The following is a 230,686-nucleotide window of genomic DNA, read 5'->3' on the forward strand; positions in this document are numbered from 1 at the left end:
TTCGCCCAGATCATCGCCGCGACCGCGCACACCAGCAGCACGATCCCCGACGCGGGCTCGATGTGCAAGAACGCGGCGGCAGGGCGCCCGACGAAACGCGCGAGGGGTCTGCGGGAGTACAGGAACGCGGGGCGCGAACGCCACAGGGGCGAGGTCCAGGGCTCTTTCGTGGACTGCACGGCACGGGCTCCGATCTAGGGCAGGGTCACATTCCCGCCGACCAGACTTCCCGGCACACCAGGCCACACCCTACCGCAGCCCCATCACAAGCCCGCCGCCGTTGCGTAACGGGCAGACCTGGCTCGCGTTACCTCCCGGCTGGGCTGCGCCGGCACGGACGCAAAGCTGGAAACCCCTCTTGCGCCTATGCGGATAGCCTTGGCGCACCCCCTCTCTGGAAGTGCCGACCATGCTGCCCCCGTTTGGTTCACGTCGCTCTCGTCGACAGTTGACGGCTACCGTCGTCGGCGCGAACCTCTGCTTGGTCGCGGTGATCGCGATGCAGCTCGCCGGATACCTCTGGTTTCGCGGCGTGTTCTCGGAATTCGTCGCGTGCGCGCTGCTCTTGGCAGCGGTGACGCTGGTGCTCGTATGGCTGCGGATCCGGCGGCGGCTGGGTCGGGCAGGAACCATCCGAAGACTTCCCGAGGGCGAGCGTCAATCTGCCGAGGCCGCCGCGCTGCGGCTGCTGCGTCGACGGGCGATCGCGGTCCGCAGCATGCAGTTCCTCGGAGTGTGCGCAGTCTTCGCCCTGGTTGCGGGCACACTCGGCGATGACCCCGATTGGCGCGACCTCAAGGACGGCGGCCCCGGCGTCAGCCCGGTCGCGATCACCTCCATCGGTGAGGTGGAGGAGATCGGCAGTCGTCGCGGTCCGAGGTACGACTTCGAGTTCACCGGCACCATCCCCACCAGCACGAGCTTCCATGTGGTCCGCGACCAGATCAGCACCGATGCCGATCCGCGCGGAGGTGATGGCTGGGAGGGCCTGGTGTGGGCGGTCTACGACCCGGACGATGTCAGCGGTGGCGTCGTGTTCGTCGCCTCCTACTCCGAGGCGCGCCAGGTCCTGCGATTTCCATTGACCCCCGTGTTCGGGTTCGGCGGGTACGCGCTCGTCCTGTTCGCGGCCGCCGCGTTCTCGAAACCGCCATCGAAGCGGATCGCCGAGATCGCGGTGCCGGGCCGACTCGCGTACTACCGGGGGGACGTGCACCGACTCAACCGAGCCGACGGGAGCGTGCTCGTCGCGCTCGGTCTTATTGCCGCGATCATCTATTCCTGCTGCCTGCGGCTGATTCCGACTACCGGGTTCACCGACGAGCTGTTCGACACAGCGTCGGCAGGGGTGGCCGTCTACGGCATCGCGATGCAGATCGTTGCGCTGATCATCGCGAACCTCTTGGCGGGTCTGGCCGTCGGTGACGCCAGAATGCCGAATCGCTGAGACCGTCCGTGGTGCGCGCGAACGGTGTTGCGCCACGTTGTCAAAGCTCCTTGTAGGCAGGGAGGTCCGGTGGCTGCCAGTCCCAGATGCGGGCCAGCGCTTTCGTGGTCATCGTGGCGAGGGTCGCCGGTCGCATCATGCGGGTGGTCCACACCAGCATTCGCTGCCGGGCGGCGCTGCCGGAGATGTAGCCTGCGCCTTTCTGGTGGGCGGACTTGGCGATCCATTGGGTGCGGGGCCGCCGGACCGTGTCGTATCGGGCGAGCGCCGCTGTCGCATCTGAAACGTCGTGGAGGCTGGCGGCGAGGACGACGGCGTCTTCGAGCGCTTGCCCGGCGCCTTGGCCGAGGTCGGGGCTCATGGGGTGGGCGGCGTCGCCCAAGAGCGCGATGCGCCCGTTGACGTAGGTCGGCAGCGGGGTGCGCACGAGGTCGGTGATGTCGTGGTGCAGGACGCGCTCAGTCGGTGTGGCGTCGAGGAGGGCGGGGATGGGGTCGTGCCAGTCGCCCACGCGGCGAAGGACCTCGGAGCGTTCGTCGTCGGCCCGTTCCCCGGGTGTGCCCGCCCGGGTGCCGAGTCCCCAGTAGACGCGGCCGCCTGGCAGCGGCATGGTCAGGAAGTAGCGGTCTTTGGCGAGGGTCATGCCGCCTTGGGCCGGTCCGAGGTCGAGGTCGGCGATGCCCCGCCAGACCGTGTAGTGCCAGAAGGCCGGTTCAGGGGTCTGGGGCCACAGCAGGCGCCGGGCCGTGGAGCGGACGCCGTCGGCGGCGACGACCAGGTCCGCCTCGAACGTCTCATCGCCCACATGGACGAAGGCGCGGCCTGGTGTCTGGTCGATTGCGGTCACTGCCGCACCCGTGCGAATCGACTCGGTCGGGACCGCGTCGAGGAGCACGTTGTGAAGATCGGCGCGGTGGAAGCCGATCAGCGGCGGCACGGTGCCGGGCTCGGCCCGGTTGAGGTAGCGGCCGGAAGCTTCGCGGAGGTTGGCGGTACCGAAGAACGGCGTGCCTGCCGCGCGGGCCCGGTCGCCGACGCCGAGCGCGTCGAGTGCCCGGATCGCGTTGGGGCCCTGCGACATGCCTGCGCCGATCTCTCCCGCGACGCGGTTGCGTTCGAGCACGGTGACGGTCCAGCCGGTGCGGCGGAGCGCGATGGCGGCGGCGAGTCCGCCGATGCCGGCTCCGATCACGATGGCGCTGCCTGGCTTCATGACGTCTCCTTGTCGATGGGAGGGGCTTGGTCGAAGACGCGGGCCATCCAGTCGAAGACCGCGTGCGCTTCACGAATCCGGTCGGCCCGTGGGCTGTCGGTTCCGACGAGCGTCAGCCCTTCGGCGGCGACTTCGCGGAAGGCGGTGAGCGAGGCGACCTGGCGTCGCACGACCGCTTCCCAGGCGCCATCCTGGAGGCGGTAGTAGGCGGTTCGCTCGCCTGGCCGCGTCCGCTTGGTCACGAAGCCCATGGCCATCAGCACCCGGAAGTTGGTCGTCAGCGAGGCGCGGCTGGCGCCGATCGCGTCGCTGATCTGGCCCGCCGACTGTTCGGGCGGGTCGCAGATCATCAGCCAGCCCAGAACGCGTCCGGCGATCGGTGGCACGCCGTCGGCGGCAAGGAACTGCGCGACACGCTCGACCCATTCGAGCGCCGCGCGCTGCCCTGTCTCAGACCCCGTGCGTGATTCATGGGATTCACTACTTGCCATGTATTTCAGCATAACCTGAAATCAGCGTCGGTCAAGAAGCGGAGGGCGCCTAATGCCGCCGCGCACGACCGGACTCGGACGACCCCATGCACCCCTTGAAGACCGAGCACTCGTCGTGTTCGCCGCTACGCTGTGGACATGCCCACCCCCGCCCCCTGGCTGATCATCACGCTCACCGCGATCGCATGCGCGCTCGCCGTGAGCGCAGCCAAACTCGCGGTCACGCGCCTGCTCCTGCGCCACCGCTCCGAGAACGCGTCCCGCCTCATCGGCAAGGCCCTGCGCCCCGCCCAGCTCATGGCCGTCACCGGCGGCCTGCAGATCCTCCTGTCCGCCAAGCATGGACAGCCCGGCTGGGGCGGTGACTGGAATGCCGTTCTCAGCCAGTCGCTCCTGTTCGGCACGGCCGCTTCAGGGGCGTGGCTGCTTTCCAACCTCCTCAGTGTCGCCAAAGACCCCATCCACCGCCGCTGGGACGGGCTCGAGCAGGACGACGTCGACGGACGGCGCCGCCGCACACAGGTGGTGATCCTCTACCGGCTCGCCTCGGTCATCGTCTGGACGGTCGCGATCGGTCTCGTCCTGTTCAACATCCCGGCGCTGCGCGAGGTCGGCATCTCGATGCTCGGGGCCGCCGGCGTCGCGGGCATCATCGCGGGCCTGGCCGCGCAGACCATGCTGCAGAACCTGTTCGCCGGCGTGATGCTCGCCTTCGGCGACGCACTGCGCCTCGACGACGTGGTCGTGATCGAGGGCGAACTGGGCACGATCGAGGAGATCACCCTGACCTACCTGGTGGTGCGCATCTGGGACGACCGGCGGATGGTCTTGCCCACCTCGTACTTCACGCAGCACCCGTACGTCAACTGGACCAGGGACACCCCCGAAGTCCTCGGCTCGGTCGTCTTCGACGCCGCACTCGCGCTGCCGGTCGACGAGGTACGCGAGGAACTGGGACGGTTCCTCGACGGCAACTCCCTATGGGACGGCCGCAAAGCGAGCGTCGCAGTCCTGGACGCCACCGGCGGCGTCATGCGCGTCCGGCTCCTGATTTCTGCCGCCAACCCCGGCGACCAGTGGGACCTGCGCTGCGAGCTGCGCGAGCACATGGCCGCTTGGCTGGCGAAGCATCACCCCGACTGCATCCCCGACCCGAGCTGAAAGGGTCGCCCTCACGCTTGCTGAAGCTTGGGGGATCCGAGCCCGGGGCCTCGGCATCTCCGCTTGTTCGCCTGCGAAGCTGTCGAAACTTGGAGCCCGCCTTCCTGAGCGGGTCTCGGGTGATACCCGATCATGGTTCAAATCCATATCCTCCGCCAGTGGCCCGTTGACCTGCGTGAATGCAAACTCACCGGGCTTTTTGCCTGCCCCTGCCCCGGGAGCTCGGCCCCACGGTTCGACATGAGGCCGGGATCCGGAAGTCGGCGGTGCGAGGTCCTGGCGGCGGCCGCGCCGGCGGTCTCGCCGCGGGATCCGTCGGCCTGGCCCTGTGGGGGAGGGGCGGCGGGATTTGTTGGCCGTCTGTCCGGATCGCCGCCCTGGTCAGCGGCTGTGGTGCGCGCGGTCACATTATCTTTGCGACGATTTGCGCCTGGCCGAAAGGACGAGGCGAGGCCCGTACCTGCGTATGCCAGCAGCGAGGGGCAAAACAGGTGAAACGTTGCTGAAGTAGATGCGGGGCGCTCTACTGGAACTTCCTGGCGAACGACGCAAGCGCGATGAGCTCGTCTCGTAGCGCTCGCTGGTTCGGAGCGGCGGGGAGGCGACCGACGTTTTCCCTCGTAGATCCGCTTCTACGTTTGGCCAATGCAGAACCGGCACACGAATGCAGGCGCACCTGGCCCCGTCCAGAGCGCCGCCCTCTCCATCCGTAAGTGGACCCGTTCGCAGGCCAGCGGCTTGCTGCAGCGGTCCTCCATCTGGGCAGTCCGACTGGGAGCGGTCATCGCGACCGTTTTCGGGCTCCTCAAGGACAAAGCGACTCCTGTCGCGGCGTCGCTCGCTGGACGGCTCCGCGAGACCGCGGCACCGGCCGTCGAGCGGGCCGGACGGCTGATCGCCTGGGCGTCCCTGCGCCTCCAGCCCTGGACGGCCCTGTTGAAGGACCTCGCCGTCGTCGCCGCCGAGTCGGCGCGACCGGTGGTCGCCCCGGCTGTCGACCTGGGCAGGCGGCTGGTCGCCAAGGTCGTCGACCGCTTCGGCATGCGGATGACCGTCATGGGCGCGGCCACCGCGATCTTCATCGGTTCCACCGGCAGCGCCGCGATGGCCATCACCAACCTGGACACCGAATCCGCCGTGCAGGCGCAGAACGGCGTCGCGGCTGCCGAGGTCGCGCTCTCCGAGGAGTCCGCGTCGGCGGCCGCCGAATCGATCGCGGAGGACCAGCGTGCGGCAGCGGCGGCCGAGGCGGCCGAGGCGGCGAAGGAAGCGGCCGAGCCCAAGCCTGTCGGCGGGCTCAGCAAGCTCCAGATGTCCAACGCCGTGGCCATCATCGAGGCCGGCAAGGACGAGGGACTCGACCAGAAGGCCTGGGCGATCGCGTTGGCGACCGCCATGCAGGAGTCCAAGTTCCGGAACTACGCGAATGTCAACGTCGCGGAGTCCTACGACTACGAGTACCAGGCCGAAGGCTCTGACCACGACTCGGTGGGCCTCTTCCAGCAGCGCCCCTCGTCGGGCTGGGGCAGCGTGAAGGAGCTCATGGACCCGAAGACCTCGGCCTCCAAGTTCTACAACTCGCTCAAGAGGGTCGACGGCTGGGAGAACATGCCCGTCACGAAGGCCGCGCAGACCGTCCAGGTCTCGGCGTTCCCGGACGCCTACGCCCAGTGGGAAGACCTGGCCTGGGACATCATCGACGCCTACAACGCCCGCTGACGTCTGCTGCGAGCGATCAGACGCAAGTGGTGATCGGCCCCGCCGGGTTCGGCGGGGCCGATCGCCGTCTGCGCGCAGGCGCGTCAGGGAGGGCGCTCCCGATTCGAGCGGAACACACGTTTCGCCTGATTTCTCGAGCGTTCACGAGGCCATCGGGGGCCGATTGCCGCCCGCGCCGGGTTTCAACTGCGATCAACGGTGTATCCGCAGGTGGGGGAGGTAGCGTAACCCCTGGGGGTCGAGGCTCGTGGACAGGACGCGTGGAGTGCGGGATCGGTCGGCAGTGACCGACCTGGACTACGCCGCGCTCTTCGAGGCGACGCCGAGCCCGTGCGCGGTGCTCGGCCCCGACCTGGTGATCGTCGAGGTCAACCGGGCCTACCTCAAGGCCGCCGGCCGCGCCCGCGAGGACCTGCTCGGGCAGAACATCTTCGACGCCTTCCCGGAGAACCGCGCCGATGCCCAGGCTGGCGGGATGGAGCAGCTGAGGGCGTCGCTGGCCCGGGTCCTGCAGTCGCGCGAACCGGACACGATGGCGCTCCAGCAGTACGACATCCCCTTGGGCCGGCCCGGCGTGTTCGAGGAGCGCTGGTGGCTGCCGGTCAACACGCCGGTCCTCGGACCCGACCGCGAGGTCAAGTGGATCGTCATCCGGGTGGAGGACGTCACCCCGTTCATCAAGTCGACCGCCTCCGGCGACGGGCCGTCGGTCGAGCGCGCGGCGGAGGAGGCCGAGCTGTACGCGCGCGCGCTCGAGCTCAACCACCTCAACCAGGAACTGCGGCTGGCGCACATGCGCGAGCACGAAATGACGGTCACCCTGCAGCGGACCATGCTCATGACGCCGGACTTCGAGCACCACGACGACGTCGCGGTGCGCTACCTGCCCGCGGACGACTCGCTGGCCGTCTCGGGCGACTGGTACGACCTGATCGACCTGAAAGGCGGACGCTTCGCGGTGACGATCGGCGACGTCGTCGGGCACGGACTCGAGGCCGCCGCCGTCATGGGCATGCTGCGAAGCGTGCTCAACGCCGCCGTCCGCACCTTGGAGCGGCCCGCCCACGCCCTGGAGGTCCTGGGCCTGTTCGCCCGCTCGATCGAAGGCGCCATGAACACCACCTCCATCAACGCGCTCGTGGACCCCGACAGCCGGTTGATCACCTACAGCAACGAGGGGCACCCGCCGCCCGTGCTGCGGCACGCCAACGGCGAGTGCGAACTCCTGAACCAGGTCCTCGACCCGCCGCTCGGCGCCCGCCCCCAGCACGTCCCGTGCTCGCAGGCCGGGCACCCCTACCTCCCCGGCGACACGCTCGTGCTCTACACCGACGGGCTGATCGAGCGCCGCGGCGAGGACATCGACGTCGGGCTCGACCGCCTCATCGCGACGCTGCGACGCCACCGCACCCGCGACCCGGAACTCCTCGCCGACGCGCTGATGTCCGAACTCGGCGTCGGCAGCGGCCTCGCCCGCGACGACATCGCCCTCATCGTCGTCGGGCTGTGACCGCCGCTCGGCGCCGGCGCTTCCGGATCACCGGCGTTCGATGAGATCGCGGGCGAGGTGGTGCTGGGGCGGTGCCGAGGGCCGGGTCAGGGCCCCGCAGGGACACGGGTCTGCTGCGAGAGAAAAACCCGGACGCGGACCCATCCGCGCCCGGCCCGGCTCCGAATCAAGGACGTGGCAGGGCGGCCCGGCACCGGTCGCGTATGCGGCGCCGGGCGCCCGCCACTCCCGCCCGATTGAAACGGAGTCCGAAAATGTCCACGCAGCAGACCCAGACCCGCGGCCGCGCACCGGTGCAGATCGTCACCTCGGTCGTGGCCCTCGTGTTCGCCTTGGTCGGCCTGGCCGGCTTCATCCCCGGCCTCACCACCGGCCTCGACTCGATGTCGTTCGCCGGCCACCACTCCGAAGCTCTCCTGCTGGGCGTGTTCGAGGTGTCGGTGCTCCACAACATCGTCCACCTCCTGTTCGGCGTCGTCGGCTTCCTGATGGCCCGCAGCGCCTCCGCCGCCGTCACCTACCTGGTCACCGGCGGCGCGATCTACTTTGTGCTGTGGCTCTACGGCACCCTCATCGACCTCGACTCCGCGGCGAACTTCGTGCCGGTCAACGACGCCGACAACTGGCTCCACCTGGGCCTGGCCGTCGGCATGATCGCGATCGGCGCCCTCTTCGCCCGCGCCGCCAAGGCCGCTCGCTGAGCCGACCGCAGCGGACGCGTCAGCGCCCGGGCGCGTCCGCCGCGAGCTCGGGGTAGATCACGCTCGGGTCGGCGCTGAGCACGGCCTTGAAATCCCGGGAGACCCCGTCCGCCAGGACTTCCAGTGCGCCCGATTCGATCCCGTCGAGGCCGGCGCGGACCACGTCCGCAGGGTCGGCCTTCACCGCCGGGATGTCCTTGAGCATGTCGGTGTCGACGCCGCCGACGTGCAGCCCGGTCACCTGCGTCCCCTGCGCGGCCAGCTCGAGCCGCACCCCGTTCGTGAGGCTCCACGACGCCGCCTTCGCCGCCGAGTACGCGTGCCCGAGACCCGCCGAGCGCCACGACAGCACCGACAGGATGTTGAGGATCGCGCCCCCGCCGTTCGCACCGAGCACGGGCGCGAAGGCCCGCACCATGTGCAGCGTTCCGAAGAAGTTCGTCTCCATCTCGCTGCGGATCGCCTCCTCGGGGCCGGAGACGAGGTTCGCGAACGTCGCGATCCCCGCGTTGTTGATCACCACCGTCGCGTCCGAAGCGACCGCCGCGGCCGCCGCGACCGACGCGGGATCGGTGATGTCGAGCGGCACGACCTCCACACCGGGAAGGTCGACGGCCTCCACCCGGCGGGCGCCGGCATAGACCTTGGCCGCGCCGCGTTCTAGGAGTTGCCGCGCGAAATGGCGGCCCATGCCGCGGTTGGCGCCGGTGACGATTGCGATCGATCCTTTGATGTCCATGCGGTCGACGCTAAAACCTCACGCCGGCGTCAGAGGCAAGGAACCGTGGCCGAGGCCACAACGACGGGAAGGATGCGGATGCGCATCGGGGAACTGGCCGAAGCGACCGGCGCGACCGTGCGCGCCCTCAGGTACTACGAGGAGCAGGGCCTCCTGCACCCCGAACGCACCCCCAGCGGCCAGCGCGTCTACACCGACGACGCGGTCGCGCAAGTGCACTGGATCCGCGCGCTCCTCGCGACGGGCCTGCCCAGCAAGGCGATCGCCAAACTCCGCCGCTGCCGCGGCGCCGACGAGGTCACGCCCGAGCAGCGCGCGGTCGTCCACGCCGAGCACGCCCGCATCGAAGCCGAGTACCAGGCCGCGGCACTGGCCCGGGACCGGTTCGCGGCCGTGCTCGCGTTCATCGGGGAGCCGCCCGCCCGCTGAACCGCCGCGTTGCGCACGGTGTGCGCTAGGGTGTGGCGCATGAGTGAGGCGATTCCGTCGGTGTGGGTGCGCGAGGCGAAGGCGCCGGGTCTGAGCCGGGACCGGATCGTCGCCGCGGCATTGGAGCTGCTGGACGCGGAAGGCTTGGGCGCGTTGAGCATGCGCTCCCTGGGCAAGCGGCTCGAGGCGGGCGCGACCTCGATGTACCGGCATGTGGCGAACAAGGACGAGCTCATCGAGCTGGTCGTCGACGAGGTGTACGGCGAGGTCGCGGTGCCCGGCGCCGGCGAGCCGTGGCGCGAGGGGGTCGCGGCCGCGGCCGGGAGCCTGCGGGCGATGGCGCTGCGGCACCCGTGGGTCGCCGGGGTCCTCGGGCAGGTCGGGCTCGCGTACCTGGGCCCGAACCTGGCGGCGGTCGCGGAGCGGATGCAGGCGCTGTTCCTGGCGGCGGGGCTGCGTGATCTGGAGGCGCAGCAGGCGATGGCCGCCGTGACGTCCTATGTGGTCGGCACGGTGACGAGCGAGACGGCGTGGCTCGCCCTGGTCGCCCGCAGTGGGCGGACCGAGCAGGAGCTCGTCGCCGACCTCCAAGCCTCGCAAGCGCATCTGAACGAGACGCCCGCCGCGCGGGAGTACGTCGACCCGGCCGCGTTCCGCGAGGACGGGTTCGCGTTCGGCCTCGCGCTGATCCTCGACGGGCTCGAAGCCCGTTTGCGCGGAGCGCGATAAGGGAAGGCACCAGAGCGGGCGGTCGCATCGGCGCCGCCCGTTTTCGCTGCACCGCAACCAGAAGGGAGGGGGCCTTGCGGAAGCCGACGCCTCATGAGTACAGTGTTCGCATGAGGCGCACAGTGTGCGCACGAACTGAGGAGCGAACATGACCACCACCACCGACGCACCGCACACGACGCGAAAGCCACTGCCCGCCCGGATCCTGCGCGCCACACTCCGCGCAGGCACCTGGACCGTCGCCGTCCTCGTACTGCTCATGGCGATCGCCTTCTTCGGCGCGCCCCTGCCCCTCGGACCCCTCGAAGACACCACCAGCGTCATCGCCATGCTCGTCCCCTGGTCGACCGGACTCCTCCTCGCCTGCACCGCACTCCTCGCCGCAGCCGCAGTCCTCGCCCGACGCCGCCGCGCCCTCACCGCCGCCGCCGCGCTCGCCGCCCTCGCCGCCCTCGGCATGACCGCCACCCCCTGGGCCGCCACCGCCGCCCAAACCGACGTCAGCTGGAGCGCCTACTTCACCGCCCCGCCCGCAGCCGAACCCGACGCGACCGCCACCTACGCCACCATCGACGGCCACGACCTCGACCTCGACGTCTATCTCCCCGAGCACACCGCCGGCCCCGCCCCCGCCGTCGTCTACGTCCACGGCGGCGGCTGGTCCAGCGGCGACCGCGACGACAGCGCCCCCTGGCAGCAATGGCTCAGCGACCAGGGCTACGCCGTCTTCTCCATTGACTACCGCCTCGCCCCCGCACCCCGCTGGGAGGACGCCGTCGGCGACGTCAAATGCGCCCTCGGCTGGGTCCGCGACCACGCCGCGACCTACGGCGCCGACGCCGCGAACGTCTCGATCGCCGGCGACTCCGCCGGCGGCCACCTCTCGATGATGGCCGCCTACACCGTCGGCGACCCCGCGCTCGCCCCCTCCTGCACGGTCGACGAAGCACCCGTCGCCGCCGTCATGAGCTGGTTCGCCCCCACCGACCTCGCCTCCCTCGAAGCCGACTCCGACATGCCCGACAGCGCCCGCGGCTACCTCACCGCCTTCCTCGGCGCCGGGCTCACCGAGGAACCCGGCCGGTACGAGGCCGCCTCGCCGCTCACCTACGCCGGCCCCGGCCTGCCCCCGACCATGATCGTCCAGGGCGGCGCCGACCGGCTCGTGCCGCTGGAGCAGGGCGCGGCGCTGGCCGACGCCCTCGAGCGGGCGGGCGTGCCCGTCGCCGCGGTCGACCTGCCCTGGGCGCACCACGGCTTCACCGGCCAGTGGGGCTCGTGGGCCTCGCAGGCGCTGCGGCCGGCGGTCGTCGACTTCCTCGCCGAATATGCGCGCTGACACCGCGGCGCCCGCACGGCACAATGGGTCGATGCGCACTATCGGGCTGATCGGCGGGATGTCCTGGGAGTCCTCCGCCGAGTACTACCGGCTCATCAACGAGGACGTCAGGACCCGCCTCGGCGGGCAGCACAACGCCCGCAGCCTGATGGCGACGGTCGACTTCGGCGAGATCGAGGCGATGCAGCGGGCGGGGGACTGGGACGGCGCGGGGAAGGTCCTCGCCGAGGCGGCGAAGGTGCTCGAACGCGGCGGCGCCGACTTCATCGGCTTGTGCACCAACACGATGCACCGGGTGGCGGACCGGATCGAGGCGGCGGTCGCGGTGCCGTTCGTCCACTTGGTCGACGCGACCGCGGACCGGATCCGGGCGGCCGGGATCGACCGGGTGGGCCTGCTCGCCACGAGGTTCACGATGGAGATGGGCTTCTACGCCGAGCGCATGGCGCGCCACGGGATCGAGGTCGCCGTCCCGCCGGCCGAGGACCGCGCGGTCGTCCACGAGATCATCTACGGCGAGCTGACGCTGGGCGTCGTGACCGACGCGTCCCGAGACGCCTACCGCCGCATCATGGCCGACCTGGCCGCGGCCGGCTGCGCGGGCATGATCTACGGCTGCACGGAGATCACGCTGCTGGTCGATGAGACCGACACGACCGTGCCGGTCTTCGACTCGACCCGCATCCACGCCGAGCGCCTCGTCGACCTCGCCCTGGCTTGAGCGCGCTTCGCTGAACGGCCGCACCGACCGGTGACCCGCCCGGCCGGAGCGGCGCTGGGCTCCGGAATGTCGAGACTGGAGCGCGCTAATGCGAAAAGTTTCTGCAATCGGTTGCATCAGAGGTATTGACCCTGGGAAAGCCCTTTCCTTAAACTCATTGAAGTATTTCGATCTCTACTCAGTGAGGGAGAGCTCCCAGATGAGACGAACAGTCGCACGTAGACTCGCCGCGGTGCTGGCCACCGCTGCCGTGGTCGCCGCGGGGGTCGCACTGTCGATCACGCACGCCTCGGCGGCAACCGGCGGCGTCACCGGTTACGCGACCCAGAACGGCGGCACGACCGGCGGCGCCGGCGGCGCCACCGTCAAGGCCACCACCGGCACGCAGATCAACCAGGCCCTGTGCAACCGCGCCAGCACGAGCACGCCGATCATCATCCAGGTCGAGGGCACCATCAACCACGGCAACACCGCCGACGTCTCGGGCTCCAGCTGCGACGTCGGCAGCACGCTGATCGACCTCAAGGGCGTCAGCAACGTGACGATCGTGGGCGTGGGCGCCGGTGCCGTCTTCGACCAGATCGGCATCCACATCCGCGAGTCCAGCAACATCATCATCCAGAACGTCACGATCAAGAACGTCAAGAAGTCCGGCTCGCCCACCTCCAACGGCGGCGACGCGATCGGCATGGAGTCGGGCGTGCGCAACGTCTGGGTCGACCACACCACCCTCGAAGCCTCCGGCGGGGAGGCCGAGGGCTACGACGGCCTCTTCGACATGAAGAACGACACCAAGTACGTGACGCTCTCGTACAGCATCCTGCGCAACTCCGAGCGCGGCGGCCTGGTGGGCTCCAGCGAGACCGACCTGACGAACAGCTTCATCACCTACCACCACAACCTGTACCAGAACCTGAACTCGCGGGTGCCGCTGCTGCGCGGTGGCACCGCGCACGTCTACAACAACCACTACTCAGGGATAGTCGAGTCGGGCATCAACTCCCGCGCCGGCGGCAAGGCCAAAGTGGACAACAACTACTTCGAGGACTCCAAGGACGTCCTCGGCACCTTCTACACCGACGAGCGCGGCACCTGGCAGACCAGCGGGAACATCCTCGACAACGTGACCTGGTCGGCCACCGGCAGCGAGAACTACCCGGCCGGGCCGAGCATGCCCTCGACCACCACGATCAGCGTCCCGTACAGCTACCAGCTCGACAACGCCTCGTGCGTCCCGAGCGTCGTGGCGAAGACGGCGGGCGCGAACAAGGGCAACCAGGTCTCGGACGGCAGCTGCAACGCGCAGACGCCCTCGCAAAGCCCCTCGCAGACGCCGTCGCAGCCCCCCACCGCCCCGACCACCGGCCCGACTGACCCCGGCACGTCCAACCCCCCGGGAGGGACCAACCTCAGTCTCGGCGCCGGAGCGGACGGCTCCAGCAAGGCCGACGGCACCAGCTACGGCAACGTCATCGACGGCTCGATGAGCACCTACTGGTCGCCGAGCGGCACCACCGGGCGCGTCTCCGTGAAATGGAGCAGCGCCAAGACGATCGACACGGTCAACATCCGCGAAGCCGCCGGCTCGGAAGGCACCATCGACAACTGGCAGGTCGTGGACAACGTGACCGGCGCGGTGCTCGCCTCCGGGACCGGCGCCGGGGTGATCTCCTTCACCGCCGTCGCCACGACGAAGATCAACTTCGTGATCACGAGCGCGAGCGGCACGCCTCGAGTCGCCGAATTCGAGGTCTACGCCTAGCCGCGTCGCCCCGCGCGGCCTCCCAGCCGCGCGGGGTGGCCCGACCCACCCTCCTAGCATTGGCCCCGTGACCTGCGGATTTGATACAGTCGCCGGAGTGCTCACGGGGCCTTCCGTGCGCGCGGATTCGGGGGAACGGTGAACCAGGACGAGCTCGACGCGCTGCCGCTCGCAGGACGCGCCCGCTACGCCGTGCTCGGCGTCCTCCAAGAGGCCCAACGCACCCGCATCGACTGGGTCGACGCCGCCTCCGACCTCGAAGCCGCCTCCGCCGACCCCGACTGGCCCGCCGCCCTCGCCGGCGTCTTCGACGAACTCGGCGGCGACGCGGCCCTGCGCGCCTGGGAATGGGGCTGGATGCCCCGCGAAGCCATGAGCGCCTTGCGCAAATCCCTCAGCGCCGAAGCGATGCGAGCCGGCGCGATCATGATGCGCGGCCAACTCACCCGCTACCACGACCACCAGCTGAGCGACCGCTGGCTCGCCCACCGCGACGAACTGGCGGACACGGTCCCCCACGCGGGCATGGCGAAAGCGAGCCACGGCCTCGGCCGCTGGGACCGCATCGTCCTCTGGGGAGCGACCCTCGAAGCCCTCCAGCTCCTCAACACCCTCCCCAAGATCCCCAAGGTCGAACCCCTCCCAGGCGACCTCCGCATCACCCACGGCATCGGCATCGCCGAATCCTCCCGCGTCTACGAGAAGATCCGCGCCCTCCTCGCCAAAGCCGAGTCCACCGACTCCGACGCCGAAGCCGAAGCCTTCACCGCCAAAGCACAGCAACTCATCGCCCGCCACAGCATCAACGAAGCGCTCCTTTCCGAAGCCGGCCAAGGCAAACGCGAACCCGAAGCCCTCCGCGTCATCATCGAGCGCCCCTACGAGCAGCCCAAATCCGAACTCCTCGCCCAGATCGCCGACGCCAACCACTGCCGCTCCGTCTACTGGCCCGACGGCGGCTTCACCACCCTCATCGGCGACCGCGCCGACCTCCGCTCGGTCGAACTGCTCTACAACTCCCTGCTCGTCCAGGCCACGGCCGCCATGACCCGCGTCGGTTCGATCGCCGCGAAGCGCGGCAAGTCGCAGACCCGCTCTTTCCGCCAGTCCTTCCTGGCGTCCTTCGCGATGCGCATCGGCGAACGCCTCCGCGAATCCGCCGCCGACACCGAACGCGAATACACCGCCGCCACCGGCACCGACCTCGTCCCGGTCATGCGCCAACGCGACGAACGCGTCGACGCCCGCACCACCGAACTCTTCCCCCGCCTCAAACTCGGCCGCGGCACCCGCATCACCAACTACGAAGGCCACATCGCCGGCCTCGAAGCCGCCGACAAAGCCCGCCTCACCGCCCCCGAACCCATCACCCGCCGCTGAAGACCACAGGTCAGACCAGCCGCTCGGCGACTTCGAGATATGCACGGCCCCAAGCCGCCCCGAACTCGAGCACGTACAGCCCGGTCGCCACGCGCTCAAGGAAACCCCACTCCCAGATCGCGTCGCCGTCGAGACCGCTGTACTCGGCGAGCAGACCGCACCGGCGCCGGACCAGCGACCGCGTCGAGCCCCCGAGGAACTCCCCGGCCCCATCCCGCAGCACGACGCCCAGGTCGTAGGCCGGCTCCGCGACGAACGCCTCAGGATCGACGAAGACGAAACCCGACGCCGCGCCCGCGCGCGGCGAGCGCACCCGCATCGCGTTGCCCGCGTGCGGGTCGCCGTGGACGGCCACGCACCGGTCCTCGCGGTAAGCGGCCGCGCGGCGCTCGGCATAGCGCAGTGCCGTATCGACCACCTCCCTGGAACAGGGCCGATCCAGCCCCCTCCAAGCACGGTCGATCAGACCAGCCAGATCCCGCGCCTTGGAGGCCCCGGTCTGCGCCGGAACGGTGCCGGGCAACTCCACCTCCCAAGCCTGCCGCAGCGTCGCGCAGACAGTCGCGACGACTCGCTCTGCCGCCCAACCGAGCTGACCCATCGACGGACCCAAAGCCTCCATCAGCATCGCGTTCCGACCCGGATCGGCGGCGAGCAGCCGCGCATAGCCGCGACCGGCCGCCTGTTCGAGCCGCTGGATCTCAGGAGCCGCCCAGAAATGGGGCAACGCCAGTTTCAGCACGGCATCCTGACCATCGGCCGTACGCGCATGCGCGACATAGGAAGCGGTGCCGCCGGTGATCGGCTCGCCGACCGCGATCGACCACTGCCGCTCCATGCCGGCGATGAGGTCGTCCAGCCCTTCCAGCCAGGACAGTCCGGGCTCCCCCAACGACTCGGCTTTGGCGCGAACGAGCGGCGGCACCGCCGCAGAAGTGTGCTCCATCGGATCGATACTCGACCCCGGCCGCGCCGCCGGTCAAGCAGGTTGTCAAGCGCTGGCGACGAAAAGGCCCCCGGCACTCGGTGCCGGAGGCCGTTTCGACTAGAGCCGGCGCATCGGCCGCTGCCTTCGGTTCGCGTGCAGGAGGTCGCAGTGGTCGAGGCGCCAGCCATGCCGGGTCGCGCGGAAGGTGAAGGTCATCGCCTGGTGCGCAGTCCCGTTCTCCACCATCGCGACGATCTCGGCCGTATCCAGCGTCGGGCAGTCGGCCCGCACCACCCGCACCTGCTTGAACCGCGTCGGCACCCGCCGCCGCACCCTCGTGAACGCCAGCCACCCGGCGTCAGTGGCGAGCAGGCGGGCCTCGGCGGCCGACTTGCGGCCGGTGAGCACGTTCAGGAAGAAGGTCGAGTAGGAGACGGCCTGACGCGGCGAAAGTCGAATGGTCCCAACGGGGAAGTTCTTGGGGCACATGGTGTTTCCTCCATAATTCGATCGGTGGGATCGGATTCAGGAGAGAATCTATGCATCACTTTAGGTGAAGTCAACAACACGATTCGTGATTGCGGGCCGCTGCGCGCCGCCGATTTGTAGACCTCGCACGATTTCACCTGGCGAAGCGCCGCCACGTAAACGACAAGCACGCGGCGGTTAGAAAGACGCTATTGACGATCCCTACAAAAAACAGGAATATCGCGCCGGCCCGCCCGGGCCTGTCGCCCCGCACCGAAAAGGCCGGACCGGCGAACGCCGGACCGGCCCCTTCAATGAGAGGTGCAATCAGCCCTTGATCGCGCCAGTGAGGACACCGGACGTGAAGTACCGCTGCAGGAACGGATAGACGATCAGGATCGGGAGCGTAGCCAAGACGATGACCGCCATCTGGAGGGTCACCCCCGGAGGCGGCGGCTGGTCGGGCGAGACCACCGCACCCGGAATGGCCACACCGGCCAGAACGTACTGCTGAAGCACGACCTGAATCGGCCACTTCTCGGCATCGTTGATGTACAGCAACGCATTGAAGTAGGTGTTCCAGTAGCCGACCGCGTAGAACAGGCCCATCACCGCGAGCACCGGCTTCGACAGGGGCAGCACGATCTGGAGGAAGATCCGCCACTCGCCCGCGCCGTCGATACGGGCCGCTTCGATGAGTTCCTCGGGGAGGCCTTGGAAGAAGTTCCTGATGACGATCATGTTGAACGCCGAGATGAGGCCCGGGATGATCAGCGACCAGGTCGAGTCAAGGAGACCGAGGTACTTGATGAGCATGAAGTTCGGGATGATCCCCGCGCCGAAGAACATGGTCGCAAGGACCATGATCAGGACCGCCTTGGCGCCCGGGACCTGGCGAGTGCGGGCCAGACCCCAAGCGAGCATCGAAGTCGCCGCGAGGGAGAGCAGCGTGCCCACGATCGTAATATAGAACGAGTTCAAAAGGCCCTGAGTGACCGTGCCGCCGTTGAAGATCGCGCGGTACGCGTCCAGCGAGAACTCGGTCGGGAACACCACCCCGGCGCGCGCCTGCGCCGGGGCGGCGAAGCTCATCGCGATGACATAGACCAGCGGGTAGATCATCGTGATCACGATCAGCACGATCACGATCGCCTTGACCGCCCGGACCCAGATCGAAGGCGGACTCATCCACGGCGGGAGGCCCGTGCGGCTCTTCGCGAGTGTCGTCATCAGAAGATCCCCTCTCCGCCCATGCGCTTCGCGAGACGGTTCGCCGACAGCACCAGGATCGTGCCGATGACCCCCTTGAGCAGGCCCGCCGCCGTCGCGACACCCCACTGGCCACCAAGCACACCGCGGAAGTAGACGAACGTGTCCAGCACCTGCGCGGCCTCGGCGCCGACCATCGGCTGCTGGAGCAGCAGCTGCTCGAAGCCGACCGTGAGGATCGACCCGATGTTGAGAATGAGCAGCAACGTCGCGACCGGGACCAACGCTGGCAGCGTGATGTGCCACGTGCGCTGCCACGGCGTCGCACCGTCGATCGCCGCCGCCTCATAACGATCGGAAGGAATGCCCGCGATCGCGGCGAAGAAGATGATCGTGCCCCAACCGACGTCCTTCCACATCCCCTGCGCGACAACAAGAAGCTTGAAAGTGTCGGCGTTCGTCATCGCGTCGAACCCCGGCATTCCCATCCCGTCGAGGACACCCGCGACAAGACCACCGCCACCCAGCACCTGCTGCCACACCGAAATCACGATCACCCACGACAGGAAGTGCGGCAGGTAGACGATCGTCTGCACGAACCGCTTCACCCTGTCGGAAAGCAGCGAGTTGAGCAGCAGCGCGAGCGCGATCGGGGCCGGGAACGCGAAGACCAGCTGCAACACCGCGATGATGAGCGTGTTGCGCAGAGCCTGCAGGATTTCCGGATCGGTCCAGATCGCGTCGAAGTTCGCGAAGCCCACCCACGGCGAGCCCTCGATCCCGCGGAACGGCGAGTAGTCCTGGAACGCGATCACGTTGCCCGCCATGGGCACGTACGCGAACACCAGGAAGAACAGTGCCCCCGGGACGATGAACGTGTAGGACCAGCGCTCGCGCCAGATCCTTTGGCGCAGCGTGGTCTTGCGCTCGGGCGCGGAAGGCCCCGAGGCCCGCTCAGCGCGGGTCTCGGGGCGTGCGGCGGTTTTCACGCTCACTTGCCGGCGTCCTTGAGGGCCTGGGTGTACTCGTCCTTGACCTGCGTGCCGCCCTGCGACATGTAGTTGGAGACGAACGACTCCAGGTCGTCGATGCTCTCGCGGCCGGTGATGACGCCGTTCTCGAAGTCGGTGAGGAGCTGCTTGAGCTGCGCGCCCTTCGTGATGAACGTCTGCGAGGCGCCCTCGAGGCCTTCGAGCGGGCGCACGATCGAGTTGTGCGCCATGGCCTCCACGACCGCGACGAAGGAGTCCGCCCACGGCGCCGCGTTCGGGTGGATGCGGTACGAGTTGTCCCCGGAGGTGACACCGACGTACTGGACGCCCATCTCAGGCAGGTTGTCGGCGTTGGGGATCGGGATGCCGTGCTCGTCGAAGTCGAAGTTGCGGCCCTCGATGCCGGAGTTGACGAAGAGGTGCTCCTCGGAGCCGTACGGGGCCGAGAAGTAGTCGAGGACGTTGAGGATCTGGGTCAGCCGCTCCTCGTCCTCGGCCGCGGCGGCCGAGACGCAGGTCGAGCGGCCGTAGGGGATGTTGCGGACGACGAGCTGCGACGAGCCGTCGAAGCCGGGCATGTCGAAGAAGTCGAACTTCGCACCCGGCAGGTCCGCCTCCCACTGCGACATGCCGGCCGCGCCGATCGCGGCGCCGACGGCGTCATAGCGCAGGGCCGCACCGGAGACGATGTCGGTGGGGGTGGGGGACATGGAGACCGGGTCGAAGACGCCCTCGGCCCACGCGCGGGCGAGCCATTCGAGCATGAGCCTGTAGTTCTCGGTCTCGATCATGTGGACCAGGTCGCCGTTGTCGTTGTGCTGCCATTCGGGGCCGGTCTTGAACAGGCGCTGGAACATCAGGGCCTTGTCGGGCGCGTACTGGTTGAGGCCGTACACCTTCTGGCCGCCGGGGCCGGAGCCCAGGGCCGAGACCTCCTTCAGCATGGTGAAGAGCTGCTCGGCGTCCTTGGGGGCGCGGCCGATCGAGGTCTGGTCGACGAGGTCGGCGCGCATGACCGGGAGGTTGGTGAGCGCCCAGACGGTCGAGGGGATCTGGTAGATCCGCCCGTCCTTGAGGCTGGCGCCCCAGATCTCCTCCTTGCGCGCCGCCAGGTTGGGCCACTTGAGGATGTTGTCGCCCGAGAGGGTCTCGGAGAGGTCGGCGAACGCGCCGTCCCGGATGCCCTGCAGGTTCACCGCCGACTGGTCGTTCACGAAGACCAGGTCGGGCACCTCGCCGGAGGCGAGCATGGTCGCGAACTTCTGGTCGAAGACCGGCTGCGGGACGAACTGCGGCTCGAAGCTGACGCCCAGGCGCTCGTTGAGCTCCTGCCAGTAAGGGTTCTCCTCGAGCGGCTTGGACGGGTCGCCCCAGGTGAGCTGGAAGCTGGTGACCGTCCCGCCGGAGGCCGGCTCGCGGTTGACCGACTTGAAGTACGTCTGCACCTGCTCGGTGTAGACGCTCTCCATGCCTTCGGTCTCGGTCGCGTAGAACGGCTGGACGTCCAGCTCGGGCGCGGGCTGGTACGTGGGCATGTCGTAGTCGCCGCCGGCGGAGCCGCCGGCGTTCTCCGAGCAACCGGCGGCGGTGGCGCCGACCGCGGCAGCGGCTCCGGCGGCGCCGACCGCGCCGAGGAACTTGCGGCGAGTGAAATCGACCATGAGGGGCCTCCTTAAATCAACGTTGATGCAGGGGTGAGGGATGTGGCTGGTGTGAAGGTCATGGCGGCGTCCGGTGGCGGTGGCCTGTCGGGTACCGCTCCAGGTCGTCGGGGAGATAACGGTATCATCGGCTATGGAAATGAGTCAATGCCTGACGTCTCGGAATCTCGGTTCTCGGCGTTTTCTGTTCGGTTGCCGCGCAACGTATTCGCAGTACGATGCGATTTCGATACCTAATCCAGCGGGCGTTCGCGGGGCCGTGATCGATCGCGATGTGAGCAGATAGCGGTTTCTATTCCTTGCTCAAGCCTGCCTCCACAGCGTCTCGTGGTCCACGCGGTGCAGCAGCGGCTCGCCCGCGACGTACCGCTCCGCGTCCTCGACCATGAACCGGCCCATGCGGGAGAGCTCGTTGCCGTGGGAACCGGCCACATGCGGGGTGAGGAAGACGTTCGGGAGGTCGTAGAGCGGCGAGTGCGCCGGGAGCGGTTCGGGGTGGGTCACGTCGATGACCGCCGAGAGCCGCCCGCTGAGCACTTCGACGGTGAGCGCGTCGGTGTCGACGAGCTTCCCGCGGGCCGTGTTCACCACGACGGTGCCGTCCCGCATGAGGGCGAGGCGCTCGGCGTTGATGAGGTGCTCGGTCTCGGCGAGGTCGGGGGCGTGGACGGTGACCACGTCGGCGCGGGCCACGAGCTCGTCGAGCGGCACGAGGGTCGCGCCGAGCGCGGCCGCCTCGGCCTCCTCCACGTACGGGTCGGCGAGGAGGACCGTGAAGTCGAAGGGGCGCAGCAGCTCCGCCACGCGCCGCCCGATCTTCGAGGCGCCCACGATCCCGATGGTGCGGCCGAAGTTGCCGACACGAGGGTGGATGTAGCCGAGCGTGAAGGTCCGGTCCTTGCGGAAGTCCTCGCGCAGCCCGAAGACGCCCTTGCCCGCCATGAGGATCGAGGCGAGCGTGTACTCGGCCACCGGCAGCGCGTTCGCGCCGGCCGCGCTCGAGACGGTCAGTCCGCGCGTCCAGCCGCTCTTGCCGATGATCCACTTGACCGTCCCCGCGGCGTGCAGCACCGCCTTGAGGTTCGGCGCCCCGGCCAGCACTTCGTCGCTCAAATGCGGTGCGCCCCAACTGGAGACGACGACCTCGGCCTCAGCCAGGGCCGCCTTCGCGGCGGGCTCGGTGAAGTCCCGGGCGATGAGGTCGGGGTCGAAGTCGAGCGCGGCCGCCAGGCGCCGCATGAGCGGTTCGGGGAAGAGCTGGTGGAGGAACACGGGGTCCATGGCCAGGAGGGCTCGCGGTCGGTCTGCCACTCGGGGTCCTTCGGGGTCGCCGGATAGATATCGGTTTCTAAGTTAGATCTCGATTCACGGTTTGTCGAGACCTCCGCATCGACCAATCCCGATCGACCATGACGCCGAGCGCCGAAGATCATCATGATCATCCTGGTAGACAAGGTGATAGAACGAAATGTCGATCTCGCGGCCGGCGGTGGCGAGGCCGCAGCGGGCCCAAAATCTAACGGATAACGTTATCTATCTGAGCCTTGATTCTCGTCTTCGCAACCGCTATCGTCCGCATAGACGGACACCGATATGCAGCCCCCGCCCCGCGGCCGGCCGCGCCGACGTCCGGACCCCCGCATCGGCGGCGGACCCGGAAGGCCCCCTTCGAAAGGACTCCTGCAATGACGCAAGTCGGGCATCGAACGCGGCCGCGCCTCACGGCGCTCACCGCCGCGCTCGCCGCAGGGATCGCGATGGTCGCGGTCCCGCCTGCGGCGCAGGCCGAGACAAGCTACGACGACCTGCTCACGGCGCACGTCGTCGAGATCAACGAGACCGTGAGCGACGCCGGGTTCGTGCACCCCGGCGTGGGCCTCTCGGCCGACGACCTCCGCAACGCCCAGGCGATGGTCCGCTCGAACCAGGAGCCCTGGGCCTCCTACTTCGACGCGATGACCCAGGTGACACCCTGGGCCGCACCGGGTTACACCGTCGACAACATGGTGCGCGGCAAACCTGACGTCCCCGTCACGGACACGTTCACCCAGGGTGGCATGCGCAGCCGCCTCACCCGCGACTCCTTCGGCGTGCTCACGCAGGCGCTCATGTGGACGATGACCGGCGACGAGGTGTACCGCAAAGGCGCCATCATGGGTCTGCGCACCTGGTCGAACATGAAGGCCGACGGGTACGCGTACTTCCCGGACGCGCATATCCACACCGGCAAGCCGCTCTCGCAGTTCCTCATGGCCGCCGAGATCATCCGCGCCACCGAACCGGTCGCCGACGACACCCCCGGCGCGCACGACGGCTACAACGTCGAGTGGAGCGCCGAAGACGACGCCAAGCTGCTCGGCAACCTCGCAGAGCCGATCGTGAACGTCTTCAACTTCTCCAACGAGAAGTGGATGAACCAGCACAACTTCGGGCTGTACGGCCGCATCGCGACCGCCATCTACGCCGACGACGCCGAGGGCTACGCCAAGGGCGTCGAATGGTTCACCGTGAACTCCACCTTTGACAATTACACGAGCGGCAGCATGGCCGCCCAGTTCCCCGCCATCGCGGCCGACGACCCCCTCAACCCGTACGGCTACGACTTCGTGCAGCTGCGGGAGATGGGCCGCGACCAGGCCCACGCCGAATGCAACATCGACAACTTCGCCGCGCTCGCGCGCTTCCTCGACGTGCAGGGCACCAAGGTCGACCCCGTCGCCGGGACGGTCTCCACGGCCGACGACGCGGTGACCGCGTACGGCTTCCTCGGCAACCGACTGCTCAAGGGCGCCGACGCCTTCGCCGGCTTCATGATGGGCGCCTGGACGCCCTATGTAGACGAACGCGACACGGGCGGGGCCATCTCCCAGGCCTACCGCGGCCGCATCTTCAACGCCCTCTCCGAGCTGTACTACCAGTACACGTACGTCGAAGGCGTCGACGTCGAGGCCGAAGCCCCCTGGCTGGCCGAGCTCCACGCCCGCATGGACGGCCCGCTCTACCAGTACGGCACCGGCACCGCGAACTTCTGGGCACCGGGCGACAAGAGCATCGAATACTGGGTGGCCTTCCCGCAGGAGATCACCGGCACCGAACCGCGCCCGGCCGCCGACACGGCCCTCACCTTCGGCAACTACGGGCTCGCGCTCGACGACGGCACCGCGATCACCACCGAGGACGGCCACGCCTTCGCGCGCGCCACCGCCGACGCCGACGGCACCACCAGCGTCATCAGCCGCGTCATGTTCCCCGGCAACAGCCGCATGGGCGTGCTCGTGCGCACCGACGGGCCCGCGACCCTCGAGGTCCTCGACAAGGAGGAGCCGAACACCGCCAACCCGGACGAGACCGCCGCGAAGCTCATGGCGAGCATCGAACTGCCTGACACGCACGGCGAATGGCGGTACGTCACCTACCCGGCGGGCGGCCTCAACACCCACTTCTTCCGCGTGAAGGGCGACGGCACGACCGTCGACCTCGACAAGCTCATCTTCAACGCGCAGACCGCGCTCACCCCGCCCGTCTTCGAGCAGACCCGCGACCGCTACTACCTCTGGGCCGGCAACGAGGCGAGCTTCGACCTCTCGGCCGCCGACACGGGCGGATCGGTCGCGTACACCGCCGCCGGCCTGCCGCGCGGCGCCAGCCTCGACGCCGCGACCGGCACGCTCACCTGGAAGCCGGACGACCGCCAGCGCGGCGTCCACCAGGTGCAGGTCGTCGCCGACGACGGCGAGTCGATCACGGCCCGCACGTTCGAGCTGTCCGTCGCCCGCAACCGCCCCAAGATGATCGAGGCGGCGGTGGCCGACGGCGTCGACGCCGAGGCCGTCTACACCACCGTCACCCGCGAGCCCTACGAAGCCGCGCTCGCGGCGGCGAGGGACGCCTCCGAGTCGGGCACCGACGCGGCGTTCCGCACCGCCTTCGAATCCCTGCTGGGTGCCATCGAGAAACTTTCCCTCCTCAGTGGACGGCTGCCGGACGGCACGCTCGACTACACCGGTATGGTCGTCCCGCAAGGCATCTCGACCGGCGGGCTCTACGCCCTCGCCGACGGCGACAACACCAGCAGCTTCGGTGATGTGCGCCTGGGCTCGGTCACGCTCGACTTCGGCACCCGCTACCGGGTCGCGGTCGACGAGTTCGACTTCCGGGCCCGGTTCTCGTTCCCCATGCGCTCCGAGGGCACCAACGTGTACGGCTCGAACGACGGGCTGGCGTGGACGCTCCTGACCGAGCGGGACACCGCGAACACCAACGACTGGGAGTCGATCCCGGTCGTCGCCGACCAGCGCGGCAAGGAGTGGCGCTACCTCAAGCTCCAGGTCGACAACCCGGGCGTCCCGATCGACCCGGCCTACCCGGGCCTGTGGTCCATCGGCGAGTTCCGCATCGGCGGCGACCGCGTCGAGGTCCCGGGCACGATCGACACGCTGACCGTCATCTCACCGGACGCTCTGGCGGGCAGGGTGACCGCGGGCGACACCGCCCAAGTCGCCTTCACCAGCCCGGAGCCGATCAGCGACGTGACCGCCGCGATCGGCGGCCAGAACGTCCCGGTGACCAGCGCTGACGGCCGGTCGTGGACCGGTTCGATCGAACTCGGCTCACTCACCGGCAGCGGCCGCCTCGACCTCACCGTCGACCACACCACGGCCGACGGCGACCAAGCCGCCACCGTGCACGGCTCGACCGACGGCACCGCCCTCTACGGCTCGGACGAAAGCAATCTCGTCGACCTCGCCGACGCCCAGGTGATCAAAGAGGACGGATCGCCCGACGCAACGAAAGCCGCGCAATCCACTTTGATGCTCGACGGCAACGCCGCCACCTTCAGCGACGTGGCCGCCGTCGACGGCGAGTTCCACCTCATCTGGGACTTCGGCGAAGGCGCCGAGGTCACGGTGGACCGCGCCGACTTCCTGGCCCGCCAGGACAACAACGGCCTCGTGCGCATGGACGGCCAGGTCCTCCAGGGCTCCAACGACCTCCAGCACTGGACGACCCTGACCGACCCGACGTTCAAGACGCTCTCGTGGCAGCACCTCCCGTCGCAGAGCGACGAAGGCTTCCGCTACGTGCGCATCGCGAACAACGTCCTCATCGACGTCGCGGAACTGCGCCTCTTCGGCGCGGTCTCGTACGACCTCGACCCGATCCTCGCGCGGGCCGGCGCGGTCGACCTGGCCGCCCACTCGCGCGGCTCGGCGATCCTGTTCACCCGTGAAGTGGAGGCCGTGCGAGCGGCCGCAGCCGAGGCCGGCGCCGACGAATCCGCGCTCGCGCAGCGCCTCCTCGACGCCTGGTCCCTGCTCGAGGATGCCGCGACCACCGCCGCGGCACCCCTCGACCAAGCCTGGGTCACCGCCAGCTCGGCGTCCTGGGACGGCACCAGGAACGCGGCCGCCAACGGCTGGGCCATGTTCGACGGCAACACCGCCACGTTCACCGACACGACCACGAAGAACGGCTGGGTCTCGGTGATCCCGGGCGACGGCACCGCCTTCACGGTCGAGGCCGTGAAGTACCACCCGCGCAGCGGAGCGGTCTCCCGCGCCAACAACGTGTCCCTCCAGGGCTCGAACGACGGCGGCGCCACCTGGACCACCTTCGCCTCCACCGGCATCGCGGTCGCGGGCTGGAACACGGTCACCCTGACCGCACCGGTCCGGTACGAGGCCCTGCGCGTCAGCGGCGCCGACGGGTACACCAACTTCGCCGAGGTGCAATTCCTCGTCTCGGCGATCGACAAGACCGGCCTCGACCTCTACCTCACCGAAGCCGGGGCCCTGTCCGAATCCGACTGGACCGCCGACTCCTGGACCGCCTTCGCCACCGCCCGCGACGCCGCCCAAACGGTCGCGGACGACAAGGGCGCCACTCAGGAAGAAGTCGACGAGGCAACCGACGCCCTCGCGGCGGCCACCGCCGGCCTCACCAAGCCCTAACTGCTCGACACCAATGAGGACCCTCGGCCGCAACTGCGGCCGAGGGTCCTCGCCGTCAGCCCGCCTCGTGTAGCTCCTCACCGAGGGGCGTGGAGGTGCTCGTGCAGTTCCTCACCGAGGGGCGTGGTGGGCGATAGCATCGTGCGGTGGACTCGTTGTGTGGGCGGGGCGGCCGGGCTGGTTTGTCCGGCCGCCCCCGCCTGCTCCCGCGGGAGCGAGGGGCGGTGGCGCCTGGCGGGGACCGCGCGCGGGTGGCTTCCCCCGCGCGGTCTCGGTATGGCGACGTTCGCGAATCCCCTTGTGTCGCCGCCATCCCGCCGGTGCCAGATAGCTTTTTTGTCTCAAGGCTGACATGTCGTGTAGTTGCTCGGCAACAGAAAGTTTCTGGCTGTGGATAACGTCCGGCGGCTGTGCCGCAGCGCTCATCGCGGCCATGTGGACCTCGGCGGTCGCGCGGCTGGTGACGGCGGTTGTTCGGCGCATACCTCTACGATGTCACCGGTAGTCGCAGAGCGGCAACGACAAGTTGCTTGCCTGTGGATAACTTCGAGGGCGGGGCGGTGAGTCGTTCGTGAATCCGGGTGCCGTGGGCTGCAGCGCAGTGCTGGGTGTCGCGACCTTTGCGGTGCTCTTGAAGCTCCACCTCGATGCCCGGTCGGCGCGCACGGAGCGTGCAAAGAGCCTCAGCGAGGCGGCTGTGGAGTCCTCGCGCGGGACCGCCGCGGTGGCGTACGCCTTGATGGCGGCCGGTGCAGCCGTGGCGGCCGCCGGTGTCGCGCTCGTGCTCCGCGACGCCTGGGAAACCGCAGGCGCGGCCACCGTCGCCGCCGTCCTCGGCGGACCCGCGGTCTTCCTCGTGGGCGACTCGGCCCTGAACCGCGCCGTCGGCGGCGGGATCGCCGCCTCGCGGATCGCGGCCCTGGTTTCCTTGGCCGTGCTGGCGCTCATCGGGTTCGCGCTGCCCGCGCTGGTGCTCGCGGCCCTCGCCTTCGCGGTGATGCTGGTGCTCCTGCTCGCCGCGTCGGGCTGGTTCCGGCTGCCTTCCGCTAGCGTGGACGACGATACGAGTTGAACCGCATCGCCGGCTCCGGCGAGACGGTGAAGCCCAGCTCCTCATAGAGTCCCTGGCCCTGATCCGACGCGAGCAGTTCCAGGACCTGCACGTTCTGGTCTTCGAACCAGGCCAGGAGCGCCTGCGTGCACACCCGGCTGAACCCGCGCTTGCGCCACTGCGGATCGGTGACGACGTTGAAGATCCACCCGTAGCGGCCCGTCGGGTTGAACGGGCCCGGCAGCCGCTCGCTGATCGTCCCGACCGCGCACGCGGCCAGGCCCTCGCCCTCCGGCGCGTCGATCACGGTGATGCCGATCGTGGGCTTGTCCTCGCTCATGCGCCGCCGCAGGACCTCCATGGTGGCGGGCTTCCAGCTCTCGTCGGACATGTCGATCCAGTGCGAGTGCATGACCTCGCGGAGGCGGACGATCTCGGGGATGTCGTCGATTTCGGCGTGGCGTGCGTTGGTCATGCCGGGAGCATACGGGCGCGAAGGCCCCGCCGCCCAGCCCGTTTCGCGGGTTCCCTCGGCGCGCAGAACGTGCCATGATGTGGTCTATGTCCCACCGCCCCAAGGACCTCAGTCCCGAACAGCTCCGCTTCCGGCCGCAGGGGCCGGTGCGCTGGCTGTCGCCGCGCACGCTCCTGGACACGAGCATGCGGTTCGGGCTCGCGCGCGTCTTCGGCGGCTATGTGGACAAGCGCGAGATCATCGGCGGCCGCCCGCAGGGCGTGTACCACCACGCCGACCGGGACGAGCTGTGGATCGACTACGTCGCCGACATAGGCGACGGCTTCAACGCCACCTACTCGATCGCATACCTCCTGGCCCAGGACAGCATCGAGGTCGGCGGGGAGGTGCTGCCGCGCGGGTCGGTGCTCGTCATGGGCGGCGACGAGGTGTACCCGGCGGGGGACTGGCTCGAGTACGAGCAGCGCATGAAGGGCCCGTACGAGGCGGCGAACCCGGCGCATCCGGTGTCGCTGTACGCGATCCCGGGCAACCACGACTGGTTCGACGGGCTCACCGCGTTCGCCCGGCAGTTCACCGAGGGCCGCTCGGTGGGCGGGTACAAGACCGCGCAGAAGCGGTCCTACTTCGCGCTCGAGCTGCCGCACCGGTGGTGGCTGTTCGCGGTCGACGCCCAGTTCGACACCCACCTGGACCAGACGCAGATCGAGTACTTCCGGCACGCGGCCGAGCGGATGCGCGAGGGCGACCAGGTGATCCTGTGCGTGCCGCAGCCGTCGTGGCTGTGGACCGAGGACGACCCGCGCTCGTTCGACCGGATCGACCACTTCATCCGGGACGTGGTCGCCGCGCGGGGCGCGCGCGTGCCGCTGGTCGTCACCGGCGACCGGCACCACTACGCCCACTACCAGGAAGTGGACGGCTCCCGCCATCTCGTCACGGCCGGCGGCGGCGGCGCGTACCTGTCGCCGACGCACACGCTGCCGGAGGAGCTGACGGCGCCGCGCAAGTCGGTGCCCGAACCCGATGCGCGCGAACGGGACTACCGGCTCACGAAGGAGTACCCGTCGAAGGCGAAGTCGATGGGGTACGCGTTCGGGATCTTCGCGCGCCTGCCGTGGCTCAACCGCGGCTTCGTGGCGCTCATGGCCGTGGTCGGCATCATCGCCACGGTGTCTATTCTGGAGGGCACGGGCACGTTCGTGGCGGTCACCGCGGTGCTCCTGGCCGCCGGGGTCGGGTTCGCGCACCCCGGCCCGGGCTCGCGCACCTCACGGCATTACATGCTCGGCGGCCTGCACGGCCTCGCGCAGGTCGCGCTGTGGTGGAGCGGGGCGCAGGCGATCACCATGCTCGACGACGTGAACCTGTGGACGTACCTGGCGTACCTGCCGGTCGCCGGGCTCGTCGGCACCTGGCTCGTGGGGCTCTACCTCGTCGTGGCGAACCGCGCGGGCGTCAACGCGAACGAGCTCTTCGCGGGTCTCAACGTGATCGACCAGAAGTGCTTCCTGCGCATCAGGGTCGCCGCCGACGGCGTCACCGTCTACCCGATCGGCCTCGACCGGGTCGGCCGCCGCTGGGTCGCCGACCCCGAAGGGGGACCGAGGGCCTCGTTCGTGAAACCGGTCGACCCGCTCAAACCGCGCCTCATCGAACCCGGCTTCGCGGCCCTCCACCCCGGGCCGCGCCGCGAGGAGCTGCCGCCGCAGAACCCCATGCGCCGCCTGGTCGCCCAAGCCAACGAGTGGCTCCGCGGCGACTAGCCCCGGCCGTCCTGCCCGGTCGAGCCCCTGCCGAACTCGGGTTCCGGCGGCGTCTCCAGGGTCGCGTCCGGGCCGTGCCCGCCGCGGCCCATGAGCCGGTGCAGCGCCGGGCTGCACACGGCCAGGACCACCGAGGTGAGGATCGCGAGCCCGGCGAGGACGTAGAAGAACGCGGCCTCGCCCACCCGCGGCACCAGGAACGCGAACGCCTGCCCGCCCAGCGGCGTGCCCACGGCCGGCCCGAGGAACCACACGCCCATCATCTGCCCCTTGAGGTTCGGCGGCGCCAGCTGCGTCGTCACGCTCAAGCCCACGGGCGAGACGCACAGCTCGCCGAACGTCAGCAGCAGGTACACCCAGGCCATCCAGCCGAGCGCGACGAGCGCGCCGTCGTCCGCGCGGGTCTGCAGCCAGCCGAGGAACACGTACGAGAAGCCCACGAGGAACACGCCGATCGCGAACTTGTACGCCGTCCCGAACCGGGTGCCGAGCTTGAGCCAGAGCACGCCGAAGACCGGCGAGAACACCAGGATGAAGATCGAGTTGAAGTTCTGCACCCCGCCCGCGGGCAGGTGGAAGCCCCACGAGTCGAGGTCCACCGAGTTCGACGCGAACGCGGTGAGCACCGAGCCCATCTGGAGGTACAGCATCCAGAACACGACCGAGGCGATGAACAGCCCCACATAGGCGCGCAGCCCCGCCTTCTCGGCGGGCGTGATGCCCTTGGCCTCGCCGAAGATGTACACGAAGTACCAGACGGCGGCCGCGATCGACAGGCCCGTCACCACAGTGGGGACGGTGGCGAGCGTGAGCGTCCCCGTCCACGCCCAGACCGCGATCGCCACCGCCGCGATCGCGAGCGCGACGACGAGGATCTTCCGGGTCTGCCGCTGCTCCGCCTCGCTCAGCGGACGCGCCGGGCCGATACCGGCGTGCGTCAGCCGCGGCCAGCCGCGCACGTACCAGAGCAGGCCGAACGCCATGCCGACCGCGGCCGCGCCGAAGCCGAGGTGCCAGCGGTCGTCTCCGGCCAAATACGGGGTGATGAGGATGCCGAGGAACGCGCCGAGGTTGATGCCCATGTAGAACACCGAGAAGCCCGCGTCGCGGCGGGCGTCGGTGTCGCCGTCGTAGAGCTTGCCGACCATCACCGAGATGTTCGGCTTCAACAGCCCCGAGCCGGCGACGACGAGGAACAGCCCGAAGAACACCATCGCCGGGTTCTCGGCCGGGATCGCCATCGAGAGGTGGCCGGCCATGATGATGATGCCGCCGATGAGGACGGCGCGCCGCGGCCCCAGGACCCGGTCCGCCAGCCACCCGCCGGGCAGCGCCGTCAGGTACACCAGGCCCGAGTACAGCGAGGCGATCGGGACCGCGACCGTGTCCGGGAGCCCGAGGCCGTTCTGCGCCGTGTCGGCGACGAGGAAGGTGAGCAGGATGCCCTGCAGGCCATAGAAGCTGAACCGCTCCCACATCTCGGTCCCGAAGAGGACGGCCAGGCCGCGGGGATGGCCGAAGAACTGGCGATCGCGGCCGACGGGAAGCGTTTCGCGGTGGGACATCGGCGCTCCCAAGGTGCTCGTCTCGGCGCGACGTGCGCCGATACCTGCGTACCGTAGTGGCTCCGGCGGGACCGGGCGGCCGAATGCGCGAACGTGTCATCCCCGAACGGATGCGTTGCGGCCGTTTGTCTGATATGCACCGATCACTGGTCTACGATCCGCCCTATGAGCGACGATCCATACTGGAACTCCGGCCAGGACGAGCCCTCCGGCCGCTTCTCCGGCGGCGACCCCCTCGTCACCGACACCTTCGAACGCTGGTGGCACGCCTCCATGGACGTCGTCCAGCGCTCCTGGCGCACCGTCGGCCTCATCCTCCTCATCGGCGTCGTCCTCCCGCGCTGGGTCGTCGGCGCCTACAACAACACCGTGCGCACCCCCGACCTCGACATGACCCGCACCGAATGGGGCACCGTCGTCAGCGAGTACAGCCCCGGCGTCGCCGTCGGCGTCATCGGCGCGCTCCTCTCCCTCGCCGCCCTCTACGTCGCCGGCTCCGCCGCGCTCGCCGCCGTGCGCACCGCCGCCGCCGAGGCCGCGGGCGGCTTCCTCGCCCTCGGCGAGGCCTTCTCCTTCGGCTTCAGGCGCGGCGGCACGTTCTTCCTGTGGCTCCTGCTCGCCTGGCTCACCGTCGCCGTCGGCCTCGTCCTCTGCGTCCTGCCCGGCCTGTGGGCGATCTTCGCGCTCAGCCTCATGGCCCCCGCCGCCGTCTTCGAAGCCCGCCGCAGCCCCTACGCCCGCTCCATCCAGCTCACGCACTCGGCGTTCTGGCCCGCCCTGGGCCGCATCATCATCGTCGTGCTCGTCGCCGTCGCCGCGAACCTCGTCATCGCGCTCATCGGCGCGCTCCTGGCCGGGCTCTGGCACGGCGTCTTCGCGCCGTGGCTCGCCACCGTCCTCACCGTCCTCACCGAGGCGGTCATGGCCCTGCTGCTGCTCGTGCCGATGATCTGGATCGTCGCCGCGTCCCTGTGCTCCTACGCCTGGCTGCGCGGCCGCACCGAATCGGTCTCCGCCACCTCGCTCTCGGCCGAGGCCGCGGGCGTCGCCATCGACCCGGCCGAACCCGGCGAACCCGGCCATCCCATGCCGAACGAGTAGACCGCACGACCGAGGCCCGGGCTCGCGCCCGGGCCCTCTTGGTCTTCACCACTTGTTTCGCGCCCCGGATTGGCACTCTCAAGGCGAGAGTGCTATACCTGGATCTGGCACTCGCGGCTGGCGAGTGCTAAACGCGATGAGGTGGTCGAGCCTCCAGAGGTTCACCGTCGCGGGAATGCCGCCTCACCGTCGACCACGAACGTTATCCGAAAGGAAGCCATCGACCATGGCGAAGATGATCGCATTCGACGAGGAGGCTCGCCGCGGGCTCGAGCGAGGCATGAACACCCTCGCCGAAGCCGTCAAGGTGACCCTCGGCCCGAAGGGCCGCAACGTGGTGCTCGACAAGAAGTGGGGCGCCCCGACGATCACCAACGACGGTGTCTCCGTCGCCAAGGAGATCGAGCTCGAAGACCCGTACGAGCGCATCGGCGCCGAACTGGTCAAGGAAGTCGCCAAGAAGACCGACGACGTCGCGGGTGACGGCACCACCACCGCCACCGTGCTCGCCCAGGCCCTCGTCAAGGAAGGCCTCCGCGCGGTCGCCGCCGGCGCCAACCCGATCGCCATCAAGAAGGGCATCGAGAAGGCCGTCGCCGCCGTCGTCGAGCACCTCCAGTCCACCTCCACCGAGGTCGAGACCGAGGAGCAGATCGCCTCCACCGCTTCGATCTCCGCCGGCGACGTCACCGTCGGCGCCATCATCGCCGAGGCGATGGAGAAGGTCGGCAAGGAAGGCGTCATCACCGTCGAGGAGTCGAACACCTTCGGCCTCGACCTCGAGCTCACCGAGGGCATGCGCTTCGACAAGGGCTACCTGTCCGGTTACTTCGTGACCGACCAGGACCGCATGGAGGCCGTGCTCGAGGACCCGTACATCCTCGTCGCCAACCAGAAGATCTCCGCGGTCAAGGACCTGCTCCCGACCCTGGAGAAGGTCACCCAGACCGGCAAGCCGCTCCTGATCATCGCCGAGGACGTGGACGGCGAAGCCCTCCCGACCCTCGTCGTGAACAAGATCCGCGGCATCTTCAAGTCGGCCGCCGTCAAGGCCCCCGGCTTCGGCGACCGCCGCAAGGCCATGCTCGGCGACATCGCCATCCTCACCGGCGGCCAGGTCATCTCCGAGGAGATCGGCCTCAAGCTCGAGAACACCGACCTGTCCCTGCTGGGCCAGGCCCGCAAGGTCGTCATCACCAAGGACGACACCATCATCGTCGACGGCGGCGGCGAGGAAGAGGCGATCCAGGGCCGGATCAACCAGATCCGCGCCGAGATCGACAACTCCGACTCCGACTACGACCGCGAGAAGCTGCAGGAGCGCCTGGCGCGCCTCGCCGGCGGCGTCGCCGTCATCAAGGTCGGCGCGGCCACCGAGGTCGAGCTCAAGGAGCGCAAGCACCGCGTCGAAGACGCCGTGCGCAACGCCAAGGCCGCGGTCGAAGAGGGCATCCTCGCCGGCGGCGGCACCGCGCTGGCCCAGGCCGGCGCGATCGCGTTCGACAAGATCGAGGCCGAGGGCGACGAGGCGACCGGTGTCGAGATCGTGCGCCGCTCGCTCGGCGCGCCGCTGCGCGCCATCGCCGAGAACGCCGGCCTCGAAGGCGGCGTCGTGGTGGAGAAGGTCCGCGACCTGCCCACCGGCCACGGCCTGAACGCCGCGACCGGCGAGTACGTGGACATGCTCGCCGCGGGCATCCCCGACCCGACCAAGGTCACCCGCTCGGCGCTGCAGAACGCCGCGTCGATCGCCGCGCTGTTCCTGACCACCGAGGCCGTCGTCGCCGACGCCCCGGAGAAGGAGTCCGCCGGCGGCGCGCCCGACATGGGCGGCATGGGCGGCATGATGTAAGCAGCCCTTTTCAGGGTCGCTTGCTCAGGCCGACTGAGTACTGCGAGGGAGGACCGCTCACTGTATCGTGAGTGGTTCTCCCTTTCTCTGTACTGGCTGCAGTGCAGACGGCGTAGCCCGCTGCGCGAGCGCGGCGTACCGCCCCCTCCAGGGGCGGTATGCCGCGTCTGGACGCGCGTCCCTGCACTCTTTCGGGTGACACATCTCCTTACGACGGTAAGCACCGGGGTTTCCTGTCGGACCCCGCGACACGCTTGAGCAGGGGACGCCCCCCTGGGAGGGCGGTGGACCGCCCGGAGCCGGGACGCCGCTCGAACCGGCTGCGCCCCAGCGGATTCCAGCCCTTCACAGACCGTCCGGGCCGGGCTACCCTGAGGCCGTGCCCCCCGCACCCCGCAGCGAGAACCGCCTCGCGGCCGCCGTCTTCCTCGCGGTCGCCCTCCTCGGCCTGGGCGCCGCCGCGTTCCTCGCCGGCATCACCGCCGAGAGCCGCGCCCCCGACCCCCCGACCGGCGACACGACCACCGCCTTCGCGCCCCCCGCCCACCGCGACACCGGCCCCGCCGTCCTCGTCTGCCCCGCCGACCCCGAGACCTTCGCCGCCGCCAACGAAGGCGTCAACTACAACGACCGCATCAAGAACGAGCAGCACTACGAAGCCTGCCTCGCCGGCGGCCACCACGACCTCGCCGCCGCCATCGCCGCCGCCGCACCCGACGCCCGCATCCTCGTCCTCCCCGGCACCTACGACGTCGACGAGACCATCACCGTCGACGGCCGCACCGGACTCCAGATCGAAGGCCTCGGCGACACCCCCGACGACGTCCACTTCACCGCAGGATTCAACGCCGACACCGTCTTCGAAGCCCGCGCCGCCGACGGCCTCCACCTCAGCGGCATCGCCTTCGGCCAAGCCCGCGACACCGCCCTCCTCCTCACCGGCACCACCGGCGCCACCCTCGACCGCGTCGCCGCCGCCCAGACCGGCGCCTACGGCCTCCGCATCACCGACGCCGCCTCCATCGCCCTCACCGGCTGCCGCGCCGAAGCCGCCGACATCGCAGGCATCGCCCTCGACGGCGTCGACGGCGCCGTCACCGGCTGCGAAGCCACCGGCAACCTCGTCGGCCTCCTCGCCACCGGCGGCGACGCCCTCGACCTCACCGAGAACCGCCTCCACGCCAACACCACCGGCCTCGCCGTCACCGGCCACGACATCGACGTCACCGCCAACCTCGTGCACGGCAACAACACCGACCACTACGACCGCCTCGGCACCCCCGCCTGCGGCCCCCTCGCCGACCGCGACTGGACCGCCGGCATCTGCCCCGGCCGCACCTACCCCTCCGGCATCGGCATCCTCATCACCGACGGCGTCGACATCGACGTCACCGAGAACCGCCTCTGGAACCAGCAGTACGCCGCCATCGCCACCTGGGGCAGCCCCGGCCTCGAAGGCGACGGCGGCGACCGCAACCGCTTCACCGCCAACACCTTCGGCGTCCGCGACGACGGCCAGCGCCAGCGCAACCGCCTCGACCTGTGGTGGGACGGCGTCGGCGCCGGGAACTGCTTCGCCGAGCCCGACGCGTTCCGCACCGCCCCCACCGCCCTGCCCGCCTGCGGCGTCGTCTCCGAGCCCTCCCGCCTCCTCGCCGACCCGCTGCGCGCGGCGAAGCTGTGGCAGTGCGGCATCGGCGACACCGCCGCGGGCGTCCCGGCCGGCTGCGACTGGCTCGGGGCGCGGTTCACCGACCGGCTCGAGTTCCAGGCCGCGGTGGCGTTCGCGGCCGGGCTGCTGTTCCTCACCGGCGCGGGCTGGCTGGCCGCGGCCCGCACCGACGACCCGCCGCGGGCGGGCCGGATGACGTTCTCCGCCTTGGCGACCGGCGCGGGCGGGCTGCTGCTCGTGCTCGCCGTCTGGTCGGGCCGGGCCGACTACGAGGCGCTGGCGGTCGGCCTGTGGGGGTTCGGGTGGATCCTGGCGGGGCGGTCGTGGCGGCAGTGCGGGATGCCGGTGTTCGGGCTGTTCACGGGTTTCATCGGGGCGACGGCGGTGCTCGACGCGATCGACCGGGCGGTGTGGACGGTGCCGTTCGCTCCGGTCTCCCCGGCGTGGTGCTGGCTCGTTCTGCTTCCCTTGTGGACGCTGGTGGCGCTGGGGCTGGCGTTCGGTCCGCGCCGCCGCGAGCCCGAGCGGCCCCCGGTGGAGCGCACGCCGGTGACGGCGCCGTCGCACGACCGCTTCGACTGGTGACGCTCGGTCGCGTAACCTTGCTCCATGACTTGGACCTGGAAGCTCGAAGACGCCGACGGCAATGCGATCGACACCCCCGACAGCGACCTGGGCAGCCAGGGCGACGCGGAGTCGTGGCTGGGCGAGCGGTGGCGCGACTTCGCCGACCAGGGCGCGACGGCCGCGATCCTGCTCGAGGACGGCCGCCAGGTCTACCGCATGGAGCTCTCTCCGGCCGAGGAATAGCGGCGCCGCGGCGGGTGCCCCGCCGCTCGCGCGTCGCCGCGTGCGGCCGGCCCGTAATAGGCTGGGCGGCGTGACCGACGCTGGCTCCCTCACTCTGACCGCGACCCGCGCGAAGGCCGGGCTCGACGCCCGGCGCGGGATCGTGCGCCTCCACCCCGAGGCCCTGACCGCGCTCGGCCTGCGTCCGGGGGACGCGGTCGAGGTGACGGGGCGGCGCGCGACGGCCGCGATCGCGCTGGCCGCGGACCGGTACGCGTCCCGGCGGGCGCTGTACGCCGACGATCTGACGCTGGGGAACATCGGTGCGCGCGACGGCGACCCGGTGCGGCTCGCGCCGGTCGACCTCGTGGCGGCGGACCGTGTGGTGCTGTCGGGTCCGGCGTCGGCGGTGGCCGTGGTGGACCCCGACACGCTGCGGCTGGCGCTGCTGTCGAAGGTCGTGGGCGAGGGCGACGACGTGTCGCTGCTGCCGATCGAGTTGGGGGACGCGCAGCGCGAGATCGTCGCGGCGACCCGCCGCACCCTCAACAACACGCTCGGGATCGGCTGGACCACGATGGTGCTCAACGTGGTCGAGGCCAGTCCGGCCCATGGCGCGATGGTCACTTCGGACACGCGCGTGGAGTGGGCGTCGGGGGTGCCGGCCGCCGTCGAGCTGCCGCTCGAGTCCGGCCGGGTCGCGAACCGGGGCCGCGCCCCGATGCCCGCGTCGTACGCGGCCGGGGAGGTCGCCGAGGTCCGTCCGCGCGCCGAGGCCGCGGGCCCGGTGCGGGCGCGGCCCGAGGCGCAGCCGGGTGTCGCGCCGATCCCGTACGAGGAGCTGGCCGGGGCGAAGATCCCCGCCGAGGAGCTGCGGGAGCTGCTCGACCTCGGTTTCAACCACCGCGAGGTGCTCAAGGTGGTGGGCACGGACATGGCGCTGGGCGTCCTGGTCTCGGGTCCGTCGGGCACGGGCAAGGCCACCGTGGTCCGCTCGGTCGCGGCCGCGGTCGGCGCGCGCGTCAGCGAGGTCTCCGGGCATGACCTGGCCGCGCTCGAGGCGAACGCGGCGGCCGACCGGCTCCGCGCGGCCGTCGCCGCCCTGGACGTCCCGGGCGTGCTGCTGGTGCGCGGCGTCGAGGCGATCGCGCCGGCGGGGAAGCGGACGTCGTTGGGCACCATGTTCGCCCGGCTCGTGGACGAGGTCCTGGAAGCGCCGGGCGAGCACGCCGTGGTGTGCACGACCGCGCGCGTGGAGGACGTCGACACGGCGCTGCGCTCGCGGCTCGAGCACGAGGTCGTGGTGCCGATGCCGGACGCCGACGCCCGCCGGGACCTCCTCGTCTACTTCACGCGCGGCATGAAGGTCGCCGAGGACGTGAAGCTGGAGTCGGTGGCGCACCGCGCGCCCGGTTACGTCGCCTCCGACCTGGCGGTGATGGTCCGCGAGGCGGGCGTGCGGGCCGCCATGCGCGCCAAGGACGGCGGCGCGACCGCCCTGCAGGTGACGGACTTCGACGGCGCGCTCGAATCGGTGCGGCCCACGAGCATGTCGGGCGACGCGGTCGAGCTCGGCGGGCTCACCCTCGCCGACGTGGGCGGCATGGAGGACCTGAAGCAGACCCTCACCGAGACGGTGCTGTGGCCGCTGACCTACCCGGACGCGTTCACGCGCCTGGGCATCGAGGCCCCGCGCGGCATCCTCCTCTATGGGCCGCCCGGGTGCGGGAAGACGTACATCGTGCGGGCGGTCGCGGGCGAGGGCCACGCGAACGTCCTGAGCGTCAAGGGATCCGAGCTGCTGAACAAGTGGGTGGGCGAGTCGGAGAAGAACGTGCGCGAGCTGTTCCGCCGCGCCCGCCAGGCCAGCCCCACCCTCATGTTCTTCGACGAGCTCGACGCCCTCGCGCCGGTGCGCGGGGCCGGGACCGACGGCGGCACCGCCGACCGCGTGGTCGCCGCCCTCCTCACCGAGCTCGACGGCGCCGAGTCCCTGCGCGACGTCGTCGTCGTGGGCGCCACGAACCGCCCCGACATGATCGACCCGGCGCTGCTGCGCCCCGGCCGCCTCGAACGGCTCGTGTACGTGCCGCCGCCCGACTCCCAGGGCCGCGCGGACATCCTGCGCGCCAACGCGAAGAACGTCCCGTTCGCCGACGACGTGAACCTCGACGAGGTCGCCGACGAACTGTGGCTCTACTCGGCCGCCGACTGCGCCGCGCTCGTGCGCGAGGCCGCGCTCACCGCGATGCGCGAATCCCTCGACGCCAGCATCGTCACCGCTGCCCATGTGGCGCAGGCGATGGAGCGCGTCCGCCCCAGCCTCGACCCCGAGCAGCTCGAATACCTCGAGAACTACGCGGGCAACCGCGAGGGCTGACCGGTCGGCGCTCCGTCGGCGCGGAGGGCCGCGCGGCCCCGAGGTTCGCCGCGTTTCGCCTCGTCACCGCGCAGCGGGGCGGTGAGGTCGATACCACGTGTTACCATCAGGCGCATGAAACGTGCGCACAATATTCTCCTCGAGGACTCCACATGGGCGAAGGCGGCCGCCAGCGGCAACGCCTCCGCCTTCATCGCCGACGCCATCGAAGCCGAGTACCGCCGCCGGGTCGACGAGGACACCGATGTCGTGATGCGGCACTTCACCGAATCCGGGGCCGGCGCGCAGTGGGCGCAATTCGCCGCCGGGCAGACCGGTCTCGCGCCGGAGGCCTTCGGTTCATGAGTGTCCGCCCCGGGCAGGTCTACGCGTTCCCTCGGCCGATGGGCAACCCCGACCAGCTGCTCGTCGTGCTCTCCGACGAACGGTCGAACCTGCGCACCGGGTACGCCGTCGCCTGTCCATTCGCCGAAACCGGCGCTGTCGGAGGAAGCGAGGCGGGATCGCTCTTCCATTCGCTCAGCCCGTCCCCCGGCTTCATCGCCTGGCCGGTGGCGATATCGGTGCTGACCTCATCGTGCGTCGATCTCCGAGGAGAGGTCGAAGCCGGGACGCTTGCGGCCGCGCGAGCCGCGACGGCAGCCCGCTTCACGGACTGACGCCGTCGGCGGCGCGGCAGGGGCCGGTCGACCGGGTCTCGGCCGACGAGGAGGACGTGGAGCGCGCCGAGTTCACCGACCTGCGCGACCGCATGGAGGGGCTGCAGCGGCGGCTGGAGGAGATCCGGGCGATCCCGCTCGAGCGCCCCGGCGGTCCCGCCGCGCCCGTGCCCGAGTCCCGCGCCGCGCCCGGCGCGCGGCGGTGACGGCGCACCGCTTCGTCCGCTGTTCCCCCATTGTTGGTGCGGCCGTTACCGACACGCACTAGCCTGCGCGGTGGCGCGCCAGCGCGGCCCGCCGCACCCCGCCCGGGAGGGAAGCCCATGCGACTGACGCGACTGCTGCCCGCGAGGCTGCGCCGCCGCCTCCGCGCCGCCGTGCCCCGCGACGCCCACGGGCCGCTCCCGGCCTCCGCGGAGTTCCTGCACGTCATCGCCACCCGGCACGGCATCGGCGTGTTCGACGAGCAGTGGTTCGCCTACCGGCAGCTCCTGCTCGAGCAGCTCACACTCGCCTCGCTCGACGCCCAGTCCCACCGCGACTTCGTGTGGTACATCGCGATCGACCGCGACATGCCGCCCGAGGCGCGGCGGCGGCTCGACGCGCTCGCCGCCGCGCGGCCGTGGATCCACTTGGCCGAGACCGAGCTCAAACGCGACTTCGTCCCCGACCTCGTCGCCTGGACCCGCGAGGAGGCCCGCGCCCGCGGCAAGGGCTGGGCGCTGACCACGCGCCTGGACGACGACGACGCGGTCCACCGCGACCTCGTCGGCCGCCTCCACGAAGCCGCCGCCGCGTACCTCGCCGAAGGCCGCGCCGCGCCCGCGATCCTCTCGCCCACGTTGGGCTGCAACTGGGTCCCGGCGGAGGCAGCGGGGCACCGCACCTACCACCACAGCCCCTCGATCGGCCTCAGCCTCCTCGAGCCCGCCGCGCGGGCGCTCAGCGTCTACCGCCGCAACCACTCCACCCTCGCCCAGAAGCTCGTGCCCACCGGCGTGAGCGTCAGGCACATCGACGGCGAGACCATGTGGTGGCTCTACGCCCACACGGGCCTGTCCGACCAGCAGCGCGAAGGCTCCGAGCGGATGTCCAAAGTGGCTGACCATCCGAACGCGGTCGCACTGGACGCCGACGCGCTCGCCGAATTCGGGATCACCGCCGAGGGCCTGCGGCTGCTGCGGCGCACGCCCGAGCCGCAGCCGCACGAGACGCTGCACCTGCTCAACCGGCGCGGCCTCGACGTCGAGCAGGAGATCCACGACCTGCGCGAGGCCATGTCGCGCGGCGGCGACGGCGACGCGGCGCTGCGCGAGAAGATCACGCGCCTGCACGCCGAGCGCCGCCGCATGCACGAGCGGCTGATCCGCTGAGTCGCGGCCGTCCTAGGAGAGCTTCTTCTGGTAGACGTTCTCGTGGCAGACGAGCCGGTAGCCGACCGATTCGTTGATGGCGATCATGTGCTCGTTCGACACGGCGTTCCCGGTCCACACGTAGCGCATCTTCGGCCGCCACCGGCGGACCGCGCGCTGGTTCGCGATCTTCAGGAGCGTGCCGAGCCGGTGGCCGCGGAATCGCGGGTCGACGATCGTGTCGCCTTGGTGGCAGTGCTCCTCGGCACCGGCTTCGATGACGATCTCGGTGAACCCGGCGACCTCGCCGGTCTCCTTGCGCACGGCCGCCGCATGGAGGTGCAGTTCGCCGCGCAACCGGCGCATGTCGGCCCAGCCGCGGATGCGCTCGCGGTCGATGGCCGCCTCCTGGAGGTCCCACTCGCCCAACGGCATGTCGGTGTACATGCGTCCGTGGAGGTACGCGATGCCGTCGATGATCCGCTCGGGCGGCAGGCCCGTGAACGGCACGATGTCGAAGTCCGCGGCCTTCGCCGAAGCCTGGTCCCAGAGCCGGTCGAGTGCTGATTCGTCCACGGTGTCGAGGTCGACCGCGCGGATCGCGCAGCCCAGGGACATGGTGTAGCCCTTGCCGACCGCCCACGCGGGGCCGACCGCGCTGATGCCGGGCGCGCCGCCGCCGGGCATCGGCAGCCACGTCGAGATCGCGCTCCGGCCCTCTTCGACGGCGCGCTCCTCCAAGTGGCGCAGCAGGGCCGAGCCGACGCCGCGGCGTCGCTCGTCCGGGTGCACGCCCAGTTCGAAGTACACCGCGTGCGCGTTGTCCAGCAGCGGCAGCGCGAGGTCGAGATGGCCGAGGACCCGTCCGTCGCAGACGGCGATCCAGCGTTCCCCCCGGGAGTCGCCCCGGCTCACCAGGATCGAGGCGATCACGTGCGCGGGATTGAGGGGCCTGGTGCCGACGTGGTCGTGCGCGTCGATCGCCTCCATCACCGCGAGGCGGGCCCGGACTTGCGCGGTGTCGCCCGGATCGAGCGGCACGATGTCGAAATGCGTCATGGCCCGAGTCTGGCGGAGGCCCCTGCCACAGGCAAGCGCATTGCGCGCGCATTCGCGCGGAAAGGTTTGGGGGAGCGGCGATCCGGGTAAGCATGCACCGGGGGACGGGCCGCAGGCGCAGGCGAGACCTGTCGCGCGCACTAGGGGGATTGGTCGGGAGACCGCAGTTCCTGACACCGGCTGGCGCTGCTCGACACGTTCTAGCCCCAGGACTCGCAGTCAACCGGGTGAGTGGCGACAGGACGTCTGCGGCCTCCCGCAAGAAGAATTCTTGCTTATTCAGTGAATAGGGTCAAGACCCGACGAGCGATCAATTTCTGTCGGGTACCCGACACATCACTTCACAACGGTCACACTGAGTGATAATTTCAGGAGTTCGGAAAGCGTTTTACAAGTCCACTTTCCGCAATCACCCACTCCACTCAGGACTCCAGAAGTCCCGCTTCCTTCGCCGCCTTCAACGAAGGCTTCACCGTGTGCGTCGGCCCCACCAGGGACGACACCGCATCGAGGGTTTTCAGTCCTTCACCGGTGTTGTAAATGACGGTCTCGGCCTCCGGGTCCAACTGTCCGGACTCCAGAAGCTTACGGAGCGTAGCGACGACCACGCCGCCGGCCGTTTCAGCGAACACGCCCGTCGTCGAGGCGAGCAGCCGCACGCCCTCGCGGATCTCGTCGTCGGTCACCTTCGCCATCCCGCCGCCCGTCGAGCGGCACGCCTCGATCGCGTAAGGCCCCGCCGCCGGGTCGCCGATGTTGAGGCTCTTCGCGATGCCCGTCGGCTTCACCGGGGTGATCACATCGGTGCCCTCGGCGAACGCGTCCGCGATCGGGCTGCACCCGGCCGACTGCGCGCCGAACACCCGCACCTTGCCCGGCTCGGTCAGGCCGATCTCCGCCGACTCCTCGAACGCCTTGTGGATCTTCGTCAGCAGCTCGCCGGACGCCATCGGCACCACGACCTGCTCCGGCAGCCGCCAGCCCAGCTGCTCGGCCACCTCGTACCCGAGCGTCTTCGAGCCCTCGGCGTAGTACGGGCGGATGTTGACGTTCACGAACGCCGTCGACTCGAAGTCGTCCGTCTCCGTCAGCTCCGAGCACAGCCGGTTCACGTCGTCGTACGAGCCCTGCACCGCCACCAGCGTGCCGCCGTAGATCGCCGACTGCACGATCTTCCCCGGCTCCAGGTCGTGCGGGATGAACACGATCGACGGGACGCCCGCGCGCGCCGCGTGCGCGGCCACCGAGTTCGCCAGGTTCCCCGTCGAAGCGCACGCGAACCGGTCGAAGCCGAGCTTGATCGCGGCCGAGACCGCGGTCGACACCACGCGGTCCTTGAACGAGTGGGTGGGGTTCGCCGAGTCGTCCTTCACCCAGAGCTTGCGCATCCCCAGGGCCTTCGCCAGGTGCGTCGCGTCGATGAGCGGGGTCAGGCCCGGGTTCAGGCTCACCCGGTCCTCGGGGTGGACGCCGACCGGCAGCAGCGGCGCGTACCGCCAGATGTTCTGCGGACCGGCCTCGATCTGCTCGCGCGTGACCTTCGCCAGCTCCGCGAGGTCGTAGTCGACCTCGAGCGGGCCGAAGCACTGCCAACAGGCGTGCTGGGCGACCAGGTCGTAGGTGGCGTTGCAGTTGCGGCAGACCAGGCCCTTGGCCGGGCTGTCTGCGAAAAGCGCATTGGACATACGAGAAGGCTCCTCCCTCATCTTCCCCGCGCAGCGGGCCGGAATTGGCACCTGCCGCCCGCCCAGGCGGGCGGACCGGTGGTTGCCGCAGCGTCGCAGGGCCGGACCCCTCAGCTGCTCTGGATGAAGTACGAGGCGAATGCTACGGGTGTGCAAGCCCCACCCGCAACCGGTGTTCCAAGTTTCGAGATGGCCCCGCCCTCCCGCCGATCCGCCCGCCGCGCCGCGCCGCCCCAGGTCAAGGCAGACCGAAGCCCCGCACCCCGCCCGCGCGGTGTCCGTGATCTGTCAGGAGCTCAACGCGCCCGGCGCGTCGCGAGCCACACCGCCCGCGCGTCCGCCGTGCCCGCCACGTCGTGCACCCGCACGCCCCACGCGCCCGCCTCGAACGCCAGCAGCGAGGTCGCCAGCGTCGCCGCCTCCCGCTGCCCCACCGGGCGCGGCTTCCCGCTCTCGTCCTCCAGGAGCTTCCCCAGGTACGACTTCCGCGAGGACCCGAACAGCACCGGATACCCCAGCGCCACGAACTCGTCCAGGTGCGCCGAGAGCCGCCAGTTGTGCTCCGCCGACTTCGCGAACCCCAGCCCCGGGTCCAGGATCAGCCGCGAGCGGTCCACACCGGAGTCCAAGGCCGCCTCGACCCGGTCCTCCAGCTCGGCCTTCACATCGGCGACCACGTTCTCGTAGTGCTGCAGCCGCTGCATGTCCGCCGAATGCCCCCGCCAGTGCATGAGCACCCACCGCACGCCCGTATCCGCCACGACCCGCGCCATGTCCGGGTCGGCCAGGCCGCCCGACACGTCGTTCACCACGCTCGCCCCGGCCGCGACCGCCGCCGCGGCCACCGCCGCCCGCGTCGTGTCGATCGAGACGGCAAGGCCCCGTTCGGACAGCGCCGCCACCACGTCCACCACGCGCGCGATCTCCGTCGCCGCGTCCACCCGGTCCGCGCCCGGCCGCGTCGACTCGCCGCCCACGTCGATGATGTCGGCACCCTCGGCCGCCATCTGCTCGCCGTGCGCCACCGCGTCGCCGAAGTCGAGATACCGCCCGCCGTCGGAGAACGAGTCGGGCGTGACATTGAGGACGCCCATGATCTCGGGCCGGGCCGGCTCCTGCGGTGCGCTCAACTCTGGCGGTGTGGTCACGGCATCGACGTTACCCGGGCCCGGTGCGCGAACGCCTCGCATTAAGCGAGGTCCGTGAGGTCCAGCACGTGCCAGACCAGCAGCTCGCCCGTCCCCGTCGACCACCACAGCGACCGCGCGTCCGCACCCGTCTCGCCCGCGCTCGACGCCACCAGGTACGCGGCGTCCTCCTGGAGGTCGAACAGCGTCACCGTCGTCCCGTCCCCGGTGGCCGCCTTGGACTCCGCGAGCGGCTCGAACCGGTCGACGAGCCCCACGTCCGGCGACACGGCCGACGTGAACCCCTCCGCCACGGTCACCCGCTCGCTCCCGTCTGGACGGACGAGGTCCACCCGCGCCCCGTCCTCGGCGTTCACGATCAGACGGCACCACGTCGCCGAGCACAGCGTCAGCTCGTCCGACCCGGAGAACACCCTGAGCCCTGCGCCCGTGTCGGTGCGCACGAGCCGCGCCCCGCCGAGCGAGTCCGACCCGGCGCTGGCGAGCCACGGCCACGCCGCGGCCTGCCACGCGCCGCGGTGGCCCACGACCTCGACCTCGCCCCCCTCGACGCCGACGGACCGGTGCTCGGTGACGAGCGCTTCGCCGCGCGCGGTGGCGAGCCAGTGCAGGCCCTCGGCGGCGAACTGGAGGTCGAAGGCGGACCCGGCGGTGATCACGTCGCCGGTGTCGGCGGTGAGCAGCGCGGCCTCGCCGGGCCGGCCGTCCGCGTCCCGTTCGGCGGTCCACAGTTCGGAGACGACCCTGCCCTGGGCGTCGGGCACGGACTGGAGCCAGGCGATGCGCTCCTCGGTGGCGGCCACGGCGACCACGCCGGGGACGCCGCCGGGCGCGGCCACGACTTCGACCGCCGCTTCGCCGTCGGCGGGCTGCTCCACATAGAGCAGGTCCCCGGCGTCGTCGGTGCCCAGGAGCGCGCTCGAGTCCCGGTCGGTCTCGAGGACGGCGAGGGGCGTCCAGGCCCGGCCGTCGATGAGGCCGGGCAGGTCGACGGGGGCGGCGTCCCAGGTCTCCCACACGGTCGGCGCGGCCGCGGGGACCTCGGCGGCCTCGGGCCGGTCGGGGGAGGGCCAGGCGAGCCAGGCGAGGGCGAGCACGGCCGCGCCCGCGAGGGTGAGCCGCTGCGCCGCGTCGTCCATGCGCCCTGTCATCCGCCCATTCTGCTACCGGCCCGGGTGGGGGCCGCGGCTAGTCCCGCTCGCGGGACTTGTACAGGTACAGCAGGCCCGCGCCGGCGCCGACGGCGGCCGCGGTCGGCAGCGCGAGCTTCGCCGCGCGGCGCCCGCGCCGGTAGTCGAGGACGGGCCAGCCGTAGTGGCGGGCCTGGCGGGCGAGGCGCGTGTCCGGGTTGACGGCGATGGCGCGGCCGACCTTGCGCAGCATCGGCAGGTCGTTCGCCGAGTCGGAGTAGGCGGTGCACTGCTCGAGGTTGAGGCCGCGTTCGAGGGCGAGCTGTTCGAGCCCAGAGGCCTTCGCGGGGCCGTGCATGAGGTCGCCGACGAGGCGGCCGGTGTAGCAGCCGTCCTCGATCTCGGCGATGGTGCCGAGCGCCCCGGTGAGGCCCAGGCGCGAGGCGAGGACGCCCGCGAGCTCGACCGGACTGGCCGTCACGAGCCAGACCTCCTGGTCGGCTTCGAGGTGGCGTTCGGCGAGGCGGCGCACGGGCGCGAGGATGCGCGGGGAGATGTCGCGGTCGACGACCTCTTCGCAGAGCTTGCGCATCTCGTCGACGGGGAAGCCGGCGACGAGTTCGAGCGCGGAGGACTTCACCGAGGAGATGTGGCCGTGGTTCTCGGCGCCGAACTTGAAGCGGGCCTGCTTCCACGCGAAGCTGAGGATGTCGCGGCCGGAGAGCACGCCGTGCTTGGCGAGCGCGCGGGCGAGCCAGTACGTGGACGCGCCGTGCATGAGGGTGTTGTCGACGTCGAAGAAGGCGGCGGTGGGGAGGTGGGCGAGCTCGTCGCCGCCCGGTGCGGCGGGTTCGACGACGACGGCATGGGTCGGCGAGGAACCGCCGGCCCGAACGGTTCGTGGACGGGGTGTGGCGGAGGCGCTGGAGGAAGCCTCGATCTCAGACACTCTAAAAGCCTACAAGCCTCAGGCAGACGCCCTGTAACGCCAGGACGCGAGCCCGGTGAATTTCCAGTGTGGCCCTGGTTATATGGGCGCCTTGCGGTGTGATGGGAACCGCTGCACCGCGGTGAGCGGTTTGGCCCGGACCGGTCCCCGCGCGAAGCGGGCCGGTCCCGGCGGCGGCCGCCGCCCGCGCCCCTCTCGGGCGGCGCCGGCGCCGCGGCCCCTCGTGCTGTCGTACCCCCGCGCCGCCCGGGGCGGGTGGGGTCGGGGACGGTGTTCGGCCTGCAGCAGCTCATGCGGCGGGCCGGGAAGCCTCGGCTCCCCGGCCCGTTACTCCACACCTTGCACATCTGCGGCTCAGCGTTCGCCGAGGCCGCATCTGCTCGGCCGACATCGGCCGTGTGAGGCGTACCCCGAAGGGCGCCTTGTCATTCGCCGAAGAGGTCCGAGATGATCCCCGTCAGCTCGCCGAGGACGTCCTCGTCCTCGGTCGGGTCGGTCGGCTCGCCGGTGGTCGCCGGGTCGGTCGCGCCGCCCGTGGCCGGGTCCGTCGCCGGCTCCTCGGCGCCGTCGGCGGTCTCGCCGCCCGTCGCGGGCTCGGAGGCGCCGTCGGCTTCACCCGTGGCCTCGCCGCCGCCGGTCTCGGCCGCACCGGTCTCGGCGCCTTCGCTGCCGCCCGGTTCGACCGGGGCGGTCGCGTCGACGGCGTCCTTGGCGCAGCTGCCGGGGAGCGGACCGAGCTCGTCGGTCTCGCCGCCCGCCTCGGTGCAGTCGAGCGCGCCGCGCAGCTCCACCGAGCGGACCGCGGCGGCCTCGAGCACCGCGACGAGTTCCTCGCCCGCGGTCAGGGCCTCGCCGTCGAGCTCGGCCACCAGGTCCTCCAGCACCCAGCGGTGCTCGTTCGTGAACAGGTCCACGTAGTCGAGCGGGGCCGGGTCCCCGTGCTCCACGGCGATCTCGCCCAGCAGCGACGTGCCGCTGCGCAGTTCCCCGGCGGCGTCGCCGAGCGCGCTCGCGACCGCGGCGTCGTCGCCGACGACCTCGGCGGCCTCCTGGATGCGCGTGCGCGCGAACTCCAGGTACAGCTGCGCCCGCCCGAGGTCGTTGCCCGCCAACGCGAGCTGCGCCTTCTCGGTGGAGCGCTTGACGCCGTACAGCGTCTCGCCCGGCAGCGCGTCGCCCGAGGCCGCGGAGACCCCGGAGACGGCGACGGTGCCGGTGAGCAGGGCCGCGACGATCGCGAGGCGGCGCCCGCCGCGCGGGCGGCGCGGGAACATGTCGTCGAGCACGGGGGCGCGAGTGGTCTCGGGCACGGCGGCGCTGGCGCGGGCCCGCGCGGTGACGCCGATGCCCTCTTCCGCGGCGACGGCCATGAGCCGCCGCCTGGTCGCGTCCTGCCAGTGCTGCGACGGCCGGCTGGCGGCCATGAGCTGGCCGCCGAGGCCGCCGAGCCGTTCGGTGACGCCGACGAGTTCGGCGAACGCTTCTGATGACGCGTCCGGTGTGTCAGCGTTGCGGCGCTGGTGAGGGAGGGCGGGGTCCTCGGAGTCAAGCAGCCGTGCGAATTCCTCCGCGCGGCGGCGCTCCATAGGGTTCAAAGTCACCGGGCACACCCCCTCTCACTGCATGGATCCTGCTCCTGTACTGAGAACAACGCACGAGTAGCCCCTGAGGTTACGGTTCGCCGAGAACCTTGCGACGCGGACCACTTTGTCCGCCTCGCGGCTCGGTTGCACGGCGACAGAGGGCCGGTGTACGGCCCTGACCTGGCAGTGTCGGTCCGGCCCGGCGGTGCCGGGCGGATCGCTGATGACGGGTTCGCGGGTCGATCCCCGCGGAGACGGGTTCTTGTCGTGTTTCCGACAGCAGCCTGAGCCGTCGGTGGAAGGGAAGGAGGTGGAGAAGGGATCGGAAACGCCTACTTCAGCCTCGGAAGCCGTCCGGCAGCAGCCGCGCGAGGGTGCGCACGGCCCGGTACTGGAGGGCCTTGACCGCGCCTTCGTTCTTGCCCATGGTGCGGGCGGTCTCGGCGACGGTGAACCCCTGGAGGAACCGCAGGACGATGCATTCCTGCTGGTCGGGGTTGAGCTTCTTGACCGCGGTGAGGAGGGTGGCGTTGGTGAGCTTCTCCAGCGCGGCGGTCTCGGGCGAGGTGGACGGGTCGGTCTCGGGGGAGTCGGACCCCAGGACGTCGGGTTTGACGATCTCGAGCCGGTAGCGGCCCGACTTGAAGTGGTCGACGACCAGGTTCCGCGCGATCGTCACCAGCCACGCCCCGAAGGCCCGGCCCTGCCAGCTGAAGCTGGAGATGCGCCGCAGCGCGCGCAGGAACGTCTCGGAGGCGAGGTCCTCGGCCAGCTGGGCGTTGTTCACGCGGAAGTAGATGTAGCGGTAGACGGTCTCGCTGTAGCGGTCGTAGATCTCGCCGAACGCGCTCGGGTCGCCGTCCTGCGCCCGCGCCACCAGGTCGGCGACCTCGTCGCCGTCCACCTGGTCGGTGCTCGGGTCGTGCTGGCCGGGCCCGGCGGCCTCGGTGGCGCCGCCCGCGCCGGCGCCGCCGCCGGAGCGCACGTGGTGCTGCTCGGCGGTGCCGGTGTCGAGGCTGAGGACCGTCCAGACGGCCTGCCGGAGCCGCTCGAAGGTCGGGGCGGGCAGCCGCGTCAGCGTCTCGACGAGGGCGCTGCCGTTGAGGTAAGGGGCGAAATCTGCGTTGAGCATCGCGGTGTTGCGGTTCGCGTAGGGCGTCACCATCGCTGGTGCAATACCGGGCACTAGTGGCCTCCTCGTGTGAGGGGTCGGGCCGAGTCATGCGATCGGGTCCCGCAGGGACTGACCCGCCTGAGTCTAGAAATCAGGAGGGCCGCCGACGCGTATTTGCGTTCGGCGTGTCGCGTTCGGTGACGGCTTGGCGACGGGCGATGTCGGCGTTCGCCCGGCGCACCGACGTACCCTTCTTCGCGGGGGCGGAATCCCACCATTACCTCCCCAAATGTTTGGAGGTCCGCGTGCGCGGACCGGTTCTGGCTCAATAGTGATCGAGGAATGACGGAGGGTGTCGCACAACTTGTGCGATCTTGCGTTCCGGGGATGGAGCAGGGTGAACAGACTGACGCTGTTGACTACAAGGGATTGCCACCTGTGCGGTGCGGCGCGCGCCGACCTCGACCGCGTGGCCCGCGAGACGGGCGCCGCGTGGGCCGAGATCGACGTCGTCGACGACGCTGCGTTGGCGCGCGAATACGGGGACCGCCTGCCGGTGGTGCTGCTCGACGGCCGCGAGCACTCCTACTGGGACGTGGACGTCCCGCGCCTCAAGCGCGATCTCGAGGCTTCCTCGAATTCGTGATCCCGGGGACGACGCGCCGAAAAACTGTGATTTGCGGGCATCCGCGGCTTTTTAGGGCAAAATCGATCCGGACGGCGGCTCGCCGGGAGACACCGGGTCTCGGTACAGCTGGGCTTCGCCCAGTGATACGGGGGTGTACCGCACCGGTCCCGCGAGCCGCCGAGTCGCACCCGGCCCCGCCGCCGGACCCCCGCCGCCCGCCCCGATCAGGAGCCCGGTCCGAGTTAGCACCGCCTCTGCGAGCTCCCGCACCACTCACCTCCTAAGCTGGGTTGCGCGCCGGTGAACGGCGCGCGAAGGAACTAGCGGACCTGGAGTTCCACCATTGACGACCACCGGCGAAGGCGCAGGTGCAGCAGGCGCGGCCGAGCCTGAACCGAGCGCCGCCCCCGCGGCCACGGCCGCCGACCTCCCGGCGGCCACGGTCAGGCGCCTGCCCGAGTACCTGCGGGCGCTGAGCTCCCTGGGCGAGTCCGGCGTCGAGACCGTCTCCTCCGAGACCCTCGCGGCCGCCACCGGCGTCAACTCGGCGATGCTCCGCAAGGACCTCTCCCAGCTCGGGGCCTCCGGGATGCGCGGCATCGGCTACAACGTGGCCGCCCTCGCCGCCTACATCGCGGGTGTGCTCGGACTCACGAAAGACTCCCGCGTGGCGATCATCGGCCTGGGCCACCTGGGCCAGGCGCTGGCCCGGTACCCCGGATTCTCCGAACGGGGGTTCGACATCGTTGGCCTCTTCGACGCCGACCCGGGCATCATTGGGAAGGACTTGGACGGGATCCGGGTGCGCGACGTCGCGCTCCTCGCCGGCGCGGTACGTGACGAGGGCATCAACATAGGGGTCATCGCCACACCGGGCGCGGCCGCCCAACACGTGGCCGACCTCCTCGTAGATGCTGGTGTCACAAGCATTCTCAACTTCGCGCCGTGCGTCCTCGCCGTGCCGCAGGGCGTGGTGGTCCGCAAGGTCGACCTGGCCGTCGAGCTGCAGATCCTCTCGTTCCACGAGCACCGCAAGACCATCGGCCAGGCGAACGCAGCGATGTGACGGAAACGGCCGAGAGACGGGAACGGTGAAGTGAACCTCCTGGTAGTGGGCATCTCGCACCGCAGTGCCGCGGTGGAGACCCTGGAACGGCTCGCGGTGGGCCCCGACGCCGCCGCCGACCTCTCGCGCGCGCTCCTGCGCGGCGGCGAGGTCCGCGAGGCCGTGGTGCTCTCGACCTGCAACCGCGTCGAGGTGTACGCCACCGCCGCCACGTTCCACGGGGGCCTGTCCGCGATCGTCGACGAGCTCCACCGCGTGTGGGGCCTCGGCGAGGCGGACGCCGACCTGGACTTCGCCTCCTGCGGGTACGTGCGCCACGGCGCCGACGCCGCCGCCCACGCCTTCCGCGTCGCCGCCGGGCTCGACTCGATGGTCGCCGGCGAGCCGCAGATCCTCGGCCAGCTGCGCGACGCCTACGACACCGCCCGCGAGGCCGACCAGGTCGGCCGCCACCTGCACGAGCTGTTCCAGCAGGCCCTGCGCGTCGGGAAGCGGATCCACGCCGAGACCGACGTGGACGCCGCCGCGCCCTCGGTCGTCACCGCCGCCCTCGAGCTCGCCGAGCGCTCGCTCGTCCAGTCCGGGTTCGTCGGCCTCGCCCAGGCCCGCGCCGCCGTCGTCGGCGCCGGCGCCATGGGCAGCCTCGCCACCGCCACCCTCGCCCGCTCGGGCGTCAAGTCCCTCAAGGTCGCCAACCGCGACCGCGAGAAGGCCGAGCGCCTCGCCGCCGTCTGGGACGCCGAGGCCGCCGACTACGACGACCTGACCTCCCTCGCCGCACAGGTGGACCTGCTGGTGTGCGCGACCGCCTCGCCCGAGCCGGTCCTGCGCGCCGAGCACCTCGCCGGGCGCACCGCGCCGCTCGTCGTGTGCGACCTGGCCCTGCCCAAGGACGTCGCCGAAGCGGTCTCCCGCCTCGAGCACGTGCACGTCGTCGACATCGCCGAGATCCAGCGCGCGAACGCCGCCGGCGCCGCCGCCGACACGCTCGCCGAGGTCGAGGCCCTGCTCGCCGAGGAGATCGCGGCCTACAACGAGGCGCTGCGCGCCGACGCCGTCACCCCCACGGTCGCCGCCCTGCGCGCCGCGGCCGCCGACATCGTCGACGCCGAGCTCGCCCGCGTCGCCCGCCGCGGCGACTTCACCGACGACCAGCGCGCCGAAGTGGCCCGCACCGTCCACCGCGTGGTCCAGCGGCTCCTGCACGAGCCCACCGTGCGCGTGCGCGAGCTCGCCGGGCAGCCCGGCGCGCCCGACTACGCCCGCGCCCTGCGCGACCTGTTCGCGCTCGACGCGGCCGCCGTCGCCGAACCGCAGACCGGCGACCTCGCCGACGCCCTCAAGATCAACCCCGTCGCGACCGACGCGCTCGGCGCCGACGGCACCCTCGGCACCGCCCCATAGCCGCCCGGAGCGTCTTCGCCGCGCCGGCCTTAGGAAGGGAAAGACCTGTGATCCGAGTCGGGACCAGGGGATCGAAGCTCGCGCTCGCCCAGAGCGGCATGATCGCGGACGAGATAGCGCGCCTCTCGGGGGAGCAGGTCGAACTCGTCGAGATCAAGACCACAGGGGACGGCACGACGGTGCCGGTCGCCCAGCTCGGCGTCGGCGTCTTCGTCAACCAGCTGCGCGAGGCGCTCGAGCGCGAGGACATCGACATCGCCGTCCACTCCTACAAGGACCTGCCCACGGCCCAGCCCGAGCACCTCGTCATCGCGGTGCCCCCGCGCGAGGACCCGCGCGACGTGCTCGTCGCCTCCGGCGGTCGCACCCTCGCCGACCTGGGCCCCGGCGCGAAGATCGGCACCGGCTCGCCCCGGCGCATCGCGCAGCTCAACGCCATGGGCCGCGGCTTCGAGTGCGTGCCGATCCGCGGCAACATCGACACCCGCATCGCCCGCATCCACGACGACCTCGATGGGGTGATCCTCGCGGCCGCGGGCATCAAGCGCATCGGGCGGCAGGCGGAGATCACGGAATACCTGGACCCGCTAGTGATGCTTCCCGCCCCAGCACAAGGGGCATTGGCGGTCGAATGCCGCAAAGCCGACATGACATCTGCGCGGATCTCAAGTAAGCTCAACGACCGGTACGCACAGGCCGCCGTCGCCGCCGAGCGCGCCCTTCTCCAACGACTCGAAGCCGGATGCAGCGCACCCGTCGCCGCACTCGCCGATGTCGCCGAAGGCGCCTCGCCAGACGAGGTCGACCTGTATCTGCGGGGGGCCGTCGGTGCCGAGGACGGCTCCGTCATCGAGCGGCTCTCGACCACCGCCGCTCTCCCCGACACTGGCGATGCGGGCGCCGCCGACCTGGCCGCCCGGGCCGCCGCCGTGGGGCGAGCGCTGGCCGAGGACCTCCTCGAGGCCGGTGCCGAGCAACTATTGAAGTAGACCCAGCTCTAGACGACTGTTGATGGAGAGAACATGACCAGTGCCCGTAAGCCGGTGGGCCGCGTGCGTTTCGTCGGGACCGGCCCAGGCGACCCGGGACTGCTGACCAAGCGCGCCCTCGACGCGATCCGCGAGGCCGACCGGGTCTACTACGACCGGTCCCTCCCGCAGTCGCTCATCGAGACCGCCAAGGAGCTCAACGGGGACGACTCCCGGATCAAGCTCATCGAGTCCTCCCCGAGCGACCAGGGCAAGCTCATGGCCGCCGCCGCGCGCGAAGGCGAGAACATCGCCCGCCTCATCGTCGGCGACGCCTACCCGAACCGGCTCGCCAAGGCCGAGATCAAGGCCGCCAGCGCCGAGCAGGCCCGCTTCGAGGTCATCCCGGGCATGAGCCACGCGCAGGCCGTCGCCGTGTACGCGGGCATGCCGCCCGGGGAGATCCGCACGGTCATCGACATCGACGACATCGCCTCCATCGAGCCGCTCATGATCGCCGACGCGATCAAGCGCGGCAGCCTCACCGTCACCGCCGACGTCTCCGACCTGTCGTCCCTGCGCGACATCCTGCTCGCGGGCGGCGTCTCCGGCGAGACCGCCGTGGCCGTCACCGGCGACGCGACCGGCGAGACCGAGTACACCACCACGTCCTCGGTGGACACCTTCGTGGAGGCCGCGCTCGGCTACGCCGGGCAGGTCGTGCTCACCATCGGCCCCGGCGTCGACGACCGCCACGAGCTCGCCTGGTGGGAGGGCCGCCCGCTCTACGGCTGGAAGGTCCTCATCCCCCGCACCAAGGAGCAGGCCGGCATCATGTCCGAGCGCCTGCGCGCCTACGGCGCCATCCCGTGCGAGGTCCCGACCATCGCCGTCGAACCGCCCCGCACCCCCGCCCAGATGGAGCGGGCCATCAAGGGCCTCGTCGACGGCCGCTACGCCTGGATCGTCTTCACCAGCCAGAACTCCGTGAAGGCCATCTGGGAGAAGTTCAAGGAGCACGGCCTCGACGCCCGCGCCTTCGGCGGCCTGCGCATCGCCTGCATCGGCGAGGCCACCGCGGACGCGGTGCGCGAGTTCGGCATCGAGCCCGAGCTCATCCCCACCGGCCAGCAGTCCTCCGAAGGCCTCCTCGAGGTCTTCCCGCCGCACGACCCGATCCTCGACATGGTCGGCCGGGTCCTGCTCCCGCGCGCGGACATCGCCACCGAGACCCTCGTGTCGGGCCTGACCGAGCGCGGCTGGGAGGTCGACGACGTCACCGCCTACCGCACCGTGCGCGCCTCGCCGCCCGCCGCGGACATCCGCGACGCCATCAAGTCCGGCGGCTTCGACGCGGTCCTGTTCACCTCGTCCTCCACCGTGCGCAACCTCGTCGGCATCGCCGGCAAGCCGCACCAGCGCACCGTCGTCGCCTGCATCGGCCCGGCCACCGCGGACACCGCGACCGAGTTCGGCCTGCGCGTCGACGCCAAGCCCGACAACGCCTCCGTCCCGGACCTCATCGAGGCCCTCGCGGAGTACGCCATGGAGCTCAAGCAGCGCCTGGCCGAAGGCCCGATCAAGACCCGCCGGGGCCAGAAGATCCAGGGCCCGACCGCCCTGCGGTTCCGTTGAGAAAGACGACGATTTAAGGAAGTGGTCGCAGTGCCGAACAGCCCTGAGTTCCCGGTCATCCGCCCTCGGAGGCTGCGACGCACTGCGGCCCTTCGCCGTCTCACGGCCGAGACGCGCGTCCACCCCTCCGACCTCGTGCTGCCCGTCTTCGTCAAAGAAGGCCTCCACGAACCCGTCGAGATCGCCACCATGCCCGGCGTGTACCAGCACTCGGTGGACTCCGTGCGCAAGCTCGCGGTCGACGCCGCGCGGGCCGGCCTCGGCGGGATCATGCCGTTCGCGGTCCCGCTGGTGCGCGACGCGATCGGCTCGGCCGCGACCGACCCGAACGGCATCCTCAACGTCACCACGCGGGCGATCAAGGAGGAGATCGGCGACGACCTCGTCGTCATCCCCGACCTCTGCCTCGACGAGCTCACCGACCACGGCCACTGCGGCGTCCTGGGCCCCGACGGCACCGTGGACAACGACGCCACCCTCGTCCGCTACGGCGAGATGGGCCTGGCGCTGGCCGAATCGGGCGCGGACCTGCTCGGCGCCTCCGGGATGATGGACGGCCAGATCGGCTACGTCCGCGCCGCCCTCGACCAGGCCGGGCACACCGACACGGGCCTGCTCGCCTACGCGGTGAAGTACGCCAGCGCGTTCTACGGCCCGTTCCGCGAGGCGGTCGAGTCGCAGCTCCAGGGCGACCGCCGCACCTACCAGCAGGACCCCGCGAACGCGGCCGAGGCGATCCACGAGCTCGAACTCGATCTCGAGCAGGGCGCGGACATCGTCATGGTCAAGCCCGCGCTGCCCTACCTCGACATCCTCCGGACCGTCGCCGACCGCAGCCCGGTTCCCGTGGCCGCCTACCACATCAGCGGCGAATACGCCCAGATCGTGGCGGCGGCCGAACGCGGCTGGATCGACCGCGATGCCGCGATCCTCGAGTCCCTGACGAGCATCAAGCGGGCCGGAGCGGGCATCATCGCCACCTACGCGGCCCTGGACGCGGCGGCCCTCCTCCGCTAGCGCCCGGCGCCGCTTCGGGCGCGCCTCGGCTCGTGCGCGCCGGCGCGCGTTCAGAAGTCGGCGTTGACGGTGACCGGTTCGGGGTGGAGCCGGACGCCGAAGTCCGCTTCCACCTTGTCGGCGACCTCGGTCGCCAGCGCGAGGAGCTCGGTCGCGGTCGCGCCGCCGCGGTTGGTGAGCGCCAGGGTGTGCTTCGTGGAGAGGCTGACATTGCCTCGCCGGTAGCCCTTCTCGAAGCCGGCGGCGCCGATGAGCCACGCGGCCGAGACCTTCACCCTGCCGTCGGCCGTCTTCCAGTGCGGTGGTTCGCCTCCGGCCTTGTCGGCCAGCTCGTGGTAGTCGTGCGCGCCGACGATCGGGTTGGTGAAGAACGAACCGGCGCTCCAGGTGTCGTGGTCGTGCTCGTCGAGGACCATGCCCTTGCCGCGCCGCAGCTCCAGCACCGCCTCGCGGACGAGGCCGAGCGGCGCCCGGTCGCCCACTTCGACTTCCAGGCGCTTCGCCAGCTCCGCGTACGCGATCGGCTGGGACGTCTCGGCCCGCTCGAGCCGGAAGTCGACGCTCAGCACCAGGTACCGGTCGGAATGCTTGAAGACGCTGTGGCGGTAGGCGAATCCGCACTCGGCCGGCGTCCAGTCGCGGACCTCGTCGGCCTCGCGGTCCCAGACCCGCACGGCCGCGATCGTGTTCGCGACCTCCTGGCCGTACGCCCCCACGTTCTGGATCGGGGTCGCGCCCGCCGAACCGGGGATGCCGCTCAGGCACTCCACGCCCGAGAATCCGTGGGCGACGGTCCACGCCGCGAACTCGTCCCACACGTGCCCGGCCCGGACCCGGACGACCCCGTCGCCGGCCTCCTCCACGCCGCCGCCGCGCAGCACCACCACGGTGCCGTCGAAGCCCGCGTCGCCGATGACGACGTTCGAGCCGCCGCCGAGCACCAGCGTCGGCCCCGGCGCGCCGCGCAGCACCGCGACGGCCTCCTCGGCGGAGCGGGCCTCGATGAGTTCGCGGGCCGGACCCCCTATTCTCAGCGTCGTGTACTCGCTGAGTGATTTGCCCGGAATCGGGTGGTCGGCGGCCTGCTCGCGCGGTGTCGGACTGGCGTGTGTCACACCGGAAAGCCTAAGCTTTACGCAGGCTACGAGGAACGGCGGTCACCATGGCTAAGCTGCGCATCACCGACTACCTCACCGAGTTGAAGACCGAGGCCGCGGGCCTGCGCTCGGCGTGCGGACCCGACGTCCTCGACCGCATCGCGCCCTCCCGCCCCGACACCACCGTCGCCGGCATCCTCCTCGGACTCGCCCGCGAATACCGCTGGGCCGTCGAAGCCCTCTTCACCCCGCCCCACCGCGACGACGACCTCCCCCAGCCACCGCCCGTGACCGCCGCCGGCACCGCCGTCCTCGACGTCTTCGACCAGGCCCTCGCCGCCGTCCTCGACGCCGTCGAATCGCGCGGACCCGACTCGCCCGCCTGGTCCTGGGCGCCCGTCGAATGGCGCGCCGAGTTCTGGCACCGCCGCGTCGCCGTCGCCACCGGCCTCGCCCGCTGGGACGTGCAGATGGCCGCGGGCGCGACCGCGCCCGTCCCCGCCGCCCTCGCCTCCGAGGCGATCAGCGAGGTGTTCGAGGCGTTCCTGCCCGTCGGCGCCCGCCGCGGCACCCACCCCGAGGCCACCGGCCTCGTGCAGCTGTTCGCCCAGGACGCCGACGCGACCTGGTTCGTGCGCCTGCGCGGCGGCCGCGTCGCCCTCCTCGACCAGCCCGACTCCCGCACCGAACTGCAGGCCCGCGCCGCGGGCTCGGCCTCGGACATCGCGCTGGCGCTGTGGGGCCGGCTGCCGTTCGGGATCTGCGATGTGGCCGGGGACGAGCGGCTGCTGCAGGCCCTGCGGGTGGAATAACGTTTCGGTAAACCTTCGCGGGAAACCGGACAAACGTTCGGCGGCGACTTGGCAAAGGCATTCCCGCGCGGCTAGGCTCACCACACGGCCGCACGGTGCTGCGCATCACGCGTTCGTGTCGCAGCGCAGGGTCGCGCCGCCCCGGCGAAGTCCCCGCTCTGTGATGGCACAACCGCCTTTTACCACGGATCGTCTGGCACGTACCTGCCAGTGAAAGGGACAGAACATCATGGCAACAGTGACGTACGCGGGTGCTACGCGCATCTACCCGGGCACCGACAAGCCCGCCGTCGACAAGCTCGACATCGAGATCCAGGACGGCGAATTCCTCGTCCTCGTCGGCCCCTCCGGCTGTGGCAAGTCCACCTCCCTCCGGATGCTCGCCGGCCTCGAAGAGGTCGACGAAGGCTCGATCTTCATCAACGACACCGACGTGTCGAACCTCCCCCCGAAGTCCCGCGACATCGCGATGGTCTTCCAGAACTACGCGCTCTACCCGCACATGTCCGTCTTCGACAACATGGCGTTCGCCCTCAAGCTGCGCCGCATGCCGAAGGCCGAGATCAAGCAGCGCGTGGAAGAGGCCGCGAAGCTCCTCGACCTCACCGACTACCTCGGCCGCAAGCCGAAGGCCCTCTCCGGCGGCCAGCGCCAGCGCGTCGCCATGGGCCGCGCGATCGTGCGCGAGCCCCAGGTGTTCCTCATGGACGAGCCGCTGTCGAACCTCGACGCCAAGCTCCGCGTCCAGACCCGTTCGCAGATCGCCTCGCTCCAGAAGCGCCTCGGCATCACCACCGTCTACGTCACCCACGACCAGGTCGAGGCGTTGACGATGGGCCACCGCATCGCGGTCATGAAGGACGGCCTGCTGCAGCAGTGCGACACCCCGCGCACCCTGTACGACAAGCCGGGCAACACCTTCGTCGCGGGCTTCATCGGCTCTCCGTCGATGAACCTCAAGACCGTGTCCCTGACCGAGGCCGGCGGCCTCTTCGGCGACGTGACCCTCCCGCTCTCGCGCGAGGTCCGCGACGCCGCGACCCAGGACGGCGGCGACAAGCAGGTCACCATCGGCATCCGCCCCGAGCACTGCAAGCTCGGCTCGGAGTCCTCCGGCGGCATCCCGATCGAGGTCGACCTCGTCGAGGAGCTGGGCTCGGAGGCCTACGTGTACGGCCACGCCGCGTACAACGGCTCCTCGGAGCGGTTCGTCGTGCGCACCGAGTCGGCCAACGTCCCGCGTCTCGCCGAGACCGTGTACGTCGTGCCGGAGCCGGGCCACGAGCACGTCTTCCACGCCACCACCGGTGAGCGCCTGAACTAGCGCGAGCGGCCCGCCCGGGCCGGTTCGCCAGCGATTCCCGAAGGGGCCGCACGGAGCCGATCCACGGCTCGCATGCTTCGCCGAGAAGCGTGTGCGGCCCCTTTCCGCATGCAAGCGCCTCGTGTCGATGCCGCAACACAACGGCAACAGCGCGGGCGCTACGGTAGTGAGTATGGCCACCCTCACTCCCCGTAGGCCACGGGTCGAAGGCGCCGACGAGTTCACCGTCGGCACCGGTTTCCACCGGGCCCTCGACGACGGCCGCCTCGAGTGCACCGTCTGCCCGCGGGCCTGCCGCCTGCGCGACGGCCAGCGCGGCCTGTGCTTCGTGCGCGCCCGTCGCGGCGACGAGATCGTCCTCACCTCGTACGGGCGCTCCTCGGGGTTCTGCATCGACCCGATCGAGAAGAAGCCCCTCAACCACTTCCTGCCCGGCACGCCCGTGCTCTCCTTCGGCACCGCCGGCTGCAACCTGGCCTGCCGCTTCTGCCAGAACTGGGACATCTCCAAGTCCCGCGAGATCGACACGCTCGCATCGGAGGCCGAGCCCGAGACGCTGGCCACGACCGCGAAGCGCATGGGCTGCAGGTCGATCGCGTTCACCTACAATGACCCTACGGTGTTCCTCGAATACGCGGCCGACTGCGCGGACGCGGCCCGCGACGCCGGCCTCAAGGCCGTGGCGGTCTCGGCGGGGTACATCAGACCCGAAGCGCGCCGAGAGCTCTACGCGCACATGGACGCCGCGAACATCGACCTCAAGGCGTTCACCGAGGAGTTCTACCGCAAGATCGCGTTCGCTTCACTGAGGACTGTCCTCGATACACTCGAATACCTGGTGCACGGGACCGACGTGTGGACCGAGATCACCACGCTGCTGATCCCCGGCCACAACGACTCGGACGAGGAGGTCGCGGCCGAATGCGACTGGATCGCGGAACACCTCGGCCCCGATGTGCCGCTGCACTTCACCGCGTTCCATCCGGACTTCAAGATGCGCGACGTGCCGCCGACTCCGGTCGCGACACTCCGCCGGGCCCGGCGGATCGCGCGCGACGCGGGGCTCCGGCACGTCTACACCGGCAACGTGCACGACCCCGAAGGCCAGACCACGACCTGCTCGAGCTGTGGCGAAGCCCTCATAGTGCGTGATTGGTACCGAATTGACCGGTACGCGGTGTCGGATAGCGGACAGTGCACCGGTTGCGGCGCGTCCGTTCCCGGAGTTTTCGAGGGACCGGCGGGAGACTGGGGTCCCAAGCGGCAACCGATCCGCCTGGCTCCGCCGTCCAACAGACGAGCACCGGCACCAGACCACACACCGGCTCACCGACCAGAGCCGCACCGACCATAGGAACCACCACCGGAAGACCTGCGATGCCTTCGATCAAGTCAGACACCGTACGGCCCGCCGCCGTCGCCGGACGCTTCTACCCGGCCGACCCCGGGCAGCTCCGCGCCGACATCGAGCGACTGCTCAACGCCGTCGGCCCGGTCAGCGAACCGCTTGCCGCCGCCTACATCGCGCCGCACGCCGGATACCGCTACTCGGGTCCCGTCGCCGCCCAGGTCTACGCCCGACTCGCCGCCCACCGCGGCCGCGTCAAGCGGGTCGTCCTCGTCGGGCCCTCGCACCACTACCCGCTCCGTGGGCACGCCGCCGCGCCGTACGCGCGCTGGGAGACCCCGCTCGGGGAGGTGAACGTGGCGGCCACGCACATGGTCGGCTCCTCGCGCCTCCCGCACGAGCAGGAGCACTCGCTCGAAGTGCAGCTGCCGTTCCTGCAGGTGGCGCTCGGCCCGGACATCGAGGTCACGCCCGTCGCGTTCGGCATGGGCCTGACCCCGGACGGCGCCCGGCTCATCGCCGCGCTCCGCGAGGAGGCCGGGGAGGACGCGGTGGTCGTCTGCTCCACGGACCTCTCCCACTACCACGACCAGGCGACCGCCGAACGCATCGACGCCGTCACCGCCGAGGCCATCCGCAGCCTGCGCCCGCGCGAGATCGCCCCGCAGCACGCCTGCGGCGTCTTCGCCCTGCGCGCCACGCTCGCCTGGGCCGACGCCACCGGCCGCCGCCCCCGCCAACTCGCCCTGGCCACCTCGGCCGACACCGTCGGCAGACCCGACCGCGTCGTCGGCTACCCGGCCTTCGCGATCGAAAGGGCGATCCTGGCCGACTAGCGGGCGACGCGACCCGGACGCGATGCACGCACGGGACCGTGAGCGCGAAAGCGACTCGGTGCCGACCGAACCCGCGGCCGCATTGCCCCGGTCGGCGGGAGGCGGACGCGGGCGGGCGGAGGCACGCCCCGCGGTCGCCGCCGCACCCGCCCGCGAGGGCGGTGTGACACGGTGCGATGAGGGGAAACTCGCATGCTGTGCCGCGGGGGCGACCTCTACGCTTGGAGGCGTGACCGAGCACGAGCAGAACACCGACAGCGGCGACGACCTTCCCGAGCAGATGCAGATCCGGCGCGAGAAGCGCGCCGCCCTCCTCGCCGAAGGCAAGGAGCCCTACGCGCTCGGCTACCCGCGCACCCACACCCTCGCCGAGCTGCGCGAGCAGTTCGCCGGCCTCTCGGAGGACGGCGAGGCCTCCGGTGTCACCGTGGGCACCACCGGACGGGTGATCTTCGTCCGCACGGGCGGGAAGCTCTGCTTCGCCCGCCTGCGCGACGGCGACGGCACCGAGTTCCAGGTCATGATCTCCCTCGCCCAGGTCGGCGAGCAGGCCCTCGCGGACTGGAAGCGCCTGGTCGACATCGGCGACCACATCGGCGTCACCGGCGAGGTCATCACCTCCAAGCGCGGCGAGCTGTCGGTCATGGCGGACTCGTTCGCGATCACCGGCAAGGCCCTGCGCCCGCTCCCCGTGGCGCACAAGCCGCTCGCCGAGGAGACCCGGGTCCGCCAGCGGTACGTGGACCTCATCGTGCGCCCGGAGGCGCGCGCGAACGCCCGCAACCGCGCGAAGGTCGTGCGCTCGCTGCGCGAGCAGCTCGACCACCGCGACTTCGTCGAGGTCGAGACCCCGATGATGCAGGTGCAGCCGGGCGGGGCGACCGCGCGGCCGTTCGTGACGCACATGAACGCGTACGACATGGACCTGTACATGCGCATCGCCCCCGAGCTCTATCTGAAAAGGTGCGTCGTCGGCGGCATCGACCGCGTATTCGAGATCAACCGGAACTTCCGCAACGAGGGCGCCGACTCGTCGCATTCGCCGGAGTTCGCGATGCTGGAGGCCTATCAGGCCTACGGCGACTACCGCACGATCGCGGGGTTGACGAAGTCGCTCATTCAAGGCGCGGCGCGTTCGGTGTTCGGCACTGAGACCGTGGAACTCGCGGACGGCACCCAGTACGATCTCGGCGGCGAGTGGGCCGAGATCACGCTCTTCGGGTCCCTTTCCGAAGCACTCGGAGAAACCGTGACGGTGGACACGCCGCTGGAGACGCTGCGCGCTTACGCGGAGAAAGTCGAACTCGGCGTCGACCCCAAGTGGGGCGCCGGGAAACTCGCGGAGGAATTGTTCGAGCTGCTGGTCTCCGACCACATCACGGCGCCGACCTTCGTGTTCGACTACCCGGAGGAGACCTCCCCGCTCACGCGCGGTCACCGCACCACTCCCGGTCTCACCGAGAAATGGGACCTGTACGTGCGCGGCTTCGAACTCGCCACCGGCTATTCGGAGCTGATCGACCCGGTGATCCAGCGGGAGCGGCTGGAGGCGCAGGCCAGACTGGCCGCGAAGGGCGACGACGAGGCCATGGGCGTCGACGAGGACTTCCTGCGCGCGATGGAGTACGGACTCCCGCCGCTGTGCGGGATGGGCATGGGAATCGACCGGTTGCTTATGGCGCTCACCGGACTCGGTATCCGAGAGACCATCCTCTTCCCGCTGGTGAAACCCGAATAGCAAAGCCAAAGGAACCGCGCCGACTGCGCCCATTCTCGGCTCGCAAGCTCGCCGAGGGCCCGCCCTCTTTTTTTCAAGGGCCCCTCCGGCGCGGTCCCTTTTCGCCCGGAACCCGGGAGTCCAGGGGTCCATTCGAGTGGACAGGTGAGCTGGACGGTAGCCGCGTATTCACAAATAGATGCGCCCACCCTCTTTCCCTTCGCTAATGGACTCGTATATGCTCTGGCACTAGCAAGACGGTTGTACCGGCAGCGGTGAGTCGCTACAGTTCGAGAGGAATTTGCCATGGCGAAGAAGACACAGGTCATCCTGATCGACGATATCGACGGCAGCAAGGCTGAGGAGACCGTCAAATTCGCTATCGACGGGCAGGCCTACGAGATCGACCTCTCGGCGGGACACGCCAAGGAACTGCGCGACGCACTGGAGAAGTTCCAGGAGGCCGGCACCCGACTCGGCCGTTACAGCCTGGGCGCCCCCCGCGGTCCGGTCCGCGGCGCCGTGGCCCCCCGCCGCCAGACGGTCGACCGCGAGCAGAACAAGGCCATCCGCGAGTGGGCCGAGCGCAGCGGCAAGCGCGTCTCGCCCCGCGGCCGCATCCCGCAGGCGATCGTCGAGGAATACAACGCCGCGCACAACTAGTCCGGCCGCCGCGAACCGACTTCATGCCCGCTCCCCTGAGGGGGCGGGCATTTCGCGTACAGCGAACAAGGGCGGAGGGCGTTCAGCGAACAAGGGGCGGGACGTTGAGCGAACAACGGCGCAGGGCGTTGCGCGAACAAGGGCACACAACGCGACAGGGCGCACCGCGGACAAGGACACCGGGCGTTCCTGGAAGCAGCGCGCAGTTCCTTGGACGACCAGGCCCCACTGCGTTCCAAAACGCGGGACTTGTCGTACCCGTGCGGCACCATTGGATTGCCGCGGCGGGGGCGCGGGTATTGCGCTCACAGCGAACCTGTTATCACCGGGAATGGTCGAAGAGGCACGCTTGTTGTCACCCACGTGGCACCCGTCGTCCGCGGACCCGGGAGATAAGGTGTACCCACAGGGTTTTGCAAGCCACGACCAGTAACGACGACAAGTAGCGGCGGACGCGAGGAGCAGAAGCGCATGTTTGAACGGTTTACGGACCGTGCCCGACGCGTGGTCGTCTTGGCTCAAGAAGAAGCCAGGATGCTCAACCACAACTACATCGGCACGGAACACATCCTGCTCGGCCTCATCCACGAGGGCGAGGGCGTGGCGGCGAAGGCCCTGGAGAGCCTGGGCATCTCCCTCGAAGGCGTCCGCCAGCAGGTCGAGGAGATCATCGGCCAGGGCCAGCAGGCCCCGTCCGGGCACATCCCCTTCACCCCGCGGGCGAAGAAGGTGCTCGAGCTGAGCCTGCGCGAGGCGCTGCAGCTCGGCCACAACTACATCGGCACCGAGCACATCCTGCTGGGCCTGATCCGCGAGGGCGAGGGCGTCGCCGCCCAGGTCCTCATCAAGCTCGGCGCGGACCTCAACCGCGTCCGCCAGCAGGTGCTGCAGCTGCTCTCGGGCTACCAGGGCAAGGAGCCCGCGGGCGCGACCTCGGGCGGCACCTCCCAGGAGGCGCAGCAGTCCGGTTCGCTCGTGCTCGACCAGTTCGGCCGCAACCTGACGCAGTCCGCGCGCGACGGCAAGCTCGACCCCGTGATCGGGCGCCAGCGCGAGATCGAACGCGTCATGCAGGTCCTGTCCCGCCGCACCAAGAACAACCCGGTGCTCATCGGCGAGCCCGGCGTCGGCAAGACCGCCGCCGTCGAGGGCCTGGCGCAGGCGATCAACAAGGGCGAGGTCCCCGAGACGCTGAAGGACAAGCAGCTCTACACGCTCGACCTCGGCGCCCTGGTGGCCGGCTCCCGGTACCGCGGCGACTTCGAGGAGCGCCTGAAGAAGGTGCTCAAGGAGATCAAGACCCGCGGCGACATCATCCTGTTCATCGACGAGATCCACACGCTCGTCGGCGCGGGCGCCGCCGAGGGCGCGATCGACGCGGCCTCGATCCTCAAGCCCATGCTGGCCCGCGGTGAGCTGCAGACCATCGGCGCGACCACCCTCGACGAGTACCGCAAGTACCTCGAGAAGGACGCCGCGCTGGAGCGCCGCTTCCAGCCGATCCAGGTGGCCGAGCCGTCCCTGGCGCACACCATCGAGATCCTCAAGGGCCTGCGGGACCGCTACGAGGCGCACCACCGCGTGTCCATCACGGACGGCGCCCTGGTGCAGGCCGCGACGCTCGCCGACCGGTACATCTCGGACCGGTTCCTGCCGGACAAGGCGATCGACCTCATCGACGAGGCGGGCGCGCGCATGCGCATCCGCCGGATGACCGCACCGCCGGACCTCCGCGAGATCGACGAGGAGATCGCCGAGACGCGCCGCCAGAAGGAGTCGGCGATCGACGCCCAGGACTTCGAGGCCGCCGCGCGCCTGCGCGACACCGAGAAGCGCCTCCACGAGAAGCGCGCCAAGCGCGAGCAGGAGTGGAAGGCCGGCGACCTGGACCAGGTCACCGAGGTCGACGAGGAGATGATCTCCGAGGTCCTCGCGAACTGGACCGGCATCCCGGTCTACAAGCTGACCGAGGAGGAGACCTCCCGCCTGCTGCGCATGGAGGAGGAGCTCCACAAGCGCATCATCGGCCAGGAGGACGCGGTCAAGGCCGTCTCCAAGGCGATCCGCCGCACCCGCGCCGGGCTCAAGGACCCGAAGCGGCCGTCCGGCTCGTTCATCTTCGCCGGCCCGTCCGGTGTGGGTAAGACCGAGCTGGCGAAGGCGCTCGCGGAGTTCCTGTTCGGCTCCGAGGACTCGCTGATCCAGCTGGACATGTCCGAGTTCCACGACCGCTACACGGTCTCGCGCCTCGTCGGTGCGCCTCCAGGCTACGTCGGCTACGACGAGGGCGGGCAGCTCACCGAGAAGGTCCGCAGGAAGCCGTTCAGCGTGGTCCTGTTCGACGAGATCGAGAAGGCCCACCCGGACGTGTTCAACACGCTCCTGCAGATCCTCGAGGACGGCCGCCTGACCGACGGCCAGGGCCGGATCGTGGACTTCAAGAACACGGTGCTGATCCTGACGACGAACCTCGGCACGAAGGACGTCGGCAAGGCCGTGTCGCTGGGCTTCCAGGCGGACGCGTCCGAGGGCGGCGACTACGACCGGATGAAGGAGAAGGTCTCGGAGGAGCTGAAGAACCACTTCCGCCCCGAGTTCCTGAACCGCATCGACGACACGATCGTGTTCCCGAAGCACACGCAGGAGGCGATCGTCGCGATCGTCGACCTCATGGTCAAGCGCATCGAGGACCAGCTCGCGAACCGCGACATGGCCTTGGAGCTCACGGACAACGCGAAGCTGTACCTGGGCCACAAGGGCTACGACCCGGTCATGGGCGCGCGGCCGCTGCGCCGCACGATCCAGCGCGAGATCGAGGACACGCTCTCGGAGAAGATCCTCTTCAACGAGTTCACTCCCGGTCAGATCGTGATCGTGGACGTCGACGGGGACCCGAAGGACGTCGAGAAGACGCACCTGACGTTCCGCGGCGCCGACAAGCCCGCGGGCGTGCCGGACACGCCCCCGGCCGAGCTCGCCGGCGAGCGGGCCCCGAAGAGCCCCGGAGCGGGCACGGGCACCATGCCGCCGAAGAGCCCGGGCGCCGGGCCGCGCGGCGGCCAGGTGGGCCAGGGCGGCGCCGCGTAACCGCGGAGCCTGACGCAAGCGCACAGGGGCGGGACCGCACGGTCCCGCCCCTTCTCCGTACCCGCCGGAAGGCGCCGCCCCCTGTCCGTTAGCGGGCACGAAAAAAGCCGGAGCAACATGCTCCGGCTTCCTTCAACTCCTAGTAACAGAGACCCTGCTTCTTGGACGCTGTCGTCGCGCTTGCTCACCGCTTTACCGCGAAGAGAGATCGTGAGCGCCAAGCCAACCTGGCCCGCGATCAGCAGGTCGACCGAGAGCGAGAGGCCATAGCTGACGTCATTGCCGCCATGCACCCTTGGCGCTCTGCCCTTGAAACCCAGTTCATCGCATCATGAGGGACGGCCTGACGCCGAAGCACGAATCCTGGGACCGTGCGGTGGAGCATGCCCACCGCCTCGCCGCAGCCCTCTGGGCCGCGCGAGGCATTGTGCGAAATCCCGCAGCCCGCCCGCCTCTCGACGACCTCAAGCGACTCAATGGCGAGCTGGGTTCGCTCCTTCATGAATACGGCGAAGCCCAGATCGATGGCTCTGCGTTCGAGAATCGCTTGAACGCGGCACGCACCGATATCGAGACGATCTGCGAAGCCCTCGAAGATGCGAGCCTTCGTTGGGACGGAAGCGCGCTCACCTCGGAAGTATCAGGATTAGCTGAACCGAGCCTAGTCGGAGCTAGCTTCGTCCTGTGCCGCAACGAATGTGCCTCGTCCAGGCACCGTGAAAAGAGTGCCGTCCTCGATGAGAACGCGGACCGCTTTCCGGGTGGCCTCCCGGGCAAGACCATACGCCTGCACCAGTTGAGCCTCGGACATGATGCGGCGGCCTGGTTCCCAGTCGCCCCGCTCGATGCGGTCCCGGCGCGAAGTCGTGTCGACGGGCCGCGACAGCTGCTTCAACCCACGGCAACCGGGGGCACCGAAGGCCGAATGGGGAGAAGCCGGAGGCGGCGAATGAACGCTGCACAGGAGAGGGCACTGCCGCTGGACGCGAGCGCAAGGATCTGTGCGATCTGTACGCCGAAGTCGGGTCGTCGCGTATTCGGGGTCATGTCGGATTTCCGATCGTCGCGGCCTGTTGGTTCTCCGGCGGCGCGGCCTTTGGGCCCCTACGCTCAGGCGAGCCCCCGCTCGGGGGCATCGGAGGAAGGGAAGAACGGCATGGCATCGATCGCTCGCCGCACACTGCAAGGCCTGGCGGTGCTCGCCCTCGCGGGCGGCATAGCGCTGACCACGTCCGCGCCCGCCCAGGCCGGGACCTATGAATGCTTGCAGTACCTCATCGACAGGAAGTACATCGCCGGGCCCAGTGTCTACCTCGCCTGCGAGGAGGCACAGGAGTGGGACGGGCCACCGCGGTGCATCGACCGGCTGGTCGCTATCCGCGTGCACCCCTCCCATGCCGAAGGGGCCTGCTACGCGTTAGCACCGCCGCCGCCCGCCCTCGCGCCTGGCGGGATCTTCAACGCGAACGAATACGGAGCTTCCTCGCGCGGGGTGCGCGACCCCTGGCCAAAATGGCCAATATGGCCACAACTCAAGGATAGGCCCGCTGAGCTGTGGCTATGTGCGTCAGGCCGACATGGCCAAAACTCGGCCAAAATCCTGGGGGACATGGCCAAAACTCCCGGCGCGGATCAGCGCCGGGAGTTATGGCCATGTCAGGGGGAGGCCGTGGTGCCGAACACCGACTACCACAGCCGGCTGGACCTGCTCGCCGCCGCCGAGGTCCCGCGCAAGCGGCTCCACGACGCCCGCCACACCGCCGCCACGGTCCTGCTCGTGCTCGGTGTCCCCGAACGCACGGTCATGGACATCATGGGGTGGTCCTCTGCCATGGTCAAGCGCTACCAGCACGTCTCCGACGCGCTGCGGCGCGGCGTCGCCGACCAGATCGGCGGCCTCGTCTGGGGTGGCGGGGAGACCGAGAAGGGGTCCGAAAACTAGGCAATTGAGACCCTGGTTGAGACCCACGCGAAAACGCCGGGGCGATCACTTGAGTGACGCTCCGGCGTTTTTCCTGCTTGCTAGTGGCGGAGGATAGGGGATTCGAACCCCTGAGAGCTTTCACTCAACACGCTTTCCAAGCGTGCGCACTAGGCCACTATGCGAATCCTCCGCGGAGTACCTTACCCGACGCCCCGAACCGCCTCCAACCGGGATGCGAGAGGTGACCTGCGTTGCATCAGGCCGCCAGGGGTGCTCCCGGTTCCCGAATCGCGCCCCGCGTGCGGTAGGCTGTTGGGCGTCTCCCATGCGGCGTCATCTCGTGAACCTCCCCAGGGCCGGAAGGCAGCAAGGATAAGCGGGCTCTGGCGGGTGCGTGGGGGACCCAGCCGCCTTAGCTCAGTCGGCAGAGCGTGTTACTCGTAATAACAAGGTCGACGGTTCGATTCCGTCAGGCGGCTCAAAGCCGAAAGGCCCCGGTTCCCACCGGGGCCTTCGTCGTTCCCGTGGCTCAATCCGGGGCGGCCGGGAGGGTCACCGTGACCGTGAGGCCGCCGTCAGGGCGGGCCGCGGCGGCGGCGTGGCCGGCGTGGGCCGTGGCGATCGCCCGGACGATGGAGAGGCCGAGCCCGGCGCCCTTCGAGGCGGTGGCGAGGCGCTCGGTGCCGAGACGGCGGAACGGCTCGAACAACCCCTCGACCTCGAAGGCCGGCACCACGGGCCCCGAGTTCGCGACCTCCAGGACGGCGGCGCCGCCGTCGCGGCGGGTCGTGACCCGCACCCAGCCGCCCTCGACCCTGTTGTAGCGCACCGCGTTCTCCACGAGGTTCTGCGCCAAGCGCTCGAGCAGGACCGGCTCGCCCCGGGTCGGGGCCTCCTCGCAGTCCGCCGTCACCGCGACCCCGCCGGCGGACGTCTGCGCGACCACATGCTCCGCGACATCCGCGAGATCCACATAGGATCTCTCGGCGAGTTCGCGGTCGGAGCGCATGAGCAGCAGCAGCCCCTCGATGAGCCGCTCATGCCGCGCGTTCACCTCCAGCAGCGTCTCGCCCAGCAGCCGCACGTCCGCCGAAGCGTCCTGGCGGTGCACCGCCACCTCCAGCAGCGCCCGCGTCACCGTCAACGGCGTCCGCAGCTCATGCGAGGCGTTCGAGACGAACGCCCGCTGGCCGTCGAAGGAATGGTCGAGCCGCTCGAGCATCCGGTTGAACGTCTCGGCCAGGTCCCGCAACTCGTCGCGCGGCCCGCTCACCTTGATCCGCTGGTGCAGGCCCTTGTCCGCCGCCGGGGACTCGGCGATCTGCGCGGCCGTGTCCGTGATCCGCTGCAGCGGCCGCAGCATCCGCCCCGCGACCACCCACCCCAGCCCGAACGTGCCCAGCCCCACCACCGCGAGCGCCTGGATCCCCTGGTTCCGCAGCGTGTCGAGCGCCTCCTGCCACAGCTTGCCCGTCGCGAAGATCCGCAGATTCTGGCTCTGCACCAGCGGATCCTCATCGGGCAGCGGCACCTCCTCCCCGTTCTGCGTGAAACCCTGGAAGATCTGGTCCCCGTCCGGGATCGCCTGCTGCACCATGCTGTACGTCAACACCAGCAGCAGCGCGCCGCCCGCGATGAACAACCCCCCGTACACCAGCGTCAACCGGGCCCGCAGTGTGAGCCTGATCCGCCCCGCCTGCCGCGCTCTCACCTGATCCGGTACCCCACTCCCGGCTCGGTCAGGACCACGGGCGGCTCGCCGAGCTTCCGCCGCAGCTTCAGGATCGTCATCCGCACCGCCTGCGTGAACGGATCCGTGTGCTCGTCCCACGCCTTCTCCAGCAGCAGCTCCGCCGAGACCGGCGCGCCCTCCGCCCGCAGCAGCTCCGCGAGCACCGCGAACTCCTTGCGGGACAACGGCACATACCGCCCGTCCCGGAACACCTGGTGCAGATGCGCGTCCAAGCTGATCCCGGCCCTCTCGAGCACCGGCGGCGCCGCCGCCCGCGCCCGCCGGCCCAGGGCCGCGACCCGCGCCGCCAGCTCCCGGAACGCGAACGGCTTCGGCAGGTAGTCGTCCGCGCCCAGCGCGAGACCCGTCACCCGGTCGTCGACCTCCGCCGCGGCCGTCAGCATGAGCACCCGCGTCTCCCCGCGCCCGGCGCTGATCGCCCGGCACACCTGGTCCCCATGCACGCCCGGCAGGTCCCGGTCCAAGACGACCACGTCGTAGTCGTTCACCTCGAACCGCTCCAGCGCCGCCGCCCCGTCGAACGCGACGTCCACCGCATGCGCCTCCCCCCGCAGCCACTCGGCCACGGCGTCGGCGAGCAGCGGCTCGTCCTCCACCACCAGGATCCTCATACCCCCATCATGGCCCGCCCGGTATTGCCGCGGCGTTGCCGTTTCGCCTTACGGCCGCGCAATGCCGCCGCGACTGTACTGGAGCCGCCGCCGGGACCTCCCCGGCCGCGACGAAAGGACGCAACCGCCATGCGGCGACACACGATCGCACTCCTCATAGGCCTGCTGGCCCTCTCAGCGGCCGCCTGCACCAGCGAAGACGGCGGCGGCGGCGTCGCCAGCGTCGACGGCGCGACCGGGACCGCGTCCGACGATGGCGGCGGCGACGGCGGGGGCGGCGGCCCCGAAGACATGGAGCAGCAGGCGCTGGCCTACTCCGAGTGCATGCGGGACAACGGGGTCGAGGAGTTCCCGGACCCGGATCTCGACGGCGAGGGGCGGATGGGGCTGTCGCTGCCGGAGGGCCTCGACCCTGAGAGCGAGGAGTTCCAGGCGGCCGAGGACGCCTGCGAGGACCTCCGGCCCGGCCCGGGCGAGAACGCGACGATCGACCCCGCGATCTACGAGGCCCTGCTCGAGTACGCGGCGTGCATGCGCGAGAACGGCGTCGAGGCGTTCCCGGACCCGGAGCCGAACGGCGGCATCATCATGAACGGCGACATGGGCTTCGATCCGCAGAGCGAGGAGTTCCAGCAGGCCGACGAGGCGTGCGCGGAGCTGCGGCCCGAGCGCGGCGGCGAAGCCGGGACCGACGGCGGTGACGAGTGATGGCCCGCCAGCGCCGCAGGGGCGGCGCCGGGCGGGTGCTCGCGGTGACGGCCGTGGCCGTGGCGGCGGCCGGGGCCGCCGCGGCGGCCCTCGGGTTCGATCCGCGGGCGTTCTTCGAGGAGGCCGAGGCGGGCGCGTCGCAGGAGACGCCGGCGACCGCGGAGGTCGTGCGGCAGACCTTGACCGAGACGGTCACGGTCGCGGGGGACCTGGGGTACGGGGACGTGGTCGGCCTCGACTGCCTGCGTTCGGGGACGTTCACGGCCCTGCCGTCGGCGGGTGACGTGATCGGCCGCGGCGGGGAGCTGTACGCGGTCGACGACGAGCCGGTGACGCTCCTGTACGGGTCGCTGCCGGCGTACCGGACGCTCGCGGCGGGCGCCGAGGGCGCGGATGTGGAGCAGTTCGAGGAGAACCTCGCGGCGCTCGGCTATGACGGGTTCACGGTGGACGACGAGTACACGGACGCCACGGCCGAGGCGGTCGAGGCGTGGCAGGAGGACCTGGGCGTGGCCGAGACGGGCGCGGTCGCGCTCGGCCAGGTCGTCTACGCGCCCGGGGAGGTCCGGGTGGACGCGGTCGGCGTGGAGCCGGGCGACCCGGCGCAGCCGGCCTCGCCGGTCCTGGACTACACGGGCCTGGGGAAGGTCGTCACGGTCGAGGTCGACTTGGAGGACCAGGAGCTGGTGGCGGTCGGCGCGGCAGTCGCGATCACGCTCCCGGACGGGACGGAGGCGACCGGCACGATCGCCGGCGCGGAGACGCTCGTGTCCGAGGCGGACGCGCAGAGCGGCACGGAGTCGACCACGTATCTGGAGGTGGCGGTCGAGGCGGACGATCCGGCCGTGTTCGACGGGCTCGACCAGGCCGCGGTCGACGTGGGTTTCGCGGGCGACACCGCCGAGGACGTGCTCACGGTCCCGGTGGAGGCCCTGCTGGGCCTCTCCGGCGGCGGGTACGGGCTGGAGATCGCGACCGGGTCCGCGACCGAGGTGGTCGCGGTGGAGACGGGTCTGTTCGCCGACGGGACCGTGGAAGTGAGCGGCGAGGGCCTCGAGGCGGGCATGGCCGTGGTGGTGCCCTCATGAGCGTCCTGGCCGAAGCCGCGGCGGCCGGTCCGGGGACGGGGCCGCGGCCGGTGGTCGAGCTCGACGGCGTCTCCAAGACCTACCCGGGCGGGGTGCGGGCGCTGCGCGGGGTCACGTTGCGGATCGACGCGGGGGAGATGTGCGCGATCGTCGGCCCGTCCGGGTCGGGCAAGTCGACGATGCTGCACCTCATCGGGACGCTCGACCGGCCCAGTGAGGGCACGGTCCGCATCGACGGGTTCGATGTGGCGCGGCTGCGCGACAAGCAGCTGTCCGCGCTGCGCGCCACCAGGATCGGGTTCGTGTTCCAGCAGTTCCATCTCGCGGTGGGGCAGCGGGTCCTCGACAACGTCGCGGACGGGCTGCTGTATTCGGGGCGGCGCGGGCCCGAGCGGCGGGCGCGCGCCGCGGCGGCCTTGGACCAGGTGGGGCTCGCGCACCGCTTGGACCATTTGCCGAACGAGCTGTCGGGCGGCGAGCGGCAGCGTGTGGCGGTGGCCCGCGCGATCGTGGGCGAGCCGGCGGTGCTCCTCGCCGACGAGCCGACGGGGAACCTCGACTCGGTGTCGGGCTCCGGCGTCATGCGGCTCCTACACGAACTGCACGGGGCCGGGACCACGGTCGTGGTCATCACCCACGACCAGGACATCGCGAAGTCCCTGCCGCGGCAGGTCGCCATGCGCGACGGGGAGGTGGTCTGAATGGACGCGCCGCCCAACGAGCCCGGTGGCGGACCGCCGAGCCGGCCATCCACATCAGACTCAGTGTCTGAGTCGGCGCCGCGCAGCGGTTCGCCGCGGATGCGGTCGCTCCGCCCCGCCCCGGCCGAACCCGCCGCGAAGACGCTCAGGGCCGCGAGGATGCGCCCAGGCGACGTGCTCCGGGTCGGGGCGACCGGGTTGCGCACCCGGCCGTTGCGGGCGTGGCTGTCGGCGCTGGGCATCGCGATCGGGATCGCGGCGATGATCGCGGTCGTCGGCATCTCGTCGTCGAGCCGCGCCGAGCTCGACCGGCAGCTCGAGTCGCTGGGCACGAACCTGCTCACGGTCTCGCCGGGGACGTCGATGATGAGCGGCGAGGTCGGGGTCCTCCCGTACGAGGCGGTCGCGATGATCGCCCGCATCGGCCCGGTCGAGCAGGTCGCGGCGGTCGGCCAGGTGCCGGACGTGAACGTCTACCGCACCGACCGGATACCGGAGTCGCAGTCCGGCGGCATGACCGTGTGCGCCGCCGAGCTCGGCATGCTCGACACGGTGGGCGCCGCCCTCGCCGACGGGGTGTGGCTGAACGAGGCCACGTCCCGGTATCCCGCGGTGGTGCTCGGCGCGAGCGCCGCCGAGCAGCTGGGGGTGACCGGCGCGGGCGTCGAGGTGTACCTCGGCGGGCAGTGGTTCTCGGTGGTGGGGGTCCTGGAGCCGGTGGTGCTCGCCCCGGAGCTCGATTTGACCGTGCTGGTCGGGTGGGCGGCCGCGGAGGCGTACCTCGGGTTCGACGGGCACGCGACCACGGTCTACACCCGCGCGCAGGACGCCTATGTGCTCGATGTGGCGGGCGTGCTGGCGGCGACGGCGGACCCGTCGGCGCCGGACGAGATGTCGGTGTCGCGGCCCTCGGACGCCCTGGAAGCGCAGCAGGCGGTGGACAGCGCGTTCACCGGGATGCTGTTGGGCCTGGGCGCGGTGGCGCTGCTCGTGGGCGGTGTCGGGGTCGCGAACACGATGGTGATCTCGGTCCTGGAGCGGCGCAGCGAGATCGGGCTGCGGCGGTCGCTGGGGGCGACGAAGGGCCAGGTCCGCACCCAGTTCCTGGCGGAGTCGCTGCTGCTGAGCGCGCTGGGCGGCCTGGGCGGGGTGCTCATCGGGACCGTGGTCACGGTCGGCTACGCGTCGTCGCAGGGCTGGCCGGCGGTGGTCCCGTACTGGGCGAGTGCCGGGGGCGTGGCGGCGACGCTGTTCATCGGGGCGGGCGCGGGCCTGTACCCGGCGGTGCGGGCGTCCCGGCTGTCGCCGACGGAGGCCCTTGCCGCGCAGTGAACACGACGGCGGCCGCCCCTTCGCCGGGGCGGCCGCCGTCCTGCGCGTCAGAGGTACTGGCGGAGGACCGGGGTCAGCAGGCCGGCGATCTTGGCGTGCCCGGCGTCGTGCGGGTGGACGTTGTCGCTGGTGTCGGTGGCCGGGTCGACCCAGCCGCGGGTGTCGACGTAGTGGACCTTCGCGTCCCCGGCGCGGTTGCGGTCGGCGACGGCGTTCTGGATCTCGGTGAGCAGCCGCTCGCGGAAGACGCCCATCGCGAGGATCTCCGCGTTCGGGTACGACTGGCGGACCCGCTGCAGCAGCAGGAGGTAGTCGGCCTGGAACTGCGCGGCGGACACCTTGTTGTTGGTGCCCAGGTTGATCACGACGATGTCGGTCTCGTAGGTGTTGAACTCCCACAGGTCGTTCGCGTCCTGGTTGGTGGTGCGCAGGAACCAGTCGACCATGCCGCGGCAGTCGGTCGTGGAGACGCACGCGCCGCCCTCGGCGACCTGCATGTGGGAGGCGCCGACCGCTTCGGCCGAGTTCCACGCGTACGTCGAGAAGGGACGGTTCGCGTTCGGCTGGCCGACGGTGATGGAGTCGCCGATGAACTCGATGTGCGCGCCGGGCCGGACGGTCGAGCTGGTCGCGCCGCCGGAGGCGAGGATGAACCCGCCGAAGGACGGGTCGCCGGTGTAGGAGCCGGCGCGCTCGCGGAAGCCGATGCGGATGGTGTGGGTGCCGGAGAGGCCGCTTCTGACGGTGACGTTGCCCGAGACCGCGCGCATCCACGTCTCGGCGCCGCCGTCGATCGAGTACCACATGTCGATGGTGTTGCGGAGCTTCACGCCGATGGTGGCGCCGCTGAAGGCGGTCTCGACGTAGCCGCCGGCCCAGCCCATCTGGTACCAGGCGGCGTCGTCGCGGTCCCAGCGGCCGTAGAACTGGACGTTCGGGTCGGTGAGGGAGCCGTTCCCCGCGGCGCCGGTGGAGCCGACGGGCACGAGCTTCCAGTGCTGGGACTCGAGGTTGTTGCGGTCGTACTGGGAGACGCGGCTGCCGGTGGTGGTGGCCCATTCCCAGTTGTCGAGGGCCTTGCCGGAGTTGCGGTTGACGAGTTCGACGCTGCCGTCGGACTGGGTGTTGACCTGCCACTGCTGGTTGGTGCCGTTGTTGTCGGACCACTGGACGACGTCGGCGCCGTTCGCGGTGGACTTGGCGTAGACGTCGAGTACCTGATTCGAGTGCCGGGCTTGGATCCGGTAGTAGCCGCCGCCCGAGTCGACGAAGCGGAACTGCTGGTTGGCGGCGCTGGAGGCGGTGGCGAGCACGGACTTGGCGCCCGCGGTCGTCGAGCCGCCCTCGATGCTGACGGCGAGGCCGGAGTGGTCGTTGACGATCCGGTACCAGACGTTGGTCTCGACGGCGGCGGCCGGCGCGGCGGTGAGGGCGGTGAGGCCCGCGGCGGCGCAGACGGCGACGACGGCCGCGGCGAGCCAGCGGACCAGCGGGCGGCGGGGTGGAGCGGGAGCGCGCAAGGGGGAACTCCTTAAATTGAAACGTTTAAATACGTTGCTATTGTTGTAGGATACCGCTTGCACGTGAGCGGGGCCACCCCTCGATACGCCCGAAATCAACGAGTTCGCGACACCACCCGACAACCCCGCCGGGCACCGTCCGACAACCCCGGACCCCGCCCGACCCGCCCGCCGCCCACCCCGCTGTGCCCCCCGCACCAACTCCACCGGTCGCGCCGCCGAATGTCAGACCCACGCCGTACCCTGACAAGGACGGAACGCCCGGCCAGCAGGAGGAAGACGTGGCGCTCGCGCTGTACCGCAAATACCGGCCGCAGACCTTCGCCGAGGTCGTCGGCCAAGAACACGTCACCGAACCCCTCATCAACGCCATCCGCGCCGGCCGCCTCAACCACGCCTACCTCTTCTCAGGCCCCCGCGGCTGCGGCAAGACCTCCTCCGCCCGCATCCTCGCCCGCTCCCTCAACTGCGCCCAGGGCCCCACCCCCGAACCCTGCGGCGAATGCCGCTCCTGCAAAGCCCTCGCCGCCGACGGCCACGGCTCCGTCGACGTCATCGAAATCGACGCCGCCAGCCACGGCGGCGTCGACGACGCCCGCGAACTGCGCGAACGCGCCGTCTTCGCCCCCGTCGACTCCCGCTTCAAGATCTACATCATCGACGAAGCCCACATGGTCACCGCCGCAGGCTTCAACGCCCTCCTCAAACTCGTCGAAGAACCCCCCGAATACGTCCTCTTCATCTTCGCCACCACCGAACCCGACAAAGTCCTCCCCACCATCCGCTCCCGCACCCACCACTACCCCTTCCGCCTCATCGCCCCGCCCGCCATGCGCGACCTCTGCCGCCGCCTCTGCGACGAAGAAGGCGCCACCGTCGCCGACGACGTCCTCCCCCTCGTCGTCCGCGCCGGCGGCGGCTCCGCCCGCGACACCCTCTCCGTCCTCGACCAGCTCATCGCCGGCGCCGGACCCGAAGGCGTCACCTACGAACGCGCCGCCGCCCTCCTCGGCGTCACCGACGCCGGCCTCCTCGACGAAATGTGCGAAGCCTTCGCCGCCGCCGACGGCCGCGCCGTCATGGAAGTCGTCGAACGCGTCGTCGAAGGCGGCCACGACCCCCGCCGCTTCGCCGGCGACCTCCTCGAACGCCTCCGCGACCTCATCGTCCTCCACCAAGTCCCCGACGCCGGATCGAACGGCCTCGTCGACGCCCCCACCGACCAGCTCGCCAAGATGACCAGCCAGGCCACCCGCATGGGCACCTCCACCCTCACGCGCATGGCCGAAGTCATCGCCGCCGGCCTCGCCGGCATGCGCGGCGCCACCGCCCCCCGCCTCCTCCTCGAACTCGCCTGCGTCCGCGCCATCCTCCCCGGCTCCGACGAATCCATGGCCGGACTCACCCAGCGCCTCGAAACCCTCGAACAACGCGCCGCCGGAGCCGCCTTCGCCGCCCCGGCCCGCGACCTCCCCGTATCCGGCGCCGGCCCTGTCGGCCCCGGCGCCGCCCGCGCCGCGCTGGCGAAGGCCGCCGAGCCCGCCCCGGTCGAGGAAGCCGCCGCTCCGGCGGCCGTCCCGCCGTGGGAGGACGAAGCCGAACCGGCCAGGCCCGCTGCTGCCGCGCCCGAACCGGTGGCGGCGGCCCCGGCTCCGGTCCCCGCGGACGACTGGGCCGACGCCGAACCGGTCCCCGCCGCGGAGCCCGTGTACTCGCCGCCCGCTGACGCCGGGGGCGTGACCGCCGCTTCGATCCGGCGCCAGTGGGACCGGATCATGATGGCGGTCAAGGACAAGAAGCGCACCACGGCGGCGCTGCTGCAGGACGCGACGATCGCCGACGCCACCGACAACGAGGTGGTGCTCGCGTTCAAGCACGCCTTCCATGCCGAGAACCTGCAGAAGGAGCCCGCGTACGGCATCGTCGTGGGCGTCTTCAACGAGGTGCTGGGCGGCAGCTGGAAGATCCGGTGCGAGGTGGGGGAGGCCGGGAGCCTCCCAAAAGCGGCCACGGGACCGGCGCCTAGCCCGGCGCCGAGCCGCCCCGCGCCCGCCGCGGCCCCGAGCGCGCGCCAGCAGGCCGCCCCGGCCCGCCAGGCCTCCGCGCCCGCGGCGGAGTCCTTCGAGGAGCCGCCGGCCGACGACTTCGACGAGCCGAGCGCGGACGACCCGGTGGCCCCGGGCGGCTTCGGCACGAGCGAGGAGCAGGCCGTCAAACTCCTGACGACCGCCTTCAGTGCCAAGCAGATCGCTTAGGCGCCCCTCGCAAAGTTATCCACAGGCAAGCAACTCATCGTTGCCGCTCTGCAACCGGTCGTGACATCGTTGAGACATGCGTCGGACAACCGCCATCACCAGCAGCTCGACCACGAAGGTCCACAAGGCTGCGGTGCGTGCCGCATCACTTCCTCCGGGAGTTATCCACAGGCGGGAACTTTCTGTTGCCGAGCAATTTCGAAGCGTGTCAGCCTTGAGACAAAAACGCCATCGGGCATCAGCGGGATGGCGGCGACAGAAGGGGATTCGCGAACGTCGCCATACCGAGGTCGCGCGCGGGAAGCCACCCGCGCGCGGCTCCCGCCAGATGCCCCACCGCCCCTCGCTCCCGCGGGAGCACGATCGGGCGGCCCGGACACACCGGTCCGGCCGCCCGCCACAACACGGTTGTCGCCCGAGGCGGATAGGCTGGCGTGACACCAGGGAGACCGGAGCCGACGGCGAGGAGTGACATGGACATGTTCGCAGGAGGAGACCTGCAGAAGATGCTGCAGCAGGCGCAGCAGATGCAGGCCGACATGATGCAGGCCCAGGCCGAGCTGGCCGAGTCCGAAGTCACCGCCTCCGCCGGCGGCGGCCTCGTGAGCGCCACGGTCACCGGCGACGGCGAGCTCAAGGGGGTCAAGATCGACCCGAAGGCCGTCGATCCCGAGGACGTCGAGACCCTCGAAGACCTCATCCTCGCCGCAGTCCAGGCCGCCAACGCCGACGCCAAGCGCCTCGCCGCCGAGAAGATGGGCCCGCTCGGCGACGCCCTCGGCGGCATGACCGGCGGCCTCGGCATCCCCGGCATGTGAGCCTGAACCGACCACCGACCAGCCGCAGGAAAAGAGAGATCCTTGTACGACGGGGCTTTGGGCGACCTCATTGAAGAGCTGGGCCAGCTTCCGGGCATCGGGCCCAAGAGCGCTCAGCGGCTCGCCTTTCACCTGCTGGCCTCCGAGAGCGCCGACGTCGAGCGGCTGACCTCGGCGCTCGAGCGGGTCAAGGCTCAGGTGCGGTTCTGCGAGACCTGCGGGAACGTGACCGAGTCGGAGCAGTGCGGGATCTGCCGGGACCCGCGGCGGTCCGAGACGCTCATCTGCGTGGTCGAGGAGCCGAAGGACGTGCTCGCGATCGAGCGCACCGGGGAGTTCCGCGGGCGCTACCACGTGCTCGGGGGCGCGATCAACCCGCTGGAGGGCATCGGCCCGGACGATCTGCGGATCCGGCAGCTCATGGTGCGTCTCCAGAAGGGAGAGACCAAGGAGCTGATCCTCGCCACGGACCCGAACACCGAGGGCGAGGCGACGGCGACCTATCTGGCGATGCTCGTGAAGCCCATGGGGTTCAAGGTGACCCGGCTCGCGAGCGGGCTGCCGGTGGGCGGGGACCTGGAGTACGCGGACGAGGTGACGCTGGGCCGGGCGTTCTCGGGTCGGCGCGACGTCGACTAGCGAAAGTCGGCCGCGGGAGCGAACTCGTTGGGGCGCTGCGGACTGTAGTCGGGGAGTGGTCCTGCGTAGTGGCCGCTTCATGCGTGGCGATTTTGGATTCCCTTGGGCTGCAACGGGTTTCACTTCGTAGCGATCCTGGCGATTTGGGTAACAATATTCGCCGAAACGGTCACGATCACATAACGCTTAACAGTGGTGTAACTCACCTGGATCTAGGCTGTCTCTACCTCCGAATACCCAACGACCGACGGGTGAGACAACCTATGCGCACGTCACCAACCCCAATCAGGCGCGCCCTCGCCGCGGCGGCAGGCGCCGCCATGGCAGTGGGCCTCTTCACCGCCTGCGGCTCCGAAGGCGACGGCGGCGGGGACGCCGACACCGCCGAGGACTTCGACTTCTCGTGCCCCGAGCGCACCGACGGCGAACCCGCCATCGACACCGCCCGGAACGAATCGCAGCCGTTCGTCTTCGGGACCCCGGGCGACCCCACCAGCCTGGACCCCATCCTCGCCTCAGACGGCGAGACCTTCCGAGTCAACCGCCAGGTCTTCGACACGCTCCTCGACGCCGACTGCACCGACACCGTCCCCGGTCTCGCCGAGTCCTACGAGCAGAACGAAGAGGGCACGGAGTGGACGTTCCACCTTCGTGAGGGCGTGACCTTCCACGACGGCCAGCCCCTCGACGGCGCCGCCGTGTGCAAGAACTTCGACCGCTGGGCGAACTTCAAGGGCGGCTACCAGTCCCCGAACTTCACCTACTACTACTCCGCGGTCTTCGGCGGCTTCGCCGAGAACGACCCGGCCATGGGCATCGAGACCGAGTCGATCTACAAGGGCTGCGCCGCAGACGGCCTCGACGCCACCATCAGCCTGAGCAAGTACACCTCGAGCTTCCCCGGCGCGTTCACCCTCGAGTCGCTCTCGATCATCAGCCCGGCCTCCATCGACGCCGTCGCCGACGCCGCGATCCCGACCGCCGACTCCCCGCTCCCCGAGTACACCCAGACCGTCGGCACCCTCGCCGGCACCGGGCCCTACAAGCTCGAGAGCTGGGACCACAGCTCGCAAGAGGTCGTCCTCACCCGCAACGACGAGTACTTCGGCGAGCCCGCCAAGGTCAAGACGGTCATCTTCAAGACCATCTCCGATGAGACCGCCCGCCGCCAGGCCCTCGAAGCCGGCGACATCCACGGCTACGACCTCGCCGCCCCGGCCGACGCCCAGGCGCTCACCCAGGACGGCTACCAGGTCCCCGTCCGAGGCGTGTTCAACCTGCTCTACCTCGCGTACACGCAGAGCCACGCCCCCCTCGAGGACCACGCCGTCCGCGAAGCCCTCTCCTACGCCGTCGACCGCCAGCGCATCGTCAACTCGGTGCTCCCCGCGGGCGGCCTGGTCGCGACCCAGTTCCAGCCCCCGAGCCTCGAGGGCTACTCGGAGGACGTCGCCACCTACGACTACGACCCCGAGAAGGCCAAGCAGATGCTCGCCGACGCGGGCGCGCAAGACCTGACCATCACGTTCTGCTACCCGACGGACGTCACCCGGCCGTACATGCCGGCGCCGAAGGACATCTTCGACATGATCTCCTCGGACCTGCAGGCCGCCGGCGTCACGGTCGAGGCCCGGCCGATCACCTGGGTCGACTACATCCCGACCACGCGTTCGGGCGAATGCCCGCTCTACCTGCTGGGCTGGACCGGCGACTTCGCCGACCCGTACAACTTCCTGGGCACCTGGTTCGCGACCGAGTCCACCGAGTGGGGCTTCGACAACCAGGAGGTGTTCGACGCGATCGCCGCCGCGAACACCGAGCCTGACGAGGCGAAGCGCGTGGAGCTGTGGAAGACCGCGAACGAGGCCGTGATGGCCGAGCTGCCGGGCCTGCCGATCTCGTCGTCGCCGCCGTCGATCGCGTTCGCGCCGGACGTGTACCCGCCGGACGTCTCCCCGCTGACGCGGGAGGACTTCTCGCAGGTCTCGTTCACGACCGGCTCCTGACCGGATCGATCACAGCAACATATGCTGCGCTACACCGTTAAGCGCCTCCTGCAGTTGTCCGTGGCGCTCTTGGGACTCTCGCTGCTGCTGTTCGCGTGGTTCAAAGCCCTGCCGGGCGGACCCGAGAACCGGCTGCTCCCCGAGAACGCCACGGACCAGCAGCGGGAGGCGCTGCGGGCCGCCCTGGGCCTGGACGAGCCGGTCTGGACCCAGTACGGCGAGTTCCTGTCACGGATCGTCCGCCTCGATTTCGGCTCGTCGCTGTCGAGCGGCCGTCCGATCGCGACGGAGCTCGCCGACCGCCTGCCCGCCACCGTCGAACTCTCCCTGGCCGCCATGCTGATCGCGGTCGGCCTAGGGATTCCCCTCGGGTACCTGGCGGCGAAGCGCCGCGGGACCTGGGTGGACTTCGGCACGGTCTCCGGTTCGCTGCTGGGGACGTGCATTCCGATCTTCTTCCTGGCCGCCATGCTGAAAGTGGTGTTCGCGCAGGAGCTGGGGTGGCTGCCGACGACGTTCCGTCTGACGGCGGGCGCCGATTTCACCGAAGTGACCGGCCTGCGCGTGTTCGACGGCCTGATCACAGGCGAGTTCGACATCGCCTGGGACGCGGTGCAGCACTTGATCCTGCCCGCGATCGCCTTGTCGTCGATTCCGCTGGCCGTCATCGTGCGCATCACGCGGGCGAGCGTGCTCGACGTGGTGGGCGAGGACTACGTGCGGACGGCGGACGCGAAGGGCCTCAAGCCCGCGACGATCCGGGGCCGGCACGTGATGCGGAACGCGATGCTGCCGATCGCGACGATCATCGGCCTGCTGCTGGGCAGCCTGTTCGCGGGGGCGGTGCTCACCGAGAGCGTGTTCGCGTTCGGCGGGATCGGTTCGTTCGTCTACCAGGCGACGACTGAGCGGGACTACCCGGCGCTCATGGGCTTCATCCTGGTGATCGCCGTGTTCTACGTGGTCATCAACCTGCTCGTGGACTTGTCGTACGGGCTGATCGACCCGAGAGTGCGGGTGCGGAAATGACGATCGCGAAGATCGAGAAGCTCGACCGGCTGGTCGCGGCGACGGTGTCGGCGCGGGACGCGCGGACCGGTTCGCTGTGGCGGCAGTCGATCCGGCGGATGCGCCGGTCCCCGATGGCGATCACGGGCGCGGTCATCGTGGGCCTGTTCGTGGTCGTGGCGGTGGTGGGCCCGTGGGTCGCGCCGTACGATCCGACGGCGCAGACGTGGGGCCGCGAGGTGTTCTTGAACCAGAACATCTTCCCGGGGCCGCGCCCGGAGAACTGGTTCGGTCTGGACCATCTGGGCCGGGACATGTTCTCGCGCATGATCGTGGGGGCGCGGCAGACGCTGCTGGTGGGCGTCGTTGCGACGCTCATCGGGTTCGTCGCGGGCGCGTTCATCGGCGGCCTGGCGGCCGCGGCGGGCACGTTCGGTGGCCGGTGGGGTGAGCGCTTCGAGGCGGTCATCATGCGGGCCGTGGACGTGGCGCTGGCGATTCCGATGCTGCTGCTGGCGTTGAGTGTGGCGGCGCTGCTGGGTCCGTCGCTGCGGACGGTGATGATCGCGGTGGGGGTGGCGCAGATTCCGATCTTCGCGCGGCTGCTGCGCGGTTCGATGCTGGCGCAGGCGCATTCGGATTACGTGCTGGCGGCGATCGCGATCGGTGTGCCGAAGGGGCGGATCGTGGTCTCGCACATTCTGCCGAACTCGCTGGGGCCGGTGATCGTGCAGGCGACGCTGGTGCTGGCGACGGCGATCATCGAGGCGGCGGCGTTGTCGTACCTGGGTCTGGGCAATCCGGATCCGGGCAGTGCCGAGTGGGGGACGATGCTGGCTGATGCGCAGCGGTTCCTTTCGGGCGCACCGCAGTTGGCGATCTACCCGGCGGTGGGCATCATCGTGACGGCGCTCGGGTTCACGCTGCTGGGCGAGGCCATGCGCGAGTCGCTGGACCCGAGGCTGAGGAGGCAGGAATAGTGTCGCTGCTCGAAGTCGAGGACCTGCGGGTCGCGTTCGGCGCTTCGGTGGCCGTTGACGGGGTGTCGTTCTCGGTCGATGAAGGCAAGGTCGTGGGGCTCGTGGGCGAGTCCGGTTGCGGCAAGTCGGTGACGAGCCTGGCGGTGATGGGGTTGCTGCCGAAGGGTCGCGGCCGCAGGGTGCGGCAGCCGGTGCAGGCCGCCGCGGCGGAGCCGGTCGGCGGCGGTCTGCAGACGGCCGCTGTTGCGCCGCAGGCGGTTCCGGCCTCGGGCGGTCGTGGCCGCCGGGGTGGCGCCGATGTGCAGGGGCGGGCCGTGTTCGACGGCGTCGACCTCTTGTCGTTGGCGCCGGCGGCGATGCGCCGCCGCCGCGGCAAGGATCTGGCGATGGTGTTCCAGGACCCGCTGTCGAGTCTGAACCCGGTCGTGCCGATCGGGCGTCAGATCACGGAGGTCCTTGAGCGGCACCGGGGTCTGAAGGGCGACAAGGCGTCGAAGGAGGCCGCGCTCCTGCTTGACAGGGTCGGCATCCCGGATCCCCACCGCCGCCTGAGGGAGTATCCGCACCAGCTTTCGGGCGGGATGCGGCAGCGCGTGCTCATCGCGATCGCGGTGGCGTGCGCGCCGCGGCTGCTGATCGCGGACGAGCCGACGACGGCGCTGGACGTGACGATCCAGGCGCAGATCCTCGAGCTGCTGCGGGACCTCGTCGAGTCCGAGGGGACGGCGCTGCTGATGATCACGCACGACATGGGTGTGGTCGCGGGGATGTGCGATGAGGTGAACGTGCTGTATTCGGGCCGTGTGGTCGAGTCGGCGCCGGTGCGCGAGCTCTTCCGCAAGCCCACGCATCCTTACACGATCGGTCTGCTGGGTTCGATTCCCCGGCTCGACCTGCCGATCCATGAGCCGTTGACGCCGATCCGCGGTTCGATCGCGGATGTGATCCGCTGGCGTGACGGGTGCGCGTTCGCGCCCCGCTGCGACCGGGTCGCGTCGCCCTGTGTGGACGGTGAGCCCGCTTTGGTGGGGGCCGTGCACGCCCACCGCTGTGTGATGGCCGAGGAGGTCGCATGAGCACCGAGCAGACGGAGCCGCACGTCCCGGCGCAGCGCACGGAGGAGCCCGATCTGTCGAGCACCGTGAGCGAGGCCGCGGGTCCGCCGCTGCTGGAGGTGGAGGACCTGAAGGTCCACTTCCCGATTCGGCGCGGCATCGTCGTGGAGCGCACGGTGGGTCATGTGCGGGCGGTCGACGGGGTCGGTCTTTCGATCGACGCGGGCGGCACGTACGGCCTGGTGGGCGAGTCCGGTTGCGGCAAGACCACGTTCGGGCGGGCGGTACTGCGTCTGGAGGAGCCGACGGCGGGCCGGGTCCGGCTCGGCGGCGACGAGGTGACCGCGCTCAAGGGCGAGCGGCTGCGCCGCTACCGCTCGAAGATGCAGATGGTGTTCCAGGACCCGCTGGGTTCGCTGAACCCTCGGCACAATGTGGACATGCTCTTGTCGGAGCCGTTGAAGGTCCACGGGGTCGGGTCGAAGGCCGAGCGGCGCAAGCTCGCGGTCGAGACGCTGGATGCGGTGGGCCTGCCGAAGTCGGTCCTGGAGCGGTTCCCGCACGAGTTCTCGGGCGGCCAGCGCCAGCGCCTCGGTATCGCCCGGGCGTTGATGCTGCGTCCGGACTTGATCGTGTGCGACGAGCCGGTGAGCGCGTTGGACGTGTCGATCCAAGCGCAGGTGATGAACCTGCTGGACGAGCTGCAAGGCGAGTTCGGGCTGACGTATCTGGTGATCGCGCACGACTTGGCGGTGGTCCGGCATCTCTCGGACCGGGTCGGGGTCATGTATCTCGGGAAGCTCGTCGAGGAGGCGGACTCCGCATCGATCTACGAGCATCCGCGGCACCCGTACACGAAGGCGCTGCTTTCGGCGGTGCCGCAACCGGATCCGGAGATCGAGGCGGGCCGTGAGCGGATCATCTTGAAGGGCGACCTGCCGTCGCCCGCGAATCCGCCGTCGGGCTGCCGGTTCCGGACCCGCTGCCCGTGGGCGGAGGACATCTGCGCGGAGGTCGAGCCGGAGTGGCGGGAGGCGGCGAGCGGCCACAAGGTCGCGTGCCACTTCGACCTGTGACCGTTGTCCACAGGCACTGATCTGGCAATGAAAGCCCTGCTCACGAAGTTATCCACAGGTTGAAAAAGATGTCTTGAGTGTCTTGACTTCTTGTGGGAGGCTGGCTTCAGTTTTGGTGTAGGTGAGGCGGGTGGTAGGGGACCGCGCGGACCGCCGAAAGACTCGAGCGCGGGGTTGGCTCCCGCGCTCGGGCACCTGCATCGAAACCCCGCGGGAGTGGGGGCGTCCGGCCCGGCCAAGGCCGGCCGCCTCCACTGCAATGCTCGGGCGTTCAGTTCCCGAGGCGATCGGATTTGATGTCGCCGTTCTGCATGATCAGCTTGAGGTTCGCTTCGGGGTCGGTGAGGACTTCGAGGTCGGTGAGCGGGTCGCCGTCCACGACAAGGAGGTCGGCGAGCGCGCCGGGGATGATCTGGCCGAGGCGGCCTTCCTCGTTGAGGAGTTTCGCGGCGGTGGTCGTGGCGGAGCGGAGGACGTCTGCGGCGGGGATGACGGCGCTGCGGATGGTGAATTCCCGCAGTTGGTGTCGGCGCATGCCGCCGAGGAGGTCGGAGCCGTAGCAGATGTTGACGCCGGCCCGGTGGGCGAGTTCGAGGGCGTGGAGTCCGGCGTCGAGGACGATGGGGTTCTTCGCGATGCTGGCGGCGGGGAGGCCGTGTTCGGTGCCTTCGGCGGCCATGCGCTGGTAGGTGACCAAGGTGGGCACGAGGAACGCGTCGTGCTCGAGGAACAGGTCCACGCTGGATTCGTCGAGGAGGTTGCCGTGTTCGATCGAGCGCACGCCCGCGGTGAGGCCGCGGTTGATGGCGCGGGCGGTGTAGGCGTGGCCGGCGACGTACCGGTTGGCGGCCTCGGCTTCGTCGACGATCGCGCGGATCTCGTCGATCGAGAACTGCGTCGAGTCGATGCGGTCGGTGGGGGACGCGACGCCTCCGGAGAGCATGATCTTGATGTGGAAGGCGCCGGTGCGCAGTTGTTCTCTTGCGGCTCTGCGGACTTCGTCGACGCCGTCGCACACGAGGCCGAGGTCGGGGCAGCACTGGTGGTCGTCGCGGACTGAGCGGCCGCGCGGGCGCATGTCGACGTGGCCGCCGGTCTGGGAGAGGGCCTTGCCGCCGAAGTAGAGGCGCGGGCCGTCGATGAGTCCTTCGCTGACGGCCTGGTGGAGGCCGAAGTCGGCGCCGCCGGGGTCGCGGACGGTGGTGAACCCGCGGTGGAGCATGTCGCGCATCTCGTTGGCGGCCTTGACGGCGACGTACGCGGGCGATTCGTCGCCGAGCCCGGAAAGGTCGGCGCTGTGGGCGTTGACGTGCACGTGGCAGTCGATGAGGCCGGGCATGAGGGTCTTGCCGGCGAGGTCGATCCGGCGCGCCCCGGCGGGGGCTTCGAGGTCGCCGCCGACCGCTTCGATCGTGTTGCCGCGCACCAGCACCCGCTGGTCGCGGACCAGTGTGCCGGCGGCGGTGTCGAGCACGTTCGCCCGTTCGAACAGGGTCTCGGTCATCGGTCCTCCTCTCGCCGCGACCGGACTGGCCGCGCGGCTAGTGCACGACCCAATATGCCCGATGGCGTGGGCGTCGTGGCGACCGCCGGGGGCACTGGTGCGTCAGGGGAGGAGGATGGCGTATTCGCGGAGGTGGCGTTCGAACCCGGGGGCGATGTCGATCTCGAGGATCACCTCGTCGAGGCTTTGAAACGGCCCCAGGCGTTCCACGCGCTCGCGCACCCGCTCGGCGAGTGCCGCGTTGAAGCCGGGCAGCTCCTCGAGGACGGCCGCGGGGGCGTGGTTGAGGTCGACGAGTCCGCCGTCGTCGTTGCTGCGCGGGAGGTCGGGCCGGCCGATGCGCAGCCGCTTGGCGAGCATCGGGTCGCCCTCGGCGATGCGCCGTGCGGCGATGCGGAGGTGGAGCGCGTGGGCGAGCGCGGGGACGCCGTCGGCGGGCAGCGGCCGCTGCGGGGCGGGGACGTGCACCGGGGCGGGCGGGGCGGTCCAGAGTCTTCGGCGGATGGCGAAGAGGTGGCCGCTCGCGCCGAATGTCGCGGCGAGCGCCGAGAACATGGTGAGGTAGTCGGCCCACGGCGGCATGTCGCTGCCGTAGTCGACCACGGGCCCGCAGTACCCGAACACCGCTGCGGTGTAGGCGATCAGGGGGATGATCGTCGCGGGGGAGGGCCGGTGCGCGGTGCCGATGCCGAACGCGATCGGGGCGCCCGCGCCTGGGATGAGAATCGGCAGGAGCGCCCACCAGACGGTGGCGGGGCCGGGGCGGCCGGCGGGCGGTTCGGCCGGGAGCGGGTCCCGGGACTCGGGGTCTTCGGCACGGCGAGGGGGCATCGGCCGATGATATCCGCGCAGCGCACGGACCCGGCCGATTCAGGTGGTGGCCGCGGTGGCGTCGTTGCGGCGCAGCGGTTCCGGCTGCTGCGACGGCTCAGCCCGCGGCGATCGGCCCGGCTGAGCACGCGCAGCGGGTAGGACGGGACGGCTACCGCCGGTATCCCGCCGAACCGCGACCGGGGGCGGTAGGGCGGCGACGGCCCTGGTGCAGTAGCGAACGCGACGGCGCTGGCCGGGAGGCTGGCGAAGTGGCTGGACGGCGTGAGTTGACGAGCGCCGTTGAAGGCGACGGTGGCCGGGGTGCTGGTGAAGAGGCTGAGGAGCCTGGATTGACGAGCGCCGTCGAAGGCGACGGTGGCCGGGGTGCTGGTGTAGCGGCTGACGAGCGTGGGTTGACGAGCGCCGTCGCGGCGCTGGCCAGGATGCCGGTGAGGTGGCTGGACGGCGTGGGTCGTGCGGCGGCAGACGAAAGGGCCGGGCGGTCGTGCCGTCCGGCCCTTGTCGCTCAGTGCTGCTTAGAGGTTCTCGATGACCTCGCGCATGAGGCGCGCGGTCTCGCTGGGGGTCTTGCCGACCTTGACGCCGGCGGCCTCCAGGGCCTCCTTCTTCGACTCGGCGGTGCCGGCCGAACCGGAGATGATGGCGCCCGCGTGGCCCATCGTCTTGCCCTCGGGCGCGGTGAACCCGGCGATGTAGCCGACGACCGGCTTCGTCACGTGGTTCTTGATGTACTCGGCCGCGCGCTCCTCGGCGTCGCCGCCGATCTCGCCGATCATGACGATCGCCTTGGTCTCGGGGTCCTCTTCGAACGCCTTCAGGCAGTCGATGTGGGTGGTCCCGATGACCGGGTCGCCGCCGATGCCGACGGAGGTCGAGAAGCCGAGGTCCCGCAGCTCGTACATGAGCTGGTAGGTCAGCGTGCCCGACTTGGAGACGAGGCCGATCGGGCCGGTCCCGGTGATGTCGGCCGGGGTGATGCCCGCGTTCGACTTGCCGGGGGAGGCGATGCCGGGGCAGTTCGGGCCCACGATGCGGGTCTTGTTGCCCTTGGACTCGGCGTAGTTCCAGAAGGTCACGGAGTCGTGCACCGGGATGCCCTCGGTGATGACGATCGCGAGCTCGATCTCGGCGTCGATCGCCTCGATCACGGCGGCCTTGCAGAACGCCGGGGGAACGAACACGACGGAGGTGTTCGCGCCGGTCTCGGCGATGGCCTCGGCGACGGAGGCGAACACCGGCAGGCTCACGCCGTCGACGTCGACCTTGGTGCCGGCCTTGCGCGGGTTGACGCCGCCCACGATCTCGGTGCCGGCCTTGAGCATGCGGCGGGTGTGCTTCATGCCCTCGGAGCCGGTCATGCCCTGGACGATGACCTTGCTGTTCTCGTTGAGGAAGATCGCCATTGGACTAGGCCCCCTTGTTCGCGAGCTCGGCGGCCTTGTCGGCCGCGGCGTCCATGGTCTCGACCACGGTGATGAGCGGGTGGTTCGCCTCGGCCAGGATCTGGCGGCCGGCCTCGGCGTTGTTGCCGTCGATGCGGGCGACGAGCGGCTTGGTGACGTCCTCGCCGCGGTCGGCGAGGGTCTGGAGGGCGCCGAGGATGCCGCGGGCGACCTCGTCGCAGGCGGTGATGCCGCCGAAGATGTTCACGAACACGGACTTGACCTGCGGGTCCGACAGGACGACCTCGAGGCCGTTCGCCATGACTGCGGCCGAAGCGCCGCCGCCGATGTCGAGGAAGTTCGCGGGCTTGACGCCGCCGTGGTTCTCACCCGCGTACGACACGACGTCGAGGGTGGACATGACCAGGCCGGCGCCGTTGCCGATGATGCCGACGGAGCCGTCGAGCTTCACGTAGTTGAGGCCGGAGTCCTTGGCGCGCTGCTCGAGCGGGTCGACGGACGACTTGTCCTCGAACTCGGCGTTCTCGGGGTGGCGGAAGTCCGCGTTCTCGTCGAGGGTGACCTTCGCGTCGAGCGCGAGGACCTTGCCCTCGGGCGTGCGCACGAGCGGGTTGACCTCGACGAGCGTCGCGTCCTCGGACACGAACGCGCCCCACAGCTTCACGAACACGTCGACGAGCTGGTCGCGCAGGTCCTCGGGGAACCCGGCCTTGCTGACGATGTCGTTCGCGATCTCCGGGGTGACGCCGACGCCGGCGTCGATCGGGAGCTTCACGACCTTCTCGGGCGCGGTGTGCGCGACCTCTTCGATCTCCATGCCGCCCGCGGTCGATGCGATGCACAGGAAGGTGCGGTTCGCCCGGTCGAGGAGGTAGGAGAAGTAGTACTCCTCGTCGATGTCGGCGGTCACGGTGAGCATGACCTTCTCGACGGTGTGGCCCTTGATGTCCATGCCGAGGATGTTGGTGGCGTGGGTCTTGACCTCGTCGACGTTGTCGGCGAGTTTGACGCCGCCCGCCTTGCCTCGGCCGCCGACCTTCACCTGTGCTTTGACGACCACCCGGTCACCGAGGCGCTCAGCGAGCTCCACGGCCTCCTGCGTGGTGGTGGCGACGCCGCCGTCCAGTACCGGCACGTTGTGCCGGGCGAACAGTGCGCGGCCCTGGTATTCGTACAGATCCACTGTAGAGTCCGCTCCACTAGCTAGTCTTCTTTGACCGGGTCGGCCCGACCTTCCCGCCGGTGGGCGGGAGAGGGTGCAGGTGCCCGTTCTCGCAGGGTAACCCTTAGCGGGTGGGCGAAGCGTGCGGCGGGCGCCCGGTGTGACGAGGTCGAAGATCGCACGGGCGGAGCGGCGGACCGTGAGGGTGGAGCGTGCCGGCGGCGCGGGTCGGGCACGGGGGAAAGAGGCGGGGACCGGACGCACCCCTCAGGCGTCCGGTCCCCTTAGCGGGAATCAAGCCCACCCCTCAAAGGCTTGACTCCCTTAGGCACGATGCCCTATCGCCACCCCTCAATCGACAGGGCATCGGCAGTTTGTGGCACAGCTCTACAAACCGTGCGATATTGCCGCGATCCGAACCGGAAGTGAACTCCCGGTGGCGCGGCGGCCTTTCGCAATAGCGGCCTTATTGGCCCGCTGCCGATGCGTCTTCCGCCGTATTCCACTGCGTCCGACACTATTAAGAACGAGGGCGCTCGCGGGCGGTTACGGTCTTCTCAGAGAATTTTTTGGCGGGGCCGTTTCCGCAGTTCAAGGCCGTTTAGACGGATGCGGGGCGGCCCTGATCGGGTGAGGGCACATGGTCGCGCACCCATTCGGCGATCACCTGCGTCGAGGCGCCGGGACCGAATATCTCGGCCACTCCGGCGGCGCGCAGTTCGGCGGCGTCCTCGTCGGGAATGATGCCGCCGCCGAAGACGATGATGTCGCGCGCATCCGCGTCGTCGAGTAGTCGCAGCACTCGCGGGAACAGCGTCATGTGCGCGCCGGAGAGAATGCTCAGGCCGATCGCGTCGGCGTCCTCCGCGAGCGCGGTAGCGACGACCTGCTCGGGGGAGTTGTGCAGGCCGGTGTAGACGACCTCCATGCCCGCGTCGCGCAGTGCTCGCGCCACGACCTTCGCGCCCCGGTCGTGCCCGTCGAGCCCGACCTTCGCGACGACCACCCTGATCGGTGTGCCGGTAGCGGACATAGATGTACCTCCTCGTACAGGAGGCCGCGGCACCCACGGCGCTCTTGGCGAACCGTGCGTGCCGCGGCCGTTGCTTACGAGTGAGCTTAGTCGCGACCGGCGTGAGGCGGTAGGCCTAACCGCCGTAGGGGGCCTGCGGCGGCTGCTGGCCCTGCTGCGGGTAGCCCGGAGGCGGCGGCGGGTACGCGCCCGGCTGCTGCGGCTGGCCGTAGCCGGCCGGGGGCTGCTGCCCGTACGGCTGCTGCGGAGCGGGCGGCGGGTAGCCGCCGGGAGCCGCGGCGGGGGCGCCCTTGATGTAGTCCTTGACCTCCTGCTTGCTGAGGTACAGGAAGCTGGCGTAGCCGTAGACGCCGGCGTTGATCAAGTACATGATCAGCATGAACGGGAAGAGGAAGGAGCCGAGGACCGCGAGGAGCGAGCCGCCGGCGCCGATCATCATGAGGATGATGCCGGTGAGGCGCAGCCCGGGCGAGGTGATCTTGCCCTTGGGGAGCGCCCAGCCGTAGTAGCCGAACGCGCCGCCGATGAGCAGGCTGATGACCAGGCCGCCGGCCGCGAGCGGGCCGTAGAGGGCGATGTTGACGATGCTGAAGACGACGCCGACGCCGGCGCCGACCATCGCCATGAGGCCGATGTGCTTGATGCCCTGCGGCGCTTCACCCTGCGGCACGCCGGGCTGGCCCTGCGGGTAGCCGGGCTGCGGGGGCGGGCCGGGGAACGGCTGCGGCTGCTGGCCGTAGGGCTGCTGGGGCGCCTGCGGCTGCGGAATGGAGCCGGAGCCGAGCGGGTTCGGCTGCGGGGGCTGCGTGGCGGGCTGGAACCCGGTCTGCGAGCCGCCCTGCTGCGGCATCACCGTGGTCTCGGCGAAGGACGCGACGTTCGGCTCAGCCGGGCCGGTCGGGTTGCCCAGCGGTGACGGCGGCGGGGGCGGGGTCGAGGCCCCGGCCGGGGCGCCGCCCTGGCGCTGGATCTTCATCGTGCGGTCGAGGCCGGACTCGTCGCCGGACGGGGCGGGCGCGGGTGCGCCGCCTGCGGCGCCGGGCTTCAGCTTGAAGGTGCCGCCGTCCTCGTTGTCGGGCTGTTCGTTCTCTGGGGGAGTCATTGCATCCACGCTCCACGGGCCGGATCGGTTGTGACTGCTCTCGCCTTCACCATACCGACCGAGGCTGGGGGTCGGGGAAAGCCGTCCAGCCCGGAGCGTGATCGCCACGCGCCCAGCGGTATCGAACGCTACTGGGAGCAGGAGGGCGCGGGCTGCGACGCGGTGGTCTCGACCAGGTGCTTGACGAGGACGGCCCGGTGCGTGGGCTTGGCGGCCTCGAACCGCTCGAGCCCGGCGGGGGTGAGCATGAGGAAGTTGGCGCGGCGGTCGAAGTCGCAGGCGGCGCGCGTGACGAGCCCGGCCTTCTCGAGGCGGGTGACGGTGCGCGAGAGGGCGCTCTGGCTGAGGTACATCTCCGCTTCGATGTCCTTCATCTTCGCCTTGCCACTGGCGGCGGCGCCGCATTCGCGCGCGAGGATGAGGAGCACCTCGAACTCGCTGCGTCCCAGGTCGTGCCGGGACTGCAGCTCGTTCTCGAGCTCGCAGGATGTGTTGTGGTACACGCGAAGTGTTTCAGACCACTTGGTGCACACGTCGACGTCGGTTTCAGCCTCCATGACCAGGAGATTACCATGTCAAGACATTTAATGTCCACTCATTAGATGCGTTGACATCCAATGCGCGTGCATGTAAGGTTCTCGCCATGACGATCACCGAGACCCAACCCCGCACCGACGACCTCCCCGACACCCCCGATCCCGAATCACATGCCCCGAGCCGATGGGGGCCAAAGCTCTGGGCCGTCCTGTTCGTCGCCGGCCTGGCGATGTTCCTCGACGCCCTCGACGTCTCCATGGTCGGCGTCGCCCTCCCCTCCATCGGCACCGAACTGGGCCTGGAGACCAGCTCGCTGCAGTGGATCGTCAACGGCTACATCCTCGGCTACGGCGGCCTGCTCCTCCTCGGCGGCAGAATGGCCGACCTCCTCGGCCGCCGCCAGGTCTTCCTGACCGCGCTCGTCGTCTTCGGCATCGCCTCCCTCGTCGGCGGCCTCGTCGACAACGAGGGCCTCCTCATCGCCTCGCGCATCGTCAAGGGCGTCGCCGCCGCGTTCACCGCCCCGGCCGCGCTCTCGATCATCACCACCACCTTCAAAGAAGGTCACGACCGCAACAAGGCGCTGTCGATCTTCACCGTCTTCGGCGCCACCGGCTACGCCTCGGGCCTCATCGCCTCCGGCCTGCTCACCAGCGTCGACTGGCGACTGACGTTCTACGTGCCCACCGTCGTCGTCGCGGGCGTCGTCATCGCCGCCTTCGTCGTGGTCCCCAAGACCACCGACCGCGAACGCGGCTCGATCGACTTCGCCGGCACCGTGACCCTCACCGGCGGCATGCTCGCCGCCGTCTACACCATCGTCACCGCCCCCGAGACCGGGTTCACGCCGCTCGTCACCGCCACCGCGGTCCTCGCCGTCGCCCTGCTCACCGCGTTCTTCATCATCGAGAACAAGGTCGCGCACCCGCTGGTGCGCCTGAGCATCTTCAAGGTCAAGTCGATCGTGCGGGCCAACCTGGCCGCGCTGGCGATCTTCGGCTCCTACATCAGCTTCCAGACGATCGTGTCCCTGTACCTGCAGAACACCCTCCAGTGGGAGCCGATCCAGATGGCGCTCGCCCTGGCCCCGGCCGGGATCATCGTCGCGATCCTCTCGCCGATCGCCGGCAAGTTCATCGACCGCTACGGCACCAAGTCGATGATCATCGCCGCGCTCGCCTCCTTCGTCCTCGGCTACCTGTGGTTCATCCTGCGCGGCGGCGACGCCCAGCCGAACTACTTCGCCGACTACCTGCCCTCGTTCCTGCTGCTGGGCCTCGGTTTCGCCATCGGCTTCTCCGCGGTCATGGTGCAGGCCACCGAAGGCATCGCGGACGACGAGCAGGGCCTGGCCTCCGGCCTCGTCCAGACCTCCGGCCAGATCGGCGGCGCGGTCGTCCTCGCGGTCGTCACCGGCCTGATCTCCGGCGGCGTCGCCACCAACCTCGACCAGTACCGCCCCGGCCTCTACATGGTGACCGTGGTCGCGATCGTCGGACTGCTCGCCAGCGCCACCGCGCTGCTGGGCCGCCGCGCCGCGGTCGAAGCGGCATAGACCACCAGATTCCATAGACACCCGCACGAGTGGGGCCGCCGGTGACGGCGGCCCCACTCGTCGTCTCCCGGTGTCAGTCCACGGCTGCGAGGAGCATGGCCGGCGGGGTCTTGAGCGCCTGTCGGGTGGGGATCGCGATGGCGGCGTAGGCGATCGCCGTGGTGAGGGCGGCGGCCGCGGGGATGACCCAGAGCGGGCCCTGCGGCCAGGGCTGCCCGGTGAAGCCGAAGCCGAGGAGGGACATGGGGAGGACGGAGATGAGGAGTCCGGCGGCGACGGCGACGGCGGCGGTGATGAGGGCTTCGCGGCGGACCATGCGGCGGATCTGGTGCGGGGTCGCGCCGATGACGCGCAGGGCCGCGAATTCGCCGCGGCGCCTGGTGGTGGAGGCGGCGAGGCTGTTGCCGACGCCGAGGAGGACGTAGCCGGTCATGGCGGCCATGACGAGGACGTTGACCCACTGGTCGGGGTTCATCCCGGCGGGGGCGCGCAGGGCGGTGTCGCCGGGTGCGGCCGCGGTCCCGGGTCGGGTGGCGGTCCAGGCGGTCGCGGCGGCGGGGTCGCCGGCGACGAGGGCGGTGTCGTAGAGGCGGGGGCCGCTGTGGGCGGCGAGGAGGTCGGTGGAGGCGATGACGCCGCCGAATCCGAAGCCGCGCTCGTAGACGGCGACGATGCGCGCTGGGGCGTGGGTGCCGTCGGCGAGGACGAGGTCGACGCGGTCGCCGACGCCGGCGTTCCAGAGGGCGGCGGTGGCGGCGCTGAGGGCGACGGTGTCGCCGTGCAGGTCGGCGAGGCTGCCTGCGGTGACGCCGGGGTCGATGACGCGGTCGGCGCCGGGGCCGAGCGCGAGGGTCGGGGTGGCTTCGGCTTCGGTGTCGCCCATGATGCGGCGTTCGCGGATGACGCTGGTGGCGAGGAGCGGTACGGCCGCGTCCACGTGGGTGGCGAGGTCGTCGATGTCGGCGGCGGTGAGGGGGCCGGTGACGGTGGCGTCGGCGCGGGTGCCGGCGGCGAGTTCGTCGGCGATGGTGCGGGTGAGCGTGGTCTGGCTGAACACCTGGGTGGTGGTGAGGCCGATGGCGAGGGCGAGGACGGTGACCGATCCGGCGGTGCGCAGCGCGTACGCGTGGCTGTTGTTGACGGCGAGCCAGACGGGTGCGGCGGTGCCGGGGTGCAGGCGTCGGCGGATGCGGCCGGTGACGGCTTTGACGATGACGGGTCCGGCGAGGGCGAGGCCGATGACGGCCATCATGGTGGCGGTGGCGGCGGAGATGAACGCGGCCTCGCTGCGCAGGAACAGCGGCAGGACCGATTGCGCGAGCGCGACGGCGAGGAGGGCGAATCCGGTGGCGGTGCGGGCCGCGCCGGGGCGGCGGGGTTCGACGCGGGATTCGGCGACGGCTTCGGTGGGCGGCATTCTGGAGGCCCGGCGGGAGGCGCCGCGGGCGGCGATCTGCACGGTGGCGAGGAGGAGGGCGGCGGCGGCGAGGCCGCTGACGGGGGTGACGGCGAGGGGGAGTGCGGCGGGGATGAGGGCGGCTTCGGTGAGGATCGCGATGAAGCGTTCGGCGATGAGGTAGCCGAGGGCGATGCCGGGGATGAGCGCTATGGCGGCGGCGGCGCTGGCCTGGGTGGCGATGAGGCGTCGGACTTGGCGGGGGGTGGCGCCGACGGCGCGCAGGAGGGCGAGGTCGCGGCGCTGGCCCGCGACGGAGACGGCGAGTGCTCCGGCGGTGATGAAGCCGACGAGGAGGACGACGGTGCCGGAGAGGGCCCCGGCGAGGGCGATGAGTTCGCCGCGGGCGGTGCCGCCGGCGAGGTGTTCGGCGTCGCCGCGGTCTGCGCCGGCGACGATGTCAACGTCGTGGCCGGTGAGGGCGGTGGCGAGGTCGGCGGCGACCTGGTCGGGGTCGGCGCCGTCGGCGAGGGTGACGGCGATGAGGTCGACGCCGCCGCCGGGGTGGGCGGCGAGCGTCGTGGCGGTGGCGGGGTCGAAGTGGGCGCCGGGGGTGTCGGTGAGGGCGGTGAGCGTGTAGTCGCCGGTGCCGGTCGCGGTGGTCAGGGTGATGGTGTCGCCGAGGTCGAGGCCTTGTGCTCGGGCGGTCGCGGTGTCGAGGGCGAGTTCGCCGGGGCCGTCCGGGGCGTCGCCGTCCGCAGGCGCTGCGGGCGTCGTCTGCCAGTTGTGGCCGTCGAGGACGGGGCCTGCGTCGAGGCGGACGGGGAAGGTGAGGTCGGGGACGGCGGCGGCGACGCCGTCGACGGCCGCGGCCTGCGCGGCGAGTGCGGCGGGGACGGGGGCGCGTTCGGTGTAGGGCAGGTCGGGGTTCTCGGGGATGGCGTAGGCCTGGTGGGCGGTGACGAGGAGGTCGGCGGCGGCGAGCCGGTCGACGGGCAGGTGGGAGGTCGCGCCGGTCTCGGCGAGGACCGCCGTGGCGGTGACCATCGCCGCCCCGCCCGCGACCGCGCAGGCGACGGCGACGAGGCCGCCGATGCGTTTGCGGGCCATGGAGAGCGAGGGCCGGAGCATGGGCGGCACGTCAGCGCCTCCGGAGGCCGGCGAGGCGCGCGGCCAGGTCGTGGGCGCTGGCGCCGGGCAGGTAGTGCTCGATGCGGCCGTCCGCGACGACGGCGGTGGCGTGCGCGCGGGCGGCGGCGGCCGGGTCGTGGGTGACCATGACGACCGTCTGCCCCGAGTCGTCCACGAGCTCCCGGAGGAGGTCGAGGACTTCGGCGGCGGTGTCGAGGTCGAGCGCGCCGGTCGGCTCGTCGGCGAAGACCACCTCGGGGCGGGCCGCGAGCGAGCGGGCGATCGCGGCGCGCTGCTGCTGGCCGCCCGAGAGCGCCCCGGGGCGCCGGTGCAGCAGGTCCGCGATGCCGACGCGTTCGACCAGCTCCTGCAGCCAGCGGCGGTCGGCGGGGGTCCCGGCGAGGCGCAGCGGCAGTGTCAGGTTCTCTTCCACGGTGAGCGAGGGCAGCAGGTTGTAGGACTGGAACACGAACCCGATGCGGCTGCGCCGCAGGCGGGTCCGCTGGTGCTCGCTGAGCCCGGCGATCTCGGTGCCGCCGATCAGGACCTCCCCGGAGGTGGGGGTGTCGAGGCCGGCCGCGCAGTGCAGCAGGGTCGACTTCCCGGACCCGGAGGGGCCCATGACGGCCAGGAAGGAGCCGCGCCGCACTTCGAGCGAGACGCGGTCGAGCGCGGTGTGGGCGCCGTCGTAGACCTTGGTGACGTCGCGCAGCAGCAGCGCCGGGGGCCGCCCGGTGTCGGTGCGCAGGTCGGGGCGGGGTGCGGCGAGGGTGCTCAACGCTGCCTCCGGTGCTTGACGGCCCGCACGATGAGCGCGATGCCGCAGGCGAGGGCGATCGCGCCGAAGGGGACGGCGAGGAGGTGGAGGCCGACGGCCTGGAGGCCGGTGTTGAGGACGGCGCCGGCGGCGACGCCGGTCCACAGCACGACCGTCATGATCGTGAAGTGGCCGACGGTCGGCGGCGGCGGCGGGTCGGTGATGCGGTACTGGTCGTTCACGGTGTGCTCCCCACGGGATCGGTTGAGGAGAACGCTATGGCGAAAGGGCCTGCGGCCCAATGCGGCTGGCTTGCCGATTCGGGGTGGGGCCTGGTGGAGGCCGCTTGGTACAGCCAGCGGTACCGACGATCGGCGGGGCGGCGGGTAGCTTTCAAGACCGGCTCGGCACCGGGTTCGGGGAAGGGGGGCGTGGATGGTCCGCGAACGACTGCGGCAGGCGAAGGCCTGGCTCGACGAGCAGCTGCGCCCCGAAGGGGAGGCGGCCGATCTGCAGGCGCTGCTGCTCGCGTCGCTGCGCGCGACCGGGTACGGCGTGGTCGGGGCCGGGTTCGCGTTCCTCGCGCTGTACACGATCCCGCTGCTGCTGCTCTCGCTCGTGCTCGCGTTCCTCGGGATCGGCCGGTTCCTCATCCGGCCGATGCTCCGGTGGGTGCGGACGATCGCCGGGCTCGAGCGGGGGCGGCTGCGCCGCCTCGGCCACGAGGTCGAGAACCCCTACCTGGGGCCGTACGTGGACGTGCCGCGCACGTTCAAGGAGATCAAGGCCGACCCGAGCGTGCGCCGCGACCTCGTCTGGCTGGTCGTCCACGGCACGTGGGGGCTCGTCCTCGGGGCGCTGCTGCTGCAGATGCCGTTCACGACGATCCACGACATCACGTACCCGCTGTGGTGGTACTTCGCGCCGCAGTCGGAGCAGCAGATCCTCAACGGCATGGTCGAGGCCGAGACGGCGACGGCCGCGCTGCTGGGCTGCGCGACCGGTGTGGCCGTGTTCGCCCTGTGGATCCTCTTCGGCACCAGGATCCTCGAGCTGCAGACCAAGCCCGGCCTGGCGTTCCTCGGCCCCGACCCGGAGACGGACCTCTCCGAGAAGGTCGCCCGGCTGACCGCGACCCGGGCCGCCGCCCTGGACGCGCACGCGGTCGAACTGCGCCGCATCGAGCGGGCGCTGCACGACGGCGCGCAGAACCGCATCGTCGGCGTCAACGTGCTCATCGGCGCGGCCCGCCGCGAGATCGGGCGCGACCCGGACCGGGCCGACCAGATCCTCGAACGCGCCCAGGACACCGTCGAAGGCGCGCTCGCCGAGCTCCGGGCGGTGGTGCGGTCGATCCTGCCGCCGGTCCTGGAGGACCGCGGCCTCGCCGGGGCGTTGAGCGCGCTCGCGTCGGACTGCGCGGTGCCGTGCACGCTCGAAGTGGCCGTGGAGGGCCGGTGTCCGGCGAGCGTCGAGGCCACCGCCTATTTCGTGGTCGCCGAGTCGCTGACGAACGTGGCCAAGCACTCCCGTGCGACCAGTGCCTCGGTGGAGGTGCGGCGCAAGGGGAATACGCTCGGCGTGGCCGTGTCGGACGACGGCCGCGGCGGCGCGGACGCCGCGGGCGGGTCGGGCCTGGCGGGGATCGCGCGCCGCGTGGAGGCGCTCGACGGGACCGTGGCCGTCCGCAGCCCGGTGGGCGGGCCGACCGAGATCAGAGTGGAGCTGCCGTGCGGATCGTGATCGCCGAGGACGACTTCCTCCTGCGCGAGGGCCTCAACCTGGTGCTGCAGGGGGAGGGTTTCGACGTCGTGGCCTCCGTGGGCGGCCCCGAGGAGTTCCTCGCCGCCGTCGAGGAGCACCGGCCCGAGATCGCGGTCGTGGACGTGCGCATGCCGCCGACCCACACCGACGAGGGCATCAAGGCCGCCGTCGCGGCCCGCCGCGCCCACCCGGGCCTGGCCGTGCTCGTCCTCTCCGCGTACGTGGAGCAGAGCTTCGCCACCGACCTCCTCGCCGACGGCGCCCGCAGCGTCGGCTACCTCCTCAAGGAACGCGTCGGCCGCGTCGACGCGTTCGTGGAGGCGCTCCACCGGGTCGCCAAGGGCGGCACCGCGATCGACCCCGAAGTGGTCGCCCAGCTGTTCGCGCAGCGCCGCGCCGACGACCCCGTCGAGCGGCTCACCCCGCGCGAGAAGGAGGTCCTCTCCGTCATGGCCGAGGGCCTGGGCAACCAGGCGATCGCGCAGCGCCTCTTCATCACCGAGAACGCCGTCCACAAGCACATCCGCAACATCTTCCTCAAGCTCGACCTCACCCCGGACGACCAGACCGACCGCCGCGTCGCCGCCGTCCTCCACTACCTCGAACGCGCATGAACGCACGTATTACATTTTGTGTGGCACTCGTCGTGTGACAATGCTCAACGTGCGTACCGACGAGGCGATGGACATCGCGATAGCCGAGCTGACCGCCGATGGCAGGACGAAGACGGAGGCGGTTCGGGAAGCCTTGCTGCACGCTTACCGCGAGAAACTGCTCAAGCAGGCGAAAGCAGACGCAGACCGAGTCGAAGCCGACCCTGATGACCGCGCGGAGATACTGGCGATCCAGCGGTACATGGGTGTCGCGTAGTGATCTTCCGAGGCGCGATCTACGAGATCAAACCGCCGAAAGAGTCCACCGGTCATGAGCAGCAGGGAAGGCGTTACGGTGTCGTGATCCAGTCCGACGCTTTCGCGCGCAGCACTATCACCGTGGCGCTGACGTCGACCAGTGCTCACCGGACCATCTACCGCCCAGAGATCGATTTCCTCGGAACCACGACCCGAGTGCTCATGGACGGCTGGGCGACTTCATGGGCGCCTTGGATTTCGATGAGATCGAAGGCCTCGACCGGGCGCTCCTGCTCGAACTCGCGCTGGCCTGAGCGAACGCCGACGGGCGCTCCACCTTTGAGGGAGCGCCCGTTCGCGTCCGTCAGTCGTGGGCTTTGGACGACCACATGCCGCGCCGCTCGGCCTTGGCGAGCTTCTCGGCCTTGCGGAGCGTGTCGCCGATCGTGAGCTCCTGGTGCCCCAGGATGTAGGCGTGCGCCATGCCCTCGGCGACCGCGAGGACCCCGTAGTTCATGCCGTTCTCCATCACCACGTGCATGAGCAGCCGGTCGTACTGGTCGTAGGCCGGGTCGCCCGGGTCGGTGAAGAGGTGCACGGTGCGGCCCTGGAGCTTCTTGCGCGCGTAGAGCTTCGCCTCGGCGCCCCAGTCCTCCTCCTCGCGGAAGCCGCCGGACTCGGGGGAGTTGATCCCCATGATGCGCACGCGGACCTTCTCGCCGTCGATCACGGCGCGGAACGTGTCCCCGTCGACCACGTCGACCACGTCCACCGTCGCGTAGAAGTCGCCCGGACCTTCCATGTGCTGCCTCCTCCCGGCCGGCCCCAGTAGCCGGACGTTCGAACGCCATCCTCGCATTGCGAACCCGTGGACGGGAACCGTCCTCGGCGTGCCCGGCTGTGACAGACTGGTCGGCGTGGAGCGACGACCGAACCGACGCCCTGGCAGATCAGGGTCCGCGCAGCGGGACACCGTCCGGATCCGCGTGCCCGAAGAGCGCTCCGCCCCCGACTCCCCGCGCGGCCGCACCGCCGACACCGAAGTGGTCGACACCGCCGCGTACGCCAAGCGCGCCAAGCCGAAGCGTCCCCGGGCGCTGCTCGCTTCCGCGCTGGCGACGACCGTCTGGGCGGTCACCGTGGTCGTCACGCCCATCCTCGTCGTGGTCATCCTCGGCTGGTGGCAGGCCGGCGCCGAAGGCTCGGTCGCCACGGTCGCGGCCGCCGCCGGGGTCGCGTGGCTCGCCGGGCATGGCGTGCCCGTCGACATCGGACCGATGCACCTGAGCGTCGCCCCGCTCGCGCTCACCGTCCTCGTGTGCTGGCGGCTCGCCAAGGCCGCCGCCGGGACCACCCGCGCCATCGGCGGCCGCGACGCCGCCGCCGTGCGCGCCGCCGCGGGGCTCATCACGATCCTCTACACCGGACTCGTCGCCGGGGCCGCCGCGCTCTGCACCACCGGCCCGTTCACCGTCGAGATCCTCCCGGCGCTGCTGCACGCCGTGCCGCTCGTCATCGCCGCCACCGCCTTCGGCGCGGCGCGTGAGGCCGGGGTCCTGCCGTGGGACACCGCGTCGGTGTGGATGCGGCGCGGCCTGCGCACCGGCATGATCACCGCCGGGGCGCTCCTCGCCTGCGGCGCGGCCGCCACCGGCGTCGCGTTCGCCGTGCGCGGCCCGGTCGTCGCGGACACGCTGGCGCTGTACGGCTCCGAGTCGTGGACCGTCGCGCTCCTGAGCCTCGTCTACCTGCCGAACTGCGCGGTCTGGGCCGCCGCGTACATCACCGGCCCCGGCTTCGCCGTCGGCGCGGGCACCGCCGTCCAGACGTCCATGGTCGAACTCGGGCCGCTCCCGGCCTTCCCGGTCTTCGCGGCCGTCCCGGGCGCGCCCCTGCCCGACTACGCGACCATCCTCATCGGACTCCCGCTGATGCTCGCGGCCGTCTTCGGCGTCATCCTCACCTACCGCTCCCCGGACCTGCGCGTCCCGCGCGTCACCACCGCCGCGACCGTCGCCGCGGCGACGGCCGCCGCCGTCCTCGGCCTCCTCGCCTACCTCTCGGGCGGCGCGGCGGGCGTCGACCTCATGGCCGACCTCGGCCCCGACCCGCTTGCGGTCGCGGGGATCGCCGCCGTCCAGTTCCTCATCGGCCTCGCCGGGGCAGCGCTCATCGCCCGCCTCTTCGCCGTCCACCGCCGCGCCGCCGAGGCCGAGCTGGTGCGGAGGGACACGGTGGTCATCCCCGAACCCGCGCCGAGCCGCGACGACGCGTTACCGTAACTGTCGTGACCACTGCGCCAATTGACGGCTCGCAAGCATCGCCGAAGCGGCCCACCGACGTCCCGCCGAAGCGGCTCGTCGTCCTCGTCTCGGGCTCCGGCTCGAACCTCCAGGCCCTCATCGACGCCTGCGCCGACCCCGCCTACGGCGCCGTGATCGCCGCTGTGGGCGCCGACCGCGAAGGCACCTTCGGCGTCGAGCGCGCCGAGAAGGCCGGCATCCCCCACTTCGTCCACCGCGTCAAGGACTACGCGACCCGCGACGAATGGGACCGGGCGCTCACCGAGGACGTCGCCTCCTTCGAGCCCGACCTCGTCGTCTCCGCCGGGTTCCTCAAGCTCTGCGGCCCCCGCTTCCTCGAGGCGTTCCCCGGCCGCTACATCAACACCCACAACTCGCTGCTCCCGGCCTTCCCGGGCATGAACGGCCCCGGCGAGGCCCTCGCCGCCGGCGTGAAGCTCGCGGGCGCGACCCTGTTCATCTGCGACTCCGGCGTCGACACCGGCCCGATCATCGCCCAGTGCGCGGTCCCCGTCGAGGACGACGACACCGTCGAGACCCTCACCGAGCGCATCAAGGAAGCCGAACGCGCCCAACTGGTCGCGTCCGTCGGCCGCATGGTCCGGGACGGCTGGAAGGTCGAAGGCCGCCGCGTGCGGCTCGGCTAGCGCTCAGGACACGAACGCGTCGGCCACGGCCAGGGCCTCGTCGAGGACGGCCAGACCGGCCGCCGCGTCGGCATCGCTCGCATTGAGCGGCGGTGCGATGTGGACGCGGTTGCCGAGGACCAGCGTGAGCAGGCCCCGGTCGCGGCAGGCCTGCATGAAGGCCGCCATGGGCGCGTTCGCCTCCCCGGTGGCGCCCGGCGGCACGAGCGGCGTCTGCTCCTGCCGGTCGCGCACCAGCTCCAGCGTCCAGAGGGCGCCGATGCCGCGCACGTCGCCCACCGACGGGTGGCCGGCGGCGAGCCCGTCGAGCCCGGGCCCGAGGACCGCGGCGCCGAGGCGGGCCGCCGCGGCGACCGTGCCCTCGTCGTGCATCGCGCGGAGGGCGCCGACGGCGGCGGCGCACGCGAGCGGATGGCCGCTGTACGTCAGGCCCGCCGGGTAGGCGGCCTCGGTGAACGTCCGGTACACGAGGTCGCCGACGAGCACGCCGCCGAGCGGCACGTAACCGGAGTTCACGCCCTTCGCGAAGGTGAGCAGGTCCGGTGCCGTCCCGTCGTGGTCGACGGCGAACCAGGCGCCGGTGCGGCCGAAGCCGACGAGCACCTCGTCGGCGATGAACACGATGCCGTGGCGGCTGCACAGCTCGCGCACGCCCCGCAGGTACCCCGGCGGCGGCACGATCACGCCCGAACTCCCGGTCACCGGCTCCAAGACCAACGCCGCGATCGTGGACGGGCCTTCGAGCAGGATCACCTGCTCGAGATGGGCGAGCGCCCGATCGCGCTCCTCCTCCTCGGTGGCGGCGCCGAACGCCGAACGGTAGAGGAACGGCCCGAAGAAATGGACGACCCCGGCCGCTCCCGTGTCGGAGGCCCACCGGCGCGGGTCGCCGGTGAGATGGATGGAGGTCGTCGTCGAACCGTGGTAGGAGCGGTAGGCGGCGAGCACCTTGGGACGCTTGGTGTGCAGGCGGGCCATGCGGACCGCGTGCTCGACGGCCTCGGTCCCGCTCGTGGTGAACAGGACGTGCCCGAGCCCTGCCGGCGCGACGTCGACGACCATCTGCGCCGCTTCGCCGCGGATGTCGGAGGCGTGCGAGGGCGCCAGCGTGCAGAGCCGGTCGGCCTGCGCCTTGATGGCCGCGACGATGCGCGGGTGCTGGTGGCCGAGGTTGGCGAAGACCAGTTGCGAACTGAAGTCCAGGAAGCGCCGGCCGTCGGCGTCGACGACGTGGCTGCCGGAGCCGCCGACGAAGGTCGGCACGTTCCGCGGCCCTTGCCTGACCCAGGGGTGGAACACCAGCTCGTCGGGGTCCATGGCTTCCTCCACCGCCTTCGCCGTGCCGCTCGTCCGCGCTCATTGTGCCGCTCCCGCGGAGGCGGCGCAGCGCTTCGGCGTTCACGGCGGTCCGCGCGACGGGCACTGGGCGGGCGGGTCGGGCTCGGTTAGGGTTCCGGGCATGACCCCGCCCCTCGCCGTCAACTCGCTCGAAGCGAACACCCTCTACGTCGCCTTCGCGCTGCTGCCGTTCGCGTTCGCCGCCGCCTGGGCGCTCGCGGCCTGGCGCATCCGCCGCGGCCGCCCGCGCCGCGAGGCATGGCGGTACTCCCTCGCGGAGGTCGGCGCGGTCGTCGGCTCCGTGCCGCTGCTGTTCCTCGGCCTCACTTCCCGGGAGGGCGCGAACGCGCTCCAGCTCGTCCCGCTCGTGGACCTCGCCGACCTCGCCGGGGCCGGGCCGCGCCGCATCGTCGAGCAGCTGGCCGGGAACCTGTTCGTGTTCGCCGCCGCCGGCTTCTTCCTGCCGGTCCGGTTCACGCTCGGGCTCGGCGCGGTCGCCGCCGGCGCACTCCTCGCCGCCGCCACCCTCGAGGCCCTGCAGTTCTCGCTCCTCACCGGCCGGGTCGTCTCGGTCGACGACGCGCTCATGAACGCCGCCGGCGCGGTCCTGGCCGCGCTCGCCTCCCGGCCCTGGTGGCGACGCTCACGCGCGGTCGCCGGGCCCGAACCCGACCCGGCCGTGTTACGCTCGGCCGGTCGCGACTGGCGAGTGACGTCTTTCGAGGTTTCCCGTGGCACGGACCGGGCAGCTCGTTGTTGAGGGGGGACCTTCAGAAGACGTTCGCAGGTGGAGCACCACCAGGGAGCGGCACTGCTGAACCTGTTACTGCGGTCGAACGCCTGGGCCGCAGTCATTAGACCATCAGGAGCAGTGCATTCATGTCCGAGCGGAAGCGCATTCAGCGAGCCCTCATCTCTGTGTTCGACAAGACCGGCGTCGTCGAACTGGCCGCGGACCTCCACAAGGCAGGCGTATCGATCGTCTCCACGGGTTCGACCGCCGCTCGCCTCGCCGAGGCCGGCATCCCCGTCACCAAGGTCGAGGACCTCACCGGCTTCCCCGAGATCCTCGACGACCGCGTCAAGACCCTCCACCCGAAGGTCCACGCCGGCATGCTCGCCGACGTCCGCCGCGAATCCCACCGCCAGCAGCTCGACGAGCTCGGCATCGAGGCGTTCGACCTGTTCGTGGGCAACCTGTACCCGTTCCAGGACACCGTCGCCTCCGGCGCGGGCTTCGACGACATCGTCGAGAAGATCGACGTCGGCGGGCCGTCCATGACCCGCGGCGCCGCCAAGAACCACGCGAACGTCGCCGTCGTCGTCGACCCCGCCGACTACGACCTCGTGCGCACCGCCGCCGTCGAGGGCACCACCGCCGCCGAGCGTCTCCGCCTGGCCGCCAAGGCCTTCGCGCACCTCGCGACCTACGACGCGGCCGTCGCCACCTGGCTCGCCGAACAGTCGACCGACGCCGACCTGCCGGACTTCCAGGCCGTGCCCATGACCAAGCTCGCGGACCTCCGCTACGGCGAGAACCCGCACCAGGCGGCCGCCGTCTACGCCGCCCCCGGCGCGGCCGGGCTCGCGCAGGCCGAGCAGCTGCACGGCAAGGCGATGAGCTTCAACAACTACACCGACGCGGACGCCGCCTGGCGCGCCGCGCACGACTTCACCGCGCCGTGCGTCGCGATCATCAAGCACGCCAACCCGTGCGGCATCGCCGTCGGCGACTCCATCGCCGCCGCCCACCGCGCCGCCCACGAATGCGACCCGGTGAGCGCCTTCGGCGGCGTCATCGCCGCGAACGGCGAGGTCGACGCCGAGGCCGCCGCGCAGATCGCCGAGATCTTCACCGAGGTCGTCGTCGCGCCCTCGTTCACCGACGAGGCGATCGCGATCCTCTCGGCGAAGAAGAACATCCGGCTGCTGCGCGCCCCCGAGTGGGCCCCGGCCGACCTCGAGCTCAAGCCGATCTCCGGCGGCGTGCTCGCGCAGCGCCCCGACCGCATCGACGCCGCGGGCGACGACCCGGCCAACTGGACCCTCGCCACGGGCGACGCCGCCGACGAGGCGACCCTCGCCGACCTCGCCTTCGCTTGGCGCGCCGTGCGCTCGGTGAAGTCGAACGCGATCCTCCTCGCCTCGGGCGGGGCCTCGGTCGGTGTCGGCATGGGCCAGGTCAACCGCGTCGACTCCGCGAAGCTCGCGGTCGAGCGCGCGGGCGAGCGGGCCGCCGGCTCGGTCGCCTCCTCCGACGCGTTCTTCCCCTTCGCCGACGGTCTGCAGATCCTCATCGACGGCGGCGTCAAGGCCGTCGTCCAGCCGGGCGGATCGCTCCGCGACGAAGAGGTCATCGCCGCCGCCAAGGAAGCCGGCATCACGATGTACCTCACCGGGACTCGTCACTTCACGCACTGACGAAGGAAGTGCGTGAAGCGTGAGGCACGGTACGCACTTACGTAGGAAGTGCGTGAAGCATGAGGCACGGTACGCACTGACGAAGGAAGTGCGTGGCGCATGAAGCACAGCACGCACTACGGACACCGCCAGGTGACCTGAGACTCGTTGGCGGGCAAGGAATTTCCATGATTCCCTGCCCGCCTTCGGCATCTTCGCGGAGCCGTCTCGGCGTATTGGGTGCGAGAACCTTCGCACTACCGAAAGGTGTTCCCATGCGCAGAAGAGCGTTCGCCGCGGCCTCGACCGCCGCCGTCGCCGGGGTCGTCGGCGGTATCGCCGCCGCCTCCTCGGCTTCCGCCGACAACAGCCTCCCGGCCGCGCCGCCCAGCGCCCGCCCTGCTTCGGAAACGCCGGTCGTCGGCAACACGTACGGCCCCGGCGGCGAGGTCCACTACGACGTCGAACCCGCGACCCTCGTCCTGGGCGAGTTCAGCACCGGCGCCCAGCTCGAGTGGGTCCAGTGGGGACCCGATGTCGCCATCGCGACCGGCAGCCTCCGCGGCCTGTGGATCGAGAACGAGGAGGGCCGGTACGACGACGTCACGGTCACCCTCTTCAATGTCCAGAACGGCAGCTTCACCGAGTGGTGGGCGACCGGCCCGTTCGAGCAGCCCGAGCACCCCATGGACTTCACGCACGGGTACATCCCCGCGCGCGTCGGTTAGCGGAGACCGGGCCGGCCGCCGCTTCCGGCGGCCGGCCCTCGCGCTTACGAGGCCCAGGTGACGCAGGCGCTCGGGACGTAGCCCCAGTCGTCGCCCGCGTAGTTCACGTACGCCCACTGGCTCGTGGTCGCCCCGCACGCCGTGTACGACTGGCCGGGGACCAGGGCGCAGTCGGCGTCGTAGGTGCGGCCGGCGACGACCGAGCCGACCGTGCCGCCCGAGGTGCCGGGCTGCGCCCAGACCGCGCGGTGCTCGTCCGCGACCGCCGCGCAGATCGCGGCCGCCTCCGGCGCCGCGGCCTGGGCCGCTACCGCCGTGCCCGCGGTGAACGCCGTCGCCGCCGCGCAGGCCATGAGCGCCATCATCATTCGTTTCACGGTCCACTCCGTTTCTGTCGAGATGCGGGGATTGCCCGCACCAGGACGACGCTGGCAGAACCGCGCCCTCGTGTCGACGGTTGGACACCATTCGTCGGGTTTCCGACGCCCGGCGTTCCAGCTGAGAGAACTCACAGGTGGAGCGCCCGGTTGTGGTTGGGCATCCATGCGCGATTCACGATAGGTTGTTGTCATGATGCAGATGCTCTGTCCGAAATGTCAGAACCCGATGCACCAGTACGAGCGCAACGGCGTGGTCGTGGAGCAGTGCTCCGAATGCAAGGGCATTTTCCTCGACCGCGGCGAGCTCGAGCACCTGATGAAGTTCGAGCAGTCGTTCCACCAGGGTGCCGGTGCCCCGGTCGCCGCCGCGCCCGCGGGCCCCCCGCCGCGCGAGCCCCGCTACGACGAACGCCGCCATGACGACCGCCGCTACGACGACCGCCGTTACGACGACGACCGCCGCCGCGACCACCACTACGACGACCACCACCGCAAGGACGACTACTACTACAAGAAGAAGAAGCGCAAGAGCGTCTTCGAAGACCTCTTCGACTTCTAGGCGCCCAGACGCGAAGGACCGAACGGCGCAGCCGCTCGGTCCCTGTCGTCTGTCCGGAAGCGCTCAGCCGGTGAGCCGGTAGACCGCCCGCGGCGTCCACGGGATCGGCGCGCCCGTCAGCGTCTCGGAGGTCCAGTCGCCCGGGCTCGGGTGCGTGTACAGGGTGAACGAGTCCACCCGGAACCGCGCCTCGAAACCGGCCAGCGCCGCGAAGGCGCGGTCGAGCGCGGCGGTGCCCACGTTCTGCGCGATCGTCACGTGCGGGTGGTACGGGAAGTTCCGCTCGCGGCGGGCGGGGCCCTGCCGGATGGCGGACTCGAGCTGCTCGCAGACGGCGATGCCGTCGACGACGGCCACGAACACGACCTCGGTGACGGGCCGGAACGAGCCGGTGCCGCGCAGGTGCAGGTGGAACGCGGGGCAGGCCGCGGCGACGCTGTCGAGGTGCGCCCGGTACCCCTCGAGCGAGTCCGCGGGGATCTCGGTGGGGCCGAGCAGGGTCAGGTGCGCCGGGACGGCGCCGCCGAGGGGGTCGCCCGAGGCCATGCGGGCCTCGTCCAGGGCCTCGCCCCAGGGCGGGGGCACGGGGATCGCCACGCCGATGGTGACGCCTCGCGCCTTGGGGCCGTTCGGCACCACTAAAGGGCCACCGGCGGGTAGAAGCCGACCTTCTTGTACGCCTTGGCGAGGGTGCGGGCGGCGACGTGGCGGGCCTTCTCGGCGCCTGCGGTGAGGATGCGGTCGAGTTCGGCCTTGTCGGCGAGGTACTCCTTGGTGCGGGCGCCGATCGGGGCGAGCGCGTCGGCGACGACGTCGGCGAGGTCGCCCTTGAAGTCGCCGTAGCCCTTCCCGGCGTATTCGGCCTCGAGCTTCTCGACGGTGGTGTTGCCCAGTGCCGCGTAGATGTTGAGCAGGTTGGAGACGCCCGGTTTCGTCTCGGTGTTGTAGCGGACCTCGGCGTCGGAGTCGGTGACGGCGCTCTTGATCTTCTTGCGCACCTGGCCCGGCTCGTCGAGGAGGTAGACGCATCCGCGCGGGCTGGTCGAGGACTTCGACATCTTCTTCTCGGGCTCGGCGAGGTCCTTGATCGTCGCGGTCTCCTTGACGATGTGCGGCTCGGGCACGACGAACGTCTGCCCGTAGGTGCCGTTGAAGCGGATCGCGAGGTCGCGGGTGAGTTCGAGGTGCTGGCGCTGGTCTTCGCCGACGGGGACCTGGTCGGTCTGGTAGAGCAGGATGTCGGCGGCCTGGAGGATCGGGTAGGTGAAGAGCCCGACGGTTGTGCGTTCTTGTTTGGCCGACTTGTCCTTGAACTGGGTCATGCGGCTGGCCTCGCCGAAGCCGGTCTCGGCGCCGAGGATCCAGGCGAGCATCGGGTGCTCGGGGACCTGCGACTGGACGAACAGGGCGGACTTCTCGGGGTCGACGCCCAGGGCCAGGAGCTGCGCGGCGCTGACGCGGGAGCGCTGGTGCAATACCTTTGGGTCGTGATCGACGGTGATCGCATGGAGGTCGACGACGCAGTAGAACGCGTCCGAGGTCTCCTGGAGGGCCACCCACTGCCGCAGCGCGCCCAGGTAGTTCCCGATGTGGAAGGAGTCCGAGGTCGGTTGGATCCCGGAGAGGACGCGGGGTTTGCGGTCGGCAGTGGTCATGGACCGATTCTGACATCCGGGCGGAGACGGCGACCACCCGGTATTGCGGGGCCGCCGATCCTGATGTTTAATTGTGTTGGATCTTGAGCACTCTGCTCTCGAAACATGAGGAGGCGGCATGCTGGCGCAGCAGCGACAGAGCCGGATCGCCGAACGCGTTCACCGGACCGGCGCGGTCCGGGTGGCGGAGCTGGTCGAGGAGTTCGGCGTGTCCGACATGACCATCCGCCGCGACCTCGAGACCCTCGCCGACCGCGGCCTCGTCGCCAAGGTCCACGGCGGCGCGACCGCCGTCGACTTCGGCTCCACCACCGAACCCGGCTTCGCCGTCAAGCAGGTCCGCCAAGAGGCCGAGAAGCAGGCCATCGCCGACGCCGCCGCGACCCTCGTCGGCCCCGGCCAGGCCATCGCCCTCTCCGCCGGCACCACCACCTGGACCCTCGCCCACCGCCTCACCGACGTCCCCGACCTCACCGTCGTCACCAACTCGGTGCCCGTCGCCGACGTGTTCTACCGCGCCGGCCGCGCCGACCAGACCGTCATCCTCACCGGCGGCGTCCGCACCCCCTCCGACGCCCTCGTCGGCCCCTTCGCCGTCGCCTCCCTCGAGAAGGTCAACGTCGACACCGTCTTCCTCGGCGTCCACGGCATGTCGCTGCGCGCCGGGTTCACCACCCCCAACCTCCTCGAGGCCGAGACCGTCGCGACCCTCGCCTCGAAGGGCCGCCGCCTCGTGGTCGTCGCCGACCACACCAAGTTCGACGTCGTCGGCATCGCCACGATCGCGTCCCTCGACGACGCCGACGTCATCGTCACCGATTCCCTCCTCGACGAGGAGTCCCGGCGCCAGCTGCGCGAACACGTCGACCAGGTCGTGCTCGCACCGGTCCCGGCCGCACCCGGCCCCGGGAGACGCACCAACACCGAGAAGAGACCATGACACCCGCGTTCCACACGGAGTCCGGCAGCCTCGCCGACGGCCGCCAGATCCTCTACTACTCGACCGAGCCGGGCGCCGGCCGCGCCGCCTACGCCGACAAGCGCGACCTCGGCGGCCGCGTCAGCGCCGGCGAGCTCCGCTACGACGTGCTCCGCGACGAATGGGTGGCCGTCTCCGCCGGGCGCTCCGGGCGCCCGAACCTGCCCGTCGCCTGCCCGCTCTGCCCCAGCGAAGGCGACGAGCTCACCGAGATCCCCGCCCCCGACTACGAGGTCGCGGTCTTCGAGAACCGCTTCCCGTCCTTCGGCGGCTTCGACGAGCCCGGGCCGCTCGCGTCGACCGAGATCCCCGCGGGCCTCGAGACCGCGGTCCCCGCCTCGGGCCGGTGCGAGGTCGTCGTCTTCTCCGACGACCACGACTCCTCGCTCGTCGACCTCACCCCCGAGCGCGTCGCTCTCATCGTCCGGGCCCTCGCCCAGCGCACCGCCGAGCTCTCCGCCCGCGGCGACATCGCCCAGGTCTTCTGCTTCGAGAACCGCGGCGTCGAGATCGGCGTGACCCTGCACCACCCGCACGGCCAGATCTACGGCTACCCGTACGTCACCCCGCAGACCCGCAAGTACCTCGCCGCCGCGAAGCGGCACCGGGAGGCCACGGGCCGCGACCTCTTCGACGACATCATCGCGTCCGAGTCCGCGGGACCGCGCGTCATCGCCGAGAACGACCACTGGATCGCCTTCACCCCGTACGCCGCGCGCTGGCCCTTCGAGGTCCAGGTCTACCCCAAGGCCCGCTTCGCCGACCTGGCCGAGCTGCCCGAGGAGTACATCGAGGCGTTCGCGCCGCTCTACCTCGACCTGCTCAAGCGCTGCGACGCCGCCTACCCGGGCGAGCAGATGCCGTACATGGCCGGCTGGCACCAGGCCCCGGTCGGCGACGGCCGCGAGTTCGGGCGCCTGCGCCTGGAGCTCGTCTCGATCCGCCGCGGCCCGGGCCGCGTGAAGTTCCTGGCGTCCTCGGAGTCCGTCATGGGCGGATGGGTCCACGACCTGGGTCCGGAGACGTCAGCCGACATCCTCAAGGGAGCGTTGTGAAATACCTGGTCACCGGCGGCGCCGGCTACATCGGCTCGATCGTCGCCACGATGCTGCTCGAAGCGGGCCATGACGTGGTCGTGCTCGACAACTGCTCGACCGGCTCGGCCGAGCGCGTCCCGGACGGGGCGACCTTGGTGCGCAAGGACGTCAAGGACGCCGCCGAGGTCCTCGACCCCAGCTTCGACGGGGTCCTGCACTTCGCGGGCCTCATCGCCGCGGGCGAGTCGATGAGCAAGCCCGAGATCTACTGGGAGGCCAACACCACGGCCACGTTCGCGCTGCTCGACGCCATGCGCGAGGCGAACGTGAAGACCCTCGTGTTCTCCTCGACCGCCGCGGTCTACGGCAACCCGCTCGAGGTGCCCATCAAGGAGGACGCCGTCAAGGCCCCCACCTCCACGTACGGCGCGACGAAGCTCGCCAGCGACATGGCGATCGCCTCCGAGGTCACCGCGCACGGCCTCGCCGCGGTCTCCCTGCGCTACTTCAACGTCGTCGGCGCCTACGAGGACCGCTCGGGCGTGTGGCACGGCGAGAACCACGAGCCGGAGACGCACATCATCCCGATCGCGTTCGAGGCCGCCGCCGGCAAGCGCGAGTCGTTCGGCCTGTTCGGCGAGGACTACCCGACCCCGGACGGCACCTGCGTCCGCGACTACATCCACGTCGCCGACCTCGCCGACGCGCACCTGCTCGCCCTCCAGGCCGCCGAGGCCGGCGAGCACAAGATCTACAACCTGGGCAACGGCAACGGCTTCTCCAACAAGGAGGTCGTGGCCACCGTCAAGCGGATCACCGGGACCGACTTCCCGGTCCAGATCCACCCCCGCCGCCCGGGGGACCCGGCCGAACTCGTGGCCTCCTCGGAGCGCGCCAACATCGAACTCGGCTGGAAGCCCAGCCGCGACACCCTCGACCGCATGGTCGCCGACGCCTGGAAGTACTACCAGCATGCCCACTCCTGACTTCGCCCACCCGTCGCCCGCCACCACCCGAACTAGAATGGCTTCGCCATGCTGAATTCAGGCTGTCAAGAACTCGCCGAGACCGCCGCGGCGGCCTTCCGCGAGGTGTTCGGCGCCGAGCCCGAAGGCCTCTGGGCCGCGCCCGGCCGTGTGAACCTCATCGGCGAGCACACCGACTACAACGAGGGCTTCGTGATGCCCTTCGCGCTGCCGTTCTACGCGGTCGCCGCGGTCGCCAAGTCCGAGACCTGGGAGTTCCACTCCACGTACGGCGAGGGCGACACGGTCCGCGCCGACGCGCTCGGGACCTCGGCCGAGGACGGCGTCGCGGGCTGGGCGGGCTACCTCGCCGGGACCGCGTGGGCGCTCAACGAGGCGGGCTACCCGGTCGGGCCGGTGCGCGTGGCGATCCACTCGGACGTCCCGCACGGGGCGGGCCTGTCGTCGTCGGCCGCGCTCGAATGCGCGATCCTGATCGCGCTCGCGGACCTGCACGGCCACGAGATCGACCGGGGCGAGGCCGCGCGCATCGCGCAGAAGGCCGAGAACGAGTACGTCGGGGCGCCCACGGGCGTGCTCGACCAGTCGGCCTCGCTGCTGTGCACCGAGGGCAACGTCATGTTCATGGACTGCCGCGACCTCTCCCGCGAGCAGGTGCCGTTCGACCTCGCGTCCGAGGGCCTGCAGATGCTGGTCATCGACACGAACGCGCCGCACCGGCACGCCGACGGCGAGTACGCGTCGCGCCGCGCCGACTGCGAGGAGGCGGCCCGGCTGCTCGGCGTCCCGTTCCTGCGCGACGCGCCGAAGGACGCGCACCTGGACGACGACCGGCTCAACCGCCGCCTGCGGCACATCGTCACCGAGAACGAGCGCGTCCTCGACACGGTGAAGGTCCTCGAAGGCGGATCGGTGGCCGGGATCGGCGACCTGCTCACCGCCTCGCACGCGTCGATGCGCGACGACTACGAGATCTCCTGCGCCGAACTCGACTCCGCAGTGGACGCCGCGCTCGGCGCCGGCGCCCTCGGGGCGCGCATGACCGGCGGGGGGTTCGGCGGCAGCGCCATCGCGCTCGTCGAGACCGCCGCGGCGTCGAAGGTGGAGGCCGCCGTGATCGAGGCCGCCGCCGCGAAGGGCCTGCCGACTCCGCGCGTGTTCGTCGCCCGCGCCGCCGCAGGCGCCCACCGCGTGGCATAGAAGAGCATTGCAGTGGCGTGAAGCCACTGGTGTGACAGTGATCCGGGGACCGGTCGCGCGCAGGCGCGGCCGGTCCCTCGCTCTGGAATACTCCGCGGCATGGAACTCGTCCACTTGCTGCTCCGATACCTCCACCTGCTCGGCTTCGCCGCGGTCTTCGGCGGCTGGCTCGTCGCCCTGCTCTCGAAGCGGCTCAACTTCAACTCGGCGATGCTGTACGGCATCGCGACCCAGCTCGCCACCGGCATCGTCCTCGCCGGCCTGGCCAGCGCCGAACCCGACGCGAACCACGCCAAGATCGGCGTGAAGGCCGTGCTCGCCCTGCTCCTGGGCGTCATGATCGCGATCCCGGTGTGGAAGCGGCGCGAGAAGGTCGCGGCCGGGCACTTCTACGCGACCGGCGCGCTCATCGCGGTGACCGCGGGCGTCGCGGTCTTCTGGACCTAGCGGGCGCCCCGGCGGCGGGGCCGAAAGGGGCCGCTCGGTGGCCCTCCGCGGGCCGGGAAGCTGCAATCACGCCGTAGCTCGAGTGAAACACCAGTTCATCACTGGTCTCAGTCATAGGATGTTTCGGTAACGAAATCATCAAGGTCAGTGTCAAAGGCCATTGAGTGCGGCCATGATTATGCGGGTATCGACTTACCCCGTGGATTGTCAAAGGAGACCGAGATGGCTGTCAAGCCGTTCAAGATGGCCCTGGCGGGCTTCTCCGCCGTCGGCCTCGCCGCCCTCGCCGCTTGCGGTGAGGCCCCGTCCGAGAACGGCAGTGGCGACAACGCCGACGCGTCGTTCCTCGCGTGCATGGTCACCGACTCCGGTGGCGTGGACGACAAGTCGTTCAACGAGTCCTCCTGGGCCGGCATGGAAGCCGCCGCCGAGGAGAACAGCGACATCAAGGTCCAGGTCAAGGAGTCCAGCTCCGAGACCGACTACGACCCGAACCTGCAGGCCACGGTCGACGACGGCTGCAACTTCGTGGTCGGCGTCGGCGGTCTCATGACCGAGAACGTGAACACGGTCGCCTCCGCGAACCCGGATATCCCGTTCGCCACGGTCGACGGCTTCTCCGAGGTCCCGAACGTCTACTCGATCCAGTTCGACACCGCCCAGTCCGCGTTCCTCGCCGGCTACGTCGCGGCGTCGCAGACCAAGACGGGCAAGGTCGCCACCTGGGGCGGCGTCAACATCCCGCCGGTGACCATCTTCATGGACGGCTTCGCCGAGGGCATCGCCAAGCACAATGAGGACAAGGGCACCAACGTCGAGCTCCTCGGCTGGGACGAAGCGGCCCAGGACGGCACCTTCATCAACACCTTCGAAGACGCCGCCGCCGGCAAGAGCACCTCGGACACCTTCATCACGCAGGGCGCCGACATCCTCTTCCCGGTCGCCGGCCCCGCCGGCATCGGCGCGCTGACCGCCGCCGCCGAGAACGACGCGGTCTCCGCGATCTGGGTCGACACCGACGGCTTCGAGTCCACCGAGTACGGCGCCGAGATCATCACCTCGGCTGAGAAGGGCCTCGCCACCGCGGTGAAGGACTCCGTGCTCGCCGCCTACGACGCCGCCAACGGCGGGGACGCCATCTCCGGCGCCTACGTGGGCACGCTCGCGAACGACGGCGTCTCCATCGCCCCGTTCCACGACTTCGACTCCGCCGTCTCGGACGAGACCAAGGCCGAGCTGGACGCGCTGACGCAGCAGATCATCGACGGCACGCTCGTCGTCGAGTCGCCGTCCAGCCCCAAAGCTCAGTAACCGAGCGGAACGAAGTCAAAGGACACGCACTTGCGACTCGAACTGAAGGGCCTGACGAAGAAGTTCGGCTCGTTCACCGCCGACGACGACATCGACCTCGTGGTCGAGCCCGGCCAGATCCACGCCGTCCTCGGCGAGAACGGCGCGGGCAAGTCGACGCTCATGAACATGCTCTACGGGATCCTGACGCCCACCAGCGGCGAGATCCTGATCGACGGGGAGCCGGTCTCCTTCAACGGTCCCGGCGACGCGATCGCCGCCGGGATCGGGATGGTGCACCAGCACTTCAAGCTCGTCGGGCCCTTCAGCGTCGCTGACAACGTGCAGCTGGGCCGGGAGCACACCCAGGGTCTGGGGGTGCTCTCGGCCAAGGCCGCGCGCCGGGCCGTGCTCGACGTGTCCGAGGAGTACGGCCTCAAGCTCGACCCCGACGCGATCTGCGAGGACCTGCCCGTGGGCGTCCAGCAGCGCGTCGAGATCGTCAAGGCCCTGTCGGGGCCGAAGACGGAACTGCTCATCCTCGACGAGCCGACCGCGGTGCTCACGCCCGCGGAGATCACCGAGCTCCTGCAGATCATGCGGAACCTCGCGGACGCGGGCACGTCGATCCTGTTCATCTCCCACAAGCTCAAAGAGGTCCAGGCCGTCGCGGACACCGTCACGGTGATCCGCCGCGGCAAGGTCGTGGCCGAGCTCGAGCCGACCGCTTCGGAGGCCGAGATGGCCTCGGCGATGGTCGGGCGCGCCGTCACGCTCCGGGTCGACAAGACCCCGGCCGAGCCGGGCGAGGCGCGCCTGGAGGTCGAGGGCCTCACCGTGGTCTCGGACGCGGGCGTGAAGGTCCTCAACGGCCTCGACCTCACCGTCCGCTCCGGAGAGATCGTGGGCCTCGCGGGCGTCGAGGGCAACGGCCAGACCGAACTGGCCCGCTCGATCCTCGGCCTCGTCAAGCCCGACGCCGGGCGCATCGCGATCGACGGCGAGGACGTGCAGGGCGCGAGCCCGGCCGCCCGCATCGCCGCCGGCCTCGGCTACATCCCCGAGGACCGCGGCCGCGACGGCGTCGTCGCCGAGTTCTCGGTCGCCGAGAACATCGTGCTCAACCAGTACCGCGACGCCCCGTTCGCCAAGCGCGGCGCGGTGAACGCCGGCGCGGTGCGCAAGCGCGCCGCCGACTCCATCGCCGAGTTCGACATCCGCACCCAGTCCCCGGACGAGACCGTCTCGTCGCTCTCGGGCGGCAACGCGCAGAAGGTCATCATCGCCCGCGAGTTCTCCCGGCCCCGCCGGTTCCTCGTCGCGGCGCAGCCGACCCGCGGCGTCGACGTGGGCGCGAGCCAGTTCATCCACTCCCGGCTCGTCGCCGAGCGCGACACCGGCACCGGCGTGCTGCTCATCTCGTCCGAACTGGACGAGATCTACGCGCTCGCCGACCGCATCGCGGTGATCTACAACGGGCAGATCGTGGGCGAGGTCGCCCCCGACACGCCCCGCGAGGTGATCGGCCGCCTCATGGTGGGCGGCGGCGTCCGCGACGGCGCCGAAGCGGCGAGCCCCGATGGGCCGAGCGCTCCCGAGCCCCCCGCCGCCGACACCGAAGAGACCAGCAACGACGAGGACGCCAACGGAGGTGACCGATGAGCACGACGGATACCCAGGCCCCGGCCGCCGACCAGCCTGAGGCGGCGGAGGAGAAGCCGAACTTCATGCGGCTCTTCGGCCGCTACCTGACCGAGGCGAACTCGGTCATGGTCACCGTGTACTCCCTGCTCCTGGCGTTCCTCATCGGCGCGATCCTCCTCATCGTCTCCGACGAGTACGTGCGCTCCACCTACACGTACTTCTTCGCCCGCCCCCAGGACGCCCTCACCGCCTCCTGGTACCTCGTGCGCGACTCCTACATCGCGCTGTTCGAGGGCGCGATCCTCAACCTCAACATGCTCGACCGGTTCGCGGCGGGCAATGCCGAGTTCGGCGACCTGCTGCGGCCGCTGTCCGAGACGCTCACGTACGCGACCCCGCTGATCTTCACCGGCCTCGCCGTCGGCCTCGCGTTCCGCGCGGGCCTGTTCAACATCGGCGCCCAGGGCCAGATGATCTTCGGCATGCTCGGCGCGCTCATCATCGGCTTCAGCCTCAGCCTCCCGGCCGTGATCCACCTGCCGCTGGCGATCATCGCCGGCGCGATCGGGGGCGCCGCGTTCGGCGCCGTCCCGGGCCTGCTCAAGGCCACGACGGGCGCGCACGAGGTCATCTCCTCGATCATGCTGAACAACATCGCGGCGCTCTTCCTGGTGTGGGCCATCGGCACCGGCTTCCTCCACTCGGAGACGAAGACCGACCTCATCACCAAGCCCGTCGACGAGACCGCGGTCATGCCGAAGCTCCTCTCCGGACTGAGCGAGAGCCTCCGCGTGAACTGGGCGCTGCCGCTCGGCATCCTCGCGGCGGTCTTCACCTGGTGGCTGCTCTCCCGCTCCACCTTCGGGTTCCGCATCCGCGCCGTCGGCTTCAACGAGCACGCCTCCGCGACCGCCGGCATGCGCATCGGCTCGACCTACACGACCACGATGGCCGTCGCGGGCGGCCTCGCGGGCCTGGCCGGCGCGGCCCTGTCGCTCGGCGTCGGGTCCGCGGGCATCACCACGAACACGGCCCTCGAGTACGGGTTCGACGGCATCACGGTCGCGCTCCTCGGCCGCGCCAACCCCGGCGGCATCGTCGCGGCGGCGCTCCTGTTCGGCGCGCTCAAGGCCGGCGCCCTGTCGGCCCAGCCCGATGTGCCCGTTGACATCTCGACCCTGCTGCAGGCGATCATCGTGCTCTTCATCGCCGCTCCCGCACTGGTCAAGGCGATCCTGCACCTGCGCACGCCGCGCGGCGGCCTGGTCACCCTCGAAGCGAAAGGCTGGTGAGCCCCATGGCAGTGGACACCATGACCGCCTCCCCGGCCGTCGTCGACGAGAGCGTCCCGGTCAGGTTCGCCAAGCCCGGCGGCGTGCTCGCCGCGCTCGGCCTGCTTCTGGTCGTCATCGCGTTCGCGGTGGTCGGCGGGGACGACACGACCACGATCGCGTTCGACAGGACCCTCACCGACGTCGAGTGGGCGCTGCCCACCTCGATCACGGTGGCGCTCCTCGGCGCGGTCACGGCCGCGGGCGGCGCCTGGATGATCGTCGGGCTCCCCAAGCGCCGCTTCAAGCTCGTCGCGGGCGTGGCGGTCACCGCGTTCGTCCTCGGCCTGCTGTTCTGGGCGTACTCCCAGCCGGGCACCGTGTTCCGCGCGGAGTCGATCCTCGCCGGGGCGCTGTTCCTCTCGCTCCCTTACCTGTTCGGCGCGCTCTCGGGCGTCGTGTGCGAGCGCTCGGGCGTCATCAACATCGGCATCGAGGGCCAGTTCCTCATGGGCGCCTTCACCGGCGTCCTGGTCGCGAACATCACCGGGAACGTCTACGCCGGCATGGTCGGCGCGATGGCCGCGGGCCTCCTCTCGACCATGCTGCTCGCCCTGCTCGCCACGAAGTACCAGGTCAACCAGGTCGTCGTGGGCGTCATCCTCAACCTGCTGGCGCTCGGCTTCACCAGCTTCATGTACGACCAGCTGAAGAAGGCCGAAGGCCTCAACAGCGCGTTCTCGATCCCGGCGATCTCCTGGGGCCCGCTCGCGGACATCCCGGTGCTCGGCCCGGTCCTGTTCAACCAGAAGATCTTCGTCTACATCGGACTCGTGCTGGTGTTCGTGATCTGGTTCCTGCTCTACCGCACCCGCTGGGGCCTGCGCACCCGCGCGGTCGGCGAGCACCCGGCGGCCGCGGATTCCATGGGCGTCAACGTGAACCGCCTCCGCTACTGGAACGTCACCCTCGCCGGCCTCATCGCCGGTTTCGGCGGCGCCTGGTTCACCATCGCGAACTCGCTGGCGTTCAGCAAGAACATGACCGCCGGGCTCGGCTTCGTCGCGCTCGCGGTCATGATCGTGGGCCGCTGGAACCCGCTCGGCGTGCTCGCCGGCGCGCTCATCTTCGGCTTCACCACGCAGGTCGCCCGCGACCTGGACGCCTCGGGCGGCTCGATCGTGCCCGGCGAGTTCCTGCAGATGCTCCCGTACGCGGTCACGCTCGTGGTCGTCGCCGGGCTCATCGGCAAGGCCAAGGCGCCCGCCGCCGACGGCGTGCCGTACCACCCGGGGGACAAGTAGCCATGGCCGAGGTCGACTGGGACGCCTTGCGCGACAAGGCCCGCGAGGCGATGCGCCACGCGTACGCCCCGTACTCGAAGTACCCGGTCGGCGTCGCCGGCCTCGTCGACGACGGCCGGATCGTCTCCGGCTGCAACGTCGAGAACGCCTCCTACGGCCTGACCCTGTGTGCCGAGTGCGGCATGGTCTCCGAGCTCGCCGCCACCGGCGGCGGCCGCCTGGTGGCCGTCGCCTGCGTCGACGCCGCGGGCGAACCCCTCACCCCCTGCGGCCGGTGCCGCCAGCTCCTGTTCGAGCACGGCGGACCCGACTGCCTCGTGGACGACCGGCCCGCGCCGACCACCGTCGGGGCGCTGCTCCCCGGCGCGTTCGGCCCGGGCCACCTGTCCGCCGATTGAATCCGGACCCCGAGGCGGCCCGCCGGGCCGCCGTTCGGGCGCTCCACCATGGGAACTAGCGAGGGAAAGCCAATGATCACCGCTGTAGACGTCATCCGCACCAAACGGGACGGCGGCGAGCTCTCGACCGCCCAGATCGACTGGGTCATCGACGCCTACACCAAGGGCGTCGTCGCCGACGAGCAGATGTCCGCGCTCGCCATGGCGATCTTCCTCAACGGGGCGCGGCCGCGCGAGATCGCCGACTGGACGGCGGCGATGATCCGCTCGGGCATCACCCTCGACCTCTCGGCCGTGGGCAAGCCGTGCGTGGACAAGCACTCCACGGGCGGTGTGGGCGACAAGATCACCCTGCCCCTCGCGCCGCTCGTCGCGGTCTTCGACGTCGCCGTCCCGCAGCTCTCGGGCCGCGGCCTCGGCCACACCGGCGGCACGCTCGACAAGCTCGAGTCCATCCCCGGCTTCCAGGTCGACATGACCGAGGCGCAGGTGATCGAGCAGCTCAAGGACATCGGCGCGGTCATCTGCGCGGCCACCGGCGACCTCGCCCCGGCCGACAAGAAGCTGTACGCCCTCCGCGACATCACCTCCACTGTGGAGGCGATCCCGCTGATCGCCTCCTCGATCATGTGCAAGAAGATCGCCGAGGGCGCCGACGCGATCGTCCTCGACGTCAAGGTCGGCTCGGGCGCCTTCATGAAGGACTTCGCGCAGGCCCGCGAGCTCGCCGAGACCATGGTCCGCCTCGGCAAGGACCACGACGTCGACACGCGCGCGCTCCTCACCGACATGTCGATTCCCTTGGGCCGCACCGCGGGCAACGCCCTCGAGGTGCGCGAGTCGGTCGAGGTCCTGGCGGGCGGCGGCCCCGAGGACGTCGTCGAGCTCACGGTCGCCCTCGCCAAGGAGATGCTGGCGGCCGCGGGCAGGCCCGACGCCGACCCGGCCGCGGCGCTCAACGACGGGCGCGCCATGGACGCCTGGCGCAAGATGATCACCGCCCAGGGCGGCGAGGTCGACGCCCCGCTCCCGGTCGCGCGCGAGTTCGAGGAGATCAAGGCCGACGCCGACGGCTTCATCGCCGAGATGGACGCCTACGCGGTCGGCGTCGCCGCCTGGCGCCTCGGCGCGGGCCGCGAGCGCCAGGGGCAGCCGGTCCAGTTCGGGGCGGGCATCGAGATCCTCAAGACCGTCGGCGAACCGGTCAAGGCCGGCGAGACGGTCTTCCGCCTCCACACCGACACGCCCGAGCGCTTCGCCGCCGCCAAGGAGACCCTCGCCGGCGAGTGGGCGATCGGCGCCGAGCCCTCGAAGCGCGGCCCGATCATCCTCGACCGCGTCACCGCCTGACGTTCGCAAGGCCGACCCTGCTCCCGCAGGGTCGGCCTTTTTGCGCGCAAAGATCGCAATATAGATTAATTGGACAATTGCCGTAACTGCCTCGAACGCTCATCGTTGTTCACTGTGGAAGGTGCTTCCACGGATGAAAGGACAAAGAATGAACGTTTCGCGTTTCGTCGCCTCCGCTGTGGCTGGTGCCGCTGCCGCCGTCGCCATCGCCGCCCCCGCGCTCGCGGCCGCGCCGGTTGACGCTGAGCAGGCACTCGGCTCGATCACGCAGGACGCCGGCGCGATCCTGAACGCCACCACCTCGCAGGCCGGCCTCGAGTTCGGCCTCGACACCGAGGGCAACGGCATGGACGACGGCGAAGGCTCGAACTCCGCGGACGACTTCGGCAGCGCTTACGGCGACGCGGTCTTCCACGACAAGCAGTCGGCCCTGATCGCCTCCTACGGCGCCCCGCTCGTCCACGTCGACGCCCGCTGCGTCGACGCCATGGGCGGCATCGGCGGCTACGGCAACGGCGTGCTCGGCAACTCGGCCAAGTGCAACCTGGACGACGTCACCCAGGTCGACGACTCCAACGGCCTGCTCGGCTAAGCAGTCGCGACGGGCGCCAGCGCATGGGCCCGATGCAACAGAAGAGGGGGTCGGACCCGATCGGTCCGATCCCCTCTTTCCCCATGCCCGCGCGGACTGTCCGCCGACCCCGGTCCGCTACTCGCCCGACCGGCGCCGATGCAGCGCCTGGGCGACAGTGAGCAGGGCCTTGGTCCGGTGCGAGCCGGGTTCCATGGCGAGCGCCAGCCGCTCAGCCCGCGCGGGTGCCGACTCGCAGAACTCCTCCACCAGCGCCACCACGGTCCGCGTCTGCTCCGCTCGGTCGGTGATCTTCAAGGCGAACTGCTCGGCCCGCCGAGGATCGTTGGGAGCCATGGCGAGCGCGGCCTGCCTGAACTTCATGTCGTTGCCGCCCCCGTCTGCGGGGAGCGATGCCGCGACCCGCTCTGCCTGCCTTGGCGCGATCGCGGCCCACGCCACCATCACGTCGACCAGCAGCCCGATCTGGCGTTCCGCGCCCGCCGCTGCGAGATCCTCGGCTTGAGCGAGCAGTTTCGAGACTCGAATCGGTGCGGCCCCGACCTTGTTGTAGGTGTCAGCGATGTCGCAGAGCACTGGACCCCTGCGAACGGCGCTGTCGATCCTTGCGGCGGCCCGCTCGGCCAATGCGAGCAATTCCTCCGCCTGCACGGGATCATGCGCGGCCAGCGCCCGGCTCACGACGACCAAGGCGGTCGCCCTCGCATAGGCACAGCGCCCGCTCTCCGGAATCTGCCGGGCGAGGTCGGCGGCGTACGAGGGTTGGTCGCGCACGAGCCAGTGGATGATCGTCTCCAGGGTTTGAGCGCGGTGAAACGGGTCCTGGATGCCGAGCGCGAGCGCTTCCGCTTCCTGCGGATCGATTCGGGCCATAGCCGCGGCGGCCTGGTCGATGACCGACCGTTTGAGCATCGATTCCGGCAGCGGTGTCGCGAGCCGGATCGCCCGGGCCGGATCCACCCTGGCGATGCCGTCGTAGACATCGAACCTCCGGTGCTCGTCATCTTCGTCAGGGGCGAACTCGTCGAGGAGCGTTTCGATGCGGTCGGGGAAGGACGTCGCGAACACCCTGGCGACCCTCGATATCGCCATCGATTTGCGATACCCCTCGTTCGACAGTGACTTGAGCAGGTCGATCGCATGGCCGGGATCGATCGCGGCGAAGGCTTCCGCGAGTTCGGCAAGCGCCGCCGCCTGCTCGGATCCGTCGATGATCGACGGCACCAGGCGCTCGGCTGCGAGCGCGATCTCTCGCGCCGCGCCGGTATCGACGGCCGCAGCGTTCTTGGCGATCTGGACCAGGGTGCCGCGCATGCGGTCCTCGTCCGGGTCGAGGCGCAGCAGTCGACCAGCAGCTGAAGGGGCCTCGGCGAACATGCGGACGGCAGTCGTCCTGAGGTAGCCGAGCACCTCCTCGGGCACCCGGTCCACCGCCCGCTCAGCAACGGTCACCAAGTGGTCCGTCGCCAAGGGGTCCGGCGAAGACGCGGTCTGCATCTGTTCGAGCAGGGTGTAGAAGAACGCAGTCCAGTCCTCTTCGGTCTGGCAACGCCTTTCAGCGATTTCAAGGAGGCGGTGGCCGCTCGGGGGATCGGACTGCAGCATCGCCGCGGCACCCCGGATGATCCGCGTGATCGGGATGTCGGCGAAGGCGGATTCGGGCAGGAAGTGTCCTTGCCCGAGGAAATACCCGGTCGCGGCCTCGCGGTTCACCGGTGAGAGTCGCAGACCCGCGTCGGCCTTGAGTGCCGCCTTCAGCTCCGGGTCCTCTACAGCGACGATACGGCGCGCGAGATCCCCGAGCAGGTCTCCCCAGAGATCGTGGTGGCGTTCGCCAATGGATCGGGCGACCCGGACCAGGGCCGCGTTCGCGACTGCAGGCGGGCTGCGGGTCTCGTGATCGTCCGTGAGTCCGATCTCCAAGAGGCGCAGGATCATGTGCGTTCCTCGTTCGCCCTCGCCCTCCATGCTTGAAGCGATCGCATCGTCCAGAGCTTGTCGCGCGAGTGCGTGGTCAGATTCGGACAGCGCTGCGGCGATCGCAAGGTGCGCGCCAGTGCGTTCAGGCGTGCCTGGGACGAATGCCCCGGCGAATTCGAAGGCTTCGGCCGCATCATGCAGTGCCAGCCCGGACGCCAAGGCCTCGACCAGCGCTTGCTTCGTGCGGCCTTCGGCGACTCGTTTCAGAATCGCCTTCGGCCAGCGGGCGTCGAGTCCGACTGCTTCTCGGACGACCGTGGCCAAGGCGCCACTCGAGCCTGCGGTCCTGTCGAGCGAGTGCGCGGAGACGGCCGCTTCGTTGAGCAGTCTCCAGAGGTGGGTCCGGGGTTCGGGAAGGGCCAGCCCGGGAGACCGGGCCTGCGCCACGTCCTCGTCGGCGGACTGGAGCGGTCCGCCGGAGTCCTGCTGCGCTGCAGCCTGTTCTCCTTCCTCCCTGGGCAGGTCGGGGACCGATGGCTGAGGAGCTGCCTCGGGCGGGGCCGGGGAGTGCCTGCGGGCGAGCGCGATGGCGCCTTCGCCGTCGAAATAGAACTGGGGACGCGAGTTGCCGACCGGGCTCAGTTCGGCCTCGAGATAGTCGTAGAGGTCCTGGGCGGTCAGCGGGCCTTCCGCCTGGGCGAAGCGGAGGCCGGTCACCAGGGCGCTCGTGAACGGGCTGGTGCCGCCCGGACCCGGCGTGTCCAGGGCCAGTTCGTTCGCGCTGGCGCTGGTGATGACGCACCTGCCCTTGCCGCTGGCCTTGACCTTCAACTCGCCGCCGCGGAAGGCGCCGCTGTGGCAGCAGTCGAGGACGGTCACCGCCGAGGAGGCGGGAGACTCTTTGACGAGCGCTTCGATGTCCTCTTTGTACTTCAAAGCCGTGACCGGCAGCGAGCCGACCCGCGTATCGCCGGCGCAAAGGTGCAGGCGCCCCTGAAGATCCAGTTTGCCGTGGCCGCTGTAGTAGAGGAGCAGGACATCGTCGCGCGTCGCCTCTTCGATGAAGAAGCGGTACAGCTCCTCGCGGAGGCTCTGCACGTTCCTGTCGATGAGGGGTTCGATGTCCTCAGGGGCGAACAAGCCGGACTGCGGATCGGCGAGGGCCTCGCAGAGGGCGTCCACGTCGGCGCGCGGCCCGTGGAGTCGGGGAAGCCCCTGAGGGTCGCGGCGGAAGACGGCGTTGCCGATGAGAAGGGCGCGGTACCGGCGGTCGCTCATCAGCGGCCCTCGATCATCCGGCCGATCGATTCGCTGAGCGCGGTGAGGGACTGCTGGTCGAGGTTCTCACCGGTGAGGGTGAAGCGGCGCTCCTTGCCGTCCTCGTCGGTCCAGGTCGCGGTGATGGAGCGGGTCTTGTCGCGGCCGAGCCAGGCGCGCAGGATCTCGACGGCCGCGACCAGGGCGCCCGAGGTGCCGAGCGCCAGGACGACGTCGACGAAACCGCCCTTCGTGCCGGGGGCGGGCACGGATCGTGTTGCGACAGCGCCGGTCTCGCGCCGCAGGTCGGTGTGGAGGGCGGCGACCTGGTTGCGCCAATCGGGATGGTCGGGGTCGTACTTGGCGGTCTGCGCGGCGATCGCGACTTCGACGGTCGAGGACATGGCCACCTCTCAGGCGAGTGTCGCTCAATGATATTTGCCGGCCGCTCAGCGTGGCGGCCCGCAAGCGGACCCCGCGACCATGAGTGAAGATTTGTTTCACTGGAGGACTTCTCAACGAAAGATTTCTCCGATATGGTTCCGTTACACGACAGATGTCGCGTCGATCACCCCTCGGTGCGAAGCTCCTGGAAGGGACCCAATCGATGACCTCCCAACCGTCCGAAACACCCGACACCCACTCCCGCCGCTGGCTGCTGCGCCGCGCCGTCATGGCCGCCGGCGGCATCGGCGCCGCCACCGTTCCCGCCGTGTTCATGGCAGGGACCGCCGAGGCCGCCGCGACGGTCGACATGGAGCTCGTGCTCGTCGCGGCGATGGTCGACCCGCCGAAGTCCGGCACCGGCACCACGCTCACCGCCGGACCGCACGTCAAAGTCGTCGAACAGGCCCTCGACGCCAAGAACTTCCTCGCGGCGAGCTCAGTGGACGGCCACTACGGCACCACGACCGTCAGCGCCTACTCCGCGTGGCAGAAGTCCTTGGGCTACACCGGACTCGACGCCAACGGCATCCCCGGCCCGACCTCGCTCACCCGTCTCGGATCCGAGACCGGCCTGTACACCGTGACCCGGCAGATCAACGTCGGGTCGAGCACTGACTCCTATGGCGGCCGCCGCGTCAACACCCGCACCAAGAACATGCTCGCCGCCGCGGACGCGAAGCTCTCGTGGAGCATCGTGCTCTCGCAGGGGTCCTACACGACCGGGAACCCGGACTCGGCCGGGACGCACGACGGCGGCGGCGTCGTCGACATCGGCGTCAGCTCGATGTCGACCACGCAGCGCTGGCAGACGGTCAAGGCGCTGCGCGACGTGGGGTTCGCGGCGTGGCTGCGGACGCCGGAGCAGGGGTTCACGTACCACATCCACGCGAATGCGGTGGGCGACACGGACATGTCGAGCCCGGCGCAGCGGCAGGTGCACGACTACTTCTACGGCAAGAACGGGCTCGCGAGCCACGCGGCGGACAACACGCCGGCCGCGTACCAGGGGTCGTTCACGTGGTGGGAGCAGTACAAGCGGAGCCTGTAGACGGCGGCCGCCGACCGCCGATGGAGCCGAGCCGACCGGTCCCAGCCCCCGTGGGCCGGTCGGCTCTTCACTGCGCGCGGGGCGGCGGATGGCGTGGATCACCGCAAACCGGGGGAATGCGGGCGGGGTGGTCGCACGTTGTGACGGGTTATGAGCATCATCGGACTTATCGGCAGCGGCCACATCGGCGGCACCATTGCGCGCCTGGCCGTGGGCGCGGGTCACGAAGTCGTCCTCAGCAACCGGCGCGGGCCCGACTCGCTCGCCGACCTCGTCGCGGAGCTCGGCCCGAAGGCCCGCGCGGCGACGCCGGCCGAGGCGGCCGCCGCGGGGGACCTCGTCGTGGTCACCGTCCCGCTCCACGCCTACAAGAGCGTCCCGGTCGAGGAGCTGCGCGGCAAGGTCGTCATCGACACGAACAACTACTACCCGCAGCGCGACGACACGATCGCCGAGCTCGAGGACGAGTCCACGACCACCAGCGAACTCCTGCAGGCGCACCTTCCGGAGTCGTTCGTCGTCAAGGGCTTCAACAACATCTATTTCAAGCACATCGCCGAGCTCGCCCGCCCCCGCGGCGACGGCGGGCGGTCCGTCCTCGCCATCGCCGGCGACAGCGACGCCGCGAAGCGGACGGTCACCGACTTCCTCGACTCGATCGGCTGGGACGCTTACGATGTCGGTCCGCTCGCCGAGGGCTGGCGCTTCCAGCGCGACACCCCGGCGTACGGCCTCCCGTACCTCTCCGAGAAGCCGCAGAACGGCAGCCTCGACGTGCCCGGCCGCCAGGCCACCGCCGACGACTTCGAGCCGCTGCTCAAGGCCGCCAAGCGGTACCGCGACATGTAGCTGACGCCCGGGGACAGGGCCGACGCCTCTTTTGGCGTCGGCCCTGTCGTGCGTCAGGTTCCCGGTCAGCGCGACGACAGGTGCGCGACAGGTCGGCCCGCGAGCATTCTCGGCATGAACACGCAGACCCCAGCCGCGAAGACCGCCGCCCACCCGAACCGCCGCCCGATCCGATTCGTCGAGAAGCTCCTCGCCGACAAGCACTCCCTCCCGTTCTCGATCGCGCTCCACCTCGTGCCCGGCGCGCTGATCGTCGCGGTGTACGCGTTCATCGCCGCGCCGCTGGTGCGCCAGACCCCGTTCCCGCCGTTCCTGTCCTGGGCCATCGCGCTCGCCGTCGTCCTGTTCCCCATGCACTTCGGGATGCTGTGGCTCGGCAAGTACCGCACCGGCAAGTACTCGCTGCGGGGCGCCCTGGGCTACATGGACCGGCCCGTGTCGCGCGGCAAGGTCACCGGCATGATCATCTTCTGTCTCCCGTGGATGTTCGTAGTCTCGCTGGCGCTCATCCCGTACGTGGACACGCCGATCTACAACGCGCTCTTCACCTGGGTGCAGTACGAGGGCGCGGACCCGTCCGGGGTGGGCTACCTCGACGGCTATTCGCAGCAGATGCTGCTCACCACGCTGCTCGTCTGCGGGCCCTTCACCGGGTTCATCCTGCCGCTGATCGAGGAGTACTACTTCCGCGGACTGCTGCTGCCCCGCCTGCCGCAACTGGGGAACTGGGCGCCGATCTTCAACATGTTCCTGTTCTCGGTCTACCACTTCTGGGCACCGTGGACGGTCGTCTCCAAGATGATCTTCCTCTTCCCCGGCGTCTGGCTCGCGTACAGGAAGCAGGACATCCGCATCTCGATCGGCATGCACCCCGGTGCCGCCGCCCTCTCCACCGTCCTCGGCGTCGTCGCCATCTCCCTCGGATACACCTCCCTGTAAGACCCGCACGGCAAAAGGGCGCCGTCCTCGCGGACGGCGCCCTTCGATCGTCTTAAGTGGATAAACCGGGTCAGCCCTTGAGGGCCTGGGTCTGGTTCTGGAGGTTCTCCAGCGAGTCTTTGGCGGCCTGCAGCATCCCTTGGACCTGCTCGAGGCCCTCCTTGATCGCCTGGGCCTGGCCGACCTTGTCCTCGACGCCGAGGACCTGGAACTGCCCGATCAGCTCTTCGCCTGTAGCCTTGGCCGCTTCGATGGCGGCGCGGGCCTGTTCGACGCCTTCGCCGCCCGCCGCGATCGCGCTTGAGAACTCGTCGATATTCGCCATGGCCGAGGCCCTCCTGGTTTCCTGACTGCGATTCCCGAACCGCGCTTCGCGCGACACGACCGCAGCTCACCTTACCGGAACCGGCGGTCCGCCACATCCCGCAGCATTGCGGTGCCGCCGCACCGGCCATGCCCCGCAACAGGTGTCAGGTCGGCCCACCGGTCGGCCCCAACCCTCGCGCGCAAGCGGCGCACCGGGCACGAGCGCGCGGCCCCAAGCTGTCGGCAACCACACCTGCAAAAGTTATCCACAAGCGCTTGACCTGCGACTATCCGGAGTTATCCACAGGCGGAAAAGTTCTTGTTGCCATGGGATCACCATGCGTGAAGTATTGAGTAGCAAAAACACCTCAAACGGATCAGCTTGAATCGAGTTCTCGTAGGAGGCGGCAAGTGGGACGATCGGAGCCGCCAGAAAAGGCCGCGGGCGGGTGCACCCGCCCGCGGCGCCTACGAGAACCGCCGGGTCCTTGCCCAACTGAGGCAGTCGGGCACGGACCCGAAATCCCCGCGCGGGGGACGCGGGTGGGCCTGTCGCGACAGGCCCACCCGCGAAATACACGGCAGCGCAACGCAAGGCTGCAGCCTTGCGGGCGCGGTACGGGTTTCCGCTAACGCCGCCGCTCGCGGTGCGGCCCCGGCAAACACCTGCTCGTGGTGGGGCCGCGATTACGCGGTGGTGCCAGCCTTCGAGTCGGTTTCGGCTGCGGCGGTGAGCAATTCCTCGATGAGATGCCGGGAGTGCCGGGGTCCCTCGCTTCCGGGCTCCCAAGTGCAGGCGATGGTCATCGCGGCGACTCTCCCGGTGGCGAGCACGCTCAGAGCGGCCTCCCGCAGCTGCTCGAAGCTCGGGCCGGGCGAGAACGGGTAGCGGAGGCCGGGGAGGGAGTCGGCGTCGATGACGTCGAGGTCGATGTGCAGGTAGATCGGGCCCTCAGGGGCGTCTGCCGCGGCTTCGACGGGGATGCGGCGGACGGGGCTGTCGGCCAGGTACACGCGCTCGGGCCCGTCGAGGTCGCGGGCGTCGACCAGGGTGATGCGGTGGGCCGGGACGGGGGTGAGTCCGGTGGTCTCGGCGACCGCGGGGTCGCCCTCGCCGATGAGCATGCGCAGGACCATGCCGCCGGGGTAGGCGGAAGTGCTGCTCTCGGGCGTGTGGAGGTCGCCGTGGGCGTCGAACCACATGATCGAGGGTTCGATGCCCTGGCGCTGAAGGCCGCTGACGACGCCGAGGGCCACGGTGCAGTCGCCGGTCACGACGACCGGGTGCGGGGCGGTGGCGACGGCGTCACCGACGAGGTCGTAGAGGCCGGCGACGCGGGACCAGAATGTGTCCCCGTGCAGCTCTTTGGAGACGACGCGGTCGGCGGTGACGGGGAACTCGCTGTCTGGCAGACGTTCGTCGAGGTGGTACGGCACCAGGAGCACGGTCATCAAGAGCCTCCGAATCAGGTCGCGGGGTTCAGCGTGGTCTGGCCCATTATTGCCGGAAAACCGGTGGACCGGTCAAGACCGTGGCGATGCCGCGGTGGCGGCGCCACCGGTTCCAGAGCCGGGTGGGGTCGGTCGGCGGTGCTGGTCAGCAGTGGAGCCCGAGTACGCCGATGGCGGCGACGCCCGCGATGACGGCGCGCACGCCTCCGAGCGAGTATCCGGCCAGGCCCCACGCCAGGGCCGCGAGAGACGGGGCCATACCGATGGCGCTGTGGCGGAAGAGGCTGATGGCGCCCGAGGCGGTCGAGGCGAGGTGCGGAGGGATCGCGGCGAGGGTCATCGCGGTCTGCGAGCTCGCGTAGAGGCCGACGCCGACGCCCACCAGGGCGATGCGCCAGAGCAGGTCGATGATCGTCCACTCGGGGGAGAAGAACGCGATCACCGCCACTGCCGCATGGTGATCGAGCGGATCGAGGACGCCGGAAAGATGAATCTCCAGTGGACGGTAGAAGGCGCGGTCGACATGCTGTGGTCGCTCATCTCGACCGACATGCTGGTGGGTCTGGCCGACGAGCGCGGTTGGGAGACGGCGAAGTTGGCGCAGCGGTTGGGGTTGCTGCCGCGGCGCGCGTTCCTGGCTGTGTGAGGGCGCGGCGAAGGGGCCGGAGCTGATGCTCCGGCCCCTTCACTCCTCATCCCTGCGCGCTAGCCCAGGAAAGCGGTGTTCAGCAGCAGGTTCGGGCTGCCGTTGGGGTCGGCGACGGCGTCCGGGACGGCGCCTTCGGTGAGGGCGGTCGCGACCTCGTCGGGGGTCGCGCCCGGGTTGGCCTCGATGAAGAGCGCGGCGACGCCCGCGACGTGCGGGGTGGCCATCGAGGTGCCGGAGATGGTGTTCTCGGCGTCGGTGCCGTCGATCCAGGCGGAGGTGATGCCCACGCCGGGGGCGAGGAGGTCGACGCATTCGCCGTAGTTGGTGAAGGAGGCCGCGGCGTCGTCTTCGTCCGTGGCGCCCACGGTGATCGCGCTCGCCTCGGAGCCGGGGGAGACGTTGCAGGCGTCCTGGCCCTCGTTGCCGGCGGCGATCGCGAAGGTCACGCCGGACTCGACGGCGGCGGCGATGGCGTCGTTGAGCGCCTGGCTGAAGGAGCCGCCGAGGCTCATGTTGGCGACGGCGGACTCGCCGGCGTTGGCGGCGACCCAGTCGATGCCGCCGATGATGGCGGCGTAGGAGCCGGAGCCTTCGCAGTCGAGGACGCGGACGGGGCGGATCGTGGCGTCCTTGGCGACACCGTAGGTGGCGCCCGCGACGGTGCCGGCGACGTGGGTGCCGTGGCCGTGGCAGTCGGCCGGGTCGGCGTCGTCGTCGATGAAGTCGTAGCCTTCGCCGATGCGGCCCTCGAACTCCTGGTGCTCGAGGTTGACGCCGGTGTCGAGGATGAACGCCTCGACGCCCGTGCCGGTCTGGGTGTACTCGTACTGCTGGTCGAGCGGGAGGGCGTCCTGGTCGACGCGGTCGAGGCCCCATGAGGGCGGGTCGGCCTGGACTTCGGAGGCGTGGGCCATCTGGTTCTGCTCGACGTAGGCGACGGCGTCGTCGGCGGCGAGTTCGACGGCTTCGGCTTCGCTCATCTCGGCGACGTAGCCGTCGACGAGGCCGAGGGTGTCTTCGACGTCGACGCTGACGCCGAGGTCGTCGGCGAGGGCGTTGAGGCCGCCGGTGGCGTCGGCCGCGTGGTCTTCGAGGACCACGATGTACTCGCCGGCGATGGCGTCGGGGGAGTCGGCGCCGATGATGAGGTCACCGGCGTCCGGTGCCGGGGACTCTGCTGCGTTGGCGAAGGCCGAGGCCGCGACGAGCGAGCCTCCGGCCGCTGCCGCCGCGATGCCGATCGCGGTGGCGGTTCGGATGCGCCGTTTCGTTCCTGCCATAGGAACTCCTTCGGTTGTGCGGGGCGTCCGCCTGCTTGGGGGCGGCCGTCCCCGGGGGGAGGGTGGTGCGGACCGGCGGGCGCGGACCGGGCGGGGGGCCCGGTCCGCTTCACCCGTCCGGGCCCAGCGGCTCTGCGACGGGCCGTCAGGCCCTGGCAGTGAGCCTAAGGGCTAGAACAAACTGTGTAAACCCCCCGAATCACATCAAGAGATCAGTGAATGAGCAAATCCAGCGTTTGGTCCAAAAGGGATAAACAGAACGAGGCCTTGTGCTCACTGAGCGCAAGGCCTCGCGGGTATCGGCGGTCTACAGGCTGTAGAGCAGCCGGTTCGGGCTGCCGCTGCCCGCGCCGGTCACCAGACCGGTGGTGGCGTTGCCGGTCACCCAGCTCGCGACCGCGGAGGTCGACGCGCCCGGGTTGGCCTGCAGGTAGAGCGCGACGGCGCCCGCGACGTGCGGGGTGGCCATCGAGGTGCCCGAGATGGTGTTGGTCGACGTGTTGCTGGTGCGCCACGCCGAGGTGATGCTCGAGCCCGGCGCGAACACGTCGAGGCAGGAGCCGTAGTTGGAGTAGCTGGCGCGCGCGTCGCTCGAGGTCGTCGCGCCCACGGTGATCGCCGACGGCGTGGAGGCCGGGGAGACGTTGCAGGCGTTCTGGTTCTCGTTGCCCGCCGCCACGGCGAAGGTGACGCCGGAGGAGACCGCGGCCGCCACGGCGTTGTTGATCGCCGAGGAGTAGCCGCCGCCGAGGCTCATGTTCGCCACGGCGGGCTTGATCGCGTTGGCCGCGACCCAGTTGATGCCGTTGACGACGCCCGCGGTGGTGCCCGAGCCGGCGTTGTTCAGCACGCGCACGCCGTGGAGCGTGACGCCCTTGGCGACGCCGTAGACGGTGCCGCCGATGGTGCCGGCGACGTGGGTGCCGTGGCCGTTGCCGTCCTGCGGCGTGGAGTCGTTGGAGACGAAGTCGTAGCCGTTGCCCACGCGCCCGGTGAACTCGGTGTGGGTGGCGTTGATGCCGGTGTCGATGATGTAGGCGTGCACGCCCGCGCCGGTGTAGTTGTATGTGTAGGTGCCCGAGAGCGGGCGGTTGCGCTGGTCGATGCGGTCGAGGCCCCAGGTCGCGTTCGACTGGGTGGCGCTGAGGGAGACGACGGCGTTCTGCTCGACGAACGCGACGCCGTCCTCCGCGGCGAGTTCCTTGGCCTCGGCTTCGCTGGCCTCCATGAGGAAGCCGTCGATCTGGTCGAAGGTCTCGACGACCTCCTCGCCCTCGATGCTCTTCACGGCGGTGGAGACGGACGTGCCTTCCTCGAGCACGACGATGTACTCGCCCGCGATGGCGCCCGCGGCGTCCTCGCCGACGATGGCGCCGACCGCCGGTTTCGCCTCGGCGGCGGTGGCGGTGAACGCGAGTGCGGTGAAGGCGGCGACGCCGATGACGGCCGCCGCGGATCGCTGCTTGTGCTGCATGGACATGGGGTCCCTTCGGGTGGTCCGGGCCGGTCCAGGGCCCGGACGGGATGGGGTGGTGTGGAAATCGAAAACGGACGGGGGATCGGATCGGCTCGCGCCGACGTTCTACAGGGGGGTGCGGGGCCGCGGTGCGGGACCTGGCGCGGCGCATGCGGCGGGCGACGGCTCCAGGTCGCTGCCGGTGCGGCGCGGTCGACGGGGAGGGCCCGCCCGCGGTCGCCCGCTATTCAGTTGTGCGGGGGAGTCACAGCTCGAGGGTCCAGGAGTTCAGCGTCCCCGAGTCCCCGGAGTACGCGTCCACGATGCGCAGTGTCCAAGTGCCCGTGGCGGTCTCGCTGGAGAGGTTGACCGGGTAAGTGGCGATGACGTTGTCCGCCGAGTCGCCGCTCGAGGAGGTCTTGAGCGTGTAGCTCGTGCCGTCGGGGGCGATCAGGTAGATCGCGAGGTCCCCGCGCCACGTGTGGGTGATGTTGACGGCCACGGTGCTGGTGCTGCGGGCGTTGCCGTCGCAGGTGAGCGCCAGGGTCGAGTTGACGGTGGCCCGGTCGGGGAGCGCGGTGGCGGTCGACTTGGTGGCCGTGCAGTCGCTCGGGTCGGGGTCGGTGCCGCCGCCGGTCCCGGTGTAGAGCAGCCGGTTCGGGCTGCCCTGCAGATCGGTGATCTTGCCGGTGGTGGCGTTGCCGGTCACCCAGGACGCCACCGCGCCCGTGGTGGCGGACGGGTTGAGCCCCAGGTAGACCGCGACGGCGCCCGCGACGTGCGGGGAGGCCATCGAGGTGCCCGAGATGGTGTTGGTGGCGGTGTTGGAGGTGTGCCACGCCGAGGTGATGCTCACCCCGGGCGCGAACACGTCCACACAGGATCCGAAGTTGGAGAAGGAGGCGCGGGCGTCCGTGCTGCTGCTGGCGGCCACCGTGATCGCGGACGGCGCGGAGGCGGGCGAGACGTTGCAGGCGTTCTGGTTCTCGTTGCCCGCCGCGACCGCGAAGGTCACGCCGGCGCTCACCGCGGACTCGACCGCTGAGTTCAGCGACGCGGAGTAGCCGCCGCCGAGGCTCATGTTCGCCACGGCGGGCTTGATCGCGTTCGCGGCGACCCAGTTGATGCCGTTGACGACGCCGGCGGTGGTGCCCGAGCCGGAGTTGTTGAGCACGCGGACCCCGTGCAGGGTCACGTTCTTCGCGACGCCGTACGTGGTGCCGCCGACGGTGCCCGCGACGTGGGTGCCGTGCCCGTTGCCGTCCTGCGGGGTCGAGTCGTTGTCGATGAAGTCGTAGCCGTTGCCCACCCGCCCGGTGAACTCCGTGTGGGAGGCGTTGATGCCGGTGTCCACGATGTACGCGTGCACGCCCGAACCGGTGCCGAGGTACTCGTAGCTGTTGCTCAGCGGCAGGTTCGCCTGGTCGATGCGGTCGAGGCCCCACGTGGCCGGGGACTGCACGGCGTCGATGGAGACGACGGCGTTCTGCTCGACGAAGGCCACGCCGTCCGCGGCGGCGAGTTCCTTCGCCTCGGATTCGCTGGCCTCCATGAGGAACGCGTCGACCTCGTCGAAGGTCTCGACGACCTCCTCGCCCTCGATGCTCTTGACGGCGGTGGAGACGGACGTGCCGTCCTCGAGGACGACGATGTACTCGCCGTCGATGGCGGTCGGCGCGTCGGCGCCGAAGATCTGCCCGGCCGGTTCGGCCTGCGCGGCAAGGCCGCCGAAGGTGACCGAGCCGAGCGCCGCGGCGCCCGCCAGGGACGCGACCGCGATGCGGCGCATGGTTCTGCTTCGAACAAAGGTGTGCGAGACGGTCATAGGGGGGTACTCCCTCTCGGTTCAGACGGGTTGGTGCGCAAGGGATCGATGGGGGCGCACCGCCCGTAGGGCGCGGTTCGGTGGAACCGGTCCTTTCGGGCTTTCAAACCGAGGTTAGGGAAATCACATTGAATTGTGAAGACCCTGGAAGAGCCCCATAAATCAGTGAATGAAGACTCGGTTACCAACCGGTATGGGAGCGTTCGGACCCGCTAGAATATTCGGCTCCGTTATTACTCCGTTGCAGAGACTGCGACGTGATCGACCGCGGCCGCGCCCACCGGTGGCGCGGCCGGTTCGCAAGCGGCGCAGGGCGTTCGCCCTACTCCGCGAGCTCCATCCAGCGCTCCTCGATCTCGTCGCGCTCGGTTTCGAAAGCCGTGACCTGGTCCTGCAGTTCGCCCAGCTTCGCCGGGTCCGTCGCGTGCTCGGCCATGTCGGCGTACAGCCCCGCGATCTTCTCCTCGACCTTCGCCAGGCGCCGCTCGAGCTTCGACAGCTCCTTCTGCGTCGCCCGGTCGTCCGCCGCCGACGACCTCGGCGCAGCGGCGGTGGAGCGCTTCGCCTGCGGCGCAGCGGACTTGTCCGCCCGGCGCTCCAGGTACTCCTCGATCCCGCGCGGCAGGTGCCGCAGCTTGCGGTCGCCCAGCAGCGCCCACTGCTCGTCGGCGACCCGCTCGGTGAAGTACCGGTCGTGGCTGACCACGACCATCGTCCCCGCCCAGTCGTCGAGCAGGTCCTCCAGCTGCGTCAGCGTCTCGATGTCGAGGTCGTTCGTGGGCTCGTCGAGGAACAGCACGTTCGGCTCGGCCATGAGCAGCCGCGCGAGCTGCAGGCGGCGGCGCTGCCCGCCCGAGAGGTCGCGCACGAAGGTGCGCTGGCGCCCGCCCACGAAGCCCAGGCGCTCGCCGAGCTGCCCGGCCGACATCTCCTTCTTGCCCAACTGGACCCGCTTGGCCACGTTCTCGATCGCCTCGAGCACCCGCCAGGAGCCGTCGAGGTCCTCCATGTGCTGGGTGAGCCACGCGAGCTTCACAGTGCGGCCGACCTTGACCCGGCCCGCCGCGGGCTGCTCGTCCTCCAGGGCGTTCGCGAGGGTGCGCAGCAGCGAGGTCTTGCCCGCGCCGTTGACGCCGAGGAGGCCGATCCGCTTGCCCGGGCCCAGGATCCAGTCGAGGCCTTCGAGGAGCACCTGGTCGCCGGCCTTGACGGTGACGTTCTCCGCCTCGAACACGGTCTTGCCCAGGCGCCCGGTCGCGAAGCTCACCAGTTCGGCGGTGTCGCGCGGCGGCGGCTCGTTCGCGATGAGCTCGTTCGCGGCGTCGACGCGGAACTTCGCCTTCCCGGTGCGCGCCTTGGCGCCCCGGCGGAGCCACGCGAGCTCCTTGCGCATGAGGTTCTGGCGCTTCTCCTCGGCGACGTTCGCCTGGCGCTCGCGTTCGGCGCGGGCGAGGACGTAGGCGGAGTAGCCGCCGTCGTACTCGAACACGTTGCCGCGCTGGACGTCCCAGATGCGGTCGCAGATCTCGTCGAGGAACCAGCGGTCGTGGGTGACGGTGATGATCGCCGCGCGCGTGGCGTTGAGGTAGGCGGCGAGCCAGGCGATGCCCTCGATGTCGAGGTGGTTGGTGGGCTCGTCGAGGAGGAGCAGGTCGGCGTCGGCGGAGAGGACGCGGGCGAGGTCGACGCGGCGGCGCTCGCCGCCGGAGAGCACGCCGATGCGGGAGTCGAGGCCTTCGGGGAGGACGGGCGCGTCGAGGCCGCCGAAGAGGCCGGTGAGGATCTCGCGGACGCGCGGGTCGGAGGCCCATTCGTGGGCGTCGGCATTGCCGAAGAGCTCGTCGCGGGCGGTGGCGTCGTCGCGGAGGCCGTCGGTCTGGCCGAGCACGGCGATGCGGGTGCCGCCGGTGTGCACGACCCGGCCCGAGTCCGGTTCGTCCGTGCGGGCGATGAGTTTGAGCAGCGTCGACTTCCCGTCGCCGTTGCGGCCGACGACGCCGACGCGCTGACCTGCGGCGATGCCGAGGGAGACCGCGTCGAGGACCACCTGGTCGGGGTAGGCCTTGGAGACGGTTTCGAGGTTGACGAGATTGGGCGCTGACACGAGGAACAAGACTACCTGCGGTATCGGAGCGGTGAAGGCGACCCGGGTCGCGCCAGTGACGCGCGGCCGGGGCGGGGGGGGGACTCTCCGGTCGCCAGCGGCGGCGCGTCCGAGCGCGGATCGATCGAAGCAGAACGATGCCGGCCTCCTCGGCCGCCCTTGCTGCACCGGAGGCTCCGGCCTCCTTCGCCATGCGCTGCAACCGTCCCGAACTGCGGTCCGGGGATTGCGAGCGCTTTCTGCATCCGCTATGGTGTCGTGAAACAGTCATCATGACGTCATGAATGGATTCATATGACACCCCCGAATGCCACCGCCCGGCGGTTCGAGGCCGGGCGGGCCGTGCTCGCTGTCGCCCGGCTCCTGCCGCAGATCAGCCGCCCGCGCACCGCCCTCTTCATCGCCACCACCGTGCTCGTGGCGGCGCTGCCGCTCGCGATGACGGTCGCCACCGGCCTCCTCATCGGCGCCGTCCCGGCCGCCGCCGAGGCCGGGCCCGGCTCCCCCGAGGCCCGCGACGCCTACCTCCTGCTCGCCGCCGGCGTCACCGCGCTGCTGCTCGGCCGGATCGTCGACAACGTCCACCGCGCCAACGCGATCAACCTCGGCCGGGAACTCGAACTGCTCCTCCAGGATCGGCTCGTCGCCGCCGTCGCCCGCCCCGCCGGGATCGCGCACCTCGAGGACGACGACGTGCTCGCGCTCCTGCGCATCGCCCGCCAGCTCGGCGCCGACTTCATCCGCCCCGAGCGCGCCGTCCGGGGCCTCGCCGCCATCGCGCCCGAGTTCCTCGCCGCCGCCGGCGCCTCGATCGTCCTGTGCGCCTTCAACATCTGGATCGGCCTCGCCTGGCTCGTCGCCTGGCCCGCGATCTTCCTCGCCATGCAGCGCGAGTACACGCGCGTCGGCCTGACCGCGTACATGCGCTCCACCGAGATGCGCGAGAGCGAGTACGTGCGCGACCTCGCCATGGACGCCCGGCCCGCCAAGGAGATCCGCGTGTGGGGCCTCATGGGCTGGCTCCTCGACCGCTACGACCGCCAGTGGGCCGACCGCATGGACCACTCGAACCGGTTCCAGCGCATGCGGGTCCGAACTGCCGTCGGCGTCATCGGCGCCCTCGGCGCGCTCACCGCCGCCACCGGGCTGCTCCTCGTGCAGGCCGGGCTCTCCGGGGCCGTCGGGTTCGCCGCGCTCTCGGTCTACCTGATGGCGATGACCAGCATGTTCAAGTTCACCGCGTTCGACGACGTGGCCGCGTTCCTCGCGCTCGGCTCGCTCCCGGTGCCGAAGGTCCTCGCCCTCGAATCCGAGCTCGCCGCCGACGAACGCCCCGTCACCGCCGAGCTCCCGGCCGAGGCCCCGGCCCGGTCGGTGCGGTTCGAGCAGGTCGCCTTCGCCTACCCCGGCGCCTCGCGGCCCGTCATCGAAGGGCTCGACCTCGAGATCGAGGCCGGCACGTCCCTTGCGGTCGTGGGCCACAACGGCGCGGGCAAGACCAGCCTCGTCAAGCTCCTGTCGGGCCTCTACGAGCCCACCGGCGGGCGCATCACCGTAGACGGCACCGACCTCGCCGGGGTCGACCCGGCGGCCTGGCGCACCCGCCTCTCGGCCCTCTTCCAGGACTTCACCCGCTACCAGCTGACGGTGCGCGACAACATCGCCCTCGGGGCACCGCACCTCGCGGGCGACACCGACCGGATCTGGAAGGCCTGCGAGCCCATGGGTATCCGCGCTCTTATCGACTCGCTCCCCAATGGACTGGACACGGTCCTGTCGAGCGAGTACGAGGGCGGCACCGACCTCTCCGGCGGCCAGTGGCAGCGGATCGCCCTGGCCCGCGCGCTCTTCGCCGTCCAGGCCGGCGCGAGGATCCTCATCCTCGACGAGCCCGCCGCCGCCCTCGACGTGCGCGCCGAAGCCGAGCTCTACGAGCAGTTCCTCGACATCACCGCCGGACTCACGACCATCGTCATCTCGCACCGCTTCTCCACGGTGCGCCGCGCCGACCGCATCGTCGTCCTCGACGGCGGCCGCGTCGTCGAAGACGGCTCCCACGACGAGCTGATGGCCCTCGGCGGGCGCTACGCCGAAGCCTTCACCCTCCAAGCCAACCGCCTCGCCCGCACCCCCCACGTCTAGGAGACGCCATGAAGGACACGATCGCGACACGCCTGCGCGGCCTCAGCAGCGGCCTGGCCGTGGGCTGGCGCTCCCACCCGCGCGCCGTCAACGCCCTCATCGGCCTCGGCATGCTCCAGGCCGCGCTCATGCCGCTCCTGGTCTACCTCTCCAAGGTCGTCATCGACGCCGTCCAGCACGGCCGCGAGCAGGAGGCCTGGCTCGCCGCGGCGGGGCTCGCGGCGGGCATCGCCCTGGTCTGGACGGTCGTCTTCGTCTACGTCAAGTTCGTCTTCGTCGTCCTCGACCACACCAACCGCGCCGCCGACCGCGAACTCATGGTGCTCATGGGCACCCCGCCCGGCCTCGACCACCACGAGCGGCCCGACTACCTCGACGAGGTGCAGCACATCCGCGAGGACCGGTGGCTCCTCTCGGGCGGCGTCAACCAACTGGCGCAATGGATCCGCGCGGTGATCACGATTCTCGTCGGCGGCGCGCTGCTGTTCCGGGTCCACCCGCTGCTGCTCGTCTTCCCGCTCTTCGCGCTGGTGGCGATGGCGATCTCGCACAAGGCCGGGATGATCGAGGACAAGGTCTACGCCGCCACGAGCGAGCCCGAACGCAAGCGCCGCCACCTCTTCGAGGTCGCGACCCTCGCCGAGTCCGGCAAGGAGCTGCGCATCTTCGGCGCCGCCGCGGCCGTCGCCGATCGCCACCACGAGACCGGCGCCGCCGTCGTGGCCGAACGCAACCGGGGCCAGTGGCAGGGCGCGCGCCTCGCCACCGGCGAAGGCGTCCTCTCCGCGGCCGGCATGGCCGCCGGCATCGGCATCGTCCTCTACCTCGCGATCCGCGGCCAGGCCACCGCCGGCGACGTCGTGCTGCTGGTCGGTCTCATCGGCATGGTCGCCGGGGCGGCCGCGAACGTCGCGTTCCAGTCGATGTTCCTCGCGCGCCTCGCCAAACTCGGCGAACGCGTCGCCTGGCTCCGCGAGTACGCCGCGAAGACCAGCGGCCCGACGGAACCGGCCGAGGTCCCCGCCCGCCTCACCGCCGGCGTCACCCTCGAAGGCGTCACCTTCGCCTACCCCGAGTCGAACCGGACCTCCCTCGACGACGTGAGCCTCCACCTCCCGGCCGGCAAGGTCGTCGCTCTCGTCGGCGAGAACGGCGCGGGCAAGACCACGCTCGTCAAACTTCTGTCCGGTTTCTACCAGCCGACCGCCGGTCGCATCAAAGTGGACGACCACGATCTGACCGATTTCGCCGTCGACGCCTGGCGCGAACGCATCGGCGCGACCTTCCAGGACTTCACCCGCTTCGAATTCACCGCCCGCGAGACCGTCGGCATCGGCGACCTCGAAGGGGGCTTCGACGACGCTTCCGTGCGCGCCGCCATGACCCGTGCCGGAGCCGAGGACGTCCTCGACGACCTCCCCGGCGGCCTCGGCACCCGGCTCGGCGCGCGCTGGGACGACGGCACCGACCTCTCCGGCGGGCAATGGCAGAAGCTCGCGATCGGGCGCGGCCGCATGCGCACCGACCCGCTCCTCGTCCTCTTCGACGAGCCCACCGCCGCCCTCGACCCCCAGACCGAGCACGCCCTCTTCGAGCGCTTCGCCGAGGAGGTCCACGCGGGCCGCCAGCGCGGCACCGTGACCGTCCTTGTCTCCCATCGCTTTTCGACGGTGTCGATGGCCGGCCTCATCATCGTCCTGGAGGAGGGCCGCGTCGCCGAGTCGGGCACCCACGACGAGCTGATGGCGAAGCGCGGCGCCTACGCCGAGCTGTACTCGCTGCAGAGCGCCGCCTACCGCTGACCGGGGAGGGCGCGTTCCCTAGAATTCGCGAGGTCGCCGTCTCCCAAGGCGGTGACCTCGCCCTTTGCCCGATCGAAAGTCCCACAATGGCATACGAAACCCCTGAACCTCCCCTCCCGGATGCCGTGCCCGATGCCCCTCGGGCCGATCCTCAAGTCACCGTCGAGGCTGCGCCGGTCGTCGCAGCGTCGGGCTGGGCCGCACTGGCTCCCACCGGGACGGAACGGCACCGGTGTCTCCACCGGGTGCGGTTCGCCGACCTGAACGCGAAGGGGCGCGCCAAACGGGCGCTTTCCGCCGTGGCGCTCTGGTCGGGCGGGGCGGTGACCGCCATCGGCCTGTTCTTCGGGCTCATCTGCATCGGCGCGGGTGTCCAGGGGGAGGTCGGACTGCTGGTCGCTGCCGGGTTGACACTGGTGTGCGGCTTGGTGCTGCAAGCGGTCGGCGCGGTGGCGTTGGCGGTGGTGTGGCGGCGGTTGCATCGTCCTTCGGACCCGGTGATCGGGCTGGCCGCGGCTGGTTTCGTGCTCTTGGCCGTGAGCTTGGCGCTGTTCATGGTGCTCGCCGAGAGCGGGCAGGGGTTCTTGGCCTTGGTCGCGGTGCCGTACGCCTGGATCCTCTGGCAGCTCGTGGCGTTCCGGCGGTCGCTGTATCCGCGTGGCTCCTGCCGGACCCATCCGGGTCTTGCGCCTGCGGTGCTCGCCTTGCTGCGGGATGAGCGCGTGCCGCGGTTCCGTGTGGCGGACTGCCCGCACCGGTTCGGGTTCGGCGAGCTTCGCGTCCGGTACCGGGTCGCCGCCGTGGTGAACTCCCTGCTCCTCACCGGATATGTCGCGATGGTGTTCATCCTGTGGGCGGAGGTGCTCGTTGCCGCTTCGCTCGCGGTCGGTGGGAGTGGGTTCGCCGCGGTGGTGATCGCCCTCCTCGTGCCGCTGGGCAACCTGTTCTCTTTCGGGGAGATCCTTGCCCGTGCCAAGCGGTATCACCGGGCCTCGCGGGCCGTCTGCGTCGGCGCGTTCGCGGGCTACGGCTCGACCGTGGCCGCGGGCTTGTGGCTCGAACTCGGCATGCCTGTCTCGCTTGCGGTGATCGCGCTGACGGCGTACTGGGCGTACAGCGCGGCGTTTGCGATGAGGCATCTGCCGCCTCGGTCCGAGTGCGCTTCCTTGAGCGAACCGCCGCCGGTGGTCCAGCGGATGCTCAAGGCCTGAGCCGTGGTCGGTGACCGACCGGCGGATCGACCGTGCAGAAGGTCGCCCGGCGTTAGGATGTGAGCACCTTCGCCCGGTTTCCTCCTCTGTCTTCGAAAGCCCTCAATGGATCACGACCCTGATGCTGCAGCGCGCCCTGACCCGGTCATCTACGTGGAACCTGCGCCCTTCGAGCCCGGTGTCGGCGAGGGGCTGGAGGACCGGGCGCGTGTTCGCGACACCGCCCTGATCGCGCCCGCCCCTGCGCTCCGGTGCCCACACCGGGTTAACTGGTGGGATCTGCAGGCCGCCAACCGGATCGGGTTCGTGCTCGTGGTGTTGCTGGTGTGGGCGGCGGCGGTGATGGCTCTGGCCGGTCTGCCGTTCGGGATCGCGCTGACCCTGCTGGGCTATCTCCAGGAGGACCTGCCCGGATTCCTGTTCGGCGTGGCCCTCTCGGCCATCGGTGCGCTGCTGCTTTCCGGTGTGGTGGTGTGCCATCGGGTCTGGCGTCGGCTGCACCGGCCCGGCCTCCTGGTCTGCGCGCTCAACACGTTCACGCCGCCGCTGGTGCTGGTGTTCGTGGGGTACATGGTCTTGGAGGGCGCGTGGCCGTGGCTGGTGGTGTTCGTGGTGCCGCCGGTCGCGGAGATGATCGTGCTCTGGTGGTTCCGTTCGGTGCTGTATTCGGGTGCGACCTGCGTGGGCCACCCGTGGCTGCCGCCGACGATCGCGGCGATGCTGAAGGGCTGACGCGCAGGGTCGTCACCACCATAGGGCTGCAAGCCGGCTCGGTGGCCTTCGCCGAGATCGAGGGCACCGTTCACCTCGCCGTGGTCGTGGACCTCGCGGTCGTGGCCGAGGTGGGTGCCGTCCGCACGATTGACGGCTCTGCTACTCGTCCCTAGAATTCGCGTGGCGCAGCCGATCAAGGCTTCGACCTCGCCCTCGATACCATTGAAAGCCCCTAAATGGAATATGAAACGCCTGATTCGCCGCGAATCGACCCGCCCATGACCGTCGAGTCCGGTGGTTCCCGCGTCCTTGCGGAGGAATCGCACCAGGCGAGGAGCATCGTCTGCCGGCATCGCCTGCGGTGGCGCGAGCTCTCCTTCACCAGCAAGTTCAGGACCGCGCTTTATCTCGTCTGCAGTGTCGCCGCCCTCGCTGTGGCGATCGGATGCCTGGTCGATGGCGGCATGGCGCTTCGCGCGGGCCTCGATTCGGGCGACGACCCGCTGATCCTCCGGGGCGGCGTCGAGGTAGCCCTGTTCGTTCCGCTGGTCGCCGGACCGCTCGCCTACCTCCGGCTCTGGCGGTTCCCGCACCGCCCCGCGCGCTCGGCGACGGCGGTCCACGCCTGCGCCGTGCTCATGCTCATCCTCCTCCTCAGCCTGTCGGCAGGCGGCCGGGAATGGTTGGTACTGCTGGCGTTCCCGGCGGCGATGGTCGCCATCGAGCTGCGGTGGCTGCGACGGATACTCACCGAACGGTCCACGTGCTCGACGGAGCCGGGGCGGCCGATGCCGCTGCGGATGCTGACCGCAGAAGGCACGAGGTGGCCGGTCACCGACGAACAGCGCATGTGGGTATTCGGTCCCCGCGTGGTCGAGCCCGGGTTCGACTCGTGGCGCTGCGCGCACGCGATCTTCTGGGACGACCTGCGGACGAAGGCGAAGCTCGAATGGGTGGGATGGGCCATCGCCGAACCGCTCTACTGGGCGGGGCTCATGCTCACCTTCGCTGCGGTGTTCCTGCACCAGGACCGCCTTCTCGCCGCGTCCCCGATCGGGCTGCACTCGTCCGCCCCGCTCATCGCCGCGGGACTCCTCGCGTACCAGGTGCAGCTCGCGAAGCGCGCACTCCGCGGCAGGCCGCTGTTCCATCGCACCGCCACCGCGGTCTATGTGCACGGCGCTGTCGGGAACGTCTTGATCGCCGCCCTGGCCGCGGGCATCGCCTTGGAGCTCGACCGCCCCTATTTCTGGGCGGTGACGGCCCTGGCGCTCTACCAGGCGTACTCGGTGATCGACCTGCTGATGTTGGAGACGCCGTGGTCGAGCTGCGCCGCCCGGCCCGAGCTGCACCGCAGGGTGCGGGCTTCGCTCAGGCCGGGGAGGGGCGGGGCGCCGTTCTGAGCCGCGCAGGGCGGTGGAACGCGGTCGGGGCGGGCCGCAGCAGCGGCCCGCCCCGACGCGGATCGGTTGTCTAGGCGCGGTTGTAGGCGCTCGCGACCGCGCGCATCGTGGCCAGGACGATGTTGGGGTGCACGCCTGCGCCCCAGACGGTCCGGCCGTCGATGGCGCACTCCACGTACGACGCGGCCTGGGCGTGCTGGCCGGCGGACAGGGCGTGCTCGGTGTAGTCGAGGACTTCGACGTCGACGCCGACCGTGGACAGGGCGTCGGTGAAGGCGGAGAGCGGGCCGTTGCCGGTGCCGGAGATCTTCTGCTCGACGCCGTTCAGGACGATGTGCGCGTCCAGGGTCAGCGTCTCTCCGGTGTAGACGGTGGTGTGGTCCTCGACGACCAGGCGCGGCGTGGGCTGGTACTCGGGGTGGTACTCGCGGCGGAAGATCTCGTGGATCTGCTGCGTCGAGACCTCCTTGCCGGAGGCGTCGGTGTGGCGCTGGATGGCGCCGCTGAACTCGATCTGCATGCGGCGCGGCAGGTCGAAGCCGTACTCGCTCTGCATGACGTAGGCGACGCCGCCCTTGCCGGACTGGGAGTTGACGCGGATGACGGCCTCGTAGGTGCGGCCGACGTCCTTGGGGTCGATGGGCAGGTACGGTACGCCCCAGGTGAACTCGTCGACGGGGACGCCCGCGGCGGCGGCGTCGGCCTCGAGGTGGGCGAAGCCCTTCTTGATGGCGTCCTGGTGCGAGCCGGAGAACGCCGTGTAGACCAGGTCGCCGGCGTACGGGTGCCGCTCGGGCACGGGCAGCTGGTTGCAGTATTCGACGGCGCGCTTGATCTCGTCGATGTTGGAGAAGTCGATGCCCGGGTCGACGCCCTGGCTGAACAGGTTGAGGCCCAGGGTGACCAGGCAGACGTTGCCGGTGCGCTCGCCGTTGCCGAACAGGCAGCCCTCGACGCGGTCGGCGCCGGCCTGCACGGCCAGTTCGGCGGCGGCGACGCCGGTGCCGCGGTCGTTGTGGGGGTGGACCGACAGGATCAGGGACTCGCGGTTCGGCAGGTTGCGGTGCATCCACTCGATGGAGTCGGCGTACACGTTCGGGGTGGCCATCTCGACCGTGGCGGGCAGGTTCACGATCAGGGGCCAGTCCGGGGTGGGCTGGATGACCTCGGCGACCTTCGCGCAGACCTCGACGGCGTAGTCCAGTTCGGTGCCGGTGTAGGACTCGGGGGAGTACTCGTAGCGGATCGCGGTGTCGGGGGTGTGGATCTCGCGGTATTTCAGGCACAGCCGCGCGCCCTGCGTGGCGATGTCGGTGATGCCGTCCTTGTCCAGCCCGAACACGACGCGGCGCTGCAGCGTCGAGGTCGAGTTGTAGAAGTGGACGATGGCCTGCTTGGCGCCGCGCAGGCTCTCGAAGGTCCGCTCGATCAGGTGCTCGCGGCACTGGGTCAGGACCTGGATGGTGACGTCGTCGGGGATGAGGTCCTGCTCGATCAGCTGCCGCACGAAGTCGAAGTCGGTCTGCGACGCGGAGGGGAAGCCGACCTCGATCTCCTTGTAGCCCATGTCGACCAGCAGCTGGAACATCTTCTTCTTGCGGTCGGGGGTCATCGGGTCGATGAGCGCCTGGTTGCCGTCGCGCAGGTCCACCGCGCACCAGGTCGGGGCGGTCTCGGTGACCTTGTCCGGCCAGGTGCGGTCGGGCAGGTCGACCTTGAACTGGGAGTGGTAGGGCTGGTAGCGCTTGACGCGGTCCGCGAAGGCCGAACCGGTGGAAGACGTGGAAGTCACGGATGCTCCTGAAGAATGTCGCTGGTGGTCTGAAGCCGTAGTCGCCTGAGCCAGCCGGCATGCGAAAACCCGCGACGAGGAGCCGACCTAGTTGGCCCCGCCGCGGCAGCTAAGGAGCATCGAGTACCGCATGACCCCGAGAGCGTACACCGGCGGCGCGACTCCGGTCGACTTCGACGCCCGCATGCTGGGACGGCGCGTTGGTGGGGCGCTGCGGGCGGCGCCGCGTCGCCGCGGCGCCCCCGCCGGCCCGGCTACGGGTGGATCAGCAGGTCGTCGACCGCGAGGCGGGCGCGCTGGGCCCGGTCGGGGCCCGCGACGGCGTCGGCCAGTTCGGCCGGGTCGCCCGGCTCGCCGATCGCGACCACCGTGGTCGGCACGAGCGGCGCCTCCAGCGCGAACTCGGCGGCCAGCGCGGCGGCGTCGAAGCCGCCCATCTGGCGGACGGTGAGCCCTTCGGCGGCGGCCTGGAACGTCAGGTGCGCGATGGCCTGCCCGAGGTCGTAGGCGGCGTGCGAGAGGGGGCCGCGCGCGTTGGCGTCGGTGCGGACGGCCACGAGGAGCGCGGAGGCGTTGGCGGCCCAGTCGCGGTTGCCGGGGTTGAGGGTCTCGAGGACGCGCTTGAACTCGCCGGTGTCGCGGCGGGCGAGGAGGAACCGCCACGGCTGCGTGTTGCCGGCGCTTGGGGCCCAGCGGGCGGCTTCGAGGAGGGCGGCGACCTGCTGCTCGGTGAGGTCGACGCCGGGGGCGAAGGCGCGGGTGGAGTGGCGGGCGGCGAGCAGCGGGTGGATCGGGACCGCGGTCTGGGCGTGGCGGTCGGTCGGTGCGGTCATGCGCGTTCCTTCGGTTGCTGGTCTCGCGCGGCGCGGCCGGTGTCCCGGCGGGCGCGTCGGCTGTCGGTGACGGCGGCGCCGTCGTGGTAGCGGCGTCGTCGCTCGCCATCGTTCATGGTGCCACGGAACGGGAGCGGAACGCCTGCTCGTGTCGCCTTCCTTACTCTCGTTTCACTCGGCGGGAGCGGGTTCGGGGGACGGCGTCGGTGCCGGTGTGGCGGCCGGGTCGGGTGGGGGCGTCGCGGACGGGTCGATGCTCGGGCTCGGTTCGACGGGGGCCTTGCGGCTCAGCGGTTCGGCGTCGCTGAGGTCTCCGGGGAGCTCGACGGTGGCGACGGCTTCGGCGGGCGGGGCGGCGAGTTCGAGGGTGCCGAAGCCGCCGCTCGCGACTGACAGGATCGTGCCGGCCTCGTCGAGGCACCATTCGCCGGGCGGGATGGGCGGGTCGACGGCGATGGTGTTGGGGGTGAGGGTGAAGCAGTCGCCGTCCTGGGTGATGACGAACGGCAGGTGCCGGTCGAGCAGCTGCGGGAGCCATTCGACGAACGGGAGCTGCACCTTCGGGTCGTAGTCCTTGGGGATCTCGCCGGTGATGCCCGCGATGCGCACGCACCGGCCGGCCGCGCATTGGAAGAACCCGCCGGTGGTCCAGGCGACGGTGACGTCGATCGTGCCGTCGTGCGCCCAGCTGGGCACGTCCACGCGCCAGGTGCCGTCGGCCGCGGCCCACACGGTGACGGTGCCGCCCTCGGACCATGCGTACTCGGCGGTGAAGGTCTCGTCGAGGGCGAGGCTGACGCGGCCGATCAGGGTCGCCTGGGCGCTGGCGCGCCGGGGCGACCGCTCGGGTTCGTCGACCGCGGTGGCGGTGCCGCAGCCCGCCAGGAGCGCCGTGAGCGTGAGGGCCGCCACTGCCTTGCCCGTCCATGTCCATGCCACCGCCCGATTCTCTGTCCCACCACCCAGAACGACCTGGCGACACACCGGTATGCGCAGTTAAGGTGAGGTGGCCGTCCCCGACCGGACGGCTTCGAGTGACCTGAGACACAGCGAGTGAGGTGAAATCCGTGGCGCTAGTCGTGCAGAAGTACGGCGGTTCATCGGTGGAGAATGCCGAACGCGTCAAGCGCGTCGCCGAACGAGTGGTCGCGACGCGAAAGCGCGGCGACGACGTGGTCGTCGTCGTCTCCGCCATGGGTGACACCACCGACGAGCTGCTGGACCTCGCGGCCCAGGTCTCGCCGGTGCCGGAGCCCCGGGAACTCGACATGCTGCTGACGGCCGGCGAGCGCATCTCCATGGCGCTCCTGGCGATGGCGATCAACAACCTCGGCTTCCAGGCCCGGTCGTTCACCGGCTCCCAGGCCGGCATGATCACCACCGCCGCGCACGGCGTCGCCCGCATCATCGACGTCACCCCCGGGCGCATCCGCTCCTCGCTCGACGAGGGGTTCATCACCATCGTCGCCGGGTTCCAGGGCGTCAGCCAGGACACCAAGGACATCACCACGCTCGGCCGCGGCGGCTCGGACACGACCGCCGTCGCGCTCGCCGCAGCGCTGGAAGCCGACGTCTGCGAGATCTACTCCGACGTCGACGGCGTCTTCACCGCCGACCCGCGGATCGTGCCGAACGCGCAGAAGCTCGATTCGATCACCTTCGAGGAGATGCTGGAGATGGCGGCTTCGGGCGCCAAGATCCTGCACCTGCGCAGCGTGGAATACGCCCGCCGCTACGGGATGCCGCTGCACGTCCGTTCGTCGTACTCGACCAAGACCGGCACGATGGTGTCGGGTTACATGGAGGAGCTGCCCGTGGAGCAAGCACTCATCAGCGGCGTCGCGCACGACCGCTCCGAGGCCAAGATCACCGTCACCAGCGTCCCGGACAAGCCCGGCGCCGCCGCCTCGATCTTCCAGGTGATCGCCGACGCCGAGATCGACATCGACATGATCGTCCAGAACGTCTCGACCGCCGGCAACGGCCACACTGACATCTCGTTCACCCTGCCCAAGGAGTCCGGGCCGAAGGCGACCGAGCAGCTCAAGAAGCACCAGGACGCCATCGGCTTCGCCAAGCTCATCTACGATGAGAACATCGGCAAGATCTCGCTCATCGGCGCCGGCATGCGCTCGCACCCGGGCGTCACCGCGAACTTCTGCCAGGCGCTCGCCGACGCCGGCGTCAACATCGAGATCATCTCGACCTCGGAGATCCGCATCTCCGTGGTCTGCCGCGACACCGACCTCGACGCGGCGGTGCGCGCGGTCCACGACAAGTTCGAACTCGGCGGCGCCGAAGAGGCCGTCGTCTACGCGGGAACGGGGCGGTAACCATGGCGCGCAAGCTGAACGTCGCCATCGTCGGGGCGACCGGCGTGGTCGGATCGATCATGCGCCGGCTCATCGCCGAAGAGCGCGGCAACTGGGGCGAGGTGCGCCTCGTCGCGTCCGCCCGCTCCGCCGGGAAGATCCTGTCGGTGGGCGATGAGCAGATCGAAGTGCAGGCCATCAGCGCCGACGTCTTCGACGGCATCGACATCGCGCACTTCGACCTCCCGGACGAGGTCAGCGCCGAATGGGTCCCCGTCGCCGCCGCCAAGGGCGTCGTCGTCATCGACAAGTCCGCGTACTTCCGCATGGACCCGGACGTGCCCCTGGTCGTCCGCGAGGCCAACCCGGGAGCGGCCGCCGTGCGCCCCAAGGGCATCATCGCGAACGCCAACTGCACCACCCTCGCGCTCATCCCGTCGCTCGCGGCCCTGAACGAGGCGTTCGGCCTCGTCTCCATGTCCGTGGCCTCCTACCAGGCCGCGTCCGGCTCCGGCAAGGAAGGCCTCGAGGCCCTCTACGCCCAGATGCAGAAGATCGCCGGCATCGACGGCCTCGGCACGGCCGGCAACGACCTGCGGCAGGTCCTCGGCGAGGAGTTCAACACGCCGTTCGGGGCGCCCCTGGCGCTCAACGTCGTGCCGAAGGTCGGCGGCTGGAAGGACGACGGCTGGACCTCCGAGGAGCTCAAGGTCCGCAACGAGTCCCGCAAGATCCTCGGCCTGCCCGACCTCAAGGTCGCCTCGACCTGCGTGCGCGTGCCCGTGGCCGTCGGCCACTCGCAGGTCGTCCACGCCACCTTCGAACGCGAAGTGACCGTCGCCGAGGCCCACCGCGTGCTCGCCGCCGCCGACGGCGTCGACCTCGTCGACGACCCGGCCAACATGGTGTTCCCCATGCCGATCGACTCGGCGGGCAAGGGCGGCACCCAGATCGGGCGCGTGCGCCAGTCGATCGACTTCCCGAACTCCCTCGAGTTCTTCGTCGTCGCCGACAACCTCATGAAGGGCGCCGCACTCAACTCGATCGAGACCGCGGACCTCGTCCGCCGCGAACTCGAAGCGCAGCGCTAGCAGACGAAGCGACGGGCGGTCCGCAGTGCATGCACTGCGGACCGCCCGTTTTTCGCGATGGAGGTACCTGATCCGATACCTGAAGGAGGCGTGATGGCTGATGACCTCATTCGGCGGGCCAGGAAGACCGCGAATCTCAAACAGGCCGAACTGGCGCAACTCGCCAAGACTTCCCGGCCGGCTTTGTCGGCGTATGAGCACGGGCAGAGGTCACCTACGATGGCGACCGCCCAGCGAATCCTCGAAGCCGCTGGGTTCGAACTCACGATCGAGCCGCGGATCCGGTTCGAGCTGCACACCACTGCGCGCGGCAGGCCTTTCCACGTACCCGATCATCTTCCCCGGCTGTCGGCAGCGGCTGCCCTCGCCCAGATCCGGTTGCCGCTCTACCTGAACTGGTCCGATCGCGACCGTGTGTTCGACCTCTCCGATCGGCGCCAGCGAGCGCGCGTATACGCGATCGTGTTGCGAGAGGGCACTCCGGCTGACCTCCTCGAATACATTGATGGAACCCTGCTCGCCGACCTCTGGGAAGACCTAGCCCTGCCCCGGGAGATCCGCGAAGCCTGGGCGCCGATCATCCATGGACGAAACGGGTTATGGCCCAAGCAGGACTGACACCGCTCCAATCCGCATCCCTACGGTTGTCCTTCGACCTCCCCGAAAGCCAAGGCTTCGTCTTGGCCGGCGGTGGAGCGCTCATTGCCCAACAGCTCATCGACCGGCCCACCGATGACCTCGACCTCTTCGCTTCGCCGCAGCACACCTCAGTCGTACCTGCCGCCCGGGCATTTGCAGGTGCGGTCGCCGAACTCGGCTGGGAACTCGCGGTCATCCAGGAAGTCCCGACCTTCTGCCGGATGCATCTCATCGGCATGGACGATGAACTCGTGATCGATCTCGCCATCGACGCGCCTCCGCGACTGCCTACCGTCAACACTGCCGCCGGACCGATGCTCGATCCGCTGGAACTGGCCGGGCAGAAGCTACTGGCGCTGTTCGGGCGGGCCGAGCCCCGCGATTTCGCCGACGTCTTCCTACTCGCCCGACTCTTCGGAAAGCCGGAACTGCTCGCCCGTGCCTCCGACATCGATCCCGGATTCGAACCGGTCGTCCTCGCCTCGATGATGCGAATGCTTACCAGGCTCGAAGACGACGAACTGCCCGTGGCAGCGGGCATTGTGGTGCAGCTGCGCGCTTTCTTCCACGACTGGGCATCCGAGCTCGAAGGCTGAGCGGCGGCCCGGGAGAAGATCCCGGGCCGCCCGTCGCTTCGTATCGCCCTAAGCGTCGCGCTTCTTGAACAAGGTCCAGGCCGCGGCGACGATGACCGCCGCGAAGACCGCGAACACCGCGCCCGAGCCCCAGCGGCCGAAGTAGTCGAAGTCCGGCATCCCCGGCGCCGACATCGCCGTCAAGTCCACCGCCATCAGCCTCGCCCCCGACGAGAACGGCAGGAACCTCACCACCGGCACCAGCCAGTCCGCCGCGGGCAGGAACGACAGCCCGAAGATCAGGTTCTCGATGATCAGCGGCGCCAGGAAGATCACCACCAGCGCCGAAGGCACACCCCGGAACAGCAGGCCCAGGCCCAGACCCGTCAGCGTGTAGATCAGCGTGTACACCACATAGCCGATCAGCGCCGACCGCAGCGGGTCCTCGAACAGACCCGGCACGTCGCCCCAGAAGATCAGCAGCGTCAACGCGTTCAACGCCAGCGACAGCAGCGTCACCGCCACCGTCACCCCCGATACCACCAGGATCTTCGCCAGGATCAGCCGCGACCGCTGCGGCAGCGCCGTCAGCGTCGGCTGGATCGTCCCGTGCCGGTACTCGTGCCCGGTCGCGAAGATCCCGATGATCGCCATGAACACCGCCAGGAACGGGATCCCGAACGCCGCACCGCCGTTGAGCCCGGCCGCGGCCGTCGTCTGATCCAGCGGCTGGTCCGACACCGCGAACCCGGCGATCACCGGAATCGCCAGCGCGGCGAGCACGCCGATCCCCGAAAGCCAGTACGTGGACCGCAGCGTCGTCAGGCGCGTCCACTCGTAACGAAGGGCGTCAAGCATGGTCGGCACCGCCGGTCGAGGTCGAAGGGGCATGGGTCGAAGGAGCGGGCGCGGCGGGAACCGCGGCGATCGGCTCGGCCGCCACGAACTCCTCGGAAGCGCCCGTGGCGGACATGAACGCCTCCTCCAGCGAGGCGCTGCGCGTGGACAGCTCGGCGAGCTCCACGTGCTCGGTGAACGCCAGGTGCCCGACCGCCCCGATCTCCATGCCGGAGACCACGAGCTCGCCTTCCTTGCCCTGGGCGACCTGGGCGCCCGCGCCCTCGAGCGCGGTCGTGAACGCCGCCGCGCTCGGGCTGCGCACGATCACCGTGGACTGGGTGAACTCGCGCACGAACTGGTCCACCACGCCGTTGAACAGCATCGTGCCGCGGCCGATCACCACCAGCTCGTCGGCCATCAGCTGCATCTCCGACAGCAGGTGGCTCGAGACGAAGATGGTGCGGCCCTCGGCGGCCAGGTGCTTGAGCATGTCGCGCATCCAGTGGATGCCGTGCGGGTCGAGGCCGTTCGTCGGCTCGTCCAGCAGCAGGATCCTCGGGTCGCCCAGCAGCGCCTGCGCGAGCCCGAGCCGCTGGGCCATGCCCAGCGAGTAGCCCTTCGGCTTCTTGCGCTTGACGGTGGCGAGGCCGACGAGCTCCATGACCTCGTCCACCCGCTTGTCGCCGATGCCGTTGGCGCTGGCGAGCATCCGCAGGTGGTTGCGGGCGGAGCGGGTGGGGTGGAACGGCTTCGCCTCGAGGAGGGTGCCGACCTTGTTCATCGGGCGGCGGATGTCGGTGAACGACTCGCCGTCGAAGAGGGTCTGGCCCTCGCCGTGGTCGAGGCCGAGCATCAGCCGCATGGTGGTGGACTTTCCGGACCCGTTGGGGCCCAGGAAGCCGGTGACGACGCCGGGCCGGACGTCGAACGACAGGTGGTCGACCGCGACGGTCTTCCGGTATCGCTTGTACAAGCCCTTCGCAGTGATCATCAGGCTCCAATCGGACTGAGGGGTACGCGGGCGGCGGGCGGGACGGGGTCCCGAGGACGCGGTCAGTCTATGAGGACGGAGCCGGCGCGCGCACCGGCTTGCGGACGGAGATCCGCCTCCTGCCAGGGGAGGAGCGCAGGGGCGGGGACAGTACCGGGGTACTACGCGCACTTACGGCTCGCAGGATTCGCCGAGGGCGGGCACGCCGGACACCGGTCGTTTCGCGAATTTCGAGCCCGGTCTCGGCGACGCTTGCGAGCCGTCAATCGGCGCAGGCGACAACTCTGCCGCAGGGGTGCGACAGGTTCGGGGGTGAACGGATGGGGCCGTGAGGGAGGACACGGTCGGGTGCGGGCCGGACACGCGGGCCGGGGCGGGGTTCGGGCGTGGCCAGGTTGTTTAGACTTGCCGGGTGAGCCTGCGACTGTACGACACCGGTACCCGATCCGTTCGCGACTTCCAGCCCCGGAAGCCCGGCGAAGTCGGCGTGTACCTGTGCGGGCTCACCGTCCAGGGGCCGCCCCACATCGGGCACCTCCGCGGCGGCGTCGCCTACGACATGCTCATCCGCTGGCTGCGCCGCACCGGCTACAACGTCACGTACGTCCGGAACGTCACCGACATCGACGACAAGATCCTCGTCCGCGGCGAGGAGCAGGGCCGCCCGTGGTGGTCCATCGCGTACGAGAACGAGCGCAAGCTCAGCCGCGACTACGCCGCCCTCAACGTCGAGCCGCCCACCTACGAGCCGCGCGCCACCGGGCACATCACCGAGATCATCGACCTCATCTCGGAGCTCGTCGAACGCGGCCACGCCTACGCCACCGAGTCGGGCAACGTCTGGTTCTCCGTGTCCTCCTGGGCCGACTACGGCGAGCTCTCCAACCGCCGCCCCGAGGACATGCTCTCCAGCCCCGACACCGGCGACAAGCGCGACTCCCGCGACTTCGGCCTCTGGAAGGCCCACAAGCCCGGCGAGCCCGAGGACGCCGCCTGGACCTCCCCGTGGGGGCGCGGCCGCCCCGGGTGGCACATCGAGTGCTCCGCGATGGCCCGCCGCTACCTCGGCGACGGGTTCGACATCCACGGCGGCGCCACCGACCTCATGTTCCCCCACCACGAGAACGAGCTCGCCCAGTCGCGCGGCGCGGGCCTCGACTTCACGAACTTCTGGATCCACGGCGGCCTGCTCAACCTCTCGGGCACCAAGATGAGCAAGTCGCTCGGGAACACGCTCAGCGTCGCCTCGCTCGGCGAGAAGGGCTTCCGCCCCGCCGACATCCGCTACTACCTCACCACCGGGCACTACCGCTCCCCCCTCGAGTTCTCCGAGGACCTCCTCGCCGAGGCCAAGACCGGCTGGGAGCGGCTGTCGAACTTCGTCCACCGCGCCGCCGAATCGCTCGGCGCCGAGGCGACCATCGGCGGCGCGCTGACCGCCGACTTCGTCAACGCGATGGATGACGACTTGAACACACCCGCGGCCATCGCCGCGATCCACGACATGGCCCGCGAGGGGAACACCGCCCTCGATGCGGGGAATGACACGGCCGCGACCAGCATCGCGGGCGGTGTCCGAGCTATGCTCGACCAGCTCGGCCTCGACCCGCTCGACCCGCACTGGGAAGACCCGGGGGACGCGAAGCTCCACGGCGCTGTCGACGCGCTGGTGAAGCTCGCGCTCGAACAGCGCGCCGAGGCCAGGGCCCGCAAGGACTACGCGGCTGCCGACCGCATCCGCGACGAGCTCGCGCACGCCGGCATCACCGTCAAGGACACCCCTCGCGGTCCCGTGTGGACAGTCGACTAGGCGCGAGCCCGAACACGACCGGCGGCGGTGCGACCGCCCGGACCGGCATGGTGCGGGCCGAGCCGCCGCGAGCAACCGACGAAGACCTGGGGAACCGAGACCGATGAGCAGCAAGGGTGGACACCCGAACCGCCGCAAGACCTCCAAAGCCGGACCGAAGATCGGCTCCGGCGGCGGCAAGAAGGGCCTGGCCGGCAAGGGGCGCACCCTCAAAGCCGAGGACCGCCCCTGGCACAAGGAGTACACGGGCGACGACAAGCCACGGAAGACCCAGTGGAAGCAGGCCAAGGAGCGCGCCAAGGCCGCCTCCGAGGGCCGCACCAGCAACATCGGCCGGTCCAAGCCCGCCGGGTCCGCGACCCGCCGCCGCGACGACGAGCCCGAGCTCATCCTCGGCCGCAACCCCGTCCTCGAGGCCCTCCGCGCCAAGGTCCCGGCCACCGCCCTCTACGTGGCGTTCGGCACCGAGCTCGACGACCGCGTCGCCGAGTCCGTGCGCCTCGCCGGCAACCGCGACCTCCCCATCAAGGAACTCGCCCGCCGCGACCTCGACCGCCGCACCAACAACGCCCTCCACCAGGGCATCGGCCTCCAGATCGAGCCGTACCAGTACGCCGAGTTCGAGCAGCTCCTGAAGATCAGCCAGACCTCCGGCACCGCGCCGCTCCTGGTCGCCCTCGACGGCGTCACCGACCCCCGCAACCTCGGCGCGATCATCCGCTCCACCGCGGCCTTCGGCGGGCACGGCCTCATCATCCCGTCCAAGCGCGCCGCCTCGGTCACCGCCGTCGCCTGGCGCACCTCGGCCGGCGCCGCCGCGCGGCTCCCCGTCGCCAAGGTCGTCAACCTCACCCGCACCATCCAGGCCTGCCAGCAGGCCGGGTTCATGACCGTCGCCCTCGACGGCGGCGGCGACGTCGACGTCTTCGACCTGCCCGTCGCGACCGACCCGCTCCTCATCGTCGTCGGCGATGAAGGCAAGGGCGTCTCCCGGCTCGTCGCCGAGACCTGCGACCACCGCGCGGGCATCCCGATCTCCAGCGAGGTCGAGTCGCTCAACGCCTCCGTCGCCGCCTCCATCGCCCTCGCCGAAGTCCAGCGCCAGCGCCGCTGAACCGCCGCCCGTCCGTGTCGTCGCTCACGCGCCAGAGCCGAGCGGCCCGGAACTGTCGTACCCCCATGCCAGGGTTCTGACCGGGGGTCAAGAATTCGCACGACGACCGGTGTTCGTCGTGCCCGCTGTACCGAGACACCCGCGTCGCGGCCGAGCACAATCGGTCATCCCGTGACCGCGCGATTCGCCGCGCCCGACTAACCTGGAACGACCCTGCACCAAAGGGGAGTCCACCGACCCCCGGCGGCCGCAGGGTGCCCGGAAACACCCCCTAGCGCCCCCGGAGCTGCGACCACATGCCGGCTGAATACCTCCTGAGCGTCGACCTCGGCACCTCCCACACCGTGGCGGTGCTGGTGTGGCCCGACGGCCGCACCCGGCCGCTGCTGTTCGACGGCTCCCCGGTCATGCCCTCGGCCGTGTTCCTCGACCCCGGCGGGATCATCCACACCGGACGCGACGCCGAGCGGCTCGCGCTCACCGCGCCCGAGCGGTTCGAGCCGAACCCCAAGCAGCGCATCGCCGACGGCACCATGCTCCTGGGCGACCGCGACGTGCCCGTCGCGGCCGCGCTCGCCGCGATCCTCGGCCGGGTCGCCCGCACCGCCGTGGAGTCGGTCGGGCACCTGCCGAACACTGTCCTCACCTGCCCGGCGGCGTGGAGCGAGCAGCGCCGCGCCACGCTGCACGACGCGGCCGCGAAGGCCGGGTACCGGCCGGTCAAGATCCTCACCGAACCCGTCGCGGCGGCGCACTACTACACGTCGCGCCTGTCCCACCCGATGCGGCCGGGGCAGGCGCTCGCCGTGTTCGACTTCGGCGGCGGCACGCTCGACATCGCGGTCCTGGAGCGCCGCCCGGACGGCTCGTTCGGGGTGCTCGCCGACGGCGGCCTGCCCGACCTGGGCGGCCTCGACTTCGACGCGGCGCTCGTCGCGCACATCGGCGAGACGGTGAAGCAGCGCGACCCCGACATCTGGAAGCGGCTCGAGAACCCCAGCGGCGCCAGCGAAATGCGCAACCGCCGCGAACTGTGGGAGGAGGTGCGCGCGGCGAAGGAGATGCTCTCGCGCTCCTCGGTCGCGCCGGTGACGGTGCCGGACATGGCCCAGTCCCTGCACCTCACCCGCGGCGAGCTCGACCAGTTGTCGCGGCCGCTGCTGTCGCGCGCGGTCGGCGAGACGCAGCGGGTCCTCGGCCTCACCGGCCGCCGCCCCGACCAGCTCGCGGGGCTCTTCCTCGTGGGCGGCTCGAGCCGGATGCCCATGGTGTCCAAGATGCTCCACGAAGCGCTCGGCTTCGCGCCCACCGTCCTCGAGCAGCCCGAACTGCCCGTCAGCGAGGGCGCCGCGCTCGCGTTCGCGAGCCCCGCACCGGTGACGCCGCCGGTCCAGGTGCCGCCGACGCCGCCGCAGTCGCCCACGGCCCCGCACTTGTCGCCGCCGCCGCTGCGGTCGGGCAGCCTCCCGCCCGTCACCCCGGGCACGGACGAGACGGTCACTCTGCGCCGCGGCGAACCCGAGCCGCCCAAGCGGAAGATTCCTCCGAAGTGGATTGCGATCGCGGCCGCCGTGGTCGTCCTGGCGATCGTGCTCCCGATCGGCTGGTGGTGGCTCACCAACCCGTACAAGCAGAAGCCCTTCGACGACGAGCTCGCGCCGGTCGGCGACGCCACCGCGTTCGCCGCCGAGCCGAACGACGGCATCTACCAGGTGCGCGCCTGGGACGACCGGGCGCTGTTCGCCTACACGACCGCTTCGACGGACCCGAGCGGCGAGGAGCTGCACCTGCGCGCCCTCGACACCGGCTCAGGAAAGTCGCTGTGGGACAACGACGTGGTCGTGCCCGGCGGCGGCTGGGACGGCAACTTCTACGTCTCCGAAGACCTCATGGCCTTCTCGCAGGAGGTCGCGGCCGGCGAGTACCGGTACTACTTCCTCGACTGGAAGAACGGCGAGATCAGCAACACGGTCGGCAGCACCGACGGCAAGGCCGCCCGATCGGGCGATTTCCTGGTGCTGGCCCCCTTGGGCGGCAACACGTTCACCGTGTACGACGGCGACGGCGAGAAGGTGGCCGGCTGGGAGCTCGGCAACGTCGACGAAGGCGTCACCGTGTCGAATTGGGATCTCGTGGGCACGCCCGAGGACATCGAGGAGCCGTCGATGCGCGCCAACGGCAACGGCCGCGTCTGGGCGGTCACCAGCGACAACGTCGTGCACGTCTACGATCTCGAGTCCGGGGAGACCGTGGCCGAGAAGGAGATCGAGACCGTCGACGACCTGTACTTCGGCTGGGACAACCTGCTGTACGTCGCGGTCGACAAGGAGACCGGCTACGACCTCAACGTGTACGACATCGACGACAAGCTGACCGCTTTCGACAGCGAGTTCGTCGAGTCCGACACGCCCGCGCCCGACCAGGTGAAGGCCTGCGGCGAGGCGCTGGTGTGCGTGCGGGAGCCGGTCGAGTCCGCGACGGACGTCTACACCTGGCGGATCTACAACCCCGACAAGGAGAAGGTCGTCCACGTCTTCGACGACCGCGAGTACCGCAACATCGCGCCGCTGGGCAACCGCCTCATGGTCGAGTACTACGAGGGCGACGACGTGCGCACCGAGATCTACGACAAGGGCTTCGACAAGGTCAACAACGATGTGGGCGACAACGACTTCGAGGCCGTCGACGGCGGCAGCGCCCTCGCCTGGCCCGCCGGGTCCGGGTTCGGCGTCAGCACCGGCAACGTGATCGGCCTCGGCCGCGACGGCACGCGCACCGCCCTGCGCACCGACCTCGAGGTCTTCACCTGCGACGCGAGCGAGACCCGCCTGTCGTGCCTCACTCCCGAAGGCATGCAGGTCTTCTCGTTCCGGGACGCTTAGACGGGAAACCGGGGCCGCGCAGGGATCGCCGCGGCCCCGGCCGACTTCCAGCCGGAGTCACTCCCAGGGCGCGAACACGCCCTCGCCGCGCAGCGACTCCATGCGCTCGCGCAAGGCCGCGAGGAAATCGCCCTCGACGTCGCCCGCGCGCAGCGGCTCGCCCACGAACACGTCGGCGAAGAACGGCACGAGCAGCGCCTGCCCCTTCGGCAGGGCCTTCCCGAGGCCGTGCGTGTACACCGGCACGACCGGCGCCTCCGGGCTCGCGGCGGCGAGCTTCGCGATGCCGCCTCTGAAGCGCGCCAACCGCTCCGGCTCCCCGCGCGAGCCCTCGGGGAAGAAGATCAAGATCTCCCCGCGCTCCAGCGCGTCCCGGCATGAGGCGAGGGGATCGCCCCCTCCTTGCCTCGCTATCGGGACGATCCCGATGATCCGCAGCGAGAACCAGGCGAGGAACCCGTTGCGCAGGAAGTAGTCCGCCGCGGCGACCGGACGCACCTTCGCGAGCGACCTGAGCGGCATGAGGCTCATCATGACCATCGTGTCCAAGTGGCTGTTGTGGTTTCCCGCGATCACCGCCGGGCCGTCGATCGGCAGCCGCTCGCGGTGGCGCACGTTCAGGCCGATCACGAGCAGCACGACCGCCCGCACGATCACGGCGAAGAACACCAGCCGCAGGACCTTGTTCAGCGCGTTCACAGCAGCCCCTGCGCGGTCGGCGAGTAGTACAGGAACCACATGTAGTGGAAGAACAGCGGCGCGGTGAAGATCAGGCTGTCGACCCGGTCGAGCATCCCGCCGTGGCCCGGGAGGAGACTCCCGGTGTCCTTCACGCCGAGGTCCCGCTTGAGCGCCGAGATCGTGACGTCCCCCGCGAAGCCCGAGACGCCGATGATCGCGCCCGCGATGAGCGACTGCCACCAGTTCATCGGTGTCAGCCACGGCCCCAGCGCCCACCCCAGCACGATCGTGGTCGCCACCCCGCCGACGAGCCCCGCGACGGTCTTGCCCGGGCTCACCTGCGGCACCACTTTGCGTCTGCCGAGGAGCTTGCCCCACACGAACTGCAGCACGTCGTTGAACTGGGTGAGGAACACCAGGTACAGCACGAGGCCGACCGAGCCGACGCTCGGGTTGACCTCGTCGGGCAGCACCAGCAGGTACGCGAGGTGCCCGATCGCGAACACCATCGCCATCATGCCCCATTGGAGGGTGCCGACGGCGCGCACGAAGTTCGCGGTCTCCCCGGCCAGGACCATGCGGAACGGCAGCAGCAGGAACACGTACACCGGCACGAAGATGATGAACACGCCGTACCAGCCGAGACCGATCATGGTGAACTGCACCGGGATCGCGAGATAGGCCCAGAAGATCACGCGCCGGTCGGCGCGCCGGGTCGGGATCAGCGACAGGTACTCCTTGAGCGCCAGGAACGACAGGAGCGCGAAGCACACCAGCGACACCACGTCCCCGACGAGGATGGCGGCGGCGAACACCGCCGCCATCACCCACCACGACTTGACCCGCTGCACCAGCTCGGTGCGCAGCGCCTCGGGAAGCCGCTTGCGCAGCAGCGCGATCAGTACGCTCGCGACGATGAGGATGCCGGCGATGCCGGCGAGCGCGGTCGCGACGACCGGCTGGAAGCCGAAGCTCATCAGAGGGCACCTTCCTTGAGCGCGTTGCGGGCGCGGTTGACGACCGTGAGCACGAGCAGCAGTCCGGTTCCCGCGAGCGCGGTCGTCCCGACCCATGCGGCCGGGCTCCCGAACGCCGCCCAGAGGGCGAGCGCGCCGAACACGACCACCCTGTCGCTCTTGCCCATCGGGCCGTCGTACCGCCGCGACGCCCCGATCTGGACGGCGACGACGCCGGTCATCTCGCTGACGACCGCGAGCACCACGACCGCGACCACCAGCGCCGGCTCGAACCCGGCGACGAGCGCGAACGGCAGGTACAGGGCGGCGTCCGAGACGACGTCGCCGAGTTCGTTGAGGATCGCGCCGAGCCTCGACTGCTGGCCGTGCTCGCGGGCGAGCATCCCGTCGATCGCGTTGAGCGCCATGCGGACGAACAGGAACACCGGGACCGCGACGAGCGGCCAGGTCTGGTCGGACCCGAGAGCGACGGCCGCGCCGACGCCGATCGAGAGCACCGCGGCGGCCGCGGTGACCGCGTTCGCGGTGACGCCTGCGGCGGCGAGGCCGCCGACGACGGGTCTGAGCGCCCGCTGGAACGCGGGCTTCAACTGGTACACGGAGGGCATGGACGGGCCTTTCTGACGGGGTGCGGGGGTGAGGCCTCAGGCGGTGACGGCGCGGACTCTGGCGCGCACGTGCCAGGCGATCTGCAGCAGCGCGCCGATGGCGGGGATGGACCAGGCGGCCGCGTGCAGGAGCGGGTGCACGACCGGGATCGGGGAGCCTTCGTAGGAGCCGGTGGCGGTCGTGCCGCCGGCGGTCCCCCACGCGGCGACGACGAGACAGGCGAGAACGCACGCGCCGTAGAAGAGCCGCCGGGTGCGGACCAGCCAGGTCGCGACGCCGAAGTACGCGGCCGCGCCCAGGAAGATCAGGACGGCGCCGGTCTGCCGCTCCCCGGCCTCGGCTTCGAGCCCGCCGAACTGCTCGATGACGACCGCGAGCGCCCACCCGATGATCAGCAGCAGGACCGCCTCGGCGACGTACGTCGCGAACTGCGGGCGCGGCGAGCGCCAGCACACCACGAGGAACAGCACCGGCAGTGCGGCGGCCATGCAGCAGACCAGCACCTTGGAGAGCGTTGTGACGCCGTCGAGGTCCGTGCCGTAGTAGGCGAGCATGAACCAGTACCAGGTCGCGGCGGCCAGCGACGCCGGCACCGTCAGCCAGGCGACCGCCCGCGCGGCGGTGCTGGCGGAGGTGAACGCCACGGCTACCGCGACCGCCATCGCGAGCGCGCACAGGACGACCGCCGGGCCGGCGTCGGGATCGCCGTACTCGTCGGGGCCGATGCCGAGCAGCCAGGTCTGCACCGGCGGGTTGCTGACCAGAAAGGACAGCAGGAACAGGAGGGCGACGAGCGGGCCGCCGACGATCTCGGGGTGGCGGCGCAGCCGGGAGGAGGGGAGGGTGGTCATCGGGACTCCTTCAGGGGTGGGAGTGAGCGGGCGGGGCCGCGAGGGGCGCGGCCCCGGCGGTCGTCAGGCGGTGCGGTTCCGGCGGCGCAGCCACCACAGGAGCTGGAGCAGGGCGCCGAGCGCGGGCAGGCCGAGGAACGCCCAGGCGAACAGCTCGTCCGTCGTCGCCCAGTCGATGCCCGGGTAGTAGGAGGTCTCCGAGTGCAGCACCCGCATCCCGATGCCGACGGTCGCGCAGGAGAGCGCGGCGAACCCGTACGCGATCCGCCTGCCCGGGAGCGGCACGGCGGCGGCGATGAAGACGGCCGCGGCGGCGAGGAAGATGACCACGAGGGCGATCGGCGCGGGCCCTTCCCGACCGATCATGAAGGCCAGCACGGTGGCGTAGAGGGCGATCAACCCCGACAGCAGAGCGCCGCCTTCGGCGACGTACGTGTCCACGCGGGGCCGTGGCATCCGCCACGCCGTCCACAGCAGCCACGGCGCGGGCAGCGCGAGGACCACGGCGATGGTCACCGCCCACGCGGGATCCCCGAACCCCGAGTAGAGCGCGGCGAGGAAGAGCAGGAACCAGACCACGGGCGCGAGCGCCCAGATCACGACGGCTTTGGTGCGACCGGTGCGGTCGACGGTGTTCGATGCGGTGTTCATGGAACCAGTCTCGCAACCGAACGCAAGCGCACAGTTACCAGAATCGTGCCATCGTTGTAGGGTTCCCACAACGAACCCCCGCACCCGTGCCCGATACACCCCGCTTTTTTCTAGGTTTCCACCAACCGGACGATGCGCGAAAGCGGCTACGCCTGCTCGTAGATGTCCGCCGAGTGACCAGTTTGAGGCCTCGTCGCGGTGATCGGTTTCAGCTCCTCGACGAGGTCGAGGCGTTCGAGGACGCGAACCGCTCTGGTCACGGCGGAGGGCTCGAGCCTGGTCCGATCCAAGACCACCGCGTTCCGGTTGCGGCTGACGATGCCATTTGACCAGCGAACAAGATATTTGCCGGTGGTGGCAAATCTTATGAAACCCGGTCGGGCGAGGGCGCGGTTCAGCCGTATCGTGTCGGATGAACCCGTCCAGTAGACTCGTTACGGCGCTCCGCGAAAACGGTGCTGACCAGCCGGTGTAGCTTTAATTGGCAGAGCAGCCGCCTTGTAAGCGGCAGGTTGCGGGTTCGAGTCCTGTCACCGGCTCCATCGCCCGGCCCATCGGCCGGGCTTTTTCTTTGCCCCCGTTCAGTTCTCGAGATGAGGGCCGGTCGTCTCCCGGCGGCACCAGGTCCGGGAGTCCGCGCTCGCGAGCGACCAGGTCAGGGCGAGCGTGATGAGGCCGAGCAGGGCCAGGATCAGCCAGGGGCCGGGGCCGTTCGCGGCGAGGTCGCGCGTGGCGGCGATCAGGAGCCAGATCGTGTAGGCGGCCGTGAGTGCGATGGTCGTCCAGCGGGCCCAGTTGCGGTGGAAAGAGAAGCCGATGTTCAAGGCGGCGTGGACGATGGCGAGGAGCATGACCGCGCCCGCCGTCCAGGCCGCGCTGTCGGCGGCGAGGCGGACTTCGTCGCCCGCCCGGTCGAGGAGGCCGTTCGCGCCGAGGTGGAGGGCGATGCCGGTGGCGGTCCAGAGGATGAGGAGCGAGACCAGGACCTGATGGGGCGGGTGCGCGGCGCTGGCGGCCTTGGGGCTGTGGCGGGGCGCGTCGCAGTCGCACCAGTCGCGGGCGGGCCGCAGCAGCAGGAGGACGAGCAGCAGCGCGAACAGGAGCGCGGCGACCGCGCCGGTCCCGGCATTGAGCGCGGCCCCGGTCATGACCGCGGCGGCGAGGACGAACGCGCTCACGATCACGACGACCCGCCGGGCCCAGTCCCGGCCGCTGCGGACCTTGACCGCGAGCATCCCGCACGCGGCCGCGACGGTCGCGACGAGCACCGGCTCCACGAACGCCAACGGGCTCCACGCGCCCGCGTAGCGCGCGCTCACCTCGAACGCGGTCGCCACAGTGGACACGACCGTGACCCATGCCGCCGCGACCGCGAACAGCCACAGCATCACGACCGCGACGAGGACCGCCACGGGCGTGCGCGGCTTCGGCGCCGACACGGCGGCACCGGCTCCCGGGCCAGGAGGTTCCGGCGGTCCCGCACGCCGCGGTTCCGGAGCGGCATTGAGCGATTCGGGCGCGGACGGTTCCGGGGGCGCCGCGTGCCGTGGTTCGGCGCCATGCGGCTCGGACTCGGGCGGTTCCGGAGGCGCCGTGCCGCGGGATTGCCGAGCGGCGGCCGGTGCTTCGGGTGCGGTCGGCTCCGGTGGCGGCGCATGGCGCGGTTCGCCGCCCGGCGCTTGAGGTGTGGGCGACTCCGACGGCTCGTTGGGGCGCGGTTCCCGCTCCAGCGGCGCCGTGTCGGTCGGCTCGGACTTAGACGGTTCGGGCGTTGCAGCGCGGTCCATAATGCGCCTTTCGACGGGCGAGGCGGACACTTCCGACGGTAAGTCATCCGGCCCGCCGGCACCACCTTCAATCGTTTTCGTAGGTCAGTGCCCCATGTCGTACCCGTATGGGAGGGTGTCCTTTTCATCGGTAGTGGTGAAGGTGGGATCGGGAGGGTACCCGGGACCGCCCGTACGGCCTCGCGGCCGCCGCGGCCGCGCCCCGCGGGCGCTCTCCGCCGCCGCTATTCCTCCACGGTCACCGCGCCAGAGACCAGGCCCGCCGCCGCCTCCGCCGCGAGTGCCGCCGCGTCGGCTTCCGCGTTGGCGAGCGTCGCCCGCAGGTCTTCGAGGGCCGCGTACGCGGCGCCCCGCCGCTGCTGGTCCGCCAACGTCAGTCGGGGGATCTTCACCGACAGGAGCCGGCGCTTCGCGCCCGTCGCCGTCCGCTTGGTCGCCGTCGGGAGGCGGGCCGCGAGCGCGGCCGCGATCCAGCCGAGGTCGACCGTCGGCTCGCAACTGACCGTCCACTGCGTCTCAGTGGCGTCGCCGCGCCGGCCGAGCCGCACCTGCGGCTCGCCGACCGGGTCAACGATGACGCACCTGACGTCGCCGGCCCCGGCGACCGCCTGCGGAGCCGTGGAGTCGGCAGTGCCCGGCGTGATGATGAGGTGCCCGTCGCGCTCGAGGTCCGCCAGGCTCGTCTCCGGCGCGCTCTCCTCCGCTCCGGTTCCGAAGCGCGGCAACGGGTGTCGCGCGAGCTCGTCGAGGCGCCCGCCGAGACCGGCGACGGCCTCGGCCAGGCTCGCCGCGTCGCCGCCCGCGCTGGCGAGGTACACGGCGGGGGAGATGTCGACGTCCTCGTCCCACAGGCGCATGAGCGGCACGGTGGTCGAGTCGGCCGTCGCGAGCGGCGCGTCGGGGGCGGCCGTGAAGGACCGCCAGGCCTCGGCGAAGTCGCCGCCGCCGGAGACGAGGAGCTGCGTGGTCTCGCCGCGCGGCGCGAGGATCCAGATGTGCGCCTTGGCTTCGGGAGAGTCGACGACGGCGCGCAGCGCGCCCCACCGGAGGAGTTCGGAGCGGATGCGCCGCCCGGTGCGGCGGTGCGCGACCTGGGCGGGCATGCGCACGACCGCGTGGCCGCCGGGGGCGAGGAGCGCGACGCAGTGGAGCGCCCACGCGAGCTCGGGTTCGGTGCGCGGCGGGGTGCCGTAGGCGAGGCGCGGGTCGTCGCCGACCGCGTACTCGTTCGCGCCGCCGTCCTTGACGTTGAACGGCGGGTCGCACACCACGAGGTCGTACCGTTCGCCCGGCACGGGCTGCAGGAGCGAATCGCCCACGCGCGCAACCACGTCCGCGCCCTCGTCGAGCAGGCGCAGGCGCTGTTCGGCGATGGCGGCGCGGGGCGCGGAGAGGTCTTGGCCGCTGAGGACGCGGCAGCGGCCGAGTCGGCGGGCGGTCTCGGCGAGGAGGTCGCCTTCGTCGCAGGCGGGGTCGTGGACACTCGGGGTCGCGGTGTCCGCGGTGACGACGGCGGCGATGTCCGCCAGCGGCGCGATGCCCGGCGGGACGCCGGTGCCGGCGGCTTCGCGGGCGCGTTCGATGAAGAACTCGAAGAGCGCCGAGGCGGGCGTCTCGCGGGCCAAGTCCTTGAGCTCCTTGGCGATCGCGGGATCGCCGCCGGCGCCGAAGGCCGCGGCGACCGCGCCGAGCGCGGCCTCGGCGGTGGGGTGCGATCCGGCGAGGGAGAACCAGAGGCGGTCGGCGCCGGTGACGTGGAGGACCCGGCCGTGCCGTCCGGCCCATGCCTCGAGTTCGCGCAGTGAGAAGCGGGAGCGGCGGGCCGATTCGTCGACGGGGGCGGGGAAGTCGCTCTCGCGGCGGCGCCAGTTGCTGACGGCGTTGCGGCCGACGCCCGCGAGTCGGGCCAGGTCGGTCAGCGTGATGGTCTCGCCGGAACCGGTGTCACGGGTGGTCATGGGGCTCCCCTGTCTTGATTTATCGAATCGTAACCCACCCCGCGTTGCGGAGGCTCGACACAGTCTACTAATCTCGTGAAGTGAGTTCACAAGATCTGAACTACGAACACCATTCCACAGAAGGTAGACCATGAACCTCGAATTCCCCGAGATCTCGAAGCGCCTCCTCGCCGCCTCCGGAGCCGCCCTCATCGCCCTCGCGGCCCTCTCCGCCTGCAGCGGTGAGGACACGGGCTCGGGCGACACGTCGAACGCCGCAGAGGAGGCCGGCGACGAAGCGGGTGCGGAAGAGGACGCCGCCGAAGGCGCGGCCGGCGACGGCACCAGCCCCGAGGCCCCGCTCCCGGCCGGCTCCACCCTCGATGTCGGCGACTGGACCGTGACCCCCACGGCCACCCTCGACGCGACCGACGCGATCGTCGCGGCCGACGACTTCAACGCGGCCCCGGCAGACGGCTTCCAGCAGAGCCTGGTCACCCTCGAAGGCACCTACAACGGCACCGAGACCGGCTCGCTGTGGCTCGACGTGACCTTCGGCGTCTGGGCCGACGGCACCTTCTACGACAGCATCGACTGCATGAACACCGTCGAAGACCAGATCACCCTCGTGCCGGACGTCTCCGGCGGCGGCGCCTCCGCGGGCTCGGCCTGCGTCGAGGTCCCGGCCGACGCCGAGACCTACCTCCTGTACTTCGAGGACATCCTGAGCTTCGACGGCACCCAGTACTTCGTCGAGATCGGCTGAGTACCCCCGAGCCGGAGGACGCGGTGACCATTGGGCGGAACCCGCGTCCTCCTTTGCCTCCCAAGGCAACCGGCGAGATCAGTTGCGGCCCCTCGCGGCTTGACCGAATTGCAACCGATGTGATCCTCGCCATCCAAGCCGCTCCGAGGTTCCCGGAACGGCATGAAATCCCAGGTCAGCAGTGTGACGACCGGCGAGGTGACGATCCCTGCCGTCTCGGTAGTTGAATCTCTCCCATAGTGTCGCGCTGAATTCCCTAAGCGCCGCCGGACCCGATCAGGCGGTGACCCACAGAAAGCAGCTCATGAACCTCAACACCGAGACCTTCGGTCCCATCCGCCGACTCCTCGCCGTCGGCGGCGTCGCCCTCGCGGGCAGCGTCGCCCTCTCCGGCTGCGGCATCCTCGAGGACGCCGCCTCCGACAGCGCGACCGACAACGAGGTCAGCAACGAGCAGGTCGACGCCGTGGCGGACGCCAAGGCCGGCGACTGCCTCCCCGAAGAGATGATCAGCGCCGACCCGTCGATCTTCGCCGTCGAGTGCTCCGACCCGACCGCGTTCTGGACCATCACCCAGATCGAGGCCGACCCGGGCCTCACCGCCACGGCCGACGGCTCCGGCGTCGAGGACCCCCAGGCGATCTTCGACCTGTGCGGCGAGACCGTCGGCGCGCAGGTTCCGGGCGCGACCTGGACCGACTGGAGCATGATCTACGACCAGACCACGTACGCCGTCGACTACGTCTTCTGCGTCGAGGCCCTGGGCAACGTCAGCTCTGAGGGCGTCACCCCGACCGTGCCCGCCGCCGGCGGCGAGTGCACCCTCACCGCCACCACCCAGTGGAACTTCGGCACCATCGACTGCGCCGCGGGCGACGCCGTGATCACCTCCGTGATCGACATCCCGCAGGCCGAGTGGGAGACCGCCGACGTCGACGCCCTCGCCGCCGAGTGCACCGGCTCGCGCTACTACCCGGCCGAGGACCAGTTCGGCCGCACCGCTTCGGTCTTCTGCCTCGAGTAGGACCCTGCCGGGCTCCGGCCCGGCCTGGCGCGCTCCGCAGCGCGCGACAAATGCGCAAGGCCCCGAGACTCGTCTCGGGGCCTTTTCGCTTGCGCTGCTTGCGGACGCTCTAGGGAATGAAGACGCAGTACTCGCGCAGGTGGTGCTCGAACGTCGGGCTGATCTCGATGACGAGCATGACTTCGCCGAGACTGCCGAACGGGCCCGACTGCGCGACCCAGTCCTGGATCTGCCGGGCGCTGCGCTCGGTCACGCCCGGCAGGGACATGAGGACCGACAGCGGGGCGTGGTTGAGGTCGACGAGGCCGCCGTCGTCGAACTGGCGCGGCAGGTCCGGGCGGCCGATGCCGAGCCGCTTGGCCAGCATCGGATCCGCCTCCGCCGTGCGGCGGGCCTGCTCGCGCAGCTTCCGCGCCCGGTCGACCACTTCGAGGCTCGAGAGGCGCGCCACCGGCACCTGCAGCCGCGCCGGCGGCGCCCACACCGCCGCGCGGATCACCAGCAGGTGCGCGGTGGAACCGAACGCGCACAACGCCATCGACGTGCCGAACAGCGTCAGCGCCCATGTCGGGATCGGGTCGGGGGAGCCGAACACGGCCGCGCAGCCGATGACGATGAGCACCGAGTGCGCCACGAGCGCCCACAATGTCAGGTTGTCGCGGCGGCGGCCGAGCGCCAGGCCGAACATGATCGGCGCGGCGTACCCGCAGGTGAGCAGCGGCGCGAACGCCCAGAGGTAGGAACCGATGAGAGCGAGGCGGCGGGTCTTGACGTTGTCGGCGGGCGGGGCGTAGGGACCGAGGGCGGTCATCGCGGAGGACTCCCAGGCGAGGCGGGGGGCGGCACCGGCCATGCGGGGTCCGCCACGGGCCCTGCCGGAAGGCCCTGGGGCGGAGCGGACCAAGTCTGCAGCAGCCGTTGGGCTTCGATGGTATCGGCATCGGCGGGGCCGAGCGCCGCGGCCATCTCATGAACCACAGTGGTCAACTCCCGGTGCGCCTCCGGGCCGCGGCCCAGCACCGCGAGCAGGTCCGCCGCCACCCGCCGCGACCGCAGCGTGGACCGCGCCCGCTCGCCCTCCAGGCGCCGCTGGCGTTCGATGACGCTCGTCAGCCCGGTGAGCGCGCTCGCCGCGTTCCCCAGGGCCGCAAGGCATTGCGCCGCGCGCATCTGGCAGTGCAGCGCCAGTGCGGGGTCGGGGGTCTCGAAGTCCTTGGCGAGGGACCGGAACGCGCTGAGCGCGCCGTTGTAGTCGCCCATGCCGAAGGCCCGGTCGGCGTCGGCGATGCGCTCGCGCCGGTCCGGTGCGGCCGGGGCGGGGCCGCGCGCGGCGGCGACGGCGGCGACGCGGACGGGGGCGAGCGGGGCGCGGAACGGCCAGGTCGGGTCGCCGCAGTCGCGAGCGGGCGCGCCGGAGGCGGGCGCGTCGGCGAGGAGCGCGGCGAGGCGGAGGTGGACGGTGGCGGCGTCGGAGCCGCGCTCGGCGGGTTCCTTGGACAGGAGGCGGGAGACGAGGCCGTCGAGTTCGGCCGGGAGGTCGGGGCGGCGGCGGCGCACGGGGTCGGGGAGTTCCTTGAGGTGCGCGGTCTGGACTTCGTAGGCGGAGCCGCGGTCGGCGAAGAGGCGTTCGCCGGTGGCCATCTCGTAGAGGAGCGCGCCGAGGGCGTAGAGGTCGGCGGCGGGTCCGGCGGGCTGGGCGCGGATCTGCTCGGGGGCCATGTAATTGAGGGTGCCGGGCTTGTCGCCGGTCATGGTGAGGCGCGAGGCGTCGGGTTCGAGGACGGCGGCGATGCCGAAGTCGACGACGTGGACGAGGCCTTCGGGGCCGACGATGATGTTGGCGGGCTTGAGGTCGCGGTGGACGACCTGCCGGGCGTGGGCGGCGGCGAGGACGGAGGCGAGCTGGGCGCCGACGGCGAGGGTCCAGTCGCCGGGGAGGGGGCCGGTCTCGTCGAGGAGGTCGCGGAGGTTGAGGCCGGGGAGGTAGGCCATGACGAGGTAGAGCTCGCCGGAGTCCTCGTCGAGGCCGGCGTCGAAGATGGCGGGCACCCCGGGGTGCTGGATCTGGGCGGTGACGCGGGCTTCGCGGCGGAAGCGGGCGGCGGCCTCGTGCTTCTGGGGTCCGTCGAGGAGGTCGGGTCTGACCACTTTGACGGCGACCTCGCGTTCGAGGTGGAGGTCGAGGCCCTGCCAGACGCGGCCCATGCCGCCGGCGCCGACGGGCCGGACGAGCCGGTACCGGCCGCCGAAGACCTGGGGAGTGCTCACGGTACAAGCATGCCCGGCGGGCCGGGGCGGGCGGAGGCCGGACCCTCGGGGAGGCGGGGGTCCGGCCCGGCGGGGGCCGGGAGGACCCCTGTTGTAGACGCCGCCCGATGTGACCGGAGTTGCCCGCGGTTGCGGAAGGATCGTGCCGATGCGGTCGGTTCGCTGTCGAACGGCGTCGAACGGAAGGAGTTACCCGTCGGTTCGTTTTGCCCCTGGGGACACATGCGACTCAGGCGCGGCGGGAGTGAAACACCTGCGTAATACGTAGATAGAACCTTGAATATTTCGTCTGCCCGCGTTGACTCGGGGCTGTGGTGGACGCTACAGTTCTTCACAATCACCCTTCCTAGTGAACGCGCACTCACCCCTCGGTGAACCCCAAAGTGGTAGGGAGCCCTATGCCGACGGCGATCTCAGACCAGCGAAGCGTTCGACTGCGCACAGTGGACGGACTCAGCGCGCTCGGCATACCCGCGCCCCCGCAGCAGTTCCCCCTGCCGTTCCCCGCCGGCCAGCTCCCGCGCCTGCGCCCCCGCGGCCACGTGGAGGCCCGCGCCGCCATCCTCAACATCGTCCAGGCCCGCGTCTTCGACATGCCCGAGGAGCTGGCGATGCGCTGGCTGCTCGACGCGCACGTCCTCGACCACCTCTCCCCGGACGAGTGGGGGTTCATCGCCTGCGGCCGCGGCGATCGCGAGCGGTACGCCGACCAGCTCGAGAGCCTGTACACGGTCTCGTGGCTGCTGGGCCTGGTCGACCACCTCGACCCGGCGGTGCCGTGCAGCGAGGAGCTCCCCGAGCTCCTGCCGGACCTGCGCCGCCCGGAGTCCTTCGGGTCGTGGCGGGACCGCCAGCTGACGCCCACGCGCGACCCGGCGGTGATCGCCGAGATGCTCGACCTCTACTACTGCCTCGACTGGGTGTGCGACCAGGCGCGCCGCGCCGGGCAGGCCCCGCCGCGCGGCGTGGACGACAACCTGGTGTGGCACCGCCGCTGGGCCCTCGAGTGGGCCGTGGTCTTCGCCGACGAGCGGCCCGTCCACTGGGACGAAGTCCGGCTGTGAGGCGAACCCGCGTAAGCGGATGACTATATTCATGGGATGAATGCCACGGCTTCGAACGTCCCCACCCATGACCAGCTCTGCGCGGCCCCCAAGGTCGTGCTCCACGAGCACCTCGACGGCGGCCTGCGCCCGCAGACGCTCATCGAGATCGCCGACGCGATCGGCCACGCCTTGCCCACGACCGACCCCGAGGCGCTCGCGGACTGGTTCTACGACGCCGCCAACTCCGGCACGCTGGAACGCTACCTGGAGACCTTCGCGCACACGGTCGCCGTGATGCAGACCGCCGACCACTGCTACCGCATCGCCGCCGAGGCCGCCCAGGACCTCGCCGCCGACGGCGTCGTCTACGCCGAGCTGCGCTACGCGCCCGAGCAGCAGCTCCTCGGCGGCATGAGCCTCAGCGAGGTCGTCGAGGCCACCCTCGCGGGCCTCGAGGCGGGCGAGCGCCTCGCCGCGGACGCCGGCCACCAGATCAAAGTCCGCACACTGCTGTGCGGCATGCGGCACACCGACCGCGCCCTCGAGATCGCGAAGCTCGCGGTCGACTTCCGCGACAAGGGCGTCGTGGGCTTCGACATCGCCGGCGGCGAGATCGGGAACCCGCCCGAACGGCACCTCGAAGCCTTCGAGCACCTGCGCCGCGAGTCGATGCAGTTCACCATCCACGCCGGAGAGTCCGTCGGCGTCGAGTCGATCTGGGGTGCGGTCAACGTCTGCGGCGCCAGCCGGATCGGCCACGGCATCAAGATCATGGAGGACATCAAGTTCGGGACCACGGACCAGCTGGGCCGGGTCGCCGAGTACCTGCGCGACCGGCGCATCGCCCTGGAAGTGGCGCCCTCGTCGAACCTCCAGACGGGCGGCGCCGGATCCATTGCCACGCACCCGATCAACGAGCTCTACCGGCTCGGGTTCAACGTCACCGTCAACAACGACAACCGCCTGATGAGCCGCACCCACACCTCCCGCGAGTTCCAGCTGCTCGTCGAGAACTTCGGATGGGACTGGTCGGATGTCCGGCGCTGCACGGAGAACGCCATGGAAGCCGCCTTCCTGCACTACCCCGACCGGGTGGCGATCCTCGACGAGGTGATCCGCCCCGCCTACAGCGCGCTGGAGTCCGTCCACCCTGAGTAAGCTCGGGTCCATGCACGTATACACCGCTCCTGTCGTCGTCCCGGTCGCGGACGAGCCGATTCGCGAGGGCGCGGTCGGGGTCGACGACGGGCGGATCGCCTACGTCGGCCCCGCCGCCGACGCCCCCGAGGCCGAGTCGACCACCGCCTTCGACGGCGTGCTCACCCCCGGACTCGTCAACGCCCACACCCACTTGTGCTACTCCGCGTTCGCCGACATGTACGGCAACGAGAAGGAGTTCTTCGAGTGGATCCAGGACTTCGCGCGCCGCAACCCCGAGACCGCCGACGACGCCTGGAAGGCCTCCGTGCAGCTCGGCATCGACGAGTCGATCGCGTACGGCGTCACGGCCGTGGCCGACATCGTCACGCCCGCAGCCGGATTCGCGCCGCTCTTCGCCTCCGACCTGGCCGGGGTCGCCTACTGGGAGGCCTGCTTCATCGACGGGGGCGCGTGGGAGGCCCGCCGGGCCGCCTGGCGCGAGGTCGTCACCGACAGCCGGGCGGTCAACAACTCCGACATCGCGGTCGGCATCAGCCCGCACACGCTGTACACGATCGGCACCGAGGTCGGCAAGAGCCTCGCCGAGCTCGCGCGGACCCTCGACATCCGCCTGCACCCGCACCTGGCCGAGACCATGCACGAGGACATGTTCGTGCGCCGCGGCTCCGGCCCGTTCGCGTTCATGAACCGCCGCGCCGGGCTTGACCTCGAACTCGCCGACGGCGGCGCGGGGCACTCCCCGGCCGCGCAGATGGAGAAGGTCGGCTGGCTCGGCCCCGACTCCCATGTGGCGCACGGCGTCCACCTCGACAAGGCCGACCGCGAACTGCTGCGCACCCTCGGCACCGCCGTGGCCCTGTGCGCCCGCTCGAACGCGCGCCTCGAGGCGGGCGAACCGCCGGTCGCGGCCTACCGCGCCGAGGGCAACACGGTCGCCGTCGGCACCGACTCGCGCGCCTCCAGCCCCGACCTGGACGTCGCCGCCGAATGGCCGCTGCTGCGCAAGCTCGCGCTGGCCCAGGGCGACGGCGGCGAAGGCCTCGACGAGTGGCTGGTGCGCGCCGCCACCGAGGGCGGGGCGAAGGCCCTCGGCCGGGACGACATCGGTGCCATCAAGGTGGGCAACCGCGCCGACCTGGCGGTCTTCGACGTCGACACCGAGGGCGACCCGTACGCGGCGCTCGTCAACGGCGCGGCGGGGAAGTGCACTGCGACCGTGCTCAAGGGCGGTCTCATTCAGCGGTAGACGTTGAATAACGCTTCGATCTCGGCGCTTGTCGATCGGCCGCGGGTCCGCGATGCTGAATAGGGCCTCCCTGAACGGAGGCTGAACGACTTCCATCACCGGAGAGGTCCGCCTCTCTGTGTATCCCCTGGAGAAGGCGGGGCGCGCATGCGCGCCCCGCCGTTTTTCCTTTCGGCCTGGCCGTTGCCGGACACGGTGCGGCAAAACGGCGGAACCTGCGGTTTTCCGGCGAAGGCATACGAGTGCGTCGCTCCTTGTGACAACCGGCACGCCGTTGCTATCGGAAGGGTTACACGGGATAACGGTTCGGTTTCATAGATCGACATCACAGCTTGGATGCGTCAATGTGGTCGTGTAGCGCAGACCGCACTCGGGAGCTCTCTCAGTGTCATCCCAGCCGGGATCGAGGCCGGTCCGCTACTTCGAACCGAAGACGGCAAAGGAGGCGCCGATGCACCGCTCGATCGAGTACACCGCCGCGTCTTCCGGTGCGCCCCAGGCGCTCCCGCCCGTCATCCGGGTTCCTTCACCAGCTTCCCTTCCGGGCGAGCGTGCGGCCGTACCCTGCTCCCTCATGGCCGCTCGCGCCGCGTTACCCCGCGCGCGCCCGATATAACCCCTTGATCCGCCGGGGCCCACACCGACAGGGCTCCGGCGGATTTTCTGTTTCCCGTGTGCAAGGCTGTGCGAGTGATCGAGGCGAACGAAGCGAATACCCCGCGTAAAGAACCCGGCCGCATCGCGGCGATGTTCGACCGGGTCGCGCCGGGCTACGACCGCACCAACACCGTGATGGTCGCCGGGCAGGACAAGCGGTGGCGCAAGGCCGTCCGCGAGGCCCTGAGCCTCCAGCCGGGCGAGCGCTGCCTCGACCTCGGCGCGGGCACCGGCGTCTCCACCGCCGAGCTCGCCAAGTCCGGCGCCGACGTCATCGGCGTCGACTTCTCCCTGGAGATGCTGAAGCACCACCAGGACCGGCAGGTGCCGCTCGTGAACGCCGACGCGCTGCGCCTGCCGTTCGCCGACGACGCCTTCAACGCCGTCACCGGGTCCTTCTTCATCCGCAACGTGGTCGACCTCGACGCCTGCCTCACCGAGATCCGCCGCGTCCTCGCCCCCGGCGGGCGCATGGTCCTGTGCGAGGTCTCCCAGCCGGTCTGGAAGCCCTACCGCAAGGCCCACGGCGTCTTCGTCAAGCACGTCCTGCCGAAGGTGGCCTCCCGTGTCGCCTCCGACCCCGAGGCCTACAAGTACCTCTCCGAGTCGACGATGGCCTGGCCCGACCAGGCCGCGTTCGCCGACCGCATCGTCAAGGCCGGCTTCCGGAAGGTCGCCTGGCGCAACCTCGCCGGCGGCGCGGTCGCCATGCACCGCGGGTTCAAATAGGCGGCGCGGTGGGCAGGCCGACAGAAGGTGTGTTCGGATATACCTATCCGTGTCTTCTTCTACGCCCAAGAGGGGATGATTCGGATGGCCAAGACCGCCGTTGACATCCATACCGAGCAGATGGAGCAGGCTCAGGCGATCCTGGGCACTTCGACGATCAAGGAGACCATCGACCCCGCGGTGCGACGAGTCATCGCCGAAGAGGCCCGGGAGCGGTTCATCGAGCTGGCGTCGGGCGGGTCTTTCGCCGAACTCGCCGATCCCGAGGCGCGGCGGAAGATTCGGTCGTGACGCAGTGCCTGGGTGACACCAGCGCGCTGTCGCGCTGGGGCCTCGAACCGGTGAAGGCCAGACTCGACCCGCTGCTGCGCCGCGGGTTGATCTCCATCTGCGACGCCACCGAGTACGAAGTGCTGTTCACTGCGCGCGATCGCGCCGAACGGAACCGCCTCAAGGCGGTCATGATTCCGGCATTTCCATGGGCTCCCATGGGCGACAACGTGTTCGCCGAGGTGCTGGAGCTTCAGCAGCAACTCACCGAGAGCGGGAAACACCGCTGCGCCTCCATGGTCGACGCCATGCCGGCGGTGGTCGCCGCCAGGGAGGGCCTGACGATCCTGCATTACGACCAGGACTTCGCGACCATTGCCGAGGTCACCGGTCAACCTGTCGAATGGGTCGTCGAGCCGGGGGCGGTCTGACATAGGTGCGCCGCCCGGCCGCTTGGTGGGTGCGGCGCGGACGGCGCGTGCGGGCGGGGGATTATGACGATCACCTGCCCGCGGCTTGCGGGCCCGCCCCGTGGTCGGGCCCAACGGTCTCAGTCGAGTTGGAACGAGCGCTTCGAGAGCCCGAACCAGTACCCGTCGATGACGGTGGTCGCCGCCTGCTCCTGCTCGCTCGCGGCCCCGTAGGTCACGAACAGCGGCACGTAGTGGTCCACGGTGGGATGCGCGTACGGCATCCCCGGCGCCTGCGAGCGGTACCGCGCCAGCTCCTCGATGTCGCCGCGCGCCAGCGCCTCCGAAGCCCACACGTCGAAGTCGGCGGACCAGCCGGGGACGTTCTCGGGGTGCCGGAAGTCCACGAACGGCAGCCCGTGCGTCATGAAGCCGGAGCCGACGACGAGGTAGCCCTCTTCGCGAAGCGGCCGCAGGCGCGCGCCGAGCGCCATGAGGCGGTCGGGGTCGTGCGTGGGGATCGACATCTGGAGCACCGGCACGTCCGCGTCGGGGTACATGACCTTGAGCGGGACCCAGGCGCCGTGGTCGAGTCCACGGCTCGTGTGCTGGTGCAGCGGCTCGGTGTCGGGCATGGCGGCGGCGACGCGCTCGGCCATGGCGGTCGCGTCCGGCGTCTCGTACCGCATCTGGAAGTACCGCTCGGGGAAGCCGCCGAAGTCGTAGACGAGCGGGGTCGCGGCCGCGGGGCTGGAGATCATGAGCGGCGCGGCCTCCCAGTGGGCCGAGACGATGAGGATGCCCTTGGGTTTCGGCAGGCCCTGCGCCCAGTCGAAGAGCTGACCCATCCACGCGGCCTCGTCGAACAGCGGCGGGGCGCCGTGGCTCAGGTACAGCGCGGGGAGCGCGCCGTCCTCGGGCGTCCAGTCGCGGCGTCCGGCGGCGGCGGGCGCGGTGTTCTCGAGGAAGGCGTCGAACGCGGCGCCGGGTCGGCCGGGCATTGGTCACTCCGATTCATTGAACGTTCAATAAACCTAGCTCGGATTCCTTGATGTATCAAGTAGTCCAGTTAAGCTTGTTGCATGAGTGATGAAGCGCCCTGGCTCGACGAAGCGGAGATGGCGACCTGGCTGGCGCTCATCGGCGTGGTCATGCGGCTCCCCGGAGCCCTGGAAGTGCAGCTGCGCCGCGACGCCGACCTCAACCACTTCGAGTACTGCGTCCTCGTCGGCCTCGAGCACGCCGAAGGCGGCACGATGCGCATGAGCGACCTCGCGTTCCTGTGCAACGGGTCCCTCTCCCGCCTCTCCCACGTCGCCCGCCGCCTCGAGAACGAAGGCCTCATCGAGCGGTTCGCCTGCCCCGACGACGGCCGCTCGACCCTCGCCCGCCTCACCGGAGCGGGCCGCGAACGCCTCGCCCAGGCCGCGCCCGGGCACGTGCGGCTCGTGCGCGAACTCGTCTTCGACGAGCTCGACGGCGACGAGATGCGCCAGATGGGCGAGCTCGCCAAGCGCGTCCTCGCCCGCATCCAGTCCTGAGGCGCCGCGACCCGCGCGATTTGACCCTGGTCCGGGTGGTTTCGGATCGATATAGTGACGGAAAGTTTCGTTCCTATTCCCCCGAGGACTCGAACCATGCCCCTTGCGTCCCATCACGCTCCGTCCTACCCGAAAACCGCGCATGGCCGGCGCTGACGTCTTCGCCATGGACCCCGACGAGGTCCGCAGATCCGTCGACGTCCTCTTCGAGATCGAAGCCGAGGCCGACACCCAGGCCGCCGCCATGGCCGCCGCCAACGCCGAAGCCGCCGGCCCCCTCACAACGGCCGCCACCGCCCTCGGCCCCGCCCTCGAAGCCGCCGGCGAATGGTGGCGGGTCCACCGCGCCGGAGGCTTCAGCGGACTCCTCGGCAACACCGGCGAGTACCTCGCCGCCTGCGCCGAGCAGGCCGTCGAGATCGACGACTACAACGCCGGCACCTTCGCGTCCCTCGCCGGCGAGCTCTACCCCGAGCGCCCCAACGCGAACGCCTCCTCCCGGCCGGACTGGTGACGCCCGTGAGCGACTTGACCTGGGAGCACCTCCGCGACCTCGACTGCGGCGCCGTCCGCACCCTCGGCGAGTCCTGGAAGACCTACGTCGACCAGCAGCTCGCCCACACCGAGCGCCTCCGCACCGACGTGATCGACGGCCACTTGAGCGTCGAGAACTACGAGTCCGACACCGCCGCGCAGGTGCGCGACCAGATCGGCATGACCGCCGACCGGTACGAGGACGACCTCTCCGACTACGCCAGCACCCGCATCGCCACCACCCTGCTCGAGGCCGCCGACGCGTTCGAGAAGGAGCAGAACGAACTCAAGGAGCTCATTCCGCTCATCGAACAGCACGACTTCGACATCGAAGGGCCCCACAGCGAATACGACGTCAACCTCTCCGGCGACCTCCACCAGGCCATCCTCACCCTGAACCCGCCCCAGTGGCTGTGCGACATGTGCGGGGTCAAGAAGCCCGACGGCTTCTGGGACTGGGACACCCTCAGGGTCCTCTTCGGCGCCGTCGACCTCTACGGCACCGCCATCGGCCTCGCCGGCCAGTACCAGGACTGGCTGCGGTCGGTCATGTCCCGCGCGCACGACGCCGACGACGAGGCCGCCGCCGCGCTCTCGGAGATGCGCGAGAACCCCACCGAGCTCCCGCCGCACCTCGGCGCGACCTACGACGACCTCGTCGACGACTACAGGGAAGGCGTCACCGAGGAAGTCGCCAATGAGGCCGAGGCGATCGCCGAAGGCACTTCCGGCATGTCGCCCGAACAGGTCAACCAGTGGTGGGACGGCCTGAGCGAATCCGAGCGCCACGCCCTCATCGACGAGCACCCCGAATGGGTCGGCCCGGTGGACGGCATCCCAGTTGAACCACGCGACACCGCCAACCGGACCCTCCTGGCCAACGACATCGAAAGCCTCGGCGCCCAGATCGACGCGAAGGAACAAGCGCTGCAAGGCATGGACCCCGATTCCCACGAGTACGAGCGAGCCAGAGCCGATCTCGACGACCTGCAACAGGACCGCGAAGACCTGTCCCGACTCCACGACAAGATCACCGACGACGACGGCAGCCCCGCAGCCTCCTCCCAGACCGGCCAGGACTATTTCCTCCTCGGCTTCGACACCGAAGGCAGCGGCAAGGCCATCGTCGCCATCGGCAACCCCGACACGGCCGACAACGTCAACACGTACGTGCCCGGGACGGGCGGCAGCCTCACCGGCGCCGGCGGAGGCCTTCTGAACCGCGCCGACACCATGGCCTTCGACGCCCAACGCCTGGGCGGCGGCGAGGAGACCGCCACGGTCATGTGGATGGGCTACGACGCCCCCGACACCCTCATCCAGGCCACTGACAGCAAGTACGCCGAAGCTGGCGCCGCCGACCTCGAGTCATTCACACAAGGCATCCGCGCCACCGCCGAAGGAGCGCCCTCGAACTTCTCGCTCACGGGACACTCATACGGCTCCACCATGGTGGGCACGGCCGCCGCGAAGGAAGGCGTCGAAGCCGACAACCTCATCCTGATCGGCTCACCGGGCACCAGCGTCGACACCGCCTCCGCACTCGGCGTCGACGACGTGTGGGCCTCCACGAACGACGAGGACGCCATCCAATACGGCCCCGTCCACGGCAGTGCGCCCGTGAACGACGGGTTCGGCGCCAACACCTTCACCAGCGACTCGCCGAGAGCATCGAGCGACTGGTGGAAGTTCTGGGAAGGTCCCATGGCAAACCACAACTCATACTGGGACCGGGACGACCCGAGCACCCCCGCCAACGAAGGCAACGACATCAGCCGCGACAACCAGGCCTACATCGTGACCGGCCAGGACAGCCGCGTCCGATGACCCGCCCGCGAATCCTGATCGTCGGGCTCGCCGCCCTCATCACCACTGTCACCGCTTGCAGCGCAATGGAGAAGGACATGGACACTCCGCCGGAGAGCCAGTACACGCAAGCCGAGGTGTACGCCCCGGCCGAGGCGGCGGTCGCCGACCTTGTAGAGGTCCTGCCCGACTTCCCCGGCTTCGCGAATCGCTCCTGGGGCGAACTCCCGTGCAGCCACAACGGCATCGACGACCCGAACCACACCATGGTCGAGGTCCGCTACCAGTTCTCCGCAGAAGACTCGGCCACGCCACTCGTCAACGAGCAGTACGTGAACGTCCTCCGAGAGCACTGGACCTCCCTCGGCTACGAGATCGCCCGCGACGACGCCACCGAAGGCGACGGCGGGACCTATCGCGACATCAAGGCCACCACTGACGACGGAGTCACCATCTGGTTCTCCGCCGCTCATCTCGCGACCCTCATGGTGAGCTTCGGCGGCTGCGTCCCGGTCAGCGACAAGGGCGAGATCGAGTACATTCCACCCGCGGGGGGCATCACCCCCGGCAGCGACGGCGACCGGGTCGGCGACTACTTCCCGGAGGGCATTCCAGCCTCTCACGAAGCGTTGGCCCCCTTCGATTCCCCGGAGCACTTCGACGACCAACTCTGATCAGTGCCGGGGGCGGCTCCTCCTCTCTCCTGCTCTCGGTGTCTCCCGATCCGACCTATCGGCCTGACCGGTCTCGCCATGGCGAGACGACGGACGGACCGAGAAAGCTCGCGCCGTCTTGATCCAACCGACCGGACGCACTCCCGCCCTTGTCGTGCGGTTGCCCGTCCCTGAGGCCCTGGCCTCCTGAGCGCATTGGAGCACCCGGGCTTGGCGGTGCCTCCCTTGCGCACCAAGAAGATGCGAGTGCGCGGGGTGTTGGTTTGCCGTGCATGGCGGTGCTGGGTTGACCGGGTCCTTGTTGCCCGGCCGTCATCACTGATCATGCTGGCGGTCGTGCTCAATTCGTGTGTCTCGTTCCGGACACTGCCGCCGTTCGGGGTGATCCCGACCGTCGATCTCCCACCCAGCACGCCCCCGTAGGGCCGTGGTCAGCTGTGGAACCCGATAGCACGAGAGGACTGAAACCTATGCCCCGTAGAGCAGCGGTCTCGGCGTCCGTACGGTTTGGGTTTCGGCCATAGGCTTGTCGTAGTCTGCTTGCACCTACTCGCCACCTGTACGTTTTCCGCATCCCTGTGCGTACATCAATCATCCCTCGCGCAGAACCACCCGTCATCACCCACACGACGAGAAGACATTCACGTTCCGCCCGGTCCACGTGTGCCCCAAAGGAACCGGGAAAGTCCGAGCCGTGTCGCCCGCCGCCCAATCCACACCCGCATCCCGCCAACGAACCCCACCCCCAACCCACCCCTCCGTCGCCGCCCGCTTGAACCCCGCCCGAAACCGGCCTCGCCGCACATGGAAAAGCGCCCACCCGATCGAGATCGGGCAGGCGCTCAGCGACTAACTGACTCGCCGGCGACTAAGCGGCGATAGCCGCGCGGCCGGCCTTGAGGGCGGCGGAGGTCTCGACGACGCGCTCGGCCTGGGCGGCCGCGGCGGCGAGGGTGGTGTCGTCGATGTCGGAGCCGTTCCAGTGGGAGACGCCGTAAGGCGAGGCGTTGGCGAACAGCGTCTCGTTGGCGTAGCCGGGGGCCACCACGATGCCGCCGAAGTGGTGGAACGAGTTGTAGAGCGCGAGCAGCGTGGACTCGTTGCCGCCGTGCTTGCCGGAGGCGGCGGCGAAGCCGGAGTACACCTTGCCGGCCAGCTTGCCCTGGAACCAGAGGCCGCCGAGGGTGTCGAGGAACTGCTTGAGCTGCGACGCGACGTTGCCGAAGCGGGTGGGGGAGCCCACGAAGACCGCGTCGGCCCAGTCGACGTCGTCCGGGGTGGCGACGGGGATCTCGGCGATCGCGTCGTGGTTGGCGGCCCAGGCCGGGTTGGAGTCGATCGCCTCGCGCGGGGCGAGCTCGGCGACGCGGCGCAGACGCACCTCGGCGCCCTGCTTCTCGGCGGCGGTGGCGATCTGGCGGGCCAGGGCGGTGACGTTGCCGGTGGCCGAGTAGAAGATGACGGCGACCTTGACGGGCTCGACTGCGGACATGTTCCTACCTCTTCCAAGGGAGAGCGAGCTTGAAGTAGTTCAGATTTGAATTACCTATCGACCATACGGCCCGCCGAGGGAAGTTTCAAATTTGAACGATGTGTCGATGGCCACGTTGCCTCGCGTGCCCGAATGCCCTATGGGGCGGCGAATCGGTGGGAGGCACTTGTTACGAGAGTGTTTCCGGTGATTTCGTGTTGCAAGGGTGTGCGACTGTCGGCTTTATCACTCCGCGAGCGCGCGTCACCTCAGGCGCTCCCATCGCTTCCGCAACTCTGGTTCAAGTACGCCTGTATGCCTCGTGACCTCGAATAATGACAACTTAGGCGGACCTAAGTGACAGGGCGTAGATAGCGGAGTTCTAGACTTGCGGCAAACGCTTGTGAAGAGCTTCACAAGCCGGATGGTCGTTAAAAGGATCACCGCCCCGTTCGCCTGAGAGGACGCCCGTGACCACTCACGCAACCCCGGAGGCCGACGTCATCGTCGTCGGCGCGGGACCTGGTGGTTCGGCCGCGGCCTACCACCTGGCCTCCCGGGGCCTCGACGTTCTGCTGCTCGAGAAGACCCGCTTCCCCCGCGAGAAGGTCTGCGGCGACGGCCTCACCCCCCGCGCCGTCGCGCAACTGCTCAAGATGGGCGTCGACACCTCCGAGGCCGCCGGATGGATCCGCAACCGCGGCCTCCGCGTCGTGGCCGACGACATCGCCATCGAACTCGACTGGCCGACGCTCCAGGACTTCCCGGACTACGGACTCACCCGCACCCGTCTGGACTTCGACCAGATCCTCGCCGACCGGGCCGTCGCCGCCGGAGCCGAACTGCGCTGCGGCGTCAAGGTCACCGCGCCGGTCTTCGACCTCGCCGGGCGCGTCTGCGGGGTCACCGCCGTCGCCGACGGCGAGCACGTCACCTACCGCGCCCCGCTCGTGATCGCCGCCGACGGCGTCTCCGGGCGGCTCGCGCTCGCGCTGGGCCTCAAGCGGGACGAGAAGCGCCCCATGGGCGTCGCGGTCCGCCAGTACTACAGGTCGGCGGCCAAGCACGACGACGAGTACCTGGAGTCGTGGCTCTCGCTGCGCACCGCCGCCGAACCCGAGGTGCTGCAACCCGGCTACGGCTGGATCTTCGGGCTCGGCGACGGCCGCGTCAACGCCGGGCTCGGCGTGCTCAACTCCTCCGAGGGGTACGGCAAGACCGACTACCGCGCGCTGCTTCGCGACTGGCTCGCCAACACGCCCGAGGAGTGGGGCCTGGCCGACGAGGCGAACGCCGACGGCCCCGTGCGCGGCGCCGCCCTCCCCATGGGCTTCAACCGGACCCCGCACTACAGCCGCGGCCTCATGCTCGTCGGCGACTCCGGCGGCATGGTCAACCCCTTCAACGGCGAGGGCATCGCCTACGCCGTCGAAGCCGGCGAGGTCGCCGCCTCCGTCGTCGCCGAAGCGCTCCGCGCGCGGTCGGTGCCGCGCCGCGAAGCCGCGCTGCGCGCCTACGCCGACCGGATGGACGACCTCTGGGGCTCGTACTACCGCATGGGCGGGATCTTCTCGCACCTCATCGGCAAGCCCACCGTCATGAGGCTGTGCACCGAGCACGGCCTGAAGCGTCCCGCGCTCATGCGCGTCGTGTTGAAACTGCTGGCGAACCTCACCGACCGACCCGGGCGGGACACCGCCGACCGGATCGTCAACGGGATGCGGATCGTCACGCCCGGCTTGGGCAGAGCTCATGTTCGGTTCGCAAGCTTCACCGAAAGGAGGGTTTAGGAACGTGGAAGTCTATGTGCCCGTCGTGATCATGTTCGCGATCGGCGCCGGGTTCGGCATCGTCTCGGTGGTCGCCTCGCGCATCACCGGCCCGCACCGCAGGAACCGCGCCAAGTACGACCCTTACGAATGCGGCATCGAACCGGCCCCCACGACCTCGGGGCCGACCAAGTTCCCGGTGAAGTTCTACCTCACCGCCATGCTGTTCATCGTCTTCGACATCGAGATCATCTTCCTCGTGCCGTGGGCGGTCCACCACGACGTCCTCGGGATCTTCGGGTTCTGGGCCGTCTTCATGTTCATCGCCGCGCTGTTCGTCGCCTACGCCTACGAATGGCGCCGCGGCGGACTGGACTGGGACTAGGTGCCGCCATGGGTGTAGAAGAGAAACTGCCGCAGGGCATCATCCTCACTTCCGTGGAGGCCCTGGTCAACTGGACCCGCCGCGCGTCGATGTGGCCCGCCACGTTCGGGCTCGCCTGCTGCGCCATCGAGATGATGGCCACCGGCGCGGCCCGCTACGACACCGGCCGCTTCGGCATGGAGGTCTTCCGGGCCTCCCCGCGCCAGGCCGACCTCATGATCGTCGCCGGACGCGTGAGCCAGAAGATGGCCCCCGTCCTGCGCCAGATCTACGACCAGATGCCCGAACCGAAGTGGGTCCTCTCGATGGGCGTGTGCGCCACCTCCGGCGGCATGTTCAACAACTACGCGATCGTGCAGGGCGTCGACCACGTCGTGCCCGTCGACATGTACCTCCCCGGCTGCCCCCCGCGCCCGGAGATGCTGCTCGACGCGATCCTCAAGCTCCACGAGAAGGTCCAGCACGAGCCCCTCGGCGAGAAGCGCCGCCAGGCCCTCGCCGACCTCCCCGAGCCCGTGGTCAAGCCCGGCGCGATGCCCTCCTCGTACCGCTTCGACAAGCAGCGCAAGAAGGAGTGGGCCGAGGCCGTGAAGACCGGGACGGAAGAGCAGCTGCGCATCCGGAAGGCGGTGGCGAAGCGATGACCTCCGACCCGACCGGGACCGGCGCGGCCGGACCCGACGACGTGCAGCCGGTCGGCATGCAGCGCAAGGGGTTGTTCGGCGTCACCGACACCGGCGACACCTCCGGCTTCGGCGGCCTCGTGCAGGCCCAGCCGACCGCCGGCGACATCGTCTCGACGCCCGAACCGCTCGGCGGCTACTTCGACGAGGTGGTCGCCGCCCTGCGCGAATCGCTCGGCGACGACGTCACCCGCGCGGTGATCGTCGATCGCGGCGAGCTCACCATCCACATCGCGCCCGACCGGGTCGCCGACGTCTGCAAGGCCATGCGCGACGACGAGAGCCTGCGCTTCGAGCTCTGCAACTCGGTGTCCGGCGTGGACTACCCCGACCAGCGCAACCGGCTCCACGTCGTCTACCACCTGACCTCGATGACCTACCGGCGCCGCGTCCGGCTGGAAACGGCCGTGGGCCTCGACAACCCCACGGTCCAGTCGGCGACCGCCGTCTACCCGACCGCCGACTGGCAGGAGCGGGAGGCGTACGACATGTTCGGCGTCGTCTTCGAGGGCCACCCGCACCTCACCCGCATCCTCATGCCCGACGACTGGGAGGGCTTCCCGCAGCGGAAGGACTACCCGCTCGGGGGCATCGCCGTCGAATACAAGGGCGCGCACATCCCGCCGCCCGACGAACGGAGGGCCTACAAGTGACCGCCACCGACTCCGCTGGATTCACGGCTTCGCAAGCGGGCGCCGAGACCGGCACCGACGCCTACGCCGCCGAGCGCGACACGACCGAAGGCCGCGTCTACACCGTCACCGGAGGGGACTGGGACGAGCTCGTCGCCTCGGTCGACCCGGTCAGCGAGGAACGGCTCATCGTCAACCTCGGCCCGCAGCACCCGTCCACGCACGGCGTGCTCCGCCTGGTCTGCGAGCTCGAAGGCGAGACCGTCCGCTCGGTCCGCCCCATCGTCGGCTACCTCCACACCGGCATCGAGAAGAACCTCGAGTACCGCAACTGGACGCAGGGCACGACCTTCGTGACCCGCGCCGACTACCTCGCGCCGATCTTCAACGAGACCGCCTACTGCCTCGCCGTCGAGAAGCTCCTCGGCGTCGAGGTGCCCCGGCGCGCCGACGTGATCCGCGTGATCATGATGGAGCTCAACCGCATCAGCTCCCACCTGGTCGCCCTCGCGACCACGGGCATGGAGCTCGGCGCGCTCTCGATGATGATCTACGGCTTCCGCGACCGCGAGAAGATCCTCGACATCTTCGAGGCCGTCTGCGGCCTGCGCATGAACATGGCGTACGTGCGCCCCGGCGGCGTCGCGCAGGACCTCCCGCGCGACGGCGTCAAGATGATCCGCGAGTTCGTCGACTACATGCCGCAGGGCCTCGACGACTACGAAGGCCTTCTCACCGGCAACGCCATCTGGCAGGAGCGCACCCAGGGCGTCGGCTACCTCGACGTCTCCGGCTGCCTCGCCCTCGGCGTCACCGGCCCCGTGCTCCGCTCCGCCGGCCTCCCCTGGGACCTGCGCAAGACCATGCCGTACTGCGGCTACGAGGAGTACGACTTCGAGGTCCCGGTGCACAACGGCGCCGACGCCTGGGCGCGGTACGTCGTGCGGCTCGAGGAGATCCGCCAGAGCCTGCGCATCATCGACCAGGGCCTCGACAAGCTCGAGCCCGGCCCGGTCATGGTCGAGGACAAGAAGATCGCCTGGCCCGCCCAGCTCGCCCTCGGCGCCGACGGCATGGGCAACAGCCTCAACCACATCCGGCACATCATGAGCCAGTCGATGGAGGCGCTGATCCACCACTTCAAGCTCGTCACCGAGGGCTTCCGGGTCCCGGCCGGGCAGGTGTACACCGCCATCGAGGCCCCACGCGGCGAACTCGGCATCCACGCCGTCTCCGACGGCGGCACGAGGCCGTTCCGCGTCCACATGCGAGAGCCCTCCTTCATCAACCTGCAGTCGATCCCCGCGCTCGCCGAAGGCGGCCTGCTCGCGGACGTCATCGCGGGCGGGGCCTCGCTCGACCCGGTCATGGGAGGTTGCGACAGGTGAACTACCCGGAGAAGATCCGCGAGCAGGCCGAGGCCATCCTCGTCCGCTACCCCGAGGGCCGCGAGCGCTCGGCGCTCCTGCCGCTGCTCCACCTGGTGCAGTCGCACGATGGCTACATCTCGGACGACGGCATCGCGTTCTGCGCCGAGGTCCTGGATATCACCAAGGCCCAGGTGCAGGCGGTCTCGACCTTCTACACCATGTACAAGCGCGAGCCGGCCGGCGACTGGCTGGTCTCGGTGTGCACCAACACCCTCTGCCAGGCCAAGGGCGGGCAGCAGGTGTTCGACGCCCTGAGCGACGAGCTCGACGTCGGCCACGACGAGACCACCGCGGACGGCAAGATCACGCTCGAGCACGCCGAGTGCCTCGCCGCGTGCGACTACGCGCCGGTCGTCACCGTCAACTACGAGTTCTTCGACGACATGGACGAGGCGAAATCCCTCGACCTGGTGCGGGAGCTCAAGGAGGGCCGCCGCCCGGTGCCCAGCCGCGGCGCTCCACTGTGCACATTGCGCGAGATCTCGGTGCAGCTGGCCGGGTTCGACGAGGAGCGCACCGCCGGGCTCGAGGGCAACGCCCAGGGCGACGCCACGCTCGCCGGGGCGCGCCTCGCGGCCGAAGCGGGCATCACCGCGCCCTCGTTCGACCCCACCGCGCCGTTGCTGGCCAAGGAACCAGAGGAAGCGAAGTGAGCGTAACCGTGCCCGGTCCCAGGCGGCCCCGCGAGGACGCCCTCAACAAGCTCAAGCCCGTCGTCACCAAGCGCTGGCTGTCCCCGAACGCGTGGAAGCTCGAGGTCTACGAGCAGCTCGACGGCTACAAGGCGCTCCGCAAGGCCCTCAAGTACTCCGAGGGCGACCTCATCGCGTTCATGAAGGACTCGGGCCACCGCGGCCGCGGCGGCGCCGGGTTCCCCGTGGGCATGAAGTGGCAGTTCGTGCCCGACGACGGCCAGGAGCACTACCTGGTCGTCAACGCGGACGAGGGCGAGCCGGGCACCTGCAAGGACCTGCCGCTCATGATGAACGACCCGCACTCGCTCATCGAGGGCATCGTCATCGCCTCCTACGCGATCAAGGCGAGCCGCGCGTTCGTGTACGTGCGCGGCGAGGCGATCCACGCGGCGCGCCGCCTGCGCAACGCCGTGCGCGAAGCGAAGGAAGCCGGCTACCTCGGCAAGGACATCCTCGGCTCCGGGTTCGACCTCGAGGTCGTGATCCACTCGGGCGCCGGGGCGTACATCTGCGGCGAGGAGACCGCCCTCCTCGACTCCCTCGAAGGCAAGCGCGGCCAACCGCGCCTGCGCCCGCCGTTCCCGGCGACGCACGGCCTCTACAACAAGCCCACGTGCATCAACAACGTCGGCTCCATCGCGGCCGTCCCGCACATCGTGCTCGGCGGCGCGCAGTGGTGGAAGGACCTCGGCTCCGAGAACGCCGCGGGCACGATGATCTACTCGCTCTCGGGCCGCGTCAAGCGCCCCGGCCAGTACGAGTGCTCGATGGGCACGACGCTGCGCGAGCTCATCGAGCTCGCCGGCGGCATGTCCGAGGGGCACGAGCTGAAGTTCTTCACCCCCGGCGGCTCCTCCACCCCGATGCTCTCGGCCGACTCGATCGACGTGCCGCTCGACTTCGACAACGTCGCGAAGGCCGGCTCGATCCTCGGCACCACCGCGGTCATGATCTTCTCCGACCAGGACTGCCCGGTGGTCGCCTGCTGGCGGTGGCTGAAGTTCTACCAGCACGAATCCTGCGGCAAGTGCACGCCTTGCCGCGAGGGCAACTACTGGATGGTGCGCGTCTACGAGCGCATCCTCTCCGGCCGGGGCTCCCTCGGCGACCTCAAGCTCCTCGAGAGCGCGTGCAAGAACCTCCTCGGCCGCTCCTTCTGCGGTCTCGGCGACGGCGCGACCTCGTGCGTCACGTCCTCGCTGAAGTACTTCCGGCAGGACTACCTCGATTACATCGAGGGCCACAAGCCGGCACTCTTCGACGCGGAAAAGATCGGAGCGCACTGACATGACCGATCAAGTCACGTTCACCATCGACGGCGTCGAAGTCACGGTCCCCAAGGGCACCTTGATCATCCGGGCCGCCGAGCAGCTCGGCATCGAGATCCCCCGCTTCTGCGACCACCCGCTGCTCGAGCCCGCCGGGGCCTGCCGCCAGTGCCTCGTGGACGTCCCCGACATGGGCAACGGGCGCGGCATGCCCAAGCCCGCCGCCTCCTGCACGACCACCGCCATGGAGGGCATGGTCGTCAAGACCCAGCACACCAGCGAGGTCGCCAAGGAGGCCCAGGAGGGGATCATGGAGTTCCTCCTGATCAACCACCCCTTGGACTGCCCGGTCTGCGACAAGGGCGGCGAGTGCCCGCTCCAGAACCAGGCCATGAGCACCGGGCGCACCGAGACCCGCATGGAGCCGGGGGACAAGCGCCGCTACAAGAAGGCGCTGCCCATCTCCTCGCAGGTGCTGCTCGACCGCGAGCGCTGCGTCCTGTGCGCGCGCTGCACCCGCTTCTCCGACCAGGTCGCGGGCGACCCGTTCATCGAGCTGATGGAGCGCTCGGCGCTCGAGCAGGTCGGCGTGTACGAGGACGAGCCGTTCGAGTCCTACTTCTCGGGCAACACCGTCCAGATCTGCCCGGTCGGCGCGCTCACCGGCACGCAGTACCGGTTCCGCTCGCGCCCCTTCGACCTCGTGTCGACGCCCAGCGTGTGCGAGCATTGCTCGGCCGGGTGCGCGCAGCGCTCGGACCACCGCCGCGGCAAGGTCCTGCGCCGCCTCGCGGGCGAGGACCCGGCGGTGAACGAGGAGTGGAACTGCGACAAGGGCCGCTGGGGCTCCTCTTACATCGAAGCGGCCGACCGGGTCACGAAGCCGCTGGTCCGCGACGAGGACGGCTCGCTGCGCGAGGCGTCCTGGCCCGAGGCCCTGCGCCGCGCGGCCGCGGGGCTCAAGGGCGCGGGCAGCCGCGTCGGGGTCCTGCCGGGAGGCCGGCTCACCGTCGAGGACTCGTACGCGTACTCGAAGTTCGCGCGGGTCGCCCTCGGCACCAACGACATCGACTTCCGCTCCCGCCCGCACTCCTCGGAGGAGGCGGAGTTCCTGGCGCACGCCGTGGCCGGGGTCTTCCCGTCGAGCGGCGCGGTCACCTACGAGGACCTGGAGAAGGCCCCCGTGGTCGTCACCGTCGGCCTCGAGGTCGAGGAGGAGTGCCCGATCGCGTTCCTGCGCCTGCGCAAGGCCGTGCGCCAGCGCGGCCAGCGGGTGCACGTGGTCGCGCCGTTCGCGACGCGCGGCACGGCGAAGCTGAACGCGAACCTCATCGAGGCCCTGCCGGGCGAGGAGGCCGAACTCCTCGACGGTTGGCGGAGCGGCGGCTTCGTGCGCGACGCGCTGAGCGAGGACGGCGCGGTCATCCTGCTCGGCGAGCGTCTTTCCACTGTGGAGGGCGCGTTGTCGGCGGCGGTGCGACTGGCGAAGGCCACGGGCGCGCGGATGGCGTGGATCCCGCGGCGCGCGGGCGACCGCGGCGCGGTCGAGTCCGGCTGCCTCCCCGGGCTGCTGCCGGGCGGCGGCCTCGCCTCGTACGCGGCGGACCGCGACCAGCTGGCCGAGTACTGGGGCGTGGCGTCCCTGCCCGGCAACGAAGGCCGCGGCGCTTGGGAGATCCTGCAGGCCGCCGCGGAGGGCGAGATCGACGCGCTCCTGGTGGGCGGGGTGGACCCGTACGACTTCGCGGACGGGCCCGCGGTCGAAGCGGCGCTGTACGCGGCCCGGTTCGTGGTCTCCCTGGAGATCCGGCACTCGGCGGTGACGCGGGTGGCGGACGTGATCCTGCCGGTCGCGCCGGTGACGGGCAAGCCCGGGGCGTACTTCGACTGGGAGGGGCGGCTGCGGACGTTCGACACGGTGATCCCCTCGGATCTCATGTCGGACCACGCGGTGCTCGACACGCTCGCGGCGGCGATGGGGATCGAGCTGGGGCTCGCCGAGACCCGCACGGTGCGTGCGGAACTCGCGGGGCTGCCGGATCCGATCACGCGCCAGCCGGCGCCGGACTGGGCCGTGGAACGGGCCGCGCACCCGACTGCGCAAATCGACGGCTCGCAGGCGTCGCCGAAGTCGGACGGCAAGGCGATCCTCGCGACGTGGCGCCAGCTCCTCGACGGCGGTTCGATGCAGGAGAACAACCCGCACCTGGCGGGCTGCGCTCCGGACCCGGTGGTGCGGTTGAGCGCCGCGACGGCGAAGGCGATCGGCGCGAGCGAGGGCGGCGGCGTCACCGTGGCGACCTCGATCGGCGGGATCACCTTGCCGCTCAGGGTCACCGACATGCCCGAGGGCGTGGTCTGGCTGCCGCAGAACGCGCCGGGTCGCGGGATCTACCGCCACCTGGGCGCCGGTTCGGGCGATGTGGTCACGATCCGCGCCTACCCGAACGTCCCTCGCCCGGCCGCTCAGTCGGGTGAAGCCGTGGAGGCGGTCAAGTGATGAACGATCCGATCTGGCTCATGCTCGTCAAGGGCGTGCTCGTCTTCGTGGTGCTCGTGCTGCTGGTGCTCTTCACCATCTGGTACGAGCGGCGCGTGGTGGCGATCATGCAGGTGCGGCCGGGGCCGAACCGCAACGGGCCGTTCGGTCTGCTGCAGTCGCTCGCGGACGGCCTGAAGCTGGCGTTCAAAGAGGACGTGATGCCGCGGACGGCGGACAAGGTCGTGTTCATCGCGGCCCCCGTCATCGCGGTGACGTGCGCGTTCACGGCGTTCGCGGTGATCCCGTTCGGGCCCGAGGTGAACGTCTTCGGGATCGAGACGGAGCTGCAGCTCACCGATTTCGAGGTGAGCGTGCTGCTGATCCTGGCGTGCTCGGCGCTCGGCGTGTACGGCATCGTGCTGGCGGGCTGGTCCTCCGGTTCGACGTACTCGCTGCTGGGCGCGCTCCGCGCCGCGGCGCAGGTGATCTCGTACGAGATCGCGCTGGGCCTGGCGGTGCTGACGGTGTTCTTCCAGTCGCAGCTGATGTCGACCGGCGCGATCGTCGAGGCGCAGGCCGAGGGCCTGCCGCTCCAGTTCGGCGGCACGGAGGTCACGCTGCCGGGCTGGTACTTCATCATCCTCGCGCCGAGCTTCGTGATCTTCGTGATCTCGATGGTCGGCGAGACGAACCGCGCCCCGTTCGACCTTCCGGAAGCGGAGTCGGAGCTGGTGGCGGGGTTCGCGACCGAGTACTCGAGCCTGAAGTACGCGTCGTTCTTCCTGGCGGAGTACGTCAACATGGTCACGATGTCGGCCCTGTGCGTGACGCTCTTCCTGGGCGGCTGGGCCGCGCCGTTCCCGAACTCGTGGTGGCCGGGCGCGAACGAGGGGTTCATGCCGCTGGTGTGGTTCTTCGGGAAGGTCCTGGCGTTCCTGTTCTTCTACGTGTGGCTGCGCGGCACGCTGCCGCGCCTGCGCTACGACCAGTTCATGCGCCTGGGCTGGAAGGTCCTCGTGCCGGTGTCGCTGGTCTGGCTCATGGTCCTGGCGGCCATGAACATCGGGCTCGACACCGACAACGAGCTGCCGACGCGCATCGCGTTCGCCGGCGGCGCGGCGATCGTCGTGATGGCCCTGATCTTCTTCTGGCCCAGCCGGAAGCAGTACGAGGAGCCGGCCGAGCCCGACACGGGCCTGGGCGGGTTCCCCGTGCCGCCGCTCGACCTGGCCGTCCCGCCGAGCCCGCGCTCGCTCACGGAGCTCGAACCCGCAAGCACGGCCGTTCCCGTCAACGGCTCTGGTCCTACCGACAAGGGAGAGGAGGAGTAATGTCCGGTTTCGCTAAAGGCTTCGGCGTCACCTTCTCGCACATGTTCAAGCCGAAGGTCACGGTCGACTACCCGGAGGAGCCCTCGAAGCTCCAGCCGCGGTTCCACGGCCGGCACGTGCTCAACCGCCACCCCGACGGGCTGGAGAAGTGCATCGGCTGCGAGCTGTGCGCGTGGGCCTGCCCGGCCGACGCGATCTACGTGGAGGGCGCGGAGAACACCGAGGCCGAGCGGTTCTCGCCCGGCGAGCGGTACGCCAAGACCTACCAGATCAACTACGCGCGCTGCATCTTCTGCGGCCTGTGCATCGAGGCCTGCCCGACCCGCTCGCTCACCATGAGCAACGAGTACGAGCTGGCCCGGGACGACCGCCGCGACCTCATCTTCACCAAGGAGGAGCTGCTGGCCCCGCTCATCGAGGGCATGGAGCAGCCGCCGCACCCGATGCGCCTGGGCGACAGCGAGAAGGCGTACTACGCCTCCGGCCCGGCCAACCCGGGCGCGAGCGAGGGCGCGGAGTTCTCCCTGACGGAGATGCTGGCGCAGAACCGGAGGGGTGAGCAGTGATGATCGACGTCGCGCAGACCGTCGCCCAGAACGGCATCAGCGGCGAGTCGGTGTTCTTCTGGATCCTCGCGCCGATCGCGCTCGGCGGGGCCATGGGCCTGGTGCTGGCGCGCTCGGCGATCCACGCGGCGCTGATGCTCGCGGTCACCATGCTCTGCCTGGCGGTCTTCTACATCATGCAGGCCGCCCCGTTCCTCGGGTTCGTGCAGATCATGGTCTACACGGGCGCGATCATGATGCTGTTCCTGTTCGTGCTCATGCTGTTCGGGCGCGACTCGAAGGACTCGATGTTCGAGACGCTGCGCGGGCAGCGCCTCTTCGCGGTGCTGCTCGGCATCGGCATGGCGGCGCTCCTGGCCTCCGGCCTGGCGCGCGCGGTCTCGGGCATGACGATCGCGGCCGACCCGCGCTGGGCGACCGGCGCGCAGTCGAACGTCGAGGCGATCGCCGAGGCGCTGTTCTCGACCTACCTGTTCCCGTTCGAGGTCATGGCGGGCGCGCTCACCGTGGCCGCGGTCGGCGCGCTCATGTTCGCGCACGTCGCCAAGAAGGGCGGCCACCGCGGGCAGAAGGAGCACAGCCGCGAGCGGTTCGCGCCCGGCAGCTACCCGGGCCCGAGGCCCGGCCCGGGCGTGTTCGCGAACTCGGACTCGACCGCGACGCCCGCGCTGCGGCCCGACGGCTCGATCGAGCCCGCGTCGCTCTCCGAGTACGTGCCGCCGCGCCAGCTCACCGCCGCCGAGGCCGCGCCGAAGCACACGGAAGGACGGGACGCATGAGCCCCGAGTACTACCTGATCCTGGCCGCCGCGCTTTTCACGATCGGCGCGGTCGGCGTCCTGGTGCGGCGCAACTCGATCGTCGTGTTCATGTGCGTCGAGCTCATGCTCAACGCCGGGAACCTGACCCTGGTCACCTTCGCCCGCACCAGCGGGAACATCGACGGGCAGGTGATGGCGTTCTTCGTGATGGCCGTCGCCGCCGCCGAGGTCGTGGTCGGCCTGGCGATCATCATGGCGATCTACCGGTCCCGGCGCTCCGCCTCCGTTGACGACGCCAACCTGCTGAAGGCCTAGAGGGGACACAGTGGACGACATCTCGTACGCACCCGCCGAAGGGGTCCTCTCGCTGGCGTGGCTGCTCATCGCCCTGCCCGCGTTCGGCGCCGCGGTCCTGCTCCTCGCGGGCCGCCGCGCCGACAGATGGGGGCACTGGCTCGGCGTCGCCACCATCGGCGGCGCCTTCGCGCTCGCCGTCACGATGTTCACCTCCCTTGCGGGCCTGGAGAACAAGAGCGCCGAACTCGACCTGTTCACCATCATCTCGGTGCAGGGCCTCCAGATCGAGGCGAACCTGCTCTTCGACCCGTTGAGCGCGGTGTTCTGCCTTCTCATCACCGGGGTCGGCTTCCTCATCCACGTCTACGCCGTCGGCTACATGGCGCACGACGAGGGCCGCCGGAGGTTCTTCGCCTACTTCAACCTGTTCGCCGCCGCGATGCTCGTGCTCGTCCTGGGCGGCAACTACTTCATGACCTTCATCGGCTGGGAGGGCGTGGGCCTCGCCTCGTACCTCCTCATCGCCTTCTGGCAGATGAAGCCCGCCGCGGCCACCGCCGGCAAGAAGGCATTCCTGACCAACCGCGTCGCCGACGTCGGGTTCCTTCTGGCCATGTTCACCATGCTCGGCGCGCTGGGCACCGTGGACTTCGCGGGGGTCTTCAACGGCGCCGAGTCCCTGTCCACGGGCACGAGCCTCGCCATCGGGCTGCTGCTCCTCGCCGCCGCCTGCGGCAAGTCCGGCCAGTTCCCGTTCCAGACCTGGCTCCCGGACGCCATGGAGGGCCCGACCCCGGTGTCGGCGCTCATCCACGCCGCCACCATGGTCACCGCGGGCGTGTACCTCATCGCCCGCTCGCACGTGATCTTCAGCCTCAACCCGGACGTGCAGACCGCCGTGGTCGTCGTCGGCGCCCTCACCCTCCTCTTCGGAGCGATCGTGGGCTGCGCCAAGGACGACATCAAGCGCGTCCTCGCCTGGTCCACCGTCTCGCAGATCGGCTACATGTTCCTCGCCGTCGGCCTCGGCGGCGGGGCGTTCGCGCTCGGCATCATCCACCTCCTCGCGCACGGCTTCTTCAAGGCCGGGCTGTTCCTCGGCTCCGGCTCGGTCATGCACGCCATGAACGACCAGACCGACATCCGCCGCTTCGGCGGCCTCTGGCGGAAGATGCCGCTCACGTACGCCACGTTCGCCGCCGGTTGGCTCGCCATCATCGGCCTGTTCCCGTTCTCGGGCTTCTTCACCAAGGACCCGATCATCCACGACGCGTTCGCCCGCGAAGGCTGGCAGGGCTGGGTCGTCGGCGGCGCCGCCCTCCTCGGCGCGGCGCTCACCGCCTTCTACATGACCCGGCTGTTCGTGCTCACCTTCCACGGCCCCGAGCGCTGGACGGACGACGTGCACCCGCACGAGTCCCCGGCGATCATGACGGTGCCGCTGGTGCTGCTCGGCCTCGGCTCGCTCGGCGCCGGCGGCCTCATGGCCACCTCGGTGCCCGAATGGCTCGCGCCCGTCTTCGGCGAGCCGCACGAGGTCCACGGCCACCTGACCCACATGCAGGTCACCATCGCCACCACCGTCGTCGTGGTCCTCGGCGCCGGCCTCGGCTGGTTCCTGTTCCGAGGCGGCACCGACGAAGTGCCGCGCGCCGCCGCCTGGCCGGTGCGCTTCGCCCGCGCCGACCTCGGCGGCGAGGCCGTCAACCGCGGCGTCTTCGAACGCCCGAGCCGACTCGCCGCCAGCGCCTCGGTCGCCATGGACGGCCGCGTCGTCGACGGCGCCGTCAACGGCCTCTCTGCGGCGATCGGCGGCACCTCGCGCCGCCTGCTCGTGCTGCAGACCGGCTTCGTCCGCTCCTATGCCCTGTCCATTCTGTCCGGCGCGCTCATCGTGGTGGCCGCGCTCATGGTGGTGGTCGTCCATTGACTTCCTCCCCGCGGAGCGGGGATTCCTGTCGGTTGCCCGACCGGGTTTCCTGCTTCTTCGACAGTCGCACGCACGCTAGGAGCGCTTGTGTCTTACACCGTCTCCACAGGCTGCCACGGCCAGCCCGGCCGCCAGAATGTTTTTGGCCGCGTTCACATCACGGTCCTCCGCATGCCCGCAGGTTCGATCGGGGCAAGTGAAGGTGCGTGCGTTGAGCGGCATCTTGTCCTTCAATGTGCCGCACGACGAACACGTCTTCGACGACGGCAGGAACCGGTCCACCACAAGCAGATCCCGGCCGTACCATTCGGCCTTGTACTCGAGGATGCGGCGGAACTCGGCCCAGGAGGCATCCGCGATGGCTCGCGCAAGGGTGTGATTCGACATCATCCCGCGCACGCTCAAGTCCTCGACGGCGATCGTTTGGTTTTCGCGAACCAGTCGAGTGGAGAGCTTGTGCAGGAAATCTGTGCGTCGATCGGTCACCCGAGCGTAAGCGCGCGCCAGACGAACTTGAGCTTTGAGGTAGTTGGCCGAGCCTTTCTGCTTGCGCGACATGTCCTGCTGTCGACGCCGAATACGATTTCGATCACGCCGCTCGTGACGTGGGTTGACAATCTTCTCTCCGGTAGAGAGCGCGAACAAGCTGGTGATCCCAGCGTCGATGCCGATGGCTTCGGTTCGCTTGGGCAGCGCCGGGATGTCTTCTTCGACCAGGATCGAGAGGTACCAGCGACCCGCACTATCGCGGGAAACGGTCACCGTGGAGGGCTCTGCACTAAGTGGAAGGGACCGCGACCATTTGATCTTGAGTGGCTCGTCCTGCTTGGCGAGTTTGAGCTCGCCACCGCGCCAAGTGAATGCCGACCTTGTGTACTCGGCGCTGCCGGCCAGCACTCGCTTGCGTTTGAACCTGGGGTAGGCGGTGCGCTTCTCGAAGAAGTTCGTGAAGCTCTGCTGGAGATGTCGCAGCGCCTGTTGCAGTGGCACCGAGGAGACCTCGTTCAGGAAAGCGAGGTCCTTGCGCTGCTTCCACTTGGTGAGCATCGCAGAGGTGTCGGTATATGTGACCCGTGCTTTGCGTCGAAACCAGGCCTTGTTGCGGGCGTCGAGTGCCTTGTTGTAGACCAGGCGGCAGCATCCGAACGTCCGAGCGAGCTGATCGGCTTGCACGGGCGTCGGGTAGCAGCGGAACCGGTACGCCCGGCGCCTGACCTCGACACTCATGTTTCACAGCTTATCGTGCTAAGCAGTAAGTCGAAAGAAGGGGAGGGCGAGCGGCAACGGCTCAGTCGTCTCCGACGTTCGACTTGTTCCTCCGGAATTCGTTTCCGCTCCCGCTTGCAGGCGGCGGCAATCAGGAAAGAGATCAGATGAACGAACTCCCGTTGCTGTCCGCGCTGGTCGCCGTGCCCCTGATCGGGGCCGTGGCCGTCGCGTCGATCCGCCGCGAGCACGCCGAAGCGGCCCGCTGGACCGCGCTCGCCGCCTCCGGCCTGGTCGCCGTGATCGCCGCGCTCGTGGCGATCGGCTTCGACTACTCGCCGGACGCGCCGTGGCTCCAGTTCACCGAGTCCTACGCGTGGGTCGGGGCCTGGGACCTCAACCTGTCGTGGGGCGTCGACGGCATCGCGCTGCTCATGGTCCTGCTCACCGTGGGCCTGACGCCGATCGCGATGCTCGCGGCCTGGCGCGACCTCGACTCCGTGAAGCGCTCGGTGCCGGCGTTCTTCGCGCTCATCCTCGCGCTCGAAGCGGCGATGCTCGCGACGTTCCTCGCCTCGAACGTGCTGCTGTTCTACTTCTTCTTCGAAGCGATGCTCGTGCCGATGTACTTCCTCATCGGCTCCTACGGCACCGGCCCGAAGAAGCAGTACGCGGCCGTGAAGTTCTTCCTGTACTCGCTCTTGGGCGGTCTGCTCATGCTCGTCGCCGTGATCGCCCTGTGGGTGAACAACGGCGGGGTCTTCGACTGGCAGACCCTCGTGGACGCCGAGCCGATGGCCGCCGGGACGCTGCAGGACTGGCTGTTCATCGGGTTCTTCATCGCGTTCGCGATCAAGGCCCCGTTCTTCCCGTTCCACACCTGGCTCCCGGACGCGGGCGGGGCGGCGCCCGCCGCGGCCGCCGCGCTCCTGGTCGGCGTCATGGACAAGATCGGCACGTTCGCGATCCTGCGCTACTGCATCCCGCTGTTCCCGGACGCGACCCAGAAGTTCGCGCCGTGGGTCATCGCCATGAGCGTCATCGGCGTGCTCTACGCCGCGTTCGTCGCGATCGGGCAGACCGACCTGAAGCGGCTCGTCGCCTACACGTCGATCGCCCACTTCGGCTTCATCGGCCTCGGGATCTTCGCGTTCACGCAGGAGGCCGCGATCGGCGCGGTCCTCTACATGTTCAACCACGGCCTCGCCACGGGCCTGCTGTTCATGGTCGTCGGCTTCCTCACGATCCGCCGCGGCTCGGCGCAGATCGCCGACTACGGCGGGGCCGCCAAGACGCTGCCGATCCTGGCGGGCGTGTTCCTGTTCGCCGGGCTCGCGTCGCTCTCGCTGCCGGGCACCGCGCCGTTCATCTCCGAGTTCCTGGTGCTGCTGGGCGCGTTCAACGGCACGTTCGGCGGGAACGAGCCCGTCGCGGTCCTCGCGACACTGGGCATCATCCTCGCCGCGGCGTACGTGATCTGGATGTACCAGCGCACCATGCAGGGCACCCGCAACCCGGTGCTCGACGAGATGCCCGCGATGAGGCGCGACCTCACCGTCCGCGAGAAGGCGCTCGTGGCGCCGCTGGTGGTCGCGATCCTCGTCTTCGGGTTCTTCCCGCAGCCGCTGATCGACGCGGCCCAGCCGGCCGTCGACAACACGCTCCTCTTCATCTCCGGTTCCCCTGAGGACCTGCCCGCCGCCGAAGGAGTCACCAATGAATGAGGCCCAGCAAGCGGGGCTCCAGATCGACTGGGCCGGTCTCGCGCCCATGATCATCGTGTTCGTCGCGGCCTTCGGCGGGCTCCTCGTGGAGGCCGCGGTCCCCAAGGCCCGCAGGCTGGTCGTGCAGGTCGCTCTCGCGGTCCTGACGCTGGCCGCCGCGTTCGCGGCGGTGATCCTGAACGCGGGCAAGCACAGCGCCGCGTTCGAGATCGAGGGCGCCGGCATCGGCTCGGTGGTCCTCGACGGGCCGGGCCTGTTCCTGCAGGGCACGCTCGCGGTGCTCGCCCTCGTCGCGGTCCTGCTCCTCGCGGAGCGGCGCACGACGAAGGGCGGCGACTTCGTGGCCGAGGCGGCCGTGGTCGCCGACTCAGCGGCCGACAAGGCGCAGCGGCGCGAGGACGGCGCGACCGAGATCTTCCCGCTGACGCTCTTCGCGGTCGGCGGCATGATGATGTTCGTGACGGCGGGCGACCTGCTCACCATGTTCGTCGCCCTCGAGATGCTCAGCCTCCCGCTGTACCTGCTGTGCGGGCTCGCGAAGCGCCGGCGCCTCATCAGCCAGGAGGCCGCGCTCAAGTACTTCCTCCTGGGCGCGTTCGCCTCGGCGTTCTACGTGTACGGCATGGCGATGCTCTTCGGCTTCGCCGGGACCGTGGACCTCGCCGGGATCAACCGGGCGGGCGTCGAGTCGGGCCAGCCGCGCCTGTTCCTCTACATCGGCGTCGGGATGATCGCGGTGGCGCTGCTCTTCAAGGCCGCGGCGGTCCCGTTCCACATGTGGACGCCGGACGTCTACACGGGCGCGCCGACGCCGGTCACCGCGCTCATGGCGGCATGCGTGAAGGTCGCGGCCTTCGGCGGGCTCCTGCGCGTCTTCAACGTCGGCCTGTCGTCCTCGGCGTGGGACTGGCACCTGATCCTGACGGTCATCGCCGTGGCGACGATGCTGGGCGGCGCGATCTTCGCCGTCACGCAGCGGAACATCAAGCGGCTCCTGGCCTACAGCTCGATCGCGAACGCCGGGTACCTGCTCATCGGCGTCATCGCGCTCGGCGACGCGGTCGGCCAGACCATGTTCTACCTGGCCGCCTACGGCTTCACCGTGATCGCCGCCTTCGCGGTCGTCTCGCTCGTGCGCGACGGCGACGAGGAGGCGACCCACCTGGCCCGCTGGGCGGGTCTCGGCAAGCACTCGCCGGGCACGGCCGTCGTGTTCACGATCCTGATGCTCGCCCTCGCGGGGCTCCCGTTCACGAGCGGCTTCAGCGCCAAGTTCAACCTCTTCGCGGCCGCGCTGCAGGCCGACGAGGTCGGCCTGGTGATCGTCGGCGTCGTCTCCTCGGCGATCCTCGCCTTCCCGTACCTGCGGGTCGTCGTCCTGCTCTGGCTCAACGAGCCCGCGCCCGACGCCCCCACGGTCAACCTGCCGAGCCCGATGGCCGGCACAGTCGTCGCCGCCGGCGTCGCGGCCACGATCCTCCTCGGCGTCGTCCCCGGCTTCCTCCTCGACCTCGTCGACCAGGCCAGCACCTTCCTCAACACCTGACGGACGCCGGAGCGGCCGCGGCGAGCCCTGGCTCGCCGCGGCCGCTTTGTCGGCGCTCTCAGCGCACGGCGGCGCGGGCCTCCGGTCGCCAGTTCGCGGGCCACCGGCCCGAGCGCGCGGTCAGCGTCATCAGCGCGGGCAGGAGCACGACCCGCACGACCACCGCGTCCAGCAGGACCCCCAGGGCCAGCGCGAATCCGAGCTGCTTCATCTCGATGCGGTCGATGAAGACGAAGGCCACGAAGACCGACATCATGATCACCGCCGCGCTGGTGACCACGCTCGCCGACGAGAGGATGCCCTGCCGGATCGCCGCGGTGGGGGCGAGGCCGCGTTTCGCGGCCTCCCTGATGCGGCTCATGACGAACAACTGGTAGTCGAGCGACAGTCCGAAGAGGACTGTGAACACCAGGAGCGGCGTGCGCGAGCCGATGAACCCCGGCGAGTCGAAGCCGAGAAGGCCCTCGGCCCAGGAGCCCTGGAACACCAGGACCAGCGCGCCCCATGCGGCGAGGCTCGACAGCAGGTTGAGGACCATGCTCAGCAGCGCGAAGAGCAGCGACCGGAACGCGATGAGCGTGACGACCACGGTCGCCGAGAGCACGAAGCCGACGACGAGGAGCAGCCGCGAGGCCTGGTGCCGGGCGTAGTCCTCGGCGTAGGCGGTTTCGCCGGAGACGGCGTATTCGGCGCCGTCGATCCGGCCGATGGTCGCCGGGACCAGGTCCCCGCGCAGCAGCTCCAGGGACTCGGCCGCGCGAGGGTCGCTGGCGGGGTAGGGGATCGGGAGATCGAGCCGGACCGCGTCGCCGTCCGGCGAGGCCGTGATCCGGGGCCGTCCGGTATCGGCGAAGAGCGGGTCGCCGTGCGTCGCCGCTTCCAGCTCGGCGACGGCGTCGGCGAGCGCGGCGGCGTCGGCGGTGTCGACCGCCGCGACGACCGAGTGGGCGAGCCCGGCCGCCGGGAACTCGGCGACCAGTTCGTCGTAGGCCGCGATGGTCGCCAGCGACTTGGGGAACGTCTCCTTGCCTTCGACGCTCGTCTTCATGGCGAGCGCCGGGGCGGCGAGCCCGGTGATGACGATGAGGCCGATGACGGCGGTCGCCACGGGATGGCGCAGGGAGGGCCGCAGCACCCTCGACCACACCCGGCCGGTGCCCGGTGCCGCCTGGCGCCGCAGGAGCCTGCCGCCGTCGATGCGGCGGCCGGTCTTGACCAAGAGCGCGGGCAGCACGGTCACGGAGCTGAACACGGCGATGGCGACGACGATGATGCAGGCGGTGGCGATGGAGGAGAAGATGACGTCGCCGACCAGGTACAGGCCGGCCATCGAAACGATCACCGCGACGCCCGAGGTCACGATGGTGCGCCCGGCGGTCGCGGCGGCCGCGCCGACGGCGTCGGCGAGACTGAGGGTCCCGCCGGTCCGCACCCGCTCCTCCCTGACCCGCTTGAGGTAGAACAGCGAGTAGTCGACTCCGACGGCCATGCCGATCATGGCCAGCACGCTGGTGACCGCGCCGCCCGCGTCGGGGAAGAAGTGCGAGCCGAGGGCGTACACGCCCAGTGCGGCGACGATCGAGGTGATCGCGAGCGCCAGCGGCACGCCGGCCAGGAGCAGGGAGCCGAACACCAGGAACAGGATCGCCAGGGTGACGGGCAGCGTGAACCGCTCCACCTGGCCGATTTCGGCGCCCAGCTGCGCATCGAGCTCCTTGGCGATGGACTTGCCGCCGGTCTGCGCGATGGCGAGCCCGGGGTGGGCCTCCTGCACCGCCGCGGTCGCCTCGTGCAGCGGGTCCAGGTGGTCGGCGGCCTCGTGGGCGGGCACGGACATGGTCACCGCGACCATGACGGCGTCGCCGCTGTCGGCCGTGACCGGTTCGGCGACGCCGGCGACCTCGTCCAGGGCGCTCATGCGCGAGCGCACGTCGGCGGCGGCGGCCGCGGCCTCGGACGCGTCGAGGGCGCCGTTCGGCGCGGTGATGAGGATCTGCTCGACCGGCGGCGCGGCGAGGCCGTGCTCCAAGGCGATCGTCTCGGCCCGGCCCGCTTCCCCGATCCAGAAGTCGGAGAACGCGGCCTGCTGGGTGCCGGCCGCGGTTCCGGCGGCGAAGCACGCGGCGACGAAGAGCGTCCAGGCGAGTATCGCCTTCCAGGGGTTGGCGGCGCTCCACGCGGCGGCGCGGACGGTGAGCGGGCGGCGCCTCGGATCGGTGCGGGGCGGGGGCGGGGGAGCGGTACGCGGCTCAGCGGAGGTCATGTGCACCGACACTAGAGCGCATTCCCGCCCAGGGCAGTGCTGCAGACCCGAGCCTTCTTGGTAGTGCTAACCGGAACATCGCATGTGGAACCGCAGGTCGGGTGCGCGCGGCGCCGGTGAACGCGAAGTCGCGGCGGCGCCTACCGCGCCTTGGCGGTCTCGAGTTCGCCGGTCTCGGCGAGTTCGCGGTCGATCTCCTCGAAGAGCTCTTCGGCGGCGAACCAGGCCTTGGAGGCCTTGGAGCGCAGCAGGAGGAGGGTCGCGGCGGGGAAGGAGCCGCAGACGACGAGGAGGGCGGCGGCGCTGACGAAGAACGGCGCCTCGTCGGGGAAGGTCGCGAAGTAGGCGCGGCCGAGGATCCACAGGTACATGGCGGCCGGGACGATCGCGAGGGCCCACCAGGCGGCCTTGACCGCGTGCGCGCGGCGGCGGCCGAGGCGGGTGGCGATGAACGGCATCGAGACCGTGACGGCGACGCTGAGGAGGATCGTGGCCAGCCGCTCGAGGTCGATCGAGCCGATGACGTCGAGCATCGAGTCGTGGCTGGAGGAGGACCGCGTCGCGTCGAACAGGAAGCGCACGCCGATCGAGTAGAGGACGACGATCGCCGTGAACTGGAGCCAGATGACGCCTTGCGCGGCGAGGACGGTCTTCGGCTTGGCAGAGGGCCCGTGGTGTCGGGGTCGCACTGCGCTCCCTTCTCGGCAGCGGAGCGCTGGCCGGAGGATCGCACCCTCGGCGCAGCTTGCTAGCCGTAAATGTGTCCGGCGGACGCGTCGGTCGACGCCGAGTGTCTGGAGGCACGGCTCGCAAGCCTCGCCGCGCCAGGGGGCGCCGCTTCCTGGGAAAGCGACCTCTGAACGATAGCGAACGCCGACCACCGCCAGGGACCCGGTGCGATCCACAACACAGATGTGGCGGTTACCGCGCCGCTTGGAAACCGGTCAGGCGTCGCGTTCGATCATGTAGTCGCAGATGTCGACCAGGGCCTTCTGGGCCGGGCCCGCCGGGAGCGCCTGGGCGAGCGCCCGGGCGCGCTCCTGGTACTGCAGCAGCGTGGCCTTGGCCTGCTCGAGGGCCTTCGAGGAGCGCAGCAGCTCGAGCGCCTCGGCCAGGTCCGCTTCGGGGACGGGGCCGGCGACGAGTTCGCGCAGGCGCGCGTCGGCCGGGTCGTCGCCTCTGAGGGCGTAGATGACCGGCAGCGTCGGCACCCCTTCGAGGAGGTCCGTGCCGGGGGTCTTCCCCGAGGAGTCCGAGGCGATGTCGATGATGTCGTCGGCGATCTGGAACGCCACGCCGATGACCTCGCCGAACTCCTCGGCGGTCGCGATCGTCTCCTCGGAGGCGCCCGCGAACCACGCGCCGAACTTCGCGCACGTGGCGATGAGCGAGCCGGTCTTCTCCGAGAGGATCTCGAGGTGCCATTCGACCGGGTCGATGTCCTCGGGCTGCGGCATGGTCTCGTTGATCTGCCCGCGCACGAGCCGCGCGAACGTGGCCGCCTGCAGCCGCACCGCCTCGATGCCGAGGTCGGCCATCATCTGCGCGGCCTGGCTGAACAGGTAGTCGCCGGTGAGGATCGCGACCGAGTTGTCCCAGCGGGCGTTCGCGCTCGGGGCGCCGCGGCGCACGAGCGCCTCGTCCATGACGTCGTCGTGGTACAGCGTCGCGAGGTGGGTGAGCTCGAGCGCGACGGCGGCGTCGAGGATGCCCGGCCGGGCCGGGTCGCCGAAGTGCGCGCACGCGAGCGTGAGCATCGGCCGGAACCGCTTCCCGCCGGCGTTGATGAGGTGGGACCCGGACTGGCGCAGCAGCGGCTGGTCGGTGTCGACCGCTTTCAGCAGTCGCTCTTCGACGAGATCGAGCGAGGCTCGGATCTCTTCGGCGAAGGCCTCGTCGGAGAAGGTCAGCGCGGTCTGTGCACGTCGGGTGGTCACCACAGCCTCACCTTATCGTGTGATACCCCGGCACCGCTCGGCACGGGAACCGGGAGTCGCGCGCGCCGCAACGAGGAACGTCAATGCGCGGACCGCCTGCCGACCGTGCTGCCCGCCACGATGAACAGGGCGGACGCCGCCATCGCCGCGACCGCGGCCGTCCACCCGACGCCCCACCCGGCGTGGTCGACGACGAGGCCGAACCCGATCGGGCCGATCGCGCCGCCGAGGAAGATCCCCGTCTGGGTCACCGAGGTCGCCAGCGCCGGCGCGTCCGCGTACCGCTGGACGACGGCGTGGTTCATCAGCCCCGGCCAGGCCCAGCCGAGCCCGTACGCGGCGGCGGTGCCGACCGGCAGCAGCCACGGCAGCTCGAGCAGGTACGTGGCGACGCCCGCGGCCCCGGCCGCGAGCATGAGCGCGATGACGGTGAACTCGCCGCCCTTGCGGACGTCCGCGAGCGCCCCGAACCCGGTGCGGCCGACGACCCCGGCGATCCCGCCGATCATGAGCACCAGCCCCGCGTAGCTCTCGGAGCCGCCGATGTCGACGGTGAACGTGGTCGCGAACGAGCCGATCGGGGTCGCCGCGAGCGCGCCGAGGAACGTCGCGACCGCGAACAGCAGCAGCCGCGCGTCGAACGAGCGCGCGCCCCGGTTCCTGGGGCGCACGGCGGGCCGCCCGAGCCCGGCGAGCGGGACCAGCGCCAGCAGCACCAGGGCGGCGCCGATGACGAACGCCCACCGCCAGCCGAGGGTGAGCGCGACGACGGGGACGCTGAGCCCGCCGAGCATGGTGCACAGCGGGACCGAGGCCTGCTTGGCGCCGAAGCAGAGGCCGCGCCGCCCGGCGGGCGCCCATTCGCTGAGGACCGTGTTGGAGGCGAGCTGCCCGAGCCCGTTCGCGGGCGCGCACAGCACCATGAACACGGTGAGCATCACCGGGTCGTGCGCGAAGGCCGCGACGCCGAGGAGCCCGGCGGCGGACATGCCGATCGCGGTGCGGGCGGTGACGAGCGCGCCGAACCGGTCGACGAGCCGCCCGGAGGGCACCGTCGTGGCCGCGGTGACGGCGAAGTAGATCCCGGAGATCCACCCGATCGCGCTGACGCCCATGCCGAGTTCGCCGGTGATCTGCACGGCGAGTCCTCCGAACAGGAACACCGGGAGGACGGCGGCGACCTGGACGGTCATGGCGGCGGCGATGGTGGTGGACGTGCTCGGACGGGGCGGTGCGGAGGTGGACACGACGGCAACCGTACTCCGCTTATCTGATAGCCCAGGCGGCGTTCACTTGGCGGGAGCGGCGCCGCCCTGCGCTCCCCCTTCCGGGTATCGAGTCTTGACTCGGGCACGCAGCGTGTGCGAGTGTTGCACCTGAGCGACAGCACTTGTCAGACAGCGTTTCCTGACGGCAGCGGCCTGCGGACCTCCGGCCCGCGCGGCACCTGCGGTGCCCCCGGAACGCCGCATCGCTTCCCCCGCAGGGGAGACGAAACGCGGCGGCCCTGGTGGGAGGGAGCCGCCGCGTTTCGGTTATTCGTATGTTCCGCGACGGCGACGAGGAAGTTTGGTGGGGACTCGACGCCGCCGCCGCGGGTTGTCCGCGACCGGCGTGTGCCGGACCGCGAACGGTGCTGACACATGAATACTGCCTTGTATGCGACCGTGACGCAACCGGCTGTTGTTTATATAGTTAGATCACGGCCGGTCCGACCGGCGCCGCACCCGGCGCCGATCGTCGGATCAACTGGTGCAAATTGGAGCGGCGGCATGGTGGAGCAGCGGCGACCAGGGGACGAACCGCAAGGCGGCGTCCCGAACTTCAAGGGCGCGCCCCGGACCCGGGCGGGCAGGAACCGGCCCGCGCCGCCGGACCGCAAGCCCGCCAAGGGCGCCGCCTCGGCGGCCAGCGCGTTCCCGAGCCCGCAGGCCGAGCCCACCAAGATGATCCAGAGCGTCCAGAGGGCACTGCGCATCATGGAGCTCGTCGGCCGCCACACCGAAGGCGTCACCGCCCCGCGCATCGCCTTCGAGTGCGGCCTCAACCGGGCCACCGCCTACAACCTCCTGCGCACGCTCGTCTACGAGCACTACCTGCGCCGCGACGAGAACGGCCGGTACACCCTCGGCCTCGAGGTCTCCGACCGCTACTCCGAGCTCACCCGCGCCATCGCCGGGCCGAGCACCTGCGGCGAGTTCATGCGCCGCATGTCGAACGAGACCGGCTACTCGACCTTCATCGCGCGCTTCGTGGAAGGCCGCCCCGCCGTCACCGACGTCATCGAGGGCCACCGCAGCCCGCACGTCGAAGACCTCATCGTCGGCTTCGACGACGGCGCCCACGCCACCGCCCTGGGCAAGGCCCTCCTCGCCACCCTGCAGCCGCACGACCGCGCCAGCTTCCTCAAGTCCGCCGGGATGCGCCCGTTCACCCGCCGCACCCTCGTCGAGCCCGACGCGCTCGAGTACGACCTCGCGGTCTACGGCGAGTCCGGCGTCTACGCCGAGATGGGCCAGTTCCGCGAAGGCGTCGGCTGCGCCGGCGTCGTCGTGCGCGAAGGGGACGTGCCCGGCGAGCGGATCGTCTTCGCCGTCGCCCTGCCGCTCGAGGAGATCCGCACGTCCTGGCCGCTGCTGACGCAGCGCCTGCGCGACGCCGCGATCGAACTCGAACCGCTGCTCTAACGCGGGCAACCCGCCCGGGGAAGGGACGCGTACTCAGACCGTCGAAGCCGTTTCGACGTCACCTGAGAGGAACGCGGATCGATGCTACGCAAGACCCGGGCGGCCGCCGCGCTGCTGGCCCTGGCGGCGCTGGCCGCCTGCACCGAGGACGGGAAGGGCGACGCGGCCGATGGCGCGAGCCCGGATTTCGAGGCGCCGCGCCTGGTCGACATGGTCAACGAGAGCAACCGGCTCCTGTACGAGCTGGAGGTCGCGGAGAACCGGATCATCCAGGCCTGCTTGGAGGAGGGCGGCCTCACCGTCCACGACCAGTTCTGGTTCGACGTCGCCGAGCCGGTGGAGCAGGACGAGGTGTTCCGCGCCGAGGACTGGGGGAACTGGATCCCGCCGCTCGAGGAGGCCGAGCAGTACGGCTTCGGCGTCTGGTCGAGGACCGACGGGGGCCTCGGCACCCCCGAGGCCGAGGAGTACGCCGAGTTCAAGGGCTTCCAGCTGGATGACATCAGCGCGATCGAGGGCGCAGGGGGCGCGGACATGCCCGACAACGGCGCGTTCGACGCGCTGTCCCCTGAGGACCGGTACGCCTGGTACGTCGGCTACTTCGGCGAGCCGACCGCGGCGCAGGAGTGGGGCTTCCTGGTCGGCGCCGAGGCCGCCGACACCGGCGGCGGGGACGACGGCGAGATCGACCTCGGCGACGGCTTCGCCTATGTGGAGCCCGAACCGGGCGGGTGCCGGCGCGAGATGATCGACGCGCTCTACGAGGGGGGCCTGCGCCAGGTCCAGACGCCCGAGGGCCAGGAGTACCGCGAGTCGACCTGGGAGTGGCGGCCGGTGAACCCCATGGACGACGCCGCCGCCATCGAGGAGGCCAACCGCGCTTACGACGAGGCGATGAGCGGCGTCCAGGGCGAGCTGGTGCAGTGCCTCGCCGACCGCGGCCGCCCCGGCTGGGAGTTCGACGAGGAGGGCACGCTGCCGTTCAGCGACTACCTCTACGAGCTCTATGAAGGCTCGTCCGATGTGCACGACCACCCGGAGCTGCCCGCCGACGCGCCCACCGACTTCGAGGGCAAGAAGGAGTTCGAGATCGCGTTCGCCGTCGATCTCGTCGAATGCGGCGACCAGACCGGTTACCGCGAGGCCGCCGAGCAGGCCTGGGGCGACTCCCGCGAGGACTACTACGTGTCGATCGAGACCGGGGTCTACGCCTGGCAGGAGGAGGTCCGCGGCATTCTGACCACGGCCCAGGAAGTCCTCGAAGGGTAAGCGGGACAGCGAGAACGGGCCGGACCCCGAAGGGTCCGGCCCGCTTCCCTATGGTCTTACAGCACGGTCCAGGTGTCGCCCGAGTGCAGGAGCCGGTCCAGGGCCTCCTTGCGGTCGACGCCCGCGGCGGCCTCGTCGACCTGGGTGCGCACGCCCGCGTCGTACGTGGGCCGCTTGACGTTGCGGAACACGCCGATCGGGGTGTGGTCGAGCGCGATGCCCGAGAGGCGCGAGAGCGCGAACGCGTACGCCGGGTCGTCGACGTCGGACTTGTGCACGACCACGTCGGCCGCGTCCACCTCCGAAGCGTCCTTGACCTGCAGGCCGTAGCCCGACTGCACGACGACCTTGTCGCCGAACGCGATCGGCTCGCCGTCCTGCAGGCGGATGATCGACTCGTCGCGGGTGTCGGGGTTCTTGAGGACCTCGAACGCGCCGTCGTTGAAGATCGGGCAGTTCTGGTAGATCTCGACGAACGCCGAGCCCTCGTGCTCGGCCGCGGCCCGCAGCACCTCGTGCAGGTGGGCGCGGTCGGAGTCGAGGGTGCGGGCCACGAACGTGGCCTCGGAGCCCAGCGCCAGCGACAGCGGGTTGAACGGCGCGTCGACCGAGCCCATGGGGCTGGACTTGGTGAGCGTGCCCGGCCCGGAGGTGGGGGAGTACTGGCCCTTGGTGAGGCCGTAGATCCGGTTGTTGAACAGCAGGATCTTCAGGTTCACGTTGCGGCGCAGCGCGTGGATGAGGTGGTTGCCGCCGATCGACAGCGCGTCGCCGTCGCCGGTGACGACCCACACCGACAGGTCCGGGCGGGAGACCGCCAGGCCCGTGGCGATGGCCGGGGCGCGGCCGTGGATCGAGTGCAGGCCGTACGTGTTGAGGTAGTACGGGAACCGCGAGGAGCAGCCGATGCCGGAGATGAACGCGATCTTCTCGCGCTCGAGGCCCAGCTCGGGCAGGAAGGACTGCACCGCGGCGAGGATGGCGTAGTCGCCGCAGCCGGGGCACCAGCGCACCTCCTGGCTCGACTTGAAGTCCTTGGCCTTCAGCTTGGGGGCGTCCAGCTTGACGTCAGCCATTCTTGATGACCTCCTCGATGGCGTCCTGCAGTTCGTTGGAGGTGAACGGCAGGCCGCGCACCTTGTTGTAGCCGACGACGTTCGTCCCGGGGAAGTGGTTGCGCAGCAGCATCGTGAGCTGGCCCAGGTTCATCTCGGGCACCACGACGCGGTCGTAGCGCGCCAGGATCTCCGCGGTGTTCTTCGGCATCGGGTTGAGGTAGCGCAGGTGCGCGCGGGCGATCGGCACGCCCTTGTCGCGCAGGCCGCGCACCGCGGCGCCGATCGGACCCCACGTCGAGCCCCAGCCGAGGACGAGTACCTCGGCGTCGCCCGCCGGGTCGTCCACTTCGAGGTCGGGCACGTCGACGCGGGCGATCTTCGCCGCGCGGGTGCGCACCATGTGGTCGTGGTTCTCGGGGTCGTAGGAGATGTCGCCGGTCTTGTCGGCCTTCTCGATGCCGCCGATGCGGTGCTGGAGGCCGGGCGTGCCGGGGACCGCCCACGGGCGGGCCAGGGTGTCGAAGTCGCGCAGGTACGGCAGGAACACCGGCTCGCCGGCCGCGTCGACGCCGTTCGGCTCGGTCGCGAACTCCACGGAGATGTCGGGCAGTGCGGCGGTCTCGGGCAGGCGCCACGGCTCGGCGCCGTTGGCGATGTACCCGTCCGAGAGGACCATGACCGGGGTTCGGTAGGCGAGCGCGATGCGCGCGGCCTCGAGCATGATGTCGAAGCAGTCCGAAGGGGACTGCGGCGCGAGGACCGCGATCGGGGCCTCGCCGTGGCGGCCGAACATGGCCATCACGAGGTCGGCCTGCTCGGTCTTGGTCGGCAGGCCCGTGGAGGGCCCGGCGCGCTGCACGTCGACGACGAGGAGCGGCAGCTCCAGCGAGACGGCGAGCGAGATGGTCTCCGACTTGAGCGCGATGCCCGGGCCCGAGGAGGTGGTGACGCCGAGCGCCCCGCCCCACGAGGCGCCGAGGGCCGCGCCGACGGCGGCGATCTCGTCCTCGGCCTGCACCGTGGTCACGCCGAAGCGCTTGTGCTTCGACAGCTCGTGCAGGATGTCGCTGGCCGGGGTGATCGGGTACGCGCCCAGGAACACCGGGAGGCCGCTCGCCACACCGGCGGCGGTGATGCCCCAGGCCAGGGCCTGGTTGCCGGTGATGTTGCGGTAGGTGCCGGCGTTGAGCTTCGCCGGCGGGATCTCGAACCGGACGGCGAACGCCTCGGTGGTGTCGCCGTAGTTCCACCCGGCCTTGAGCGCGGCGATGTTCGCCTCGGCGATGGCGGGCTTGGACTTGAACTTGCCGCGCAGGAACTCCTCGGTCGCCTCGGTCGGGCGCGAGTACATCCACGAGACGAGGCCGAGCGCGAACATGTTCTTCGAGCGCTCGGCGTCCTTCTTCGAGACGTCGAAGTCCTTCAGCGCCTCGATGGTGAGGGTCGCGAGGGCCACGGCGTGCACCTGGTAGTCCTCGAGCGAGCCGTCCTCGAGCGGGTTCGCGTCGTAGCCGACCTTGGTGAGGTTGCGCTTGGTGAACTCGTCGGTGTTGACGACGATGGTGCCCCCGGCCTTGAGGTCGCGCAGGTTCGCCTTGAGCGCCGCCGGGTTCATCGCGATGAGCACCTCGGGCTGGTCGCCCGGGGTGAGGATGTCGGTGTCCGCGAAGTGGATCTGGAAGCTCGACACGCCGGGCAGGGTCCCGGCGGGGGCCCGGATCTCGGCGGGGTAGTTCGGGAGGGTCGACAGGTCGTTGCCGAGTTTTGCGGTCTCCGCCGTGAAGCGGTCACCCGTGAGCTGCATCCCGTCGCCGGAGTCCCCTGCGAAGCGGATGACGACCCGGTCGAGCTGCCGGACGGTGTTCACCTAGTTCTCCTCATGCGGGTTCGGGGGCACGCAAGGACTGCGGCGTTCGGTCTCGGGGGAGCGGGGGGCTCCGCCGTGTCTGCTACTTGCGATGCTACGCGGGCGTCACCTCGCGGTGCCAACCCTGCGACGCCACCGCGATGTAGGCGACACCACTTTCCGCGATCTGACTCACATGGTGAGACGAAAGCCGGTCCCCAGTGACCTGGACCTCTCGTTTCGGCTGTCTCACGCGTGTTTCCGGGGCGGCGCGCCGTCCCGGATCGTGGACGCGTGAGGCTCGCTACGACACGCCGGAGTCGTGGATCCGACCCCTGCCGCGGCCCCCGCGGGGCTCCAATCAGGACCCGCTGGAGGCCGTCGACTCGGCGCTCTCGCCGGCGGTCGGCGTCTCGGCCGGGTCCAGGCTCGACGCGCTCTCGGTCGGCGTCGGCTCCGACGTCGCCTCGTCCTCGACGGGCGAGAAGACCTCGGCGTCGGCGTCCCACGTGTACTCGAACACGCCGGTGGACTCCGGGTGGCCCGGGTTCACCGCGTCGACGGCGATCACGCCGTCCTGGATCGAGACGACCGCGGCCGTGGAGGTGAGCGTCTTCGGCTCCCACACCCAGCCCAGCTGCTCGAGCGAGTCGCCGTCCTCGTTCCACGAGAACGCGGCCACGCCAGCGGTGAACGACGCTCCGCCCTCGGGGCGGCACTCGAGCACGGCCGCGACATCGTCGGCGCCGTCCCCGTCGACGTCGCCGAGCACCGGCCCGACGCCCGCTTCGGGGTCGAACGCGATCGCCCAAGGCGTCTCGTCGGTGAAGGTCCAGTTCTCGGCGTCAAGGCCCAGCGAGCCCTCGGGGCACGCGTCGCCGTACTCGCCGGGGTCGGTGATGACCAGGGTCGTCTCGGCGGGGATCGCGGGGGTCTCGGCCGGCTCCTCGTCGCCGGACGAGTGCGGGCTGGCCGGGTCGCCGATGCTGTAGCTCGGGGTCTCGTCGGCGGTGGCGACCTCGGACGTCGTGTCCCCGGTGCCCGAAGGCGCGGGGCCGAACGCGTTCGGCCCGATCGTCTGGGCCACGGCGAAACCGCCCGCGGTCACCGCGGTGCACGCGCCGAGGACCGCGGCCAGCGACATGAGCCGGCGGCGGCGCAGCGCGGCCGGGGCGCGGCCGAGCAGCTCGTTGACGGGCGGCGGCGGGAACTGCGCGGCGGAGTCCGCCTTCAGGCTCGCGAACGCCGCTGCGACCTTGTCGTCCTCAGGGTCGACGGTCATGAGCGGTCCTCCTTCACGGAAGCTCGGCGGTTCGCGGAACGGGGCCCGGGCAGGGCGCGCTTGATGCGGATCGGCATGGTGTCCGGGTCGGCCTCGGGGGCCTTCGCGGCTTTGGCGGGGGTCTCGGCGGCCGGGTCGGTGAGCAGCGCGGCCAGCTCCTTGCGGCCGCGGTGCAGCCAGGACTTGACGGTGCCTTCCTTCGCGCCGGTCGCGGCGGCGATCGCGGCCACCGTCATGTCCGCCATGTAGTGCATGACCAGCGCCTGGCGCCGCTTGGCCGGGACCTGCTTCAGCGCGGCCACGAGCGCGACGTGGTCAGGGCTCGCCGCGGGCGCCAGTTCGGGCGCGGAGGACTTCTGGAGGAACTTGCGGGCGACCTGGTTGCGGCGGTGCCGGCTGGTGGCGAGGTTCCAGGCGACGCGGCGGACCCACGCGACGGGCTCTTCGTAGCCGCCGACCTTGTCCCAGCGCTGCCACGCCCGCAGGAATGCCTCCTGGACGAGGTCCTGGGCTTCGGTGGCGTCGCCGAGGTAGGCGCATACCTGGGCCGCGAGCTCCGAGAAATGCTTCTCGTAGAGGTCGGTGAACTCCGCCTCCGTTCGCACATCCGCTCCAGCGCAGGTAGGTGGGACAAGGGAATCTTCCGGGTCATCTGGTTCGTGCCCGGCGGCAACCATTGTCGCGTTCGCGAAGGCGGAGATACGAGGCGGGGTCGCTATGTCGACAATCCTCTCAACGACCGGAGCGTCCGGGCCGTCGAAGGCCTCGCCGAGGTCCACGGGCCGGTCGAGCAGCATCGTGGCGGACCCGGCGTCGGCCCGGGGCAGCGTCGGTGCGCCGGCGGCGGTCATGTGCGGTGATCCCATTCCTGTTACCTGTTCCGTTCGCCCGCTCGGCCCCGGTTCGGGCGCTTCGCGGCGTACGGAGTGAATCCTCTTCGTACAACAACACGCCGCTGCGTGCCGCGCGGTTGCGCGCGGTGCGGCGAAGTTCCGCGAAGTCGCCGCGGAAATGCGCCGAATCGCCCGCGCGCACGGGTATCGCGAGCCTCCGTGCGCCGCTATCGTGTCGGTATGGACACCACCGGACTGAGCGATTACGCCGTCTTCGGGGCGCTCCTGCTCGCCGGTTTCGCGTTCGTGGCCGCCGCGATGACCGCCAATCGGCTCCTGCGGCCCAGCGCGCCCTCGAAAGCGAAGGGCCAGGCGTACGAATGCGGCGTGGACCCGGTCGGCAAGGACTGGGCGCAGGTCCAGATCCGCTACTACGTCTACGCGTTCCTGTTCGTGCTCTTCGCGGTCGAGGCGGTGTTCCTGTTCCCGTGGGCCGCGGTGTTCCGGGCCTTCGGAGCGGCCGCGGCGGTCGAGATGGGCGTCTTCGTCGGCGTGCTCGCCCTCGGCCTCGCCTACGCCTGGCGGAAAGGGGTCCTGCGATGGCGGTGAAACTCCCGTTCCCTTCGCGCACAACGGAGACGAATATCCTCGGCGAGCCGATCCGGTTCGTCCTCAACTGGGGCCGGCGCTATTCGCTGTGGGTCTTCAACTTCGGACTCGCCTGCTGCGCCATCGAATTCATCGCCGCCTCGATGAGCCGCCACGACTTCATGCGCCTCGGCGTGATCCCCTTCGCGCATTCGCCGCGCCAAGCGGACCTCATGGTCGTCTCCGGCACGGTCACCGACAAGATGGCACCGGCGATCAAACGCCTCTACGAGCAGATGCCCGAACCGAAGTACGTGATCTCCTTCGGCGCCTGCTCCAATTCCGGCGGCCCCTATTGGGACTCGTACTGCGTCACCAAAGGCGTCGACCAGATCATCCCGGTCGACGTCTACATCCCCGGCTGCCCGCCCCGCCCCGAAGCGCTCCTCCACGGCATCGGCGAACTCCAGAAGCAGATCGCCGAGGAACCGCTGCGGCGAAGCTTGCGAACCGAGCAACCGGCAGTGCGCAAACCCAGCCTGCGCCCGCTCGTGAGGAAGCCCGATGCCTGAGACCTGGGAAGACCGCGTCCGCGCCGCCCTCGGCCTCGAGGAGCTGGGCGCCGACGGCCCGCGCGCGGTCGCCGACGTCGACGCCAAGGACTGGCACGAGGCCGTGCGCGCCTGCCGCGACGAGCTCGGCTGCGACTTCTTCGACTGGCTCTCCGCGGTCGACGAGGGACCCGCCGATGCAGGCCACGGCTTCCGCGTCGTCGCCCACCTCTGGTCGGTGACCGAGCGGCGCGGCGTGCTCCTGCGCGCGCTCCTCGCCGAAGGCGCGGTGGCCTCCGTCGTCGACCTCTACCCCGGCGCGGACTGGCACGAGCGCGAGACCCACGAGATGTTCGGCGTCGACTTCCCCGGCCACCCCGACCTCCAGCCGCTCCTCCTCGCCCCCGAGTTCGAGGGCCACCCGCTCCGCAAGGACTTCGTCCTCGCCTCCCGCGTCGTCAAACCCTGGCCCGGCGCGAAAGAGCCCGGGGAAGGGCACGCCACGGTCCGCAAGCGCGCCCCCAAGAAACCCCCGGGCGTCCCCGACGACTGGATCGAGCCCGAAGGCGGCGCCGACGCGAGCGCTGAGCGCTCCGACGGCCCGAAAACGTCGCCGAAGGCGCGGCCCGATGCTCCTTGAGATCGCGGTCAAGCTCGCCGCCGTGCTCGCCGCGTTCCTGGTGCTGCCGTTGGTCGTCGGCCAGACCGAGCACAAGCTCATGGCCCACATGCAGGGCCGCCTCGGCCCGATGCACGCCGGGCGCTTCCACGGCTGGGCCCAGCTCATCGCCGACGGCGTCAAGTTCGCGCAGAAGGAGGACCTCGTCCCCGACGACGCCGACAAGCCCGTCTTCAAGCTCGCGCCCGCCGTCGCGCTCCTGCCGTACCTGCTGGTCATCCTCTTCATCCCGCTCGGCCCCGGCGACCTCGTCGGATCGAACCTCGACATGGGGCTGTTCGTCGTCGTCGCACTCGTCGGCGTCGGCGTGCTCGCGGTCCTCATGGCCGGCTGGTCCTCCGCGAACAAGTACACGCTCGTGGGCGCCCTGCGCGGGGCCGCGCAGCTCATGGCCTACGAGCTGCCGCTCGTGCTCGCCGCCGCCTCGGTCGCCGTCGCGGCCGGGACCTTGAGCCTGCCCGCGATCGTCGAGGCCTGGAACCCGTGGTGGCTGCTGTGGCAGGCCCCGGCCGCGCTCGTGTTCTTCACCGCCGGGCTCGCCGAGATCCGCCGCCCGCCGTTCGACGCGCCCATCGCCGACTCCGAACTCGTCTTCGGCTACCTCACCGAGTACGCCGGGCTCCGCTTCGCGCTGCTGCTCCTCGCCGAGTACGTGGGCATCGTCGTCATCTCGGCTCTCACGGCGGTGCTCTTCCTCGGCGGCTGGAAAGGCCCCGGCCCCGAATCGCTCGGCTGGGTCTGGACCCTGCTCAAGACCGGCGCGCTGGCCGGCGTCGTCATCTGGCTGCGGGTGGCCTGGCCGCGCCTGCGCGTCGACCAGATCCAGGCCCTGTGCTGGAAGGCCCTCGTCCCGATCGCGCTCGCGCAGCTCGTCCTCACCACGGCAGTCGCATTGGCCCTCTGAGCCACATCCGTCCCGTTAGGAACAGTTGCGGCCAGGACAACCCATTGGCGGGGTTCAGGCGTATTCCTCAGCATGGAGTCAGATCGAGACGACACCGGGACCGCGGATCCCGGACGCACGATCAACTTGCGGCCCTTCAGGAGGCGGCCCAAGGCCGAACCTGATGAGCCCCCGGTCAAGCCGCCGCGGGCGAAGCCGAAGCACCGCCGCAAGAAGCGCAAGATCGCCGCGCTCGGGCTCGCGGTCCTGATCCTGGTCACCGGCGTCGCCGTGGTCGGCTCGGTCTTCTACGCCACCGTCGACCTCCCCGAAGCCCTCGACGACGAGCTCAGCCAGGGCTCCACGGTCTACTACAGCGACGGCGAGACGGTCCTCGGCGAGCTCGCCGCCGAGCAGCGCACCTCCGTGGGCCTCGACGAGATCGCCGACGACGTCGAGCACGCCGTGGTCGCCGCCGAGGACGCCAACTTCTACGGGCACCCCGGCGTGGACGCCAAGGGCGTGCTCCGCGCGATCGTCAACAACGTCAAGGGCGGCGACCAGCAGGGCGCCTCGACCCTCACGCAGCAGTACGTCGGCCTCGTCGCGGACATCCGCGGCGACGGCTCCTACCTCCGCAAGGCCCGGGAAGCGGCCATGGCGATGAAGATGGAGGAGGAGTTCTCGAAGGACGAGATCCTCAACCACTACCTCAACATCGTCTACTTCGGACGCGGCGCGTACGGGGTGGAGGCCGCCGCGCAGGCGTTCTTCGGCAGCTCGGCCGCCGAGCTCTCCACCTCGCAGGCCGCGCTCCTGGTCGCCCAGATCAAGTCCCCGGACGGCCCCTTCGACCCGCGCGACCCCTACGGCCAGGGCGGCAGCACCGAGGCCGCGACCGAGCGCTGGGAGTACGTGCTCGACCAGATGGTCGCCACCGGCCGCCTCGAGCAGGTCAAGCGCGACGCGATCACCGTCCTCCCCGAGACCCTCGACCCGACCGACGACCCCGACGGGCTCGGCCCGGAGGGGTTCGTCACCAACGGGTACGTGCTGCGCGAGCTCGCCGCCGCCGGGATCGGCACCGACGAGGTCCTGCGCGGCGGCTTCGACATCGTCACCACCCTCGACGCCGACCTGCAGGAGCTCGCCGTCGAGCAGACCGGCATCCGCGAGGTCACCGCCGAGGACGAGGACATGGCGGCCGCGCTCACCGCCGTCGAACCGGGCACGGGTCGCGTCCTCGCCTACTACGGCGGCGAGAACGGCGCCGGGCTCGACCTCGCCGCCGACGTCGGCCACCGCCCCGGGACCGCGTTCAACACCGTCGTCCTCGCCGCCGCGCGCGAAGCGGGGATCGACGTGTGGTCCTCCGAACTCGACGGCTCCTCGCCCCGGCGGTTCGAGACCTACGTCGACGCCGAAGGCGAGCCGATGGACCTGGTGAACATCGGCGGGGCCCAGGAGCACGAGACCAGCCTGGTCGAAGCGGTCGGCCTGAAACTCGACACGCCCGTCTACGAAGTGGCGGAAGGCCTCGGCGGCGACGCGATCGCCCGCACCGCCGCCGCGCTCGGCATCGAGCGCATGTGGGACCCGCACGACCTCGACGAGCACGGCGTGGCCGCCGCGGTCGACCCGGCGCAGGACTCCGGGTTCCACCCGGACATCGGCATCGGCGCGTACCCGATCACCACGCTCGACGCCGCCGTCATGCACGCCACTCTCGCGACCGGCGAGGTCGTCGAGCCCTACTTCGTGGAGAGCGTCGTCGGCCGCGAGGCCGGGCACTACGACGCCGACCCGCCGGCACCCGCCGAGTTCGGACGCGGCCTCGCCGCGGAGGCGTTGGTCCCGCTCTACGAGAACGCCATGGAATACGGCGACTTCGAAGTGGCCGTCAACGCCTCTTCGACCTGGCACGCCGGCTTCTCCGACGGCCTCTCCCTCGCCGTGTGGGCCGGGGACGAGAAGAAGGAGGGCGACGGCTCCTCCCACAAGGGCACGATCGCCGAGAAGATCTGGTGGCACGTCATGAACGGCCGCTCCGACGAGTACCGCGTCTCGGGAGAAGCGCCGTGGCAGGACGAGGAAGGCGCCGTCTCCGAGGGGCCCGTCGAAGCAGAGGAGGACGAGGCGCAGGCCGAGCAGGACGAGCGCGACGACGCCGAGACCGAGGAGACCCGGGAGCCCGAGGCGCCCGAGACCGAGGTCGAGCCCTCAGCGGACCGAACGACCGAGGCCGCCGAGGAGCCGCCCACCGAGTCCGAGGACGCGGACTGGCCGTGGGGATAGGCCTGTGAACGCACCGGTGCCCGGCCGCTTCGAGCGGCCGGGCACCGGCGGAAGTTCAGATCCTGCGCTTCAGGAGAGACGTGGCTCAGGCGGCCTTCGCGGCGGGCTTCGCCTCGGACTTGGCCGGCTTCGCCTCGGACTTCGACCCCGACTTGGCATCGCTCTTCGCCCCGTTCTTGGAGCCGTTCGAGCTCAGCGAACTGGAGTCGGTCGAGCGGGAGTCGGTGCGGTAGAAGCCGCTGCCCTTGAAGGTCACGCCCACGTTCCCGAAGACCTTGCGCAGCGCGCCCTTGGCCTCGCAGTTCGGGCAGTCGGTGAGGCGTGCTTCGGAGAACGACTGGTGTTTGTCGAACTCGTAACCGCACTCCTTGCAGCGGTATTCGTAGACAGGCACTTCACGGACCTCCAGCAGTCAACACAAATCCCGATCGACATTAGCAGTCAACGCCGAAGAGTGCTAATCCCATCCCGCGCCGGAGGCGGTCCTCCAGCGCCGGGGCGCCGGGCGTGTGGCCTATCTCAACGAGGTGAACCCTGTCGCCGGGGTGATCACGCCCGTCACCGGCCGGTCGTGCGGCTCGGCCGGGACCAGGAAGCCGAACTCGCCGTCCCGCAGCAGCGCGACCACCGGCACGTCCGGCCCCACCCGCGCCAGCGCCCGGTCGTACGACCCGCCCCCGCGACCGAGCCGCATCCCATCATCCGAGACGGCGAGGCCGGGGACGATGACCGCCGCGGCCTGCTCGATCGCGTCCGGCGGGAGCACCGCGCCGCCCGGGTTCGGGCCGTCCCCGCCCTCCGAGTTCGCGTCCGGCTCCCCTTGCCCCCCAGGGCCTCCGGCCTCGCGCCAGGCGAGGTCCTTGTCGGGCATGAGCACCGGTTCGAGGACCTTGTAGACCACTGCGAGCCGTTCGGGCAGTTCGGGTTCGAGCGCCGCGCCCGGCTCCGAGCCGAACGGCCGGTACGCGGCCACGACGGCCCCTTCGTCCACGGCTTCGATGAGGAAGTCCCGCAATGCCTTCCATGTCGCCAGATCGGCGTAACCTCGCTGCTCCCCGGGCATCGCGTTCCGGGCCGCGAGCAGCTGCCGACGGGCCGCGCTCTTCGCCTCTTGCATGCCGTTTCCTTCCTTCAGTGGCCTGTACCTGGGAGGATTCCCCTGTATGGAGACCTCCACTCACCCTTTCGGTTAGTCCCATTCACATGGTGCCGTCATGGCCTGGCCGTGTCGTGTCGAGTCGGTTGCTCTAGGTAGTCTTCTAAGTAGTGAACTTGAGGGGGATTCGGTGTCGCTGCGCTCACGGCTCACCACGGCGTTCCTCGTCGTCGTGCTCGGGCCGGTCCTGGTGGGGGCCGTGTTCGTCGCTGCCGTCATGTCCCACCTGGCGGACTCGCGCGGGGAGGCGCTGGCGAACTCGGCGGTGACGATGGTCGACTCGACCCTGGGCACCATCTGCGAGCGCATCCAGGCTTCGGCTGCGGCGGTGGCATTGAACTACCGTAACGGCGATCAGGAGAACGCGGTCGAAATGGCGCAACTCCTCGTCGACCGGGCGGTGGTCGACGGCGTCGTCTTCTCCAGCCTCGCCTCGGTGAGCACGAGCCCGGGAACCGACATCGGCGCCGAGGCCCCGGAGGGCTCGTGGGTCGACTGCGGCGAGACCGTCGCCTACGCCGGCTCCGGCCCGATCGTGGCGCTCGGCGCGCAGGCCGAGGTCCAGAACTCGGACGGCTCCACCGCGGTATTCAGCGCCTTCCGCGAAGTCGACCAGGCCTTCCTGGCCCGCCTCGCGCGCGTCGCGGACGCCGACCTCATCCTCCAGGACTCCCGCCCCACACCGCTCGAGGTCGGCAGCGCCGACGCGGGCCGCTGGGACTTCACGGACTCGTTCCTGCCCTTGAGCATCGGCACGGTCGCCACCGACGTGACCCCCATGTACTGGACCCTCGCCGCGATGGTCACCGCCTCCGCGGTGTGCGCGGTCGGCCTGGCCGCGTGGCTCGCCCGCTCCACGACCCGGCCCCTCGCGGAGCTCTCGGCCGCCGCCGAGCGGGTCGCCCAGGGCGACCTCAACGTCCGCGTGCCGGTGCACGGCCGCGACGAGGTCGCGCAGCTCGCGTTCGCGTTCAACCGCATGACCGCCCAGACCCAGTCGTACGTCAACGCCCTCACCGCCTCCCGCGACCAGATGCGCGGCCAGCTCGGCCGCCTCGGCCAGACCCTCACCGCCACCCTCGACCTCGACCGCATCCTCGAGGTCATCCTCGACACCGCGATGGTCACCGCCGGGGCCGAGGCCGGCGTCATCATGCTCGTCGACGTGGACGACGCCGACCAGCTCCGCGAACGCGCCGGCGAAGGCGACCTCGGCCTCACCGAGCCCGCGTCCATCCGCATCGGCGAAGGCATCATCGGCGCGATCGCCGCCGGCGGCGTCCCCGCCCACGGCCGCATCATCGACGGCCGCTTCGAAGACCGCCACCGCGCCCCCACCGAACCCGACGCCCACACCATCGTCGCGGTCCCCTTCTCAGGCCGCCAACCGGTCGAACACGAGCGCACCGGCGGCTTCCGCTCCGCTGACTTCAGCGGCGCCCCCCGCACCGACGCCGGCGTCCTCGGCGTCCTCGTCCTCTACAACCGCATCGCCGGCGACGACTTCGAACCGGGCGACGTCGACACCCTCAAGACCTTCGCCGGGCAGGCCTCCGTCGCCGTCGAGAACGTGCTCCTGCACCGCCACGCCGAACGGCTGAGCCTCACCGACCCGCTCACGGGCCTGTGGAACTACCGGTTCATGCAGACCTCCCTGCGCCGCGAGGCCGAGCGCGCCCGCCGCTACCAGCGCCCCTCCGCGCTCCTCGCGATCGACCTCGACCGCTTCAAGACCGTCAACGACACGTACGGCCACCCCGTCGGCGACCAGGTCCTCACCGAGCTCTCCCGCCGCATCACCGCCCAGATCCGCGAAGTCGACCTCGCGTTCCGCCACGGCGGCGAGGAGTTCATGGTCCTGCTGCCCGAGACCGACGCGGGCGGCGCGTCCGTCGTCGCCGAGCGCCTCGGCCGGGCCGTGAACGCCCGCAAGTTCAAGGTCAACGACGCCTCCGGCGGCCGCGAACTCGACATCACCGTCTCGATCGGCGTCGCCGTCCTCGGCGAGCACGCCGACACCGCCACCGGCATCCTCGCCGCCGCCGACGAAGCCCTCTACGCCGCCAAGGCCGCGGGCCGCGACACCTGGCGAGTGGCCGCCGTCTGAACGCCGAGCGTCCACAAGGCTGCCGAGAAGCGGACCCTGCCGCCGGACCACCCGACATGAACGTTCACCCCTTGTTCGACAGGGTGGCTGACCGGCCACGCCGCGTGCGCACGCTACCCTCGCGGTATGTCTGCAACCGCGCCTCGTGCCACGAAAGCCGTCATCCCCGCGGCCGGCTTCGCCACCCGCTTCCTGCCGGTCACCAAGGCCATCCCCAAGGAACTCCTGCCGATCGTCGACAAACCCGTCCTCCAGTACATCGTGGAGGAAGCCGCCGCCGCCGGCGCCGATGACGTCACCCTCGTCACCGCCCCCGGCAAGGACGCCATGATCGACTACTTCGACGCCCGCGCCGACCTCGACAACGCCCTCAAGGCCAAGGGCAAGGACGCGATGCTCGCGAAGGTCAAAGAGCCCGAGTCCATCGCCGAGATCACCGCCATCCGCCAAGGCGGCGCCAAAGGCCTCGGCCACGCCGTCGGCCGCGCCGCCTCCCACGTCGGCGACGAGCCCTTCGCCGTCCTCCTCGGCGACGAGTGGTGCCACCTCGACGACAAGCTCCTGCCGCGCATGATCGACCTCCAGTCCGAGACCGGCGGGATCGTCCTCGCCCTCATCGAGGTCCCCGACGACCAGGTCTCCCGCTACGGCGTCGCCGCCGTCCGCCCGACCGACGCCGAGGACGTCGTCGAAGTCACCGGCCTCGTCGAGAAGCCCGCCCGCGAAGACGCGCCGTCCAACCTGATCCTCATCGGACGCTACGTCCTCCCCGGCTCGATCTTCCCGGTGCTCGAGCGGACCGAGCCCGGCAGCGGCGGCGAGATCCAACTCACCGACGCCATGGAGGCCATGCGCGCCAACGGGACCCCGGTCCACGCCGTCGTCTTCCGCGGCCGCCGCTACGACACCGGCGAGCCCGTCGCGTACCTCCAGACCCTGGTCGAGCTCGCAACCCAGCGGGACGACTTGCCCGGCTTCAACGCCTGGCTGCGCGAATTCAGTGCGACACTTGACTGACCCGGCGACCGCGAGGCGGCGCTGAGAGGAACTTGACCGACGGGGGGATGAGGAGTGAAGGGGACCGGCGAGGCGACGCCATTGGCCGACTTCCTGGCGAAGGCGCTGGCCCTGGTGCGTCCCCTGCCGCCGGTCGACATCGACATGACCCAGTCGACCGGGTCGGTCCTGGCCGAGAACGCGGTCAATCCCGGCCCGCTCCCCGCCTTCGACTACGCCGCGATCGACGGCTACGCGTGCAACGGCGACGACATCGCCGGCGCCAGCCCCGAACGCGGCGTGGGCCTCAAGGTCCTCGGCGACCTCGCCGCCTCCTCGTGGCGCCCCGTGCGCCTCGTCTCCGGCACCTGCTTCTCCGTCGCCGCCGGGGCCGCGCTCCCGGTCGGCGCGGACATGGTCGTGCCCCTCGCGTGGACCGACGAGGGCATGGCCACCGTCGACGTGCGGCAGGTGCCGCGCCGCGGACACGGCGTGCGCCGCATGGGATCCGAGCGGCCCTCAGGCGAGATCCTCGCCCACGAGGGCCGCCGCGTCACCCCCAACCTCATCGGCCTCCTCGCCGCCGCCGGCATCGCCGACGTCGTCGTGCGCCCCACCCCGCGCGTCGTCGTCATCGCCACCGGCGACGAGCTCGTGGACACCGGCCGCCCCTCGCAGCCCGGCCAGCTCATCGACGTCAACTCCCACCTCGTCACCGCCGCGGCCTCCGAGGCGGGCGCGCACGCCTACCGCGTCGGCATCTGCGACGACGAGCCCGACGCGCTCCGCTCGGTCCTCGACGACCAGATCCTCCGCGCCGACCTCGTCATCACCACCGGCGGCACCGGTCTCGGCCCCGGCGACATGGTGCGCCGCACCTTCTCCCGGGACGGCGCGGTCGACTTCAACCCGGTCGCCGTGTACCTCTGCGAGACCATGGGCTTCGGCACGATCGGCCCCGAAGAGGTCCCCGTCGTGTGCCTCCCCGGCGACCCCGTCGCGGCCACGATCGCGTTCGAGGTCATCGCCCGCCCGCTCATCCAGCGCCTCGCCGGAGCCGAGCCGGTTTTCCGGCCCAGCGTGCGCGCCAACCTGACCGAGCCCGTATCCTCACCGAGCGGGCTGCGCGAATTCCGGCCCGTCCGCGTCGCCGAGAGGCGCGGCGGCGGCTACACCGTCGCCCCGCTGGGGGCCACGTCCTACACGCTCTCCGGACTCGCCGAGGCGACCGGCCTCATGACGATCGGCGAGAACGCGACCCGGGTGCCCGCCGGCTCGACCGTAGACGTGCTGCTCCTGGACCGGAACCGATGATCGACAAGCCGCAGCTGGACAACGAATGACCCTCTCCAACCCCGGTTGGCCCGTGCACCTCCACCACGGCGACGTCAGCGTCCGCCCCTTCCGGCGCTCCGACGCCGCACGCTGGTCCGAGCTGCGCCGCGCCAACGAAGCCTGGCTCGCCCCTTGGGAACCCGGCACCGGCACGACCTGGCACGAGGCGCACTCGCCCGCCGCCTTCCGCGCCATGCTCCGCGGCCTCAAGCGCTCGATCAAGGACGGCACGAGCTGGCCCCTCGCCGTGTGCTGGCAGGGCGAGCTCTGCGGGGGCCTCACGGTCGGCAACATCGTGCGCCGCGCCTTCGGCTCCGCTTACGCGGGCTACTGGATCGACCGCGGCCACGCCGGGCGCGGCATCACCGCGACCGCGCTCGCGCTCGTCGTCGACCACGCCCTCACCGTCGGCCGCCTGCACCGCATCGAAGTGAACATCCGGCCCGAGAACGGCCCCTCGAACCGGGTCGCCGAGAAGCTCGGCCTCCGCCGCGAGGGCCTCCACAAGCGCTACCTCTACATCGACGGCGACTGGCGCGACCACTACGGCTACGCCGTCACCGCCGAGGAGATCACCACCGAGCGCATGATCGACCGCATGGCCCGCCTGGCGAGGACCGAAGCGGACCACTGAGGCGCCGCCCCGCCGTGAGAAACGCCGCACTTCAGCTCCGCTTCAGGTGATGCGGCATAGCTTGGAAACCGGGGATCCTTCCCTAGCCGAGCGACGCGTCCTCGGCGTGCCCGCCGGATCGCCCCTCGAGCCGGCCGCTCAGTCCCTCGCTGTGAGGATGATCGGCCCGTCCTCTGTGATCGCCACCGTGTGCTCCATGTGCGCGCCGCGCGAGCCGTCCGCGCTCCGCAGCGTCCACCCGTCCGGGTCGTAGACGATCTCGTCGGTCGTCTGCAGGAACCACGGCTCGATCGCGATGACCAGGCCCGGCTTGAGCTTCATGCCCCGGCCCGGGCGGCCGTCGTTGGGCACGTGCGGGTCGCCGTGCATGGTGCGGCCCACGCCGTGCCCGCCGAACTGCGTGTTCACGCCGAGGCCGTCGCCGCGCGCCACGGTCGCGATCGCGTGCCCGATGTCGCCGAGCTTGTTCCCCACCGTCGCCGCCGCGATGCCCGCCTCGAGCGCCCGCGCCGTCGTGTCGATCAAGTGCAGGTCCCGCTCGCTCGCGTTCCCGACCACGACCGACAGCGCCGAGTCCGCGACCCAGCCGTCCACTTCGGCGGCGAAGTCGAAGCTCACCAGGTCGCCGTCCTTGAGCTTGTAGTCGAACGGCAGGCCGTGCAGCACCGCGTCGTTCACCGACGTGCACAGCACCTTCCCGAACGGGCTCCCGCCGAACGACGGGTGGTAGTCCACATAGCAGGAGACCGCCCCGGCCTCCTTGATGCGGCGCGCGACCAGGTCGTCGAGTTCGAGCAGGTTCATGCCGACCTCGGCGGTGCGGGCCAGCTCGGAGAGGATCCCGGCCACGAAGCGGCCGGCCGGGCGCATCGCCTCGATCTCGGCGGGGGAGTAGTACTCGATCATGGCGGCCCTTCGGAACTCGGCAAAGCGTGTCCCCTCCATCATCACCGCTCGCGCCCGCCTCCGCCGCGAGCCCCCGCAAACTGCGACCGCCGAGACATCCCATCATCCTGTAAGGGTCCAGGTCACGCCACGTGCCGAACGCCGGGCCCGAGGTCGGGGCGGGCGTTACGCTCTGAGCCGTGGACGCCGCGACGCAACTTCCGACGGTGGGCATGATCGGCGCCGGTCAGCTCGCCCGCATGACCCACCAGGCCGCCATCGCCCTCGGCCAGAGCCTCAAGGTGCTCGCCGGCGACCCGGCCGAGAGCGCCGCGGTCGTCACCCCCGCGACGACCTTCGGCGACTACCGCGACACCGACGACCTCCGCGCGTTCGCGAAGGGCTGCACCGTGGTCACCTTCGACCACGAGCACGTCCCGCAGGACGCCCTCAAGACGCTCGTCGCCGAAGGCGTCGAAGTCCAGCCCCGCCCCGAGGCCCTGCTGTACGCCCAGGACAAGCAGGCCATGCGCACCCGCCTCGCCGCACTCGGCCTCCCCCAGCCGCGCTGGGCCCCGGTCGACTCCATCTCCGACGTCGAGGCCTTCGGCCTCCCGTGCGTCCTCAAGGCCGCCACCGGCGGGTACGACGGCAAAGGGGTGTGGATGATCGACACGCCCGGCGACGCGCAGGCCGTGCTCGCCTCCGGCATCCGCCTCATCGCCGAGGAGCGCATGGCGCTCCAACGCGAGCTCGCGATCCAGATCGCCCGCTCCCCGCGCGGCGAGACCGCCGTCTACCCCATCGTCGAGACGGTCCAGACCGGCGGCATCTGCACCGAGGTCATCGCCCCCGCCCCGCGCCTCACCGACGAGACCGCCGCCGAGGCCCGCCGCATCGTCGAGACCGTCGCGACCGAACTCGGCGTCTGCGGCATGCTCGCCGTCGAGCTCTTCCAGACCTCCAAGGGCCTCTTCGTCAACGAGCTCGCCATGCGGGCCCACAACTCCGGCCACTGGACCATCGAGGGCGCCCGCACCAGCCAGTTCGAGCAGCACCTGCGCGCCGTCCTCGACTACCCGCTCGGCTCCACCGAGACCGCCGCGCCCTACACCGTGATGGCCAACGTCCTCGGCGGCGCCCCCGGCGGCCCCCGCATCGACGAACGCCTCCAGCACCTCCTCGCCGAGGACCCGGGCGCGCACGTCCACCTCTACGGCAAGGCCGTGCGCCCCGGCCGCAAGATCGGCCACGTCACCGTCTGCGGCGACGACCCCGACGTGCTGCGGCACCGCGCCCTGCGGGCCGCCAAATGGCTCCAGGAAGGCGAGTAATGGCTGAGCAGAAACCCCGCGTCGGCGTCATCATGGGCTCGGACTCGGACTGGCCCACAATGGAACCGGCCACCGAGGTCCTCACCGAGTTC

At 70.4% G+C, this 230,686-nt stretch carries 199 protein-coding genes, 3 tRNA genes, 1 other RNA gene, 5 pseudogenes and 1 riboswitch (1 of these 209 cut by a window edge); of the genes and pseudogenes, 132 read left to right on the top strand and 76 right to left on the bottom strand.

Annotated features, from left to right (window positions below; all coding sequences use genetic code 11):
- The first annotated feature begins 448 nt into the window (after positions 1–448).
- Entirely contained in the window at positions 449–1,447 is a 999-nt protein-coding gene (locus tag AB0K52_RS04730; protein ID WP_363526187.1) for a hypothetical protein, read from the top strand.
- Between the two features lie 40 nt (positions 1,448–1,487).
- Here the strand turns inward: AB0K52_RS04730 and AB0K52_RS04735 are convergent, their stop codons facing one another.
- Together AB0K52_RS04735 and AB0K52_RS04740 are read right to left on the bottom strand one after the other, a co-directional pair.
- The gene (locus AB0K52_RS04735; protein WP_363526189.1) at positions 1,488–2,660 is read right to left on the bottom strand and encodes an FAD-dependent monooxygenase; all 1,173 of its coding nucleotides are present in this window, start codon (positions 2,658–2,660) and stop codon (positions 1,488–1,490) included.
- On the bottom strand, positions 2,657–3,151 hold the full coding sequence (locus tag AB0K52_RS04740) for a transcriptional regulator (RefSeq protein ID WP_363526191.1): 495 nt from the start codon (positions 3,149–3,151) through the stop codon (positions 2,657–2,659). Before AB0K52_RS04740 ends, AB0K52_RS04735 begins: the two co-directional genes overlap by 4 nt.
- 138 nt (positions 3,152–3,289) lie before the next feature.
- Here AB0K52_RS04740 and AB0K52_RS04745 point away from each other — a divergent pair, with 138 nt between their 5' ends.
- From AB0K52_RS04745 to AB0K52_RS04760, 4 genes are all read left to right on the top strand, one after another.
- Positions 3,290–4,312 carry a mechanosensitive ion channel domain-containing protein gene (locus tag AB0K52_RS04745; RefSeq protein WP_363526194.1) on the top strand — a complete coding sequence of 341 codons (1,023 nt, stop codon included), beginning with the start codon at positions 3,290–3,292 and terminating at the stop codon, positions 4,310–4,312.
- A 645-nt stretch (positions 4,313–4,957) separates the two neighbouring features.
- Positions 4,958–6,031: a hypothetical protein gene (locus AB0K52_RS04750; RefSeq protein WP_363526197.1), complete on the top strand. Its 1,074-nt coding sequence runs from the start codon at positions 4,958–4,960 to the stop codon at positions 6,029–6,031.
- A gap of 283 nt (positions 6,032–6,314) precedes the next feature.
- The gene (locus tag AB0K52_RS04755) at positions 6,315–7,541 is read left to right on the top strand and encodes a SpoIIE family protein phosphatase (protein WP_363526200.1); all 1,227 of its coding nucleotides are present in this window, start codon (positions 6,315–6,317) and stop codon (positions 7,539–7,541) included.
- Between the two features lie 254 nt (positions 7,542–7,795).
- Complete coding sequence (locus tag AB0K52_RS04760; protein WP_363526203.1) at positions 7,796–8,242, top strand: DUF4383 domain-containing protein; 447 nt, start codon at positions 7,796–7,798, stop codon at positions 8,240–8,242.
- Between the two features lie 19 nt (positions 8,243–8,261).
- On the opposite strand, the gene AB0K52_RS04765 is transcribed toward AB0K52_RS04760, so the two are convergent.
- Positions 8,262–8,981 (bottom strand): SDR family oxidoreductase, encoded by a 720-nt coding sequence (locus AB0K52_RS04765; protein ID WP_363526206.1) that lies wholly within the window; start codon positions 8,979–8,981, stop codon positions 8,262–8,264.
- A 78-nt stretch (positions 8,982–9,059) separates the two neighbouring features.
- On the opposite strand from AB0K52_RS04765, the gene AB0K52_RS04770 reads away from it, so the two are divergent.
- From AB0K52_RS04770 to AB0K52_RS04795, 6 genes are all read left to right on the top strand, one after another.
- Complete coding sequence (locus AB0K52_RS04770) at positions 9,060–9,410, top strand: MerR family transcriptional regulator (RefSeq protein ID WP_363526209.1); 351 nt, start codon at positions 9,060–9,062, stop codon at positions 9,408–9,410.
- 39 nt (positions 9,411–9,449) lie between these two features.
- Entirely contained in the window at positions 9,450–10,139 is a 690-nt protein-coding gene (locus AB0K52_RS04775) for a TetR/AcrR family transcriptional regulator (protein WP_363526212.1), read from the top strand.
- Between the two features lie 148 nt (positions 10,140–10,287).
- A complete protein-coding gene (locus AB0K52_RS04780) occupies positions 10,288–11,478 on the top strand; it encodes an alpha/beta hydrolase (RefSeq protein WP_363526215.1) in 1,191 nt (396 codons plus the stop codon).
- 31 nt (positions 11,479–11,509) lie between these two features.
- On the top strand, positions 11,510–12,199 hold the full coding sequence (locus tag AB0K52_RS04785; RefSeq protein ID WP_363526218.1) for an aspartate/glutamate racemase family protein: 690 nt from the start codon (positions 11,510–11,512) through the stop codon (positions 12,197–12,199).
- 199 nt (positions 12,200–12,398) lie between these two features.
- Positions 12,399–13,961, top strand: a complete 1,563-nt coding sequence (locus AB0K52_RS04790) for a right-handed parallel beta-helix repeat-containing protein (protein WP_363526220.1) — start codon at positions 12,399–12,401, stop codon at positions 13,959–13,961.
- Between the two features lie 138 nt (positions 13,962–14,099).
- A complete protein-coding gene (locus AB0K52_RS04795; RefSeq protein WP_363526223.1) occupies positions 14,100–15,341 on the top strand; it encodes a DUF2786 domain-containing protein in 1,242 nt (413 codons plus the stop codon).
- A gap of 10 nt (positions 15,342–15,351) precedes the next feature.
- On the opposite strand, the gene AB0K52_RS04800 is transcribed toward AB0K52_RS04795, so the two are convergent.
- From AB0K52_RS04800 to AB0K52_RS04825, 6 genes are all read right to left on the bottom strand, one after another.
- Complete coding sequence (locus AB0K52_RS04800) at positions 15,352–16,287, bottom strand: aminoglycoside phosphotransferase family protein (RefSeq protein ID WP_363526226.1); 936 nt, start codon at positions 16,285–16,287, stop codon at positions 15,352–15,354.
- Positions 16,288–16,386: 99 nt separating this feature from the next.
- Positions 16,387–16,758: a hypothetical protein gene (locus AB0K52_RS04805; protein WP_363526229.1), complete on the bottom strand. Its 372-nt coding sequence runs from the start codon at positions 16,756–16,758 to the stop codon at positions 16,387–16,389.
- Positions 16,759–17,064: 306 nt separating this feature from the next.
- Complete coding sequence (locus tag AB0K52_RS04810) at positions 17,065–17,967, bottom strand: carbohydrate ABC transporter permease (protein ID WP_363526232.1); 903 nt, start codon at positions 17,965–17,967, stop codon at positions 17,065–17,067.
- On the bottom strand, positions 17,967–18,941 hold the full coding sequence (locus AB0K52_RS04815) for an ABC transporter permease subunit (protein WP_363526235.1): 975 nt from the start codon (positions 18,939–18,941) through the stop codon (positions 17,967–17,969). The genes AB0K52_RS04810 and AB0K52_RS04815 overlap by 1 nt, the downstream gene beginning before the upstream one ends.
- Entirely contained in the window at positions 18,938–20,599 is a 1,662-nt protein-coding gene (locus AB0K52_RS04820; protein ID WP_363526238.1) for an extracellular solute-binding protein, read from the bottom strand. Before AB0K52_RS04820 ends, AB0K52_RS04815 begins: the two co-directional genes overlap by 4 nt.
- 303 nt (positions 20,600–20,902) lie before the next feature.
- On the bottom strand, positions 20,903–21,910 hold the full coding sequence (locus tag AB0K52_RS04825) for a hydroxyacid dehydrogenase (protein ID WP_363526241.1): 1,008 nt from the start codon (positions 21,908–21,910) through the stop codon (positions 20,903–20,905).
- A gap of 374 nt (positions 21,911–22,284) precedes the next feature.
- On the opposite strand from AB0K52_RS04825, the gene AB0K52_RS04830 reads away from it, so the two are divergent.
- Positions 22,285–26,550, top strand: a complete 4,266-nt coding sequence (locus AB0K52_RS04830; RefSeq protein WP_363526243.1) for a putative Ig domain-containing protein — start codon at positions 22,285–22,287, stop codon at positions 26,548–26,550.
- A 601-nt stretch (positions 26,551–27,151) separates the two neighbouring features.
- Positions 27,152–27,622 carry a low temperature requirement protein A gene (locus AB0K52_RS04835; protein WP_363526246.1) on the top strand — a complete coding sequence of 157 codons (471 nt, stop codon included), beginning with the start codon at positions 27,152–27,154 and terminating at the stop codon, positions 27,620–27,622.
- On the opposite strand, the gene AB0K52_RS04840 is transcribed toward AB0K52_RS04835, so the two are convergent.
- On the bottom strand, positions 27,597–28,076 hold the full coding sequence (locus AB0K52_RS04840) for a GNAT family N-acetyltransferase (protein ID WP_363526248.1): 480 nt from the start codon (positions 28,074–28,076) through the stop codon (positions 27,597–27,599). The two genes, AB0K52_RS04835 and AB0K52_RS04840, sit on opposite strands and share 26 nt — an antisense overlap.
- Before the next feature lie 86 nt (positions 28,077–28,162).
- Here AB0K52_RS04840 and AB0K52_RS04845 point away from each other — a divergent pair, with 86 nt between their 5' ends.
- Positions 28,163–29,842 (top strand): metallophosphoesterase, encoded by a 1,680-nt coding sequence (locus AB0K52_RS04845; protein WP_363526250.1) that lies wholly within the window; start codon positions 28,163–28,165, stop codon positions 29,840–29,842.
- On the opposite strand, the gene AB0K52_RS04850 is transcribed toward AB0K52_RS04845, so the two are convergent.
- Positions 29,839–31,407 (bottom strand): oligopeptide:H+ symporter, encoded by a 1,569-nt coding sequence (locus AB0K52_RS04850; RefSeq protein WP_363526253.1) that lies wholly within the window; start codon positions 31,405–31,407, stop codon positions 29,839–29,841. The genes AB0K52_RS04845 and AB0K52_RS04850 overlap by 4 nt on opposite strands.
- 165 nt (positions 31,408–31,572) lie before the next feature.
- Between AB0K52_RS04850 and AB0K52_RS04855 the strand changes: the two genes are divergently transcribed.
- The 9 genes from AB0K52_RS04855 (at position 31,573) to AB0K52_RS04895 (ending at position 41,233) form a co-directional block, all read left to right on the top strand.
- Positions 31,573–32,508 carry a hypothetical protein gene (locus AB0K52_RS04855; protein ID WP_363526255.1) on the top strand — a complete coding sequence of 312 codons (936 nt, stop codon included), beginning with the start codon at positions 31,573–31,575 and terminating at the stop codon, positions 32,506–32,508.
- 226 nt (positions 32,509–32,734) lie between these two features.
- Positions 32,735–34,360: a chaperonin GroEL gene (gene groL / locus AB0K52_RS04860; protein ID WP_205326103.1), complete on the top strand. Its 1,626-nt coding sequence runs from the start codon at positions 32,735–32,737 to the stop codon at positions 34,358–34,360.
- 379 nt (positions 34,361–34,739) lie between these two features.
- Positions 34,740–36,617 carry a right-handed parallel beta-helix repeat-containing protein gene (locus AB0K52_RS04865; RefSeq protein WP_363526258.1) on the top strand — a complete coding sequence of 626 codons (1,878 nt, stop codon included), beginning with the start codon at positions 34,740–34,742 and terminating at the stop codon, positions 36,615–36,617.
- A 24-nt stretch (positions 36,618–36,641) separates the two neighbouring features.
- The gene (locus AB0K52_RS04870; RefSeq protein ID WP_208498749.1) at positions 36,642–36,842 is read left to right on the top strand and encodes a hypothetical protein; all 201 of its coding nucleotides are present in this window, start codon (positions 36,642–36,644) and stop codon (positions 36,840–36,842) included.
- Between the two features lie 70 nt (positions 36,843–36,912).
- Positions 36,913–39,201, top strand: coding sequence for an AAA family ATPase (locus tag AB0K52_RS04875; RefSeq protein WP_363526261.1), 2,289 nt, complete (start codon positions 36,913–36,915; stop codon positions 39,199–39,201).
- 114 nt (positions 39,202–39,315) lie between these two features.
- Positions 39,316–39,546, top strand: coding sequence for a hypothetical protein (locus AB0K52_RS04880; RefSeq protein ID WP_363526264.1), 231 nt, complete (start codon positions 39,316–39,318; stop codon positions 39,544–39,546).
- A 38-nt stretch (positions 39,547–39,584) separates the two neighbouring features.
- Positions 39,585–39,860: a hypothetical protein gene (locus tag AB0K52_RS04885; RefSeq protein WP_363526267.1), complete on the top strand. Its 276-nt coding sequence runs from the start codon at positions 39,585–39,587 to the stop codon at positions 39,858–39,860.
- Positions 39,861–39,916: 56 nt separating this feature from the next.
- Positions 39,917–40,066: a hypothetical protein gene (locus tag AB0K52_RS04890; protein WP_363526270.1), complete on the top strand. Its 150-nt coding sequence runs from the start codon at positions 39,917–39,919 to the stop codon at positions 40,064–40,066.
- 117 nt (positions 40,067–40,183) lie between these two features.
- Positions 40,184–41,233: a glycosyltransferase gene (locus AB0K52_RS04895; RefSeq protein WP_363526273.1), complete on the top strand. Its 1,050-nt coding sequence runs from the start codon at positions 40,184–40,186 to the stop codon at positions 41,231–41,233.
- A 12-nt stretch (positions 41,234–41,245) separates the two neighbouring features.
- Here AB0K52_RS04895 and AB0K52_RS04900 read toward each other — a convergent pair whose 3' ends face one another.
- From AB0K52_RS04900 to AB0K52_RS04930, 7 genes are all read right to left on the bottom strand, one after another.
- The gene (locus tag AB0K52_RS04900; protein ID WP_363526275.1) at positions 41,246–42,271 is read right to left on the bottom strand and encodes a GNAT family N-acetyltransferase; all 1,026 of its coding nucleotides are present in this window, start codon (positions 42,269–42,271) and stop codon (positions 41,246–41,248) included.
- A 422-nt stretch (positions 42,272–42,693) separates the two neighbouring features.
- Positions 42,694–43,956, bottom strand: a complete 1,263-nt coding sequence (thrC, locus tag AB0K52_RS04905) for a threonine synthase (RefSeq protein ID WP_363526278.1) — start codon at positions 43,954–43,956, stop codon at positions 42,694–42,696.
- Between the two features lie 14 nt (positions 43,957–43,970).
- Positions 43,971–44,086: riboswitch (SAM riboswitch) on the bottom strand.
- Between the two features lie 166 nt (positions 44,087–44,252).
- On the bottom strand, positions 44,253–45,050 hold the full coding sequence (gene folP, locus AB0K52_RS04910) for a dihydropteroate synthase (RefSeq protein ID WP_363527188.1): 798 nt from the start codon (positions 45,048–45,050) through the stop codon (positions 44,253–44,255).
- Positions 45,051–45,145: 95 nt separating this feature from the next.
- The gene (locus tag AB0K52_RS04915; protein ID WP_363526281.1) at positions 45,146–46,255 is read right to left on the bottom strand and encodes a hypothetical protein; all 1,110 of its coding nucleotides are present in this window, start codon (positions 46,253–46,255) and stop codon (positions 45,146–45,148) included.
- A gap of 37 nt (positions 46,256–46,292) precedes the next feature.
- Positions 46,293–47,183 (bottom strand): HAD-IB family hydrolase, encoded by an 891-nt coding sequence (locus AB0K52_RS04920; RefSeq protein WP_363526284.1) that lies wholly within the window; start codon positions 47,181–47,183, stop codon positions 46,293–46,295.
- A 425-nt stretch (positions 47,184–47,608) separates the two neighbouring features.
- Complete coding sequence (locus tag AB0K52_RS04925) at positions 47,609–48,784, bottom strand: DUF5667 domain-containing protein (protein WP_363526287.1); 1,176 nt, start codon at positions 48,782–48,784, stop codon at positions 47,609–47,611.
- 319 nt (positions 48,785–49,103) lie between these two features.
- Complete coding sequence (locus AB0K52_RS04930; protein ID WP_363526290.1) at positions 49,104–49,931, bottom strand: ECF subfamily RNA polymerase sigma factor, BldN family; 828 nt, start codon at positions 49,929–49,931, stop codon at positions 49,104–49,106.
- Between the two features lie 346 nt (positions 49,932–50,277).
- Here AB0K52_RS04930 and AB0K52_RS04935 point away from each other — a divergent pair, with 346 nt between their 5' ends.
- From AB0K52_RS04935 to hemB, 6 genes are all read left to right on the top strand, one after another.
- Positions 50,278–50,526 carry a glutaredoxin family protein gene (locus AB0K52_RS04935; protein ID WP_363526293.1) on the top strand — a complete coding sequence of 83 codons (249 nt, stop codon included), beginning with the start codon at positions 50,278–50,280 and terminating at the stop codon, positions 50,524–50,526.
- A gap of 325 nt (positions 50,527–50,851) precedes the next feature.
- Complete coding sequence (locus AB0K52_RS04940; protein WP_363526296.1) at positions 50,852–51,574, top strand: redox-sensing transcriptional repressor Rex; 723 nt, start codon at positions 50,852–50,854, stop codon at positions 51,572–51,574.
- A 30-nt stretch (positions 51,575–51,604) separates the two neighbouring features.
- Positions 51,605–52,978 carry a glutamyl-tRNA reductase gene (locus tag AB0K52_RS04945; RefSeq protein WP_363526299.1) on the top strand — a complete coding sequence of 458 codons (1,374 nt, stop codon included), beginning with the start codon at positions 51,605–51,607 and terminating at the stop codon, positions 52,976–52,978.
- A gap of 47 nt (positions 52,979–53,025) precedes the next feature.
- Positions 53,026–53,967, top strand: a complete 942-nt coding sequence (gene hemC, locus AB0K52_RS04950; RefSeq protein WP_363526302.1) for a hydroxymethylbilane synthase — start codon at positions 53,026–53,028, stop codon at positions 53,965–53,967.
- Positions 53,968–54,000: 33 nt separating this feature from the next.
- Entirely contained in the window at positions 54,001–55,581 is a 1,581-nt protein-coding gene (locus tag AB0K52_RS04955; RefSeq protein WP_208498763.1) for a uroporphyrinogen-III synthase, read from the top strand.
- A 30-nt stretch (positions 55,582–55,611) separates the two neighbouring features.
- Positions 55,612–56,598 (top strand): porphobilinogen synthase, encoded by a 987-nt coding sequence (gene hemB, locus AB0K52_RS04960; protein ID WP_363526305.1) that lies wholly within the window; start codon positions 55,612–55,614, stop codon positions 56,596–56,598.
- A 50-nt stretch (positions 56,599–56,648) separates the two neighbouring features.
- Here the strand turns inward: hemB and AB0K52_RS04965 are convergent, their stop codons facing one another.
- The gene (locus AB0K52_RS04965) at positions 56,649–57,665 is read right to left on the bottom strand and encodes a UDP-N-acetylmuramate dehydrogenase (protein WP_363527191.1); all 1,017 of its coding nucleotides are present in this window, start codon (positions 57,663–57,665) and stop codon (positions 56,649–56,651) included.
- 95 nt (positions 57,666–57,760) lie between these two features.
- Between AB0K52_RS04965 and AB0K52_RS04970 the strand changes: the two genes are divergently transcribed.
- The 7 genes and pseudogenes from AB0K52_RS04970 to AB0K52_RS05000 form a co-directional block, all read left to right on the top strand.
- Positions 57,761–58,507: a hypothetical protein gene (locus tag AB0K52_RS04970; protein ID WP_363526308.1), complete on the top strand. Its 747-nt coding sequence runs from the start codon at positions 57,761–57,763 to the stop codon at positions 58,505–58,507.
- A gap of 229 nt (positions 58,508–58,736) precedes the next feature.
- On the top strand, positions 58,737–59,831 hold the full coding sequence (gene ugpC, locus AB0K52_RS04975) for a sn-glycerol-3-phosphate ABC transporter ATP-binding protein UgpC (protein WP_208498766.1): 1,095 nt from the start codon (positions 58,737–58,739) through the stop codon (positions 59,829–59,831).
- Positions 59,832–60,003: 172 nt separating this feature from the next.
- Complete coding sequence (gene amrS / locus AB0K52_RS04980; RefSeq protein ID WP_363526311.1) at positions 60,004–61,185, top strand: AmmeMemoRadiSam system radical SAM enzyme; 1,182 nt, start codon at positions 60,004–60,006, stop codon at positions 61,183–61,185.
- Between the two features lie 23 nt (positions 61,186–61,208).
- On the top strand, positions 61,209–62,015 hold the full coding sequence (gene amrB / locus AB0K52_RS04985) for an AmmeMemoRadiSam system protein B (protein WP_363526314.1): 807 nt from the start codon (positions 61,209–61,211) through the stop codon (positions 62,013–62,015).
- A gap of 280 nt (positions 62,016–62,295) precedes the next feature.
- Positions 62,296–63,753 carry a lysine--tRNA ligase gene (gene lysS / locus AB0K52_RS04990; RefSeq protein WP_363527194.1) on the top strand — a complete coding sequence of 486 codons (1,458 nt, stop codon included), beginning with the start codon at positions 62,296–62,298 and terminating at the stop codon, positions 63,751–63,753.
- 285 nt (positions 63,754–64,038) lie between these two features.
- Positions 64,039–64,395, top strand: coding sequence for an Lsr2 family protein (locus tag AB0K52_RS04995; protein WP_208498769.1), 357 nt, complete (start codon positions 64,039–64,041; stop codon positions 64,393–64,395).
- Positions 64,396–64,866: 471 nt separating this feature from the next.
- A pseudogene (locus tag AB0K52_RS05000) lies at positions 64,867–67,377 on the top strand (ATP-dependent Clp protease ATP-binding subunit); the annotation flags it as partial.
- Positions 67,378–68,143: 766 nt separating this feature from the next.
- Here the strand turns inward: AB0K52_RS05000 and AB0K52_RS05005 are convergent.
- A pseudogene (locus AB0K52_RS05005) lies at positions 68,144–68,332 on the bottom strand (GntR family transcriptional regulator); the annotation flags it as partial.
- A gap of 855 nt (positions 68,333–69,187) precedes the next feature.
- Here AB0K52_RS05005 and AB0K52_RS05010 point away from each other — a divergent pair.
- Positions 69,188–69,424 (top strand): annotated as a pseudogene (locus tag AB0K52_RS05010) (tyrosine-type recombinase/integrase); the annotation flags it as partial.
- Positions 69,425–69,508: 84 nt separating this feature from the next.
- On the opposite strand, the gene AB0K52_RS05015 reads toward AB0K52_RS05010, so the two are convergent.
- A tRNA-Ser gene (locus AB0K52_RS05015) sits at positions 69,509–69,596 on the bottom strand.
- Between the two features lie 125 nt (positions 69,597–69,721).
- Here AB0K52_RS05015 and ffs point away from each other — a divergent pair.
- Positions 69,722–69,815: signal recognition particle sRNA small type (ffs, locus tag AB0K52_RS05020), an RNA gene on the top strand.
- Positions 69,813–69,885: transfer RNA gene (locus tag AB0K52_RS05025), tRNA-Thr, on the top strand. Before ffs ends, AB0K52_RS05025 begins: the two co-directional genes overlap by 3 nt.
- 50 nt (positions 69,886–69,935) lie before the next feature.
- On the opposite strand, the gene AB0K52_RS05030 is transcribed toward AB0K52_RS05025, so the two are convergent.
- Entirely contained in the window at positions 69,936–71,060 is a 1,125-nt protein-coding gene (locus tag AB0K52_RS05030; protein ID WP_363527197.1) for a HAMP domain-containing sensor histidine kinase, read from the bottom strand.
- 53 nt (positions 71,061–71,113) lie between these two features.
- Positions 71,114–71,770, bottom strand: a complete 657-nt coding sequence (locus AB0K52_RS05035; protein WP_363526317.1) for a response regulator transcription factor — start codon at positions 71,768–71,770, stop codon at positions 71,114–71,116.
- A gap of 129 nt (positions 71,771–71,899) precedes the next feature.
- Here AB0K52_RS05035 and AB0K52_RS05040 point away from each other — a divergent pair, with 129 nt between their 5' ends.
- The 4 genes from AB0K52_RS05040 to AB0K52_RS05055 all read left to right on the top strand — a co-directional run bounded on the left by AB0K52_RS05040 (position 71,900) and on the right by AB0K52_RS05055 (position 75,599).
- Complete coding sequence (locus AB0K52_RS05040; protein WP_363526319.1) at positions 71,900–72,478, top strand: hypothetical protein; 579 nt, start codon at positions 71,900–71,902, stop codon at positions 72,476–72,478.
- Positions 72,478–73,566, top strand: a complete 1,089-nt coding sequence (locus tag AB0K52_RS05045) for a peptidoglycan-binding domain-containing protein (RefSeq protein WP_363526322.1) — start codon at positions 72,478–72,480, stop codon at positions 73,564–73,566. Before AB0K52_RS05040 ends, AB0K52_RS05045 begins: the two co-directional genes overlap by 1 nt.
- Positions 73,563–74,267 carry an ABC transporter ATP-binding protein gene (locus tag AB0K52_RS05050; protein WP_363526325.1) on the top strand — a complete coding sequence of 235 codons (705 nt, stop codon included), beginning with the start codon at positions 73,563–73,565 and terminating at the stop codon, positions 74,265–74,267. Before AB0K52_RS05045 ends, AB0K52_RS05050 begins: the two co-directional genes overlap by 4 nt.
- 99 nt (positions 74,268–74,366) lie before the next feature.
- Entirely contained in the window at positions 74,367–75,599 is a 1,233-nt protein-coding gene (locus tag AB0K52_RS05055) for an ABC transporter permease (protein WP_363526328.1), read from the top strand.
- Between the two features lie 47 nt (positions 75,600–75,646).
- Here AB0K52_RS05055 and AB0K52_RS05060 read toward each other — a convergent pair whose 3' ends face one another.
- Entirely contained in the window at positions 75,647–77,119 is a 1,473-nt protein-coding gene (locus tag AB0K52_RS05060; protein ID WP_363526331.1) for an RICIN domain-containing protein, read from the bottom strand.
- Positions 77,120–77,400: 281 nt separating this feature from the next.
- Between AB0K52_RS05060 and AB0K52_RS05065 the strand changes: the two genes are divergently transcribed.
- The 8 genes from AB0K52_RS05065 to AB0K52_RS05100 all read left to right on the top strand — a co-directional run bounded on the left by AB0K52_RS05065 (position 77,401) and on the right by AB0K52_RS05100 (position 86,956).
- Positions 77,401–79,374, top strand: a complete 1,974-nt coding sequence (locus AB0K52_RS05065; protein ID WP_363526333.1) for a DNA polymerase III subunit gamma and tau — start codon at positions 77,401–77,403, stop codon at positions 79,372–79,374.
- Between the two features lie 479 nt (positions 79,375–79,853).
- Positions 79,854–80,192 carry a YbaB/EbfC family nucleoid-associated protein gene (locus AB0K52_RS05070; RefSeq protein WP_208498779.1) on the top strand — a complete coding sequence of 113 codons (339 nt, stop codon included), beginning with the start codon at positions 79,854–79,856 and terminating at the stop codon, positions 80,190–80,192.
- A 42-nt stretch (positions 80,193–80,234) separates the two neighbouring features.
- Positions 80,235–80,831 carry a recombination mediator RecR gene (gene recR / locus AB0K52_RS05075; RefSeq protein WP_208498780.1) on the top strand — a complete coding sequence of 199 codons (597 nt, stop codon included), beginning with the start codon at positions 80,235–80,237 and terminating at the stop codon, positions 80,829–80,831.
- Between the two features lie 320 nt (positions 80,832–81,151).
- Complete coding sequence (locus tag AB0K52_RS05080) at positions 81,152–82,837, top strand: ABC transporter substrate-binding protein (RefSeq protein ID WP_363526337.1); 1,686 nt, start codon at positions 81,152–81,154, stop codon at positions 82,835–82,837.
- Positions 82,838–82,858: 21 nt separating this feature from the next.
- Positions 82,859–83,866 (top strand): ABC transporter permease, encoded by a 1,008-nt coding sequence (locus tag AB0K52_RS05085; protein WP_363526340.1) that lies wholly within the window; start codon positions 82,859–82,861, stop codon positions 83,864–83,866.
- Complete coding sequence (locus AB0K52_RS05090) at positions 83,863–84,825, top strand: ABC transporter permease (protein ID WP_208498783.1); 963 nt, start codon at positions 83,863–83,865, stop codon at positions 84,823–84,825. The genes AB0K52_RS05085 and AB0K52_RS05090 overlap by 4 nt, the downstream gene beginning before the upstream one ends.
- On the top strand, positions 84,825–85,901 hold the full coding sequence (locus AB0K52_RS05095; protein ID WP_363526343.1) for an ABC transporter ATP-binding protein: 1,077 nt from the start codon (positions 84,825–84,827) through the stop codon (positions 85,899–85,901). The genes AB0K52_RS05090 and AB0K52_RS05095 overlap by 1 nt, the downstream gene beginning before the upstream one ends.
- 65 nt (positions 85,902–85,966) lie before the next feature.
- On the top strand, positions 85,967–86,956 hold the full coding sequence (locus AB0K52_RS05100; RefSeq protein WP_363526346.1) for an oligopeptide/dipeptide ABC transporter ATP-binding protein: 990 nt from the start codon (positions 85,967–85,969) through the stop codon (positions 86,954–86,956).
- Between the two features lie 271 nt (positions 86,957–87,227).
- Here AB0K52_RS05100 and AB0K52_RS05105 read toward each other — a convergent pair whose 3' ends face one another.
- From AB0K52_RS05105 to AB0K52_RS05135, 7 genes are all read right to left on the bottom strand, one after another.
- Positions 87,228–88,460 (bottom strand): amidohydrolase family protein, encoded by a 1,233-nt coding sequence (locus tag AB0K52_RS05105; RefSeq protein ID WP_363526349.1) that lies wholly within the window; start codon positions 88,458–88,460, stop codon positions 87,228–87,230.
- 102 nt (positions 88,461–88,562) lie between these two features.
- Complete coding sequence (locus AB0K52_RS05110; protein WP_363526352.1) at positions 88,563–89,291, bottom strand: helix-hairpin-helix domain-containing protein; 729 nt, start codon at positions 89,289–89,291, stop codon at positions 88,563–88,565.
- A 518-nt stretch (positions 89,292–89,809) separates the two neighbouring features.
- On the bottom strand, positions 89,810–90,697 hold the full coding sequence (sucD, locus tag AB0K52_RS05115; protein WP_208498788.1) for a succinate--CoA ligase subunit alpha: 888 nt from the start codon (positions 90,695–90,697) through the stop codon (positions 89,810–89,812).
- Between the two features lie 4 nt (positions 90,698–90,701).
- Positions 90,702–91,880, bottom strand: coding sequence for an ADP-forming succinate--CoA ligase subunit beta (sucC, locus tag AB0K52_RS05120; RefSeq protein ID WP_208498789.1), 1,179 nt, complete (start codon positions 91,878–91,880; stop codon positions 90,702–90,704).
- A 580-nt stretch (positions 91,881–92,460) separates the two neighbouring features.
- Complete coding sequence (locus tag AB0K52_RS05125) at positions 92,461–92,892, bottom strand: cobalamin B12-binding domain-containing protein (RefSeq protein WP_208498790.1); 432 nt, start codon at positions 92,890–92,892, stop codon at positions 92,461–92,463.
- Between the two features lie 115 nt (positions 92,893–93,007).
- On the bottom strand, positions 93,008–93,994 hold the full coding sequence (locus tag AB0K52_RS05130; RefSeq protein WP_363526356.1) for a hypothetical protein: 987 nt from the start codon (positions 93,992–93,994) through the stop codon (positions 93,008–93,010).
- A 128-nt stretch (positions 93,995–94,122) separates the two neighbouring features.
- The gene (locus tag AB0K52_RS05135; RefSeq protein ID WP_363526359.1) at positions 94,123–94,551 is read right to left on the bottom strand and encodes a MarR family transcriptional regulator; all 429 of its coding nucleotides are present in this window, start codon (positions 94,549–94,551) and stop codon (positions 94,123–94,125) included.
- Positions 94,552–94,637: 86 nt separating this feature from the next.
- Between AB0K52_RS05135 and AB0K52_RS05140 the strand changes: the two genes are divergently transcribed.
- Positions 94,638–96,086, top strand: coding sequence for an MFS transporter (locus AB0K52_RS05140; protein WP_363526362.1), 1,449 nt, complete (start codon positions 94,638–94,640; stop codon positions 96,084–96,086).
- 73 nt (positions 96,087–96,159) lie between these two features.
- Here the strand turns inward: AB0K52_RS05140 and AB0K52_RS05145 are convergent, their stop codons facing one another.
- Genes AB0K52_RS05145 through AB0K52_RS05155 form a run of 3 tightly spaced genes read right to left on the bottom strand, consistent with a single transcriptional unit; the run spans position 96,160 to position 99,612 of the window.
- Complete coding sequence (locus AB0K52_RS05145; RefSeq protein ID WP_363527200.1) at positions 96,160–98,613, bottom strand: FtsX-like permease family protein; 2,454 nt, start codon at positions 98,611–98,613, stop codon at positions 96,160–96,162.
- A gap of 10 nt (positions 98,614–98,623) precedes the next feature.
- The gene (locus AB0K52_RS05150) at positions 98,624–99,391 is read right to left on the bottom strand and encodes an ABC transporter ATP-binding protein (RefSeq protein WP_363526364.1); all 768 of its coding nucleotides are present in this window, start codon (positions 99,389–99,391) and stop codon (positions 98,624–98,626) included.
- Complete coding sequence (locus tag AB0K52_RS05155) at positions 99,388–99,612, bottom strand: hypothetical protein (protein WP_363526367.1); 225 nt, start codon at positions 99,610–99,612, stop codon at positions 99,388–99,390. The genes AB0K52_RS05150 and AB0K52_RS05155 overlap by 4 nt, the downstream gene beginning before the upstream one ends.
- 193 nt (positions 99,613–99,805) lie before the next feature.
- Between AB0K52_RS05155 and AB0K52_RS05160 the strand changes: the two genes are divergently transcribed.
- The 4 genes from AB0K52_RS05160 to AB0K52_RS05175 are packed head-to-tail and all read left to right on the top strand — an operon-like array spanning position 99,806 to position 102,435.
- Positions 99,806–101,113: a sensor domain-containing protein gene (locus AB0K52_RS05160; protein WP_363526370.1), complete on the top strand. Its 1,308-nt coding sequence runs from the start codon at positions 99,806–99,808 to the stop codon at positions 101,111–101,113.
- Positions 101,101–101,748, top strand: coding sequence for a response regulator transcription factor (locus tag AB0K52_RS05165; RefSeq protein ID WP_363526373.1), 648 nt, complete (start codon positions 101,101–101,103; stop codon positions 101,746–101,748). The genes AB0K52_RS05160 and AB0K52_RS05165 overlap by 13 nt, the downstream gene beginning before the upstream one ends.
- 40 nt (positions 101,749–101,788) lie before the next feature.
- The gene (locus AB0K52_RS05170) at positions 101,789–102,004 is read left to right on the top strand and encodes a hypothetical protein (protein WP_363527202.1); all 216 of its coding nucleotides are present in this window, start codon (positions 101,789–101,791) and stop codon (positions 102,002–102,004) included.
- Entirely contained in the window at positions 102,004–102,435 is a 432-nt protein-coding gene (locus tag AB0K52_RS05175) for a type II toxin-antitoxin system PemK/MazF family toxin (protein ID WP_363526375.1), read from the top strand. The genes AB0K52_RS05170 and AB0K52_RS05175 overlap by 1 nt, the downstream gene beginning before the upstream one ends.
- Here the strand turns inward: AB0K52_RS05175 and AB0K52_RS05180 are convergent.
- Positions 102,350–102,787 carry a thermonuclease family protein gene (locus tag AB0K52_RS05180; protein ID WP_363526378.1) on the bottom strand — a complete coding sequence of 146 codons (438 nt, stop codon included), beginning with the start codon at positions 102,785–102,787 and terminating at the stop codon, positions 102,350–102,352. The two genes, AB0K52_RS05175 and AB0K52_RS05180, sit on opposite strands and share 86 nt — an antisense overlap.
- Positions 102,788–102,971: 184 nt before the next feature.
- Here AB0K52_RS05180 and AB0K52_RS05185 point away from each other — a divergent pair, with 184 nt between their 5' ends.
- Positions 102,972–104,267: a DUF6350 family protein gene (locus AB0K52_RS05185; protein WP_363526380.1), complete on the top strand. Its 1,296-nt coding sequence runs from the start codon at positions 102,972–102,974 to the stop codon at positions 104,265–104,267.
- A 20-nt stretch (positions 104,268–104,287) separates the two neighbouring features.
- Complete coding sequence (gene purN / locus AB0K52_RS05190; protein WP_363527204.1) at positions 104,288–104,935, top strand: phosphoribosylglycinamide formyltransferase; 648 nt, start codon at positions 104,288–104,290, stop codon at positions 104,933–104,935.
- Between the two features lie 3 nt (positions 104,936–104,938).
- Here purN and AB0K52_RS05195 read toward each other — a convergent pair whose 3' ends face one another.
- On the bottom strand, positions 104,939–106,252 hold the full coding sequence (locus AB0K52_RS05195; protein WP_363526383.1) for an aminotransferase class III-fold pyridoxal phosphate-dependent enzyme: 1,314 nt from the start codon (positions 106,250–106,252) through the stop codon (positions 104,939–104,941).
- A gap of 142 nt (positions 106,253–106,394) precedes the next feature.
- On the opposite strand from AB0K52_RS05195, the gene AB0K52_RS05200 reads away from it, so the two are divergent.
- The 3 genes from AB0K52_RS05200 (at position 106,395) to AB0K52_RS05210 (ending at position 109,401) form a co-directional block, all read left to right on the top strand.
- Positions 106,395–107,033, top strand: a complete 639-nt coding sequence (locus AB0K52_RS05200) for a VanZ family protein (protein WP_363526386.1) — start codon at positions 106,395–106,397, stop codon at positions 107,031–107,033.
- A gap of 119 nt (positions 107,034–107,152) precedes the next feature.
- Positions 107,153–108,694: a bifunctional phosphoribosylaminoimidazolecarboxamide formyltransferase/IMP cyclohydrolase gene (gene purH / locus AB0K52_RS05205; protein ID WP_363526389.1), complete on the top strand. Its 1,542-nt coding sequence runs from the start codon at positions 107,153–107,155 to the stop codon at positions 108,692–108,694.
- Positions 108,695–108,948: 254 nt separating this feature from the next.
- Positions 108,949–109,401: a hypothetical protein gene (locus AB0K52_RS05210; RefSeq protein ID WP_363526392.1), complete on the top strand. Its 453-nt coding sequence runs from the start codon at positions 108,949–108,951 to the stop codon at positions 109,399–109,401.
- A 44-nt stretch (positions 109,402–109,445) separates the two neighbouring features.
- Here AB0K52_RS05210 and AB0K52_RS05215 read toward each other — a convergent pair whose 3' ends face one another.
- A complete protein-coding gene (locus tag AB0K52_RS05215) occupies positions 109,446–109,778 on the bottom strand; it encodes a hypothetical protein (RefSeq protein ID WP_363526395.1) in 333 nt (110 codons plus the stop codon).
- Between the two features lie 193 nt (positions 109,779–109,971).
- Here AB0K52_RS05215 and AB0K52_RS05220 point away from each other — a divergent pair, with 193 nt between their 5' ends.
- A complete protein-coding gene (locus tag AB0K52_RS05220; protein ID WP_363526398.1) occupies positions 109,972–110,340 on the top strand; it encodes a zf-TFIIB domain-containing protein in 369 nt (122 codons plus the stop codon).
- Between the two features lie 63 nt (positions 110,341–110,403).
- On the opposite strand, the gene AB0K52_RS05225 is transcribed toward AB0K52_RS05220, so the two are convergent.
- Positions 110,404–110,976 carry a 2'-5' RNA ligase family protein gene (locus AB0K52_RS05225; protein ID WP_363526400.1) on the bottom strand — a complete coding sequence of 191 codons (573 nt, stop codon included), beginning with the start codon at positions 110,974–110,976 and terminating at the stop codon, positions 110,404–110,406.
- A 2-nt stretch (positions 110,977–110,978) separates the two neighbouring features.
- Positions 110,979–111,995 carry a tryptophan--tRNA ligase gene (trpS, locus tag AB0K52_RS05230; RefSeq protein WP_363526403.1) on the bottom strand — a complete coding sequence of 339 codons (1,017 nt, stop codon included), beginning with the start codon at positions 111,993–111,995 and terminating at the stop codon, positions 110,979–110,981.
- A gap of 118 nt (positions 111,996–112,113) precedes the next feature.
- On the opposite strand from trpS, the gene AB0K52_RS05235 reads away from it, so the two are divergent.
- From AB0K52_RS05235 to AB0K52_RS05290, 12 genes are all read left to right on the top strand, one after another.
- Positions 112,114–112,935, top strand: coding sequence for a DeoR/GlpR family DNA-binding transcription regulator (locus AB0K52_RS05235; protein ID WP_208498811.1), 822 nt, complete (start codon positions 112,114–112,116; stop codon positions 112,933–112,935).
- Positions 112,932–114,029, top strand: coding sequence for a galactose-1-phosphate uridylyltransferase (galT, locus tag AB0K52_RS05240; protein ID WP_363526406.1), 1,098 nt, complete (start codon positions 112,932–112,934; stop codon positions 114,027–114,029). Before AB0K52_RS05235 ends, galT begins: the two co-directional genes overlap by 4 nt.
- Positions 114,026–114,997, top strand: coding sequence for a UDP-glucose 4-epimerase GalE (gene galE / locus AB0K52_RS05245; RefSeq protein ID WP_363526408.1), 972 nt, complete (start codon positions 114,026–114,028; stop codon positions 114,995–114,997). Before galT ends, galE begins: the two co-directional genes overlap by 4 nt.
- Before the next feature lie 48 nt (positions 114,998–115,045).
- Positions 115,046–116,197 carry a galactokinase gene (galK, locus tag AB0K52_RS05250; RefSeq protein WP_363526410.1) on the top strand — a complete coding sequence of 384 codons (1,152 nt, stop codon included), beginning with the start codon at positions 115,046–115,048 and terminating at the stop codon, positions 116,195–116,197.
- 99 nt (positions 116,198–116,296) lie between these two features.
- Positions 116,297–116,644, top strand: coding sequence for a hypothetical protein (locus AB0K52_RS05255; RefSeq protein ID WP_363526412.1), 348 nt, complete (start codon positions 116,297–116,299; stop codon positions 116,642–116,644).
- A 243-nt stretch (positions 116,645–116,887) separates the two neighbouring features.
- Positions 116,888–117,955, top strand: a complete 1,068-nt coding sequence (locus AB0K52_RS05260) for a BMP family ABC transporter substrate-binding protein (RefSeq protein ID WP_363527207.1) — start codon at positions 116,888–116,890, stop codon at positions 117,953–117,955.
- Positions 117,956–117,985: 30 nt separating this feature from the next.
- Positions 117,986–119,596, top strand: coding sequence for an ABC transporter ATP-binding protein (locus AB0K52_RS05265; RefSeq protein ID WP_363526415.1), 1,611 nt, complete (start codon positions 117,986–117,988; stop codon positions 119,594–119,596).
- On the top strand, positions 119,593–120,870 hold the full coding sequence (locus tag AB0K52_RS05270; RefSeq protein WP_363526418.1) for an ABC transporter permease: 1,278 nt from the start codon (positions 119,593–119,595) through the stop codon (positions 120,868–120,870). Before AB0K52_RS05265 ends, AB0K52_RS05270 begins: the two co-directional genes overlap by 4 nt.
- A 5-nt stretch (positions 120,871–120,875) precedes the next feature.
- Entirely contained in the window at positions 120,876–122,153 is a 1,278-nt protein-coding gene (locus AB0K52_RS05275) for an ABC transporter permease (RefSeq protein WP_363526421.1), read from the top strand.
- Positions 122,154–122,155: 2 nt separating this feature from the next.
- Positions 122,156–122,551 carry a cytidine deaminase gene (locus AB0K52_RS05280; protein WP_363526424.1) on the top strand — a complete coding sequence of 132 codons (396 nt, stop codon included), beginning with the start codon at positions 122,156–122,158 and terminating at the stop codon, positions 122,549–122,551.
- 72 nt (positions 122,552–122,623) lie between these two features.
- Positions 122,624–123,901: a thymidine phosphorylase gene (locus AB0K52_RS05285; protein WP_363526427.1), complete on the top strand. Its 1,278-nt coding sequence runs from the start codon at positions 122,624–122,626 to the stop codon at positions 123,899–123,901.
- Positions 123,902–124,049: 148 nt separating this feature from the next.
- Positions 124,050–124,493 carry a hypothetical protein gene (locus AB0K52_RS05290; RefSeq protein WP_363526430.1) on the top strand — a complete coding sequence of 148 codons (444 nt, stop codon included), beginning with the start codon at positions 124,050–124,052 and terminating at the stop codon, positions 124,491–124,493.
- A gap of 117 nt (positions 124,494–124,610) precedes the next feature.
- Here the strand turns inward: AB0K52_RS05290 and AB0K52_RS05295 are convergent, their stop codons facing one another.
- Complete coding sequence (locus AB0K52_RS05295; protein WP_363526433.1) at positions 124,611–127,691, bottom strand: caspase family protein; 3,081 nt, start codon at positions 127,689–127,691, stop codon at positions 124,611–124,613.
- The gene (locus AB0K52_RS05300; protein ID WP_363526435.1) at positions 127,691–128,074 is read right to left on the bottom strand and encodes a hypothetical protein; all 384 of its coding nucleotides are present in this window, start codon (positions 128,072–128,074) and stop codon (positions 127,691–127,693) included. Before AB0K52_RS05300 ends, AB0K52_RS05295 begins: the two co-directional genes overlap by 1 nt.
- Positions 128,075–128,277: 203 nt before the next feature.
- Here AB0K52_RS05300 and AB0K52_RS05305 point away from each other — a divergent pair, with 203 nt between their 5' ends.
- The 3 genes from AB0K52_RS05305 to AB0K52_RS05315 all read left to right on the top strand — a co-directional run bounded on the left by AB0K52_RS05305 (position 128,278) and on the right by AB0K52_RS05315 (position 130,953).
- Positions 128,278–129,165, top strand: coding sequence for a peptidoglycan-binding protein (locus tag AB0K52_RS05305; RefSeq protein WP_363526437.1), 888 nt, complete (start codon positions 128,278–128,280; stop codon positions 129,163–129,165).
- Positions 129,166–129,315: 150 nt separating this feature from the next.
- On the top strand, positions 129,316–130,014 hold the full coding sequence (locus AB0K52_RS05310; RefSeq protein ID WP_363526440.1) for an NADPH-dependent F420 reductase: 699 nt from the start codon (positions 129,316–129,318) through the stop codon (positions 130,012–130,014).
- A 114-nt stretch (positions 130,015–130,128) separates the two neighbouring features.
- The gene (locus AB0K52_RS05315; protein WP_363526443.1) at positions 130,129–130,953 is read left to right on the top strand and encodes a CPBP family intramembrane glutamic endopeptidase; all 825 of its coding nucleotides are present in this window, start codon (positions 130,129–130,131) and stop codon (positions 130,951–130,953) included.
- Positions 130,954–131,023: 70 nt separating this feature from the next.
- On the opposite strand, the gene AB0K52_RS05320 is transcribed toward AB0K52_RS05315, so the two are convergent.
- The 3 genes from AB0K52_RS05320 to AB0K52_RS05330 form a co-directional block, all read right to left on the bottom strand.
- The gene (locus tag AB0K52_RS05320) at positions 131,024–131,278 is read right to left on the bottom strand and encodes a hypothetical protein (RefSeq protein ID WP_208498828.1); all 255 of its coding nucleotides are present in this window, start codon (positions 131,276–131,278) and stop codon (positions 131,024–131,026) included.
- Positions 131,279–131,946: 668 nt separating this feature from the next.
- A complete protein-coding gene (locus AB0K52_RS05325) occupies positions 131,947–132,711 on the bottom strand; it encodes an arginase family protein (RefSeq protein WP_363526446.1) in 765 nt (254 codons plus the stop codon).
- A gap of 145 nt (positions 132,712–132,856) precedes the next feature.
- On the bottom strand, positions 132,857–133,159 hold the full coding sequence (locus tag AB0K52_RS05330; protein ID WP_363526449.1) for a hypothetical protein: 303 nt from the start codon (positions 133,157–133,159) through the stop codon (positions 132,857–132,859).
- A gap of 9 nt (positions 133,160–133,168) precedes the next feature.
- Here AB0K52_RS05330 and AB0K52_RS05335 point away from each other — a divergent pair, with 9 nt between their 5' ends.
- Entirely contained in the window at positions 133,169–133,357 is a 189-nt protein-coding gene (locus AB0K52_RS05335) for a hypothetical protein (protein WP_363526452.1), read from the top strand.
- A gap of 59 nt (positions 133,358–133,416) precedes the next feature.
- On the opposite strand, the gene AB0K52_RS05340 is transcribed toward AB0K52_RS05335, so the two are convergent.
- From AB0K52_RS05340 to AB0K52_RS05355, 4 genes are all read right to left on the bottom strand, one after another.
- Positions 133,417–134,640, bottom strand: a complete 1,224-nt coding sequence (locus AB0K52_RS05340) for a S8 family serine peptidase (RefSeq protein WP_363526455.1) — start codon at positions 134,638–134,640, stop codon at positions 133,417–133,419.
- A 307-nt stretch (positions 134,641–134,947) separates the two neighbouring features.
- Complete coding sequence (locus tag AB0K52_RS05345; protein ID WP_363526457.1) at positions 134,948–136,120, bottom strand: S8 family peptidase; 1,173 nt, start codon at positions 136,118–136,120, stop codon at positions 134,948–134,950.
- A gap of 241 nt (positions 136,121–136,361) precedes the next feature.
- A complete protein-coding gene (locus AB0K52_RS05350) occupies positions 136,362–137,885 on the bottom strand; it encodes a S8 family serine peptidase (RefSeq protein WP_363526459.1) in 1,524 nt (507 codons plus the stop codon).
- A gap of 358 nt (positions 137,886–138,243) precedes the next feature.
- Entirely contained in the window at positions 138,244–140,025 is a 1,782-nt protein-coding gene (locus tag AB0K52_RS05355; protein ID WP_363526461.1) for an ABC-F family ATP-binding cassette domain-containing protein, read from the bottom strand.
- Positions 140,026–140,319: 294 nt separating this feature from the next.
- Here AB0K52_RS05355 and AB0K52_RS05360 point away from each other — a divergent pair, with 294 nt between their 5' ends.
- From AB0K52_RS05360 to AB0K52_RS05385, 6 genes are all read left to right on the top strand, one after another.
- The gene (locus AB0K52_RS05360; RefSeq protein WP_363526464.1) at positions 140,320–142,167 is read left to right on the top strand and encodes an ABC transporter ATP-binding protein; all 1,848 of its coding nucleotides are present in this window, start codon (positions 140,320–140,322) and stop codon (positions 142,165–142,167) included.
- Positions 142,168–142,175: 8 nt separating this feature from the next.
- A complete protein-coding gene (locus AB0K52_RS05365; RefSeq protein ID WP_363526467.1) occupies positions 142,176–143,969 on the top strand; it encodes an ABC transporter ATP-binding protein in 1,794 nt (597 codons plus the stop codon).
- An 86-nt stretch (positions 143,970–144,055) separates the two neighbouring features.
- Positions 144,056–145,180, top strand: a complete 1,125-nt coding sequence (locus AB0K52_RS05370) for a hypothetical protein (RefSeq protein WP_363526470.1) — start codon at positions 144,056–144,058, stop codon at positions 145,178–145,180.
- Positions 145,181–145,285: 105 nt separating this feature from the next.
- Complete coding sequence (locus AB0K52_RS05375; RefSeq protein ID WP_363526472.1) at positions 145,286–145,912, top strand: hypothetical protein; 627 nt, start codon at positions 145,286–145,288, stop codon at positions 145,910–145,912.
- Positions 145,873–146,067 carry a hypothetical protein gene (locus AB0K52_RS05380; RefSeq protein ID WP_363526475.1) on the top strand — a complete coding sequence of 65 codons (195 nt, stop codon included), beginning with the start codon at positions 145,873–145,875 and terminating at the stop codon, positions 146,065–146,067. Before AB0K52_RS05375 ends, AB0K52_RS05380 begins: the two co-directional genes overlap by 40 nt.
- 63 nt (positions 146,068–146,130) lie before the next feature.
- The gene (locus AB0K52_RS05385; RefSeq protein WP_363526477.1) at positions 146,131–147,297 is read left to right on the top strand and encodes a hypothetical protein; all 1,167 of its coding nucleotides are present in this window, start codon (positions 146,131–146,133) and stop codon (positions 147,295–147,297) included.
- A gap of 70 nt (positions 147,298–147,367) precedes the next feature.
- Here the strand turns inward: AB0K52_RS05385 and leuA are convergent, their stop codons facing one another.
- The 3 genes from leuA to AB0K52_RS05400 all read right to left on the bottom strand — a co-directional run bounded on the left by leuA (position 147,368) and on the right by AB0K52_RS05400 (position 150,861).
- Positions 147,368–149,089, bottom strand: coding sequence for a 2-isopropylmalate synthase (gene leuA / locus AB0K52_RS05390; RefSeq protein ID WP_363526480.1), 1,722 nt, complete (start codon positions 149,087–149,089; stop codon positions 147,368–147,370).
- Positions 149,090–149,343: 254 nt separating this feature from the next.
- Positions 149,344–149,922: a nitroreductase family protein gene (locus AB0K52_RS05395; protein ID WP_363526483.1), complete on the bottom strand. Its 579-nt coding sequence runs from the start codon at positions 149,920–149,922 to the stop codon at positions 149,344–149,346.
- 171 nt (positions 149,923–150,093) lie between these two features.
- Positions 150,094–150,861: a hypothetical protein gene (locus AB0K52_RS05400; RefSeq protein ID WP_363526486.1), complete on the bottom strand. Its 768-nt coding sequence runs from the start codon at positions 150,859–150,861 to the stop codon at positions 150,094–150,096.
- Positions 150,862–150,989: 128 nt separating this feature from the next.
- Between AB0K52_RS05400 and AB0K52_RS05405 the strand changes: the two genes are divergently transcribed.
- The 4 genes from AB0K52_RS05405 (at position 150,990) to AB0K52_RS05420 (ending at position 154,560) form a co-directional block, all read left to right on the top strand.
- The gene (locus tag AB0K52_RS05405; RefSeq protein ID WP_208498841.1) at positions 150,990–152,255 is read left to right on the top strand and encodes an aspartate kinase; all 1,266 of its coding nucleotides are present in this window, start codon (positions 150,990–150,992) and stop codon (positions 152,253–152,255) included.
- A gap of 2 nt (positions 152,256–152,257) precedes the next feature.
- Entirely contained in the window at positions 152,258–153,325 is a 1,068-nt protein-coding gene (locus tag AB0K52_RS05410) for an aspartate-semialdehyde dehydrogenase (protein ID WP_363526489.1), read from the top strand.
- A gap of 93 nt (positions 153,326–153,418) precedes the next feature.
- Positions 153,419–153,943 carry a helix-turn-helix transcriptional regulator gene (locus AB0K52_RS05415; protein WP_363526492.1) on the top strand — a complete coding sequence of 175 codons (525 nt, stop codon included), beginning with the start codon at positions 153,419–153,421 and terminating at the stop codon, positions 153,941–153,943.
- 26 nt (positions 153,944–153,969) lie between these two features.
- Complete coding sequence (locus AB0K52_RS05420) at positions 153,970–154,560, top strand: nucleotidyl transferase AbiEii/AbiGii toxin family protein (protein ID WP_363526494.1); 591 nt, start codon at positions 153,970–153,972, stop codon at positions 154,558–154,560.
- A gap of 48 nt (positions 154,561–154,608) precedes the next feature.
- On the opposite strand, the gene AB0K52_RS05425 is transcribed toward AB0K52_RS05420, so the two are convergent.
- Both AB0K52_RS05425 and AB0K52_RS05430 read right to left on the bottom strand, forming a co-directional pair.
- Positions 154,609–155,322 carry an ABC transporter permease gene (locus AB0K52_RS05425; protein ID WP_363526497.1) on the bottom strand — a complete coding sequence of 238 codons (714 nt, stop codon included), beginning with the start codon at positions 155,320–155,322 and terminating at the stop codon, positions 154,609–154,611.
- 67 nt (positions 155,323–155,389) lie between these two features.
- Entirely contained in the window at positions 155,390–156,370 is a 981-nt protein-coding gene (locus tag AB0K52_RS05430; RefSeq protein ID WP_363526500.1) for an ATP-binding cassette domain-containing protein, read from the bottom strand.
- Between the two features lie 412 nt (positions 156,371–156,782).
- Between AB0K52_RS05430 and cysS the strand changes: the two genes are divergently transcribed.
- From cysS to AB0K52_RS05445, 3 genes are all read left to right on the top strand, one after another.
- Positions 156,783–158,180: a cysteine--tRNA ligase gene (gene cysS / locus AB0K52_RS05435; RefSeq protein WP_363526503.1), complete on the top strand. Its 1,398-nt coding sequence runs from the start codon at positions 156,783–156,785 to the stop codon at positions 158,178–158,180.
- Positions 158,181–158,283: 103 nt separating this feature from the next.
- Positions 158,284–159,294: a 23S rRNA (guanosine(2251)-2'-O)-methyltransferase RlmB gene (rlmB, locus tag AB0K52_RS05440; RefSeq protein WP_363526506.1), complete on the top strand. Its 1,011-nt coding sequence runs from the start codon at positions 158,284–158,286 to the stop codon at positions 159,292–159,294.
- Positions 159,295–159,590: 296 nt separating this feature from the next.
- Entirely contained in the window at positions 159,591–162,176 is a 2,586-nt protein-coding gene (locus tag AB0K52_RS05445; protein ID WP_363526509.1) for an Hsp70 family protein, read from the top strand.
- 57 nt (positions 162,177–162,233) lie between these two features.
- Here the strand turns inward: AB0K52_RS05445 and AB0K52_RS05450 are convergent, their stop codons facing one another.
- From AB0K52_RS05450 to AB0K52_RS05470, 5 genes are all read right to left on the bottom strand, one after another.
- On the bottom strand, positions 162,234–162,875 hold the full coding sequence (locus tag AB0K52_RS05450; RefSeq protein WP_363526512.1) for a lysophospholipid acyltransferase family protein: 642 nt from the start codon (positions 162,873–162,875) through the stop codon (positions 162,234–162,236).
- A complete protein-coding gene (locus AB0K52_RS05455; protein ID WP_363526515.1) occupies positions 162,872–163,834 on the bottom strand; it encodes a phosphatidate cytidylyltransferase in 963 nt (320 codons plus the stop codon). The genes AB0K52_RS05450 and AB0K52_RS05455 overlap by 4 nt, the downstream gene beginning before the upstream one ends.
- Positions 163,834–164,442, bottom strand: coding sequence for a CDP-alcohol phosphatidyltransferase family protein (locus tag AB0K52_RS05460; RefSeq protein ID WP_363526517.1), 609 nt, complete (start codon positions 164,440–164,442; stop codon positions 163,834–163,836). The genes AB0K52_RS05455 and AB0K52_RS05460 overlap by 1 nt, the downstream gene beginning before the upstream one ends.
- Positions 164,443–164,478: 36 nt before the next feature.
- Positions 164,479–165,294 (bottom strand): hypothetical protein, encoded by an 816-nt coding sequence (locus tag AB0K52_RS05465; protein WP_363526521.1) that lies wholly within the window; start codon positions 165,292–165,294, stop codon positions 164,479–164,481.
- A 63-nt stretch (positions 165,295–165,357) separates the two neighbouring features.
- Positions 165,358–165,945: a hypothetical protein gene (locus AB0K52_RS05470; protein WP_363526524.1), complete on the bottom strand. Its 588-nt coding sequence runs from the start codon at positions 165,943–165,945 to the stop codon at positions 165,358–165,360.
- A gap of 465 nt (positions 165,946–166,410) precedes the next feature.
- Between AB0K52_RS05470 and AB0K52_RS05475 the strand changes: the two genes are divergently transcribed.
- Positions 166,411–166,487, top strand: a tRNA-Thr gene (locus AB0K52_RS05475).
- A 39-nt stretch (positions 166,488–166,526) separates the two neighbouring features.
- Here the strand turns inward: AB0K52_RS05475 and AB0K52_RS05480 are convergent.
- Both AB0K52_RS05480 and AB0K52_RS05485 read right to left on the bottom strand, forming a co-directional pair.
- Entirely contained in the window at positions 166,527–167,384 is an 858-nt protein-coding gene (locus AB0K52_RS05480; RefSeq protein ID WP_363526527.1) for a hypothetical protein, read from the bottom strand.
- A 572-nt stretch (positions 167,385–167,956) separates the two neighbouring features.
- Positions 167,957–169,690 (bottom strand): N-6 DNA methylase, encoded by a 1,734-nt coding sequence (locus tag AB0K52_RS05485; RefSeq protein WP_363526530.1) that lies wholly within the window; start codon positions 169,688–169,690, stop codon positions 167,957–167,959.
- A gap of 130 nt (positions 169,691–169,820) precedes the next feature.
- On the opposite strand from AB0K52_RS05485, the gene AB0K52_RS05490 reads away from it, so the two are divergent.
- The gene (locus AB0K52_RS05490) at positions 169,821–170,435 is read left to right on the top strand and encodes a hypothetical protein (RefSeq protein ID WP_363526532.1); all 615 of its coding nucleotides are present in this window, start codon (positions 169,821–169,823) and stop codon (positions 170,433–170,435) included.
- 283 nt (positions 170,436–170,718) lie between these two features.
- Positions 170,719–171,459: a hypothetical protein gene (locus AB0K52_RS05495; protein WP_363526535.1), complete on the top strand. Its 741-nt coding sequence runs from the start codon at positions 170,719–170,721 to the stop codon at positions 171,457–171,459.
- A gap of 109 nt (positions 171,460–171,568) precedes the next feature.
- Here AB0K52_RS05495 and AB0K52_RS05500 read toward each other — a convergent pair whose 3' ends face one another.
- Together AB0K52_RS05500 and AB0K52_RS05505 are read right to left on the bottom strand one after the other, a co-directional pair.
- Positions 171,569–172,312 (bottom strand): helix-hairpin-helix domain-containing protein, encoded by a 744-nt coding sequence (locus AB0K52_RS05500; RefSeq protein WP_363526538.1) that lies wholly within the window; start codon positions 172,310–172,312, stop codon positions 171,569–171,571.
- Complete coding sequence (locus AB0K52_RS05505; protein ID WP_363526541.1) at positions 172,267–173,727, bottom strand: serine/threonine-protein kinase; 1,461 nt, start codon at positions 173,725–173,727, stop codon at positions 172,267–172,269. Before AB0K52_RS05505 ends, AB0K52_RS05500 begins: the two co-directional genes overlap by 46 nt.
- 443 nt (positions 173,728–174,170) lie before the next feature.
- Between AB0K52_RS05505 and AB0K52_RS05510 the strand changes: the two genes are divergently transcribed.
- The 6 genes from AB0K52_RS05510 (at position 174,171) to AB0K52_RS05535 (ending at position 179,267) form a co-directional block, all read left to right on the top strand.
- Complete coding sequence (locus tag AB0K52_RS05510; protein ID WP_363526544.1) at positions 174,171–174,791, top strand: DUF4272 domain-containing protein; 621 nt, start codon at positions 174,171–174,173, stop codon at positions 174,789–174,791.
- Positions 174,792–174,827: 36 nt separating this feature from the next.
- Complete coding sequence (locus AB0K52_RS05515) at positions 174,828–175,931, top strand: adenosine deaminase (RefSeq protein WP_363526547.1); 1,104 nt, start codon at positions 174,828–174,830, stop codon at positions 175,929–175,931.
- 10 nt (positions 175,932–175,941) lie between these two features.
- Complete coding sequence (locus AB0K52_RS05520; RefSeq protein WP_363526550.1) at positions 175,942–177,180, top strand: amidohydrolase family protein; 1,239 nt, start codon at positions 175,942–175,944, stop codon at positions 177,178–177,180.
- Positions 177,181–177,927: 747 nt separating this feature from the next.
- Positions 177,928–178,566, top strand: coding sequence for a class I SAM-dependent methyltransferase (locus AB0K52_RS05525; RefSeq protein ID WP_363527210.1), 639 nt, complete (start codon positions 177,928–177,930; stop codon positions 178,564–178,566).
- Positions 178,567–178,650: 84 nt separating this feature from the next.
- Positions 178,651–178,857 (top strand): hypothetical protein, encoded by a 207-nt coding sequence (locus AB0K52_RS05530; RefSeq protein ID WP_363526553.1) that lies wholly within the window; start codon positions 178,651–178,653, stop codon positions 178,855–178,857.
- Positions 178,854–179,267, top strand: coding sequence for a PIN domain nuclease (locus AB0K52_RS05535; RefSeq protein WP_363526556.1), 414 nt, complete (start codon positions 178,854–178,856; stop codon positions 179,265–179,267). The genes AB0K52_RS05530 and AB0K52_RS05535 overlap by 4 nt, the downstream gene beginning before the upstream one ends.
- A 119-nt stretch (positions 179,268–179,386) precedes the next feature.
- On the opposite strand, the gene AB0K52_RS05540 is transcribed toward AB0K52_RS05535, so the two are convergent.
- Positions 179,387–180,247: a class III extradiol ring-cleavage dioxygenase gene (locus AB0K52_RS05540; protein WP_363526558.1), complete on the bottom strand. Its 861-nt coding sequence runs from the start codon at positions 180,245–180,247 to the stop codon at positions 179,387–179,389.
- Between the two features lie 81 nt (positions 180,248–180,328).
- Here AB0K52_RS05540 and AB0K52_RS05545 point away from each other — a divergent pair, with 81 nt between their 5' ends.
- From AB0K52_RS05545 to AB0K52_RS05560, 4 genes are all read left to right on the top strand, one after another.
- Complete coding sequence (locus AB0K52_RS05545; protein WP_363526561.1) at positions 180,329–180,787, top strand: MarR family transcriptional regulator; 459 nt, start codon at positions 180,329–180,331, stop codon at positions 180,785–180,787.
- Positions 180,788–180,929: 142 nt separating this feature from the next.
- A complete protein-coding gene (locus AB0K52_RS05550) occupies positions 180,930–181,301 on the top strand; it encodes a hypothetical protein (protein ID WP_363526564.1) in 372 nt (123 codons plus the stop codon).
- 5 nt (positions 181,302–181,306) lie between these two features.
- Positions 181,307–183,148, top strand: a complete 1,842-nt coding sequence (locus AB0K52_RS05555; RefSeq protein WP_363526566.1) for an alpha/beta hydrolase — start codon at positions 181,307–181,309, stop codon at positions 183,146–183,148.
- A complete protein-coding gene (locus AB0K52_RS05560) occupies positions 183,145–183,801 on the top strand; it encodes a hypothetical protein (protein ID WP_363526569.1) in 657 nt (218 codons plus the stop codon). Before AB0K52_RS05555 ends, AB0K52_RS05560 begins: the two co-directional genes overlap by 4 nt.
- Positions 183,802–184,669: 868 nt before the next feature.
- Here AB0K52_RS05560 and wrbA read toward each other — a convergent pair.
- The gene (gene wrbA / locus AB0K52_RS05565) at positions 184,670–185,293 is read right to left on the bottom strand and encodes an NAD(P)H:quinone oxidoreductase (protein ID WP_363526572.1); all 624 of its coding nucleotides are present in this window, start codon (positions 185,291–185,293) and stop codon (positions 184,670–184,672) included.
- A gap of 449 nt (positions 185,294–185,742) precedes the next feature.
- Between wrbA and AB0K52_RS05570 the strand changes: the two genes are divergently transcribed.
- The 13 genes and pseudogenes from AB0K52_RS05570 (at position 185,743) to nuoL (ending at position 199,500) form a co-directional block, all read left to right on the top strand.
- Positions 185,743–187,062 carry a geranylgeranyl reductase family protein gene (locus tag AB0K52_RS05570; RefSeq protein ID WP_363526575.1) on the top strand — a complete coding sequence of 440 codons (1,320 nt, stop codon included), beginning with the start codon at positions 185,743–185,745 and terminating at the stop codon, positions 187,060–187,062.
- Between the two features lie 4 nt (positions 187,063–187,066).
- Entirely contained in the window at positions 187,067–187,426 is a 360-nt protein-coding gene (locus AB0K52_RS05575; protein ID WP_208496850.1) for an NADH-quinone oxidoreductase subunit A, read from the top strand.
- Positions 187,427–187,434: 8 nt separating this feature from the next.
- Positions 187,435–188,070, top strand: coding sequence for an NADH-quinone oxidoreductase subunit B (locus AB0K52_RS05580; protein WP_208496849.1), 636 nt, complete (start codon positions 187,435–187,437; stop codon positions 188,068–188,070).
- Positions 188,071–188,126: 56 nt separating this feature from the next.
- Positions 188,127–188,762 (top strand): NADH-quinone oxidoreductase subunit C, encoded by a 636-nt coding sequence (locus tag AB0K52_RS05585; RefSeq protein WP_363527213.1) that lies wholly within the window; start codon positions 188,127–188,129, stop codon positions 188,760–188,762.
- Complete coding sequence (locus AB0K52_RS05590) at positions 188,759–190,129, top strand: NADH-quinone oxidoreductase subunit D (protein WP_363526579.1); 1,371 nt, start codon at positions 188,759–188,761, stop codon at positions 190,127–190,129. Before AB0K52_RS05585 ends, AB0K52_RS05590 begins: the two co-directional genes overlap by 4 nt.
- Positions 190,126–190,803: pseudogene (gene nuoE / locus AB0K52_RS05595) on the top strand (NADH-quinone oxidoreductase subunit NuoE); the annotation flags it as partial. The gene AB0K52_RS05590 and the pseudogene nuoE, both read left to right, overlap by 4 nt.
- Positions 190,804–190,820: 17 nt before the next feature.
- Positions 190,821–192,152 (top strand): NADH-quinone oxidoreductase subunit NuoF, encoded by a 1,332-nt coding sequence (gene nuoF, locus AB0K52_RS05600; protein ID WP_363526582.1) that lies wholly within the window; start codon positions 190,821–190,823, stop codon positions 192,150–192,152.
- A gap of 1 nt (position 192,153) precedes the next feature.
- A complete protein-coding gene (locus AB0K52_RS05605) occupies positions 192,154–194,634 on the top strand; it encodes an NADH-quinone oxidoreductase subunit G (RefSeq protein WP_363526585.1) in 2,481 nt (826 codons plus the stop codon).
- Complete coding sequence (gene nuoH, locus AB0K52_RS05610) at positions 194,634–195,947, top strand: NADH-quinone oxidoreductase subunit NuoH (protein WP_363526588.1); 1,314 nt, start codon at positions 194,634–194,636, stop codon at positions 195,945–195,947. The genes AB0K52_RS05605 and nuoH overlap by 1 nt, the downstream gene beginning before the upstream one ends.
- Complete coding sequence (gene nuoI, locus AB0K52_RS05615; RefSeq protein ID WP_363526591.1) at positions 195,947–196,513, top strand: NADH-quinone oxidoreductase subunit NuoI; 567 nt, start codon at positions 195,947–195,949, stop codon at positions 196,511–196,513. Before nuoH ends, nuoI begins: the two co-directional genes overlap by 1 nt.
- A complete protein-coding gene (locus AB0K52_RS05620; RefSeq protein WP_363527216.1) occupies positions 196,513–197,292 on the top strand; it encodes an NADH-quinone oxidoreductase subunit J in 780 nt (259 codons plus the stop codon). The genes nuoI and AB0K52_RS05620 overlap by 1 nt, the downstream gene beginning before the upstream one ends.
- Complete coding sequence (gene nuoK / locus AB0K52_RS05625; RefSeq protein ID WP_208496840.1) at positions 197,289–197,588, top strand: NADH-quinone oxidoreductase subunit NuoK; 300 nt, start codon at positions 197,289–197,291, stop codon at positions 197,586–197,588. Before AB0K52_RS05620 ends, nuoK begins: the two co-directional genes overlap by 4 nt.
- A gap of 10 nt (positions 197,589–197,598) precedes the next feature.
- Entirely contained in the window at positions 197,599–199,500 is a 1,902-nt protein-coding gene (gene nuoL / locus AB0K52_RS05630; RefSeq protein WP_363526595.1) for an NADH-quinone oxidoreductase subunit L, read from the top strand.
- Between the two features lie 75 nt (positions 199,501–199,575).
- On the opposite strand, the gene AB0K52_RS05635 is transcribed toward nuoL, so the two are convergent.
- Positions 199,576–200,727 carry an RNA-guided endonuclease TnpB family protein gene (locus tag AB0K52_RS05635; RefSeq protein ID WP_363526597.1) on the bottom strand — a complete coding sequence of 384 codons (1,152 nt, stop codon included), beginning with the start codon at positions 200,725–200,727 and terminating at the stop codon, positions 199,576–199,578.
- 146 nt (positions 200,728–200,873) lie between these two features.
- Here AB0K52_RS05635 and AB0K52_RS05640 point away from each other — a divergent pair, with 146 nt between their 5' ends.
- Entirely contained in the window at positions 200,874–202,430 is a 1,557-nt protein-coding gene (locus tag AB0K52_RS05640) for an NADH-quinone oxidoreductase subunit M (RefSeq protein ID WP_363526600.1), read from the top strand.
- Positions 202,423–203,976, top strand: coding sequence for an NADH-quinone oxidoreductase subunit NuoN (gene nuoN / locus AB0K52_RS05645; RefSeq protein ID WP_363526603.1), 1,554 nt, complete (start codon positions 202,423–202,425; stop codon positions 203,974–203,976). The genes AB0K52_RS05640 and nuoN overlap by 8 nt, the downstream gene beginning before the upstream one ends.
- Before the next feature lie 58 nt (positions 203,977–204,034).
- Here the strand turns inward: nuoN and AB0K52_RS05650 are convergent, their stop codons facing one another.
- The 4 genes from AB0K52_RS05650 to AB0K52_RS05665 all read right to left on the bottom strand — a co-directional run bounded on the left by AB0K52_RS05650 (position 204,035) and on the right by AB0K52_RS05665 (position 209,423).
- The gene (locus tag AB0K52_RS05650; RefSeq protein WP_363526606.1) at positions 204,035–206,239 is read right to left on the bottom strand and encodes an MMPL family transporter; all 2,205 of its coding nucleotides are present in this window, start codon (positions 206,237–206,239) and stop codon (positions 204,035–204,037) included.
- A gap of 140 nt (positions 206,240–206,379) precedes the next feature.
- Positions 206,380–206,928 carry a hypothetical protein gene (locus AB0K52_RS05655; protein ID WP_363526609.1) on the bottom strand — a complete coding sequence of 183 codons (549 nt, stop codon included), beginning with the start codon at positions 206,926–206,928 and terminating at the stop codon, positions 206,380–206,382.
- Positions 206,929–207,183: 255 nt separating this feature from the next.
- Positions 207,184–208,179, bottom strand: a complete 996-nt coding sequence (locus AB0K52_RS05660; RefSeq protein ID WP_363526612.1) for a polyprenyl synthetase family protein — start codon at positions 208,177–208,179, stop codon at positions 207,184–207,186.
- Positions 208,180–208,256: 77 nt separating this feature from the next.
- The gene (locus tag AB0K52_RS05665; RefSeq protein ID WP_363526615.1) at positions 208,257–209,423 is read right to left on the bottom strand and encodes an MFS transporter; all 1,167 of its coding nucleotides are present in this window, start codon (positions 209,421–209,423) and stop codon (positions 208,257–208,259) included.
- 699 nt (positions 209,424–210,122) lie between these two features.
- Between AB0K52_RS05665 and AB0K52_RS05670 the strand changes: the two genes are divergently transcribed.
- Together AB0K52_RS05670 and AB0K52_RS05675 are read left to right on the top strand one after the other, a co-directional pair.
- Positions 210,123–210,863, top strand: coding sequence for a helix-turn-helix domain-containing protein (locus tag AB0K52_RS05670; protein ID WP_363527219.1), 741 nt, complete (start codon positions 210,123–210,125; stop codon positions 210,861–210,863).
- Positions 210,864–210,944: 81 nt separating this feature from the next.
- The gene (locus tag AB0K52_RS05675; protein WP_363526617.1) at positions 210,945–212,132 is read left to right on the top strand and encodes a hypothetical protein; all 1,188 of its coding nucleotides are present in this window, start codon (positions 210,945–210,947) and stop codon (positions 212,130–212,132) included.
- A 56-nt stretch (positions 212,133–212,188) separates the two neighbouring features.
- Here the strand turns inward: AB0K52_RS05675 and AB0K52_RS05680 are convergent, their stop codons facing one another.
- The 4 genes from AB0K52_RS05680 to AB0K52_RS05695 all read right to left on the bottom strand — a co-directional run bounded on the left by AB0K52_RS05680 (position 212,189) and on the right by AB0K52_RS05695 (position 216,923).
- Positions 212,189–213,208 (bottom strand): 2-oxoacid:ferredoxin oxidoreductase subunit beta, encoded by a 1,020-nt coding sequence (locus AB0K52_RS05680; protein ID WP_363526620.1) that lies wholly within the window; start codon positions 213,206–213,208, stop codon positions 212,189–212,191.
- The gene (locus AB0K52_RS05685; protein WP_363526623.1) at positions 213,201–215,057 is read right to left on the bottom strand and encodes a 2-oxoacid:acceptor oxidoreductase subunit alpha; all 1,857 of its coding nucleotides are present in this window, start codon (positions 215,055–215,057) and stop codon (positions 213,201–213,203) included. The genes AB0K52_RS05680 and AB0K52_RS05685 overlap by 8 nt, the downstream gene beginning before the upstream one ends.
- A gap of 340 nt (positions 215,058–215,397) precedes the next feature.
- Entirely contained in the window at positions 215,398–216,318 is a 921-nt protein-coding gene (locus AB0K52_RS05690) for a hypothetical protein (protein WP_363526626.1), read from the bottom strand.
- Positions 216,315–216,923: a sigma-70 family RNA polymerase sigma factor gene (locus AB0K52_RS05695; protein WP_363526629.1), complete on the bottom strand. Its 609-nt coding sequence runs from the start codon at positions 216,921–216,923 to the stop codon at positions 216,315–216,317. Before AB0K52_RS05695 ends, AB0K52_RS05690 begins: the two co-directional genes overlap by 4 nt.
- Positions 216,924–217,391: 468 nt before the next feature.
- Between AB0K52_RS05695 and AB0K52_RS05700 the strand changes: the two genes are divergently transcribed.
- The 5 genes and pseudogenes from AB0K52_RS05700 (at position 217,392) to AB0K52_RS05720 (ending at position 222,147) form a co-directional block, all read left to right on the top strand.
- Complete coding sequence (locus AB0K52_RS05700) at positions 217,392–217,760, top strand: NADH-quinone oxidoreductase subunit A (RefSeq protein WP_363526632.1); 369 nt, start codon at positions 217,392–217,394, stop codon at positions 217,758–217,760.
- Positions 217,751–218,221, top strand: a pseudogene (locus tag AB0K52_RS05705) (NADH-quinone oxidoreductase subunit B family protein); the annotation flags it as partial. The gene AB0K52_RS05700 and the pseudogene AB0K52_RS05705, both read left to right, overlap by 10 nt.
- 82 nt (positions 218,222–218,303) lie before the next feature.
- Complete coding sequence (locus tag AB0K52_RS05710; RefSeq protein ID WP_363526635.1) at positions 218,304–218,930, top strand: NADH-quinone oxidoreductase subunit C; 627 nt, start codon at positions 218,304–218,306, stop codon at positions 218,928–218,930.
- A complete protein-coding gene (locus tag AB0K52_RS05715; RefSeq protein WP_363526638.1) occupies positions 218,920–219,873 on the top strand; it encodes a complex I subunit 1 family protein in 954 nt (317 codons plus the stop codon). Before AB0K52_RS05710 ends, AB0K52_RS05715 begins: the two co-directional genes overlap by 11 nt.
- 72 nt (positions 219,874–219,945) lie before the next feature.
- Entirely contained in the window at positions 219,946–222,147 is a 2,202-nt protein-coding gene (locus AB0K52_RS05720) for a transglycosylase domain-containing protein (protein ID WP_363526640.1), read from the top strand.
- Positions 222,148–222,232: 85 nt separating this feature from the next.
- On the opposite strand, the gene AB0K52_RS05725 is transcribed toward AB0K52_RS05720, so the two are convergent.
- Positions 222,233–222,541: a zinc ribbon domain-containing protein gene (locus tag AB0K52_RS05725; RefSeq protein WP_363526643.1), complete on the bottom strand. Its 309-nt coding sequence runs from the start codon at positions 222,539–222,541 to the stop codon at positions 222,233–222,235.
- A gap of 120 nt (positions 222,542–222,661) precedes the next feature.
- The gene (locus AB0K52_RS05730) at positions 222,662–223,264 is read right to left on the bottom strand and encodes a 5-formyltetrahydrofolate cyclo-ligase (RefSeq protein WP_363526645.1); all 603 of its coding nucleotides are present in this window, start codon (positions 223,262–223,264) and stop codon (positions 222,662–222,664) included.
- 169 nt (positions 223,265–223,433) lie between these two features.
- Between AB0K52_RS05730 and AB0K52_RS05735 the strand changes: the two genes are divergently transcribed.
- The 4 genes from AB0K52_RS05735 (at position 223,434) to AB0K52_RS05750 (ending at position 228,375) form a co-directional block, all read left to right on the top strand.
- Complete coding sequence (locus tag AB0K52_RS05735; protein ID WP_363526648.1) at positions 223,434–225,410, top strand: diguanylate cyclase; 1,977 nt, start codon at positions 223,434–223,436, stop codon at positions 225,408–225,410.
- Positions 225,411–225,536: 126 nt separating this feature from the next.
- Positions 225,537–226,427 (top strand): UTP--glucose-1-phosphate uridylyltransferase, encoded by an 891-nt coding sequence (locus AB0K52_RS05740; RefSeq protein WP_363526651.1) that lies wholly within the window; start codon positions 225,537–225,539, stop codon positions 226,425–226,427.
- A 54-nt stretch (positions 226,428–226,481) separates the two neighbouring features.
- Positions 226,482–227,720 carry a gephyrin-like molybdotransferase Glp gene (gene glp, locus AB0K52_RS05745; protein ID WP_344469270.1) on the top strand — a complete coding sequence of 413 codons (1,239 nt, stop codon included), beginning with the start codon at positions 226,482–226,484 and terminating at the stop codon, positions 227,718–227,720.
- A 25-nt stretch (positions 227,721–227,745) separates the two neighbouring features.
- A complete protein-coding gene (locus AB0K52_RS05750; protein WP_208496805.1) occupies positions 227,746–228,375 on the top strand; it encodes a GNAT family protein in 630 nt (209 codons plus the stop codon).
- A 138-nt stretch (positions 228,376–228,513) separates the two neighbouring features.
- Here the strand turns inward: AB0K52_RS05750 and map are convergent, their stop codons facing one another.
- Positions 228,514–229,281: a type I methionyl aminopeptidase gene (map, locus tag AB0K52_RS05755; protein ID WP_363526654.1), complete on the bottom strand. Its 768-nt coding sequence runs from the start codon at positions 229,279–229,281 to the stop codon at positions 228,514–228,516.
- Positions 229,282–229,460: 179 nt separating this feature from the next.
- Between map and AB0K52_RS05760 the strand changes: the two genes are divergently transcribed.
- Positions 229,461–230,594, top strand: a complete 1,134-nt coding sequence (locus tag AB0K52_RS05760) for a 5-(carboxyamino)imidazole ribonucleotide synthase (protein WP_363526657.1) — start codon at positions 229,461–229,463, stop codon at positions 230,592–230,594.
- A protein-coding gene (gene purE / locus AB0K52_RS05765) for a 5-(carboxyamino)imidazole ribonucleotide mutase (protein ID WP_363526660.1) crosses the window boundary here: on the top strand, positions 230,594–230,686 show its start. Its footprint extends 420 nt past the window's final position; the window shows 93 of its 513 coding nt (coding positions 1–93); the start codon lies at positions 230,594–230,596; its stop codon lies beyond the right edge, outside the window. Before AB0K52_RS05760 ends, purE begins: the two co-directional genes overlap by 1 nt.

It is taken from the genome of Glycomyces sp. NPDC049804 (genome assembly GCF_040674615.1).
Taxonomy (GTDB): domain Bacteria; phylum Actinomycetota; class Actinomycetes; order Mycobacteriales; family Micromonosporaceae; genus Glycomyces; species Glycomyces niveus.

Coding starts and splice junctions, on each gene's coding strand:
- AB0K52_RS04735 (WP_363526189.1), bottom strand. CDS start 2,660: ATGAAGCCAGGCAGCGCCATCGTGATCGGAGCCGGCATCGGCGGACTC.
- AB0K52_RS04740 (WP_363526191.1), bottom strand. CDS start 3,151: ATGGCAAGTAGTGAATCCCATGAATCACGCACGGGGTCTGAGACAGGG.
- AB0K52_RS04745 (WP_363526194.1), top strand. CDS start 3,290: ATGCCCACCCCCGCCCCCTGGCTGATCATCACGCTCACCGCGATCGCA.
- AB0K52_RS04750 (WP_363526197.1), top strand. CDS start 4,958: ATGCAGAACCGGCACACGAATGCAGGCGCACCTGGCCCCGTCCAGAGC.
- AB0K52_RS04760 (WP_363526203.1), top strand. CDS start 7,796: ATGTCCACGCAGCAGACCCAGACCCGCGGCCGCGCACCGGTGCAGATC.
- AB0K52_RS04765 (WP_363526206.1), bottom strand. CDS start 8,981: ATGGACATCAAAGGATCGATCGCAATCGTCACCGGCGCCAACCGCGGC.
- AB0K52_RS04770 (WP_363526209.1), top strand. CDS start 9,060: ATGCGCATCGGGGAACTGGCCGAAGCGACCGGCGCGACCGTGCGCGCC.
- AB0K52_RS04775 (WP_363526212.1), top strand. CDS start 9,450: ATGAGTGAGGCGATTCCGTCGGTGTGGGTGCGCGAGGCGAAGGCGCCG.
- AB0K52_RS04780 (WP_363526215.1), top strand. CDS start 10,288: ATGACCACCACCACCGACGCACCGCACACGACGCGAAAGCCACTGCCC.
- AB0K52_RS04785 (WP_363526218.1), top strand. CDS start 11,510: ATGCGCACTATCGGGCTGATCGGCGGGATGTCCTGGGAGTCCTCCGCC.
- AB0K52_RS04790 (WP_363526220.1), top strand. CDS start 12,399: ATGAGACGAACAGTCGCACGTAGACTCGCCGCGGTGCTGGCCACCGCT.
- AB0K52_RS04800 (WP_363526226.1), bottom strand. CDS start 16,287: ATGGAGCACACTTCTGCGGCGGTGCCGCCGCTCGTTCGCGCCAAAGCC.
- AB0K52_RS04805 (WP_363526229.1), bottom strand. CDS start 16,758: ATGTGCCCCAAGAACTTCCCCGTTGGGACCATTCGACTTTCGCCGCGT.
- AB0K52_RS04810 (WP_363526232.1), bottom strand. CDS start 17,967: ATGACGACACTCGCGAAGAGCCGCACGGGCCTCCCGCCGTGGATGAGT.
- AB0K52_RS04820 (WP_363526238.1), bottom strand. CDS start 20,599: ATGGTCGATTTCACTCGCCGCAAGTTCCTCGGCGCGGTCGGCGCCGCC.
- AB0K52_RS04830 (WP_363526243.1), top strand. CDS start 22,285: ATGACGCAAGTCGGGCATCGAACGCGGCCGCGCCTCACGGCGCTCACC.
- AB0K52_RS04840 (WP_363526248.1), bottom strand. CDS start 28,076: ATGACCAACGCACGCCACGCCGAAATCGACGACATCCCCGAGATCGTC.
- AB0K52_RS04845 (WP_363526250.1), top strand. CDS start 28,163: ATGTCCCACCGCCCCAAGGACCTCAGTCCCGAACAGCTCCGCTTCCGG.
- AB0K52_RS04850 (WP_363526253.1), bottom strand. CDS start 31,407: ATGTCCCACCGCGAAACGCTTCCCGTCGGCCGCGATCGCCAGTTCTTC.
- AB0K52_RS04855 (WP_363526255.1), top strand. CDS start 31,573: ATGAGCGACGATCCATACTGGAACTCCGGCCAGGACGAGCCCTCCGGC.
- groL (WP_205326103.1), top strand. CDS start 32,735: ATGGCGAAGATGATCGCATTCGACGAGGAGGCTCGCCGCGGGCTCGAG.
- AB0K52_RS04870 (WP_208498749.1), top strand. CDS start 36,642: ATGACTTGGACCTGGAAGCTCGAAGACGCCGACGGCAATGCGATCGAC.
- AB0K52_RS04880 (WP_363526264.1), top strand. CDS start 39,316: ATGAAACGTGCGCACAATATTCTCCTCGAGGACTCCACATGGGCGAAG.
- AB0K52_RS04885 (WP_363526267.1), top strand. CDS start 39,585: ATGGGCAACCCCGACCAGCTGCTCGTCGTGCTCTCCGACGAACGGTCG.
- AB0K52_RS04895 (WP_363526273.1), top strand. CDS start 40,184: ATGCGACTGACGCGACTGCTGCCCGCGAGGCTGCGCCGCCGCCTCCGC.
- AB0K52_RS04900 (WP_363526275.1), bottom strand. CDS start 42,271: ATGACGCATTTCGACATCGTGCCGCTCGATCCGGGCGACACCGCGCAA.
- thrC (WP_363526278.1), bottom strand. CDS start 43,956: ATGTCCAATGCGCTTTTCGCAGACAGCCCGGCCAAGGGCCTGGTCTGC.
- folP (WP_363527188.1), bottom strand. CDS start 45,050: ATGGGCGTCCTCAATGTCACGCCCGACTCGTTCTCCGACGGCGGGCGG.
- AB0K52_RS04915 (WP_363526281.1), bottom strand. CDS start 46,255: ATGACAGGGCGCATGGACGACGCGGCGCAGCGGCTCACCCTCGCGGGC.
- AB0K52_RS04930 (WP_363526290.1), bottom strand. CDS start 49,931: ATGGTGACGCCCTACGCGAACCGCAACACCGCGATGCTCAACGCAGAT.
- AB0K52_RS04955 (WP_208498763.1), top strand. CDS start 54,001: ATGACCAGTGCCCGTAAGCCGGTGGGCCGCGTGCGTTTCGTCGGGACC.
- AB0K52_RS04970 (WP_363526308.1), top strand. CDS start 57,761: ATGGCTAAGCTGCGCATCACCGACTACCTCACCGAGTTGAAGACCGAG.
- ugpC (WP_208498766.1), top strand. CDS start 58,737: ATGGCAACAGTGACGTACGCGGGTGCTACGCGCATCTACCCGGGCACC.
- amrS (WP_363526311.1), top strand. CDS start 60,004: ATGGCCACCCTCACTCCCCGTAGGCCACGGGTCGAAGGCGCCGACGAG.
- amrB (WP_363526314.1), top strand. CDS start 61,209: ATGCCTTCGATCAAGTCAGACACCGTACGGCCCGCCGCCGTCGCCGGA.
- lysS (WP_363527194.1), top strand. CDS start 62,296: ATGCAGATCCGGCGCGAGAAGCGCGCCGCCCTCCTCGCCGAAGGCAAG.
- AB0K52_RS04995 (WP_208498769.1), top strand. CDS start 64,039: ATGGCGAAGAAGACACAGGTCATCCTGATCGACGATATCGACGGCAGC.
- AB0K52_RS05035 (WP_363526317.1), bottom strand. CDS start 71,770: ATGAGGATCCTGGTGGTGGAGGACGAGCCGCTGCTCGCCGACGCCGTG.
- AB0K52_RS05040 (WP_363526319.1), top strand. CDS start 71,900: ATGCGGCGACACACGATCGCACTCCTCATAGGCCTGCTGGCCCTCTCA.
- AB0K52_RS05045 (WP_363526322.1), top strand. CDS start 72,478: ATGGCCCGCCAGCGCCGCAGGGGCGGCGCCGGGCGGGTGCTCGCGGTG.
- AB0K52_RS05050 (WP_363526325.1), top strand. CDS start 73,563: ATGAGCGTCCTGGCCGAAGCCGCGGCGGCCGGTCCGGGGACGGGGCCG.
- AB0K52_RS05055 (WP_363526328.1), top strand. CDS start 74,367: ATGCGGTCGCTCCGCCCCGCCCCGGCCGAACCCGCCGCGAAGACGCTC.
- AB0K52_RS05070 (WP_208498779.1), top strand. CDS start 79,854: ATGTTCGCAGGAGGAGACCTGCAGAAGATGCTGCAGCAGGCGCAGCAG.
- AB0K52_RS05080 (WP_363526337.1), top strand. CDS start 81,152: ATGGCAGTGGGCCTCTTCACCGCCTGCGGCTCCGAAGGCGACGGCGGC.
- AB0K52_RS05085 (WP_363526340.1), top strand. CDS start 82,859: ATGCTGCGCTACACCGTTAAGCGCCTCCTGCAGTTGTCCGTGGCGCTC.
- AB0K52_RS05090 (WP_208498783.1), top strand. CDS start 83,863: ATGACGATCGCGAAGATCGAGAAGCTCGACCGGCTGGTCGCGGCGACG.
- AB0K52_RS05105 (WP_363526349.1), bottom strand. CDS start 88,460: ATGACCGAGACCCTGTTCGAACGGGCGAACGTGCTCGACACCGCCGCC.
- AB0K52_RS05110 (WP_363526352.1), bottom strand. CDS start 89,291: ATGCCCCCTCGCCGTGCCGAAGACCCCGAGTCCCGGGACCCGCTCCCG.
- sucD (WP_208498788.1), bottom strand. CDS start 90,697: ATGGCGATCTTCCTCAACGAGAACAGCAAGGTCATCGTCCAGGGCATG.
- AB0K52_RS05125 (WP_208498790.1), bottom strand. CDS start 92,892: ATGTCCGCTACCGGCACACCGATCAGGGTGGTCGTCGCGAAGGTCGGG.
- AB0K52_RS05130 (WP_363526356.1), bottom strand. CDS start 93,994: ATGACTCCCCCAGAGAACGAACAGCCCGACAACGAGGACGGCGGCACC.
- AB0K52_RS05135 (WP_363526359.1), bottom strand. CDS start 94,551: ATGGAGGCTGAAACCGACGTCGACGTGTGCACCAAGTGGTCTGAAACA.
- AB0K52_RS05140 (WP_363526362.1), top strand. CDS start 94,638: ATGACGATCACCGAGACCCAACCCCGCACCGACGACCTCCCCGACACC.
- AB0K52_RS05145 (WP_363527200.1), bottom strand. CDS start 98,613: ATGCTCCGGCCCTCGCTCTCCATGGCCCGCAAACGCATCGGCGGCCTC.
- AB0K52_RS05160 (WP_363526370.1), top strand. CDS start 99,806: ATGGTCCGCGAACGACTGCGGCAGGCGAAGGCCTGGCTCGACGAGCAG.
- AB0K52_RS05170 (WP_363527202.1), top strand. CDS start 101,789: ATGCTCAACGTGCGTACCGACGAGGCGATGGACATCGCGATAGCCGAG.
- AB0K52_RS05180 (WP_363526378.1), bottom strand. CDS start 102,787: ATGGAAGGTCCGGGCGACTTCTACGCGACGGTGGACGTGGTCGACGTG.
- AB0K52_RS05195 (WP_363526383.1), bottom strand. CDS start 106,252: ATGGACCCCGACGAGCTGGTGTTCCACCCCTGGGTCAGGCAAGGGCCG.
- AB0K52_RS05200 (WP_363526386.1), top strand. CDS start 106,395: ATGACCCCGCCCCTCGCCGTCAACTCGCTCGAAGCGAACACCCTCTAC.
- purH (WP_363526389.1), top strand. CDS start 107,153: ATGTCCGAGCGGAAGCGCATTCAGCGAGCCCTCATCTCTGTGTTCGAC.
- AB0K52_RS05210 (WP_363526392.1), top strand. CDS start 108,949: ATGCGCAGAAGAGCGTTCGCCGCGGCCTCGACCGCCGCCGTCGCCGGG.
- AB0K52_RS05220 (WP_363526398.1), top strand. CDS start 109,972: ATGATGCAGATGCTCTGTCCGAAATGTCAGAACCCGATGCACCAGTAC.
- trpS (WP_363526403.1), bottom strand. CDS start 111,995: ATGACCACTGCCGACCGCAAACCCCGCGTCCTCTCCGGGATCCAACCG.
- AB0K52_RS05235 (WP_208498811.1), top strand. CDS start 112,114: ATGCTGGCGCAGCAGCGACAGAGCCGGATCGCCGAACGCGTTCACCGG.
- galT (WP_363526406.1), top strand. CDS start 112,932: ATGACACCCGCGTTCCACACGGAGTCCGGCAGCCTCGCCGACGGCCGC.
- galK (WP_363526410.1), top strand. CDS start 115,046: ATGCTGAATTCAGGCTGTCAAGAACTCGCCGAGACCGCCGCGGCGGCC.
- AB0K52_RS05255 (WP_363526412.1), top strand. CDS start 116,297: ATGGAACTCGTCCACTTGCTGCTCCGATACCTCCACCTGCTCGGCTTC.
- AB0K52_RS05260 (WP_363527207.1), top strand. CDS start 116,888: ATGGCCCTGGCGGGCTTCTCCGCCGTCGGCCTCGCCGCCCTCGCCGCT.
- AB0K52_RS05270 (WP_363526418.1), top strand. CDS start 119,593: ATGAGCACGACGGATACCCAGGCCCCGGCCGCCGACCAGCCTGAGGCG.
- AB0K52_RS05275 (WP_363526421.1), top strand. CDS start 120,876: ATGGCAGTGGACACCATGACCGCCTCCCCGGCCGTCGTCGACGAGAGC.
- AB0K52_RS05280 (WP_363526424.1), top strand. CDS start 122,156: ATGGCCGAGGTCGACTGGGACGCCTTGCGCGACAAGGCCCGCGAGGCG.
- AB0K52_RS05285 (WP_363526427.1), top strand. CDS start 122,624: ATGATCACCGCTGTAGACGTCATCCGCACCAAACGGGACGGCGGCGAG.
- AB0K52_RS05290 (WP_363526430.1), top strand. CDS start 124,050: ATGAACGTTTCGCGTTTCGTCGCCTCCGCTGTGGCTGGTGCCGCTGCC.
- AB0K52_RS05295 (WP_363526433.1), bottom strand. CDS start 127,691: ATGAGCGACCGCCGGTACCGCGCCCTTCTCATCGGCAACGCCGTCTTC.
- AB0K52_RS05300 (WP_363526435.1), bottom strand. CDS start 128,074: ATGTCCTCGACCGTCGAAGTCGCGATCGCCGCGCAGACCGCCAAGTAC.
- AB0K52_RS05305 (WP_363526437.1), top strand. CDS start 128,278: ATGACCTCCCAACCGTCCGAAACACCCGACACCCACTCCCGCCGCTGG.
- AB0K52_RS05310 (WP_363526440.1), top strand. CDS start 129,316: ATGAGCATCATCGGACTTATCGGCAGCGGCCACATCGGCGGCACCATT.
- AB0K52_RS05315 (WP_363526443.1), top strand. CDS start 130,129: ATGAACACGCAGACCCCAGCCGCGAAGACCGCCGCCCACCCGAACCGC.
- AB0K52_RS05320 (WP_208498828.1), bottom strand. CDS start 131,278: ATGGCGAATATCGACGAGTTCTCAAGCGCGATCGCGGCGGGCGGCGAA.
- AB0K52_RS05325 (WP_363526446.1), bottom strand. CDS start 132,711: ATGACCGTGCTCCTGGTGCCGTACCACCTCGACGAACGTCTGCCAGAC.
- AB0K52_RS05340 (WP_363526455.1), bottom strand. CDS start 134,640: ATGGCAGGAACGAAACGGCGCATCCGAACCGCCACCGCGATCGGCATC.
- AB0K52_RS05345 (WP_363526457.1), bottom strand. CDS start 136,120: ATGTCCATGCAGCACAAGCAGCGATCCGCGGCGGCCGTCATCGGCGTC.
- AB0K52_RS05350 (WP_363526459.1), bottom strand. CDS start 137,885: ATGCGCCGCATCGCGGTCGCGTCCCTGGCGGGCGCCGCGGCGCTCGGC.
- AB0K52_RS05360 (WP_363526464.1), top strand. CDS start 140,320: ATGACACCCCCGAATGCCACCGCCCGGCGGTTCGAGGCCGGGCGGGCC.
- AB0K52_RS05365 (WP_363526467.1), top strand. CDS start 142,176: ATGAAGGACACGATCGCGACACGCCTGCGCGGCCTCAGCAGCGGCCTG.
- AB0K52_RS05370 (WP_363526470.1), top strand. CDS start 144,056: ATGGCATACGAAACCCCTGAACCTCCCCTCCCGGATGCCGTGCCCGAT.
- AB0K52_RS05375 (WP_363526472.1), top strand. CDS start 145,286: ATGGATCACGACCCTGATGCTGCAGCGCGCCCTGACCCGGTCATCTAC.
- AB0K52_RS05385 (WP_363526477.1), top strand. CDS start 146,131: ATGGAATATGAAACGCCTGATTCGCCGCGAATCGACCCGCCCATGACC.
- AB0K52_RS05395 (WP_363526483.1), bottom strand. CDS start 149,922: ATGACCGCACCGACCGACCGCCACGCCCAGACCGCGGTCCCGATCCAC.
- AB0K52_RS05410 (WP_363526489.1), top strand. CDS start 152,258: ATGGCGCGCAAGCTGAACGTCGCCATCGTCGGGGCGACCGGCGTGGTC.
- AB0K52_RS05415 (WP_363526492.1), top strand. CDS start 153,419: ATGGCTGATGACCTCATTCGGCGGGCCAGGAAGACCGCGAATCTCAAA.
- AB0K52_RS05430 (WP_363526500.1), bottom strand. CDS start 156,370: ATGATCACTGCGAAGGGCTTGTACAAGCGATACCGGAAGACCGTCGCG.
- rlmB (WP_363526506.1), top strand. CDS start 158,284: ATGAGCAGCAAGGGTGGACACCCGAACCGCCGCAAGACCTCCAAAGCC.
- AB0K52_RS05445 (WP_363526509.1), top strand. CDS start 159,591: ATGCCGGCTGAATACCTCCTGAGCGTCGACCTCGGCACCTCCCACACC.
- AB0K52_RS05455 (WP_363526515.1), bottom strand. CDS start 163,834: ATGAGCTTCGGCTTCCAGCCGGTCGTCGCGACCGCGCTCGCCGGCATC.
- AB0K52_RS05460 (WP_363526517.1), bottom strand. CDS start 164,442: ATGCCCTCCGTGTACCAGTTGAAGCCCGCGTTCCAGCGGGCGCTCAGA.
- AB0K52_RS05465 (WP_363526521.1), bottom strand. CDS start 165,294: ATGACCACCCTCCCCTCCTCCCGGCTGCGCCGCCACCCCGAGATCGTC.
- AB0K52_RS05470 (WP_363526524.1), bottom strand. CDS start 165,945: ATGAACACCGCATCGAACACCGTCGACCGCACCGGTCGCACCAAAGCC.
- AB0K52_RS05485 (WP_363526530.1), bottom strand. CDS start 169,690: ATGACCACCCGTGACACCGGTTCCGGCGAGACCATCACGCTGACCGAC.
- AB0K52_RS05490 (WP_363526532.1), top strand. CDS start 169,821: ATGAACCTCGAATTCCCCGAGATCTCGAAGCGCCTCCTCGCCGCCTCC.
- AB0K52_RS05500 (WP_363526538.1), bottom strand. CDS start 172,312: ATGGCCGGTGCCGCCCCCCGCCTCGCCTGGGAGTCCTCCGCGATGACC.
- AB0K52_RS05515 (WP_363526547.1), top strand. CDS start 174,828: ATGAATGCCACGGCTTCGAACGTCCCCACCCATGACCAGCTCTGCGCG.
- AB0K52_RS05520 (WP_363526550.1), top strand. CDS start 175,942: ATGCACGTATACACCGCTCCTGTCGTCGTCCCGGTCGCGGACGAGCCG.
- AB0K52_RS05525 (WP_363527210.1), top strand. CDS start 177,928: ATGTTCGACCGGGTCGCGCCGGGCTACGACCGCACCAACACCGTGATG.
- AB0K52_RS05530 (WP_363526553.1), top strand. CDS start 178,651: ATGGCCAAGACCGCCGTTGACATCCATACCGAGCAGATGGAGCAGGCT.
- AB0K52_RS05540 (WP_363526558.1), bottom strand. CDS start 180,247: ATGCCCGGCCGACCCGGCGCCGCGTTCGACGCCTTCCTCGAGAACACC.
- AB0K52_RS05545 (WP_363526561.1), top strand. CDS start 180,329: ATGAGTGATGAAGCGCCCTGGCTCGACGAAGCGGAGATGGCGACCTGG.
- AB0K52_RS05550 (WP_363526564.1), top strand. CDS start 180,930: ATGGCCGGCGCTGACGTCTTCGCCATGGACCCCGACGAGGTCCGCAGA.
- AB0K52_RS05560 (WP_363526569.1), top strand. CDS start 183,145: ATGACCCGCCCGCGAATCCTGATCGTCGGGCTCGCCGCCCTCATCACC.
- wrbA (WP_363526572.1), bottom strand. CDS start 185,293: ATGTCCGCAGTCGAGCCCGTCAAGGTCGCCGTCATCTTCTACTCGGCC.
- AB0K52_RS05580 (WP_208496849.1), top strand. CDS start 187,435: ATGGGTGTAGAAGAGAAACTGCCGCAGGGCATCATCCTCACTTCCGTG.
- AB0K52_RS05585 (WP_363527213.1), top strand. CDS start 188,127: ATGCAGCGCAAGGGGTTGTTCGGCGTCACCGACACCGGCGACACCTCC.
- AB0K52_RS05605 (WP_363526585.1), top strand. CDS start 192,154: ATGACCGATCAAGTCACGTTCACCATCGACGGCGTCGAAGTCACGGTC.
- nuoH (WP_363526588.1), top strand. CDS start 194,634: ATGAACGATCCGATCTGGCTCATGCTCGTCAAGGGCGTGCTCGTCTTC.
- nuoI (WP_363526591.1), top strand. CDS start 195,947: ATGTCCGGTTTCGCTAAAGGCTTCGGCGTCACCTTCTCGCACATGTTC.
- AB0K52_RS05620 (WP_363527216.1), top strand. CDS start 196,513: ATGATCGACGTCGCGCAGACCGTCGCCCAGAACGGCATCAGCGGCGAG.
- nuoK (WP_208496840.1), top strand. CDS start 197,289: ATGAGCCCCGAGTACTACCTGATCCTGGCCGCCGCGCTTTTCACGATC.
- AB0K52_RS05635 (WP_363526597.1), bottom strand. CDS start 200,727: ATGAGTGTCGAGGTCAGGCGCCGGGCGTACCGGTTCCGCTGCTACCCG.
- AB0K52_RS05640 (WP_363526600.1), top strand. CDS start 200,874: ATGAACGAACTCCCGTTGCTGTCCGCGCTGGTCGCCGTGCCCCTGATC.
- nuoN (WP_363526603.1), top strand. CDS start 202,423: ATGAATGAGGCCCAGCAAGCGGGGCTCCAGATCGACTGGGCCGGTCTC.
- AB0K52_RS05650 (WP_363526606.1), bottom strand. CDS start 206,239: ATGACCTCCGCTGAGCCGCGTACCGCTCCCCCGCCCCCGCCCCGCACC.
- AB0K52_RS05670 (WP_363527219.1), top strand. CDS start 210,123: ATGATCCAGAGCGTCCAGAGGGCACTGCGCATCATGGAGCTCGTCGGC.
- AB0K52_RS05675 (WP_363526617.1), top strand. CDS start 210,945: ATGCTACGCAAGACCCGGGCGGCCGCCGCGCTGCTGGCCCTGGCGGCG.
- AB0K52_RS05680 (WP_363526620.1), bottom strand. CDS start 213,208: ATGGCTGACGTCAAGCTGGACGCCCCCAAGCTGAAGGCCAAGGACTTC.
- AB0K52_RS05690 (WP_363526626.1), bottom strand. CDS start 216,318: ATGACCGTCGACCCTGAGGACGACAAGGTCGCAGCGGCGTTCGCGAGC.
- AB0K52_RS05700 (WP_363526632.1), top strand. CDS start 217,392: ATGGACACCACCGGACTGAGCGATTACGCCGTCTTCGGGGCGCTCCTG.
- AB0K52_RS05710 (WP_363526635.1), top strand. CDS start 218,304: ATGCCTGAGACCTGGGAAGACCGCGTCCGCGCCGCCCTCGGCCTCGAG.
- AB0K52_RS05715 (WP_363526638.1), top strand. CDS start 218,920: ATGCTCCTTGAGATCGCGGTCAAGCTCGCCGCCGTGCTCGCCGCGTTC.
- AB0K52_RS05720 (WP_363526640.1), top strand. CDS start 219,946: ATGGAGTCAGATCGAGACGACACCGGGACCGCGGATCCCGGACGCACG.
- AB0K52_RS05730 (WP_363526645.1), bottom strand. CDS start 223,264: ATGCAAGAGGCGAAGAGCGCGGCCCGTCGGCAGCTGCTCGCGGCCCGG.
- AB0K52_RS05740 (WP_363526651.1), top strand. CDS start 225,537: ATGTCTGCAACCGCGCCTCGTGCCACGAAAGCCGTCATCCCCGCGGCC.
- AB0K52_RS05750 (WP_208496805.1), top strand. CDS start 227,746: ATGACCCTCTCCAACCCCGGTTGGCCCGTGCACCTCCACCACGGCGAC.
- map (WP_363526654.1), bottom strand. CDS start 229,281: ATGATCGAGTACTACTCCCCCGCCGAGATCGAGGCGATGCGCCCGGCC.